General features: G+C 59.3%; 212 protein-coding genes, 7 tRNA genes, 4 pseudogenes and 1 riboswitch (2 of these 224 only partly in view). Of the genes and pseudogenes, 91 read left to right on the forward strand and 132 right to left on the reverse strand.

Annotated elements, in window-relative coordinates; translation table 11 throughout:
- Positions 1-1113, forward strand: partial view of an XRE family transcriptional regulator gene (locus HXW87_RS24760; RefSeq protein WP_031653271.1) — the 3' portion only. It extends 42 nt beyond the left edge of the window; 1113 of the gene's 1155 nt are visible here — the last part of the coding sequence; its start codon lies beyond the left edge, outside the window; its stop codon occupies positions 1111-1113.
- Between the two features lie 102 nt (positions 1114-1215).
- Here HXW87_RS24760 and HXW87_RS24765 read toward each other — a convergent pair whose 3' ends face one another.
- The 8 genes and pseudogenes from HXW87_RS24765 to HXW87_RS24800 all read right to left on the reverse strand — a co-directional run.
- On the reverse strand, positions 1216-1812 hold the full coding sequence (locus tag HXW87_RS24765) for a DUF6088 family protein (protein WP_041106958.1): 597 nt from the start codon (positions 1810-1812) through the stop codon (positions 1216-1218).
- Positions 1813-1826: 14 nt separating this feature from the next.
- On the reverse strand, positions 1827-2090 hold the full coding sequence (locus HXW87_RS24770) for a BPSL0761 family protein (RefSeq protein WP_023083089.1): 264 nt from the start codon (positions 2088-2090) through the stop codon (positions 1827-1829).
- Positions 2091-2156: 66 nt separating this feature from the next.
- Positions 2157-2618: pseudogene (locus HXW87_RS24775) on the reverse strand (diguanylate cyclase); the annotation flags it as partial.
- A gap of 23 nt (positions 2619-2641) precedes the next feature.
- A complete protein-coding gene (locus HXW87_RS24780) occupies positions 2642-3052 on the reverse strand; it encodes a hypothetical protein (RefSeq protein ID WP_052649197.1) in 411 nt (136 codons plus the stop codon).
- 1 nt (position 3053) lies between these two features.
- Complete coding sequence (locus tag HXW87_RS24785; RefSeq protein ID WP_041106970.1) at positions 3054-5381, reverse strand: hypothetical protein; 2328 nt, start codon at positions 5379-5381, stop codon at positions 3054-3056.
- Positions 5344-6996: a hypothetical protein gene (locus HXW87_RS24790; protein WP_023082702.1), complete on the reverse strand. Its 1653-nt coding sequence runs from the start codon at positions 6994-6996 to the stop codon at positions 5344-5346. Before HXW87_RS24790 ends, HXW87_RS24785 begins: the two co-directional genes overlap by 38 nt.
- Positions 6993-8192 carry a site-specific integrase gene (locus HXW87_RS24795; RefSeq protein ID WP_227343405.1) on the reverse strand — a complete coding sequence of 400 codons (1200 nt, stop codon included), beginning with the start codon at positions 8190-8192 and terminating at the stop codon, positions 6993-6995. Before HXW87_RS24795 ends, HXW87_RS24790 begins: the two co-directional genes overlap by 4 nt.
- A 203-nt stretch (positions 8193-8395) precedes the next feature.
- A pseudogene (locus HXW87_RS24800) lies at positions 8396-8524 on the reverse strand (tRNA 2-thiocytidine(32) synthetase TtcA); the annotation flags it as partial.
- Positions 8525-8874: 350 nt separating this feature from the next.
- Here HXW87_RS24800 and HXW87_RS24805 point away from each other — a divergent pair.
- Positions 8875-9477, forward strand: coding sequence for a Yip1 family protein (locus HXW87_RS24805; protein ID WP_007917515.1), 603 nt, complete (start codon positions 8875-8877; stop codon positions 9475-9477).
- Between the two features lie 148 nt (positions 9478-9625).
- A complete protein-coding gene (locus HXW87_RS24810; RefSeq protein WP_047295796.1) occupies positions 9626-10120 on the forward strand; it encodes a SprT family zinc-dependent metalloprotease in 495 nt (164 codons plus the stop codon).
- A 64-nt stretch (positions 10121-10184) separates the two neighbouring features.
- On the opposite strand, the gene HXW87_RS24815 is transcribed toward HXW87_RS24810, so the two are convergent.
- Both HXW87_RS24815 and HXW87_RS24820 read right to left on the reverse strand, forming a co-directional pair.
- On the reverse strand, positions 10185-11366 hold the full coding sequence (locus tag HXW87_RS24815; RefSeq protein ID WP_239777907.1) for a CaiB/BaiF CoA-transferase family protein: 1182 nt from the start codon (positions 11364-11366) through the stop codon (positions 10185-10187).
- Between the two features lie 256 nt (positions 11367-11622).
- Positions 11623-12957: a dicarboxylate/amino acid:cation symporter gene (locus HXW87_RS24820; RefSeq protein ID WP_027612291.1), complete on the reverse strand. Its 1335-nt coding sequence runs from the start codon at positions 12955-12957 to the stop codon at positions 11623-11625.
- 350 nt (positions 12958-13307) lie between these two features.
- Between HXW87_RS24820 and HXW87_RS24825 the strand changes: the two genes are divergently transcribed.
- Positions 13308-14306 carry an AraC family transcriptional regulator gene (locus HXW87_RS24825; RefSeq protein WP_239777908.1) on the forward strand — a complete coding sequence of 333 codons (999 nt, stop codon included), beginning with the start codon at positions 13308-13310 and terminating at the stop codon, positions 14304-14306.
- Positions 14307-14450: 144 nt separating this feature from the next.
- Here the strand turns inward: HXW87_RS24825 and HXW87_RS24830 are convergent, their stop codons facing one another.
- The 3 genes from HXW87_RS24830 to HXW87_RS24840 form a co-directional block, all read right to left on the reverse strand.
- On the reverse strand, positions 14451-15797 hold the full coding sequence (locus HXW87_RS24830) for an ATP-binding protein (protein ID WP_239777909.1): 1347 nt from the start codon (positions 15795-15797) through the stop codon (positions 14451-14453).
- Positions 15794-16471: a response regulator transcription factor gene (locus HXW87_RS24835; RefSeq protein WP_027612288.1), complete on the reverse strand. Its 678-nt coding sequence runs from the start codon at positions 16469-16471 to the stop codon at positions 15794-15796. Before HXW87_RS24835 ends, HXW87_RS24830 begins: the two co-directional genes overlap by 4 nt.
- 151 nt (positions 16472-16622) lie before the next feature.
- Positions 16623-17228, reverse strand: a complete 606-nt coding sequence (locus tag HXW87_RS24840; RefSeq protein WP_027612287.1) for a membrane protein — start codon at positions 17226-17228, stop codon at positions 16623-16625.
- 141 nt (positions 17229-17369) lie between these two features.
- Between HXW87_RS24840 and HXW87_RS24845 the strand changes: the two genes are divergently transcribed.
- Positions 17370-18161, forward strand: coding sequence for a dienelactone hydrolase family protein (locus HXW87_RS24845; RefSeq protein WP_239777910.1), 792 nt, complete (start codon positions 17370-17372; stop codon positions 18159-18161).
- 167 nt (positions 18162-18328) lie between these two features.
- Entirely contained in the window at positions 18329-19054 is a 726-nt protein-coding gene (locus HXW87_RS24850) for a 4'-phosphopantetheinyl transferase (RefSeq protein ID WP_121186716.1), read from the forward strand.
- Between the two features lie 142 nt (positions 19055-19196).
- Here HXW87_RS24850 and HXW87_RS24855 read toward each other — a convergent pair whose 3' ends face one another.
- Both HXW87_RS24855 and HXW87_RS24860 read right to left on the reverse strand, forming a co-directional pair.
- Entirely contained in the window at positions 19197-20807 is a 1611-nt protein-coding gene (locus tag HXW87_RS24855) for an ATP-binding protein (protein WP_121186718.1), read from the reverse strand.
- Positions 20804-21526: a response regulator gene (locus tag HXW87_RS24860; RefSeq protein WP_127652323.1), complete on the reverse strand. Its 723-nt coding sequence runs from the start codon at positions 21524-21526 to the stop codon at positions 20804-20806. The genes HXW87_RS24855 and HXW87_RS24860 overlap by 4 nt, the downstream gene beginning before the upstream one ends.
- A 792-nt stretch (positions 21527-22318) precedes the next feature.
- On the opposite strand from HXW87_RS24860, the gene HXW87_RS24865 reads away from it, so the two are divergent.
- Positions 22319-25213, forward strand: coding sequence for a ribonucleoside-diphosphate reductase subunit alpha (locus tag HXW87_RS24865; protein ID WP_041067575.1), 2895 nt, complete (start codon positions 22319-22321; stop codon positions 25211-25213).
- Positions 25214-25883: 670 nt separating this feature from the next.
- Here the strand turns inward: HXW87_RS24865 and flgE are convergent.
- From flgE to HXW87_RS24895, 6 genes are all read right to left on the reverse strand, one after another.
- A complete protein-coding gene (gene flgE, locus HXW87_RS24870; RefSeq protein ID WP_041075033.1) occupies positions 25884-27200 on the reverse strand; it encodes a flagellar hook protein FlgE in 1317 nt (438 codons plus the stop codon).
- 30 nt (positions 27201-27230) lie between these two features.
- Positions 27231-27959 carry a flagellar hook assembly protein FlgD gene (flgD, locus tag HXW87_RS24875; protein WP_047295813.1) on the reverse strand — a complete coding sequence of 243 codons (729 nt, stop codon included), beginning with the start codon at positions 27957-27959 and terminating at the stop codon, positions 27231-27233.
- A 15-nt stretch (positions 27960-27974) separates the two neighbouring features.
- Positions 27975-28418, reverse strand: a complete 444-nt coding sequence (gene flgC / locus HXW87_RS24880; RefSeq protein WP_003227217.1) for a flagellar basal body rod protein FlgC — start codon at positions 28416-28418, stop codon at positions 27975-27977.
- 3 nt (positions 28419-28421) lie between these two features.
- Positions 28422-28829 (reverse strand): flagellar basal body rod protein FlgB, encoded by a 408-nt coding sequence (gene flgB / locus HXW87_RS24885; RefSeq protein ID WP_025112931.1) that lies wholly within the window; start codon positions 28827-28829, stop codon positions 28422-28424.
- Positions 28830-29167: 338 nt separating this feature from the next.
- Positions 29168-29995: a protein-glutamate O-methyltransferase CheR gene (gene cheR / locus HXW87_RS24890; RefSeq protein WP_007963053.1), complete on the reverse strand. Its 828-nt coding sequence runs from the start codon at positions 29993-29995 to the stop codon at positions 29168-29170.
- 46 nt (positions 29996-30041) lie between these two features.
- Entirely contained in the window at positions 30042-30974 is a 933-nt protein-coding gene (locus HXW87_RS24895; protein WP_041074300.1) for a chemotaxis protein CheV, read from the reverse strand.
- 82 nt (positions 30975-31056) lie between these two features.
- Between HXW87_RS24895 and flgA the strand changes: the two genes are divergently transcribed.
- From flgA to HXW87_RS24915, 4 genes are all read left to right on the forward strand, one after another.
- The gene (flgA, locus tag HXW87_RS24900; RefSeq protein ID WP_047295816.1) at positions 31057-31818 is read left to right on the forward strand and encodes a flagellar basal body P-ring formation chaperone FlgA; all 762 of its coding nucleotides are present in this window, start codon (positions 31057-31059) and stop codon (positions 31816-31818) included.
- A gap of 160 nt (positions 31819-31978) precedes the next feature.
- Positions 31979-32305, forward strand: coding sequence for a flagellar biosynthesis anti-sigma factor FlgM (flgM, locus tag HXW87_RS24905; protein WP_041074296.1), 327 nt, complete (start codon positions 31979-31981; stop codon positions 32303-32305).
- A 48-nt stretch (positions 32306-32353) separates the two neighbouring features.
- Positions 32354-32821 (forward strand): flagellar protein FlgN, encoded by a 468-nt coding sequence (locus HXW87_RS24910; RefSeq protein WP_027612275.1) that lies wholly within the window; start codon positions 32354-32356, stop codon positions 32819-32821.
- 92 nt (positions 32822-32913) lie between these two features.
- Entirely contained in the window at positions 32914-33660 is a 747-nt protein-coding gene (locus tag HXW87_RS24915; RefSeq protein ID WP_041074294.1) for a flagellar brake protein, read from the forward strand.
- Positions 33661-33915: 255 nt separating this feature from the next.
- On the opposite strand, the gene HXW87_RS24920 is transcribed toward HXW87_RS24915, so the two are convergent.
- The 5 genes from HXW87_RS24920 to HXW87_RS24940 all read right to left on the reverse strand — a co-directional run bounded on the left by HXW87_RS24920 (position 33916) and on the right by HXW87_RS24940 (position 39581).
- Complete coding sequence (locus tag HXW87_RS24920) at positions 33916-35286, reverse strand: MFS transporter (protein WP_131671211.1); 1371 nt, start codon at positions 35284-35286, stop codon at positions 33916-33918.
- Between the two features lie 69 nt (positions 35287-35355).
- Positions 35356-36597 (reverse strand): glutamine synthetase family protein, encoded by a 1242-nt coding sequence (locus tag HXW87_RS24925; protein ID WP_196302443.1) that lies wholly within the window; start codon positions 36595-36597, stop codon positions 35356-35358.
- 302 nt (positions 36598-36899) lie between these two features.
- Positions 36900-37592: a HAMP domain-containing sensor histidine kinase gene (locus HXW87_RS24930; RefSeq protein WP_239777911.1), complete on the reverse strand. Its 693-nt coding sequence runs from the start codon at positions 37590-37592 to the stop codon at positions 36900-36902.
- On the reverse strand, positions 37589-39193 hold the full coding sequence (locus HXW87_RS24935; RefSeq protein ID WP_095668545.1) for a tetratricopeptide repeat-containing response regulator: 1605 nt from the start codon (positions 39191-39193) through the stop codon (positions 37589-37591). Before HXW87_RS24935 ends, HXW87_RS24930 begins: the two co-directional genes overlap by 4 nt.
- Positions 39194-39504: 311 nt before the next feature.
- A tRNA-Arg gene (locus HXW87_RS24940) sits at positions 39505-39581 on the reverse strand.
- A gap of 294 nt (positions 39582-39875) precedes the next feature.
- Here HXW87_RS24940 and HXW87_RS24945 point away from each other — a divergent pair.
- Complete coding sequence (locus HXW87_RS24945) at positions 39876-40106, forward strand: hypothetical protein (RefSeq protein WP_095668543.1); 231 nt, start codon at positions 39876-39878, stop codon at positions 40104-40106.
- Between the two features lie 20 nt (positions 40107-40126).
- Positions 40127-40306, forward strand: a complete 180-nt coding sequence (locus tag HXW87_RS24950) for a PA3371 family protein (protein WP_095668542.1) — start codon at positions 40127-40129, stop codon at positions 40304-40306.
- Here the strand turns inward: HXW87_RS24950 and phnN are convergent.
- Together phnN and HXW87_RS24960 are read right to left on the reverse strand one after the other, a co-directional pair.
- On the reverse strand, positions 40281-40850 hold the full coding sequence (gene phnN, locus HXW87_RS24955) for a phosphonate metabolism protein/1,5-bisphosphokinase (PRPP-forming) PhnN (protein ID WP_239779185.1): 570 nt from the start codon (positions 40848-40850) through the stop codon (positions 40281-40283). The two genes, HXW87_RS24950 and phnN, sit on opposite strands and share 26 nt — an antisense overlap.
- Before the next feature lie 120 nt (positions 40851-40970).
- Complete coding sequence (locus HXW87_RS24960) at positions 40971-41126, reverse strand: hypothetical protein (RefSeq protein ID WP_174377054.1); 156 nt, start codon at positions 41124-41126, stop codon at positions 40971-40973.
- 112 nt (positions 41127-41238) lie between these two features.
- Here HXW87_RS24960 and HXW87_RS24965 point away from each other — a divergent pair, with 112 nt between their 5' ends.
- A complete protein-coding gene (locus HXW87_RS24965; RefSeq protein ID WP_003178899.1) occupies positions 41239-41565 on the forward strand; it encodes an Arc family DNA-binding protein in 327 nt (108 codons plus the stop codon).
- A 241-nt stretch (positions 41566-41806) separates the two neighbouring features.
- Here HXW87_RS24965 and mgtE read toward each other — a convergent pair whose 3' ends face one another.
- Positions 41807-43249, reverse strand: coding sequence for a magnesium transporter (gene mgtE, locus HXW87_RS24970; RefSeq protein ID WP_239777912.1), 1443 nt, complete (start codon positions 43247-43249; stop codon positions 41807-41809).
- A gap of 321 nt (positions 43250-43570) precedes the next feature.
- Between mgtE and HXW87_RS24975 the strand changes: the two genes are divergently transcribed.
- Positions 43571-44089, forward strand: coding sequence for a cell envelope protein SmpA (locus tag HXW87_RS24975; RefSeq protein WP_239777913.1), 519 nt, complete (start codon positions 43571-43573; stop codon positions 44087-44089).
- Between the two features lie 18 nt (positions 44090-44107).
- Here the strand turns inward: HXW87_RS24975 and HXW87_RS24980 are convergent.
- The 9 genes from HXW87_RS24980 to ltaE form a co-directional block, all read right to left on the reverse strand.
- A tRNA-Arg gene (locus tag HXW87_RS24980) sits at positions 44108-44184 on the reverse strand.
- Positions 44185-44257: 73 nt separating this feature from the next.
- Positions 44258-44334, reverse strand: a tRNA-Arg gene (locus tag HXW87_RS24985).
- A gap of 76 nt (positions 44335-44410) precedes the next feature.
- A tRNA-Arg gene (locus HXW87_RS24990) sits at positions 44411-44484 on the reverse strand.
- A 71-nt stretch (positions 44485-44555) separates the two neighbouring features.
- A tRNA-Arg gene (locus HXW87_RS24995) sits at positions 44556-44632 on the reverse strand.
- Positions 44633-44739: 107 nt separating this feature from the next.
- Positions 44740-44830: transfer RNA gene (locus tag HXW87_RS25000), tRNA-Ser, on the reverse strand.
- Positions 44831-44892: 62 nt separating this feature from the next.
- Positions 44893-45081 (reverse strand): carbon storage regulator CsrA, encoded by a 189-nt coding sequence (gene csrA / locus HXW87_RS25005; protein WP_002554426.1) that lies wholly within the window; start codon positions 45079-45081, stop codon positions 44893-44895.
- Between the two features lie 189 nt (positions 45082-45270).
- The gene (locus HXW87_RS25010) at positions 45271-46512 is read right to left on the reverse strand and encodes an aspartate kinase (RefSeq protein ID WP_025112914.1); all 1242 of its coding nucleotides are present in this window, start codon (positions 46510-46512) and stop codon (positions 45271-45273) included.
- 90 nt (positions 46513-46602) lie between these two features.
- The gene (gene alaS, locus HXW87_RS25015; RefSeq protein ID WP_239777914.1) at positions 46603-49221 is read right to left on the reverse strand and encodes an alanine--tRNA ligase; all 2619 of its coding nucleotides are present in this window, start codon (positions 49219-49221) and stop codon (positions 46603-46605) included.
- 146 nt (positions 49222-49367) lie between these two features.
- Positions 49368-50372 carry a low-specificity L-threonine aldolase gene (gene ltaE / locus HXW87_RS25020; RefSeq protein WP_239777915.1) on the reverse strand — a complete coding sequence of 335 codons (1005 nt, stop codon included), beginning with the start codon at positions 50370-50372 and terminating at the stop codon, positions 49368-49370.
- A gap of 188 nt (positions 50373-50560) precedes the next feature.
- A riboswitch (FMN riboswitch) is annotated at positions 50561-50732 on the forward strand.
- 101 nt (positions 50733-50833) lie between these two features.
- Here ltaE and HXW87_RS25025 point away from each other — a divergent pair.
- Entirely contained in the window at positions 50834-51343 is a 510-nt protein-coding gene (locus HXW87_RS25025) for a 6,7-dimethyl-8-ribityllumazine synthase (RefSeq protein ID WP_041066540.1), read from the forward strand.
- A 129-nt stretch (positions 51344-51472) separates the two neighbouring features.
- Here the strand turns inward: HXW87_RS25025 and astE are convergent, their stop codons facing one another.
- The 14 genes from astE to acs form a co-directional block, all read right to left on the reverse strand.
- Positions 51473-52483 (reverse strand): succinylglutamate desuccinylase, encoded by a 1011-nt coding sequence (astE, locus tag HXW87_RS25030; protein WP_239777916.1) that lies wholly within the window; start codon positions 52481-52483, stop codon positions 51473-51475.
- A gap of 12 nt (positions 52484-52495) precedes the next feature.
- Positions 52496-52783 (reverse strand): hypothetical protein, encoded by a 288-nt coding sequence (locus HXW87_RS25035; protein WP_007963090.1) that lies wholly within the window; start codon positions 52781-52783, stop codon positions 52496-52498.
- Positions 52784-52839: 56 nt separating this feature from the next.
- Positions 52840-54186: an N-succinylarginine dihydrolase gene (gene astB, locus HXW87_RS25040; protein ID WP_239777917.1), complete on the reverse strand. Its 1347-nt coding sequence runs from the start codon at positions 54184-54186 to the stop codon at positions 52840-52842.
- A gap of 141 nt (positions 54187-54327) precedes the next feature.
- Positions 54328-55797 carry a succinylglutamate-semialdehyde dehydrogenase gene (gene astD, locus HXW87_RS25045; RefSeq protein WP_239779186.1) on the reverse strand — a complete coding sequence of 490 codons (1470 nt, stop codon included), beginning with the start codon at positions 55795-55797 and terminating at the stop codon, positions 54328-54330.
- A complete protein-coding gene (gene astA / locus HXW87_RS25050) occupies positions 55794-56819 on the reverse strand; it encodes an arginine N-succinyltransferase (protein WP_086794680.1) in 1026 nt (341 codons plus the stop codon). Before astA ends, astD begins: the two co-directional genes overlap by 4 nt.
- A 51-nt stretch (positions 56820-56870) precedes the next feature.
- The gene (aruF, locus tag HXW87_RS25055; protein WP_025112905.1) at positions 56871-57890 is read right to left on the reverse strand and encodes an arginine/ornithine succinyltransferase subunit alpha; all 1020 of its coding nucleotides are present in this window, start codon (positions 57888-57890) and stop codon (positions 56871-56873) included.
- Positions 57891-58130: 240 nt separating this feature from the next.
- Positions 58131-59351: an aspartate aminotransferase family protein gene (locus tag HXW87_RS25060; RefSeq protein WP_047295848.1), complete on the reverse strand. Its 1221-nt coding sequence runs from the start codon at positions 59349-59351 to the stop codon at positions 58131-58133.
- 410 nt (positions 59352-59761) lie between these two features.
- Positions 59762-60754, reverse strand: coding sequence for a transcriptional regulator ArgR (argR, locus tag HXW87_RS25065; RefSeq protein WP_179294966.1), 993 nt, complete (start codon positions 60752-60754; stop codon positions 59762-59764).
- Between the two features lie 246 nt (positions 60755-61000).
- Positions 61001-61765, reverse strand: coding sequence for an ATP-binding cassette domain-containing protein (locus HXW87_RS25070; RefSeq protein ID WP_003227281.1), 765 nt, complete (start codon positions 61763-61765; stop codon positions 61001-61003).
- A 27-nt stretch (positions 61766-61792) separates the two neighbouring features.
- On the reverse strand, positions 61793-62905 hold the full coding sequence (locus tag HXW87_RS25075; protein WP_182404145.1) for a M14 family metallopeptidase: 1113 nt from the start codon (positions 62903-62905) through the stop codon (positions 61793-61795).
- A gap of 1 nt (position 62906) precedes the next feature.
- Positions 62907-63605, reverse strand: coding sequence for an ABC transporter permease (locus tag HXW87_RS25080; RefSeq protein ID WP_047295854.1), 699 nt, complete (start codon positions 63603-63605; stop codon positions 62907-62909).
- Positions 63602-64291: an ABC transporter permease gene (locus HXW87_RS25085; RefSeq protein ID WP_003227287.1), complete on the reverse strand. Its 690-nt coding sequence runs from the start codon at positions 64289-64291 to the stop codon at positions 63602-63604. The genes HXW87_RS25080 and HXW87_RS25085 overlap by 4 nt, the downstream gene beginning before the upstream one ends.
- A gap of 91 nt (positions 64292-64382) precedes the next feature.
- Positions 64383-65156 (reverse strand): ABC transporter substrate-binding protein, encoded by a 774-nt coding sequence (locus HXW87_RS25090; protein WP_027612633.1) that lies wholly within the window; start codon positions 65154-65156, stop codon positions 64383-64385.
- A gap of 732 nt (positions 65157-65888) precedes the next feature.
- Entirely contained in the window at positions 65889-67844 is a 1956-nt protein-coding gene (acs, locus tag HXW87_RS25095; protein ID WP_047295856.1) for an acetate--CoA ligase, read from the reverse strand.
- Between the two features lie 418 nt (positions 67845-68262).
- On the opposite strand from acs, the gene HXW87_RS25100 reads away from it, so the two are divergent.
- The 3 genes from HXW87_RS25100 to HXW87_RS25110 all read left to right on the forward strand — a co-directional run bounded on the left by HXW87_RS25100 (position 68263) and on the right by HXW87_RS25110 (position 70889).
- A complete protein-coding gene (locus HXW87_RS25100; RefSeq protein ID WP_027612631.1) occupies positions 68263-68523 on the forward strand; it encodes a DUF2790 domain-containing protein in 261 nt (86 codons plus the stop codon).
- Positions 68524-69076: 553 nt separating this feature from the next.
- Positions 69077-70327, forward strand: a complete 1251-nt coding sequence (locus HXW87_RS25105; RefSeq protein ID WP_003227292.1) for a ribonucleotide-diphosphate reductase subunit beta — start codon at positions 69077-69079, stop codon at positions 70325-70327.
- Positions 70328-70520: 193 nt separating this feature from the next.
- Positions 70521-70889 carry a hypothetical protein gene (locus HXW87_RS25110; protein WP_239777918.1) on the forward strand — a complete coding sequence of 123 codons (369 nt, stop codon included), beginning with the start codon at positions 70521-70523 and terminating at the stop codon, positions 70887-70889.
- A 15-nt stretch (positions 70890-70904) separates the two neighbouring features.
- Here HXW87_RS25110 and HXW87_RS25115 read toward each other — a convergent pair whose 3' ends face one another.
- From HXW87_RS25115 to HXW87_RS25125, 3 genes are all read right to left on the reverse strand, one after another.
- Positions 70905-71432 (reverse strand): hypothetical protein, encoded by a 528-nt coding sequence (locus tag HXW87_RS25115; protein ID WP_239777919.1) that lies wholly within the window; start codon positions 71430-71432, stop codon positions 70905-70907.
- 88 nt (positions 71433-71520) lie between these two features.
- Positions 71521-73134, reverse strand: a complete 1614-nt coding sequence (locus HXW87_RS25120) for a TIGR02391 family protein (protein ID WP_239777920.1) — start codon at positions 73132-73134, stop codon at positions 71521-71523.
- Positions 73135-73147: 13 nt separating this feature from the next.
- Complete coding sequence (locus HXW87_RS25125; RefSeq protein WP_239777921.1) at positions 73148-74212, reverse strand: DNA cytosine methyltransferase; 1065 nt, start codon at positions 74210-74212, stop codon at positions 73148-73150.
- 533 nt (positions 74213-74745) lie between these two features.
- On the opposite strand from HXW87_RS25125, the gene HXW87_RS25130 reads away from it, so the two are divergent.
- The 3 genes from HXW87_RS25130 (at position 74746) to HXW87_RS25140 (ending at position 77341) form a co-directional block, all read left to right on the forward strand.
- Positions 74746-75276, forward strand: coding sequence for a Bro-N domain-containing protein (locus tag HXW87_RS25130; protein ID WP_239777922.1), 531 nt, complete (start codon positions 74746-74748; stop codon positions 75274-75276).
- A gap of 116 nt (positions 75277-75392) precedes the next feature.
- Positions 75393-76106, forward strand: coding sequence for an HNH endonuclease signature motif containing protein (locus tag HXW87_RS25135; RefSeq protein ID WP_239777923.1), 714 nt, complete (start codon positions 75393-75395; stop codon positions 76104-76106).
- Positions 76107-76357: 251 nt separating this feature from the next.
- The gene (locus tag HXW87_RS25140; protein WP_239777924.1) at positions 76358-77341 is read left to right on the forward strand and encodes a hypothetical protein; all 984 of its coding nucleotides are present in this window, start codon (positions 76358-76360) and stop codon (positions 77339-77341) included.
- A gap of 4 nt (positions 77342-77345) precedes the next feature.
- Here HXW87_RS25140 and HXW87_RS25145 read toward each other — a convergent pair whose 3' ends face one another.
- Positions 77346-78161 (reverse strand): sulfite exporter TauE/SafE family protein, encoded by an 816-nt coding sequence (locus HXW87_RS25145; RefSeq protein ID WP_239777925.1) that lies wholly within the window; start codon positions 78159-78161, stop codon positions 77346-77348.
- 112 nt (positions 78162-78273) lie between these two features.
- Here HXW87_RS25145 and HXW87_RS25150 point away from each other — a divergent pair, with 112 nt between their 5' ends.
- The 3 genes from HXW87_RS25150 (at position 78274) to HXW87_RS25160 (ending at position 79727) form a co-directional block, all read left to right on the forward strand.
- The gene (locus HXW87_RS25150; RefSeq protein WP_239777926.1) at positions 78274-79041 is read left to right on the forward strand and encodes a helix-turn-helix transcriptional regulator; all 768 of its coding nucleotides are present in this window, start codon (positions 78274-78276) and stop codon (positions 79039-79041) included.
- Between the two features lie 93 nt (positions 79042-79134).
- Positions 79135-79449 (forward strand): XRE family transcriptional regulator, encoded by a 315-nt coding sequence (locus HXW87_RS25155; protein WP_123588732.1) that lies wholly within the window; start codon positions 79135-79137, stop codon positions 79447-79449.
- An 11-nt stretch (positions 79450-79460) separates the two neighbouring features.
- Positions 79461-79727: an XRE family transcriptional regulator gene (locus tag HXW87_RS25160; RefSeq protein ID WP_239777927.1), complete on the forward strand. Its 267-nt coding sequence runs from the start codon at positions 79461-79463 to the stop codon at positions 79725-79727.
- Positions 79728-79763: 36 nt separating this feature from the next.
- On the opposite strand, the gene HXW87_RS25165 is transcribed toward HXW87_RS25160, so the two are convergent.
- The gene (locus HXW87_RS25165) at positions 79764-80819 is read right to left on the reverse strand and encodes an MBL fold metallo-hydrolase (RefSeq protein ID WP_239777928.1); all 1056 of its coding nucleotides are present in this window, start codon (positions 80817-80819) and stop codon (positions 79764-79766) included.
- Positions 80820-81035: 216 nt separating this feature from the next.
- Here HXW87_RS25165 and HXW87_RS25170 point away from each other — a divergent pair, with 216 nt between their 5' ends.
- The 3 genes from HXW87_RS25170 (at position 81036) to HXW87_RS25180 (ending at position 83828) form a co-directional block, all read left to right on the forward strand.
- Complete coding sequence (locus HXW87_RS25170) at positions 81036-81644, forward strand: TetR/AcrR family transcriptional regulator (RefSeq protein ID WP_095668518.1); 609 nt, start codon at positions 81036-81038, stop codon at positions 81642-81644.
- Positions 81645-81874: 230 nt separating this feature from the next.
- Complete coding sequence (locus tag HXW87_RS25175) at positions 81875-83194, forward strand: PAS domain-containing methyl-accepting chemotaxis protein (protein ID WP_239777929.1); 1320 nt, start codon at positions 81875-81877, stop codon at positions 83192-83194.
- A 100-nt stretch (positions 83195-83294) separates the two neighbouring features.
- Entirely contained in the window at positions 83295-83828 is a 534-nt protein-coding gene (locus HXW87_RS25180) for a DUF1003 domain-containing protein (RefSeq protein WP_121186768.1), read from the forward strand.
- Here HXW87_RS25180 and HXW87_RS25185 read toward each other — a convergent pair whose 3' ends face one another.
- Positions 83829-84770 carry a LysR family transcriptional regulator gene (locus HXW87_RS25185; RefSeq protein ID WP_239779187.1) on the reverse strand — a complete coding sequence of 314 codons (942 nt, stop codon included), beginning with the start codon at positions 84768-84770 and terminating at the stop codon, positions 83829-83831.
- 52 nt (positions 84771-84822) lie between these two features.
- Here HXW87_RS25185 and HXW87_RS25190 point away from each other — a divergent pair, with 52 nt between their 5' ends.
- Both HXW87_RS25190 and HXW87_RS25195 read left to right on the forward strand, forming a co-directional pair.
- A complete protein-coding gene (locus HXW87_RS25190) occupies positions 84823-85524 on the forward strand; it encodes a CTP synthase (RefSeq protein ID WP_239777930.1) in 702 nt (233 codons plus the stop codon).
- Positions 85521-85835: an antibiotic biosynthesis monooxygenase gene (locus HXW87_RS25195; RefSeq protein WP_239777931.1), complete on the forward strand. Its 315-nt coding sequence runs from the start codon at positions 85521-85523 to the stop codon at positions 85833-85835. The genes HXW87_RS25190 and HXW87_RS25195 overlap by 4 nt, the downstream gene beginning before the upstream one ends.
- Before the next feature lie 116 nt (positions 85836-85951).
- Here the strand turns inward: HXW87_RS25195 and HXW87_RS25200 are convergent, their stop codons facing one another.
- On the reverse strand, positions 85952-86278 hold the full coding sequence (locus HXW87_RS25200; RefSeq protein WP_239777932.1) for a DUF2025 family protein: 327 nt from the start codon (positions 86276-86278) through the stop codon (positions 85952-85954).
- Positions 86279-86500: 222 nt separating this feature from the next.
- On the opposite strand from HXW87_RS25200, the gene HXW87_RS25205 reads away from it, so the two are divergent.
- From HXW87_RS25205 to HXW87_RS25215, 3 genes are all read left to right on the forward strand, one after another.
- On the forward strand, positions 86501-87625 hold the full coding sequence (locus tag HXW87_RS25205; protein ID WP_239777933.1) for a glycerophosphodiester phosphodiesterase: 1125 nt from the start codon (positions 86501-86503) through the stop codon (positions 87623-87625).
- Positions 87626-87783: 158 nt separating this feature from the next.
- Positions 87784-88089 carry a PepSY domain-containing protein gene (locus HXW87_RS25210; RefSeq protein WP_007917758.1) on the forward strand — a complete coding sequence of 102 codons (306 nt, stop codon included), beginning with the start codon at positions 87784-87786 and terminating at the stop codon, positions 88087-88089.
- Between the two features lie 161 nt (positions 88090-88250).
- Entirely contained in the window at positions 88251-89426 is a 1176-nt protein-coding gene (locus HXW87_RS25215; RefSeq protein ID WP_121186778.1) for a GAF domain-containing sensor histidine kinase, read from the forward strand.
- Positions 89427-89572: 146 nt separating this feature from the next.
- On the opposite strand, the gene HXW87_RS25220 is transcribed toward HXW87_RS25215, so the two are convergent.
- Both HXW87_RS25220 and HXW87_RS25225 read right to left on the reverse strand, forming a co-directional pair.
- On the reverse strand, positions 89573-90019 hold the full coding sequence (locus tag HXW87_RS25220; RefSeq protein ID WP_041066454.1) for a hypothetical protein: 447 nt from the start codon (positions 90017-90019) through the stop codon (positions 89573-89575).
- A gap of 110 nt (positions 90020-90129) precedes the next feature.
- On the reverse strand, positions 90130-91752 hold the full coding sequence (locus tag HXW87_RS25225; protein ID WP_239777934.1) for a methyl-accepting chemotaxis protein: 1623 nt from the start codon (positions 91750-91752) through the stop codon (positions 90130-90132).
- 276 nt (positions 91753-92028) lie between these two features.
- Between HXW87_RS25225 and HXW87_RS25230 the strand changes: the two genes are divergently transcribed.
- The 3 genes and pseudogenes from HXW87_RS25230 to HXW87_RS25235 all read left to right on the forward strand — a co-directional run bounded on the left by HXW87_RS25230 (position 92029) and on the right by HXW87_RS25235 (position 94917).
- Positions 92029-93051 carry a transporter gene (locus HXW87_RS25230; RefSeq protein ID WP_182401803.1) on the forward strand — a complete coding sequence of 341 codons (1023 nt, stop codon included), beginning with the start codon at positions 92029-92031 and terminating at the stop codon, positions 93049-93051.
- Positions 93048-93176 (forward strand): annotated as a pseudogene (locus tag HXW87_RS29630) (metal ABC transporter ATP-binding protein); the annotation flags it as partial. The gene HXW87_RS25230 and the pseudogene HXW87_RS29630, both read left to right, overlap by 4 nt.
- Positions 93177-93300: 124 nt before the next feature.
- Entirely contained in the window at positions 93301-94917 is a 1617-nt protein-coding gene (locus tag HXW87_RS25235) for an inorganic phosphate transporter (RefSeq protein ID WP_239777935.1), read from the forward strand.
- 101 nt (positions 94918-95018) lie between these two features.
- On the opposite strand, the gene HXW87_RS25240 is transcribed toward HXW87_RS25235, so the two are convergent.
- The gene (locus HXW87_RS25240) at positions 95019-95915 is read right to left on the reverse strand and encodes a LysR family transcriptional regulator (protein ID WP_239777936.1); all 897 of its coding nucleotides are present in this window, start codon (positions 95913-95915) and stop codon (positions 95019-95021) included.
- A 120-nt stretch (positions 95916-96035) separates the two neighbouring features.
- Here HXW87_RS25240 and HXW87_RS25245 point away from each other — a divergent pair, with 120 nt between their 5' ends.
- Positions 96036-96791 carry an SDR family oxidoreductase gene (locus HXW87_RS25245; protein ID WP_182402121.1) on the forward strand — a complete coding sequence of 252 codons (756 nt, stop codon included), beginning with the start codon at positions 96036-96038 and terminating at the stop codon, positions 96789-96791.
- 171 nt (positions 96792-96962) lie between these two features.
- On the opposite strand, the gene HXW87_RS25250 is transcribed toward HXW87_RS25245, so the two are convergent.
- Complete coding sequence (locus HXW87_RS25250) at positions 96963-97400, reverse strand: multidrug/biocide efflux PACE transporter (protein ID WP_239777937.1); 438 nt, start codon at positions 97398-97400, stop codon at positions 96963-96965.
- A gap of 89 nt (positions 97401-97489) precedes the next feature.
- On the opposite strand from HXW87_RS25250, the gene HXW87_RS25255 reads away from it, so the two are divergent.
- Positions 97490-98344, forward strand: a complete 855-nt coding sequence (locus HXW87_RS25255; protein ID WP_239777938.1) for a LysR family transcriptional regulator — start codon at positions 97490-97492, stop codon at positions 98342-98344.
- A 168-nt stretch (positions 98345-98512) separates the two neighbouring features.
- Here the strand turns inward: HXW87_RS25255 and HXW87_RS25260 are convergent, their stop codons facing one another.
- Genes HXW87_RS25260 through HXW87_RS25270 form a run of 3 tightly spaced genes read right to left on the reverse strand, consistent with a single transcriptional unit; the run spans position 98513 to position 100545 of the window.
- Positions 98513-99742 (reverse strand): RNA polymerase sigma factor, encoded by a 1230-nt coding sequence (locus HXW87_RS25260; protein ID WP_182402123.1) that lies wholly within the window; start codon positions 99740-99742, stop codon positions 98513-98515.
- Positions 99735-100079, reverse strand: coding sequence for a YciI family protein (locus HXW87_RS25265; protein ID WP_003227360.1), 345 nt, complete (start codon positions 100077-100079; stop codon positions 99735-99737). The genes HXW87_RS25260 and HXW87_RS25265 overlap by 8 nt, the downstream gene beginning before the upstream one ends.
- Before the next feature lie 40 nt (positions 100080-100119).
- On the reverse strand, positions 100120-100545 hold the full coding sequence (locus HXW87_RS25270; protein WP_239777939.1) for a nuclear transport factor 2 family protein: 426 nt from the start codon (positions 100543-100545) through the stop codon (positions 100120-100122).
- 141 nt (positions 100546-100686) lie between these two features.
- Between HXW87_RS25270 and HXW87_RS25275 the strand changes: the two genes are divergently transcribed.
- Both HXW87_RS25275 and HXW87_RS25280 read left to right on the forward strand, forming a co-directional pair.
- Positions 100687-101172 (forward strand): GNAT family N-acetyltransferase, encoded by a 486-nt coding sequence (locus tag HXW87_RS25275; RefSeq protein ID WP_047295915.1) that lies wholly within the window; start codon positions 100687-100689, stop codon positions 101170-101172.
- 18 nt (positions 101173-101190) lie between these two features.
- Entirely contained in the window at positions 101191-101796 is a 606-nt protein-coding gene (locus HXW87_RS25280) for a pyridoxamine 5'-phosphate oxidase family protein (protein ID WP_239777940.1), read from the forward strand.
- Between the two features lie 123 nt (positions 101797-101919).
- Here the strand turns inward: HXW87_RS25280 and HXW87_RS25285 are convergent, their stop codons facing one another.
- The 3 genes from HXW87_RS25285 to HXW87_RS25295 form a co-directional block, all read right to left on the reverse strand.
- Complete coding sequence (locus HXW87_RS25285) at positions 101920-102408, reverse strand: N-acetyltransferase (protein ID WP_239777941.1); 489 nt, start codon at positions 102406-102408, stop codon at positions 101920-101922.
- Between the two features lie 323 nt (positions 102409-102731).
- Positions 102732-103226 carry a GyrI-like domain-containing protein gene (locus HXW87_RS25290; protein ID WP_239777942.1) on the reverse strand — a complete coding sequence of 165 codons (495 nt, stop codon included), beginning with the start codon at positions 103224-103226 and terminating at the stop codon, positions 102732-102734.
- A 68-nt stretch (positions 103227-103294) separates the two neighbouring features.
- Positions 103295-103957: a LysE family transporter gene (locus HXW87_RS25295; protein ID WP_239777943.1), complete on the reverse strand. Its 663-nt coding sequence runs from the start codon at positions 103955-103957 to the stop codon at positions 103295-103297.
- 139 nt (positions 103958-104096) lie between these two features.
- Between HXW87_RS25295 and alaC the strand changes: the two genes are divergently transcribed.
- The gene (gene alaC / locus HXW87_RS25300; protein WP_003227374.1) at positions 104097-105311 is read left to right on the forward strand and encodes an alanine transaminase; all 1215 of its coding nucleotides are present in this window, start codon (positions 104097-104099) and stop codon (positions 105309-105311) included.
- 181 nt (positions 105312-105492) lie between these two features.
- Here the strand turns inward: alaC and HXW87_RS25305 are convergent, their stop codons facing one another.
- Both HXW87_RS25305 and HXW87_RS25310 read right to left on the reverse strand, forming a co-directional pair.
- On the reverse strand, positions 105493-106845 hold the full coding sequence (locus HXW87_RS25305; RefSeq protein ID WP_047295923.1) for a GntP family permease: 1353 nt from the start codon (positions 106843-106845) through the stop codon (positions 105493-105495).
- A gap of 82 nt (positions 106846-106927) precedes the next feature.
- Positions 106928-107461, reverse strand: coding sequence for a gluconokinase (locus tag HXW87_RS25310; RefSeq protein WP_007969352.1), 534 nt, complete (start codon positions 107459-107461; stop codon positions 106928-106930).
- 216 nt (positions 107462-107677) lie between these two features.
- On the opposite strand from HXW87_RS25310, the gene HXW87_RS25315 reads away from it, so the two are divergent.
- A complete protein-coding gene (locus HXW87_RS25315; RefSeq protein ID WP_047295927.1) occupies positions 107678-108709 on the forward strand; it encodes a LacI family DNA-binding transcriptional regulator in 1032 nt (343 codons plus the stop codon).
- Between the two features lie 147 nt (positions 108710-108856).
- Here the strand turns inward: HXW87_RS25315 and HXW87_RS25320 are convergent, their stop codons facing one another.
- Entirely contained in the window at positions 108857-109729 is an 873-nt protein-coding gene (locus HXW87_RS25320) for a LysR family transcriptional regulator (RefSeq protein ID WP_239777944.1), read from the reverse strand.
- Between the two features lie 121 nt (positions 109730-109850).
- On the opposite strand from HXW87_RS25320, the gene HXW87_RS25325 reads away from it, so the two are divergent.
- The 4 genes from HXW87_RS25325 to HXW87_RS25340 all read left to right on the forward strand — a co-directional run bounded on the left by HXW87_RS25325 (position 109851) and on the right by HXW87_RS25340 (position 113124).
- A complete protein-coding gene (locus tag HXW87_RS25325; RefSeq protein WP_182402131.1) occupies positions 109851-110291 on the forward strand; it encodes a PACE efflux transporter in 441 nt (146 codons plus the stop codon).
- A gap of 126 nt (positions 110292-110417) precedes the next feature.
- The gene (locus HXW87_RS25330; protein WP_239777945.1) at positions 110418-111842 is read left to right on the forward strand and encodes an MFS transporter; all 1425 of its coding nucleotides are present in this window, start codon (positions 110418-110420) and stop codon (positions 111840-111842) included.
- Between the two features lie 156 nt (positions 111843-111998).
- Entirely contained in the window at positions 111999-112559 is a 561-nt protein-coding gene (locus HXW87_RS25335) for a hypothetical protein (RefSeq protein WP_121187810.1), read from the forward strand.
- Positions 112560-112743: 184 nt separating this feature from the next.
- Positions 112744-113124, forward strand: coding sequence for a hypothetical protein (locus HXW87_RS25340; RefSeq protein WP_131671178.1), 381 nt, complete (start codon positions 112744-112746; stop codon positions 113122-113124).
- A gap of 77 nt (positions 113125-113201) precedes the next feature.
- On the opposite strand, the gene HXW87_RS29525 is transcribed toward HXW87_RS25340, so the two are convergent.
- A complete protein-coding gene (locus HXW87_RS29525) occupies positions 113202-114521 on the reverse strand; it encodes a PAS domain-containing methyl-accepting chemotaxis protein (protein ID WP_095668502.1) in 1320 nt (439 codons plus the stop codon).
- A 407-nt stretch (positions 114522-114928) separates the two neighbouring features.
- Positions 114929-115819 (reverse strand): LysR substrate-binding domain-containing protein, encoded by an 891-nt coding sequence (locus HXW87_RS25355; protein WP_239777946.1) that lies wholly within the window; start codon positions 115817-115819, stop codon positions 114929-114931.
- Positions 115820-115988: 169 nt separating this feature from the next.
- Between HXW87_RS25355 and HXW87_RS25360 the strand changes: the two are divergent.
- Positions 115989-116192: pseudogene (locus HXW87_RS25360) on the forward strand (glutathione binding-like protein); the annotation flags it as partial.
- Between the two features lie 125 nt (positions 116193-116317).
- Here the strand turns inward: HXW87_RS25360 and HXW87_RS25365 are convergent.
- The 4 genes from HXW87_RS25365 to HXW87_RS25380 form a co-directional block, all read right to left on the reverse strand.
- Positions 116318-117331, reverse strand: a complete 1014-nt coding sequence (locus HXW87_RS25365; RefSeq protein ID WP_047295945.1) for an ABC transporter substrate-binding protein — start codon at positions 117329-117331, stop codon at positions 116318-116320.
- Complete coding sequence (locus tag HXW87_RS25370) at positions 117328-117855, reverse strand: sigma-70 family RNA polymerase sigma factor (RefSeq protein ID WP_239777947.1); 528 nt, start codon at positions 117853-117855, stop codon at positions 117328-117330. The genes HXW87_RS25365 and HXW87_RS25370 overlap by 4 nt, the downstream gene beginning before the upstream one ends.
- A 198-nt stretch (positions 117856-118053) precedes the next feature.
- Positions 118054-118845: a PhnD/SsuA/transferrin family substrate-binding protein gene (locus tag HXW87_RS25375; RefSeq protein ID WP_239777948.1), complete on the reverse strand. Its 792-nt coding sequence runs from the start codon at positions 118843-118845 to the stop codon at positions 118054-118056.
- 44 nt (positions 118846-118889) lie between these two features.
- Positions 118890-119831, reverse strand: coding sequence for a fatty acid desaturase (locus HXW87_RS25380; protein WP_239777949.1), 942 nt, complete (start codon positions 119829-119831; stop codon positions 118890-118892).
- Positions 119832-120155: 324 nt separating this feature from the next.
- Between HXW87_RS25380 and HXW87_RS25385 the strand changes: the two genes are divergently transcribed.
- Entirely contained in the window at positions 120156-120563 is a 408-nt protein-coding gene (locus tag HXW87_RS25385; RefSeq protein WP_095668495.1) for a GNAT family N-acetyltransferase, read from the forward strand.
- A gap of 82 nt (positions 120564-120645) precedes the next feature.
- Here HXW87_RS25385 and def read toward each other — a convergent pair whose 3' ends face one another.
- From def to HXW87_RS25400, 3 genes are all read right to left on the reverse strand, one after another.
- Entirely contained in the window at positions 120646-121185 is a 540-nt protein-coding gene (gene def / locus HXW87_RS25390) for a peptide deformylase (protein ID WP_047295954.1), read from the reverse strand.
- 2 nt (positions 121186-121187) lie between these two features.
- Positions 121188-122138 carry a YihY/virulence factor BrkB family protein gene (locus HXW87_RS25395; RefSeq protein ID WP_047295957.1) on the reverse strand — a complete coding sequence of 317 codons (951 nt, stop codon included), beginning with the start codon at positions 122136-122138 and terminating at the stop codon, positions 121188-121190.
- Positions 122139-122302: 164 nt separating this feature from the next.
- Entirely contained in the window at positions 122303-122494 is a 192-nt protein-coding gene (locus tag HXW87_RS25400) for a CsbD family protein (RefSeq protein ID WP_047295959.1), read from the reverse strand.
- Between the two features lie 196 nt (positions 122495-122690).
- On the opposite strand from HXW87_RS25400, the gene HXW87_RS25405 reads away from it, so the two are divergent.
- Complete coding sequence (locus HXW87_RS25405; protein WP_041068691.1) at positions 122691-123068, forward strand: hypothetical protein; 378 nt, start codon at positions 122691-122693, stop codon at positions 123066-123068.
- A gap of 170 nt (positions 123069-123238) precedes the next feature.
- Here HXW87_RS25405 and fadD1 read toward each other — a convergent pair whose 3' ends face one another.
- A complete protein-coding gene (fadD1, locus tag HXW87_RS25410; protein ID WP_047295961.1) occupies positions 123239-124936 on the reverse strand; it encodes a long-chain-fatty-acid--CoA ligase FadD1 in 1698 nt (565 codons plus the stop codon).
- A gap of 349 nt (positions 124937-125285) precedes the next feature.
- Positions 125286-126974 carry a long-chain-fatty-acid--CoA ligase FadD2 gene (gene fadD2, locus HXW87_RS25415; protein ID WP_047295963.1) on the reverse strand — a complete coding sequence of 563 codons (1689 nt, stop codon included), beginning with the start codon at positions 126972-126974 and terminating at the stop codon, positions 125286-125288.
- A gap of 242 nt (positions 126975-127216) precedes the next feature.
- Between fadD2 and HXW87_RS25420 the strand changes: the two genes are divergently transcribed.
- Both HXW87_RS25420 and HXW87_RS25425 read left to right on the forward strand, forming a co-directional pair.
- The gene (locus HXW87_RS25420; protein WP_145594476.1) at positions 127217-128161 is read left to right on the forward strand and encodes an alpha/beta hydrolase; all 945 of its coding nucleotides are present in this window, start codon (positions 127217-127219) and stop codon (positions 128159-128161) included.
- A gap of 43 nt (positions 128162-128204) precedes the next feature.
- Entirely contained in the window at positions 128205-128675 is a 471-nt protein-coding gene (locus tag HXW87_RS25425) for a MaoC family dehydratase (protein ID WP_003227420.1), read from the forward strand.
- 140 nt (positions 128676-128815) lie between these two features.
- Here HXW87_RS25425 and HXW87_RS25430 read toward each other — a convergent pair whose 3' ends face one another.
- Positions 128816-129283 carry a PA2169 family four-helix-bundle protein gene (locus HXW87_RS25430; protein WP_025112834.1) on the reverse strand — a complete coding sequence of 156 codons (468 nt, stop codon included), beginning with the start codon at positions 129281-129283 and terminating at the stop codon, positions 128816-128818.
- Between the two features lie 206 nt (positions 129284-129489).
- Between HXW87_RS25430 and HXW87_RS25435 the strand changes: the two genes are divergently transcribed.
- A complete protein-coding gene (locus HXW87_RS25435; protein ID WP_003213031.1) occupies positions 129490-129726 on the forward strand; it encodes a DUF3820 family protein in 237 nt (78 codons plus the stop codon).
- Positions 129727-129754: 28 nt separating this feature from the next.
- Complete coding sequence (locus HXW87_RS25440) at positions 129755-130936, forward strand: aminotransferase class V-fold PLP-dependent enzyme (RefSeq protein WP_239777950.1); 1182 nt, start codon at positions 129755-129757, stop codon at positions 130934-130936.
- Between the two features lie 5 nt (positions 130937-130941).
- Here the strand turns inward: HXW87_RS25440 and HXW87_RS25445 are convergent, their stop codons facing one another.
- The 4 genes from HXW87_RS25445 to zwf all read right to left on the reverse strand — a co-directional run bounded on the left by HXW87_RS25445 (position 130942) and on the right by zwf (position 134797).
- Positions 130942-131667 (reverse strand): intradiol ring-cleavage dioxygenase, encoded by a 726-nt coding sequence (locus HXW87_RS25445; protein ID WP_047295971.1) that lies wholly within the window; start codon positions 131665-131667, stop codon positions 130942-130944.
- Positions 131668-131947: 280 nt separating this feature from the next.
- Complete coding sequence (locus tag HXW87_RS25450) at positions 131948-132613, reverse strand: bifunctional 4-hydroxy-2-oxoglutarate aldolase/2-dehydro-3-deoxy-phosphogluconate aldolase (RefSeq protein WP_007969324.1); 666 nt, start codon at positions 132611-132613, stop codon at positions 131948-131950.
- A 17-nt stretch (positions 132614-132630) separates the two neighbouring features.
- Positions 132631-133344 carry a 6-phosphogluconolactonase gene (pgl, locus tag HXW87_RS25455; protein ID WP_239777951.1) on the reverse strand — a complete coding sequence of 238 codons (714 nt, stop codon included), beginning with the start codon at positions 133342-133344 and terminating at the stop codon, positions 132631-132633.
- Positions 133331-134797: a glucose-6-phosphate dehydrogenase gene (gene zwf, locus HXW87_RS25460; RefSeq protein WP_239777952.1), complete on the reverse strand. Its 1467-nt coding sequence runs from the start codon at positions 134795-134797 to the stop codon at positions 133331-133333. Before zwf ends, pgl begins: the two co-directional genes overlap by 14 nt.
- Positions 134798-135023: 226 nt before the next feature.
- Here zwf and HXW87_RS25465 point away from each other — a divergent pair, with 226 nt between their 5' ends.
- Positions 135024-135884, forward strand: coding sequence for a MurR/RpiR family transcriptional regulator (locus tag HXW87_RS25465; RefSeq protein WP_169842436.1), 861 nt, complete (start codon positions 135024-135026; stop codon positions 135882-135884).
- A 147-nt stretch (positions 135885-136031) separates the two neighbouring features.
- On the opposite strand, the gene HXW87_RS25470 is transcribed toward HXW87_RS25465, so the two are convergent.
- The 11 genes from HXW87_RS25470 to edd all read right to left on the reverse strand — a co-directional run bounded on the left by HXW87_RS25470 (position 136032) and on the right by edd (position 149945).
- On the reverse strand, positions 136032-136886 hold the full coding sequence (locus tag HXW87_RS25470; RefSeq protein WP_047295978.1) for a D-hexose-6-phosphate mutarotase: 855 nt from the start codon (positions 136884-136886) through the stop codon (positions 136032-136034).
- A gap of 287 nt (positions 136887-137173) precedes the next feature.
- Positions 137174-138523: a carbohydrate porin gene (locus HXW87_RS25475; RefSeq protein WP_086791890.1), complete on the reverse strand. Its 1350-nt coding sequence runs from the start codon at positions 138521-138523 to the stop codon at positions 137174-137176.
- Between the two features lie 226 nt (positions 138524-138749).
- On the reverse strand, positions 138750-139910 hold the full coding sequence (ugpC, locus tag HXW87_RS25480; protein ID WP_239777953.1) for a sn-glycerol-3-phosphate ABC transporter ATP-binding protein UgpC: 1161 nt from the start codon (positions 139908-139910) through the stop codon (positions 138750-138752).
- Between the two features lie 2 nt (positions 139911-139912).
- Positions 139913-140758, reverse strand: a complete 846-nt coding sequence (locus tag HXW87_RS25485; protein WP_007969317.1) for a carbohydrate ABC transporter permease — start codon at positions 140756-140758, stop codon at positions 139913-139915.
- Positions 140751-141659, reverse strand: coding sequence for a sugar ABC transporter permease (locus tag HXW87_RS25490; protein WP_003227452.1), 909 nt, complete (start codon positions 141657-141659; stop codon positions 140751-140753). Before HXW87_RS25490 ends, HXW87_RS25485 begins: the two co-directional genes overlap by 8 nt.
- Before the next feature lie 231 nt (positions 141660-141890).
- Positions 141891-143192 (reverse strand): ABC transporter substrate-binding protein, encoded by a 1302-nt coding sequence (locus HXW87_RS25495; RefSeq protein WP_047295984.1) that lies wholly within the window; start codon positions 143190-143192, stop codon positions 141891-141893.
- Between the two features lie 118 nt (positions 143193-143310).
- Positions 143311-144570, reverse strand: a complete 1260-nt coding sequence (locus HXW87_RS25500) for an AGE family epimerase/isomerase (RefSeq protein ID WP_239777954.1) — start codon at positions 144568-144570, stop codon at positions 143311-143313.
- 187 nt (positions 144571-144757) lie between these two features.
- Entirely contained in the window at positions 144758-146227 is a 1470-nt protein-coding gene (locus HXW87_RS25505) for an ATP-binding protein (RefSeq protein WP_047295988.1), read from the reverse strand.
- Positions 146217-146948: a response regulator transcription factor gene (locus HXW87_RS25510; RefSeq protein ID WP_003227460.1), complete on the reverse strand. Its 732-nt coding sequence runs from the start codon at positions 146946-146948 to the stop codon at positions 146217-146219. The genes HXW87_RS25505 and HXW87_RS25510 overlap by 11 nt, the downstream gene beginning before the upstream one ends.
- Before the next feature lie 214 nt (positions 146949-147162).
- Entirely contained in the window at positions 147163-148122 is a 960-nt protein-coding gene (locus HXW87_RS25515; protein WP_239777955.1) for a glucokinase, read from the reverse strand.
- Positions 148119-149945 (reverse strand): phosphogluconate dehydratase, encoded by a 1827-nt coding sequence (edd, locus tag HXW87_RS25520; RefSeq protein ID WP_239777956.1) that lies wholly within the window; start codon positions 149943-149945, stop codon positions 148119-148121. Before edd ends, HXW87_RS25515 begins: the two co-directional genes overlap by 4 nt.
- A 220-nt stretch (positions 149946-150165) precedes the next feature.
- Between edd and gap the strand changes: the two genes are divergently transcribed.
- The 8 genes from gap to HXW87_RS25560 all read left to right on the forward strand — a co-directional run bounded on the left by gap (position 150166) and on the right by HXW87_RS25560 (position 160998).
- Complete coding sequence (gap, locus tag HXW87_RS25525) at positions 150166-151167, forward strand: type I glyceraldehyde-3-phosphate dehydrogenase (protein ID WP_086791885.1); 1002 nt, start codon at positions 150166-150168, stop codon at positions 151165-151167.
- Positions 151168-151344: 177 nt separating this feature from the next.
- Positions 151345-151863, forward strand: coding sequence for a sigma-70 family RNA polymerase sigma factor (locus HXW87_RS25530; RefSeq protein ID WP_182401048.1), 519 nt, complete (start codon positions 151345-151347; stop codon positions 151861-151863).
- 124 nt (positions 151864-151987) lie between these two features.
- Positions 151988-152953 carry a FecR domain-containing protein gene (locus tag HXW87_RS25535; protein WP_239777957.1) on the forward strand — a complete coding sequence of 322 codons (966 nt, stop codon included), beginning with the start codon at positions 151988-151990 and terminating at the stop codon, positions 152951-152953.
- Between the two features lie 122 nt (positions 152954-153075).
- Entirely contained in the window at positions 153076-155661 is a 2586-nt protein-coding gene (locus HXW87_RS25540) for a TonB-dependent receptor (RefSeq protein ID WP_239777958.1), read from the forward strand.
- 111 nt (positions 155662-155772) lie between these two features.
- Positions 155773-156369 carry a biliverdin-producing heme oxygenase gene (locus tag HXW87_RS25545; RefSeq protein WP_047296003.1) on the forward strand — a complete coding sequence of 199 codons (597 nt, stop codon included), beginning with the start codon at positions 155773-155775 and terminating at the stop codon, positions 156367-156369.
- 169 nt (positions 156370-156538) lie between these two features.
- A complete protein-coding gene (locus HXW87_RS25550; protein WP_239777959.1) occupies positions 156539-156934 on the forward strand; it encodes a YbaN family protein in 396 nt (131 codons plus the stop codon).
- Positions 156935-157324: 390 nt separating this feature from the next.
- Positions 157325-159463, forward strand: a complete 2139-nt coding sequence (locus HXW87_RS25555) for a methyl-accepting chemotaxis protein (RefSeq protein WP_239777960.1) — start codon at positions 157325-157327, stop codon at positions 159461-159463.
- Positions 159464-159651: 188 nt separating this feature from the next.
- Positions 159652-160998, forward strand: coding sequence for a CoA transferase (locus HXW87_RS25560; protein ID WP_239777961.1), 1347 nt, complete (start codon positions 159652-159654; stop codon positions 160996-160998).
- Positions 160999-161092: 94 nt separating this feature from the next.
- Here the strand turns inward: HXW87_RS25560 and arcD (HXW87_RS25565) are convergent, their stop codons facing one another.
- Positions 161093-162520, reverse strand: coding sequence for an arginine-ornithine antiporter (gene arcD / locus HXW87_RS25565; protein WP_239777962.1), 1428 nt, complete (start codon positions 162518-162520; stop codon positions 161093-161095).
- 590 nt (positions 162521-163110) lie between these two features.
- Here arcD (HXW87_RS25565) and arcD (HXW87_RS25570) point away from each other — a divergent pair.
- The 12 genes from arcD (HXW87_RS25570) (at position 163111) to HXW87_RS25625 (ending at position 177759) form a co-directional block, all read left to right on the forward strand.
- Positions 163111-164538 (forward strand): arginine-ornithine antiporter, encoded by a 1428-nt coding sequence (arcD, locus tag HXW87_RS25570; RefSeq protein ID WP_041068609.1) that lies wholly within the window; start codon positions 163111-163113, stop codon positions 164536-164538.
- A 34-nt stretch (positions 164539-164572) separates the two neighbouring features.
- Positions 164573-165829: an arginine deiminase gene (arcA, locus tag HXW87_RS25575; protein ID WP_047296012.1), complete on the forward strand. Its 1257-nt coding sequence runs from the start codon at positions 164573-164575 to the stop codon at positions 165827-165829.
- A gap of 69 nt (positions 165830-165898) precedes the next feature.
- Entirely contained in the window at positions 165899-166909 is a 1011-nt protein-coding gene (locus tag HXW87_RS25580; RefSeq protein ID WP_047296014.1) for an ornithine carbamoyltransferase, read from the forward strand.
- A gap of 177 nt (positions 166910-167086) precedes the next feature.
- A complete protein-coding gene (gene arcC / locus HXW87_RS25585) occupies positions 167087-168016 on the forward strand; it encodes a carbamate kinase (protein ID WP_115984261.1) in 930 nt (309 codons plus the stop codon).
- A gap of 63 nt (positions 168017-168079) precedes the next feature.
- Entirely contained in the window at positions 168080-168442 is a 363-nt protein-coding gene (locus tag HXW87_RS25590; protein ID WP_041068604.1) for a DUF5064 family protein, read from the forward strand.
- A 158-nt stretch (positions 168443-168600) separates the two neighbouring features.
- Entirely contained in the window at positions 168601-170109 is a 1509-nt protein-coding gene (locus HXW87_RS25595; RefSeq protein ID WP_131671161.1) for a sigma-54-dependent transcriptional regulator, read from the forward strand.
- A gap of 437 nt (positions 170110-170546) precedes the next feature.
- Entirely contained in the window at positions 170547-170930 is a 384-nt protein-coding gene (gene gcvH / locus HXW87_RS25600; RefSeq protein WP_027612543.1) for a glycine cleavage system protein GcvH, read from the forward strand.
- An 11-nt stretch (positions 170931-170941) separates the two neighbouring features.
- On the forward strand, positions 170942-173794 hold the full coding sequence (gene gcvP / locus HXW87_RS25605) for an aminomethyl-transferring glycine dehydrogenase (protein WP_239777963.1): 2853 nt from the start codon (positions 170942-170944) through the stop codon (positions 173792-173794).
- Positions 173795-174003: 209 nt separating this feature from the next.
- Complete coding sequence (locus tag HXW87_RS25610; protein ID WP_047296024.1) at positions 174004-175380, forward strand: L-serine ammonia-lyase; 1377 nt, start codon at positions 174004-174006, stop codon at positions 175378-175380.
- Positions 175381-175431: 51 nt separating this feature from the next.
- Positions 175432-176556 carry a glycine cleavage system aminomethyltransferase GcvT gene (gcvT, locus tag HXW87_RS25615; protein WP_182402181.1) on the forward strand — a complete coding sequence of 375 codons (1125 nt, stop codon included), beginning with the start codon at positions 175432-175434 and terminating at the stop codon, positions 176554-176556.
- Between the two features lie 404 nt (positions 176557-176960).
- Entirely contained in the window at positions 176961-177173 is a 213-nt protein-coding gene (locus HXW87_RS25620; RefSeq protein ID WP_007951194.1) for a cold-shock protein, read from the forward strand.
- A gap of 97 nt (positions 177174-177270) precedes the next feature.
- Positions 177271-177759, forward strand: a complete 489-nt coding sequence (locus HXW87_RS25625) for an RDD family protein (protein WP_047296028.1) — start codon at positions 177271-177273, stop codon at positions 177757-177759.
- Positions 177760-177895: 136 nt separating this feature from the next.
- On the opposite strand, the gene nadA is transcribed toward HXW87_RS25625, so the two are convergent.
- The 19 genes from nadA to HXW87_RS25720 all read right to left on the reverse strand — a co-directional run bounded on the left by nadA (position 177896) and on the right by HXW87_RS25720 (position 192956).
- Positions 177896-178954 (reverse strand): quinolinate synthase NadA, encoded by a 1059-nt coding sequence (gene nadA / locus HXW87_RS25630; RefSeq protein WP_003227499.1) that lies wholly within the window; start codon positions 178952-178954, stop codon positions 177896-177898.
- Between the two features lie 271 nt (positions 178955-179225).
- A tRNA-Lys gene (locus HXW87_RS25635) sits at positions 179226-179301 on the reverse strand.
- 62 nt (positions 179302-179363) lie between these two features.
- Positions 179364-180056, reverse strand: a complete 693-nt coding sequence (queC, locus tag HXW87_RS25640) for a 7-cyano-7-deazaguanine synthase QueC (RefSeq protein ID WP_047296030.1) — start codon at positions 180054-180056, stop codon at positions 179364-179366.
- A gap of 1 nt (position 180057) precedes the next feature.
- Positions 180058-180705: a 7-carboxy-7-deazaguanine synthase QueE gene (queE, locus tag HXW87_RS25645; protein WP_047296033.1), complete on the reverse strand. Its 648-nt coding sequence runs from the start codon at positions 180703-180705 to the stop codon at positions 180058-180060.
- Between the two features lie 166 nt (positions 180706-180871).
- Positions 180872-181705: a tol-pal system protein YbgF gene (gene ybgF / locus HXW87_RS25650; protein WP_097085952.1), complete on the reverse strand. Its 834-nt coding sequence runs from the start codon at positions 181703-181705 to the stop codon at positions 180872-180874.
- Positions 181706-181711: 6 nt separating this feature from the next.
- Positions 181712-182209: a peptidoglycan-associated lipoprotein Pal gene (gene pal, locus HXW87_RS25655; RefSeq protein ID WP_003178634.1), complete on the reverse strand. Its 498-nt coding sequence runs from the start codon at positions 182207-182209 to the stop codon at positions 181712-181714.
- Positions 182210-182261: 52 nt separating this feature from the next.
- Positions 182262-183542 (reverse strand): Tol-Pal system beta propeller repeat protein TolB, encoded by a 1281-nt coding sequence (gene tolB, locus HXW87_RS25660; protein ID WP_164747834.1) that lies wholly within the window; start codon positions 183540-183542, stop codon positions 182262-182264.
- A 17-nt stretch (positions 183543-183559) separates the two neighbouring features.
- Positions 183560-184636: a cell envelope integrity protein TolA gene (gene tolA, locus HXW87_RS25665; RefSeq protein WP_041068568.1), complete on the reverse strand. Its 1077-nt coding sequence runs from the start codon at positions 184634-184636 to the stop codon at positions 183560-183562.
- Complete coding sequence (gene tolR / locus HXW87_RS25670) at positions 184636-185088, reverse strand: protein TolR (protein WP_161794900.1); 453 nt, start codon at positions 185086-185088, stop codon at positions 184636-184638. The genes tolA and tolR overlap by 1 nt, the downstream gene beginning before the upstream one ends.
- A gap of 23 nt (positions 185089-185111) precedes the next feature.
- Positions 185112-185807, reverse strand: coding sequence for a protein TolQ (tolQ, locus tag HXW87_RS25675; RefSeq protein ID WP_007912733.1), 696 nt, complete (start codon positions 185805-185807; stop codon positions 185112-185114).
- A complete protein-coding gene (gene ybgC / locus HXW87_RS25680; protein WP_095668474.1) occupies positions 185797-186264 on the reverse strand; it encodes a tol-pal system-associated acyl-CoA thioesterase in 468 nt (155 codons plus the stop codon). Before ybgC ends, tolQ begins: the two co-directional genes overlap by 11 nt.
- A gap of 127 nt (positions 186265-186391) precedes the next feature.
- Positions 186392-187453 carry a Holliday junction branch migration DNA helicase RuvB gene (gene ruvB / locus HXW87_RS25685; protein ID WP_041068559.1) on the reverse strand — a complete coding sequence of 354 codons (1062 nt, stop codon included), beginning with the start codon at positions 187451-187453 and terminating at the stop codon, positions 186392-186394.
- On the reverse strand, positions 187454-188062 hold the full coding sequence (ruvA, locus tag HXW87_RS25690) for a Holliday junction branch migration protein RuvA (protein ID WP_003227522.1): 609 nt from the start codon (positions 188060-188062) through the stop codon (positions 187454-187456).
- 114 nt (positions 188063-188176) lie between these two features.
- Entirely contained in the window at positions 188177-188704 is a 528-nt protein-coding gene (ruvC, locus tag HXW87_RS25695) for a crossover junction endodeoxyribonuclease RuvC (protein WP_007951206.1), read from the reverse strand.
- Positions 188705-188861: 157 nt separating this feature from the next.
- On the reverse strand, positions 188862-189608 hold the full coding sequence (locus tag HXW87_RS25700; RefSeq protein ID WP_003227527.1) for a YebC/PmpR family DNA-binding transcriptional regulator: 747 nt from the start codon (positions 189606-189608) through the stop codon (positions 188862-188864).
- A gap of 127 nt (positions 189609-189735) precedes the next feature.
- Entirely contained in the window at positions 189736-191511 is a 1776-nt protein-coding gene (gene aspS, locus HXW87_RS25705; protein ID WP_095668473.1) for an aspartate--tRNA ligase, read from the reverse strand.
- A 100-nt stretch (positions 191512-191611) separates the two neighbouring features.
- Entirely contained in the window at positions 191612-191833 is a 222-nt protein-coding gene (locus HXW87_RS25710; protein WP_003227532.1) for a zinc ribbon domain-containing protein, read from the reverse strand.
- A gap of 118 nt (positions 191834-191951) precedes the next feature.
- Positions 191952-192302 (reverse strand): ribbon-helix-helix domain-containing protein, encoded by a 351-nt coding sequence (locus HXW87_RS25715; protein ID WP_047296052.1) that lies wholly within the window; start codon positions 192300-192302, stop codon positions 191952-191954.
- A gap of 183 nt (positions 192303-192485) precedes the next feature.
- A complete protein-coding gene (locus HXW87_RS25720) occupies positions 192486-192956 on the reverse strand; it encodes a Dps family protein (RefSeq protein WP_003227537.1) in 471 nt (156 codons plus the stop codon).
- A gap of 310 nt (positions 192957-193266) precedes the next feature.
- On the opposite strand from HXW87_RS25720, the gene HXW87_RS29530 reads away from it, so the two are divergent.
- Positions 193267-193869 carry a cold-shock protein gene (locus HXW87_RS29530; protein ID WP_131671156.1) on the forward strand — a complete coding sequence of 201 codons (603 nt, stop codon included), beginning with the start codon at positions 193267-193269 and terminating at the stop codon, positions 193867-193869.
- A 72-nt stretch (positions 193870-193941) separates the two neighbouring features.
- On the opposite strand, the gene HXW87_RS25730 is transcribed toward HXW87_RS29530, so the two are convergent.
- Positions 193942-194148: a SlyX family protein gene (locus tag HXW87_RS25730; protein ID WP_131671155.1), complete on the reverse strand. Its 207-nt coding sequence runs from the start codon at positions 194146-194148 to the stop codon at positions 193942-193944.
- A 3-nt stretch (positions 194149-194151) separates the two neighbouring features.
- On the reverse strand, positions 194152-194577 hold the full coding sequence (locus tag HXW87_RS25735) for an HIT domain-containing protein (RefSeq protein WP_239777964.1): 426 nt from the start codon (positions 194575-194577) through the stop codon (positions 194152-194154).
- An 896-nt stretch (positions 194578-195473) separates the two neighbouring features.
- Here HXW87_RS25735 and HXW87_RS25740 point away from each other — a divergent pair.
- Complete coding sequence (locus HXW87_RS25740) at positions 195474-196823, forward strand: OprD family porin (protein WP_041068541.1); 1350 nt, start codon at positions 195474-195476, stop codon at positions 196821-196823.
- A 118-nt stretch (positions 196824-196941) separates the two neighbouring features.
- Here the strand turns inward: HXW87_RS25740 and HXW87_RS25745 are convergent, their stop codons facing one another.
- Both HXW87_RS25745 and HXW87_RS25750 read right to left on the reverse strand, forming a co-directional pair.
- Positions 196942-197784, reverse strand: coding sequence for a mechanosensitive ion channel domain-containing protein (locus HXW87_RS25745; protein WP_047296061.1), 843 nt, complete (start codon positions 197782-197784; stop codon positions 196942-196944).
- A 138-nt stretch (positions 197785-197922) separates the two neighbouring features.
- Positions 197923-198408: a YajQ family cyclic di-GMP-binding protein gene (locus HXW87_RS25750; protein WP_003227548.1), complete on the reverse strand. Its 486-nt coding sequence runs from the start codon at positions 198406-198408 to the stop codon at positions 197923-197925.
- A 140-nt stretch (positions 198409-198548) separates the two neighbouring features.
- Here HXW87_RS25750 and HXW87_RS25755 point away from each other — a divergent pair, with 140 nt between their 5' ends.
- The 3 genes from HXW87_RS25755 to HXW87_RS25765 are packed head-to-tail and all read left to right on the forward strand — an operon-like array spanning position 198549 to position 202136.
- Positions 198549-199466 carry a putative 2-dehydropantoate 2-reductase gene (locus HXW87_RS25755; protein WP_239777965.1) on the forward strand — a complete coding sequence of 306 codons (918 nt, stop codon included), beginning with the start codon at positions 198549-198551 and terminating at the stop codon, positions 199464-199466.
- A 45-nt stretch (positions 199467-199511) separates the two neighbouring features.
- On the forward strand, positions 199512-201548 hold the full coding sequence (locus HXW87_RS25760; protein WP_047296063.1) for a HAMP domain-containing sensor histidine kinase: 2037 nt from the start codon (positions 199512-199514) through the stop codon (positions 201546-201548).
- 3 nt (positions 201549-201551) lie between these two features.
- A complete protein-coding gene (locus HXW87_RS25765) occupies positions 201552-202136 on the forward strand; it encodes a cob(I)yrinic acid a,c-diamide adenosyltransferase (protein ID WP_239777966.1) in 585 nt (194 codons plus the stop codon).
- A 130-nt stretch (positions 202137-202266) separates the two neighbouring features.
- Here the strand turns inward: HXW87_RS25765 and HXW87_RS25770 are convergent, their stop codons facing one another.
- The 4 genes from HXW87_RS25770 to secA all read right to left on the reverse strand — a co-directional run bounded on the left by HXW87_RS25770 (position 202267) and on the right by secA (position 208096).
- Positions 202267-203211, reverse strand: a complete 945-nt coding sequence (locus HXW87_RS25770) for a Nudix family hydrolase (RefSeq protein ID WP_121186868.1) — start codon at positions 203209-203211, stop codon at positions 202267-202269.
- Positions 203208-203840: a glutathione S-transferase family protein gene (locus HXW87_RS25775; RefSeq protein ID WP_182403943.1), complete on the reverse strand. Its 633-nt coding sequence runs from the start codon at positions 203838-203840 to the stop codon at positions 203208-203210. Before HXW87_RS25775 ends, HXW87_RS25770 begins: the two co-directional genes overlap by 4 nt.
- Before the next feature lie 180 nt (positions 203841-204020).
- Positions 204021-205238 (reverse strand): bifunctional glutamate N-acetyltransferase/amino-acid acetyltransferase ArgJ, encoded by a 1218-nt coding sequence (argJ, locus tag HXW87_RS25780; protein WP_047296069.1) that lies wholly within the window; start codon positions 205236-205238, stop codon positions 204021-204023.
- Positions 205239-205360: 122 nt separating this feature from the next.
- A complete protein-coding gene (secA, locus tag HXW87_RS25785) occupies positions 205361-208096 on the reverse strand; it encodes a preprotein translocase subunit SecA (RefSeq protein ID WP_041068523.1) in 2736 nt (911 codons plus the stop codon).
- Between the two features lie 307 nt (positions 208097-208403).
- Between secA and HXW87_RS25790 the strand changes: the two genes are divergently transcribed.
- Complete coding sequence (locus HXW87_RS25790; protein WP_047296070.1) at positions 208404-208859, forward strand: DciA family protein; 456 nt, start codon at positions 208404-208406, stop codon at positions 208857-208859.
- A gap of 89 nt (positions 208860-208948) precedes the next feature.
- Here HXW87_RS25790 and HXW87_RS25795 read toward each other — a convergent pair whose 3' ends face one another.
- Positions 208949-210436 (reverse strand): helicase HerA-like domain-containing protein, encoded by a 1488-nt coding sequence (locus tag HXW87_RS25795; RefSeq protein WP_239777967.1) that lies wholly within the window; start codon positions 210434-210436, stop codon positions 208949-208951.
- A 186-nt stretch (positions 210437-210622) separates the two neighbouring features.
- Between HXW87_RS25795 and HXW87_RS25800 the strand changes: the two genes are divergently transcribed.
- The 4 genes from HXW87_RS25800 to HXW87_RS25815 all read left to right on the forward strand — a co-directional run bounded on the left by HXW87_RS25800 (position 210623) and on the right by HXW87_RS25815 (position 215584).
- Entirely contained in the window at positions 210623-212512 is a 1890-nt protein-coding gene (locus HXW87_RS25800; protein ID WP_047296072.1) for a methyl-accepting chemotaxis protein, read from the forward strand.
- Positions 212513-212707: 195 nt separating this feature from the next.
- The gene (locus tag HXW87_RS25805) at positions 212708-213799 is read left to right on the forward strand and encodes a glycosyltransferase family 1 protein (RefSeq protein ID WP_239779188.1); all 1092 of its coding nucleotides are present in this window, start codon (positions 212708-212710) and stop codon (positions 213797-213799) included.
- The gene (locus HXW87_RS25810; protein ID WP_239777968.1) at positions 213792-214568 is read left to right on the forward strand and encodes a DUF2334 domain-containing protein; all 777 of its coding nucleotides are present in this window, start codon (positions 213792-213794) and stop codon (positions 214566-214568) included. The genes HXW87_RS25805 and HXW87_RS25810 overlap by 8 nt, the downstream gene beginning before the upstream one ends.
- On the forward strand, positions 214565-215584 hold the full coding sequence (locus HXW87_RS25815; protein WP_239777969.1) for a lysylphosphatidylglycerol synthase transmembrane domain-containing protein: 1020 nt from the start codon (positions 214565-214567) through the stop codon (positions 215582-215584). Before HXW87_RS25810 ends, HXW87_RS25815 begins: the two co-directional genes overlap by 4 nt.
- On the opposite strand, the gene HXW87_RS25820 is transcribed toward HXW87_RS25815, so the two are convergent.
- Together HXW87_RS25820 and purU are read right to left on the reverse strand one after the other, a co-directional pair.
- Entirely contained in the window at positions 215547-215723 is a 177-nt protein-coding gene (locus HXW87_RS25820; protein WP_167797083.1) for a hypothetical protein, read from the reverse strand. The genes HXW87_RS25815 and HXW87_RS25820 overlap by 38 nt on opposite strands.
- 87 nt (positions 215724-215810) lie before the next feature.
- Entirely contained in the window at positions 215811-216659 is an 849-nt protein-coding gene (purU, locus tag HXW87_RS25825) for a formyltetrahydrofolate deformylase (RefSeq protein WP_003227580.1), read from the reverse strand.
- A gap of 337 nt (positions 216660-216996) precedes the next feature.
- On the opposite strand from purU, the gene mvaT reads away from it, so the two are divergent.
- Positions 216997-217374, forward strand: a complete 378-nt coding sequence (mvaT, locus tag HXW87_RS25830) for a histone-like nucleoid-structuring protein MvaT (RefSeq protein WP_041068510.1) — start codon at positions 216997-216999, stop codon at positions 217372-217374.
- Between the two features lie 103 nt (positions 217375-217477).
- Here mvaT and sbcB read toward each other — a convergent pair whose 3' ends face one another.
- Positions 217478-218908: an exodeoxyribonuclease I gene (gene sbcB, locus HXW87_RS25835; RefSeq protein ID WP_239777970.1), complete on the reverse strand. Its 1431-nt coding sequence runs from the start codon at positions 218906-218908 to the stop codon at positions 217478-217480.
- 181 nt (positions 218909-219089) lie between these two features.
- On the opposite strand from sbcB, the gene HXW87_RS25840 reads away from it, so the two are divergent.
- The 6 genes from HXW87_RS25840 to HXW87_RS25865 all read left to right on the forward strand — a co-directional run bounded on the left by HXW87_RS25840 (position 219090) and on the right by HXW87_RS25865 (position 225925).
- Positions 219090-219815, forward strand: coding sequence for an RDD family protein (locus tag HXW87_RS25840; RefSeq protein WP_047296080.1), 726 nt, complete (start codon positions 219090-219092; stop codon positions 219813-219815).
- Positions 219812-220789 carry a stage II sporulation protein M gene (locus HXW87_RS25845; RefSeq protein ID WP_239777971.1) on the forward strand — a complete coding sequence of 326 codons (978 nt, stop codon included), beginning with the start codon at positions 219812-219814 and terminating at the stop codon, positions 220787-220789. Before HXW87_RS25840 ends, HXW87_RS25845 begins: the two co-directional genes overlap by 4 nt.
- Complete coding sequence (locus HXW87_RS25850) at positions 220776-222320, forward strand: DUF4129 domain-containing protein (RefSeq protein ID WP_239777972.1); 1545 nt, start codon at positions 220776-220778, stop codon at positions 222318-222320. Before HXW87_RS25845 ends, HXW87_RS25850 begins: the two co-directional genes overlap by 14 nt.
- Positions 222317-223480 (forward strand): DUF4350 domain-containing protein, encoded by a 1164-nt coding sequence (locus HXW87_RS25855; RefSeq protein WP_239777973.1) that lies wholly within the window; start codon positions 222317-222319, stop codon positions 223478-223480. The genes HXW87_RS25850 and HXW87_RS25855 overlap by 4 nt, the downstream gene beginning before the upstream one ends.
- Positions 223477-224478 (forward strand): MoxR family ATPase, encoded by a 1002-nt coding sequence (locus tag HXW87_RS25860; protein WP_182402211.1) that lies wholly within the window; start codon positions 223477-223479, stop codon positions 224476-224478. Before HXW87_RS25855 ends, HXW87_RS25860 begins: the two co-directional genes overlap by 4 nt.
- Positions 224479-224593: 115 nt before the next feature.
- Positions 224594-225925 (forward strand): DUF58 domain-containing protein, encoded by a 1332-nt coding sequence (locus HXW87_RS25865; protein ID WP_182402213.1) that lies wholly within the window; start codon positions 224594-224596, stop codon positions 225923-225925.
- A gap of 17 nt (positions 225926-225942) precedes the next feature.
- Here the strand turns inward: HXW87_RS25865 and HXW87_RS25870 are convergent, their stop codons facing one another.
- On the reverse strand, positions 225943-229198 hold the 3' portion of the coding sequence (locus HXW87_RS25870; protein WP_239777974.1) for a hypothetical protein. The gene runs 1055 nt beyond the window's last position; only the last 3256 of its 4311 coding nucleotides appear in the window; the start codon falls outside the window, past its right edge; the stop codon is at positions 225943-225945.

The following is a 229198-nucleotide window of genomic DNA, read 5'->3' on the forward strand; positions in this document are numbered from 1 at the left end:
GGTATGAAAAAGCGTGAGCTTGCCACTCATATAGGAGTAACGGAGCGATCAGTCTCCGGCTACGAGAGTGGCACGCAGGAGCCTGAGCCTGGAACCCTTGCAAAAATCGCTAAAACGCTTCGGTTCCCCGAAGCGTTTTTCTTTGGTGATGATCCTGAGGTGCCAACGCCGGATGTTGCCAGTTTCCGGTCGCTCTCAAAGATGACTGCTGGCCTTAGGGATTCAGCTCTCGGTGCAGGCGCAATTGCGCTCCTGCTGAATGACTGGATCGAGCAACGTTTCGATTTGCCAGAGCCAGATCTTCCGGACCTGGGGTCCGAACGCGCTGCACTGACGAATTTTGAGGCGCTCGATAAGCTGGCACTATCACGCAGTGCCCAAGCGCCAGAGGCCGCTGCGGAGATGCTGAGGGCACACTGGGGTTTAGGTGAGCAGCCGGTTAAGAACATGATTGCGCTTCTTGAGTCGAAAGGCGTTCGTGTCTACTCACTTGCAATTGATGCAAAGGAGGTCGACGCGTTCTCGATGTGGAGTGGCGGCCGCCCCTTTATGTTCTTGAATACCTTTAAGTCGGCCGAGCGTTGCCGCTTTGACGCAGCTCATGAATTAGGACATTTGGTTATGCACCAGCATGCCCACCCACAAGGACCTGATTTAGAGCGTGAGGCGAATGCCTTTGCGTCGGCTTTTCTAATGCCACGTGCAAGCGTTCTAGCGATGGCTCCACGTTCGATCACTATCAAAAGCCTAATCAAATACAAGAAGCTCTGGTCCGTTTCTGTGGCAGCCTTAAATTACCGGCTTCATAGCCTGGGGCTTTCCACGGAGTGGGCTTACCGAACGCTGTGTATTCAGATTGCTCAAGAGGGCTATCGCACCGAAGAGCCGGAATCTATTGCTCATGAGCGGTCAGTGATCCTGGAGAAGATTTTCGCCGCGTTACGTGCAGATGGGGTTGGGAAAGCTGGCGTCGCGGGAGAACTGGCAATCAGTCCTGAGGAGATCAATGAATTGACGTTCGGATTGATGTTGAACGTGTTGAAGGGGCAGAGCGCTAACCCATCCGACTCTGGTGGGAAATCAGGTGCCCATCTCCGTTTGGTCAAGGGGTGAAGGGATGCCGCCGATGTCGCTTGGTCGGACTCGGCCAGCAACGGAAATCTGCCTGACAGAGCGTTAAGGAGCAAGCGTGTTGACGGTGTGTATGCGCGCTGACTACTCCAACGCCATGCGCATCCATTTCGGCATTTTGCAGGCCATTAATGTGGTTAGGTCTTCTGGCCTGAGCACCTTCTTGATCGCGGCAATGCATTCCGGGGTCGAGCCGTCTTTACCGAGATAAAATAGTGCGCTGATAGCCGTCCCTACCTCGGTCCCGGCACGCTGCATGACCATTGGTGCCGCATGTACCAACCGGACCTCACCCTTACCTATAAAAAATGATCGGCTGGGTCCGCTGGTGTAATAGATCGGAATGAGCGGCATCTGGGTGCTCAGTCCAAACAACCTGACCGCATGAGCGCCATGAATCTGTAGAACATGGCGGTTCTGCCTAGCGATCAAGCTCACTACTTCCCATACATTTGGGCGGACCCGTGCAACGTATCGACTGGATTTCGGGCGCATGTAAATTCCTCGATGCACCCGTTCAAGTTCGCCTTGGCTGACCAGCCGAGCTAGTGCCTTGGATATGGCGCCACGCGCTCCAAGCTCCGCAAAGCGGCCGATGCAGAAGGGTTGCCCTTTGGGTAAGCGCTTAATCCGTTGCGCAATGCGGGTGGATACCGACAGAGCAAAATCAGTGCTGGACATTGCGGCTCTCATTTCTATCGCGTGAAGTCCAATGACGAGCTGAACAGCGGCTGATGAAAAGCGATCACCCGCCGTCGATATTCATCATCTGGTGCATCGCTCACCAGGCACTCTTCAAGGCGCCCCAACGAGAGGATCTGGTCGGCCGACGGGTAGTGCCTGAGCAGGCTTTTCGCATAGCTGCGGATATCCTGAGGCAGCTCAGTGTTACGGGCGAGCTCTCGCAGGAACTCTTCGGTCTTGATGACGCTGCGGGTTCTTTCGTGAGGAAGGGTCAATGCGGCTATCTCCTGATTCAGTCAACCACGTCTGCCGACGCTTGAATTCAGTCCTCCATACAAGCATCAAAAGCAAGCCAGCAACTGTTGCCGGTAGTGCTTGGAAAAGCTGACCAGATGGTTTGGCTCAGCGGCAGAGCCCCCCAGGGATAAGGCGCATGTAGCACCTGCCCCAATTACCTGCGCAATGCCACTTCCATTACTGTCATCCAGGACATCGATATTACCAGCAGCCCCAATCCAGCCAGATATTGAACCTGAAGTGGAGGCTGGCATCTCTACCTCGTTCAGCACTGCCAGGTCATCCGGTAGATCATCTGCAATTCTCTCTGCCAAGCACTGCAGTGTCGGCTCCGCTAACATGAATAGCCACGCCTGATTATCGGGCTCGCCTGTGCGCCGAAGCACTCGCCCAAGCACTTGTCGGTAATGCAGCTCAGTGCGGATGCGACTGAGGTAGCAGCACACCTGGAGTCGAGGAATGTCCGTGCCTTCGCTGATCATTCCAACTGCGATAATCCAACGGCATAGTCGAGGAGGTGTACGAATGATTAGCCATTTTGTATCTCTTCAGGTCTTTTCTTGATCAAGGCATAGAGATCAAGGTTGGGAATGGCATTGGCGTTCAAAAGCATCCTCTCAATCATACGCAGTTGCTCTGCATTATTTCTTTTGAGAACCGCAACCTCAGCCTTCAAGTGCTCTATTTGCTCCACAAGCTTTACTTCAGAAGCAGTTATCTTTGTGAGCAGGGAAGGAGTTGCGCCACGAAGTTGAGCTTTTTTATTCTTATAATATGTATTGATACCGACATAAGTGCATAGGGTTTGTCTAGTTGTTTTTATGCCAAGCTCAAGCTCTACCTTAGCGACCAGCGCGTCCCAAGTCAGCTTACCTACCCACTTAGCTAACATAATCTCAATTTTACGCTGTTGCTGAGCTGATATTTTTGGTACTACCACATCACACCTCCCCTTCAGACAGACCGAAAGAGGATAAAAGAGAGCGCAACTCGGGATTAGCATCAGATGCTGTTCTGGCAGTCTTATCTTCAATAATACCCTTCAGGCGAGCCTCAAAATCCGGTAGGGCACACGCGACCTTTGTAATGATCTTGGTATTTAGATCGGTCAAACTGAACTCAGAATTTTTATTTGAGTAACGAATCATCGTTCCGACAGGCTTACTTTTCATCAAATCATTCAGCATGGATAGAATATGGGTATTTCGCGAGTGAATTAGATACCACTGCCTCATCGCCTGGGAGTTTGGTAAGCGTGGATCACACGCTACCGATTCTAATCTCAAAGTTTGAAACGATAAATCTTTCTCAAAAAACTCGATTGTCTTCACATCGCCTGCTATGTGACAAGTCTCCGGACACATGAAGCACTGCGAGACGAAATCGTTCAAATAATTGCAAGGCGTTACATTAAGATTTTGAGTACAAAGACCGGTGGAGGTGACAGATGCCGGCAGGTTGGTGGTTTGTGTAAGTTGATTTTGGGAAACGACTCGAATATCCCGCCTGTCGATATCTGGCGGATTCAATATCGCACTCACACGACTGGCTTTCTCGTCGTGAGTCGTATGAATATAAGTATGGGTTTGCTCGGGATTCTTTCTGCCAGACCAAGCAGTGATAATTTCAACTGGAATGCTACTTAAATCAGCAAGGGTGTTAGATAAGTGCCGCAGACTATGCGGTCGCAGAATTAATTCTGACGAAAATCCGTAATCCTGAAAAATCGATGTCGTGTAGCGCCCCTGGCCGACCAGTCGAGTAAGAACCGAGGCGCCTAGCGACGCTAATGGCACCACCGCATAGTTTGTCTTTTGAAAAACTTTCCCACCACTTCCGACACTCTCGGGCGCACCATAAAGCCAACTCCCCAAGAAGCAGAACATGGCATCCTTAAGCTTGATACTTGATTCTCCGCTTGAAAATGAGAGTGGAAATTCCGGCAAAATTGATGTCCTATAGAAAGCAATCCACCACTCCTGCACTTCTTCAACCGAAACGACAGACTTATCGGAAAAAACTTTTGGCATATTGGCGTACCCGAACAAGTGGGGTAATCCTGCTAAAGCTGCACTTCTTGTTTGCGACACGGACAACTGATCTTTAGGCCGCAATGAATAAATCGGTTTTTTTTCGAAAAAATGGCCTCTTTGACTTTTATAGGTGGAAGTCAGATCAACTCCTTCCTTAAGGATCGGAACGCAATCATTAGCCCCATAGAACCCTAATGCATAACCCAATGTGAAAAGATTGGGCCGCTGCGCTAAATTTAAATTCCTCTTTAGTTCTGGCGCTATCTCGAACCCACCAAGCAACGCTTTCAAGCTTTGGTCCGGGTTCTCGTAGAATCGACATAGAATTCTCGCTGGCTCGCATGCTTTGTAAAAGAAGTTCATGGCTTTCTTTATCGGATCAGCGAGCACCGCAAGTATGTGGTTCTTGTTGTTCCCGTAGCCTTTACTTCCAATCCAGTCGAGGTAATAAACTGGCTCTCCATTGCTTTCAGAGTAACAATGCAGTCTTTGTTTAGGAAGAACAGGTATTTCCGCAGAAGTTCGATTAGGCGACGCCAGCGACAGCGTTCCAAAAGTCACTACTAAGGCATCATGGATTTTTATCTCTTTACCAGGGCGCAGCGAGCCATGTTCATCCACATACTCAAATACAGTAGAGAAGATGTCGGCTAGCGCAAGCACTGCTTGGATATCTGGAAGTTTCTCCAGCGTATTGTCAAACGTGGCATGTCCCGTCCTGTCTCTGCTGTCGCTGCCCTTCAGGTTGACCTTTCGCATCACCCCCTTTTCAGCGCAGAACGCGAGAAACGGCCGCAAGCGGTCAGCTGAACGCGCCCCCAAATTAAGACTGGTGATTGTGCACTCTGATTGCTCATAGAGATCACCATCCATGAGTGACAACAATTTCCTAGCTACCGACGTCCGAATTTTTTTCTCGTTGACGGAAAGTGGTGTGTTCGTTGTTTCTATGATCCACACTTTTATCAGGTGGTCATAGGGGTAAGGAAGGGCGTATATGGGATGGTTGCCGGCGTTGCTTTTGCCCTTACGCCCATGTACACCACACAAGAATCTGGTTCGGCGGCCAGTATTGGGGTCCACGTGATACCAGACCAAATCATCAAACTCCGCCTTCTTGCCGCCATGTCCTTCAAATTGCGCTAGCTCGGCTTCGCGATATTCGTTGATGAGCCGCTCCAATCGGCCAAGGTATTTGTTAAGCATTGATTGTGCGCTGCCTTGCGAGTTCTTCATCGCAAACCATTATTGTCTGCTTCACCCAAACAATCTGTCTCTCCAGTTTTTCAATACTTCGGGCGTAAATAGGACTAACTAGGGAGTTGCGGTTTGCAGCAAGCTTGCCCTCTGCATCAGCCAATACCGACCTGTGATCAGCTTCTAGCATCGGACGAAAGTTTGGGCACCCATAACACCCCAATGGTCTCCCTAAAACAGTTGAACAGGTCGCGCAGGAATGCTTGTTGAGTGCCCCACCAACAGGGTTGAACTTATTGTCGACAATGACCTCATCGCCTTCCGGAACGACAGTTAAGGTATGGCTAAAAGCCTTCTTTAGAAACTCATTTCCGATATACTTTGTGTCAATCTCTCTCCTAGATACATAATCCAAATCTATGTAATGCCTTGCAGCCGGCACGGTGACACCTGTCATCTTGGCCAATTGAACGGCGGGCAGACCATTTTGAGCACCGCGAGTTAATACGGTGTGACGAATTCTATTGGAAGTAGCCATACATTCGACAGTTCGATCAGAGGCAACCGGAACCCATCTCATGGCGTGTGCAACTGCAGTCTCCGATATGTGGTAGGCAGTAGACTTTGGCGTAAACATGCTTTTGAACAAATCTAAAGAGTCAAATCGCACTTTAAAAAAATCAACCGCTGGAAACATAGGCATATCATTCATGAGGCTCAAGAGTTCAGATTGATCCACTTTAATCTCTGCTGAGTCCATCACTAGTCTGAGCCCTTCCAATACCACCCGTTTATAGTCTATAAGAACCCCTGAGATATATTCGGAAAGATGTATTGGATAGCGCTCGGGCCGCTCCCTTGAGAATTGTGCGCCCTTAGACTTAACTATGAACACTCTAAGCTGCAATGTTTGCCCCCCTACCGTGCCGATTTCGTCCACAGGAAGAATTCCCGCGTCGCGAAAACTCGCACCCGAGGGGATCAAATCAGACCATTTCAATAGCGCAATTTGAATTGGCCGCCTTACGATGGAGAGCAACAACTTGTTAGTGACTATATTTCTGAGCCGCGCATATAGCCTCGGCGACTGAAAAAACAAAAGATCCCGACTGGCGCCCCAGTCGAACTCTTGTATATTTTCATTGATCTGCCTGGCTAACGAGTCAAACTCAATATCGCTTAGTGCCCCAATGGAAGGATCAAGAGTATTGTCTTTACCCTTGTCCAAATGTGTCCGCGTATACTTGTGATATTCTTCATACCGTGTATTACCTTGCCTAGAGAGCGTCCCAAAGAACTGATTGAGCCCCTTCTTATTGTTTGTCTGCAGCCCACTCCATATAGATTTAACTCTGGCTAAGGACGGAATGCCATTCAACATAAATGGCTTTACATTGCAAACGATACCTGACGCCGTACTCGCAGCCTTGGTTCGTACGTAGTCCACAAATACACTCAGAATTAAGTTTTTATCATCATCTGGCATGTTAGACGAATGAACCCAGTCAACGCACAACCGTTTTCCTTTTCCATTATTCGGCAGTAATATCCATACATCCTCCGAGGTATTTACCATCAGGCCAGATTTGGCCGTAATCCATGAGCCTTCATTAGTCAGAGACTTAAAAACTTCCCGCCTCTTCTCGCGAGTCATTTTTGCGGATCCACTCTTTTTTGATGCGCCATTGATATCTCTCTCGTCTTCAGCGCAATTCGCTTTTCATTATATCGTCTGTTCTGAGTCGTATTTTGCGACCAGCCCATGGCATATTTTCTAGCATCCTCAAGCAAAGCCGGATTGACCCCAAGCGACTCCCCTTTCTTATCAAAAATTTCATTCCATTTGTGGCGCAACAAATGAGGATGGACATGAAAGCCCAGCGACCTAGAGAGCTTTTGAAATATTGCATTTATTGCCTTTAAAGAAAGAGGCTGACCCGCAGTGCCTTTAGAGTCATTTTCGCTGACAAACACGAAGTCATGGAATTGCGCACGAGGAAAGACAATACGAACGTTGTCAATATAGAACTTAACCTTCTCCAAAAAACCTGGATCAACCGAGGCGAAGTGTGCTTTTGTCTTTTGATTGGGTTTTTCAGAGCGCAGATCTGTTGGATCATTTGCAGATCGATAAATAGCTAGCTGATCGTTAGTGCCATGAAATAGACAGTCAGAAATCTTCAATTTTGCCAGCGCACCTCTTCTGATGCCGCTTAGGACTAGCAAATTGACGATCAAGTAATTCCTCACCCTAGATGCTTTAAAGGGATTATTAGGAGAGGACGGCATCACCATCTCTAAAAACTTTACGAAAACGTCATCCGGGATCACCGATTCCTCAGGATCGCCAACATGTTGCCCTCCATTCTTGCCAAGGGCATCTTCATCTAACCTAATTTCTGCAATAAGCCCATTAAATTTATTTTTTGTTTTTTCGTCAGCATCTTGCACTTCGTGAAACTCATCGAACAACCATAAAAGAAATTGTCGAAGTCGTCTGATGCGACCTTGCAAGGTTTCGCTAGCGACCTTTGCCATCCCTTTCTGATTGGCAACAATGATGTTCCTTAGATGTTTATCATTTATATCTAGAAATCTTATATTTATACCTTCATCACCAGAACCCTTACTTAAGCAGCATCTGTCATAGAACTGCATGTACTCCATCTGGGAGATAAAAATGCCCGACGCAACTCGTTCGGGTAGGTCAATATTTTTTTCCGAAAAGTACTGCAGCACGAACAGCAGTTCATTTGCGTACCTAAATCTCGTATTGGCCGATTTAGCAGATAAAGCACCATTGAGGTAGCAGGAAACATACGGATCAATAGGGCAATCCGCTTCGTCCACTATCGACACGAAGGGCAACGAATTGAATTGGTATCGTTTGACTTTCATAATTGACAAAAAAGCTAGTCCAATAACCGATTTAGTTACAAACTAGTCCATAAATGAGTTCTGTCAAACGAGAGGAAAGGAAAAGCGACGGAAGGCGGGGCTTACAGGCAATGTCTACAGGTTTATAGGCTTTACAAATATTTTTTTGGTTATAACTTGCCCCCGGACAGGCAGACCATGACCTTGTCGCCGTCTTCAATCATGTTGAAATCGGCGACCGCTTCGCCGGCCAGGCGGCGCAGGCGCTTTTGCAGTTTGTTCTGGTTGACCGTAAGAGTGCCCATGACGCGAAATCCGTGAGGTGTGACGAAAGGCGGGCATTTTACGCAAAAACCCACCGGCGGCGCAGCCTCCTGACGGACGCACCCTGTAGGAGCTGCCGAAGGCTGCGATCTTTTGATTTTAAAAACAGGATCAAAAGATCGCAGCCTTCGGCAGCTCTTACAGAGATAACTGCGATTAACCCGTCCGTTTACAGCGCAATTTGCTCTAAGCCCCTAGTCCCTGTGCGGTTAAGTCCTTTCTATACTGCGACATAAGGTCGCACACATCTGAAGACCTGTATTTGCTCGGCCACCTTGGCCCGTAGGCGCTCCGCTGGGGGGCGATGGCAATAACAAGAGGAGTGACTGGCATGATCCATCACGTAGTGGGACTGTTTACCCACCCCGATCAGGAATGGAAGGAAATCCGTGGCGACCAAGAGGAAAGCATCAGCCACATGTACCTGACGCACACGCTGATCCTGGCGGCGATTCCGGCCGTTTCGGCGTTTATCGGCACCACTCAGGTCGGCTGGGTGATCGGCAACCGCGCACCGGTGATGCTCACCGTCGAAAGCGCGATCTGGATGACGGTGATGTCGTACCTGGCGATGCTCGGCGGGGTCGCGGTGATGGGCGCCTTTGTGCACTGGATGGCCCGCACTTATGACGCCAATCCAAGCCTGGCGCGTTGCGTGGCGTTCGCCACCTACACCGCGACGCCATTGTTCGTTGGCGGGCTGGCGGCGCTGTATCCGCATATGTGGCTGGGGATGATCGTCGGCACGGCGGCCATCTGCTACACGGTGTATCTGCTGTACGTGGGGCTGCCGACGTTCATGAACATACCGTCGGACGAAGGCTTCCTCTTTTCCAGCTCAGTGCTGGCGGTGGGTCTGGTGGTGCTGGTGGCCATCATGGCGTTCACCGTGATTGTCTGGGGCCTCGGCGTGGGGCCGGTGTATACCAACTGACAGGCTTTATCCCCGAGAAAAACAAGATCTGCCAATACAGGCCGCCGCAAGGCGGCCTTCTCGTTTCGCGCATGACCATTCGGCAGGTCAGCGATTCGCAAGTCCTGGAGGTTGCGGCATACTCGACGTCTCTGGAGATCCATCAAGCATGCCCGAGCAACTCAATACCCGCGTCGAAGACTGTTACCAACTCGCTGAAGCCTTTTTCAAACGTCATTTCCAACGCCCGGTCGTGAGCCTCAAGCTGCGCGGGCAAAAAGCCGGTGTCGCGCATCTGCACGAGAACCTGCTGCGCTTCAACCCGCAGCTGTACCGGGAAAACACCGAACACTTCCTCAAGCAGACCGTGGCCCATGAAGTCGCGCACCTGATCGCCCATCAACTGTTCGGCGACCGTATCCAGCCGCATGGCGAAGAATGGCAACTGATCATGCGCGGGGTTTATGAACTGCCACCGGATCGTTGCCACACCTACGCCGTGAAACGCCGCAGCGTGACCCGCTATATTTACAAATGCCCGTGCGCCGACAGTGATTTTCCGTTTTCGGCGCAGCGTCATGGCCTGGTGCGCCAGGGGCGGCGGTATTTGTGCCGGCGCTGTCGCAACACCTTGGTGTTCAGTGGTGAGATGCGGGTGGAATAGGCGGTTCGTTGCTGCATTGGAGGGCCTCATCGCTGGCAAGCCAGCGATGAGGCCGGCACCAACGCTAGAGAATCACCTTGGCCGCCCGCAATTGAGCAATCCGCTCAGCATCAAACCCCAACTCCCCCAGCACCTGCTCCGTGTGCTGTCCCAACTTCGCGCCAACATGCCGCGGCGTCGGCAGTGGCTCGGAAAATTTCAGCGGACAGGCCATCTGCGCCTGTTTCGTACCGTCGCCACGCGGCACCTGGGTCACCAGCTCCCGTGCCTGCAATTGCGGATGCTGCACCGCCTCGCTCAGGTTCAAGACCGGTTCGACACAGGCATCGACTCCGGCGAACAATTCGCACAGCTCGGCAAAGTCGTGCCTCTCGAACTCGACTTTCAGCGCATCCTTCAATAACCGTTGGTGTTCGGGTTTCGGCGACAAGCCCTGCGCCGCCAGCTCCGGCCGGCCCAACGCCGCGCACAGTTGCTGCATGAACCCCGGTTCCAGACTGCCCACCGACAGCCAGCGCCCGTCGCGCGAGCGGTAATAGTCATAGAAGCTCCCGCCATTGAGCATCTGGTCTTCCCAGTGCGGTTCCTCGCCACAGGCCAGATACCCGGCACCGGCCATGGCGTTCAGGCTGAAGGCGCAATCGGTCATGCTCACGTCCAGATGCGTGCCCTGCCCGCTCTGCTGCCGGGCGATGACCGCCGCCAGCAGGCCGATCACCCCATGCAGCGAACCACCCGCGATATCCGCCACCTGCATGCCCAGCGGCAACGGCCCGCTGTCGGCGCGGCCGGTGTAACTGGAAAGACCGGCCAGGGCGAGGTAGTTGATGTCATGCCCGGCGCGATCCTTGTACGGCCCGGTCTGGCCGTAGCCGGTGATCGACACGTAAATCAGCTTCGGGTTGATCGCCTTCAACGCCTCGTAACCCAGACCCAAACGTTCCATCACCCCGGGACGGAACTGTTCCAGAACGATGTCGTATTCGCCCAGCAACTGCCTGATCACCTCCAGCGCCTCGGGCTGCTTGAGATCCAGCGCCAGACTGCGCTTGTTGCGGTTGAGGTAAGCGTGGCTGGCGGACACCCCTTGATCGTGCGGCGGCAACACCCGCAACAGATCCATGCGCGTGGGCGACTCGATGCGCAGCACTTCGGCGCCCATGTCGGCCAGCAACAGCGAGGCGAATGGCCCCGGTAGCAGGGTCGAGAAATCCAGGATCTTCAGTGAGGCCAGCGGTGCGGACATGGGCGAACTCCTTGGGCGATTCACTCAGACTAGGCAGCGATGCCGCGCACGGCAATCACCGGATGCATCAGCGGCAGTGACCGTAATGCTCAAATCGCAGGCAATAAAAAACCCCTGTAGCGAGGGGATTTATCCCCGATGGACTGCGCAGCAGTCCCCTTCTATCTAAGAAGGGGCCGCCTCGCGACCCATCGGGGATAAATCCCCTCACCACAAGGGTTATCAGGCTCCAGCATTACACTGGAGCCAATTCAGATTACTTGACGTTGCTCGGGGTAGCACCTTCAGCCACACCCAGGTCGTCTTCCGGACGGGTGTCAGCAATACCGCGACCACCCGAAGCCAGCTCGGATTGCAGCACGTCGGTGTCCAGCTCTTTCACCCACTTGGCAACCACGATGGTCGCCACGGCGTTGCCGACCAGGTTGGTCAGGGCGCGGGCTTCGGACATGAAGCGGTCGATACCGAGGATCAGGGCCAGACCGGCCACCGGCAGGTGACCGACCGCCGACAGGGTGGCGGCCAGCACGATGAAGCCCGAACCGGTCACACCGGCGGCGCCTTTGGACGACAGCAGCAATACCACCAGCAGGGTGATCTGGTGCGTGATGTCCATGTGCGTGTCGGTGGCCTGAGCAATGAACACGGCGGCCATGGTCAGGTAGATCGCAGTACCGTCGAGGTTGAACGAGTAACCGGTCGGGATCACCAGACCCACGACGGATTTCTTCGCGCCCAGACGCTCCATCTTGATCAGCATGCGTGGCAGTACCGATTCCGACGAGGAAGTGCCCAGTACGATCAGCAGCTCTTCACGGATGTAACGGATCATCTTCAGCACGCTGAAGCCGTGCATACGGGCGATGGCGCCCAGCACGATCAGGATGAACGCCAGGCAGGTGATGTAGAAGCAGGCCATCAGTTGACCCAGTTGCACCAGCGAGCCGACACCGTAGGCACCGATGGTGAACGCCATCGCACCGAAGGCACCGATTGGCGCGAGCTTCATGATCATGTTGATGATGTTGAACATCACGTGGGCGAAGCGATCGATGAAGTCGAGGATCGGACGGCCGTAGTCACCCAGGCGGTGCAGGGCAAAACCGAAGATCACCGAGAACATCAGCACTTGCAGGATGTCACCGGTGGCGAACGCGCCGACGATGGTGGTCGGGATCACGTTGAGCAGGAAGCCGACAACGCTCTGGTCTGCGCCTTGCTGCACATAAGTGGCGACTTTCGAGGCGTCCAGGGTGCTGACGTCAATGTGCATGCCGTTGCCCGGCTGCACGATGTTGACCACGATCAGACCGACCAGCAGGGCGATGGTCGAAACGATTTCGAAGTAAAGGAGTGCGTAACCGCCGGTCTTGCCGACCGATTTCATGCTTTGCATGCCAGCAATGCCGCTGACCACGGTGCAGAAAATGATCGGGGCGATGATCATTTTGATCAGCTTGATGAACCCGTCGCCCAGCGGCTTAACCGCCACACCGAACTGCGGGTAGTAGTGACCAAGGGCAATACCGATGATGATCGCGACGATCACCTGGAAATACAGGGATTTGTACAGTGGCTGACGAGTCGTCATTGCAAGTGTCCTCAAGCGTCCCGCGGGCAACATCCATCTGTTGAGCGCAGAACCTGAATTGCGAACCCTCCTGCACTGGAGGGATTTGTTGTGTCGAGCAGCGCTTTTCCAGCGGAAAGACGCACACTTCTGTCGCTCTTATCGCAAACGCCGTGCCACTTTGGTGCGAATCGCTGCAAGCCTTTTGATATCAGGGTATGCAGGGTATTTTTTGTCACTGCCCGGTGACGCGGGTGTGGCGGATTTCCGCCAAGTCAGCGGATCACGTCCTACAATTTGGCGGAAATCCGCCTTGTTGCCCTGCGCTTGCCCCGGCTACCATCCGGCGCCTGAGGAAGGATCAGCCGCTTATGCGCGAACGTACCATCGCCAGTCATTTCGCCCGCGCCGCCCTCGGTGGCGCACGCCGTTCGGGATTCGACTATGCGCCGCTGCTGCAGCAACTGGGCATCAGCCCCGAATTGCTCGATGAGCCACGGGCGCGCATCGCCCCGGAGCAATTCACCCGCCTGATCCAGAGCCTGTGGCTCGCGCTGGATGACGAATACCTGGGCTTTGGCAACGCGCCAAGCAAACCCGGCAGCTTCGCGATGATGTGCCACGCGCTGATCCACTGCCGCAATCTGGAGAAGGCACTGCAACGCGGTTTATTGTTTTATAGCCTATTCCCCGCGGCCCCGCGCCTGAGCCTGAGCCGCGAAGACGAATGGGTGCGCCTGAGCCTCGATGATGCGCAGTTATGGGACCCGGATCACTTTCTCAGCGAGAGCCTGCTGGTGATCTGGCATCGCCTCGGCAGCTGGCTGATCGGCCAGCGGATTCGTCTGGAGCAGGCCACCTTCAGTTACCCGAAACCGGCGCACGGTGCCGAGTACGACCTGCTGTTCCCCTGTCCGTTGGTGTTTTGCGCCGAGCAGAGCAGCCTGCTGTTTCACAGCCGCTACCTGCACATGCCGCTGTTGCAGGACGAACGCACCTTGAAGCATTTCCTTGAACGCTCCCCCGCCGACCTGTTGTCGCGCCCGGACGACGGCGACAGCCTCAGCAGCCGCCTGCGCCGTTTGCTCAGCCGCGACAGCGCGCACTGGCCGGACCTGGAAGCGGTGGCTGCGCAGTTGCACATCAGCCCGCAGACCCTGCGTCGGCATTTGCGTGAGGAAGGCACCAGTTTTCAGGAATTGAAGGATCAGTTGCGCCGCGACATCGCGATTTATCACTTGGGCCGGGCGGATCTGTCGTTGCAGCAGATTGCCGAGCAACTGGGGTTTTCCGAACCGTCGGCGTTTCACCGGGCGTTCAAGAAATGGACGGGGCTGACACCGGGGGCTTATCGGGCGCAGGAGCAGTGATCTGCTCGCCGTCTGTGGCGCCTTGACTGGCCTCATCGCTGGCAAGCCAGCTCCCACAGGTGTTGATGTCGTTCAAGGAATTTGTATACGACTCGGACACTGTGGGAGCTGGCTTGCCAGCGATGGCGCCCGAAAGACCAACACCTAAATCGCAGGAAACTGAATCCTGAATGCCGCCCCGCCCATCGGCGAATCCCCGAGCATCAGCTTGGCGTTGTAGCTTTCGATGATGTCCTTGACCACCGCCAGCCCGATGCCCTGCCCCGGATGCTGACGATCCAGTCGTTCGCCGCGCTCAAGGATTCGCGCGCGCTGATTCGGCGGCACGCCGGGGCCGTCGTCTTCGATGCACAACTCGATGCCGGTCAGGCTCTCGCGCACGCTGATGCGCACTTCGCTCAGGCACAGGCGATAGGCGTTTTCCAGCAGGTTGCCCATCATCTCCAGCAACGCGCCCTGTTCGATCGGCACATAACATTGCTCCGGCAGGTCGAACGCCACTCGAACATGTTTGTCGCGGTAAACCTTGTCCAGCGTATCGCACAGGCTCTGGAGCACCGGCCGCAGCCGCACCTGATGGCGCACCAGACCGCTTTTGCGCAGGCTGGCCCGTTGCAGTTGATAGCTGATCTGCTGGCTCATGCGTTCGATCTGGGTTTGCAGCACCCAGGCCTGATCGCGTTCCTCCGGGCGTTGGGCCATGTCTTCACTGACCCCTTGCAACACCGCCAACGGGGTTTTCAGGCTGTGCGCCAGGTCATCGAGAGAGTCGCGGTAACGGCTGCGTTGCTGGCGCTCACTGTGCAGCAAACGGTTGAGCGAGCCGGTCAGGCGCAGCAGTTCGCGCGGGTGCTGTTCGGTGAGACTTTCGCGGGTGCCGCTTTCGATTTCGTCGAGTTCCTGACTCAGCCGACGCAGCGCCTTGAGGCCCCAGGTCAGGCCGATCCACAACAGCGCCAGCAGCACCAACAAGGCAGCGCCGAAGCCCAGATAGAGGTTCTCGCGCAGGCCTTCAAGGGTGTTTTCATATTCGCGCACCGGTTGCAGCGCAACGATACTGAAAGCCGCGCTCTTGCCGCCGAGCAGTTTGACTTCGACGTCGTAGACGAAAAACTCTTGGCCGTTGCTCTCGCGGATCCGCGCGAACTCGTTACCCATGCCGTCGTAACGCGGCTTGTAGTTGATCTGCTCTTCCTGCGTACCTTTCGAGCGCCAGACCAGTTTGCCTTCGCGGTCGTAGATGTAGCCGAGCAGGCGGTTGTCGGTAAGATTGAAGCGCTCATCCGGCAGTTGCGCCGGCATCACCAGATGACCACTGTCGACGCGTGCCGCCGAGATCAGCGTGGTGACATCCGAGGCCAGGCGCTGCTCGATCGAGTCCTGCAGTGCCAGGCTGAACGCGCCTTGCATGGCTGGCAGCAAGCCGAGCATGAACAACACCGCCAACGTGGTGGCGGCGAGCATCAAGCGAACGCGAAGAGAACGAATCAAGTGCAGCGCTCATTGAACAGGTAGCCGAGACCACGCACGGTATCGATCGGCTTGAACCCGCCCGGGCCTTCGAGCTTGCGGCGCAAGCGGCCGACCAGCACTTCGATCACGTTCGGATCACGCTCGTCGTCGTCCGGATAGAGCTGTTCCATCAGGCGATCCTTGGGCACCACTTGCTGGTGGTGGCGCATCAGGTATTCGAGGATGCGGTATTCGTAGGCGGTCAGCGCCAGCGGCTCTTCATCCAGTGACGCCTGCTTGCGATTGAGATCAAGCAACAGCGGCCCGGCAACGATGGTCGATTGGGTGAAACCGCTGGAACGGCGCAGCAAGGCGTTGAGGCGCGCATCGAGTTCTTCGAACTGGAACGGCTTGACCACGTAGTCGTCGGCACCGGCGGCGAGGCCCTCGACCTTGTCCTGCCAATTGCCACGGGCAGTGAGAATCAGGATCGGAAAGGTCTTGCCGCTCGAACGCAACTGGCGAATCAGGTCCAGACCGCCCATGCCGGGCAGACCGAGGTCGATCACCGCCAGATCGAAGTTGAACTGTCCGGTCTGGTACAGCGCCTCTTCGGCATTGGCCACGGACTCGACCACGTGGCCACTCTCCGTCAGGCGGGTTTGCAGGTGATGGCGCAACAGCGCTTCATCTTCGACGACCAACAGCTTCATAACGCTCTCCCGGGCAAATCAAAAACTCCAACAACGCATGTGTGGGAGCGGGCTTGCTCGCAAAGGCGATGTATCAGCCAACAGTGCTGTCGACTGATAGACCGCTTTCGCGAGCAAGCTCGCTCCCACAGGGTCTAGAGCGAACCGCGCTTTAGAAAGCGTAGTTCGCCGACAGGTAAGTCTGGGCGCTGCTGGTCAAGTCCAGCGAGCCTTGCTTGCTGCCACCGCTCTCTTTCATTTCAGTGCTGGCGTTGCTCATCAGGTAACGGTAGCCGAGTTCGACCGACACATTCTGCGCCACCTGTTGCAGCACACCGAACTGACCACCGACGGCGTACCCGATGTCGCTGTCACGGCTGTAGCCTGGCGAATCCTGAGTCAGCTTGGTCAAACCGGCCGTGGCGCCGCCGAACAGCTTGGTGCTGCCGCCCACTGGATAGAACAGATCGTAACTGCCCAGCAGATTTTCCTGGCGCAGTTTAATGCCATTGTGCGAACCGGACACGTTGTCGTAGGTGGCGTAGTAGCGACCTTGCGAGTTTTGCTGACCGAGGCGCACGCCGTAGGTGTTGTTGCCGTCGATTGCACCGCTGGCGTCCGGGTGGCCAAGGTTGTCGTTCAGCGCGTGGGACTTTTTGACCTTGTCACTGGTCTGGCCAAAGGTCAGGCCGGCGAAGTTGCTGGTGTCATCGGCATGTGCCGCAAGGCTGGAGCCCAACAAGGTAAAAGCCAGCAGCAGTTTGTTCAGACGATTCATCGCGTTTCCTCTTTCACAGTGCTGTTTGGGTATGGCGCAAGGTTACTGACCTGCCCCTGTACCTGCCCTGAACACTCTCTGAACCTGCGCTGAATCAAATCGACTAGGCTGTTCTGACCACTTTCGATAAGGAGACCGACCATGCGCCTGTTCCTCGCCCTCGCCTTGCTCGCCGCCAGCAGTCTGGCCAACGCCGCGATCAAGACTCAGGAGATTCCCTACCAGAGTGCCGACGGCACCCGACTGATCGGTTATTACGCTTACGACGACGCGATCAAGGGCAAACGCCCGGGCGTGGTGGTGGTGCATGAATGGTGGGGCCTGAACGACTACGCCAAACGCCGCGCCCGCGACCTCGCCGAACTGGGCTACAGCGCCTTGGCAATCGACATGTATGGCGAGGGCAAGAACACCGAGCACCCGAAAGATGCGATGGCGTTCATGCAGGCCGCGACCCAGGATGCCGCTGCGTCCAGCAAGCGCTTCGAGGCCGGGTTGAATCTGCTGAAAAAGCAGCCGCAGACCGACGTCAATAAAATCGCCGCCATTGGCTACTGCTTCGGCGGTGGCGTGGTGCTCAATGCGGCGCGTCAGGGCGAGCCGCTGGCGGGCGTGGTGAGTTTCCACGGTGCGCTGGCGACCACCACCCCGGCGACGCCCGGCAGTGTGAAGGCGAAAATTCTGGTCGAACACGGCGCGCTGGACAGCATGGTCACTGCCGACAACGTCACTGCGTTCAAATCTGAAATGGACAAGGCCGGCGCCGACTACAGATTCGTCAGCCTCGACGGCGCCAAGCACGGTTTCACCAATCCGGATGCCGATCGCTTGAGCCACGGCGATCACGGTGGCCCGGATATCGGCTACAACAAAGCGGCCGATGAAAAATCCTGGGCGGACATGAAGGCGTTCTTCCAGAAAATCTTCAGCTGACCCACTTCGCCCCCTGTAGGAGCTGCCGAAGGCTGCGATCTTTTGATCTTGCTTCTTAAGATCAAGAACAAAAGATCGCAGCCTTCGGCAGCTCCTACAGGGTCAGCGACGCCTGATACAGGTTTTGGCTCTACCCAGCATCCGCGCCAACCGGCAAAATGCTCGTCATGAATTCCAGCCCGCCCCTCCCCGCCTGCTGCACCCCGCTCGACGCCCATTGGCCGTTGCCCAACGTGTTGCCCGACACTGTCCTGCTCAGCACCCGTTTCGATCCGAAGCAACTGCTCGGCGATGACTTCCAGCGCAGCGCCATCGAGCCGCCGCCGAGCATTCAGCGCTCGGTGGCCAAACGGCAGGCCGAGTTTCTCGCCGGGCGGATTTGTGCCCGGGCTGCGCTGCAGCAACTGGAAGGCTCAAATGTGATTCCGGCGATTGGCGAAGACCGGGCGCCGGTGTGGCCGGCGCACATCTGCGGCTCGATCACCCACAGCACCGGACACGCGGCGGCGATTGTCGCCAACAAGCGGCACTGGCGCGGCTTGGGCATGGACCTGGAAAACCTGCTCGAGACCGAGCGTGCCGAACGCCTGGCCGGGGAGATCCTCACGCCAACGGAATTGCAGCGCATGGCCGCCGGCTCGCGAGAGCAACTGGGGTTGTGGGTGACCCTGACGTTTTCGGTGAAAGAGAGCCTGTTCAAGGCGCTGTACCCGATTGTGCAGAAGCGCTTTTATTTCGAGCACGCCGAGGTGCTGGAGTGGACGGAGCAGGGTCAGGTTCGCTTGCGCTTGCTGACCGATCTTTCAGGTGAATGGCGTCATGGCACCGAGCTGGACGCGCAGTTCGGGGTGCAGGATGGGCAGTTGTTGAGTCTGGTCAGCATTCCTGCCTGAAGATTTTTCAGCGCCGGTAAGTCCCCATCACTGGCAAGCCAGCTTCCACAGGTTTCAGGGGTGTATCCAAAACGTGTGCTGCCCCCGGACAATGTGGGAGCTGGCTTGCCAGCGATTGCGGCCGGCAAAACCAGCACAAAATTCAGCGGCGTTCCTGATTCCTCGGCCAGCTCAGACTGAAACAGGCCCCACCCAGACTCTTGCTCTTGTTGATCAGCGCCCGGCCGTCATGCCAGTGAATGATCCGCCGCACAATCGACAGACCCAGCCCATGCCCGCCCGACGCCCGTGTGCGGCTGTCATCCAGACGCAGGAACGGCGTGAAGATGCGCTCCCACGCTGACTCCGGCACACCCGGCCCGTCATCCTCGACATCCACCCGGCAGCGCAACTGTCCAACCTGATAACTCACCGTGACGCTCGAGTGCGCATGGCGCATCGCGTTGCTCACCAGGTTCTGCAACGCGCGGTGCAGGAAGCGCGGCTCGGCCTCGACCCAGGCGCCGTCATTATCGGCAGCGGACAGGCACAACCCGCGTTGTACAGTGACCTCGGCACGTAACGGCGCCAGTTCTTCGATGACTTGATTGACCAGCGCATCGAGGTCGATGCGTTGAAAGGTCAGCGCGGGTGACCCCTGCTCCAGCCGCGCGTAGGTGAGCATTTCGTCCACCAGCTTATCGAGATCCTCGATGTCGTGATCCATGCCCTCGCGGTACTTTTCCAGCGCCTGCGGGGTGGTGGCCGAGCCGATCATCTCCAGCCCGAACCGCAGACGCGCCACGGGAGTACGCAACTCATGGGACACTGCGCGCACCAGTTCGCGCTGGATCGCCAGCAACTGCTGCAAGTGCTCGGCCATGCCATTGAACGCTGCCGCCAGCCGCCCCACCGAGTCAGCGCCACGAGCCGGCACTCGGGTTTCCAGACTGCCCTTGGCGATGCGCGTGGCTGCGGCTTCGAGACCGCGCAGACGTCGTTCGAGCTGGCGCACCAACAGATAAACGATCAGCCCGATCAGGCTCAGGCCGAGGGCCGCAATCAGCACCAGCCATTGCGGCGGATACGGATTCATCTGATACAGCGGGCCGATCTCCAGCACCCACGGCGTGCCGACCATGCCGGCAAACACCCGGATCGAGTCCCCGCCCTTGCCCAGCGCCATCACCGTATCGCCCTCGGACACACGGCGGCTCTGGTCTTCGTCCATGTCGGCCTCGTTGACCGTGACCAGGCGCAAATCAAAACCGAAACCTTTCTCCTCCTTTAACTGCGCCAGCCGCTTGGGCTGTTCGCCAACTGGCACACGCACCAGTTCATCGGCCAGCAGGTAAATAGTCGCACGGGCCAGTTGTTCGCTGATCTGCTGGACATCGCCGGTCAGCAGCAACTGTTCCTTGTCGCTGACCAGTCGATAGACCCGCGCCGCATGCGGACCGGTCTGCTCCACAAGTGCCTGACCGCGCTGCACCCGGGCGCGCTGAGAGAGGTCCAGATCGGTCTCGGAAAACTTCTTCAGCGCCAGCGGAATCCCCAGCAGGCGCTCCCAGACCAACAATGCCCGGTGGCGCTCGGTTGCGTTCATCGGTTGCAGGTTGTCGGCCATCAGCGAGAACGTGCCGTGGGCCAGGCGCTCGCGGTATTGCTCGCTGCGCACCTGATTGAGCAGGTGCAGTGCCAGCACCCCAAGCACCGCCACCAGAATCAGCGCCGCGCACATGCCGCCATAGATGCGCAGGAAGATCGAGTTCACAGCGCCAGGTCCACGCAGGCTTCTGGAACGAACAGATAGCCTTTGCTGCGGATGGTCTTGATCAGGCGCGGATGATCGGGGTCATCGCCGATTTTCGGGCGGATGCGCGAAATGCGCACATCGATCGAGCGGTCCTGACCGTCATAGCCGATGCCACGCAGCGCAGTGAAAATCTCTTCGCGAGAGAGGATTCGTCCGGCATTCGACACCAGCAGCCAGAGCAGGTCGAATTCGGCGCTGGTCAGTTCGATGCCGCTGTCACTGAGCCAGGCTTCGCGCAAGGCGTTGTCCACCACCAGCGGGCCGAATTGCAGGCGGCGGCTTTTTTCCGCGACCGGCTCGGCGCTGTCACTGCGCCGCAGCAAAGCCTGAATCCGTGCCAGCAACAGCCGTGGGCGCACCGGTTTGCACACGTAATCGTCAGCACCGAGGTCGAGGCCCTGGATCTGGTCGGCATCGTCGGTGCGCGCGGTGAGCATCAGGATCGGCCCGTCGTAACGGTCGCGGACCTTGCGGCAAATGCTCAAGCCGTCTTCACCGGGCAGCATCAGGTCGAGGATCACCAGGTCCGGCTGTTCCTTGATGATCCGCGCCGCCGCCAGCGCACCGTTGCCTTCGATCTCCACGCGCAATCCATTGGCTTGCAGGTATTCGCGGGTGAGTTCGGCCAGTCGCTGGTCGTCCTCGACTATCAATACCTGCCAGGCTTCTTGCTCCACCGGTGACCTCTGCTTTCTATTGTTATTAATAAGGCAGAAACACACTGCCCCCTGCGGCTGCTCCTACACAGGCGTGCGGTTGTCCGCAGATTCCGACGCTCCCGTCTTTTTGTCATCTTTTGGGAGCATAAGAATGGGTAAACCCCGCCCGATTGTATAAACGGCGTACCGGCAGAACACAAGTCGGCAAATGCGTTCGGACAAGGCGGTTTTTTGTGATAGGGTTCGCGCCCTTAAAAATCCGCTGAAGCGTTTTTCCCGCGTGAAAAACAGTGACAAACGGTCTGGCTCAGCAGGTTCGCGGCCTACACGGGAATTCCTGGTTTCTTACACAATTTACGCACAGGTTTATCCACAGCTAGCACGTTGCAAGCCCTCTCGAAACGCATTATCTTGTAGCACGGCGCGAGGAGAGACCCTACATATAGGGTTTTCCGCTCAGGCGACCAACCACATTTCGGGCCTGAAACTCAAGCGCTTTATTGCCAGTTTCCGGTTGAACCAAGCAAGTTTTTCAAAGCCCAAACCGCACTTGCGGATGGCGCCGTTTTTCAGGTCGGAAACGACCGGAACGGTACGGGTGTTGCAGTCATTACTGTCATCCGGGAAGGAATCCGGCTCGAGCCCTGGCTCGCAGCCAAAAACTTCGGCAAGGATGCGGCGTCATTAGCCTTTTTCCTACTGATCCGAAGTTGTTATGCCCGACGCCCGTCGGTTGTAGTGCTTCGGACCAGAACGGTGAGCACCATGATGGTGCCCAAACAAACATAGAGAATGTGGAGATCACCCCCCATGCAAACCGACACAACTCGCGAGAACCCGCAGGGCACCTTGCCGCAGGCCGCCGATTCGAATTCGGATCTGGCCGCCACCGCGCCTGGTCAACTGCGCGTGATCAAGCGTAATGGCACTGTCGTTCCTTACACCGATGACAAGATCACCGTCGCTATCACCAAAGCGTTTCTCGCAGTTGAGGGCGGCACCGCTGCCGCTTCGTCGCGAATCCACGACACCGTTGCCCGCCTGACCGAACAAGTCACCGCGACCTTCAAGCGTCGCATGCCGTCGGGCGGCACCATCCACATCGAAGAAATCCAGGACCAGGTCGAACTGGCCCTGATGCGTGCCGGCGAGCAGAAAGTCGCGCGCGACTACGTGATCTACCGTGACGCCCGCTCGAAAGAACGCGCAGCCCATACCCCGGTCGAAGCCGCAGTCGACGCGCACCCGTCGATCCGCATCACCCGCGCCGACGGCAGCCTCGCGCCGCTGGACATGGGCCGCCTGAACACCATCGTCACCGAAGCCTGCGAAGGCCTGGCTGAAGTCGATGGCGACCTGATCCAGCGCGAAACCCTGAAAAACCTGTACGACGGCGTGGCCCTGAACGACGTCAACACCGCACTGGTGATGACCGCGCGTACCCTGGTTGAACGTGAGCCGAACTACTCGTTCGTCACCGCCCGCCTGCTGATGGACACCCTGCGTGCCGAAGGCCTGGGCTTCCTCGGCGTGGCCGAGAGCGCCACTCACCACGAAATGGCCGACCTGTACGCCAAGGCACTGCCGGCTTACATCGCCAAAGGTATCGAGTTCGAACTGCTGAACCCTGTGCTGGCCTCCTTCGACCTGGAAAAACTGGGCAAGGCGATCAACCACGAGCGCGACCAGCAATTCACCTACCTGGGCCTGCAGACCCTGTACGACCGTTACTTCATCCACAAGGATGGCGTGCGTTTCGAACTGCCGCAGATCTTCTTCATGCGCGTGGCCATGGGCCTGGCGATCGAAGAGAAGCAGAAAGAAGACCGCGCGATCGAGTTCTACAACCTGCTGTCGTCCTTCGACTACATGGCTTCGACCCCGACCCTGTTCAACGCCGGTACCCTGCGTCCACAGCTGTCGAGCTGCTACCTGACCACCGTTCCGGACGACCTGTCGGGCATCTACCACGCGATCCACGACAACGCCATGCTGTCGAAATTCGCTGGTGGCCTGGGCAACGACTGGACGCCGGTGCGTGCACTGGGTTCGTACATCAAGGGCACCAACGGCAAGTCGCAAGGCGTGGTTCCGTTCCTCAAAGTAGTGAACGACACCGCCGTAGCCGTTAACCAGGGTGGCAAGCGCAAAGGCGCTGTGTGTGCCTACCTGGAAACCTGGCACATGGACATCGAAGAGTTCATCGAACTGCGCAAGAACACCGGTGATGACCGTCGTCGTACCCACGACATGAACACCGCCAACTGGATCCCTGACCTGTTCATGAAGCGCGTCTTCGATGACGGCAAGTGGACCCTGTTCTCGCCTTCCGAAGTACCGGATCTGCACGACCTGACCGGTAAAGCCTTCGAAGAGCGCTACGAGTACTACGAAGCCCTGACCGAGTACCCGGGCAAGGTCAAGCTGTTCAAGACCATCCAGGCCAAAGACCTGTGGCGCAAAATGCTCTCCATGCTGTTCGAAACCGGCCACCCGTGGCTGACCTTCAAAGACCCGTGCAACCTGCGTAGCCCGCAGCAGCACGTCGGCGTGGTTCACAGCTCGAACCTGTGCACCGAGATCACCTTGAACACCAACAAGGACGAGATCGCCGTTTGCAACCTGGGCTCGATCAACCTGCCGAACCACATCGTCGACGGCAAGCTGGACACCGCCAAGCTGCAACGCACCGTGAACACCGCCGTGCGCATGCTCGACAACGTGATCGACATCAACTATTACTCGGTGCCGCAAGCGAAGAACTCTAACTTCCGCCACCGTCCGGTCGGTCTGGGCATCATGGGCTTCCAGGACGCGCTGTACCTGCAGCACATCCCTTACGGTTCCGACGCGGCCGTCGAGTTCGCCGACAAGTCGATGGAAGCGGTCAGCTACTACGCGATCCAGGCGTCCTGCGACCTGGCCGACGAGCGTGGCGCGTACGAGACCTTCAACGGTTCGCTGTGGTCCAAAGGCATCCTGCCGCTGGACTCGCAACAGATCCTGATCGAACAACGCGGCCAGAAGTACATCGACGTTGACCTGAACGAAACCCTGGACTGGGCACCGGTTCGCGCCCGTGTACAGAAAGGCATCCGTAACTCCAACATCATGGCCATCGCACCGACCGCAACCATCGCCAACATCACCGGCGTATCGCAGTCGATCGAACCGACCTACCAGAACCTGTATGTGAAATCGAACCTGTCGGGCGAATTCACCGTGATCAACCCGTACCTGGTTCGCGACCTCAAGGCTCGCGGTCTGTGGGACTCGGTCATGATCAACGACCTGAAGTACTACGACGGTTCGGTGCAGCAGATCGAGCGCATCCCGCAAGAACTCAAAGAGCTCTACGCGACCGCGTTCGAAGTGGACACCAAGTGGATCGTTGACGCCGCCAGCCGTCGTCAGAAGTGGATCGACCAGGCCCAGTCGCTGAACCTGTACATCGCCGGCGCCTCGGGCAAGAAGCTCGACGTGACCTACCGCATGGCCTGGTACCGTGGTCTGAAAACCACCTACTACCTCCGTGCCCTGGCCGCGACCAGCACCGAGAAGTCGACCATCAACACCGGCAAGCTGAACGCTGTTTCCAGCGGCGGCAACCACGGCGACGATTCGGTTCTGGCCGCTCCGGCAGGTCCGGCGCCAGTGCCAAAGGCTTGCGCGATCGACGAGCCGGATTGCGAAGCTTGCCAATAAGCTGAGCCCGGGTCAGGCGTCGCGAGACGCCTGATTCCTCCAGGCAAAAGAAAACCCCCGACAGACTTCTGGTTTGTCGGGGGTTTTCTTTTGTCTGCCATTTACCTGTAGGAGCTGTCGAGTGCAACGAGGCTGCGATCTTTTGATCTTTAGTGCCGCTGCCACAGATCAAAAGATCGCAGCCTTCGGCAGCTCCTACATGAGCCTGGGTGCGTTCAGTCAGAGATTGGTCGGCTGTCAGGCCGCCATCGCCAGCAGGCTGACTCCCACAGCCAAGCGCTCGCTTTTCCGCCATCCAACACGATGAGCGTTAGCTCGAGTACCGCTTTTGATCTGAGGGCCCGTCGGCAGGCTGAGTGGAGGGATTCATCCGGGGGTGGGAGCGCAGCGACCGTTTGGCAAAGCCAAACACATCGAGAGGAGGTGCAGCGAAGCAAACCGTAGGCGATGCCCCCCGGATGAATACCGTAGCGAAGGAACCCGAGCCACGGCGAGGGCCGAACGCTGGGACCAAGCGTTTTGGTTACTTTTGGGCGTCTGCAAAAGTGACTCGCCGTAAGGGCGAAACCCTAAGTAGCCGTTACCGCAGCAACGGATAAGCCCACAAAACAATAGCCCACAAAAAAGCCCCTCAAAAAGAGGGGCTCCCTTGCACAATCAGAAACCGCAATCAGGTCATCTGAATGATGGTCTGCATGATGGTGCTCTGGGTGGAGATAGTCTTGGCGTTCGCCTGATAGTTGCTCTGGCCCTTGATCAGATCCACCAGCTCGTTGGTCAGGTTAACGTTGGACTCTTCCAGCGAGTTGGACACCACCTCACCCAAGGTACCGGTTTTCGGCGCGTCGTAACCCGGGATACCCGAGGCGAACGTCTCTTTCCAGCTGGTGCCGCCGACAGGCTGCAGGCCTTGCTCGTTGGTGAAGCTGGCCAGCGCAACCTGGCCGATGGCCTTGCTCTGGTTGTTGCTGAAGTTGGCGAACAGCGTACCGGTGCCGTCGATGGTCAGGTTGGTGATCTGGCCAGTGGCGTAACCATCCTGAGTCGGGATCGAACGAGCGGTATCTGCGTTGTACTGGGTGGTCTGCGCCATCGAAATGGTGATACCGGCCGGGTTCGCCGAAGCGCCGTTAGGCGTGAACGTCCCGTTAACCACAGTACCCGGCACCCAGCCAGTGAGCTTCAGGTCACTGCTGATCACAGGACCTGGCAGAGTGCTGACCTGGGTCAGCTTGCCAGCGGAGTCAAACGTCATGGTAGAAGGTGTCGGCGCGGTGACCTTCGGATCGCTGCCAGTAGCGTCCGGGTTACGACCGTCTACCAGGGTGTAGACCTTCCAGGTGTTCTGGCCAGTCTTCACCACGTACTGATCCATGACGTGCGAGTTGCCCTGGGAATCATAGATCGGCGTACTGAACTGCTTGGTGTAAGTCTCAAGTTTTGACGGATCGAACTTGCCGGCCGCCACTGTGTCGTCGATCACCGGTGCCGACGAATTCAGGTTGATGGTCGAGGTCACCAGCGAGGTGGACTTCGGCGCCAGGTTGGAAGTATCGATTTTCAGGTCGGTCAACACACCGTTGATGATCTTGCCGTTGGCATCCACACCGTAACCTTGCAGACGCGAGGTGTAATCGGTGTTGGTGATGTAACCGGCGTTGTCGACTTTGAACGTACCGGCACGGGTATAGGAAATCGAGCCGTTGTTGCTCATGGTGAAGAAGCCGGAACCGTTGATGCCCATGTCCAGCACGTTACCGGTGTTGTTGATGTCACCCTGGGTGAACTGCTGGGACACGTTGGCCAGACGCACGCCGTTGCCGATGACCTTGCTGCCGCTACCCAGGCGAGTGGCCGAGTAGACGTCTTCGAATTCTGCACGGGACGATTTGAAACCGGCAGTCGCGACGTTGGCGATGTTGTTGCCGGTCACGTCCAGTTGTTTGTTGGCTGCATAGAGACCGCTAAGGCCGATATTGAAAGACATATTCCACTCCTTTGTGCCGGTTGGTCGGCTCTATATACCAATGGTTTGTACTTTGGACAGGGCGACGGTGCCCTTGCCGGACAGGTTGAGCATCAGCTCGCCACCGGTCTGGCTGATGGTCACGCTGTTGACCGTGGCTGGCAGGTAGGTCGCCATATCGGTCGAGGTGCCATTGATCGAGGCGTTGGCCTTGACGGTGTAGGTACCGGTCTTCACCAGGTTGCCGTCCTTGTCCTTGCCGTCCCAGGTGAAGCTCGCGCTGCCTGCGGCGCGACTGCCCAGATCGAGGGTGCGAACCACCGTGCCGCTGCTGTCGGTAATGCTCACGGTACCACCGGCAATCGACGACGGAACGCTGACCGAACCGGTCATGCCTTTGCTTGGGTCGTCCAGTTGAACGGTGTTGGTCTGCACGATCACGTTGCGGCCCACCAGCGACGACGCCTGCAAGGCTTGCGAGGAGTTGTAGTTGCCGGCCAGCGAACTGACGGTGCTGTTGAGGGTGGTGATGCCCTCAAGGCTGCTGAACTGCGCCAGCTGCGCAACGAAGGCGCTGTTGTCCTGCGGATCAAGCGGGTTCTGGTTTTTCAGCTGGGTGACCAGCAGTTGCAGGAACGCATCCTTGCCCAGGGCCTGGCCGCCGGTGGTGCTGTTGGTGGCCGAGGCAATGCCATCGCCGGTCGTACTGCTCGTTTTCTTCGAGGAGTTCGACAGGATGTCATTCATGCTCAGGCTGCTGGTGGTATCGGAAACACTCATGGCCGTCGCCCCTTATTACTGACCGAGGGTCAGTACCTTCTGCATCATGGTTTTGGCGGTGTTCATCATTTCGGCGTTGGTCTGGAACGACCGGCTCGCGGAAATCATGTCAGCCATTTCTTCCACCACGTTGACGTTCGGGTAGTAGACGTAGCCCTTGGCGTCAGCGGCCGGATGGTTCGGCTCGTAGCGTGCTTCGAGGTTGCTCTGGTCTTCGACCACGCCGAGCACTTGCACGCCCTGCCCTGCGGCATCCTGGCTCTGGAACAGCGAGTTGCTGCCGCTGTTCTGGCCGCCCTGAAACATGGTGGCGAACACCGGGTGACGGGCGCGGTAGGTCTGGTCGATGCTCGACGAAACGGTTTCGGCGTTGGCGATGTTCGACGCCACGGTGTTCAGACGCGTGGTTTGTGCGCTCATGCCGCTGCCGGCAATGTTGAAAACGCTGGACAGGGACATGGATTACTCTCCGCGCAGGGCCGATACCAGCCCTTTGAATTTGCTGTTGAGCAGGGTGAAGCTGGCCTGGAAGCCCACGGCGTTTTCCGCGTAGTTGGACTGTTCCAGCTGAGCATCCACGGTGTTCTGGTCGATCGAAGGCTGCATCGGCGTGCGATACATCAGCGACTCGTCGCCATTGCCCAGGCCTTCAGCTTCGATGTGACGGCTGTTGGTCATGTTCAGGGCGATGGTGCCGTTGGCGTTTTTCTGGCTCTGTGCTTCGAGCACTTTGGAGAAGTCCAGATCCCGAGCCTTGTAGTTCGGGGTATCGGCGTTGGCGATGTTGTTGGCCAGCACTTCAGCGCGCTGGGCACGGAAACCCAATGCCTTTTCGTGAATGCCGAGCGCTTTATCGAAGCTGATGCTCATGTCGGGAACCTTCGGGTGAGCGGTTTTTCGTACCTGAGCTTTAGCAAGCGCCGTGCCAAACACAAAAACCCGCGTAAATCGGGGCTTTGCGGGGAATCGGCAAAGCGGCAATGCCAGAAAAGCGGCAACCGGTTTCCGCTGCCTGCCGCTTTTCTGCCGCTTCGTCCTGTTAATACCTCTCCCTGTAGGAGCTGCCGAAGGCTGCGATCTTTTGATCTTGATCGTTCAAAACAGGATCAAAAGATCGCAGCCTTCGGCAACTCCTGCATGGAACAAAGCATCAGGCATAAAAAAGGGAGCCCTTGGGGCTCCCGATTTTGTATGCCTGATGCTTTGTTTCACTTCGCCTGGTAAATGATCCCCGGACTGCACTGAACCATCTGGTAATGATCCGGCAAACCGTTCAGCGCTTCGGACGCGCCAAGGAACAGATAGCCGCCCGGCTTCAGCGTGCTGTGAATGCGCAACAGGATGTCTTTCTTCACCTCGGCGGAGAAGTAGATCAGCACGTTGCGGCAGAACACGATGTCGAACTTGCCCAGACTGGCGTAGCTGTCGAGCAGGTTGAACGAGCGGAATTCCACCCGGTTCTTGATCGGCGCCTTGATCACCCAGCGCCCCGGCCCTTTCGGGTCGAAGTAGCGTTGCAAGCGATCGGCGGACAAACCGCGGCCGATGGCCAGGCTGTCGTACTCGCCGGTCTTGCAGTTGGTCAGCATGCTGCCGGACAGGTCGGTGGCAACGATCTGTACGCCCATCTTCAACTGACCAAGGTTGCTGCGCTCGAACTCGTCGATCGACATCGACAGCGAATACGGTTCCTGACCCGACGAGCAGGCCGCCGACCAGATCCGCAGACGCTGGTTGGGGCTGGCCTTGATCGCCTCGGGCAGCACCTTGTTCTTCAAGACTTCAAACGGATAGGTGTCGCGAAACCACAAGGTTTCGTTGGTCGTCATGGCATCGACCACCTGCTCGCGCAAACCGCTGCGCGGCTGGGTCTGGATGCGCTGTACCAGCTCACCCAGGGACTTGATGCCTTGCTGCTCCATCAGTTTGTTGAGACGGCTCGAGACCAGGTACTGCTTGTTTTCACCGAGCAAAATGCCACAGGCTTTTTCCAGGAAGACCCGGAACTGTTCGAAATCCAAATTACCCGTAGACAATGATGCCGCCTCTTAAATCGTGTTGACCGCCAGGGGCAGAAGGCCCCTAGCTGATATCTGCTGCTTTGATCCGGTCGACTACCCGGGATGCCAGGTCATCAGGACGGAATTTGGCCAGGAAGTCATCGGCACCGACTTTCTTGACCATCGCCTGATTGAATACTCCCGACAACGAAGTATGCAGGATGATATGAAGCTTTTGCATGCGTGGATCGCTGCGGATCTCCGCCGTCAGGGTGTACCCGTCCATCTCCGGCATCTCGATGTCGGAAATCATCATCAGGAACTCTTCTTCCGGCTTCTTGCCCTCATCGACCAGCTTGCGCAGGTAGTCCAGCGCCTGCTTGCCATCGTTCAGCGCCACCACTTCGACCCCGACCGTCTGCAGGCAGCGCGTGACCTGCTTGCGCGCCACCGACGAGTCATCGACCGTCAGCACCCGCAGCGACAACGCCTTGCTCTGGGTCTCGACATCGACCACGCCGACCGAAATCGCTTCCGGCGTCGGCGCGACTTCCGCCAGCACCTTCTCGACATCGATGATTTCGACTAACTGATTGTCGACTCGAGTCACAGCGGTCAGGTAATGATCGCGCCCCGTGCCCTTGGGTGGCGGATGGATCTCTTCCCAGTTCATGTTGACGATGCGCTCCACCGAGCGAACCAGGAAACCCTGGGTCTTGGTGTTGTACTCCGTGATGATCACGAACGGACTGTTCTTGTCTTTCAACGCCCCGGAACCGGTCGCCATTGCCAGATCAAGGATCGGAATGGTCGCCCCCCGGATATTCGCCACCCCGCACACGACAGGACTGGACTTGGGCATCAACGTCAGCGACGGGCATTGCAGCACTTCCCGCACCTTGAACACGTTGATGCCGTAGAGCTGCTGACCGTCGAGACGGAACAACAACAGCTCCAGGCGATTCTGCCCTACCAGTTGCGTGCGCTGGTTCACCGAATCCATTACACCAGCCATGCCCAGACTCCTACACCAACGCCAAGTGTTGTTGCGACGCACATTCATTGCTAAACGGCACGGCGCTTGCTTTTTAACTCGTATGAACGCTCAAACGACATTTTTTCGACGCCTGACCTCCCGCACCCGCAAAGCGCTGTGCGCGACGTCTGCCGTCTGCTTGTTTTTCGCTGGCAGCCCTGCCGGTGCTGATACGGTTACCTTGCCTGACATGCTTATCGGCGTCACTCAGGGCTTTCTTGAGTTCACCGTAGAAGACTATCTGGCTACCAGTCAAACGGAAGGCCGCTATGAAATCGAGGTCAACCAGCTCGACCCGCGTATGCGCATGCCTATGTGCGACAAGGAATTGACAGCGTCGCTGGAGAGTCCTGCACGTCCGCTGGGCCGGGTTACGGTCAAGGTCCGGTGCGAAGGAAGCTCGCCGTGGACGGTGTTCGTGCCCGCTCAAGTCCGCCTGTTTCGCGAGATTGTCACCACCACCCGACCGCTCAAGCGCGCCGCAATTATCGAACCGCAAGACGTGACCTTGCGTGAACGCGACATCAGCCAGGTCAATCAGGGTTTTCTGACGTCGGTGGATGAAGCCATCGGGCAGAAATTAACCCGACCAACGGTAGCCGATCAGGTGATTACCCTGGTGCATCTGGAACAGGCAGAAGTGGTACGCAAGGGCGATCAGGTGGTCATCATCGCCCGCAGCGGTACACTCGCCGTGCGCATGCCCGGTGAAGCCCTGGCCAATGGCGGTTTGAAAGAACAGATCCGGGTAAAAAACCTCAATTCCAACCGGGTAATCAAGGCGCAGGTCATCGCGCCGGGCCAAGTGGAAGTCGCCATGTAAAACGCTCGAGCAGAAAACTGGCGCCAGCCCCGACGCTTCCCTAAACTGTGCCGCAGCAGGACACGCTTCGGCACATGCAGCTCATTGCAAAGTGAGCCTAAAGTTTTCCAGGGAATGGCCGAGAACATGGCAAGCGTCCAAATTCCCAGAGGTTTTTAACATGGTCATCGATTTCAGCCGTTTGAACAGCTCCTCGTCACTTACGGGCAGTACGCGTACCAGCAACGCCAAGGAAACCGCCGAAACCGGCACCTCCGCGCCGCTGAATACCCAGGCCGAAACGGCCGGTACCGCAAAAAGCGGGGAATCGGTACACCTCAGCAATGAGGCTCAACAGTTGCAGAAGGTCACTGACAAGCTGCGCGATCAGCCTGCCGTCGACAAAGCCCGCGTGGCCGAGTTGAAAGCAGCGATTGCCGATGGCAGCTACAAGGTCGACAGCAACCGTGTAGCCAGCAAACTGCTCAACTTCGAAGCCCAGCGCTAGGCTTTTGCCGGCGCCAGGCTTTTGGACGCTTAGAACCCAAGGCCAGCCATGCACGACACTAATTTATTGCAACTGATCACCGACGACTTTGCTCCAGCTCAACAATTGCTGGAGTTGCTGCAAACCGAGTCCCTCGCTTTGCACGGTCGCGACATGCCTCTGCTCGAAGATATTCTGGCGCGCAAACAGGCATTGATCATTCTGCTTGAACAGCATGGCCGCAAGCGCAGCGAAATCCTTGCCAGCCTCAACCTGCCGCTCGACCGTCAGGGCCTGGAGCAACTGGCCAGCCAGTCGAGCATTGGCGACCAGTTGCTGTCCCAAAGCGATGTGCTGACCGACCTGATTGCCCAGTGCCAGGCGGCCAACGTCAAGAACGGCCAGTCGATCCAGATCCAGCAGGCCGCTACGGCCAATCAGCTGAAAATCCTCACCGGGGGCGAACCGCCAGCGCTGTATGACGCCTCGGGCACTTTCGCCAAACCCACCAAGCCGCGTACGCTCAGCCAGGCGTGAGCCATTCGATGTGCCTGCACTATCAACCCGCGAAACATGCTGGCAAAATGCTGGCTAGTCGTAGTCAAATTTTGTCTGGAGATTGAGAAAACGTGCCAAACGCCCTAAGCGCGGATGATACTCCGCAGCCACCAAAGGTGCTGACCACGCCCCTGGAAATCTCCAGCAACCTGCGCCAGCTGCAAGAAAGCCACGATCCGCTGATCATCACCTTCCATGAGCGCAGCCAGCGCTTCCAGAGCTACCTGATCAAGGTTGACCGGGAAACCGCGACGATTGCCCTGGACGAGATGATCCCGCGCGATGGCGAGCGTTTTCTGCAGGCGGGCGAACCGTTCAAGGTCGAAGGCTTCCACGAAGGCGTGCGAATCGCCTGGGAATGCACTGGCACGCTGAACATCGAAGAATCCGACGGTGACCGCTTCTATACCGGTCAACTGCCAACCGAAGTGGTCTACCACCAGCGCCGTAATGCCTTTCGTGCCGCGTTGAAGCTGACCGATCTGGTCAGCGTCGAACTTGGCGGCGAAAAACTCAAGGCGCCGATCAACGGCAAACTGCTGGATATTTCCGCCACCGGTTGCAAACTGCGCTTTGAAGGCGACATCACCGACCGCCTGCAACTGGGTCAGGTCTATGACCGCATGATCGCCACCCCACTGTTCGGCAATCAACCGATCTCGGTCGAGCTGCGCTATCTGCACTTCGAAGAAAAGCTCAACATCACATTCGCCGGTTTGCGCTTCCACAACATCAGTGGCCAGGCGGCACGTAACGTCGAGCGCTTCGTCTATCAGTTGCAGCGTGAAGCACGCCGGTTCGATAAAGACGATCTGTGATTCGCACAGGCAAATAGAAAGGGCAGTCCCTGGCGGGACTGCCCTTTTTTATTTCTACTGTCCCGTCCTGGGCTGGAGATAACTGTGGCGAGGGGATTTATCCCCGATGGGTTGCGCAGCAGCCCCAGACCGGACGCCTCGATTCCACTGCCACTCCGCACTGAATGGCTTTAGGGCCGCTTCGCAGCCCATCGGGGATAAATCCCCTCACCACAATAAAGCGTCACTCTTTGAATATCGTTGCAATCACCCGATTCAGGGCCTGGCCCCACTGATGTCCGGTGTCGGTTTATCGCCCTCATCAGCCGGATCAGGTTCGGCCGCCGCTTCGGGCTGCACTTCGGGCTCCGGCTCCGGCGTAACCGTGGTCTGCATCTGCTCCTGCACCACCTGCTCATCCACCCGCGGGTCGAGCGCGGCCACCAGCGGCGAGCTGGACATGCTGTCGGGCATCGCCACGTGATGCAGCGGTGCGTCGTCGACCTGATGCAGATTGGTCACCGCTTTCGGGCGGATGCGCCACACCAGCACCAACGCAAAGAAGCTGAAGAACGCGTAAAGGCTCTGGCTGCCGAACAGCTTCATCAGCACGCCCGCCAGCAGCGGACCGATACTCGCGCCGACCCCGTAGGTCACCAGCAGCATCGCCGTCAGCGACACCCGGCGATCGCCCTCAACATGGTCGTTGGAGAACGCCACCGCCAGCGGATACAGGCAGAACTGCACCAGCGAACAAAGGAAGCCGACCACGAACAGCACCTCAAGCGGCACCTGCGGCAAAATCGCCAACGGCAACGCCGCCACCGCGAGGAATCCGGCAAAACAACGAATCAGCAGCGCTCGGTCATAACGGTCGGACAACCAGCCCAACGGCCACTGCACCAGCAGTCCGGCAAAAATGCAGCTACCCATGAACAGACCGACCTGCTCGGTCGACAGCCCCTGCTGCGACGCATACAACGGCGCCAGACCGTAGAACGAGCCGATGATCAGGCCTGCGCCGAGCACCGTGCTCAACGACTGCGGCACGCGCTTGATAAAGAAGCGCGGCTCCATCGGCGCCGGATGCAGCGGCGCCGGGTGAATCCGTCGGGTCAGCGCGACCGGCACCAGACACAAGGCAAAACACAGCGCGACCAGCATCAGCAGCTCCAACCCCAGGCCCGGGTGCATGACCAGAATCAACTGACCGAGCACCAACCCCAGGTAAGAAGCGATCATGTAACCGCTGAACACCAGCCCGCGCTGATTGGCGTCGGCCTGCTCGTTAAGCCAGCTCTCGATCACCATGTACTGACACATCATGCCCAGACCGACGATGGTCCGCAGCACCAGCCATGCCGGCAGCCAGTCGACCAGACCATGCCCGAGCACCGCCGCGCCGACGATCCCGGCACACGCCGAATAAGCCCGAATGTGTCCGACGCGGGCGATCAAGCGGTGACCGATCTTGCCGCCCAGTACCAGACCAAAGTAGTTGGCTGCCATCAGCGCACCCACCCACAGTCCATCGACATGGTCAGCGGCCAGGCGCAATGCCAGGTAAGTAGAAAGAAGGCCCGAGCCGATCAACATCATCAGCGAGGCGAAGTACAACGCTCGAAAGGATTTCCAGATTTGGCGCATCGGCGTTCCGAGCGGCTCCTTGCAGTAAGTATCGGGCTATCCAAACGATAGCCCGATGGCGACGGTTCGTCAGGCCTGGGCTGCTAGAACACGCCGTTCCCAGGGAGTGATTTCATCAAAGAAGCTGGTCAACTCCATGGTCTTCGAAGCGATGTAGCCTTCGATGAACTCCTGTCCGAACAGTTCCCTGGCCAATTGGCTACGTTTCAGACGCTCGAGCGCGGCATGCAAGGTACACGGCAGCGAAAGATTGTCCGGCACTTCGAATTCACCCTGAATCGCCGCGCTCGGCTCCAGCTCATGCTCGATCCCATGCAAGCCGGCGGCCAGACTCGCGGCAATCGCCAGATACGGGTTGGCATCGGCGCCAGGCAAACGGTTTTCCACGCGTCGAGCTACTGGCGAACTGGCCGGAATGCGCAGTCCTGCCGCACGGTTATCATGGGACCAGCAGGCATTGTTCGGCGACGCATAGGGGTGGCACAGACGCTGATAGGAGTTCACGTTCGGCGCAAACAGCGCAGTGAAATCGGCCATGCCCGCCTGCTGTCCGCCGATGAAGTGGCGGAACATCGCCGTCGGCTGGCCATTCTCGTCGCTGAACACGTTGTTGCCGGTGGCGATCTCGACGACGCTCTGGTGAATGTGCATCGAACTGCCCGGTGTGTGCGCCAGCGGCTTGGCCATGCACACCACGCTCAGACCATGCTTGAGCGCGACTTCCTTGAGCAGGTGCTTGAACAGGAAGGTCTGGTCGGCCAGCAACAGCGGATCACCGTGCAGCAGATTGATCTCGAACTGGCTGACGCCCATTTCATGCATGAAGGTATCGCGCGGCAGACCGAGGGCCGCCATGCATTTATAGACTTCGCTGAAGAACGGCCGCAGACCGTTATTGGAACTGACGCTGAACGCCGACTGCCCATCCTCGCGGCGTCCATCAAGACCTACCGGCGGACGGAACGGCTGGGCCGGATCGGTGTTCGGCGCGAAGACAAAGAATTCCAGCTCGGTCGCCACCACCGGCGCCAAGCCATGTGCGGCGTAACGGGCGATCACTTTCTTCAGTTGGCCACGGGTCGACAGGTTGGAGCTTTCGCCGCTCAGTTCGTCGGCATCGCAGATGGCCAGGGCGCGCGGTTCGTCGCTCCATGGCAGGGGATGGATCATGCTCGGCTCGGCGACCAGTGCCAGGTCACCGTCATCGCTGCCGTAAAACCGCGCCGGCGGATAACCGCCCATGATGCATTGCAGCAGCACCCCCCGCGCCATCTGCAAACGCCGGCCTTCGAGGAATCCCTCGGCGGTCATCACCTTGCCGCGCGGCACGCCATTCAAATCCGGTGTGACACATTCAATCTCATCAATGCCGGTCAGTCGCTGCGCGAGTGAACGCTGGCCATCGGTTGTCATGACGCAATCCTTGTTATTGTGCGAGCCGCAAGCGGCGACCCGTACAAAATAGGCTCCGGCTGTTCGGAATATCAAGCAGCGTCAAACAAAAAAGGGCCGCCACTGAATTTCCGTGTAGGAGCTGCCGCAGGCTGCGATCTTTTAATCTTAAAAAAGTCAAAAGATCGCAGCCTGCGGCAGCTCCTACACGGGGCATGCCTTCAGGGCAGGTAGAGGTTGAACACCCCGCCACCCAATGGCCCGCCATTGCGAATTTCGGTGTGCCCGACCACGCCGTTGCGCTGATGCAACGCAGCAATGCGGTTGGCGAAATACAGACCCAGACCCGTGCTGCCGCTGCCGTGATTGATGCCCTGCACGTAATCCGCCTGACGCTCGAGCATCTCGACCGGGTAACCGTCGCCGTCATCATTGATGCTCAACACCAGTTGCCCGGCTTCGTCACTGACAGTGATCAGCAGCGACTCGCGGGCATAACGAATGGCGTTGTTGATGCAGTTGCCCAGCACCGACGCAACCAACTCACGATCGAAGAAACCCAGCGGGCTCAGCGGATCGACTTCATAGGTGGCGATGATCCCGCGACTGGCAAACACCTCCTGGTGCGCGGCCAGTTGCGCCTCGATGAAATCATCCAGCTCGTGATACGCCGGTTGCAGCGGCAACTGGTTGACGCCGAGCTTGTACAGCCCAAGCAACTGCACCAGCATGCCGTTGAGGTGGGCAAACTCGAAGTCGATCACGCCCTGCTCCGCCCCTCCACGCTGCCCCTCGGGCAAACGCGCCAGCCACTGGCTATGGGCCTGCGTCAGCATCGCCAGCGAGTTCTTCATGTCGTGAACGGTGGAGGCGATCACCGTGGAAAAATCCAGAGCCGGATCAAATTGGTTCATTCGCCAAACGCCTTGCTTTTCAGCTTCTGATAACGCGCATAGCGCGCGTCGGTGTCGGGCATCAGGCCGACCATTTTCAGGCAGGCCCGACATTCTTCCAGCTCCGCCGACGGCACACTGGTGTCGGTGCCGTGCAGCAGCGACTGGGCCATGTTCAGCGCGATACTGATGTTCTTCGGTTGCATCTTCAGCGCCTTGCGGAACACCTCGCGGGCCTCCACCAGGTTGCCGGTCTTGTACACACGTACGCCCTGACGGTTGAGGTCGGCAGCGGCGTTGCTCGAACTGAGGATAGTCGGGTCGTCGGTGAGCTTGGCGATGTCTTTCATCACCGCCGGATCATCACCGTAAATCTCCGCACAGCTCTTGAGCATCGAAGTGCCCGCCTCGGCCTGACCAAGCATCTGCAATTGCTTGGCGACCAGCAGCGCCGCTTCAGGGCTCATGAACTGCTCCATGCCGTCGAGGCGCATCAGCGCTTGTTCGGTGAGCTTGTCAGCGGTCTCGGCATCGTTGAGCAACAGACTGGTGGCCTTCATCAGCCGCGCACGAATCTGCAGACCCGGGTCAGACGGGTTCTCTTTGGCGACCGCGCTGAGCGTGGTGTTGATCTCCAGCCGCGTGCGCGTGTCGAGGCCGCGCTCACTGCCCTTGCTGATCAACGCATGAGCCAGGCCAAGGTTGCTTTCCGGATCCTTGAACCGCGACTGCGCCCCCTGCGCCACTGCCTGGCGATACGCCCGGGAAGCGGTGTCGAAATCCTCGTTGGCCATCGCCAGTTTGCCGAGCAACGCTTGCCGGCGCACCGCCAGCGGCGACAAACGAATCGCCTCCTCCAGCACCCGCTGCGCGCCTTTGCTATCGCCCTCGGCGACCAGCACATCGGCCATGCCGTCGTACAACGCCGGCATCATCGGGAACACTTTCAGCGCCTTTTCGTAAACATCCTTGGCCTGCGCCACTTGCCCACGCTTGAACAGCAACTTGCCCAGCCCGGCAAACGCCCACGGCAACGGCCGGTCAGCGATAATGCTGTCGTAGAGGCGTTCCAGCGCTTCGTTCTGGTTCATGTCGCGCAGCGCATCGGCGCGATAACGCAGGCACAGCGGCGAATAACGGATGTCCTGCTTGCACAGCGCAATGCAGGCGTTGAGCACCTCGACCGGTTTACCGCGATCAAGGGCTTGCAGAATCGGTTTGAGCAACGTCTTGCGCTGCTCCAGACGCTCCAGGCGCTGCGCCAGGCCGGAGCGGTTGAACGGCTTGGTCAGGTACGCATCCGGCTCGTGCTCCAGGGCACTGAGCACCATCGCCTGACTGGTCTCGGCCGTGACCATGACAAACACCGCTTCATGGCTGATGAGCTTTTCCGACATCAGGTCTTCCAGCACCTGCTGACCATTCTTCTTGCCGTCACCGAGGTGGAAATCCTGCAGGATGAAATCGTAGGACTTCTGCGCACACATCTTCAGCGCCTGCTCGCCGGTATCAGCGGTGTCCACATCCTTGACCCCCAGCTCGCGCAGCATTGAGCGTACGGAACTGCGGAAATCCGAGAAATCATCGACGATCAGAAAACTCTTTTGGTGATACGACAGCATCGAGGATTTCCAGGCAATTGAAGTAGGTGAACCGGGGGCGTTTTCACAAGCGCGCAGATGATAGCTGGAGGCCAAATGCTATCAAGCGATTTCGTGCGAGTCTGAGGTCGCCGAATGAGTTATCGGCAAGGGGTGGGGTTCTCTGAAGTGGAGGGGTTCAAGATTCCTTGTGGAAGAATCTGCTGATGAGAATGTCTGATGACGAACCGCGCCACCGCTCGAATCAGCCTGACCATCAGCGCATGAAAAAAGCCCCGAAAGATAATTCTGCTCGAGGCTTTTTAGTAGACGCATTCAGCGTCCGGAATGGATGGTGTCCCAGGGCAGGTTCGAACTGCCAACCTTCCCCTTAGGAGGGGGATGCTCTATCCAATTGAGCTACTGAGACACTGAGTTGTCGCGGCCGGACACGGCGCGACGGACGGCGAGCATGTTAACGGCCAGCCCTTGGTTTGTCATGTCGTCCATGGGTTTTTTAAGTGTAGGCAGGCGGCTTGCAATGCTGCGGGAACATTTACCGTGCAATTTGCACTACCGCAAAAAGCCATCATTGCAGATTGCAACCCGACACTTGGGAAAAACCCTTCCAAATGCTTGTTTTTAAAGGACTTCACAGCGGTTAGACTGTTGGCACGCCGGGTGCTTTGTCTGTTCCTATAACAGAACAAATGGAGTCAGCCCCATGAACAGCACTCTCTTGCTTGCAAACGCAATCGCACTGGCGGTTTTGGTTGGCTTTCATTTTGTTCCAGAGCGTGCTGAACCGGTGGCTCAGCGTATGCCGCATTACTTGCAGGTGCAGAGAGCACCGCAGTTGGCGGTGCTGAGCGATCAGGGCGACTTCGCGGCGCAGGCAGTCAATCAGCCTGAGCAAGCACTGCCGACGCGCGACACCGAACGTCTGGTTTTTTGAAATATCTTCAGGAGTACAGCATGTCCAAATCAGCCGCAGGATTTCTGATCCTCGCCTTATTGAGTGGCGTTGTGCATTTTTCGCTGTTCGAGGAAACCGAAGTCACTCTGCCGCTGATTGGCTGCGGCGTGTTTGCGGTGTTGTTTGTGCTGGCCTTGGCGGCCGGGCGCAAGATCAAGTTTGATCCGGTGCTGCGTTAAGCCGGATCAAGTCCAGCAGTTGCTTGACGGCGGTTGCCAGGTCGCCCGAGTTGTCGATCAGATGCACGGGAAAGTCAGTTGCCCTTCTGTCCTTGAACAGCGCATTGCGCGCCAGCCTCGCATCAATCTGCTCAGGTGTTTCCCGGCCACGCTTGAGCAGGCGTTCACGCAGAACCTCATCCTTGACCGTCAGCAGCACCGGCAGCAAAGTCGGATAACGCTCATGCGCCTGACGCAAATTGGCCCGTGAGCCATTTACCAGCACGAATCGCCCTGCACGTAACCGTTCATCCATCTCTGCCGGGATGCCGTAAGCCAGCCCGTTGGCGTGCCAGGATAGCGAGAAATCCCCGGCCTGCTGACGTCGTTCGAATTCTTCGGGTGTTACGCCGATGGCATCTTCACCCACCGATTCCGCTGATCGGGTAATCACCCTGCGGATGATTTCGCAGTTCAACCGGCGCAATGGCTCACGCGCGGCCTCGATCAGGCTGTCCTTGCCTGAACCGGAGGGTCCCATCAGATAAATAAGCCTGCCATCCATCCTGAAAACGCCCTCCAATGGGGGTTTGCCCTAGTAAATCGGCAAATTGCCACTATCCTGTACAAGTAGGGAACAAGGATTGAAAGCCGCACAGCATGCACGTTCTGACGTCTTAGGGCATCAATAGATGTGCAACAGGAAGCGGCCAGTGATGCGGGCCAAGGCAAAGTTTTCAAACCAGTCCGCATTTCTGATAATTGGTGCTGGCATTACGCCTTTACCCAGCTCAATATTTGTCACAGAATTGACGCCAATGATCTGGCAATTTTGAGGCATGATGCGGGCCTCTTAACAATTCAGGTTGAACCATTTGGCGCGGATGCTTGTCCTATCACACATCCTGCGGCCAATCCCGAGAACCGCTCCCCTGAACTAACCGGTTAAATATATGCGCCCATTGAAACAGGCAATTTATTCCAGCCGTACGGCTGACAAGTTTGTCGTACGTCTGCCAGACGGAATGCGTGAACGCATTGCCGAGGTGGCTCGCAATCATCATCGCAGCATGAACTCCGAAATCATTGCGCGTCTTGAGCAGAGTCTTATTCAGGAAGGCGCACTGGGCGAAGAACTGAGCATGCGCCTGGACAGTCCGGAGCTGTCGCTGCACGAGCGTGAGCTGCTTCAACGCTTCCGTCAGCTGTCGCACCGTCAACAGAACGCTCTGGTGTCGCTGATTGCTCACGACGCCGAGATGGCCGCAGACGCGTCCTGAGTGACATTGAACATCTCAAGCCAGCTTAAGTGCTGGCTTTTTTTTGCCTGAAATCTGCCCCCGAGTAAACCTTGTTGCGAGGGGACTTATCTCCGATGAGTTGCGCAGCGTCCCCGGAAGAGGGCCTGCTGCGCAGTCCATCGGGGATAAATCCCCTCGCCACAGATCAATACACAAGCACAGATAACTATACAGGCACAAAAAAGCCCGCCATTTCGGCGGGCTTTTGCATGGTGGCGAATCAGAGCAGAAAGATCGTCGCCAACCCCAGGAAGATGAAGAAGCCACCGCTGTCCGTCATGGCCGTGATCATCACGCTGGCGCCCATCGCCGGGTCGCGGCCCATCTTGGCCAGTGTCATTGGGATCAACACCCCCATCAGCGCCGCGAGCAGCAGATTGAGGGTCATCGCTGCCGTCATCACCACGCCCAGCGACCAACTGCCGTAAAGCAGGTAGGCGACCACGCCGATTACCCCGCCCCAGACCAGACCATTGATCAACGCGACCGCCAGCTCTTTGCGCATCAGCCGTGAGGTGTTGCCGGTGCTGACCTGGTCCAGCGCCATGGCACGCACGATCATGGTAATCGTCTGGTTACCGGAGTTACCGCCGATACCCGCCACGATCGGCATCAGCGCCGCCAGCGCCACCAGCTTCTCGATCGAGCCTTCGAACAGACCAATCACCCGCGACGCAACAAAGGCGGTGATCAGGTTGATCGCCAGCCACGCCCAACGGTTGCGCAGGGATTTCCAGACGGAGGCGAAGATGTCTTCCTCTTCGCGCAGACCCGCCATGTTGAGGACTTCGCTTTCGCTCTCCTCACGAATCAGGTCGACCATTTCGTCGATGGTCAGACGGCCGATCAGTTTGCCGTTCTTGTCGACCACCGGGGCCGAGATCAAGTCGTAACGCTCGAATGCCTGAGCAGCGTCGTAGGCGTCTTCGTCCGGGTGAAAACTCACCGGATCGCTGGCCATGACTTCAGCCACCTGTTTCTCGGGGTCGTTGACCAGCAGACGCTTGATCGGCAGCACGCCCTTGAGCACGCCGTCGTAATCGACCACGAACAATTTGTCGGTGTGGCCCGGCAGCTCCTTGAGACGACGCAGGTAACGCAAAACCACTTCGAGGCTGACGTCCTCACGGATGGTCACCATCTCGAAGTCCATCAACGCACCGACCTGCTCCTCGTCATAAGACAGAGCCGAACGCACGCGCTCGCGTTGCTGCTGGTCGAGCGTTTCCATCAGCTCATGGACGACGTCTCGCGGCAGCTCGGAGGCCAAGTCAGCAAGTTCGTCGGCGTCCATGTCCTTGGCCGCAGCCAGGAGCTCGTGATCGTCCATGTCGGCGATCAGCGTTTCACGAACGGAATCGGATACTTCAAGAAGAATGTCGCCGTCGCGATCAGCCTTGACCAGTTGCCAGAGCGTCAGACGTTCGTCCAGCGGCAGGGCTTCAAGGATGTAGGCAACGTCGGCGGAGTGCAGATCATCGAGTTTGCGTTGCAGTTCGACGAGGTTCTGCCGGTGAACCAGGTTCTCGACCCGGTCGTGATGCGCGCCTTCCTGGCGATGAGTCAGGTCTTCGACGACCTTTTGGCGCTGCAGCAGCTCAACCACCTGAGCCAGGCGATCCTGCAGGCTTTCCTGTGTTTTCTTTACTTCGATTTCGGACATAGGCGAACTCCACTCCCAGCAGCGGGGCACGCCGGAAGGATCAATCAGTCAATTCATGATTGGTGAAACGGGCTACTGAGTAACTACTGGGTAAGTCCATGGAGGTTTTCCATAAGCCCCGGCGGGGCTGACGGGCGCAATGATACACCGCCTGACAGTTTTAAACGTTAAAAAATCGCGGTCGAAACAAGCGCTTGCGCAACAAAGCTGAGTGCTGTCCTGACCCGTGCAGATGCGACGACTCATCTTGAAAAGAAAACACACCGGCATTGAAAAATGTAGCGACTACCCTTGAGCGTAGACCGTCATGGAGGACGTCGAATGCTATCCAGAACATCCCGTTTTGTAGTCGCCAGCCTGCTCTGCCTGCCGCCCGCCGGGGCCGCCACCACCCTTCACCGATGCGAAGCGCCCGACGGCAGCATCACCTTCACCAGCCTGAGTTGTGCCAACGATGAGCAGCTCTCCGTGCAGCAGGTTCACCCTTACATGCCCGGCTCCGTCGTGCCGATCATGCCGGAACACAATCACGAAGAAATATCCGGCATGACAATCAAGGGACGTGAACCGGGCATCGTTGGCCGCCTGGAGGACAAATGCGGCAACCTGATCGATGCCAGACAGCGCCGCGAAGCGATCATCAATCGTCGCGTTATCGCCGGGATGAGCCAGCGGGATGTCGAGAGCGCCCTCGGCAAACCGGACAAGGTGAATATTCGAACGTCGACAACGAGCTATCGCTATGACCTGAAACGCGGCCGTAGTGCTCAAGTCGATTTTGATGAGAGGGGATGCGTGAAAGGAAAAACCAAATCGCAGACAACAAAAAGCCCGCGTTAAACGCGGGCTTCTTGAATATGGTGCACTCGACAGGATTCGAACCTGTGACCGCTCGGTTCGTAGCCGAGTACTCTATCCAGCTGAGCTACGAGTGCATTTTGTGTTTTTAAACCAGACCACAACTGGCTGAATCCAAGTTACCTGCATTACTGCAAACAACTCTTAAAATGGTGCACTCGACAGGATTCGAACCCGTGCCCGCTCGGTTCGTAGCCGAGTACTCTATCCAGCTGAGCTACGAGTGCATTTTGTGTTTTTAAACCAGACCACCACTGGCTGAATCCAAGTTACCTGCAGTACTGCAAACAACTCTTAAAAGGGTGCACTCGACAGGATTCGAACCCGTGCCCGCTCGGTTCGTAGCCGAGTACTCTATCCAGCTGAGCTACGAGTGCATTTGTGTTTTTTTACCAGACCACAACTGGCTGAAGCCGAGTTCTTTATATCGCTATAAACAACTCTTAAATGGTGCACTCGACAGGATTCGAACCTGTGACCGCTCGGTTCGTAGCCGAGTACTCTATCCAGCTGAGCTACGAGTGCATTTGTTGCGCCGCATTATAGCCCGTCTAATCTCTATTCCAACCACTTTTTCTAATAAATTCAACAACTTACAGAAAAAGCCAGATTACAACGTACTAAGCAAATAATGGCGGAGAACGGGGGATTCGAACCCCCGACACCCTTTTGAGGTGTACTCCCTTAGCAGGGGAGCGCCTTCGGCCACTCGGCCAGCTCTCCGCAACACGGGGCGTATATTAACCACCTTCTTCCCCGTTTGCAAACATAAAAATCGATAAAAATTAATGGCTTGGTTCTTCGTCCTTCTCTTTCTTTATACGCAGGTAAATTTCCTCACGGTGCACGGCAACCTCTTTCGGGGCGTTGACGCCGATGCGCACTTGATTTCCTTTGACGCCGAGCACGGTCACGGTGATTTCGCCATCACCGATAATCAGGCTTTCTGCGCACCGACGAGTCAGAATCAGCATACCTTTCTCCTCACGCATTTCATTTCAGGGACAACAGTCTGCAAAAAAAAGGCACCCGACCTACAACCGGAGCGATCGTAGCCCTACATGCCTGAGTATTGACCAGCGCGAGCAAAAGAACAGTTCAGGGGGCTCGCGCCATTCAAAAAATAAAGGGCGCGGTCAGACCGCGCCCTTCAAGTGACCGGATTACTCGCCCTGACGGGCCGGAGCGTCCAGTTCGAAAGCTGTGTGCAGGGCGCGCACAGCCAGTTCCAGGTACTTCTCTTCGATCACCACGGAAACCTTGATTTCCGACGTCGAGATCATCTGGATGTTGATGCTTTCCTTGGCCAGGGATTCGAACATGCGGCTGGCCACGCCTGCGTGGGAACGCATGCCGACGCCGACGATCGAGACCTTGGCAATCTTGGTATCGCCTACGACTTCACGGGCACCGATCTCGCGAGCGGTGTTTTCCAGCACGGTCTGTGCGGCCTGGTAGTCGTTGCGGTGCACGGTGAAGGTGAAGTCGGTGGTGTTATCGTGCGCGACGTTCTGCACGATCATGTCGACTTCGATGTTCGCGGCACTGATCGGGCCGAGAATCTTGAACGCCACGCCCGGGGTGTCTGGCACGCCACGGATGGTCAGCTTGGCTTCATCGCGGTTGAAAGCGATGCCGGAAATGATCGGCTGTTCCATGGTTTCCTCTTCATCAATAGTAATGAGGGTGCCCGGACCCTCCTTGAAGCTGTGCAGTACGCGCAGCGGAACGTTGTACTTGCCGGCGAACTCCACCGCACGGATCTGCAGCACCTTGGAACCGAGGCTGGCCATTTCCAGCATCTCTTCGAAGGTGATCTTGTCCAGACGCTGAGCGACTGGCACAACGCGCGGGTCAGTGGTGTAGACACCATCGACGTCGGTGTAGATCTGGCACTCGTCAGCCTTCAATGCAGCCGCCAGTGCCACGCCCGTGGTGTCGGAACCGCCACGACCGAGGGTGGTGATGTTGCCGTGCTCGTCGACGCCCTGGAAACCGGCGACAACCACCACGCGACCTGCTTTCAGATCACCGCGAATCTTCTGGTCATCAATCTGCAAGATACGCGCTTTATTGTGCGCACTGTCCGTCAGGATCCGCACCTGATTACCGGTGTACGACACCGCCGGCACACCGCGCTTGATCAGCGCCATGGCCAACAGGGCAATCGTCACCTGCTCACCGGTGGAAACGATCACGTCCAGCTCACGCGGAACCGGTTGCACGTCGCCACTGATTTGCTTGGCCAGATCGATCAGACGGTTGGTTTCGCCGCTCATTGCAGACAGCACAACCACCAGGTCATCGCCGGCATCGCGGAATTTCTTAACCTTGTCGGCGACCTGCTCGATTCTCTCGACAGTGCCGACCGAGGTGCCTCCAAATTTCTGTACGATCAAAGCCATTTCAAAGCCGCCTCTGCCCATGAAGGGCGCCCAATAATCACTCGAACAGCCGCCGGACCCGCCACTAGACTGCGGGCCCGGCGGGCCGTCTTATAAACCCTGCTCGACGAATGGAACGGTCAGCGCCAGAGCGCCATCCAGTGCGCCGGCGTCGACACCGCCGCCCTGCGCCATGTCCGGACGACCACCGCCCTTCCCGCCCACTGCCGCAGCAGCTTGCTTCATCAAATCACCGGCTTTGAGTTGGCCAGTCAGGTCCTTGGTTACGCCTGCAACCAGTACGACCTTTTCCTCATGGACACTGCCGAGCAGGATCACTGCGCGACCGAGTTTGTTTTTCAGCTGATCAACCAGCGCCAGCAGCGCCTTGCCGTCCTGACCATCCAGACGTGCAGCCAGCACCTTCACGCCTTTGACGTCGACTGCCGAGTTCGACAGATCGTCGCCGGCGGCGCTGGCAGCCTTGGCCTGCAACTGCTCGAGTTGCTTTTCCAGCGCGCGGTTGCGCTCCAGCACGGCCGACAGCTTGTCGATCAGATTGTCGCGGCTGCCCTTGACCAGGTTGGCCGCTTCCTTGAGTTGTTCTTCAGCAGCGTTCAAGTAGGCCAGCGCCGCAGCACCGGTGACTGCCTCGATACGACGCACACCCGATGCCACACCGCCTTCGCTGATGATTTTCAGCAGGCCGATGTCACCGGTACGGTTGGCGTGGATACCGCCACACAGCTCGACAGAGAAGTCGCCGCCCATGCTCAGCACGCGCACGTTGTCGCCGTACTTCTCGCCGAACAGCGCCATCGCGCCCTTCTGCTTGGCGGTTTCGATGTCGGTTTCTTCGGTTTCAACCGCGGAGTTCTTGCGGATCTCGGCGTTGACGATGTCTTCCAGCGCCTTGATTTGCTCTGGCTTGATCGCCTCAAAGTGGCTGAAGTCGAAGCGCAGACGCTGGCTATCCACCAACGAACCCTTTTGCTGAACGTGCTCGCCCAACACCTGACGCAGCGCAGCGTGCAGCAAGTGAGTCGCGGAGTGGTTCAGCGAGGTCGCGTGACGCACTTCGGCATCGACGTGGGTTTCCACTGGCGCGCCGATGGTCAGGCTGCCGCAATCCAGCACGCCGTGGTGCAGGAACGCGCCGCCGGTCTTGGTGGTGTCACGGACGTCGAAACGTGCGTTACCGGCCTGCAGGAAACCGCAGTCGCCGATCTGGCCGCCGGATTCAGCGTAGAACGGCGTCTGGTTCAGCACGATCACCGCCTCTTCGCCTTCACTCAAGACGTCGACCGACTGGCCATCTTTATAGATAGCGACGATTTTTGCCGAGCCGCTGGTGTCGGTGTAGCCGGTGAACTCGGTGGCCACATCAACCTTGACCAGGGTGTTGTAATCCAGACCGAACGAGCTGGCCGAACGTGCACGCACACGCTGGGCTTCCATTTCACGCTCGAAGCCGACTTCGTCGACGGTCAAGCCACGCTCGCGAGCGATGTCGGCCGTCAGGTCCATCGGAAAACCGTAGGTGTCGTAGAGTTTGAACACTACGTCGCCCGGCACCACGGTGCCTTTGAGTTCCAGCAGATCCTGTTCGAGGATCTTCAAGCCGTGCTCCAGGGTCTTGGAGAACTGCTCTTCTTCAGCCTTGAGTACGCGCTCGATGTTGCTCTGCTGCTTCTGCAGTTCCGGGAAGGCTTCGCCCATCTCGGCAACCAGCGCCGCGACGATCTTGTAGAAGAAGCTGCCAGTGGCGCCCAGCTTGTTGCCGTGACGGCAGGCGCGACGGATGATCCGGCGCAGCACGTAACCGCGACCTTCGTTGGACGGCAGCACGCCGTCGGCGATCAGGAAACCGCACGAACGGATGTGGTCGGACACCACTTTGAGCGACGACTGATCGCCGTTTTCGCAACCGATGGCTTCAGCCGAGGCTTTAAGCAGGTTCTTGAACAGGTCGATGTCGTAGTTGGAATTGACGTGCTGCATCACCGCACTGATCCGCTCCAGGCCCATGCCGGTGTCGACCGACGGCGCTGGCAACGGATGCAACACGCCATCGGCGGTGCGGTTGAACTGCATGAACACGTTGTTCCAGATCTCGATGTAACGGTCGCCGTCTTCTTCCGGCGAACCCGGTGGGCCGCCCCAGATGTGGTCGCCGTGATCGTAGAAAATCTCGGTGCAGGGGCCGCACGGGCCGGTATCGCCCATGGTCCAGAAGTTGTCGGAGGCGTAAGGTGCGCCTTTGTTGTCGCCGATGCGGATCATGCGCTCGACCGGCACACCGATTTCTTTGGTCCAGATGTCATACGCTTCGTCGTCGGAGGCGTAGACGGTGACCCAGAGTTTTTCCTTCGGCAGTTTCAGAACGCCGGTCAGGAAGGTCCAGGCGAAGGTAATCGCGTCGTGCTTGAAATAGTCACCGAAGCTGAAGTTACCGAGCATTTCGAAGAAGGTGTGGTGACGAGCGGTATAACCGACGTTTTCCAGGTCGCTGTTCTTGCCACCGGCACGCACGCACTTCTGGCTACTGGTTGCGCGGGTGTACGCGCGCTTTTCCTGGCCCAGGAAGCAGTCCTTGAACTGGTTCATCCCCGCGTTGGTGAACAGCAGGGTTGGGTCGTTGCCCGGAATCAAAGAGCTGGAGGCTACACGGGTGTGGCCTTGCTCTTCGAAGAAGCGAAGGAAGGCTTCACGGATTTCTGCGCTTTTCATTAGGTTCTTCCACGGAGGCTGCGGCCAAAGGCCTGTACGAAACGTCAACAGACGAAACGACGGCAAAGGGCCGCATTATATCGGCCCTTCGCGCGGGGTACAGCGTGTTTATACGATAGTAACGGTCAATTGGACGGCTAACGCTGTCACTTGCGCGAAAACTCGACGAATGTCGCGATCACTTGCTCGATTTGCGAGCGATTGACGTCCATGTGCGTGACCATGCGCAAGCGCGCGGCGGCACTCAACTTGATCCCGCGTTCGGCGGCAAACGCCTTGAGCGCTTCGGCACCGTCGCCCGTTTGCACGTAGACCATGTTGGTCTGCACCGGCTCGACGCTGAACCCGGCCTCGCGCAGCCCTTCGGCCAGATAGTGCGCGTTGGCATGGTCATCCGCCAGACGCTCGACGTGGTGATCCAGCGCGTACAGCCCCGCCGCCGCGAGCAAACCGGCCTGACGCATGCCGCCGCCGACCATTTTGCGCAGGCGGCGGGCCTTGCCGATCAACTCGGCTGAACCGCACAGCACCGAACCCACCGGCGCGCCAAGGCCTTTGGACAGGCACACCGACACCGAATCGAAATGCCGGGTGATTTCCCGGGCATCCACACCAAGCTTGACCGCCGCGTTGTACAACCGCGCGCCGTCCAGGTGCAGGGCCAGACCATGCTTCTGGGTAAATTGGCGCGCGCGGACCAGATACTCCAGCGGCAGCACTTTGCCTTGCATGGTGTTTTCCAGCGCCAGCAAACGGGTCCGGGCGAAATGGAAGTCGTCCGGCTTGATCGCTGCCGCGACCTGCTCCAGATCCAGCGAACCGTCGGCCTGCACCTCCAGCGGCTGCGGCTGGATCGAGCCGAGTACCGCCGCGCCGCCACCCTCGTACTTATAAGTGTGCGCCTGCTGGCCGACGATGTATTCGTCGCCACGTTCGCAGTGCGCCATCAGGCCCAGCAGGTTGCTCATGGTGCCGGTCGGCACGAACAGCGCGGCGGCGAACCCCAGGCGCTTCGCCAGTTCCGCCTCCAGACGATTGACCGTCGGATCTTCGCCGTAGACATCGTCACCGGTGGCCGCCGCTGTCATCGCGTCGAGCATGGCAGGAGTCGGTTGGGTAACGGTGTCGCTGCGAAGATCGATAATGCTCATGAACCTGGCCTCAGAGTCAGCAGGGGAAATCCCTTTTCGAAGGTGAATTACTGCGGTCATGGCGCCAATTTATCAACCCTTGAATGAGAAAAGGTCAGATTACTTCTTGAGAACACACTTCCACAGGTTCTGTGCAAGGCCGGAAAATATGTGATAAAAACGCTGCGCCGCCCGAGAACGGGCGGCAAAAACGTTCTCAGGGCGGGGTGTAATTCCCCACCGGCGGTAATTGCGCGCAATGCGCATAGCCCGCGAGCGCTTGGCGACGGACACGGCAAAGGCTGTGATCGGCGGCAAGGTCAGCAGACCCGGTGTGATTCCGGGGCCGACGGTCATAGTCCGGATGAAGAGAGAACGGGATTGACGCCAAAGGGCCGTCCGCGCGCTTGTGTGCTCGTGCGTACCCTTGAATCCCTTTCGATTCATAACGCCCTGTTTTTCACACAAACAGGAGTCAGAACATGCAACCCACCGCTATCGACAGCAAAAGCAAACACCCCCACGGCGAGCGCGTTGCGTTCATCCAGGCCTGCTGGCACAAGGAAATCGTCGACCAGAGCCGTAAGGGCTTCGTCGCCGAAATGCTCGTTCAGGGTTATCAGGAATCGGACATCGATTTCTTTGAAGTCGGCGGCGCCTTTGAAATGCCGCTGCACGCCAAGTTGCTGGCCAAGACCGGCCGTTATGCCGGCATCGTCGCGGCCGCTCTGGTCGTGGACGGCGGCATCTATCGTCACGAGTTCGTTGCCCAGTCAGTGGTCAGCGGCCTGATGCAGGTGCAGCTGGAGACCGAAGTGCCGGTGTTCTCGGTATCGCTGACCCCGCATCACTTCCATGCCGGTGAAGAGCATCAGAAATTCTTCTTCGAGCACTTCGTGCACAAGGGTCAGGAAGCGGCGCGGACTTGCGCGGATACACTGCAGAAGGTTCGCGCGCTGCGTCGCAGTGAGCCGCGTGCAGTCGCCGTCTGACCACAACACTCCCCTGTAGGAGCTGTCGAGTGAAACGAGGCTGCGATCTTTTGATCGTCTAAAAACAAGATCTAAAGATCGCAGCCTTCGGCAGCTCCTACAGGAATTTCTGTCAGCTCAGAGACGGCATCAGGCGAGGTTTTCGTCGGTGGTCGGCACGATCAGAATGCCGGCGCGCAAGCCGTTCTTGACCTTGGGGTTCGGGAAGATGATGCGTGCGCCCTCTTCCTCGATGATCCAGCGGGTATTGGCCAGATCTTCGGCCAGCACATAACCGACGTCCAATTCAGAAAAGTTCTCGATGTCCGCTGGCAGGTTCAGGCGGAACGCATCGCTGTGCTTGATGATTTCCCGGGCGACGCTGAACAGCTGCAAACCCTCCAGTCCCTCTGCAGCCAGATCCGGCTCATTGCCCTCGATGATCTGCTTCAGACGGGTTTCCAGACGTGAAACATCCACCCCTTGGTTCTGCCCGAATGGCCGCGCCTTCCCCAGTTCCAGGGTGAAAGCCTCGGCGCCGAGCTTGTCGTAGGTGTAGGAACTGAACACGATCGACGGCTTGTTCTGCAACAGCACCGCGTCCATCCCGGCAGCACGCAGACGCGCCAGTTCGCGGCGCGAATGCTGGCGTCCTTCTTTCCACGGATACAGGGCGAACTGCTCGATCTTCGAACCACGAATCGCGGTGTGCAGGTCGTAGTGCAGACGCTGACGGTCCGGCAGGCTGAAGAAACTCGCCGCCAGGCGTTCCAGCTCACAGGCGCGGATGGCTTCGGAACCGCTGGTTTGTTCATGCCGGCCGTTAAACAGCCGGTTGACGTCCTGCTCGACGAAGCGCTCGCCCTTGCGAATCGCTTCCGGATTGCCGAACAGGAACAAAATGCGTGCACGCGGCTTCAGATCGCCGCGTGCGATGTCATGCAGCAGCCGGTCGAGCAACTCGATCGGCGCTGTTTCGTTGCCGTGGATGCCTGCCGACAGCAGCAGGTCCAGGCCATTGTCGCGCGCTTCGGGGGGCCGGACTTCCAGCGCACCCTCGCTCAACCAGCGCATGCGCACGCCTTCGACAGTCAGTTGAGTCTTCTCCGCCGGTTCACGGCCGGCGAGGGTCAGTTCAAGCAGTTTGCCGAGGGCGAGCATAGAGCGGTTTCCTTAGTGATCGTGGTTGCAATCCGGGCCGTGCACGTGGTCTTCGTCGCCGACCTCAGCCGGTTCCATTTCCAGTTGCAGACTGACCAGATTAGTTGCCAGTGGGCGCAGCAGCAGGTTGGCGTACTCTTCGTCACCTTCCTCGACGTCCACGCCGATCAGCAGCTGGCCACGGCCGTCCTGCTGGATCCACAGCTCTTTGCCTTGCCACATGACCGCGACGCGGGTGCACGAGGTTTGCAGTTGCGTGCCGTCGGTGTCTTCAAGGATCAGCTGCAGGGAATCGCTCATGTTTTTACTCTCTTGGGGAGACAAGCCGCGCGTCGCGTTCGGCGACGCGCCGGCCATCAATTGATCTGGAATGGATAAACCGCGCCCAGTTTAAGGATTTGCGTCAGTTCATCCAGTGCCGTCCGGCATTCAAGCAGCAATTGCGGGTCCGCCAGATCGGTTTCGCTCAGGCGGTCGCGGTAGTGCTTTTCAACCCATGCGGTCAACGAACCGTACAACGGTGCGGTCATGATAACCCCTGGGTTGACTGCTGCCAGCTCGGTTTCGTTGAGCGCGACGCGCAGTCGCAGGCACGCCGGCCCACCGCCGTTCTGCATGCTTTGCTTGAGGTCGAAGACTTTGACTTCGCGGATCAGGCCGCCGGAGCTGGTCAGCCCCTGCAAGTAGTTCCACACGCGCTCGTTGCCACGGCACTCTTCCGGCACGATCAGCAGCATCGAGCCATCCGGACGCGACAGCAACTGGCTGTTGAACAGATAGGAACGCACTGCATCATCCACGGTGACCACCGAACGCGGCACGCAGACCGACTGGAACTGGCCACCGACCTTGGCCAGTTTGCCCTGCAACTCGGCCAGCATTTGCTCGGTGTCGAGGAACGCGTCCTCGTGATAGAACAACACCTCGCCGTTACCCACCGCGATCACGTCATTGTGGAATACGCCCTGGTCGATCACCGCCGGGTTTTGCTGCGCGTAGACCACGCCCTCGTCACGCAGACCGTGCAGACGCGCCACCGCTTGCGACGCTTCCAGCGTCTGGCGCGCCGGATACTTTTGCGGCGCCGGGTAACGGGTGTCGAACGCACTGCGCCCGAACACGAAAAACTCGACACCGGCCTCGCCGTACTCACGGCAGAAACGCGTGTGGTTGGCCGCACCTTCGTCACCGAATTGCGCCACCGCCGGCAACGCGGCGTGGTGGGCGAAGTGCTGTTGATCGGCGAACATCGCACCCAGCACGCGGCTGGTGGTCGGGTGTTCGATACTGCGGTGGTATTTGCAGTTGAGGTTGGCGGCGGTGAAGTGCACGCGACCGTCAGCGGTGTCGGCACTCGGGCTGACGGTGGCGGCATTCGCCACCCACATGCTCGACGCCGAGCAACTGGCAACCAGCAACGGCATGGCTTCTTTGGCGGCGCGCTCGATCACTTGCGCGTCGGTGCCGCTGAAACCCAGGCGGCGCAATGCGGCCACGTCCGGACGCTCCTGCGGCGCCAGCACGCCTTGCTGAAAGCCCATTTCCATCAGCGCTTTCATTTTCGCCAGGCCTTGCAGCGCCGCTTCCTTCGGGTTCGAGGACTGCTGGCTGTTGCTCTGGGACGCGACGTTGCCGTAGGACAGACCGCCGTAGTTATGGGTCGGCCCCACTAGACCGTCAAAATTGACTTCATAGGATTTCATCAGCGAGGCTCCACGAGAATCTGTTGTTATAGGCTTCAGTAACTAACTGTTCAGTGCGACCGCGTCGCGGCCTTCGCGAGCAAGCTCGCTCCCACAGGATCTCATCGCCCTTGTGGGAGCGAGCTTGCTCGCGAATAGGCATCACGCCATTTTCACGCCAGGCGTCAGGGCCGCCGGCAACGTCAGGCTCGGGGTTTCCAGCGAGGCCACCGGGTACGCGCAGTAATCCGCCGCGTAGTAGGCACTGGCGCGATGGTTGCCCGAAGCGCCGACACCGCCGAACGGCGCGCTGCTCGCGGCACCGGTCAGCTGTTTGTTCCAGTTGACGATACCGGCGCGGCTTTCCAGCCAGAACTGCTGATAACGATCTTCGGAATCCGACAGCAAGCCAGCCGCCAGACCATAAGCGGTGTCGTTGGCCTCAGCGATCGCCGCAGCGAAATCGGCGTAGCGGATCACTTGCAGCAACGGGCCGAACAATTCTTCATCCGGACGCTCGGCCACCGCGGTCACATCAAGAATGCCCGGGGTCAGCAAGGCCGATTGCGCTTGCGGCTGCGTCATCGCCAGTAGCGACACCGCGCCATTGGCCAGCAGATGTCGCTGGGCATCCATCAGCGCTTTCGCCGCGCCAAGGGAAATCACCGAGCCCATGAACGGCGCCGGCTGTTGATCGAACGCACCGACTTCGAGGGTCGCGCTCACATCCACCAGACGCTTGAGCAGGCTGTCGCCCCACGCGCCTTGCGGCACCAGCAGACGACGCGCACACGTGCAGCGCTGGCCGGCGGAGATGAAGGCCGACTGAATGATCGTGTAAACGGCTGCGTCCAGATCAGCGACCTGATCGACCACCAGCGGATTGTTGCCGCCCATTTCCAGCGCGAGGATCTTGTCCGGACGCCCGGCAAACTGCTGGTGCAGGTGATTGCCGGTACGGCTCGAGCCGGTGAAGAACAGACCGTCGATGCCCGGGTTCGCCGCCAGGGCGATACCGGTTTCGCGAGCGCCTTGCAGCAGGTTCAACACGCCGGCCGGCAGACCGGCTTCGATCCAGCACTTGACCGTCAGCTCGGCGACTTTCGGCGTCAGCTCGCTTGGCTTGAACAGCACGCTGTTACCGGCCAGCAGCGCCGGCACGATGTGGCCGTTCGGCAAGTGGCCCGGGAAGTTGTAAGGGCCGAACACCGCCACCACACCGTGCGGCTTGTGGCGCAACACGGCGGTGGCGTCGCCCAGCGGGCCGCTCTTCTCGCCGGTACGTTCGCGGTAGCTCTGCACCGAGATCGCAATCTTGTTGACCATGCTGGTGACTTCGGTCGCGGCTTCCCACAGGGGCTTGCCGGTTTCCTCGCCGATGGTGCGGGCCAGTTCGTCGCTGTGGTTTTTCAGGGCGGCGGCAAAGGCTTCGAGGACGCTGATGCGCTCATCCAGCGAACGCCGCGCCCAACCCGGAAAGGCCTGACGCGCCGCCTGCACGGCGGACTCGACCTGAGCGACGCTGGCGCCCTCCCCCGACCACAGCACTTGCTGGGTCACCGGGTTCAGCGACTGGAAGGCTTCGCCCTGACCGGCCAGCCATTCACCTGCGATGTATAGCGAATTCATTATTTCGACTCCCGAGCAGCAGACAACGCCACGGCGCGCACTTGATCGCCGGCGTTGAGTTGAAGACGTTTGGCGGTCAGCGGATCGACCACCAGCGTGCCGGCGGCCAGACGGGCCGGGGCAGCCGTGATGCGGCAGTCTTCGCGTTTGCGGTTATGGATGATGAACGGCGTGGCGTCTTCGCCCGGCGTACCGATCGCCAGCACCAGCGCTTCACTGTCGCGGACTGCGCGGATCTTGCTGGTTTCGCACTCGATGGCCGGGCCGGCATCGAAGATATCGACGTAGCCCTGATAGCTGAAACCTTCGCTCTTGAGCATCGCCAGCGCCGGCTCGGTGTCCGGGTGCACCTGACCGATGACGTTGCGCGCATCCGGCGACAGGAAGCAGGTGTACAGCGGGAATTTCGGCATCAGTTCGGCGATGAACGCCTTGTTGCCGACGCCGGTCAGGTAGTCGGCCTGGCTGAATTCCATCTTGAAGAAGTGCCGACCCAGGCTTTCCCAGAACGGCGAACGACCGGCTTCATCGGAGACGCCGCGCATCTCGGCGATGATCTTGTTGCCGAACAGCTCCGGGAACTCGGCGATGAACAGCATGCGCGCCTTGGACAGCATGCGGCCGTTCAGGCCGGTGCGGTAATCGGCGTGCAGGAACAGCGAGCACAGCTCGGAGTTGCCGGTCAGGTCGTTGGCGAGGAACAGCGTCGGGATCTCGCGATAAATGTTCAGCTCTTGCGAGGCGCTGACGGTCAGGCCCACGCGGAAGTTGTACCACGGCTCACGCAGACCGACCGCGCCGGCGATGGCGGAAATCCCCACCACGCGACCGTTGTCGTCTTCGAGCACGAACAGGTAGTCCGCGTCGCCACGACCGGCTTCGCCGCGGAAGGTCTTCTCGGCCCAGCCGACCCGGTGGGTCAAGCGTTCTTCGTTGGCCGGCAACGTGGTCAGGCCGGTGCCGGTGCTGCGGGCCAGGTCGATCAGCGCGGATAAATCGCTGCTGCGTACGGGACGAACAATCATGCTATCTCCTCAAACGGGCCGCCTTCGCCACCCGTGAAACTCGCTAAGGCGTTAAACCGCCACCAGGCGCACGCTGGCACCTTCACCGACGCCCAGGGCTTCGGCTGCTTCCAGATCCAGGGTCACCGGTTTGCCCGGCGCGTAATCGAGTTCCAGCAGCACCGCGCGGTAATCCTGCAACTGCGCGTTGGCCACCAGATACTGGCGCCCGGCACCTTTGACCGGCTCGCCGATCTTCACCGGCACCACACGGCTCTGGGCGATCGAACGGATCCCCGAAACACGCGCATGCAGGGTCGGGCCACCGTCGAAAATGTCGATGTAGTGATCGGTTTCGAAGCCTTCGCGCATCAGGATGTCGAAGGTGATCTGCGCACGCGGGTGCACCTGGCCCATCGCTTCTTGCGCGGAATCCGGCAACAGCGGCACGTAGATCGGGTAATGCGGCATCAGTTCGGCGAGGAACGTGCGACTCTTCAGGCCACACAGGCGCTCGGCCTCGGCGTAGTTGAGGTCGAAGAAGTTGCGACCGATTGCATCCCAGAATGGCGAGTCGCCGTTCTCGTCGCTGTAGCCGACGATCTCGGTCACCACCGAATCGGCGAAACGCTCCGGGTGGCTGGCAACGAACAGCAGGCGACCACGGGAGTTGAGCTCGGCCCACGGCGACCCCACCAGCTCACGCTGCACGTAGAAACTGGTCAGCAAGCTGTTGCCGGTCAGGTCGTGGCATTGCGAAAGCACGTGGATCTTGTTGTGGATCTTCAGCTCACGGGAGGCGTGGACAAAGGTCTCGTTGCGGAAGCTGTAGAACGGCTCCGAGTAGCCGGCCGAGGCGACAATGGCCGAGCAGCCGACCAGTTTGCCGGTGGCGGTGTCTTCAAGAACGAAGAAGTAGCTCTCCTCGCCGTTGAAACTCACTTCGGCAGCGAACGAGGCTTCGCTTGCGGCGATCTTGTCGCTCAGACGTTCCACGTCATCCGGCAAGGAAGTGACACCAATCGGGCTATCCGCAGCCAGACGCTGTACCTCGCCCAGATCAGCCATTTGCGCAGGGCGCATCACCAGCATGGTGTCACTCCTTTCTCTTATAAAAATTTACTGAAAAAAACACCGGAGACTGTGGAAGCGGGCTTTTGTGGTGAGGGGATTTATCCCCGATGGGGCGCGTAGCGGCCCTCAAAAAGCTTGGGGCTGCTGCGCAGCCCATCGGGGATAAATCCCCTCACCACAAGCCCGCTCCCACATTTGATATTGCCCGGTATCAAAATTGGGTTCGACGCCCGAAATACTCGGGCGTCGAAGGGTCTATCAGGCTTGCGTCAGTGCGGCGGCGGCGCGTTCGAAGCGGTCCAGGCCAGCATCGATATCGGCGTCTTCCACCACCAGGCTCGGGGCAAAACGAATCACGTCCGGGCCGGCCTGCAGAATCATCAGGCCTTCTTTTTCAGCGGCGTTGAAGATGTCCTTGGCCTTGCCTTTCCAGGCATCGCTCAGCACGCAACCGATCAACAGACCGAGGCCACGCACCTGAGTGAACAGGCCGTACTTCTCGCCGATCTGCTGCAGGCGGGTCTTGAATTTGTCGTGCTTGGCGTTGACGCCGTTCAGCACCTCGGGGGTGTTGATCACGTCGATCACCGCTTCGGCTACCGAACACGCCAGCGGGTTGCCGCCGTAAGTGGTGCCGTGGGTGCCGACCACCAGATGCTTGGCCAGCGCTTCGGTGGTCAGCATCGCGGCGATCGGGAAACCGCCGCCCAAGCTCTTGGCGCTGGTCAGGATGTCCGGGGTCACGCCGTAATGCTGGTAGGCGAACAGGTGGCCGGTACGGCCCATGCCGGTCTGCACTTCGTCGAACACCAGCAGCGCGTTGTGCGCGTCGCACAGTTCACGGGCACCTTGCAGATAAGCCAGTTCCGCCGGCAGTACACCGCCCTCGCCCTGGATCGGTTCGAGCACGACCGCACAGGTCTTGTCGGACACCGCCGCTTTCAGCGCGGCCAGATCGTTGTAAGGGACGTGGGTGATGCCGGTGATTTTCGGACCGAAACCGTCGGAGTACTTCGACTGGCCACCGACGTTGACGGTGAACAGGGTACGGCCGTGGAAGCTGTTGAGCGCAGCGATGATCTCGTACTTCTCGCTGCCGAAACGGTCGAACGCCACGCGACGGGCCAGCTTGAAGGCGGCCTCGTTGGCTTCGGCGCCGGAGTTGCAGAAGAACACGCGCTCGGCGAACGTGGCGTCGATCAGCTTGTGCGCCAGGCGCAGGGCCGGCTCGTTGGTGAACACGTTGGACACGTGCCACAGCTTGTTCGCCTGTTCGGTCAGCGCACCGACCAGCGCCGGATGCGCATGGCCCAATACGTTAACGGCAATCCCGCCGGCGAAGTCGATCAGCTCGCGGCCGCTCTGGTCCCAGACGCGGGAACCGGCGCCACGCACCGGAATAAAAGCGGCAGGCGCGTAGTTGGGAACCATTACCTGGTCGAAATCGGCGCGTTCTACCGCAGCGTGCTCAACGGACATCGGAGTCTCCTGAAGAGGAACACCCGCCTGAAACTGGCGAGCGATGGGGGGATTGTAAGGACAGTTTTCAGCCCGGCCTTGTCGCCAAGCGACAACTTCTTATAGCGCAAACCCCGGATTTTCCCGGGTTTACGGCAATGCGACATATAGCGTCGCAAAGGCGCAGTTTAACTGGCCGCAGCCGTTTGCGGCAGCTGGCTGATTTGTACCCGAGAACGAATTGGCGAGTGCGGTATATATGTACCGCACATCATCCTGAAGAGCCGTTTTTACCGGGCGGGCTTTTCCAGCGCAGGCGACCGCCCAAGCGCCGAAACAACCGGGCAACCCGATACACCCACGAAGGCGAGATGAAAGAGGCCAGGGTCGACGCTGCGAAACACTCGGCCCGCCCCTGAACAGGACGCGGATCAACCGCGCTCTGGCGGCACCGACGACAGTTCGAAAGGACTGCTGCTGCGCCGCTGGTTGCGATCTTCCCGCGGCGTCGCGCCGAAGAAGTTGCGGTAGGCACTGGAGAAATGCGGCCCCGAAGAGAAACCGCAGGACAGGCCGATCTGGATGATCGACTTGCTGGTCTGCATCAGCATCTGCCGGGCCTTGTTCAGGCGCAATTCCAGGTAGTACTGGCTCGGCACGCGGTTGAGGTATTGCTTGAAGATCCGCTCCAACTGGCGACGGGACACGCACACGTGCTGGGCGATTTCGTCGGTGGTCAACGGCTCTTCGATGTTGGCTTCCATCAGCAACACCGCTTGGGTGAGCTTCGGATGGCTGGAACCGAGGCGGTTCTGCAGCGGAATGCGCTGGCGTTCACCACCCTCGCGGATGCGCTCGACCACCAGTTCTTCGGACACCGCACCAGCCAGCTCGGCCCCATGATCACGGGCCAGCACCGCCAGCAGCAGATCGAGCACCGACATGCCGCCACACGCGGTCAGGCGATCGCGATCCCAGTCGAACAGGTGACTGGTGGCGATGACTTTCGGGAAACGTTCAGCGAAATCGTCCTGCCAGCGCCAGTGCACGGCTGCACGATAACCGTCGAGCAGACCGAGTTGCGCCAGCGGATACACACCGGCCGACAGACCACCGATCACGCAACCGGCACGCACCAGTTGCTTGAGCGCGCTGCTGAGGGCCGGGGCCAGGGTGGTCGGCGGCTCGTCGGCGAGCAGGAACAGTTTCTGGAAGTTTTCCAGCTTGCCGGTCCAGGCTTCGCCGGGCAGTTGCCAGGCTCCATCGGCCGCCGCTTCAGGACTGGCTTCAGCCTGCAGGAACGACAGTTCGTAAACCACCTCCGGATGCACCCGCTGAGCAACACGCAAGGCCTCCTCCGCCAGCGCCAGCGTCAGAGCTTTAGTGCTGGGCCAAATCAGGAAACCAATTCGATGGGCAGTCATGGGCGGGCAATCCGAAACGAAGAACGGTGATGAAGGCATGGGCCAATGCTAGCCCGTAAATGAACGCAAATCTCGAAACCTGCACAGCGCCCACTGTAGGAGCTGTCGAGTGAAACGAGGCTGCGATCTTTTGAATTTCAAAAGCAAGGGCAAAAGATCGCAGCCTTCGGCAGCTCCTACAGGGGATTGGAGCCAGCCTTCAGGCTGCGAAGCATGCACTATTCCGGTGCATATCGGCAGCTCTGATTACTTCAAGCTGCCCGAGAGGAACTGCTGCAAACGCTCGGATTGCGGATTGACCAACACTTCGCGCGGGTTGCCGCTCTCTTCCACCACACCTTTGTGCAGGAACACCAACTGGTTCGACACTTCACGGGCGAAGCCCATTTCGTGCGTAACCACGACCATGGTGCGACCTTCCTGAGCCAGCGCTTGCATCACCTTCAGAACGTCGCCCACCAGTTCCGGATCGAGCGCCGACGTCGGTTCGTCGAACAGCATCACTTCCGGCTCCATCGCCAGCGCACGGGCAATCGCCACACGCTGCTGCTCGCCGCCAGACATGTGCCCCGGGAACGCGTCTTTGCGATGGGCCACGCCAACCTTGTTCAGGTAGTGCTCGGCTTTCTCGCGCGCTTCGGCCTTGGACACGCCCAGCACGTGGACCGGCGCTTCCATGATATTTTCCAGCGCGGTCATGTGCGACCACAGGTTGAAGTGCTGGAACACCATCGACAGGCGCGAACGCATGCGCTGCAGCTGTTTCGGATCAGCGGCTTTCAGCGCGCCGTCCTTGTTGGCCACCAGTTTCAGCTCTTCGTTGTTGAGCAGGATCTTGCCCGCGTGCGGCTGCTCAAGCAGGTTGATGCAGCGCAGGAAAGTACTTTTGCCGGAGCCACTGGAGCCGATGATGCTGATCACATCGCCGGCTGCCGCTTTCAGGGACACGCCCTTGAGCACTTCGTGACTGCCATAGCGTTTATGCAGGTCTTGGACTTCAAGTTTGTACATGCGGTCGGTTCTCACAAAAACAGTCAGTCAGTCGTTGAGCAAGCGCCCGTGACGCAGCGCTTCGCGCCCCGCCACCTTGGCCAGCCAGAAACCGGGTTGGGCATAGCGCAGCCGTTCAATGGCAAACAGCACCCCGGAGGTACCAGCACACACCGTGCTGACCCGATCGGACACAGGATCGATCACTTCGAAAATTTCATCTCCGGCTTCAACCCACTCGCCGGGTTTACGCAGAAAACTCACCACACCGGGGTGCGGCGCCAACAGTAATTCAGTGCCTTCGAACGGCATGCCTTCGCACGGTTCATTGGCCGGCTTTGGCCACTCGCCAGTGATCAGGCCTTGCTCGGCGAGGAACGCCAGAATGCCTTCGGCCCAGGCCAGCGCATCGGCGCGGTCGGTGTTGGCCTGACCGCCCAGCTCGACAGTCGTCGCCAGGCACGCCAGCGGAATCTGCGCGTCCGGGAACTGCCGCGACAGGCGCAGCCACGGCAACGAGCACGCCTCATCGAAGGAGCTGCCACCAGAGTCTTCCGCGAGCAAACCGACCTTCACATTCAGGTGCGCAGCCAGCGACCGCCACTGCGGCCAGTGCTGCGGCAGTGCATACATGTGCAGCGCGGCTTCGGCATCGCAGTGCAGGTCCAGCACCACATCGGCGGTGCAGGCATGGCTGAGCAACACGCGCTGCATGCCTTGCAACTGGCTGCCCGCCTCGGGCATTGCCGCCAGATGCTCAGCCATGGCCTGACGGATCAGGCGAATGTTGGCGTGCGGATCGTCACCGAGACGCTCGGCCAGCGCCGCTGCAACCGGCGCGCTCAGCTCGACGAAATCGCGGTTGAAATTCTTGCCGCTGCCCGCCTCGAAACGTCCCTGATGATTGCCTTGCAGCAATTGGCCGAGGCCCAGCGGGTTGGCGACCGGCACCAACTCGATCACGCCGTTGAGCAGGCCTTGGGCTTCGAGTTCGCCAAGGCGCTTTTTCAGCTCCCAGGCGGTGCGCATGCCCGGCAGTTCGTCAGCGTGCAGGCTGGCCTGAATGTAGGCCTTGCGCTCGCCCTGACCGAAGCGGAAGACCGAAATCTTGCGCTCGCTGCCCAGATGGCTCCACGGCAATACGTGGTCGATGCGTTCCATATCAGTGCTTCCGCGGGGCCAGGTAGCTCAGCCAGCGACGCTCGGCCAGCTTGAACAGCTTCACCAGAATGAAGGTCAGGCACAGGTAGAACAGGCCGGCGGTGATGTACGCCTCGAACGGCAGGTAGTACTGCGCGTTGACGGTACGGGCCGCGCCGGTGATGTCGATCAGGGTCACGATGGACGCCAGACTGGTGGTTTGCAGCATCATGATCACTTCGTTGCTGTATTGCGGCAGCGCCCGACGCAAGGCCGATGGCAACAGGATGCGCTTGTACATCTTGAAGCGCGACATGCCCATCGCCTTGGCGGCTTCGATCTCGCCGTTCGGCGTGGCCTTGAGGCTGCCGGCGATGATTTCGGCGGTGTAGGCGCTGGTGTTGATCGCGAAGGCCAGGCACGCACAGAACGTCGCGCTGGACAGCCACGGCCACATGAAGCTTTCACGCACGGCTTCGAATTGCGCCAGACCGTAGTAGATCAAGAACAGCTGCACCAGCATCGGCGTGCCGCGAATCACGTAGGTATAAAGCCAGGCAATGCCGTTGACCGCAGCGTTCTTGGAAACGCGCATCAGGCCCAGCGGCAGTGCCGCCAGCAGACCGAACAACAGCGACAGCGCGAGCAGTTTCAGAGTGGTCAGCAGGCCGCCGAGGTACAGCGGCATGGCCTCCCAAATGACGTTGTAGTCGAAGATCATAGATCAGCCGCCCTTACGCCTACCGAGTAGCGCTTCTCAAGGTGACGCAGCGCCAGCAACGAGACACTGGTAATCACCAGGTACATCGCCGCCACTGCGAGGAAGAAGGTGAAAGGCTCGCGGGTGGCATCTGCCGCCTGCTTGGCCTTGAACATCATGTCTTGCAGGCCGACCACCGAAATCAGCGCGGTGGCCTTGGTCAGCACCAGCCAGTTGTTGGTGAAGCCAGGAATCGCCAGGCGAATCATCTGCGGCACCATCACCCGGAAAAACACCTGAAAACTGCTCATGCCGTAGGCCATGCCCGCTTCGGCCTGGCCCTTGGGGATCGCCATGAACGCACCACGGAAGGTTTCCGACAGGTAGGCACCGAAGATGAAACCGAGGGTGCCGATACCGGCGGCCAGCGGGTTCAGGTCGATGTAGTCGTCATAGCCAAGCATCGGCGCGACGCGGTTGAGCAAGTCCTGACCGCCGTAGAAGATCAGCAGGATCAGCACCAGGTCGGGAATCCCGCGAATCACCGTGGAATACAGATCGCCCAGCCACGCCAGCCAGCGAATCGGCGACAGGCGCAACGCGACCCCGATCAGCCCGAGAACGATGGCCAGGGCCATGGACGACAAGGCGAGCTGAAGCGTCAGCCATGCGCCATCGAGGATGACAGCCCCGTAGCCTTTCAACATGATTCAGGTCCTCGAAAGTTGGGATGAAAAAATGGCGCAAACCGCAGAGATCCTGTTGCTTGCGCCATTTCTGACTTGTCGCAGAGACGTGTTACTTGCCGTAGATATCGAAGGCGAAGTACTTGTCCTGGATAGCTTTGTATTTACCGTTTTCACGGATAGCCGCGATCGCAGCGTTGATCTTGTCTTTCAGCGCGTCGCCCTTGCGCACCGCGATGCCTACGCCGTCGCCGAAGTATTTGACGTCGGTGAATTGCGGACCGACGAAGGCGAAGCCTTTGCCGGAGTCAGTGTTCAGGAAGCCGTCCTGCAGCAGGGTGGCGTCCGCCACGGTACCGTCGAGGCGACCGGCGGCCACGTCGAGGTAGATTTCGTTCTGCGAACCGTATGGCTTGATCTCGGCACCCAGCGGGGCCAGGACTTCGCGGGCGAAACGCTCGTGGATCGAACCACGCTGCACGCCGATGTTCTTGCCCTTGAGCTCAGACAGGTTGTCGCTGACAACGGTGCCCTGCTTCATGACCAGACGGGCCGGGGTATTGTAGTACTTGTTGGTGAAGTCCACGGATTTCTTGCGGTCTTCGGTGATCGACATGGACGACAGGATCGCGTCGATCTTGCGCACTTTCAGTGCCGGGATCAGACCGTCGAACTCTTGCTCGACCCACTGGCACTTGACCTTCATTTCTTCACACAGGGCATTGCCGATGTCGTAGTCGAAACCAACGATGCTGCCATCCGGCGCTTTGGAAGCGAACGGAGGGTAAGCCGCTTCGATACCGATCTTCAGAGGTTTTTCATCAGCGAAGGAATTCAGCGACAGCACGGACAGTGCCAGGGCGCCAAGCAGCACAAGTTTCTTCATCTTGGGACTCCATCGGTAAAGGGCAAAAACGGCAGAGTGAGCGACAGCCCAATATGCGAATGGGTGAATCGGGAAAGCGGTGCAGCATCGGTGGGAAATTTCCCATTGAAACCTTCAGGGGTTTCAACGTCAGCCACGATGAGCGAGTGATCGGCATTCTAACGACAGGCCCGAAGCCGATATTTCTTCAATGCGACAACTAATTACAGATGCACAGAGAAACCCGCTTGAGCGCATTGACAGCCTTGCAAATTCATGCAAGAGCGAAAGACAGTGAACCGATCTATGCTGCAAATTGCGGGCCTATTATTCGCAAACCCTTCTAATCCGGCAAGCGCAGCGTTGGGTCTTATTTTTCAGCGGGGATTTTGAGGCTCTAAAACGGGGCGATGCGTTTCCCTTCGCCCCGGTTTGACGCGGGCGGTTACACATTCGGTTACGTGGACGGCAGGCGGTAACAGCGGGAAATGGCTTGCGCGGGAGATCGATAATTATTGGTTGGGTGGTTTGGGTTTCTGACAGGGGAATACTGCGGCGTCTGACAGATGGCTATCGCTGGCAAGCCAGCTCCCACAGGGATTTCGATTGAGATTGAAATCCCGTTCACACCTCGGAAACCTGTGGGAGCTGGCTTGCCAGCGATGAGGCCGGCACAGCCACCACAAAACCATCTGACACAAAAAAGCCCCGCCCGGCATCACCGGACAGGGCTCTTCAATGCATCAGACAGGCTTAAGCCACATTCATCGTCTTGTGCGTATCAATCAAATGCTGCACCACACTCGGGTCCGCCAGGGTCGAGATATCGCCCAGCCCTTCGTACTCCGCCGTGGCGATCTTGCGCAGAATCCGCCGCATGATCTTGCCCGAACGGGTCTTCGGCAGCCCCGGCGCCCACTGGATCACGTCCGGTGAGGCAATCGGGCCAATCTCTTTGCGCACCCAGTTCTTCAGCTCCAGGCGCAGTTGCTCGCTCGGCTCTTCGCCATTTTTCAGGGTGACGTAGACATAAATGCCCTGCCCCTTGATGTCGTGCGGCACACCGACCACCGCCGCTTCGGCGACTTTCGGGTGGGCGACCATTGCGCTTTCGATCTCGGCGGTACCCATGCGGTGGCCGGAAACGTTGAGCACGTCATCCACGCGCCCGGTGATCCAGTAGTAACCATCGGCGTCACGCCGCGCACCGTCACCGGTGAAGTACATGCCGCGGAACGTCTTGAAGTAGGTGTCGACGAAGCGGTCATGGTCGCCATACAAGGTGCGCGCCTGACCCGGCCACGAATCGAGAATCACCAGATTGCCTTCAGCCTCGCCCTCGATGATGTTGCCAAGGTTGTCGACCAGCGCCGGCACCACGCCGAAGAACGGACGTGCCGCCGAACCCGGCTTCAGTGCATGCGCACCGGGCAGCGGGCTCATCATGTTGCCGCCGGTTTCGGTCTGCCACCAGGTATCAACGATCGGGCAGCGCGACTTGCCGACATTCTTGTAGTACCAGTCCCAGGCTTCCGGGTTGATCGGCTCGCCCACCGAACCGAGCAGACGCAGGCTGCTGCCATCCGCGCCCTCAACAGCAGCGGTACCCGACGCCATCATTGCGCGGATCGCGGTCGGTGCGGTGTAAAGGATGTTGACCTTGTGCTTGTCGACGATCTTCGCCACCCGGGTGATGTCCGGGTAGTTCGGCACGCCTTCGAAGAGCACGGTGGTCGCGCCATTGGCCAGCGGGCCGTAGACGATGTAACTGTGACCGGTGACCCAGCCGACGTCGGCGGTGCACCAGTAGATTTCGCCCGGACGGTAGTCGAACACGCGCTCGTGGGTCATTGCCGCGTACAACAGATAACCGCCGGTGGTGTGCTGCACGCCCTTCGGCTTGCCGGTCGAACCCGAGGTGTACAGGATGAACAGCGCTTCTTCAGCGCCCATCTCTTTCGGCGCGCAGACGGTGCCCGCCACTTTCATCAGGTCTTCGTACCAGATATCGCGATGCTGGTTCCACTTGATGTCGCCACCGGTGCGCTTGCACACGATGACTTTCTGGATGCTGCTGGTTTCCGGATTGGTCAGCGCGTCGTCGACGTTGGCCTTCAGCGAGATCTTCTTGCCGGCACGAATGCCTTCGTCAGCGGTGATCACCACTTTCGATTTGCAGTCGATGATCCGCCCCGCCAGCGCTTCCGGCGAGAAACCACCGAACACCACCGAGTGAATCGCGCCGATCCGGGTACAGGCCAGCATGGCGACCACGGCTTCGGGGATCATTGGCATATAAATAGTCACCACGTCGCCACGGTGCACGTCCTGACCACGCAGGGCGTTGGCCAGTTTGCAGACTTGTTCGTGCAGTTCGCGGTAAGTGATGTTGCGGCTCTCGGAAGGATCGTCGCCTTCCCAGATGATTGCGACTTGATCGCCGCGCTCGGCCAGATGACGGTCGAGGCAGTTGTAGGAAACGTTCAGGGTGCCGTCGGCGAACCATTTGATGTCGACATGGTGATCGTCGAAGGAAGTCTGCTTCACCGTGGTGAAAGGCTTGATCCAGTCGAGGCGCTTGGCTTGCTCGCGCCAGAAACCGTCAGGGTTGACGACCGACTGCTGGTACATGGCTTTGTAGGTCGCCTCGTCAGTCAGCGTATTGGCCAGAACCTCGGGACGAACGGGATACAGAGAAGCCGCACTCATCTTTCTTACCTCGGTGGAATAGTTGTTTTTGTATGACCCCGTTGTAGCCGGGCCGGCCCCATAGAACCATTCGACGATGGTTGTAGGAGCTGCCGCAGGCTGCGATCTTTTGATCTTGCTTTGCAAAAATCAAAGGCGAAAGATCGCAGCCTTCGGCAGCGCCTACAAGGGTTGGGCGGTGTTTTGTGGGGATTGTTACCAAAACCACCAAAAGTGTTTATCAAAACCCCACCTGTTTACCCCCACCCCACCTGCCTAAAATCCACATCGCCGACAAGGCAAACGCGATTAACAACGTTACAGCCCCCACGAAGGCCGTTAATCCAGCTCTCAAGTAATAACTGCAAATGATGAAGTTACACACGCAACCCTAAAAAGGTTGCGTGACCCCACTCGACCTCAAAAAGGTAAATCTGAAATGAAAGCTTTATTGGTTCTGGCCCTCAGCAGTCTGTGCGCAACCGCCATGGCAGACGAGGTCCCGACTGATGTCGCACAGCAACAACCGGTGATCGAGGAATACACTTACTCCACTCACCTGGACATCGCCAAAGTTGTATCGATGAGCGAAGTGCCGAATGTCTGCGAAGTGGTACCGGCCAAAATGGAGTACGACGACTCCAAGGGTCAGCGCCACATCCTGCGTTACAGCGTCATGGGTAACGGCTGCACCAATTGATGATCGAGACTGCACCGAATCGGACCGCTCAGCGCCTCATTTGAGGGTCGATTCCAGCCCGGCTTCGGTCGGGCTCAGTTGTGTCTGGAGTCGTCAAAAATGCTTGCAAAACACTAGATGTAGTGAAAAACCAGTTTTTTTGTTCGTTTTTTGAGCAAATCCACAATCGCGAGATTTTTACGAAAAAAAATCTATCCCCGGCAAAGCCCTGTAAACCCGCACTCTCATCGAAAAACCAGCCTCCTCGACCGCTCCATGCGCGGATTCGCCTCAGCACAGCCGTGTTTTTTTCCCTATAATGCCGCCCTAATCGGGTCAGCAATATTCCCTTACAGGGAGCAAAAGCCATTCTGAAGCCCCGCAGCAGCGTCAATGCTGATCTGCGCCCGTCAGAGGCTCTCGGAAACCCGTACAAAATTCTGTTTTATTGCCTGCCTTGGCTGCCGCAAAAAACGATTCCTTAAGATCCAACGCGGTCTGTACGACCGTGTGAAAAAACCACCAATCAGGTTTCACACGGGGCGACAGGCCCTCACGCAGGAGACGACACGTCATGCTGAGCTGGGACGAATTCGACAAAGAAGACAGTGAAGTAGCAACCGTGAAAGGCGCCAACGCCGGCCACGCTACTGAAGCCAACATGGACCGCCTCGACAGCGCCGGCGGTGCCGCAGCGCTGGAAGCCCGCGCCGTGACCGCCGACGACTCGGCCGCCGTGGCCCGCGCCAAGGCTGCACTGGATTCCCTCGACGTCGCCGAAGGCCTCGCCGAACTCGAAGGCGCCTCCGCCCGCGTCGCCGTTGACGAAAAGCGCATGATCAACTGCCGCGCCGACCTCAACCAACTCGTACCTTTCAAGTACGACTGGGCCTGGCAGAAGTACCTGGACGGCTGCGCAAACCACTGGATGCCGCAAGAAGTCAACATGACCGCCGACATCGCCCTCTGGAAAAACCCGGAAGGCCTGACCGACGACGAGCGCCGCATCGTGATGCGCAACCTCGGCTTCTTCTCCACCGCCGACTCCCTGGTTGCCAACAACCTGGTGCTGGCCGTGTACCGCCTGATCACCAACCCGGAATGCCGCCAGTACATCCTGCGCCAGGCCTTCGAAGAGGCGATCCACACCCACGCCTACCAGTACTGCATCGAATCGCTGGCCATGGATGAAGGCGAGATCTTCAACATGTACCACGAGATTCCATCGGTCGCCAAAAAGGCAGCCTGGGGCCTGAAGTACACCCGTTCGATCTCCGATCCGAAGTTCGAAACCGGCACCCCGGACACCGACAAAGAACTGCTGCGCAACCTGATCGCCTACTACTGCGTGCTGGAAGGCATCTTCTTCTACTGCGGCTTCACCCAGATCCTGTCCATGGGCCGCCGCAACAAAATGACCGGCGTCGCCGAGCAGTTCCAGTACATCCTGCGCGACGAATCCATGCACCTGAACTTCGGCATCGATGTGATCAACCAGATCAAAATCGAAAACCCACACCTGTGGGATGCCGAGATGAAGGAAGAAGCGACCCAGATGATCCTGCAGGGTACGCAGCTGGAAATCGAATACGCCCGCGACACCATGCCTCGCGGCGTACTGGGCATGAACGCGGCGATGATGGAGGACTACCTGAAGTTCATCGCTAACCGTCGTTTGTCGCAGATTGGTTTGAAGGAAGAGTACCCAGGGACGACTAACCCGTTCCCTTGGATGAGCGAGATTATGGACTTGAAGAAAGAGAAGAATTTCTTTGAGACTCGGGTTATTGAGTATCAGACTGGTGGTGCGTTGAGCTGGGATTGACAATACAAAAAAGAGCTGCCGAATGGCGGCTCTTTTTCCTTATCATTCATTAACTTAAAAAATGTTAGCGTTCGCAATTATTTCGATATTGACTTTCACGGTCGGGACATGGGGCATTCTAAGTGGTTCGCTTTATAGAAACCCGCTATACCTCTGCATATTTGGACTTTTTCTAGCCATCGCTGGCGGATACATGGCCTATACTTTCGACGTATACTCTCAAAACTCAACAATGGTAGAAATATTTGGCAATCTCAAACTATCATCTAGCCTCATCAGCTATACAGTTGTTGCGGCGGGAGGTAGCTTAATTGCTAGCGGCATAGTTTTGAAGGCCCAACACCTAGCAAAAAGAGATATCACCGAAGCAAAACTGAAAATAAAAATGCTTATATCCGAGTTGAATTCAATAAAAAAATCGGCACAGGAAATAATTAAGAACGATCAAAACCTGGATATTAAGGCTCTTGAAAAAAAACTATCCCATCTAAAAGCATATTTATGTCGCATTGAAATCCAACTAAACATTGCCATGAAAGAAACAAACAAGCTAGACAACTAGAACACAAAAATAAAATTATTCCTCACCATCTGCTTCTAAACGATCTAACAGAATTCGCGAATGAGCCTGAAGGCTGCTTGATAGAACATAGAACTCGCCCCAAATTGCGATTGCCATACCCTCATCTTTAAACTCAGCGATAATTCCCACCGCCCTATCGAACATTTCTTTATTCATTTGATCTAATTTTTGCAAGCGCAACCAATGATGCGAGAGAAGCTGTAGAAGCTCTGGTTCCCTGCACAGCTTAGAAAAAGAATGACCAATTACTTCCCATGTTGTTAATTGCAGATCTGGATTTCGCATTGCCTTTTCCTCGGCACAAAGCTCAGCTATTCTCCCAAGAACTTTTTCATTGTAACTAAGAGACCTCTCAATCACTCCCACCAAATCCGCTCGAAGTCGAAACTCACGGGCCTGCTCTTGGCTATTCTGAAAAACTGTTAATCTATAATTAACATATAGCGCAACAGGAAACCCAAGTACAATTCCAAGTACAGTTGCCGAAAAGCCCGGTAAAAATTCTGATAGAAAAACCGACACAGCACCTCCAGAGTGCCAATAAAAATCAAAAAGTCGCTGCAAAAATTATAAAAATTCGGACGAATATTTCTTCGTCCGAAAGTAAAAATTAGGATTTTACAAGTTTCGCCCGGTCAACCCGCTCTAACAAATAAGATGTCAAACTCAAAATATTCAAACAATCCAACTCAGTGAAAATCTTTGGAACAATGGCATCCAACGGTGCATGAGCCACCGGATTTCTAAACCCTGTAATAAGGCCTCTTGAAAGAAAATCTTGACCGCTCTGCAAGTTAACACCAGTAACTGTCGAGATATCACCTATCTGGAGAAAAGGGGGCGATTTCGCAGAAAATGCCTTACCTGTCAAGTCAGTTCCATCCTCGAGAATCCCCGTTAATTCCCGAATATGCTCACAGTAGATTTTTACACTCTGATCCGCCGCATCACCGTATTGCTTATTTTCGTAATAGCTCTTTATCCGCTCCCTCAACTTTTCATTTAAATGCCGCCAATGCAATTGAGGATACTCAGGAATGATCTTGTGTAGAGCTTCGATCACTGGAGTAAACTTACTAAAAGCATCTTCACCACTAAGAGATTCCAAAATCTTTGACGCATGGGACTGAATATCTGCAGGCATTGTTGAAATCCATTTCCTAGTATCAATCCCTGTAACTTTTTTCAGATCCTCATCTTTTTTATCTTTTCTCTGGTCCCGCCAACTGATATTAACTTTTGAAATCAAATTTGACAAAAACTCACGAAACTCCTGCATTTCCTCATTATCCCAATTAATCGACTGCCGATTAGTAGAGATAACATCCTCAGATAGTAAATCAATGAAATCCGCTTGAATCCAACCAGTCAAATACTGAAAGAAATGACTAGATGTACTATTTGAAAAAAACTCTGGAGCATTTACCAATTTACCCCGAGAAAACACTGAGACTCCCCTGAGCCCGGAGTTCGGCTTAATAGGGGTTTCACCTGTATATAGCTTTCCCGAGACCTTCCCTTTGTAAAAACTGCCATCATCAACAAGCTCATCAACATCCCACTCAAACTGTTTGTTTAGCTGGGCATAACGACGCTCATTGTTCACTAGCAAACTCTCACCATTAGAGTCCTGCAAGACAATATTAAAGGTGCTATCAACAATGAATATCTTTGAAAGACTGTCCGCCAACCCTTCCACATCAAAAGCAGACTGACGCTTTAGCTTAGAAAGCTTAATTACTGTACCGTTTTGTTTATCAGTAGGCTCGTCGGTAATTTCCGCTATAGGATTGTAGCTTCCCTCAGCACTCATCAACGCATCCCAATCAAGAACAAACCTATTTCTTTTACCATTATTCACAGTATCTACAGTAATGACTTTGGCCAACCCAAACAACGCCAACTTCCCTAGACCTTTCTTTCCCGTTGGCAATCTTGAGAAAATCTTGGTTGGTTCATCTCCTTCATCCTTTCGTCTATTTCGACCAATCACTAGAAACTTATTTTGGATATCTGACGATGACATACCATGACCATCATCGATGACATTAATAGAAACGGGCCGACCATTATTCTCATGAAACTTCAAGCTAACCGTCGAGGCATCAGCGTCATAGGCGTTAGATATTAGCTCTGCCAGAGCAGGTGGAAGCGTCGAATACATCCTTACGCCAAGATGCTCGATGGTTTTCGGGTCAAATTTCATTTCAAAACTACTGGTCATTTCAGCCCCATCCCTAGTTAAATAAGCTTAGATGCTTTCTAAATTCTATTGCGTGTCTTTTAATAAATTCTGGCGGCAGTGCATTCCCTATCATTAGGGCAACAGCGTCTTTCCCCCTCGACATAGAAAACCTATATTTAGGAGGAAATGTTTGAAGTAGTGCCGCCTCCCTTAATGTTATTGCTCTATTTTGGTCAGGATGGATAAACCTGCCTTTTGATGGGCTGATGCATCCCCCTGTAATTGTCGGGGAAACTGTATTCCATGCCATTCGACCATAGACATCTAAATAGCCATCGGGCTTTCTAAGGTGGCAGGGAAGCCAATACTCAATTGGAAGATCTGTTCTGGAACCACCATCAATTGGAATTAAACTTATCATCTCGTTGATTTTATCTGTTCTTTTAACAGGTAAATCATGTAGATAATCGCCTGTATCACCCGGCGGTCTCATCCCCCCGATAGCACTCCTTACTGTCGCCACATCAGCGCTCTCAACTGGATCGTCGATGCAACCTAATAAAGATGCTTTTAGAATCATTCTTTTACGTCGTTGAGGCACACCGAATGACGCAGCGTCTTTAACCTGAACTGTCTTATCGTCGATATAATAATTAAGCTCTTCGAGCTGATTCTTTACTTGGTCAATGCGATTATCCTTGGCCAGCCCCGGAACATTTTCCATCATAATAGTCTTGGGCAACATCGCACTCACAAACTTCATAAACTCGAAAACAAGGTCATTTCTTTCGTCCACCACTGAACTTGATTTATTTCGAGTTCTATGCGAAGAGAAACCTTGACAGGGAGGGCACCCTGCAAGTAAATCTAACTCACCCGGCTTTATGCCCAGATCATTCATTACATCAAACGGGCTAAGATCTCGAATATCGCGCTCATATAGAAGATGTTCCATATGATTCAACCGGTAGGACTCAGCGGCAACTGGGTTAAATTCAACACCAGCCACAACATTAAAACCAGCATCTTTCAAGCCAACTGTTAGTCCGCCAGCGCCACAAAATAGATCTATAGCAATCATTTTTTTAGACTGCATTCCTTTCAACACCTCTTCCACTTTGTAGAGATATCCGTCGCAGGACCAATATCTTCGCCGAACTCCCTTTTCAAACTCTGAATCGAGCTGAAATTCAACGCTCCGAACCCAGAATTCACAAAAAATTTACACATTGTCGTATGTGCCTAACTTTGTGTAAATAACAAGAAGAATTAATTTTTACCGTAACCTCACGAAGGTAGCTCATTTTTTAGCTTGACCCCTCCCGTATGATTCAATAGCCTGAAACTCGGTGCCTAAGAAACACCTCACACAGCGGATCGACCGCACCCGACAGTAGCGGCTTTTTTGTGCCTACGGTTTCCCCGTGCGCATCAAAAAACTCTGTTATGCCGGGAGTGGGCTAATACAAGACCCGAAAGGGGAATATGTCCGGCCCTCTGTGTGGGGTTTCTTAGCTCCCGGCACCCAGCCTTAAGAAAGCTGACATCACACAGAGGTAATGGATATGCCTAAAAATGTCTCCTTCGGCACGAAAAAAATTAGCTTCAACCTGAACATCATCTGCATGCTTCCAGCACTGGAGGCCTGCCATGACTGAACCCCACAGTTCGACTGTATTCACTCTGTACAAACTCTCTCTCCACGCCCTTCTCCTTGAAGGCCAGCCGTGGTTTTGCGCACGCGATATTGGCCGTTTGATGGGTGTCCATCTCAGTGATCGTATGGTCAGTAAACTGGACAAGGATCAGCATCGTTTTCTGTGGATTGAGTATCACCGCCAGCCTGACAAGCAGCTGATGCTCAGTGAGTCAGGCGTATATGCGCTATTGGTGTATCACTACGTCCCAGGGAATCGGCTGTTGCGTGAATGGCTGACCCATCAAGTAGTTCCAGCCTTACGCGATGCCGCGTCCTCGGATTCGGATCTGCCTGTGCTGAGTTTTTTGAAATGGCCTGAGATGTCTGTGAGTCTGTTGCATTGGCAGAATGAGAGTTGGATTCGGCTGCGGGACATGCCCTATCTTTTGAGCGATCAAATACCGCGAAAAGCTACCGCGACGAAGCCTTGGTGGCGGAGGGTCGCTCAGGCGTTTCAGTCGTCCAAGCATTCGATGGGTTGAGCGATACGCTTGTAGGATCACATGCGAGATCCGTCGCTATTTTTTGTAGGAATTTTCGTAGACAGCAGTAATGGCCACTCAGTATCGTCCGAGGGTTTTCAACCCTCGGCGACTGTATGGCTATGGAAAAAAGTAATAGCGACTGGAGTGAAGTAGAGATTCAGGCGGCGGTCGACGCCTATCTACGGATGTGGTCGTGTGAACAGAAAGAACAGGCATACAACAAGGCACACGAGAATCGCGTACTTCGCGAGGGCGTACTGGCTGACCGAACCAAGAGCTCTATCGAATTTCGGATGCAGAACATTTCTTCCGTCATGGTCGAGTTGGGCCGTGAACCTATCAAGGGTTACAAACCTGCCAAGAATGTCGGCGCTAATGTCGCGCGTAGTATCCGTACAGCGCTCGATGCTTCCAGTGTTGTTACTCCTGAGGACTCTGATCCCACGGCGGACGAAGAAAAGCTAGAACAGCGTGCGGCCAAATTTGAGCGGCAACCATTCCTGTACGTCCCAAAAGGGATAAAAAATCCTGTTTGGACCGAGTCCACCAGGAAGACTTACTTTCGCGATCCTGAATTGAGGGGTTGGGTTCGTCAGCAGGCCAATGGAAAGTGCGAAGGCTGCGGCGAAGAAGCGCCATTTAAAAAGAATGGGAAACCGTTTCTGGAAGCGCATCACGTTAAACATATGTCGCAAGAGGGTTCTGACCTTCCTTCGAATGTTGTGGCGTTGTGTCCCAACTGTCATCAACGTTGCCACCATTCGGACGACAGAGAGGCTTTCATTGCTTGGCTGTATGACAACGTTGGAAGACTCGAAAAGGAATAATCGCGGTTTATCTGACTAACCGTATTGGCTGATCTTGGGGCTGCTTCGCAGCCCAGCGGGAGCAAGCTCCCTCGCCACAGGGGTGATGTGTGGCCCGCAGTGGCAGGGTGAGGATTGAAATCTGGTTGATGTTTGGAATCGCCAGCAGGCTAGCTCCCGCAGGTTTTGCATCATCCTGAAAACAATCAGTGCAACCCGCTGCGCCTCCCGCTATTAATACCCCTCCCCCACTCAAGGATCCGAGCCCCGCCATGAAATTCGATCTCGCCTACTGCCTCAGTCTCGACGACAAGTTGTCGATCTATGACGTTCGCGATCTCAATTTCGATGAGACGGTGGCGTTCGATTCGGCCAAGGAGCACTTCCAGTGCCCCAACGATGCCTGTCGTTTGGCGTTTGATGCCTCCAACGAGTTGGGCACGTTCAACGCGAAAAATGTGAATTACGTGCGCACGCCGCACTTCAAGAATCTACCCACGACGCAGCATGTAGCGGGTTGTCCGTATGTGAGTTTGAAAGCGTCGGCATCTGGCGTTGAGACGGCGGATGGCGAAACGGATGACGCTCGCGAGGAACACTTCCCATCGGAGTTGTTGCTGACGCGGCGTGAGTATGTGCGCAAGCCAGCTGCGCCTGCGGGGGCGGCGGATGTGTTGCGGGATGATCCGGTGCGGGTGGCGCAGGTGAGTTCCAGGGAGTCGCCGGGGCGTGAGACGGCGCCGGACAAGACCAGTGTGTTTGCGCATCCGGTGGAGTGTTTTGTGACGAACTTCGCCGACAAGGAATTGCTCAAACGCATGCCGTTGAAGATCGGCGAGCACACGGCGCCTTATGGCTCGTTCTTCAAGAAGATCGAGTATCTGACGGACAACAAGGGGCTGATTTACTGGGGCAAGATCAAGGAGATCAAGGATTACACCCAGAGTTTTCGCATCGATTTCGAGCAGAAGGTCTGGTTCAAGCAGGCGGATGAGGCGAAGAAGAAGCCGTATTCGGTGAACGTGTATTTGAGCAAAAAGTTGATCGACAACTACCGCAAGCGCAAGGCGTTTCTGGAAGAGATCAAGCACGCGATCGACAGTGATAAGGCGTTGTTCTGTTTCTTCTATGGCGTGACGCCGGAGTTGAAGCAAGTGCCGAGCAAGAAAAACCCCGAACAGACGTTCGGGGTGTTCAGTGCCAACATCGAGAACCTGGATCACTTTATTGTGCGGGAGGCGCCGGGGTTGGTGTGATGGATCAACTCACACACATGCTGATCATCACCATCATGAGCAAACCGATGTACACCCACGCATGCACCCGATCCGGTATCCGCCCGATCCACGGCGTGGCCAACCGAATCCCGACCAGCGCCCCCAGCGTCAGCACCGTAAACGCCAGCAAATCCACATACCCGATAAACCACGCGCCCAGATCCGTCTCGCTGAAACCGGCCAGCGCCATGTACGTCAGCGTCCCGGTCAGTGCCACCGGCACGCTCAGTGGATTGGCCATGGACGTGGCCTGGGACATGCTCAACCCGCAGCGACGCAACAGCGGCACGGTCATGACGCTTCCTCCTACGCCGAGGAACGTGGCGACGGCGCCGATGCCTACACCACCGGCGGATATTTCCTTGCGATTCAATCGACGTGGGATGACGCCTTCGTCATGGATGAGGAAGCCGCGTCTGAACAGGCAGTCGATGATGGTCACGCCGAGGTAGGCGATGAACGCGTAGCGGATGACCTCGCCGCTGACCCACACCGCGGCGATCGCGCCGATGATCGCGCCCTGGGCGATGAAGCCGCCGAGGGGCCACAGGTAATGGCGGATCAGGTTGCCGGCGCGGCGGTGTTTGTCGGTGGCGATCAGGGCGTTGACGATCATCACGCAGGTCGAGGTGGCGACGGCGATGTGCATGGCCGATTGGCCGATGGCGTCGTCGGCGCCGTGACTGGCGCTGAGCATGCGATAGAGCAGCGGCACGACGACGAAGCCGCCGCCGAAGCCAAAGAGCACGGCGGTGATGCCGGTCATACAGCCGAACAGGGTTAGCAGGAGGTAGAACATGGCGCGTCTTCCGGTGATGGGCAGCGGTCGACGATAGAGCGACGCGGCTTGGCCTGCTTCAGCAACTAAGCCAATAATGTTTGCGTTTACGCCAACTGCAGGGAAACGCTCGATGCGCAATGTTTCGATCAATCTGCTGGATGACACGCCGCGCCCGGTGGTGGCGGTCGGTACGGATTATTCCCACGGTCATCTGTTGCCATTTCATACGCATCGGCGGGCGCAGTTGTTGTACGGCGCGACCGGGGTAATGCAGGTTCGTACGCATGACGGCAACTGGGTGGTGCCACCACAACGGGCAGTGTGGATTCCGCCGGGAGTGGCGCATGAGGTGCTGATGCTGGGCGTGAGCACGCGCAGTCTGTACATCGAGCCGGGGTCGGTGGATTTGGGGCAGCGCTGCCAGGTGATCAGCGTTTCGCCGTTGATGCGGCACTTGTTGATGGAGGCGGTGGAAGTGCCGCCGGCCTATGACCTCGAAGGTCGCGATGGCGTACTGATCGACTTACTGCTGCATGAACTGGCGCGCAGTGCGCCCCTGCCCTTGCACATTCCGCTGCCGACTGACGGAAAGCTCCTGGCTTTGTGTCAGAACTTTCTGCATCAGCCGAACGCCCATCAGTCACCGCAACACTGGGCCGAGCAGTTGCACATAAGCTTGCGCACCTTCAACAGACTGTTTCGACAGCAGACCGGGTTGAGCTTCAGCCAATGGCGGCAACAGGCCTGCGTGGTGCTGGCACTGGCGCGTCTGGCGGCCGGAGAAGCGGTGACGCGGATCGCCCTGGACTTCGGTTATGAGAGCCCGGCGGCGTTCTCGACGATGTTCCGGCGCATCCTCGGCCAGGCACCGTCCGTCTGGTTGGAGGCGGCGAACTAGGGCAAATCAAAAAATGCGTTTGATCCCGGCCGAAAACAACTGTACAAAAACCCAGTACATTTTAAATCAGCACTCTTGAGCCCGGAGCACACCATGGCCTCTCTTGCGATGAACCACATCCTCGAACGCATTGCCCTTTTCCAGTTCACCCCGACGCACTGCGTCCAGGCCCGAGCGATGCTGGGCTGGAGCGTGGAACAGCTGTCGCGCGAAGCGCAGGTTGCGGTGGACGACATTCAGCGGTTTGAAGCGCAGCAAGACGTGGCGGATGCGGCGCGGCTGGCGCTGGCTTACCGGTTTGAGGCACAGGGGTTGGTGTTTTTTCCCGGGTTTGCGCCGGGTCGCAGTGCGAGTATGGGCGCGCCATCGGAAGCAGTGGGGCGTGGGGATTATGCGATGGCTGAATAAGGACGTGAAAATTGAGTGAAATCGAAGAAAGCAAAGGTTGCGTTTATAAGGATCTGGAAGGCGTAGATGCGAGTGACATGCAAAATAAAGCCCGGCATGTCACACGATTAGCTGCACTCATCGAAACAGCTCCCATGAGCAAAGCCGACGTAGCTCAAAGACTTGGTTTGAATCCGGAAAATCTGGAAGAGATTCTCCGGGGGAAATTCCGCGACATAAACGTTTCCACGTTGGTGGGCTATGGTGACTTGATGTCGGAAAACAATCTCGAAAAATAAGGTTCGCCTCTATAGAGGCGAACCGGTTTTAACTCATCAGGCGTTCTGCACCACCCCTTCACTCTCCTCTTCAACCTCCAACCACCACGCACTTCCGCGCTGCGGTTGCATCAGGTTGAACGCCTCGCCCATTTGCGGCGTGGTGATCGCCACACTGCGCTCCCAGGCCAGTGACAGGATGCGATCAAAGGGTTCGTGCCAGGCGTGCATGGCCAGGTCGAAGGTGCCGTTGTGGATCGGAAACAGCCAGCGGCCCTTGAGGTCGATGTGCGCTTGCAGGGTTTCTTCGGGTTGCATGTGCACGTGCGGCCATTCGACGTTGTAGGCGCCGGTTTCCATCAGGGTCAGGTCGAACGGGCCGTATTGTTCACCGATGCGTTTGAAGCCGTCGAAGTAGCCGCTGTCTCCGCTGAAGAAGATGCGGGTGTCGCCATTGATCATCACCCACGAGGCCCACAGCGTGCTGTTACTGTCGAACAGGCCACGGCCGGAGAAGTGCTGCGACGGCGTGGCGACGAAGCGGATGCCGGCGATTTCGGTGCCCTGCCACCAGTCGTACTGGCGGACTTTACTGGCATCGATGCCCCATTTGACCAAGGTATCGCCGACGCCCAGCGGGGTCAGGAAGTAGTTGGTCTTGGCCGCCAGTTTCAGCACTGCCTGGTAATCGAGGTGGTCGTAGTGGTTGTGCGAGAGGATCACCGCTTCGATCGGCGGCAATTGGTCGATACTGATCGGCGGCTGGTGAAAGCGTTTCGGGCCGGCCCACTGCACGGGCGAAGCGCGCTCGGCGAAGACCGGGTCGGTGATCCAGAATTTGCCGCGCATTTTCAGCAGCAGGGTCGAGTGGCCGAGGCGATAGACGCTGTGGTCAGGCGCGGCCAGCAGGTCTTCAGTTGTCAGCGACTGCACCGGGATCGCAGCGGCGGGACGGGTATTGCGCGGCTTGTTGAAAATCATGTTCCACATGATCCGCAGCATCTTGCGCCCACCCTCGCGTTGCACCGGCGCATGGTTACGGAATAGCCCTTGATCCTGACGAGAGGCTTCAGGCGTGGAAATTTGATCCGCAGAAATATCTGAATTGGCCATGACTGAGAGACTCCAGAAAAACCGCGCAATTCACGGTTTTTCACGGTGGGACGATAAATGGCCAAGGCACGCACGCATCAGCCGAACTGTCTGGTTTTTAGGTTGCGCGGATTAACGCAACATTACACTTGGCGGTGTAGTTTCTAGGTTGCATCAAACCGGATGACAAGTAAACTGCCAAGTGTAATTTCCCTCTTTCTCTGCCGAAGCGTACTTATGACAGCTGCACAGCGCCTTACCGACCGCAAACGCGAAGCCATCATTCAGGCGGCGATTGCCGAATTCCGGGCCAACGGGTTCGAGATCACCAGCATGGACAAGATCGCGGCTACCGCCGGGGTGTCGAAGCGCACGGTGTACAACCATTTCCCCAGCAAGGAAGAGCTGTTCGCCGAAATTCTCAACCAACTCTGGGCACGAATTACCGAAGAGCAGACGGTGAGCTACCGCGCCGATCAGCCGCTGCGCGAGCAACTGCTGCCCATGTTGCTGGCCAAACTGCAGATGATGGCCGATGACAATTTTCTCGGACTGGCGCGGGTGGCAATTGCTGCCACCATTCATTCACCGGAGCGCGCGCAAGACATGGTGGCGCGCATGGGTGAGCGGGAAGAAGGCCTGACAGTGTGGATTCGCGCCGCATTGGCCGATGGTCGGTTGAAGTCCGTGGATGCCGATTTCGCCGCGCAACAGGTGCAGGGGCTGTTGAAGTCATTCGGTTTCTGGCCGCAGATTTCCATGGGTTTGCCGCCGCTGGATGCAGACACGCAAAAAGCCGTGGCCGAGTCGGCATTGGAGATGTTTCTGGCACGTTATCAGCTCTGAACCGGCCTCTTCGGCACCCGCCCGGTGTCACCGACTCGAACTTTGAAAAAGCCGGAAACGTACCGATGCGCAATTTCTTGTACAACTTAACTTGGCTTGTATAAGATCGAGCCGTCAGCCTGGATGCTGGCACTTTGCAGTCAATGACAAATGCCGACCCGGCATTTGCTCTGCCAGCGCGGAAACAGGGACACAAACCTCGTCTTTCCCTACTTCCAGGTACTGCCCCTATGTTTTTCAAACGCCAACAAGCCGAACTCAACGATCTTCAACACACCCTCACCGAACAAAACGGCCTGCTTGAAGCGATCAATCGCTCCATGGCGGTGATCGAGTTCGACCTTGACGGTGTGGTGTTAAAGGCCAATGACAACTTCCTCAAAACCATGGGTTACCGCGCCGAACAGGTGATCGGCCAGCCGCATCGCTTGTTCTGCACTCCGGAGTTTGGCCGTAGCGCGCAATACACCGAACTGTGGTCGCGCCTGAAAAACGGCCAGTTCCAGTCCGGCACCTTCGAACGGATCAACAGCCAGGGCCAGCCGATCTGGCTGGAAGCCAATTACAACCCGATCAAGGATGCCTCGGGGCGCGTGGTCAAAGTGGTCAAGTTCGCCATGAACGTGACGACCAAGGTGCAGCAGGAAAGCGAGGCCAACGCCAAACTGCAGGCAATCGACCGGGCGATGGCGGTGATCGAATTCGACCTCGACGGCGGCATTCTCACGGCCAATCAGAATTTTCTGACACGCATGGGTTACACCCTCGCTGAACTCAAGGGTAAACATCACCGTTTGTTCTGCCGCGCGGAACTGGTCAACAGCAGTGCCTACGAGGACTTCTGGCGACGCTTGAATCAGGGCGAACTGTTCCAGGGCCAGTTCGAACGCGTCGACAAGCGCGGTCAGAGTATCTGGCTGGAGGCCAACTACAACCCGGTGTACGACGCCGCGGGGCGTTTGTGCAAAGTGGTGAAATTCGCCACGGACGTCACCGCCCGCGTCGAGCAGCACGAGCACGATGCCCGTAGCGCCAGCGCCGCTTATCACATCTCCGTGGAAACCCGGAAAGTCGCCGAGCAAGGCACTCAGGTGATCCAGCAGGCGGCCAGCGAAATGCGTGAAATTGCTGACGACATCGCGCAGTCATCAACGCTGATCGCGCAACTTGGCGAGCGCTCGGAGCAGATTACCGCGATCGTCAATACGATCCGCGCGATTGCCGACCAGACCAATCTGCTGGCGCTCAACGCGGCGATTGAAGCGGCGCGCGCCGGGGATCAGGGCCGCGGTTTTGCCGTGGTGGCGGACGAAGTGCGGCAACTGGCGGCGCGCACCAGCGGCTCGACGGCGGAGATTTCCAACATGATCGGCCTGATCCAGAGCGAGACACGGCAGGCGATCAAGAGCATGGAAGGCACCCGCGGGCGGGCGGCGCAAGGCGTTGAACTGGCGGATCAGGCCGGCAGCGTGATTCTGCAGATCCGCGATGGCGCCAGTGAAGCGGTGCAGGCGGTGAGCATGTTTGCCAATGAGCGGGCGCCGGGCTAAGAGACCGCGTCGCGGCTTTCGCGAGCAGGCTCGCGAACGGGCCATCAGCCTCGATGCAGGGCTATAGTGACCTCCAGTCCCAAGTCCTGCCGAGCCCACCATGACCACAGAAAAACCCGACTTCCCCGCGCCCGCCCCGGTCGATCACCTGCGCTTCCACCGCCCCCACGCTCACCTCAACACCACCTTCGGCAACGACGCGTTCGCCCTGCGTGCCGAGGCCTTCGCGCGGTTCTTCGGCACGCCGCTGTTTCTCGGCGCGCAAACGCTGATCGTCGCAGTGTGGATCGGCCTCAACGTGTCGGGCGTGACGCAGTTCGACGTCTACCCGTTCATCCTGCTCAACCTCGCGTTCAGCCTGCAAGCCGCCTACGCCGCGCCGTTGATTCTGCTGGCACAGACCCGACAGGCCGCGCGGGACAAGGCGCAGTCGGACGCCGACGCGCAACACCGTGAAGCGCTGGCGGTGGCCAACAGCGAGCGCCAGGCGCAGGCCGCACAGACCACCGCGCAACTGCTCGAATTGCTGGAACAGAACACCCGACTCACCGAGATGACCAAGAGTCTGACTGAACGCATCGAAGGCCTGACCCGCGAACTGCATGCGCACATCTGCCAGGATCCGCAACGCTGATCACGGCAGACGCAGCGCCCGCCCCAGTTCATCGAACAGCGTGACCACCGCGCGCAACGAGCGGCAGTCCGCGCGGGTCAGCAGCCACAGCGCGGTGTCATAGCCGTGCAGCGGTGCGCTGAGGGGCTGCAAACCTTCCGTGATCAGAAAGTCCGGCAACGCCGCCACGCCGAGACCGCCGCGCACCAGTTCCGTCACCGAGAGCATGCTGTTGCAGCGATAACTCGGGATCACGCCGGGCAACTGTTGGCGGCGCCAGGCGACGGTCGGGTGATCCGGCAGAAACTCGTCCGGGGCGATCCAGGTCAGCGCCGCCAGATCCGTCGCATCCACATTCTGCAGATAACGCGCACTGGCGCAGACCCGGTAGGAAACCTTCGCCAGTTGCCGTCCGACCAAATGCTCAGGTGGTGTACGCGTCAGGCGCAGGGCGATGTCGGCATCCCGCCGGCTGAGGTTGGCGAAATCGTTGGAGGTGCTCAGCTCAAGAGTCAGCGCCGGGTAGTTCGGCATGAACTGCGCCAGCGCCGGCAACAGCAGGCCTTGCAGCACCGAATCGGTACAGGTCAGGCGCACCGTACCGCTGACCACTTCCCCGCCCTGTTCGACACCGATTCGCGCCGCTTCCAGTGCCTGTTCGGCGCGCTCGGCCTGCTCGGCCAGCGTCTGCGCGAGGGTGGTGGGCAAATAACCGGCGCGGCTCTTTTCGAACAACTGCTGGCCCAGCGCTGACTCCAGACGACGCACCGCGCGAAACACCGTCGACACGTCGACCCTGAGCAACTGCGATGCCCGGGCCAGAGAGCCGCCGCGCACCAACGCAAGGATCAGCGCCAGATCCGGGTAGTCGAGTCGATAGTGCGTCGCTGCATTGATCACTTGGGAAAACGCCAATATTGAGTGCGTGAACGCCAATCTATAGTGAGCCCCGGTGATCGACAACTGCACACCCTCACCACAGAGGTTAATCACTCACTCAAATCAAGGAAATCCCATGGACGCCATTTCCATCGCCCTGATCGGCGATTACGACCCGCAAGTCACCGCCCACCAGGCGATCCCCGTTGCCCTCGGCATGATCGCCGAGCAGTCCGGCCAAAATGTGCAATTCGACTGGCTGGCCACGGAGCAAATCCACGTCGATACACCATTGGCACATTACGACGGCTTCTGGTGCGTCCCGGCCAGCCCCTACAAAAGTGAGGCCGGTGCACTCAGGGCGATTCGTTTTGCCCGCGAACAACAGCGCCCGTTCCTTGGTACCTGCGGCGGTTTTCAGCATGCGCTGCTGGAATTTTCCCGCAATGTGCTGGGCTGGGCCGATGCCGAACATGGCGAAACGTCACCGGATTCGCCGCGAGCGGTACTGACGCCGCTGACCTGTTCGTTGGTGGAGGCGGTAGACAGCATTCATCTGGTCGCCGGTTCGTTGATCGCCAAGGCGTACGAAACGTCTGAAATTCATGAAGGTTATCGCTGCCGATTCGGTGTGAATCCGCAGTTCGAAAAGGAATTACTGACCCCTCCGCTACGCGCCGTGGGGCACGATTCGGCGGGCGACTTGCGCGCGATCGAATTGACTGACCATGTGTTTTTTGTCGCCACGCTGTTTCAACCGGAACGTGCGGTGCTCAACGGCCAGATCCCACCGTTGGTGCGGGCGTTCGTCGAAGCGTGCGTGGAGCAACGGCAATGAAACCGGCCCCAACCTGCTTCGCGGTGATTTTCACCTCGACCCGCACCGAGGGTGACAATGGTTACGCGGCGGCCTCCGAGCGCATGATGGCGCTGGTCAGCCAGCAGCCGGGGTTTCTCGGGATTGATTCAATTCGCGGGGAAGATGGCGTCGGCATCACCATTTCCTACTGGGAGAACGAGGCGGCGATTCTGGCCTGGCGCGAGCATCCCGAGCACCGGGTGATTCAGGCGCGTGGGCGGGCGCAGTGGTATTCGACGTTTCAGACGCGGGTGTGTCGGGTGGAGCGCGAGTATCGGTTTGGGCAGTGACCATTGCGGCGCATGAACTGCCCCTTTCGCGAGCAGGCTCGCTCCCACAGGGGAAATGCGATCAACTGTGGGAGCGAGCCTGCTCGCGAAGAGGCCGCAACAGCCACTACAAAACTTCAGCCTTTTACCAGACTGCGCACCGCCAAAATCTCCGGCACCTCAACCTTGCTCATGTACACCCGCAACGGCTCGCTGATGTTGATCCGCTCGTCGATGTTCTGGTCCAGCAGCAACTGAATCAGCTCGCGCCTCAAGGTCATGGTGGTATCCGAAACCGGCGCCCAGACAAATTCGCTGGTGGGAATAATGCCGTCATCGGCCACGTCCATGCCGAACGAATCCTCGCTGAATCGCACGATGTACTGACCGGTCTTGCGGTTGAGGCCGACAAAACCCTTGAGGTCATCGGCGGCCTGACAGATGAGTTGGGAAGTGATGCGCATGGTAAACCTCACGAAAAATCATCGATGGTTTACACGCAGGGCAACAGACTCGGCGCGCCCTCTGCCGGAGCGTCTGCCGAGGGCAAGCGTACTGCAAACCGCGCCACAAAAGTGCAGGAAAAATCGCTTTTAATACGTTTATGTCGGTCTGGCGATAGCACGCAATCGCTTCAGTTGTTAAAAGGTACGTCTTTGAAAATGCCCTGCGAAAGGAACTCGAACATGCCCGCCACTTTCACCAAAAGCGCCCTCATGCTGAGCCTGATGCTCGGTCTCGGCCAGGCCCACGCCGCCGCGACTGACGTCAACGCGCTGGCCGCCGCCCATGGCATCCCGCATCCAGCCGTGATCGCGCACCGTGGCGCGTCCTTCGATGCGCCGGAGTCCACCGCCGCCTCCTACAAACTGGCCCGCGACCTCGGCGCCGACTACCTGGAAATGGACTTGCAGCGCAGCAAGGACGGCGTGCTGTTCGCCCTGCACGACAACAACCTGCAACGCACCACCGACGTCGCCACCAAATTCCCGGAGCGCAAGGACAGCCCGGCCACCGCCTTCACCATGGCCGAACTGAAAACCCTCGACGCCGGCAGCTGGTACAACAAGGCTTACCCGAATCGCGCGCGTCCGACCTACGCCGGGCTGAAAATCCTCACCCTCGATGAAATCATCGACATCGCCCAGGCCAACCCGAAACACAAGCCGGGCCTGTACATCGAAACCAAGGAACCGCAACTGTTTCCGGGGATCGAGCATGACCTCAAAGAGAAGCTGCAAGAACGCGGCTGGCTGAGCCCGGCCGGTTCGAAACTGGCCAAGAGCGAACTGGGCGTCGGCCAGGGCAAAGGCAAGGTGATCCTGCAGACTTTCGAGAAGAACAGCCTCGAACTGCTGCAAAAGGAAATGCCGCAAGTGCCGAAGATCCTGCTGCTGTGGGTCGGCGAAGGCAGCATTGAGCCAAAATCCAAAGTGAGCTTTGCCGAGTCCGGCGAGAAGGACAAGAACGTGTTCTACGGCAAGCAGGAGCCGAAGTCCGAAGCCGAATTCAAGCAATGGGTGGATTTCGCCAAGGCTCACGGCGCCATCGGCACCGGTCCTTCTGCCAAGTTGACCAAGGGCGGCGATCAGAGCTACTCGGATCTGGTGCAACCGTGGATGAACCAGTACACCCACGATCAGGGCATGCTGGTGCACGTGTACACCGTCGATGAGCCGGTGGACTTCGAGAAAGTCATGGCGGCCGGGGTTGATGGCATCTTCACCAACCGCGCCAGCGAACTGTTGAAGTTCTACAAGCGTCCGGCGCCAGCCAGTGTGGATCAGGTGTTGAAGAACAACGGGTTCTGATCTGCAAAACCGAGGTGCCTTCATCGCGGGCAAGCCACGCTCCCACAGGTTTTGTGTCGGGCATGGCTTGTCCGTTTTGTATTCGGGGTTTTAAGGGTGAATTAAGTTGCGGTGGTTAACCTGAGCCCACTTCAACGAACAACCCAAGGAATGACCCGATGAAAACTTTGACTGCCCTGTTTACCGCCGCTGCCCTGACCCTGACTGCTGGCCTGGCCCAGGCCGATGTGCGCGTCGACCAGATCCCTGAGCTGGTCAAATCCGGCAAGATCAAGTCGCTGGAGTCGATGAATGCCGAAGCGCTGAAACTGCATCCGGGTGCGACCATTACCGACACCGATCTGGATAACCACTTCAACGGTTACGAGTACGAAGTCGAGCTGAAAACCGCCGATGGCAAAGAGTTTGACGTCGATTTCGATGCCACTACCGGCAAGGTGCTGAGCAACAAGCAAGACACCTGATACACCGCCAACGCAAAGCCGCACGATCCCGGATCCTGCGGCTTTTTTGCGTCCGTTGCCCGGCGAATCACGCGGATGCCGCCTGAAGGGATGCCAAAACCGCCATCAGACGGCTAGTATGGCGACCATCAGATAAACAATTGCAGCCGAGAGCGATGGGCATGGGGCAGACAGCGGCAACAGACATCGCAACGATCGGACGGATCAGCGCGGTTCCGGCGATTCTTCAGGTGATTCGCGAACTGACCGGCCTGCGCTTTGCCGCCGTGGCGCGGGTTACCGAGGAGTCGTGGACAGCCTGCGCCGTCCTCGACCAGCTGGATTTCGGCCTGCAGGTCGGTGGCGAACTGGATGTGGTCACCACGCTGTGCCACGAAATCCGCGCTGCCCACACTTCGGTGGTGATCGACAAGGCCAGCGAAGACCCGCTCTACCGCGATCATCACACCCCGCGTCTGTACAAATTCGAGAGTTATATCTCGGTGCCGGTGTTCCGCACCGACGGGCGCTTTTTCGGCACAATCTGCGCCCTCGATCCGAACCCGGCACAGCTCAAGTCCAGCAGCATCCAGAGCACCATGGAGTCGTTCGCGCGGATGCTTGCGTTGCAGATCGAGGCCGAGGAAAACGCGCAGCTCACCGAAACCGCGTTGTTGCAGGAGCGCGAAACCGCCGAGTTGCGCGAACAGTTCATTGCCGTGCTCGGCCACGACTTGCGTAACCCGTTGTTCGCGATCAGCGCCGGCGCCGAAATGCTCCTGCGCAAGCATCCGGATCCGGCCATCGACGTTCGGGTACGCAATATCCTCGGCAGTGCGCAACGGGCAACCCGGCTGGTGGATGACGTACTCGACTTTGCTCGCGGACGCTTGGGCAAGGGCATTCCGGTGAATATCCAGCCCTGCGCGGATTTGACCGAAGCCGTGCAGCAAGTGGTGACGGAAATTCGTAACGTGCATCCGCAGCGCACCATTCACGCGTCCATCGGCGACTTGCAGGGCTTGCCCTGTGACCGCGCGCGGATCGCTCAATTGCTGTCGAACCTGCTGGCCAATGCGGTGGCCCATGGCGACCCGGCGGGTGACATTGAGGTCATTGCGCAAGTCGAGCACGACGTGTTGATGCTGGCGGTGAAGAATCAGGGGCATATTCCCGAGGCGGTTTTGCCGCATCTGTTCCAGCCTTACTCGCGCCCAAGCGCCAGCACGCCACAGGCCGGGCTCGGTCTGGGGCTGTATATCGCCAGTCAGATCGCCCAGTCCCATGGCGGGCATTTGCATGTGGCGTCCACCGCGCAGAGCGGCACGCTGTTCACCTTCAGCCTGCCCACTGCCTGAAACACCACAAACTCAAATCCACCACAGATCCCTGTGGGAGCGAGCCTGCTCGCGAAAGCGGTCTGTCTGCCACATCTGAGGCGACTGGCACTGCGCCTTCGCGAGCAGGCTCGCTCCCACATTGGACCTTCAGTGCTCTTGAGAAATCAGGCCGACGTGCTGACCAACGACCCGGAGCTGCTCGACCCGGAATCCTGCAACGCCTGCAACAAAGCCGCCGTCGCGGTCTGCAACGAAGCCGAAGTGCTGGAGATCTGCGACTCGGCGGAGGCCACGTCAGCCGCTTTGGCATCAGCGTCTTCCTGCTTGGCCTGAGCCGCTTGCAGCGCTTGCTGTTGCTCCTGCAATTGCTTTTGCAGCTCGGCGATCTGCTTGCGCAGTGCCTTCACCGAATCCGATTCACCGCTGCTGTCGGAACTGCTGTCGCCTGCCGGAGCCGCGCCCCCGCCGGCCGCCACTTTGCTGGTATCGGCGCTGACGCTTGCGCTGCTGGTTGCAGTGGCCGAGGTGTCGTCACTGGCGTCGCTGATTTTGGTTTTGCTGGTGGCGGTGGTGACGGTCTGATTGATTGAAACAGAGGTGATGCTGACCATGGGCTGGCTCCAATGCCGGTTATAGATAACCGGCCATCGGCGGCACTCGCACGGATTTGAGATCGACTGTGTACCGACTCGGTAACCGAACCGGTACACGTCAGCGGACGTCAGGCGCTCAGGCGTGCGGTGACCTCATTGAGTTGCCCGGACAGGCCATGCAGATTCTGGCTGGCGCTTTCGGTGCGCTGCACGCTGTTGAGGTTGGTGCTGGCGATGGACGTGATCTCGGTCAGGTTGCGCGAGATGTCTTCGGCCACCGAGGTCTGCTCTTCGGCGGCGGTGGCGATCTGGCGGTTCATGTCGCGGATCGCTTCCACCGCATGGGTGATGCGCTCCAGCATCGCACCGGCCTGAGTCACTTGTTCGACGCTTTCGTCGCTGCGGGCCTGACCGCTTTCGATCGCTTGCGCAGCATCCACGGCACCGGTCTGCACGTTCTGAATGATCTGATTGATCTCGATGATCGACTCGGCGGTACGCTGCGCAAGGTTACGCACCTCGTCGGCGACCACCGCAAAACCACGCCCGGCTTCCCCGGCCCGTGCCGCTTCAATCGCTGCGTTGAGCGCCAGCAGGTTGGTCTGTTCGGCGATGCCGCGAATCACTTCCAGCACCTTGCCGATGCGCCCGCTGTCGCTTTCCAGGCGACGAATCACTTCAGCGGTGTTGGCGATTTCGCCACGCATCCGGGTGATGGTGTGGATGGTGCCCTGCATGACCTTTTCACCCTGCTGGGCGGACTGGTCGGCATCGTCGGCAGCCCGCGCCGCATCCGCCGCATGCCGGGCGACTTCCTGGGCGGTGGCGGACATTTCGTTCATTGCCGTGGCCACCTGATCGGTGCGGTTGAACTGCTCGTTGGTGCCGCCGGCCATGGTCGTGGCGATCGCATTCAGTTCGCCGCTGGCGCTGTCCAGATCACTGGCACTGCGTTGCAGGTGAGTGAAGGTTTCAGCGAGGAAATCGCGCAGGGTATTGGCGGCGGCCGCAAGGTTGCCCAACTCGTCCTGACGGGCGTTGGCAACGCGTTCGGCGAGGCGTCCACGGCTCAGTTGGGTGACGTAATCGATCAGTTTGCGGATCGGTTCGATCAGGTTGCGGTTGACCAGCCACAGGCTGAGCAAGCCGATCAGCAGACCGGAACCGAGCATCACCACAATTCCCAGCAGCACTGTGCTGTCGGCATTGGCACTGATCTGCGCCGACTGTTCGATGCCCTGCTTGCGCAGCTCGGCGACCAGTTCGCTCATCTGATCGCTGGTGGCGCGGTCCACGCCTTTGACCGCACTGTCGCCAGCCGCTGGATCGGCACCGGCCGCGACGTAGGCATCGCGACCCTTCTGGTAGGCGCTGCCGAGTTGGCGGTGCTCTTCACGCAGGCGTTCGATGCGGGATTTCAGCGCCGGCTCCAGGCCTTTCTGGCCGGCCAGTTCACCGAGAATGCTCTGCACATCGCGCTGACGATCTTCGAACTGGCTCCAGTATTTGGCCAGGTCCGCCGGTTGCTTGCCGCGCAGCAAGACGTTTTTCCACTCCTGCACCTGCACCTTGAATTGCAGGTTGGCCTCGTCGATCAATTGTGAGGTGTGCAAGGGGCCGGCGATCAACTGGCTGTAGTTCTGCACGCCATTGGACAGGAAATGAAAGCAGGCCAGTGCGATCAACAGCATCGCCAGCAGGCTGCCGCTCAGCAGGGCGAGAATTTGTGCTCTCAGGGATTTTTGCAGCATCGCGAGATACTCAGGACAGGGATGAGGCACGCCCGATAAGGCGTGGAATTTTGCCGGACATCCGTGTCGGCGAGCCTTGGCTCATGGCCAAGCGCGCGCAACGTAACCCAAGCGTGATCGGCGCACCAGAGCGCTTCTTGAAAGAAATCCGACCGCCGGTAAGGCATTGATCTGGCGTCACTTTATCGTCACACAAGTGTCATATCCGGTTGCGATGATGCGGCTCAGGTGAATCTGAAAACTCCACGCCAGACGCCCTCCTCGCAGCGAGCCTCCATGAACCACAGCCTCGACCTCAGTCATCGCGATCCTGATTTGTTCGGTCTGCTTTACGGCTTCCGTTTTCGTCCCGGTGAGCGTGGCCGCGAAGTCGATTCGGCGACCGCCCTGCGTTGCTTGCAAGACGACGGCGACCGTGATGAATTCCTCTGGCTGCACCTGAACCTGGCGCACGCCGCGTGTGAGCGCTGGATGAAAAGTCATCTGCAATTGCCCGAAGAATTCTTCGAGGCGCTGCACGAAGGCTCGCGCTCGACGCGCATCGAACACGTAGATTCGGCCTTGCTGGCGGTGGTCAACGACGTGGTGTTCAACCTCAGCAGCATGGTGTCCTCGGACGTGTCGACGCTGTGGGTCTGTGTGCGCAGCAAACTGATCGTCAGCGCACGCCTGCAACCGCTGCACTCGGTGGACAAACTGCGTTCGTCGGTGAAGGCCGGCGAATGCTTTCGCTCACCGTCGGAACTGCTGGTGCACCTGCTGCGCGATCAGGGCGAAGTGCTGACGCAGATCGTGCGCAAGACCAGCATGAGCGTCGATCAGGTCGAAGACGAATTACTCTCCTCGCGCCTGTCGACCAACCGCGCCGAACTCGGTGCCAACCGTCGGGTGCTGGTGCGCCTGCAACGCCTGTTGGCGCTGGAGCCGGGCTCCTTGCTGCGCCTGCTCAACCGGCCGCCGGCGTGGCTGCAGAAGGAGGACGTCAAGGAGCTGCGCAAATCCACCGAGGAGTTCGCGCTGATCATCAACGACCTGACCGCCCTCGGCGAGCGGATCAAACTGCTGCAGGAAGAAATCGCCGCCAACCTCAACGAACAGAGCAACCGCACGCTGTTCACCCTGACCGTGGTCACGGTGCTGGCGCTGCCGATCAACATCATCGCCGGCTTCTTCGGCATGAACGTCGGCGGCGTGCCGCTGGCGACGGATCCGGAAGGGTTCTGGATTCTGGTGGCGCTGGTGGCGACGTTTACCGTGATTGCCGGGCGCTGGGCGTTTCGCAAGCGCGGGGATTACTGACCACCGAACCTGATGTCCAGCACAGTTCCCCTGTGGGAGCGAGCTTGCTCGCGAAGACGGAATATCAGGCACCATCATTGTTGAATGACACACCGCGTTCGCGAGCAAGCTCGCTCCCACAGGGATCTGCTTCAGCCTTCAGATCAGTGGTGGAGCTAAAAACCCAAACACTGATCTATCGCAGTCTCTCTGTAATATTTAGCAACGATCATGACGAACAAACCTTCCCTCGCTCAGGATTGTCCGCTCATGGCTACTCCCTCCCTGACCGCCGCCCGCCCCACGTCCGCCCACGGCGGCCGGCCGGCACTTGATAAGAAACCCGGTCCGTTCACTTACGTGGTGTTCTTCGCGGTTCTGGCCATGGGCATGTTGTTCACCGCTTACAGCCTGATGCACGACATGCATGAGCTGGGCACCACCGTCACCACCTGGACCCCGTTCCTGTTGCTCGGCGTGGCGTTGCTGATTGCGCTGGGCTTCGAGTTCGTCAACGGTTTCCACGACACCGCCAACGCGGTCGCGACGGTGATCTACACCCACTCGCTGCCGCCGAATGTGGCGGTGGTCTGGTCGGGCTTCTTCAATTTCCTCGGGGTGCTGCTGTCCAGCGGTGCGGTGGCGTTCGGCATCATCGCCCTGCTGCCGGTGGAGCTGATTCTGCAGGTCGGTTCGTCCGCCGGTTTCGCGATGATCTTTGCCCTGCTGATCGCGGCAATTCTGTGGAACCTCGGCACCTGGTGGCTGGGCCTGCCGGCCTCCTCTTCCCACACGCTGATTGGCTCGATCATCGGCGTCGGCGTGGCCAATGCCCTGATGCACGGGCGCGACGGCACCAGCGGCGTGGACTGGGCGCAGGCAACCAAGATCGGTTATGCGCTGTTGCTCTCGCCGCTGGTGGGCTTCGGCTGCGCGGCGCTGTTGCTGCTGGCCATGCGCGCCTTCATCAAGAACCGCGCGCTGTACAAGGCGCCGCAAGGCAACAACCCGCCACCGTGGTGGATTCGCGGTTTGCTGATCGCCACCTGCACCGGTGTGTCTTTCGCCCACGGCTCCAACGACGGGCAGAAAGGCATGGGCCTGATCATGCTGATTCTGGTTGGCACACTGCCGATGGCTTACGCGTTGAACCGCACCATGCCCGCTGATCAAACGCTGCAATTTGCCGCCGTCGCCGAAGTCACTCAGCAAGCGCTGGTGAAAAACACCCCGCTGCCTGCGCCGGTCGATCCGCGTCCGGTGCTGTCGGATTACGTGCGCAGCAAGCAGGCCACGCCGCAACTGATCCCCGCCCTCGCCGCCCTCACCGGGCACATTGGCGAAGAGGTCAAAGGCTATGGTTCGCTGTCGAAAGTCCCGGCCGAAGCCATGGGCAACGTGCGTAACGACATGTACCTGGCCAGCGAAAGCATTCGCCTGATGGAGAAGAACAAGGTCGGCAACTTCGACGCCGACACTACTGACAAACTGCAACTGTTCAAGCAGCAGATCGACAACGCCACACGCTTTATCCCGCTGTGGGTGAAGATCGCCGTGGCCATCGCCTTGGGGCTGGGGACCATGGTCGGCTGGAAACGGATTGTGGTGACGGTCGGCGAAAAGATCGGCAAGACCCACCTGACCTACGCCCAGGGCGCCTCGGCGGAAACCGTGGCGATGCTGACGATTGGCGCGGCGGACATGTTCGGTTTACCGGTCTCGACCACCCATGTGCTGTCATCGGGCGTGGCCGGGACCATGGTCGCCAATGGCGGTGGCTTGCAGATGAAGACCATCCGCAATCTGCTGATGGCGTGGGTGCTGACCTTGCCGGCGGCGATTCTGCTGTCGGGCAGCCTGTACTGGCTGTTCACCCAAACCTTCTGATCCCCACAAATCCTCTGTAGGAGCTGCGGCACGCTGCGATCTTTTGATCTTGTTTTTTACAAGCAAAATCATAAGATCGCAGCTCCTACAGGTGTAGTCGGTCAGAGCGTCGAACGAATCACATCGCCCAACCACTCCATGAACACCCGCACCCGCAGCGGCAAATGCCGTTGCCGCGCATACAGGATTGCAATGCCCATCGCCGGTGCCGTGAACTGCGGCAGCACCGTCACCAGCTCCCCGGTGTCCAGGTGCGGCTGCATGCCGGTGCGCGGTACCTGAATCAGGCCGAACCCGCCAAGACAGGCCGACTCATAGGCATCAGTGCTGTTGACCGTGACACTGCCAGCCATCGGCAGGCGCCGCACCTGACCGTCCTGTTCATACACAAACCCTTCCGAGCGCGAACCGAGCACGCCGACGTAATGCACCAGTCGATGCTGCGCCAGATCCTCCAGCGTCTGCGGCACGCCGTAGCGTTCAAGGTACGCAGGGCTGGCGCAGTTGATCATCGGGAAGTCGCCCAAGTGCCGCGCCACCACCGACTGATCCGGCTGCGCGCCGATGCGCACCACGCAATCGAAACCCTCGCTGAGCAGATCGACGCGGCGGTCGGTGCTGCTGATTTCCAGTTCCAGATTCGGGTGGCGGGCCATGAACTCCGGCAGCAGCGGCATGATCAGGCGTCGCGCGAGGATGTTCGGCATGTCGACGCGAATCCGCCCGCTCAGCGACGCTGGATCCTGGCGAAACAGACCCTCGATCTCGTCCATGTGCGACAGCAGATCCTTGCTGCGTTCATACAGCACCAGACCGTCCTGCGTCGCCTGCACCTTGCGCGTGGTGCGTTGCAGAAGGCGGGTGCCGAGCAGGCTTTCCAGAGCCTGCACATGCTCGGACACCGTCGAGCGCGGCAACCCGAGACTCTCGCCGGCCAGGGTGAAACTCGACAGTTCGCTGACCCGGACGAAGGTGCGCAGCAATTCCAATTTGTTCATGAGGACACCCGTTGATTGTTCGGCTTATCCGATCAGTGATTCCGGTTTCAGTCTGTTTATCACCCCACGGCGGACAAATAAACTTTGCTCATCACCACTCACCGCAATCGAGGATTTCACATGAGCCGCAAAATCGCATTGATCACCGGCGCCAGCCGTGGCTTGGGCAAGAACGCCGCCCTGCACCTCGCCGCCGAAGGCGTGGACATCATCGGCACCTACAACAGCCGCGCCGATGAAGCCCAGGCGCTGGTGGCTGAACTGGAACAACGCGGCGCCAAAGCCGTGATGCTGCAACTGGATGTGGGCCGCAGCGAAAGCTTTGCCGATTTCGCTTCGCGGGTTGAGCAGGCGTTGCAGCACTTTGATCGTCCGCGCTTCGACTTCCTGATCAACAACGCCGGGATTGGCGTGCACGCACCGTTCGCCGAGACCACCCCGGAACAGTTCGACCTGCTGATGAACATCCAGCTCAAAGGGCCGTTCTTCCTGACTCAGCAGCTGCTGCCGCTGATTAATGACGGTGGACGCATTATCAACATCTCCAGCGGCCTGACCCGCTTCAGCCTGCCGGGCTACGCCGCCTACGCGGCGATGAAAGGTGCGATGGAAGTGTTGACCCGCTATCAGGCCAAGGAGCTGGGGGCGCGGCAGATCGGCGTGAACATTCTGGCGCCGGGCGCCATAGAGACTGATTTTGGTGGCGGCGCGGTGCGCGACAACGCCGCGTTGAACGCGATGGTTGCGAGCAACACCGCACTGGGACGCGCCGGGCAACCGGATGACATCGGTGGCGCGCTGTCGATGCTGCTGGCGCCGGGTGCGCAGTGGATCAACGGGCAGCGGGTTGAGGCGTCGGGCGGGATGTTTCTCTAACCCCCCCGACTCACTAAAAACTTTCTTGGTGAGAGCCTCTGTGGCGAGGGGATTTATCCCCGATGGACTGCGCAGCAGGCCCTTCTTTTCTGGATAAAAAGAAGGGCCGCTACGCGCCCCATCGGGGATAAATCCCCTCGCCACAGGTTTTACATTCGCCACAGGTTGTGGTTATCCCGCGCATACCCGGCGGGTCACAAACCGCTCGCGCACCACGTCATACCCCCAGTGATACATATAGGTGTACGGCAGGAAAAACAGCAGCACGCCGATGTCCAGCAAGAACGCCTGCCACAGGCTGACCGACAGCCACCAGGCAATCAGCGGCACGCCCATCATGATCAACCCGCCCTCAAACAGCAGCGCATGGATCACCCGCGTCCAGGCGTTGTGCCCCAGGCTCAGGCGCTTGAGCGCCCGGTCGAAGAGTCCGTTGAACAGCACGTTCCACGCCAGCGCCAGCACGGCGATCAGCACGGTCACCGCGCCCATGTCGAGCAACGGTTTTTGCATGATCCACGCCAGCAACGGTGTGCAGATCAGGATCGCCAGACACTCGAAACCGATGGCCTGGAAGATACGTTCAGTGATGGATTTGTTGGCAGTCATGGCCTGACTCCTTGAGTGAAGAGGGTTGCCATGATCCGCCCTCAAACCGATACTTCATAACCAATAACCATCGACCAAGGCGATAGTTCATGGCTTCGCAGGAAGTGCTATTGGCGTTTGTGCAAGCGGCCACTCAGGGTTCGTTCTCGGCGGCGGCGCGCAAACTGGGGCGCAGTCAGTCGACCATAAGCGCCGCTGTGGCCAGCCTGGAGATCGATCTGGATCTGATGCTGTTCGACCGCAGCAGCCGCAAACCGACCCTGACCCCGGCCGGCCATGTGATGCTGCAACGGGCCGAGGCGATTCTGGCGGCCAACCATCGTATGGCAATGAGCGCCCGGCAACTGGCCCAAGGTGTCGAGCCGAAGCTGACCGTGGCGATTTCCGACACCTATCAATCGGCACGCTTCGAAGCGGCGCTGGTCGACTTCGAGCAGCGTTACCCGGACCTGGAACTGGAATGCCTGATCGCCGAGTGCGACGACCTGATCGAACTGGTCCAGCGTGGCCGCGCGCACCTGGCATTTGCCGAAATGCGCGACAACTACCCGCCGGACCTGGTGACCTCGACCGTGGCCGAGCACACCGACATCGCACTGTTCGTCAAACGTGATCATGTGCTGAGCGGCATCCAAGGTGTCGATCAGCAGGTGCTGGAGCAGCATCGCGAGTTGCGCCTGGCGACCATCGTCAATCCCTACGACAGCCGGGCCAAAGGCCGGGTGTGGTCGGCGCCGAGTTACCTGATGCTGATGGAGATGGCGGAAATGGGCTTCGGCTGGGCGGCGTTGCCACGCTGGCTGGTGGGGCGTTTCGGCAATGGCTCGCTGGTGGAGCTGACGGTGCGTGGCTGGCCACGGCCGGTGTATGTCGATGCGTTGTGGTCGCGGGTCTATCCGCCGGGGCCGGCGGGGAGCTGGTTGCTGAGCAAGATGCTGGAATAGCGGCGCCGCCAATCGCTGGCAAGCCAGCTCCCACAAGTACCGAGGTGTTCATTAACTTTGTGCACGCCGCACAAATACTGAGGTGTTCATTAACTTTGTGTACGGCGCAGACACTGTGGGAGCTGGCTTGCCAGCGATGAGGCCGGCACTGCCAATGAATTCCCCGGATCAATCCAGTTCGCTCAGCCGCCCCTCGATAAACCGCCGCTCCGGCTCTTGCCGGGTCAGTTCCAGTGCTCGCCGATACGCCGCCCGCGCCTGCTCTACCCGGCCCAACTGCCGACAAAATTCCGCCCGCGCCGAATGCGCGAGGTGGTAATCCTGCAATTCGCCGCGATCCAGAATCCCTTCGATCAGCGTCAACCCGGCCACCGCCCCATCACGCTTGGCCACCGCCACGGCGCGGTTCAATTCGATCACCGGCGACGGCACTGCGCGCAACAGCACGTCGTAGAGGCCAACGATCTGCTGCCAATCCGTTTGCGCCGCTGACGGCGCTTCGGCATGCACCGCAGCAATCGCCGCTTGCAGGCAATACGGACCGAATCGTCGCGTACTCAGCGCGCGTTCGATCAGCCTGCAACCCTCGGCAATCAGCCCGGCATCCCAGCGCGAACGGTCCTGGTCGTCCAGCAGAATCAGTTCCCCGCTCGGCGAGCTGCGCGCAGACCGTCGCGACTCGTGCAGCAGCATCAATGCCAACAACCCCATGACCTCCGGCTCCGGCAGCAATTCCATCAGCAACCGCCCGAGCCGGATCGCCTCGCGGGTCAGATCCTCGCGGGTCAATTCAGCGCCCATCGACGCCGAATAGCCTTCGTTGAACACCAGATAAATCACCCGCAACACACTGTCGAGGCGCTCGGGCAACTCGTTCAGGCTCGGCACTTGATAAGGGATTCTGGCGTCGCGAATCTTCGCCTTCGCGCGCACGATGCGCTGAGCAATCGCCGCCGGAGCCGAAAGAAACGCGCGGGCGATTTCCTCGGTGGTCAGGTCGCAGACTTCACGCAAGGTCAGCGGCACTTGCGCATCCGCCGCCAAGGCCGGGTGACAGCAGGTGAAGATCAGCCGCAGGCGGTCGTCTTCCACGTCTTCGCCACTCCAGTCGGCCTGTTCCAGCTCTTCGAGCTGCGCGAGCAACAGCGGCTGCGAGGCCTTGAAGCGGGCGCGGCGGCGCAACACATCGATGGCCTTGAAACGCCCGGTGGACACTAGCCAGGTGCGCGGATTGTCGGGCACGCCGTCGCGCTGCCAGCGCTCGACCGCGACGAAGAACGCCTCGTGCAAGGCTTCTTCGGCGAGGTCGAAATCGCCGAGCAGGCGAATCAGGGTTGCCAGAATCCGCCGCGAGTCTTCGCGATAGACCTGCTCGACCCGCGCCCGGACTTCAGACATTCAACTGCCGCACCGGACGCACTTCGACGCTGCCGACCCGGGCCGCCGGAATGTGGCCGGCGACCTGAATCGCTTCGTTCAGATCCTTGGCATCGATCAGGTAAAACCCGGCCAGTTGCTCCTTGGTTTCAGCGAACGGGCCATCGGTAATCGACAGCTTGCCGTTGCGCATGCGCACCGTGGTCGCAGTCTGCACCGACTCCAGCGCTTCGGCGGCAACCATCCGCCCGCTGCCCTGAATCGACTCGGCATAGGCCCAGCACTCGGCGTCTTCCGGGCTGTCGGGCGAGGTGTGCAGCAGGCGCTCATCGCTGTAGACCAGGCATAGATACTTCATGGTTTTCTCCTGAATCGAACGGATCAACTATGGCTGAAGATCAGGGTTGCACATCGAACAGCGTGCTGCCGCTCATCGGATCGAACGGCGCCGACCAGTGCTCGTGGACAATCTTCCACGTCCCGTTCACTGGTCGATAACACGCGGTAGCGCGCATCCAGCAGCTCTGGGTTTCGCCCTTGTCGTTGGTGCCGCCGCAGTTGGCGACCCAATGGGCGAACGCGAGGTTGTCGGCGGTCTCGATGGCGATCTCGTGAAACTCGAAAACGTGCGGGCCGGGGCACATTTCCATGCAGGCTTCCCAGTGCGCGCGATAGGCTGCCTTGCCCTTGAATTGCAGGGCCTTGATCGCATCGAACGAGACGATGTCGTCAGCGTACAACGCCATGACTTTGTCGACGTTCTTGGTCATCACCGCTTCGCGATAAGTGTTGATCAGGGCCTGGATTTCAGTGTGTGCGCTCATGGTGTTCTCCGTGGTTTTTGTAGTGAAGACACCCTTAGTCGTTCGGCCATCGGGCAGATCGACAGACGAAACAAAAAAATTCCGCCGAAGACAAAATCGCTAGAATCCGAGGCTCACCTTTGTAGGAAAAAGGAAATTCCCGTGCCAGCCCAACTCGTGCCGTACGACAGCCTGAACGCCTTGCAGCGTCAGCAGGTCGAGGCGATTGAAATCCATCCCGAACAGATCAAGTTTTCCGGCGACATTCACGGTGCGTTGCACACGCTGCTGTCCAAACCTGGTCCCGGCGTGAAAGGCTTTGCCCTGCTGGCCGATCAGGTGCCGGTGGCGTTCCTGCTGCTCAAGCGCCCGCCGGTGTTGCCGGCCTGGGCCGATGAACACAGCGCCACCCTGCACGCCTTGCAGGTCGATCACCGCGCGCAAGGCAAGGGGTATGGCAAGGCCTGCCTGCAAGCGTTGCCCGACGTCGCACGTGAAGCATGGCCGGAGATCAAAGGGCTGGAATTGTCGGTGGATGCCGATAACGACGCAGCGATCGCGCTGTACGCCAAACACGGTTTCGTCGACAGCGGCGAAGCGTACAAGGGCCGGATCGGTTACGAGCGGCGCATGGGGCTGTTTTTCTAAATCATCGAGGGATGCACGATGATCGATTCAATCGAAGCACTGGAAGCTATTTACGGCCTGCCCCACGAGCGCGCGGTGCGCAAGCAGATCGGTTTTCTCAACGAGGATTATCAGGCGATGGTGCGGGTCTCGCCGCTGGTGATCGTCAGCTCGGTGGGCGCCGACGGCCTCGACAATTCGCCACGCGGCGATGCGCCGGGATTTGTCCGGATCATTGACCAAAACACCCTGGCGCTGCCGGATCGCCCGGGCAACAACCGCATCGATACCTTGCGCAATGTGCTGCAGGATCCACGGGTGTCGCTGCTGTTCATCATTCCGGGGATCGGCGAAACCTTGCGGGTCAACGGCACCGCGACCATCAGCGCCGATCCTGAGCTGCTGGATAGCTTTGCGGTGAACGGCAAACCGGCGAAAACGGTGTTGCTGGTGACGGTAGAGGCGGCGTTTTTCCATTGTTCGAAAGCGTTTGTGCGTTCAGATGCATGGAACCCCGAGACTCACCTGCCGCGCTCGGCGCTGCCCTCTACGGGCGCTTTCCACAAGCGTCTGAATGATGGGCAGTTTGATGCCGAGACGTACGATCGCGAAGCGCCGAAGCGGGTAATCGACACCCTCTACTGATCCACCACCGACCCCTTTGTAGGAGCTGCCGCAGGCTGCGATCTTTTGATCTTGATCTTCTCAACAGCAAGATCAAAAGATCGCAGCCTGCGGCAGCTCCTACAGGTTTTGATTGGTGATGACTTAGAGCGTGAGGATCATCTCGTGCCACGCCATCCCGCCATGGTCGGACTCCGACGGCTTGATGTAGTCAAAGCCGAACCCGGCATACAGCGCAATATGCTTCTCCTTGCACATCAGATGAATCGTCGCCTTGTCCATACCGCGCATGCGCTCGATGAATTCGGCCATCAATCGCTTGGCCAGGCCCTGCCCCTGATAGTCCGGGTGTACCACCACCGACATGATCACCACGTTCGGCCCTTTCGGGTCGTGGCCGATCAGTTCCTTGAACGCCTCGTCGGACATCTGCACGTCAAACGCCGCGCCCGAATTGATGAACCCGGCGACCACGCCCTCCACTTCGGCGACGATAAAACCCTCCGGCCAGGTGGCGATGCGCGTGGCGATCTTTTCGCGCGTGGCGGCTTCATCGCCTTCGTAGGCAACGGTTTCGATGGCGTAGCAGCGGTCCAGGTCGGCGGCGGTGACGTTGCGGATGACGGTGTTCATGGCAGCTCGAAAATCAGCGGAGAAAAGTGCGCAAAGCATAAAGGAATAAGGTGTGCATATCGATCCGCGCGGGGGGCGTAAAGCCTGCGTATAAGCGCTTTTCTTCGCGCCGGTGACAGGCTATTCCTGCGGTGTGTCTCTGATCATCCTTGGGGGTAACCGCTTATGAGCAGCGTTGAAATCGGCCTGTTGATGGTGTTGGGCATCAGTACGTTCGGCTTTATCACCTTGGGCATCGACCTGTTGCGGGCGCGACGGCTGGGCAAGGGCAAGCGCGGTTGAACAACATGAGGCGGATCAGTGATCCGCCTCATCGTTATGGTTCAGGCTTTGGTATCGACCGGCACGCAGATTTCCAGTTTGCCGGTGTGCAATCGCGGATTGAAATCGGCGCTGTAGCGTTCCAGCTCCGGGGCGTTGAGCTCGACATAGTGGGAAGTCGGTAGCCAGGTTTTGTAGATGTATTGCAGAGTCTGAGGTAACTGATCGAGCGGTCCCTTGTGCTCGAACACGGCGTACTGACGAGGCAGCACTTCGACCCACTGATAGATCTTCTGGTCGAGGTCGTCGAGCTTGCTGATTTCCACCCCGGCGATGTAATCGAAGCCACCCTGGCCGTCGAAATTGCTGCAGACGCCGTAGGTCACTTCGTTTTTTTGTCCCTGTATCTTTCCCAGGTGCGGCAAGAACTTTTCCCACAGCGCGGGGATGTCCTTGGCGGTGTCCTGGGTAAATCGCCCACGAAATCCTGCGATCAGCAGGAAGTGTCCATGTTCGAAGCGAGGTTCAGCCACTTCGACGCGTTTTTGCTCATCCATGACTCGACTCCTGGAACAAAAGAAGGGGTTCGGCTGCTGAGTATAGAAGCCAAACCCGATTCGCAATGTCACAAGGCGTGCAACTGGTCGGCAGCCCCTGAGCCAACGAACTCGTTATAACCGGATACGATCACGTACACCGCGAAATAGCAGAAGATCGCTGCCGATGCCATGTAGGAGTAGCGCAACAGCTTGTCGCCGAGCAACTTGCCGCCGTGACTCGCGGCGAAGCACAGCCCGGCCGACCACAGCAGCCCGGCGCACAGGAAGCCGCCGAGGAACAGCACCGAACTTACAGGGCCACCGCCACCGGAACGGGCGATCAGGGTGCCGCCCACCGCGGCGAACCAGAGAATCGCGCTCGGTGAAGACATGGCGAGGAAAATCCCGCGAAAGAACTCCTTGCGATGCGAGTTCTGCCCCACCTCCGCCGTCGCCGCCAGCTGCGTTTCGTGATGAATCGCCGAATAGATCATCTTCGCCGCAAAGTAGACCAGCAGCGCCGACCCGCCGATCCACAGCACCCAGCGCACGCTTTCGTACTGCAGCAGCACGGTCATGCCTGCCAGCGCCAGCACCGCGTAGATCAGGTCGCCGACGCAGGTGCCGAGGCCCAGCGCGAAGCCCTGAAAGTAACCGCGCTGCATCGCCAGGGTGATCATTGCGATGTTGGCTACGCCGATGTCCAGGCACAGCGAAAGGCTCAGCAAGAAGCCGCTGGTGAATTCCATCTACCGATTTCCTTGGGAAAAATTTGTTTACATGCAGGCTGGACAGTCTGCCATCACAGCCCTTATCTTCCGCCACAGGTCACCGCAGTGACCAGCGTCGCTCGGACGGTTCCGGGCGCTTACGTTATCCGAGGCAACAATGGCTGAACAAGGTTCGCCGCGCCGCTTTGCGCGCATAGATCGACTCCCCCCTTACGTTTTCAACATCACCGCCGAGCTGAAGATGGCCGCGCGGCGCCGTGGTGAAGACATCATCGACTTGAGCATGGGCAACCCCGACGGCGCCACGCCGCCGCACATCGTCGAAAAACTGGTGCAGGTTGCCCAACGTGAAGACACCCACGGTTACTCCACGTCCAAGGGCATTCCACGTCTGCGCCGGGCGATCTCCAACTGGTACAAGGAACGCTACGCGGTCGATATCGACCCGGAAAGCGAAGCCATCGTCACCATCGGTTCCAAGGAAGGCCTGGCGCATTTGATGCTGGCGACCCTGGATCAGGGCGACACGGTACTGGTGCCGAACCCGAGCTACCCGATTCACATCTACGGCGCGGTGATTGCCGGCGCTCAGGTGCGTTCGGTGCCGCTGGTGCCCGGCGTGGACTTCTTCGCCGAGCTGGAACGGGCCATTCGCGGTTCGATCCCGAAGCCGAAGATGATGATCCTCGGTTTCCCGTCCAACCCCACCGCGCAGTGCGTGGAGCTGGATTTCTTCGAACGGGTAATCGCCCTCGCCAAACAATACGACGTACTGGTGGTGCACGACCTGGCCTACGCCGACATCGTCTATGACGGCTGGAAAGCCCCGTCGATCATGCAGGTGCCCGGCGCCAAGGACATCGCGGTGGAGTTTTTCACCCTGTCCAAAAGCTACAACATGGCCGGCTGGCGTATCGGTTTCATGGTCGGCAACCCGGAACTGGTCAACGCCCTGGCGCGGATCAAGAGCTACCACGACTACGGCACTTTCACTCCGCTGCAAGTGGCGGCGATTGCTGCGCTGGAAGGCGATCAGCAATGTGTGCGTGACATCGCCGAACAGTATCGCCAGCGCCGTAACGTGCTGGTCAAAGGCCTGCACGAGCTGGGCTGGATGGTCGAGAATCCGAAGGCGTCGATGTATGTCTGGGCGAAGATTCCCGAGGCTTATGCGCATCTGGGCTCGCTGGAGTTTGCCAAGAAACTGCTGGCCGAAGCGAAGGTCTGCGTCTCGCCGGGGGTGGGTTTTGGTGAGTATGGCGATGACCATGTGCGCTTTGCGCTGATCGAAAACCAGGACCGGATTCGTCAGGCAGTGCGCGGGATTCGCGGGATGTTCCGGGCGGATGGGTTAGCACCGAAAGCCGTCTGACGACACGTCACACTGTGGGAGCGGGCTTGCCCGCGAATGCGGCGGTTCAGACAACATTGATGTCGACTGACACGACGCCTTCGCGGGCAAGCCCGCTCCCACAGGGGTAATGTATTGAGCCTGATACCGTCGCCCACAAAAAAACCGCATCGCTGCGGTTTTTTGTGTCTTGCGTTCGAGGTTAAACGAACAGCGACAGCAACAGAATGAAGCCCAGGCCCACCACCGACAGAATGGTTTCCATCGCCGTCCAGGTCTTGAACGTCTCGGCCACGGTCATGTTGAAGTACTGCTTGACCAGCCAGAAACCGGCGTCGTTCACATGGGACAGGATCAACGACCCGGCACCGGTGGCCAGCACCAGCAGTTCACGGTTGACGCCCGGAATCATCCCCACCACCGGCACCACGATGCCCGCGCCCGTGATGGTCGCCACGGTGGCCGAACCGGTGGCGATACGAATCACCGCCGCCACCAGCCATGCCAGCAGGATCGGCGAGATCTGCGCGCTGACCGCCATGTGGCCGATCACGTCGCCCACGCCGCTGGTCACCAGCATCTGCTTGAAGCCACCACCGGCACCGATGATCAGAATGATCGCGGCGGTCGGCGCCAGGCTTGCGTCCAGCCACTTGAGCATCTGCTGCGAACCGATGCCCTGCTTGTGACCGAAGGTGTACAGCGACAGCAGCAAGGCCAGCAGCAGTGCCGAGATCGGGTGGCCGATCATGTCCATCCAGGTGCGGAAGAAATGACCGTCCGGCAGCGCCACGTCAGCGAAGGTTTTCAGCAGCATCAGGAACACCGGCAGCAGCACAGTCACCAGGGTGATGCTGAAGCTCGGCAGGTTCTGCGAATCGGTTTCGCGGGCCAGTTGATCGACCAGTTCCTGATTCGGCGTGCCGGGAATGTGCTTGGCGATGAACGTACCGAAGATCGGGCCGGCGATGATGGCGGTCGGCAGCGCCACGATCAGACCGTAGAGGATGGTCTTGCCGATGTCGGCACCAAACACGCCGATTGCCAGCAGCGGGCCCGGGTGCGGCGGCACCAGACCGTGTACCGCAGACAGACCGGCGAGCAGCGGAATACCGATCTTGATGATCGACACCCCGGTGCGTCGGGCAACGATGAACACCAGCGGAATCAGCAGCACGAAGCCGATTTCGAAGAACAGCGGAATACCGACCAGGAACGCGGCGAACATCATTGCCCACTGCACTTTGTCCTTGCCAAACGCGCGGATCAGGGTCTGCGCGATCTGATCGGCGCCACCGGATTCGGCCATCATTTTGCCGAGCATGGTGCCCAGCGCAAGGATGATGCCGACGAAACCGAGCACGCCACCGAAGCCGTCCTGGAACGCCTTGATGATGGTGCCGATCGGCATGCCGGACGTCAGGCCGAGGAACGCGGCCGCGATGGTCAGGGCGATGAAGGGGTGAATCTTGAATTTGGTGATCAGGATAATCAGACCGATTACCGTGACCACTGCATCGAGCAGCAGGTAGGCGTCGTGGGACATGCCAAACATTGGGGGTGTCTCCTGGCTTGTTGTTGTTATTAAAGCGGGTTAAACAGAATTCGTGAGGACAGCGCTAACTCTTTCAACACACTCATACCGCCTGTTTCAGACCATGAGCCTGCCACCAGACGTGCGCCTGGGCCGCCAGCTCTTCAACGCTGTGGATCGAAGCATTCAGCGCCAGGGTCAACGGCTCGCCGACCGGCGATTCGAGGGTGGCAAACTGGCTTTCGATCAACGTTGCCGGCATGAAATGGCCCGGGCGATGGGACACGCGGTCAGCAGCCACTTCTGGGGTCAGCTCAAGGAACACGAAGCCCAGGCCCGGCAAGGCACTGCGCAGCACTTCGCGATAACTGTGTTTAAGCGCCGAGCAGGTCAGCACCGGACGCTCGCCGAGTGCATCGACACGACGCAACTCAACGCACAGGCTGTCGAGCCAGCCGGCACGGTCGTCGTCGTTCAGGGGGATCCCCGCGCTCATCTTTTCGATGTTGGCGGCCGGATGAAAAGTATCGCCTTCAATGGCAGTGGCGCCGCTCAATTGGCACAGGGCCTGGCTGACGCACGTCTTGCCGCAACCGGCAACGCCCATGATGACCAGGGCGGTGATGGGATGACTCATATAACACCTCAGCGCGCAGACAGCGCTACCTTTGCTAGCTATGACTCTAGTGCACAGGCAGAAGTTGCCGACGCCTTCTTGTCGTTTTTTTGGGTTGCAGCAGGTTGTCGCCCAACGCCAAAAAGCGAGGATCAGGCAGGACCTCGCTTACGCATTTGCAGCTGCATCAGGACAGCGCTACCTTAGTGCCTTGATTTTTGTTTGGCAAGCCGCCCGATGACCACCCCTAAAAACGATAAAAACACTCGCACCACCGGCCGTCCCACCCTTAATGAAGTTGCCCGTCTGGCCGGCGTCAGTCCGATTACCGCCTCCCGCGCCCTGCGCGGTGTCAGCACCGTGGCCACCGAACTGGTGGAAAAAGTGCAGAAAGCCGCGCTCGAACTCAACTACGTGGTCAACCCTGCCGCCCGCGCCCTGGCCTCGGCGCAGAGCCATTCGGTGGTGGTGCTGGTGCCGTCGCTGTCCAACCTGCTGTTCATCGACACGCTGGAAGCCATTCATCGGGTGTTGACGCCCAAGGGCTTCGAAGTGCTGATCGGCAACTTCCACTATTCACGCGATGAAGAAGAAAACCTGTTGCGCAATTACATGGCTTATCAGCCGCGTGGTTTGCTGTTGACCGGATTTGATCGCACAGAAAGTTCGCGGCGGATGATCGAAGCCAGCAACATTCCCTGCGTGTACATGATGGAACTGGACAGCGCGGCCGGCGTGAACTGCGTGGGTTTCTCGCAGCTCAGCGCCGGCGAAACCGCGGCCGAGCATTTGCTCTCGCGCGGTCGCAAGCGTCTGGCCTATATCGGCGCACAGCTCGATCAACGCACCTTGTTGCGCGGCGAGGGTTTTCGCAAAGCCCTGCAGAAGGCCGGGCGCTATGACCCGGACCTGGAAGTACTGACCCCGCGCTCCTCGTCGGTGGGATTAGGCGGAGAGCTGTTCCTGCAACTGCTGGCGGCGCATCCGGACGTCGATGCGATCTTCTTTGGTAACGACGACCTGGCGCAGGGCGCCCTGCTCGAAGCGCTGCGCAACGGGATCAAGATCCCCGAGCAAGTGGCGATCCTCGGCTTCAACGACTTGCCGATGTCCGAGCACATGGTGCCGCGCCTGAGCAGCATCAACACCCCGCGCGAGGCGATTGGCCGGCGCGCGGCGGAGCAGATGTTGACGTTGATGGCCGGCAACAGCGTGGCGCGGCCGGTGGAAGACATGGGTTTTGAGCTGAAGATTCGCGAGAGTACCTGACCTTTGAAATCCTGTCGGAAGCAATCCCTGTGGGAGCTGGCTTGCCAGCGATGGCGTCAGGCCAGTCGATACAGTGTTGACTGATACACCGCAATCGCTGGCAAGCCAGCTCCCACAGTTTTTGGGTACACCCACCCTGCGCATGTATCAGTGGCTGAGCAGTTCGACGAGGACCGATGCGCCCTTCTGCAGTGGCTGGCTCTTGAGCCACACCGCATGCACCGGCAGCACCAGGCCATTCTCGATATTGCGGAAATTCAGGCGTTGCAAGCGCCCGCTGTCCAGCCACGGCTGCACCACCGACAACGGAAAATTGCCCCAGCCCAGTCCCGCCTCAACCATCTCCAGCGCCGCCTCCAGCGTATCGGTGCGCCAGTGCGATTCGGCCACCAGCGGCCGGGTTTCGCTGATCGGCAAATCACGACTGGCGACGAAAATCTGCCGCACATGCACCAGGTCTTCAAGGAACAGATCCTGCCCCTGCAACAATGGACTGTCCGCCGCCAGCGTGGCGATCATCCGTTCGCTGCCGACAAACTGAAAACGCTCCAGCACGTTCATGCTCAACCCGGCGAACGCCAGACAGACGCTGACGCGGCCACGGTGCAGCATCGCCAGCACATCGTCCTGCGGCGCGGTCAGCACTTCGATGTCGAGCAGCGGATGACGTTCGGCAATCACCTTGATCGCGGCGAGCAAGCGCCGGCGATCGATGTCGGCGACCACACCAATCGACAGCTTGCTCTCCAGCCCCAACGACAACTCCACCGCATGCACTTGCAGCTGCTTGAGCTGCTCGGCAATTAACCGCGCATGGGGCACCAGTGACAGCGCCATCGCCGTCGGTTGCGGTTCGCGATGGCTGCGGTCGAACAAGGCATAGCCAAGCTCCGCCTCAAGATTGCCGATGCCCATGCTGACCGCCGAAGGCACCCTGCCCAAAGCGCGGGCGGCGGCGGAGAACGAGCCACGATCAATCACCGCAAGAAACAGCTCGATGCTGTCGCTGTTGAAATTCAAAACACCACCTATCACCAAAACTGAAAGCTACTGACTTTTTCTGTCACCACTATTGAAGCTATCTTTCGCCGCCTCCGCCAGCCCCGCTGGCCAACACATTGCAAGAAAGAGGCAAATCCCCATGCAAGGCGTCAAACGCAAACTGGTCTATGTGTCGCTTTACGAAGTGATCGGCATGACCTTCTCCGCCCTCGGCCTGGCGCTGTTGTCAGGCACTTCACCGGGCAGCACCGGCCCGCTGGCGGTGATCATCACCACCATCGCCGTGACCTGGAATTTCATCTACACCACACTGTTCGAGCATTGGGAAAGCCGCCAGAAATCACGCACCCGCACGGTCAAGCGGCGCATCGCCCACGCCGTGGGTTTTCAGCTGACACTGATCGTGTTCCTGATCCCGCTGATCGCCTGGTGGATGAACATCAGTCTGGTGCAGGCGTTCCTGCTGGATCTGGCGTTGATCATCTTCATCCCGTGCTACACGTTCACCTTCAACTGGCTGTTCGATCGCATTTTCGGCCTGCCGGCCTCAGCGCTGCCCGACTCGGCCGCCGCGGCATAAATCGTTAATTCGTAAGCAGTTATTGCGAAAAATCAGCGGTATCTGCGGGAAAACCGCCGATATTCACAATCCACTCACTCCGATAGCAGGCTAAGCTTTTCCATCAATAAAAAATGGACCAGCCCCATGACTGCTCACGCCCCCGCCGCCGCGCAAAGCGACGGCATCGATCCGATACGCGCCGCCGAGATTTCCGCTCGCATCGACCGCCTGCCCGCTGTTGCCACGATCTGGCGACTGGTGGCGCTGCTGTCGATTGGCGGTTTCTTCGAACTCTACGATTTGTTCCAGACCGCCTACATCAGTCCGGGGCTGATCCGTGACGGGATCTTCGCCACCGGCAATCAGGGCGTGTTCGGCTTCTCCGATCAGGCGGCGTTCGCTTCGGCGACCTTCCTCGGCCTGTTCCTCGGCGCGAGTTTGCTCAGTCCGTTGGCCGATCGTTTCGGCCGCCGCGCGATCTTCACCTTTGCGCTGGTCTGGTACACGGTGGCCACGGTGCTGATGGGCATTCAAAGCTCGGCGCTGGGCATCATCTGCATGCGTTTTCTGGTGGGGATTGGCCTCGGTATCGAGCTGGTGACCATCGACGCCTACCTCTCGGAACTGGTGCCCAAGCGCATGCGCAGTTCGGCGTTTGCCTTCGCCTTTTTCGTGCAGTTTCTCTCGGTGCCGGCGGTGGCGTTGATGTCGTGGTGGCTGGTGCCGCAGGCGCCGTTCGGTGTGTCGGGCTGGCGTTGGGTGGTGCTGGCGAGCGCGGTGTTTGCGCTGTTCATCTGGTGGCTGCGCAAGCGTCTGCCGGAGTCGCCGCGGTGGCTGGCGCAGCATGGACGATTCGATGAAGCCAATCGGATTCTCGACGCCATCGAAGCCCGCTGCGAGAAGGATCATCGCCAACCGCTGAATGCGCCTGAAGCCGTTCCGGTGGATGTCGAGGGCAAGGGCCGTTTCGCCGATATCTGGCAACCACCATATCGGCGTCGGGCGCTGATGTTGATCGTGTTTCACGTGTTCCAGGCGATCGGTTTCTTCGGATTTGGTAACTGGCTGCCGGCGCTGCTGTCCGGCCAGGGCGTCAGCGTCACCCACAGCCTGATGTACGCGTTCATCATCACCCTGGCCTACCCGCTCGGGCCATTGCTGTTCGTGAAGTTCGCCAACCGTTTCGAGAACAAATGGCAGATCGTCGGCTCGGCCCTCGGCGCCATGACTTTCGGCACCCTGTTCGCGTTGCAGACCAGCGCCTTCGGCCTGATCTTCTGCGGGGTGATGATCACCTTCTGCAACGCCTGGCTGAGTTTCAGTTATCACTCGTACCAGAGCGAACTGTTCCCCACCAACATCCGCGCCCGGGCGGTGGGTTTCTGCTATTCGTTCAGTCGCTTGTCGACGGTGTTCAGCAGCCTGTTGATCGGATTGTTCCTCGACCACTTCGGCACGCCCGGCGTACTGGCGTTCATCGTCAGCAGCATGCTGATCGTGATGCTGACCATCGGCGGGTTCGGCCCGCGCACGCGCAATCTGGCACTGGAAAACATTGCCCATCGTTGAGGGCCGCACGGTCATCCTCTGCCGCCCGGCGGCAAGGGATGACCGCCTGGTTGCGCACGCACCAACAGTAAAGCCTTGAAATAGCAGGATGTTCTGCAAAGGCACGCTAATTGCTCAGCTATGCCCGTCAGCAATTATCCAAAGGTCTCCATCATGATGTTGGTCAGTGCCAAACAACAGCAGCTCATCCACCTGCCCAAGCGGTTGGCGGATGACGCGACCACGACCGCCGCTGCCGGTCTGCAAAGCGGCCTGCACGGCGCCATGTTGCAATCGCTGCAGAACCAGACTCAGTCGCAAGCCACCGATGCAACCTCCAGGGTCCAGGATTCGGCCACGCAGATCGCCACCCAGCAAGTGGCTGCCGCCACGCGCATCAGCGATAACGTCGACGAAGCCTTCGCCAAGACCCGTGTCGGCCTGCAAACCACCGACGCCACGACTGCCGGCAGCACCACCGGCACCTCGGCCACCGACGCGTTCAAGGACTACATGAGCAAGTCGCCGGAACAGCGTCTGCGCGACAGTATCCTTCAGAGCATGGGCATCACCGAAGACGACATCAAAGCCATGCCGCCGGAGAAACAACTGGCCATCGGCAAAGAGATCGCCGAGCGTCTGCAGGACAAGATGAAGCTGGCACAAGCGGAAAAAGACAACGCCAATGACGTCAAGGACAGCGACAAACTGGCGGACAAGTTTCTCGCAGCGCTTTAGTTTCATGCAAAACGGAACGGGGTCCATTGCGACCCTGTTCTCTCGTACGCTCCCCCCTTATTGCTACCACTCATCAGAAAAGCCTGAGACCTGTAAGAACTGACAGTGGTGCTCTTTCGACCCGCGCTTGTTAAATGGAACGGTGATCACATTCGTGCTCACGTACCTGGATCAGGAGATCATCATGGAAGCCAACGCATTCACCGGCACTTGCGAGTGCAATTCCACCTATAACGGAAATCCGGTTGGAGAGAACTTTAGTACAGAGAAGGTTGTTTTTGATCGCAGACTTTTCAAAGCGGACATGGGCGCTCAATTTGTTCAGATCATCTACCCCGCAGAGCTTGATCCCGGTACCCACGATCTGGTTTTCGTCTCAGAGGGAGTTCCTCAGCTGCAATATCACAATGGAAAAAAACTGCTCACACTCACTGGAACCGGGAAAGTCACCATCGGGCCGAATCTGGATACCCAAGTCGGAACGATTGACGCTAATTACTTTGATGATATAGGGCGGTTGATCGCGTTCAAGGGCGAATTCACTGCCAAGTACGAATTGAAATAACAGGAGCCAATAATAAAACAAGGGCAGTCGCTACTGCCCTTGGATGCCAGGACAATGTCCATCGCTATTTCAGAGCATCAGTTCAACTGCAACGTCGCATTGAACTGCCCGATCGCATCCACTACATGCCGTGACCCCTGCTGAATCTCCAGGATCACCTCCCCCGCCTCGTTCGCCAGTTCCACACCCAGCCCGGTGCGGCTCAGGCTCGACTGCATGCTCGACACCGCGCTCAGCGACAGGTCATGGTTTTTGCGCACCACTTCGACAATCTCCAGCGTCGCCTGACTGGTGCGCGCCGCGAGACTGCGCACCTCGTCCGCGACCACGGCAAACCCGCGCCCGTGCTCACCGGCCCGGGCCGCTTCGATGGCGGCGTTGAGCGCCAGCAGATTGGTCTGGTCGGCGATCCCGCGAATGGTCTGGACGATGGTGCCGATGATGTCCGACTGCTTGTTCACCGCATCGATGCTCCGCGCCGCTTCGTTGAGGTCGCGGGAAATGTCCTGGATGATCTGCACCGTCTGCTGCACGACCTGTGAGCCTTTTTGTGCGCAGGCATCGTTCTGTACCGAGGTGCTGTGGGCCGATTCTGCGGCGTTTTGCAGCGTGGTCATCTGCTGGGTGATGTCACTGGCAAACTTCACCACCTTGTACAAGCGGCCCTTGGTGTCGAACAATGGGTTGTACGAGGCTTCGAGATAAACCATCTGTCCGGACTTGTTCTTGCGCTCGAAACGGTGCGAGTGATATTCGCCGCGATTGAGCGACGCCCAGAACGCTTTGTACTGCGCCGATTCGGATTCGGAACGATGACAGAACAGGCTGTGGTGATGGCCGACGATTTCCGGCAGCGTGTATTGCATGGTGCGCAGAAAGTTGTCGTTGGCGGTAATCACATTGCCTTCCGGGGTGAACTCGATCACTGCCATCGAACGGCTGATTGCCGCCAGCATGCTTTCTTCTTCGTGCTCTTTGTTGACCCGGGCGGTGATGTCGGCGGCAACTTTTATGACGCTTTTGACCTGTTTGTCCGGGCCATACACCGGCATGTAACTGGCTTCAAGCCAGATCTCCCTGCCGGACTTGTTCAAGCGCAGAAACGTGCCGCTGATCGGCTCGCCCCGGGCCAGGTCGCGCCACAATCTGGCGTATTCCTCGCTGCGATAAAACGCTTCTTCGCAAAACACCCGGTGATGTTTGCCGCGCACTTCCTCGGCGCTGTACCCCATGGTCTTGCAGAAGTTTTCGTTGGCATCCAGAACAATGCCTTCGGGGGTAAATTCGATCATCGCCATCGAGCGGCTGATCGCTTCGAGCTTGGCATTGGCTTCGGTCAAGGCGCAGCTGAAACGCTCGATTTCCTGCAGGTCAGCCTTGTGATGTAGGTTGAACATGGTTGTATCACCTTCCGCGCGGTCTTTTGATTTGATGAAAGTTCAGGTCTTTCAGAATCCACCACTACGTTCCACAGAACAGGCACACGCATTCCTCCACAGGAGGAAGTTGTCAGGTGATAAATGATGTTTAATCCGAGCGTGCATGCCGCGACGCTCTCATCAAGACATCCTTCTCTTGATAGCCCGCGAGCGGGCCAGCCCTAACGTGCAGAAGAACTTCCATGTACAACTGGCTCCTTGTTGGTTCAGTGTCCGGTGCCTTTGATTGCGCACTCTGGCAGCGTTGAAATCACGGCTAACCGATGACGGTCGACATAGTTAGTTACAGCTAGCATAGCCAGCGCCCTGCCACGCGCAAGGCCACTAGTCGGCCAGTATCTGGCACTTTTTGCACAAGAAACGGTTCAGCGAACGGAGGCAAGCGAAGTCTCCGCCAGCAAATCCAGCAGCGCCTGCACCGCTGCCGACGCCGTCTGCCCTGCAGGCAACACCAGCGAAAACACCCGCTCGACAGGTGGTTGCAGAGCAATCACGCGCAAGCCCTGACGGTCGACCGGCAAGGTCATTTCCGGCACCAGCGTCACGCCGAGGTTTTCCCGCACCAGCGTAAAGGCGCTGCTCCACTCGCGTACCTCGACCCGCACATCCTGCAACTGCAAACAGGCTTCGGCGGCAAGGCTGCGGGCGTTGGTCGAGCAACCGCCGGTGGCCAGCACAAAGGGCAGCGCGGTCAGTTCTTGCAGGGTGACGCCCTGCTCGGTTCCTCGCAGCGCCAGCGGATGGCCCGTCGGCATGACCGCCACCCATTCATCACGGCCCAATGGCCCGGCATTGCGCTCGGGGGCCGGGTTGAGCACCACACCGACATCCACCAGACCGGCCGCAAGCAAGGTTTCCACTTCGTCATCGCTGACCTCCAGCGCCACCACTTCGATCCCGGGGTACAGGCGATTGAACTGGCGCAGCAGCGGCGGCAGAAAACTCGCCAGGACCATGGGAAAACTTGCCAGGCGAATCGTCCCGCGCAGCATCGGGCGCACGCTGTCGACGGTCTGGCGAATGGTTTGCAACGCGCCGAGCATTACGCGCGCCTGCTCAATCACCGGCAGCCCAATGGCGGTGGGCAAGGTTTGCCGGCTTTCGCGACTGAACAGTTGCACGCCGAGGGTTTGTTCCATCAGCGCCAGGGCCTGGCTCGCGCCGGACTGCGTTATGCCGACCCGCTCGGCCGCGCGGGTGATGTTGCCGTGATCGGCAACAGCGACCACCAGCCGCCAATGCATCAGGTTCATCATGGCAGTAGCTGTCCTTATGGCTGCTTTCTGAAAGATTAATTTTACCGAGGGTGCGGCGCACTATGACACTGGCGCCAAATCCTCACCAGAGAGCTGCCGATGAAGCTGTATTACGCCCCGCAAGCCTGTTCGCTGGCGCCGCACATTGTGTTGCGCGAACTGAAGCTGCGCCGTGTTGGTCACGGTGCTGGAGCAGCAGGAGTATCTGCTGCCGAGCGGCTTCAGCGTGGCGGATGCATTGTTGTTTGTGGTGCTGCGTTGGGCCGGGTTGTTCGGAATCGAACTGGCACAGTGGCCGGCGCTGGCGCGGTTTCAGGCGCGGATTGAGCAGCGGCCGACCGTGATGGCGGCGTTGGCGGCGGAAGCGGTGTAAGTCTGCAGATCATTCGCGAGCAAGCTCGCTCCCACACTGGATTCGGACAAGCCATGGACCCAGTGTGGGAGCGAGCTTGCTCGCGAAGGCGGTAGCTCAAACGCCACCGATCAAACAGTTGAAACTCAAAGTCCCGCCGTCACCTTGCTCGCCACCTCCCCCGGTACCCACGCCTGCCACACCTGCGGCTGATCACGCAAAAACGCTTCGGCGACCTGCCGCGGTGGCTGGCGCTTTTCGCTCATTCCGGCCAGCGTCTGGTTCAGCAGATCAATTGGCAAATCGACTTTCTCGAAGAACGCCACCAGTTCCGGGTATTGCGCCTTGAACGGCGCCGACACGCCAATCGCCAGGCTGGCCGGCATCGAGCGGGTGCCCTTGGGATTCGGGTTGTTGGCATCGGCCAGGGTTTTCCAGGCCTCGGCATCGAACGGCGGCTCTTCGAGTTTTACCAGTTTGAAGCGACCGAGCAGCGGCGTCGGCGACCAGTAATAGAACAGCACCGGTTTGCCGCGTTTGATCGATGATGCCACCTCGGCATCCAGCGCCGCGCCGGAGCCGGTGCGGAAGTTGACGTAGCTGTCGGTCAGCGCATAGGCCTTGAGCTTCTGGCTGTTGACGATCTCCGAGGTCCAGCCGGTCGGGCTGTTGAGAAAGCGTCCACGGCGCGGGTCTTCCGGGTCGCGGAACACGTCCTTGTAGCGCGGCAGGTCAGCCACCGATTTCAGCTCCGGGGCCAACGCTTTGATACCGCGCTCGGGGTCGCCCTTGATCACGTATTCCGGCACCCACCAGCCCTCGGTTGCGCCCTTGACCGTGTCCCCAAGGCCGAACACCTTGCCTTCATTGGCAGCCTTGACCCACGCCGGACTGCGCCCGGCCCATTCCTCGCCGATCACTTGAATGTCGTTTTTTGCCAGCGCCGCCTCCAGGCTGACGGTGCTCCCCGGCAGCGTATCGGTCGGGTAGCCGTAGCCTTTCTCGACGATCAGGCGTAGCACTTCGGTGATGAAACTGCCGCTTTCCCAGGTGATGTCACCGAAGTGGATCGGCGCGGATTTCTCCGCCGCCGAAACAGCGCCGACGCTCAGGCTCAGCGCCAGCAACGAACGGCCGAGCAGGGTTTTGATCGATCTCATGCGGACCTCTTGTTTGTCAGGATTGGGTTGGCGCTGTGGCGGTCGCACAGGGCCTGGGAACGGCTCATGTAAGCGCTGACCGAACGCTGGGAAATGCCCAGTTCGGCGGCGATTTGCGGGTAAGTCAGGCCATCGATCCGTGCCAGCAAAAAGGTCGAACGGACTTTGCCGGGCAGGCGTTGCAGGCTGCGGTCGAGGCGCTTGAGGGTCTGGCTCAGGTGTGCGAGGTCTTCAGGCGAAGTGGCGACCTCGACCTCGATCTGCTGCGCATGCCGGCGCTCCAGGTCCGCGCGGCGCCAACGCTGATAAAGCAGGCGCTGGGCAATCGTGGTGAGCATGGCGCGGGGTTCACGAATCGCCGTGACACTGGGCGCCTGAAGCAATTGCGCGAAGGTTTCGGCAGCGATGTCTTCCGCGTTTTCGGCGGCGTGCAGCTGCCGGCGCAAGTACGTGCATAGCCAGCGATAGTGGGCGCGGAACAACACGTCGAGATGATTGTGGTGAACGGTATCGGCGCCGGACATAAGGGCTCCTGGGCAAGGGGTCGCTGGATGTCCGGTGATCCGGTGGCGCGATCCTAGCAAGGCGCCTTATGCATTAATAATATTTATATTTCATTTTTATATTCCTTTTGGAGATATAAAAGCAAAAGAGCGCAGCCTTCGGCAGCGCCTGCATTTGAAATGCGTTCAACCTGTAGGAGCTGCCGAAGGCTGCGATCTTTAGCGCAAGCGGCCATAGCCCAACTCTTCAGCCTCACGCTGATAGTCGAGCACAACCTGATAATCGCTTTCACTGGCTGCCAGAACCTCAGGCAATCCAAGGACCTGCGCCACATCCGGCAACTCAAGCAGCGTCTGATTCATCACCTCGCGCAAGTGCTCGATCTGTCTATCCGTAGTCGATACGGCGGTGATAAACGGCAACGTCGGACTGAACGCACTGCGCGCCACCACCCGCAATCCGTTGACCTCCTCGGGTGCGTATTGCGCAAGGCAGGCATAGGTCACGCTGTCGATGGCCGCCATATCGGCGCGTTCTTCACGCAGCCAGCGCAGACTCTCGCGGTGCGCGCCACTGATGCCGACCTTGGCGAAGAACTGCCCGTCAAGGTGTAGCGGCGCCAGGCGCTGGCGCAACAGATTCATGCCACTGTTGGAGTCTTCGCTGTTGATCACCCCGCGACTGCCACGAAAATCCGCCAGGGTTTTGCGCGCATCGTCTGCACGGCTGAGAATCAGGCTGCAGTGATTGCCGGCGCTGGCGTCGGGCAATTCGTAGCGCGGGCGACCGACGATGCGCACCTGATCGCGCAGCAAGGTCATCAACGGGTAGCCGCAGGTTTGCGTCAGTAGCAGATCGGGCGACAACCACAGTTCGGGCAGCGACAGGCTGGCGGCGTTCAGGCGGGAGTGGCCGAGGTGTTTGAGGATGCGTGAAATCCAGCGCTCGTTGGCCGCACGAATGGGCTCGGGGGCGGTGTACATCAGCAGTTCAACGTGATGTTGGGTCATACACATTATTTCCCTGCAAATACTTACCTGTGGTGGTCCTGGGGTCAGTGAAAGGGATGCTCGGGACTGTCGATCGGCTTGAACCCGTGGCGCCACCACAACTGCCCATAACCCTGCACCAGAAATCCGCCGCTACGCGCGACCCATTGCTCGCGGCGCATACGGTAAGCCTGGGGCAAGTCGTACCACGCCAGCCCCGGCAGGTCGTGATGCACCAGATGAAAATTCAGATTCAGAAACAGCCAGCGCCATGGCCAGCCGGCCTCGTTGAGCACGGTGCGTTGCTCCGGCTGTGCGTGCGGGCGGTGTTCATAGTAGGAGCGGATCATCGCAATCGACAGCGCCGGTACGCTGATCAGCAACAGGTAATGCCAGACCGGCAACACGCTGAAGCGCGCGACAAACCGCAGCATCAACACGGTGAACGCACCGTGGGTCAGCCACATTTGCCAGGCTTGCCGCTCGCGGTTTTTCAGGCGTTGCAGTTCTTCCGCGGCCAGTGCCAGCAAGGCCAGCGGCGCGCCAATCGCGAACCGCCCGAGCACGGTTTTGTTCAGCCAGTGCAGGCCGCGTTCGAACAAGGAACTGCCCTGCCAACGCACCGCCGTCAGATAACGGCTTTCCGGATCGACACCGGGCACTGTGAGGTGTTCATCGCGGTGATGCAACAGATGGCTGTCGCGGTACAAGGTGTACGGGTACCACACCGCAAAGGGTGCATAACCGAGGATTTTATTGAAAAGCACCGAGCGGGTCGGATGCCCATGCAGCAACTCATGCTGTACTGACAGCCACAGCACCAGCAGCGGAATCAGCAGCAATGTGCTCAGGCCGCGCCCCAGCCATGCGCTGTTGAGGATGATCGCGAACCAGCCGCCATACACGCCGATCAGCAGCAGCCATGTCGGCCATTCGGTGCGGGCGGTGAAGCGCTGGCGCAGGGTTTCGATTTGCTGGCGATGGTCGGCGTCGAAGTAATTCGGCATGGCGAGGCTCGGAACGGGAATCTTCCCCTTCTGTGCAACGATGCCGGGCAATCTTGCAGATTATTTTTGCGCTGAGGCGGGAGCCCGGAGGACGGACTCCCGAGGGACGTGATCAATGACCGAAAATATCGACCTTCTTGGCTTTTTTCTCTGCACGCTTTTCAATCGCCGTCTTGGCCGGTTTCTTCTTCGCAGCTTTCTTTGAATCCATACCTTTGGACATGATGCGTACTCCATTCACAGGGATGTAGGCTCAGGTATACACCTATCGCGCGTCGCGCGTTCTTTTATAATCGGCGCTTTGCCCGCCGTCAGTCCGATCCCATGTCCGATACCCAGTACAGCCTGCTCGACGAGCCTTTGTGGCCGTTGATGAACAAGTTTTACCGCCGCCACCAATCGTCGATGAAAGCAGTGCGCGACGCGCAACTGTGGGTGGCCCGTCGCGAGGACATCGTCGCCGCGTTGTGCTTGCGGCCGGTGGCGGGCGGGTATTGGTTGACCGGGCTGTTTGTCGATCCGGATTGCCGTGCGCAAGGGATTGCCGGGCAGTTGATCGCGGCGGCGGTGAAGGATGTGCAGGAACCGGTATGGCTGTTCTGCCATCCGGATTTGCGCGGGTTTTACGAGCGGCGTGGCTTCAGCTTCGATCCTGCCCTGCCCTATGCATTGGCCGAACGGTTGAGCCGGTATGCGCGGAGCAAGCCGATGATTGCGATGGGGCTTGTTTGAAGATCAAAAGATCGCAGCCTGCGGCAGCTCCTACAGGGATTGGTGCAGGAGCTGCCGAAGGCTGCGATCTTTTGATTTTTGCTTAATCGTCTGCGCTCGGATCAAGATCCGGGAACATCACTTCGGTAAAGCCGAACTTGCTGAAATCAGTAATCCGCGAAGGATACAGACGGCCGATCAGGTGATCGCATTCGTGCTGCACCACCCGCGCATGAAAACCCGAGGCCACGCGCACGATCGGCTCGCCCTTGGGATCAAAACCTTCGTAGCGGATCTGCTGATAACGATCCACCGCGCCACGCAGGCCGGGCACCGACAGGCAGCCTTCGAAACCCTCCTCGGTCAGCGGACTCAACGGCGTGATCAGCGGATTGATCAGGATTGTCTGCGGCACCGCTTCGGCGTCCGGGTAGCGTTCGCTGTGCTCGAAACCGAAGATCACCAATTGCAGATCGACGCCGATCTGCGGCGCGGCCAGGCCAACTCCGCCGACGCTTTCCATGGTCTGGAACATGTCATCGATCAGTTGCCACAGCTCGGGGCTGTCGAACATCTCCGGCGGCACTGGCGGGGCGATGCGCAGCAGGCGTTCGTCGCCCATTTTGAGGATTTCACGAATCATGATCAGGCTTCGTCAGTGTCAGGCTTGAGCGAATGATCGCGCCCCAGGCCCGAGACGTGTTGTTTGGGATGTACATCGAGTTCCCCGGGGACTTTCTCGCCCGCGTCCTTGCCCTCGCTGGACATGTGTTCGATCACCGCATTCATCTCCGCGCCGAGCAGCAGCACCGCCGAGGAAATGTAGAAATACAGCAAGAGCACGATGATCGCCCCGATGCTGCCATACATCGCGTTGTAGTTGGCGAAGGTTTTGACGTAGAACGCAAAGCCCAGCGAGGCGATGATCCACACCACCACGGCCAGCACCGAGCCGGGGGTGATGAAACGGAATTCCTGTTTGACGTCGGGCATCACGTAGTAGATCAGCGCCACCGCGACCATCATCAGAATCACGATCACCGGCCAGCGCGCAATCGTCCAGACCGTGACGATGAAGTCTTCCAGCCCTACCTGCGCGGCAATCCAGCCCATCACTTGCGGCCCGAGCACCATCAGCGCGGCGGCGACCAGCAGCATGCCGGCAATGCCCACGGTGTAGACAATCGACAGTGGAAAGCGTTTCCAGATCGGCCGTCCCTCGACCACGTCATACGCGGCATTCATCGCGCTCATCATCAGGCGCACACCGGCCGACGCGGTGTACAGGGCGATGACGATACCCACCGAGAGCAAGCCGCCCTTGGACTGCTGCAACTGATCGATCACCGGGTTGACCTGTTCCAGTGCCTGCGGCGGCAATACCAGTTCCGACTGCAGACGCAGCCAGCTGAAGAAGTCCGGCAGGTGCAGGAAACCGATCAAGGCGATCAAAAACAGAATGAACGGGAACAGCGAGAACAGCATCTGGTAGGCCAGTGCCGAGGCGTAAGTCGACATTTCGTCGTCGACGAATTCAGTGACCGTGCGCACCATCACTCGATGCAGGGGCAGACCTTTCATGTCCGGAAAAATCATTCGCGTCTCCTTTCGCCGCATTACAGGTTGAAGTCTTGGCGACTCAGGGGCCGTTTTTTACATCACGGTAGCCTACTTGGCGACCTTCGTGGATGACCGTCGGGTTTTGACACAAAAACGGCCATCCTTGGATGGCCGTTCGTGTGTTTCGTTCAAGGCGGGAATTACGCCTTGTCGACACCTTTCTTGATGGCGTCTTTGGCTTTGCCGACAGCTTGCTGGGCTTCGCCTTTTTTCTCTTGCAGCTTGCCTTCGGCTTGCAGCTTGCTGTTGTCGGTGGCTTTACCGACACCTTGCTTGACGTTGCCGACAGCTTCGTTGGCCATGCCTTTTACTTTATCGCCAGTGCTACTCATGGTGTTTCTCCTTGGTGCATTGAAGGGGAAAAGTCAGTACGTAATGATTGACTGGCCGGGTTTGCCACGAGTTTCATTTATTTTTGCCCTTCATTTCGTCGTGCAATGCAGGTTGGGCTTTATGTTTGCCCCCCAAGCCCCGAGAATGCGCAGCTATGGGCGCGCTGCGCCAACGATCAGACCCCGCAGGAATGTTATGAAACTCGATAAAAAGCAGGCCATTGCCCGTCGCAACCAGGAACTGGGCGGCGCTGTGCTCGGCACCAACAACTGCCACTTCGCCGAACTGAACCGCAACCGCAACATCTGGTGGTTCGACCTGCCGGTATCGCGTCTGGCCGTCGGCCAGTACGAGTGGATTCACCTGCTGATGCACACCCCGGCCACCGACGAACTGCTGCACCTGAAAGTGCCAACCGTGTTTCTGCGGGAAAAGCTCGAAGGCCTGGTGATTCGCAACGAAGGCAAACGCAAGGCGGCGTTGAGCCTGGAGTTGAGTGCAGACAAGGATTCGTACCTGCAGGACATGCGTCCGGCGGGCACCAACGTGAATTTCGCGCCGTTTCGGCAGTAACCGCGATGCCCCTGTAGCGAGGGGATTTATCCCCGATGGGGTGCGAAGCGCCCCCCAGATCCTTGCGCTCAAGCAACTGGCGGCAGCTACGCTGCCGATCGGGGATGAATCCCCTCACCACAGGATCTCGTCACCCAATAAAAAGCCCCGCATTTGCGGGGCTTTCTGTTTTAGGCGGCGTTCTTCGCCTTGATCTTCTTCAGCTCTTCGTCACGCAGCTCGCGGCGCAGGATCTTGCCGACGTTGGTGGTCGGCAGTGCATCGCGGAATTCCACCGAACGCGGCACCTTGTAACCGGTGACGTTGGCGCGCATGTGTTCCATCACGGTTTCCTTGGTCAGGGTCACGCCCGGTTTCGCCACGATGAAGATCTTGATCGCCTCGCCCGATTTCTCGTCCGGCACGCCGATGGCCGCGCACTGCAACACGCCCGGCAAGGTTGCCAGCACGTCTTCCAGTTCGTTCGGGTAAACGTTGAAACCGGACACCAGGATCATGTCTTTCTTGCGATCGACAATGCGCATGTAGCCATCGGGCTGAATCAGCGCGATGTCACCGGTCTTCAGCCAGCCTTCGCTGTCGAGGATTTCGTCGGTGGCTTCCTGACGCTGCCAGTAGCCCTTCATCACTTGCGGGCCCTTGACGCACAGCTCGCCGATTTCGCCCATCGGCTGCTCGACACCGGCATCGTCGATGACTTTGCACAGGGTCGACGGCACCGGAATGCCGATGGTGCCGATCTGGATGTTCTGGATCGGGTTGACCGTGGCCACCGGGCTGGTTTCGGTCATGCCGTAACCTTCGCAGATCGAGCAGCCGGTCACGGCTTTCCAACGCTCGGCCGCGGCCAGTTGCAGGGCCATACCGCCGGACAGGGTGACTTTCAGGTTGGAGAAATCCAGCTTGCGGAAACCTTCGTTGTTGCACAGCGCCACGAACAGCGTGTTCAGGCCGACGAAACCGCTGAACTTCCACTTCGACAGTTCCTTGACCATCGCCGGCAGGTCGCGCGGGTTGCTGATCAGGATGTTGTGGTTGCCGATCAGCATCATCGCCATGCAATGAAAGGTGAACGCATAGATGTGGTACAGCGGCAACGGGGTGATCAGGATCTCGCAACCTTCGTTGAGGTTCGAGCCCATCAACGCCTTGCACTGCAGCATGTTGGCGACGAGGTTGCGATGGGTGAGCATCGCGCCCTTGGCCACGCCGGTGGTGCCGCCGGTGTACTGCAACACCGCGACATCGCTGCTGTGCGGGTTGGCTTCGGTCACCGGCTGGCCCTGGCCCTTGCTCAGCACGTCATTGAACTTGACGGCTTTAGGCAGGTGATAGGCCGGTACCATCTTTTTCACGTACTTGATCACGCTGTTGATCAGCAGGCGCTTGACCGGCGGCAGCAGGTCGGCGACTTCAGTGACGATGACGTGTTTGACCCCGGTTTTCGGCACCACGGCTTCCGCCAGGTGCGCCATGTTGGCCAGACACACCAGGGCCTTGGCGCCGGAGTCGTTGAATTGGTGTTCCATTTCCCGCGCGGTGTACAGCGGGTTGGTGTTGACCACGATCAGCCCGGCGCGGATCGCACCGAAGACGGCGACCGGGTACTGCAGAACGTTGGGCAGTTGCACGGCAATTCGATCACCGGGCTGCAAGTCGGTATGCTGTTGCAGATACGCGGCAAACGCACCGGACAATTCGTACAGTTCACCGTAGGTGATTGTCTTGCCCAGGTTGCTGAAAGCCGGTTTGTTGGCGAAGCGTTGGCAGGACTGCTTCAACACTGCCTGAATATTCGGGTACTCGTCTGGATTGATGTCGGCAGCAATTCCAGCCGGGTATTTATCCTTCCAAAAGTCTTCGATCATGGAAGCCCACTCCTCAGCAACGCGAATTCTTCACCGCATTTGATGCGATTATTATTGGTGTGTGTTTTGTATTGGTGAATCTGGCTTTTCTATAGGCCGAGAAGTCACAAAGCGCGCCGAGAGTAGCAGCTTTGCCAAGGGCCGACTAGAGCCAAAAGCGGCCTCCATGGTCACTTTAATGACTCAAGACTTTCTAACAGTCATTTTAGAGCAAAAATCCTATATCACCCTGAAAGCCCCGGTTTTCCGGGCCTTTAAAGCAAAAGATCGCAGCCTGCGGCAGCTCCAACAGGGAATACATTTCCCATGTAGGAGCTGCCGCAGGCTGCGATCTTTTCGTTTCTGCCCTTTAAGCGATATCGCGCAACTCCCGCCGCAAAATCTTCCCGACCGGCGTCATCGGCAACGACTCACGCAGTACGATGTGTTTCGGCACTTTGTAAGCCGTGAAATTCTCTTTGCAGTACGCCTTGAGCTCTTCGAGGCTGACCCCGGTTTCCCGCGCCACCACGAACAGCTTTACCGCCTCGCCCGAACGCTCATCCGGCACACCGATCACCGCGCAGTTGGCGACTTTCGGGTGAGCCATCACCACGTCCTCGATCTCGTTGGGGTACACGTTGAAACCCGAGACGATGATCATGTCCTTCTTGCGGTCGACGATGCGCACGAAGCCGTCCGGGTCGATCACCGCAATATCACCGGACTTGAACCAGCCCTCGGCGTCCAGCACTTCGGCGGTGGCCTCGGGTTTATGCCAGTAGCCTTTCATGATCTGCGGGCCTTTGATACACAGCTCGCCGCGCTCGCCCATCGGCTGCTCGACGCCCTCGTCATCAATGACTTTCAGCAGCGTACCCGGCACTGGCAGGCCGACCGTGCCCAGGCGCGACTTTTCGCCATACGGGTTGGTGCAGGCCACCGGCGAGGTTTCGGTCAGACCGTAACCTTCAGTAATGCGGCAACCGGTGATCTGCTCCCAGCGCTCGGCGGTGGCCTTGACCAGCGCGGTACCGCCGGAGTTGGTCAGCTTGAGGCTGGAGAAATCCAGGGTCTTGAAGTCCGGGTGATCCATCAGCGCGACGAACAACGTGTTCAGCCCGAGCAACGCCGAGAAGCGCCAGTTCTTCAGTTCCTTGATGAAGCCTGCGATGTCTCGCGGATTGGTGATCAGCACGTTGTGGTTGCCGGAAACCATCATGCACATGCAGTTCGCGGTGAAAGCATAGATGTGATACAGCGGCAGCGGCGCCACCATCACCTCTTGCCCTTCGCGCAGCAGTGGCTGACCGTCAGGCCCCAACTGGGCGAGACAGGCACGCACTTGTTGCATGTTCGCCACGAGGTTGCCGTGGGTCAGCATCGCGCCCTTGGCCAGCCCGGTGGTGCCACCGGTGTATTGCAACACGGCGATGTCGTCGAGGCTGACTTTCAGCGGTTTGATCCCCAAACCACGGCCCAGGCGCAGCGCACTCTTGAACGAGATGGCCTGCGGCAGCGAATAGTCCGGGACCATTTTCTTCACTTTGCTGACCACGGTGTTGATCAGCCAGCCCTTGGCGGTGGGCATCAGATCGCCCATTTTCGCTTCGATCAGGTATTGCAGGTCGGTGTCCGGCAGCACTTCCTGGACCTTCTGCCCGAACATGTTCAGGTACACCAGCGCCCGGGCACCGGAGTCCTTGAACTGGTGGCGCATCTCGCGCGCGGTGTACAGCGGGTTGGTGTTGACCACAATCAGCCCGGCGCGCAAGGCACCGAACACGGCAATCGGATATTGCAGCACATTGGGCATCTGCACCGCGATGCGATCCCCCGGCGCCAGATCGGTGTGGGCTTGCAGGTAACCGGCGAACGCCGCGCTGTAGCGCTCGAGTTCTGCGTAGGTCAGGGTCACGCCCATATTGCTGAAGGCCGGACGGTCCGCGAATTTCTTGCAGGAACGCTCAAACACCTCGATCACCGACTTGAACTCGCCCATGTCGATGTCCAGGGGTACGCCGGCGGGGCGTTTGTCATTCCAGAAATCAGGTTGCATTGTTCTTGTCCTCTTTACCTGAATCGATCCGGGAGCCGCTTTTCTGTGGTTTCGCGCTTATCCCTGAGGGCACAAAGCAAAAAGCGGAGCTTCACGGACACTAGCAGTTATGGCCATTGAGGCAAATAAGGGCAATGGCGACATTGATCGTATGAATCTTCCTGCCGTGGCGTGAGCTGATCGGACGCGCTATACAATGCAACGACTGCGGGCCGTAACCGCTCGATCAAAAAGGAATTGCCATGATCCACCGTGCCTTCTGGCTGGACGCGAGTGACCGCAGCCGCCTGTTCGTCAACCAGTGGCTGCCCGCCGCGCCATTGAAAGCAGTCATTCTGCTGGCCCACGGCATGGCCGAACACAGCGCTCGCTACGAAAGGCTGGCGAATGCATTCTGCGAACAAGGCTACGGCGTGTACGCCCCGGATTTGCGCGGGCATGGCAAAACCGCCGAACACGGGACGCTCGGGCATTTCGCCGATGACGACGGCTGGTGCAAGGTGATCGGCGATCTGGCCAGCCTCAATCAGCACATCGGCCAGCAGCATCCCGAGGTACCGATCATCCTGCTCGGGCACAGCATGGGCAGCTACCTCGCTCAGGGTTACCTGCTGCATCACAGCGCCAGCCTGCACGGGGCGATTCTCAGCGGTTCGAACTTTCAGCCTGTCGCGCTTTACGGCGCGGCGCGGCAGATCGCCCGTTTCGAAAAACTGCGTCAGGGCGGCAAGGGCCGCAGTGCGTTGATCGAGTGGTTGTCGTTCGGCTCGTTCAACAAAAAATTCAAACCGGCGCGTACCCCGTTTGACTGGCTGAGCCGCGACCCGGTCGAGGTCGATCTGTATGCCAACGACCCATTGTGCGGCTTCCGCTGCACCAACCAATTGTGGATCGACTTGCTCGGCGGCTTGCAGCAGATCAGCAAAGCGTCCAATCTCGCGCAGATCGACCCGGGCCTGCCGCTGCTGGTGATCGGCGGTGAATGTGATCCGGTGAGCGAAGGCAAGCGTCTGACAGATCTGGCCGCAGCGTTGCGCTCGGCCGGCAGCCAGAACCTGCAACTGAAGATCTACCCGCAGGCGCGGCACGAATTGTTCAATGAAACCAATCGCGACGAAGTGATCGCCGATGTGCTGGCCTGGATCGACCAGGCGCTGAGCCATCGCCGCCCCCATCGCAGCGAATAATTTTTTGTGGATTCACTTTAATCCGTCACAGGAATCAAGACCGATGACCCAGGTTACCAACATCCCTTACGAAGCCCTCGAAGTCGGCCAGACCGCCAGCTACAGCAAGACGGTGGAAGAACGTGATATTCAGCTGTTCGCCGCGATGTCCGGCGACCACAACCCGGTGCACCTGGACGCCGAGTTCGCCGCCGCCAGCATGTTCAAGGAACGCATCGCCCATGGCATGTTCAGTGGTGCGTTGATCAGCGCGGCCGTGGCGTGCGAGCTGCCTGGGCCGGGCACCATCTACATCGGTCAGCAGATGAGCTTTCAGAAGCCGGTGAAGATTGGCGACACCCTGACCGTGCGTCTGGAAATTCTCGAGAAATTGCCGAAGTTTCGCGTGCGCATCGCCACTCGCGTGTTCAATCAGCGTGATGAATTGGTGGTGGATGGCGAGGCCGAGATTCTCGCGCCGCGCAAGCAACAGACCGTGACCCTGCCGACGTTGCCGGCGATCAGCATCGGCTGATGGAAAAGATCGCAGCCTTCGGCAGCTCCTGCCCTGGAATGCGATCCCCTGTAGGAGCTGCCGCAGGCTGCGATCTTTGGCTTTTCCCTCACGCAAAAAAAACGCCAGACTAGCTGGCGTTTTTTATAACCTGCAAACGCTTACGAACGCGCGCGAGCCTGGTTACGCAGGGCTTTCACCTGGTCGTGATTGCGTTGCACGCCGTGGTACTGACGCTCAACCAGGTCACGGATGCCGACCAGGTTGTGCTTGTTGATTTTCTCGATGGCTTCACGATAAGCCTTGAGTGCATGGTCTTCACCGCGCTCGGCTTCGTTCAGTACAGCCTCTTCGTCCTTGCCGGTGAACATGGCTTTGACGTCGACCCAGCGACGGTGCAGGTCACCGCTGACGCTGGTAGAGGTTTCAGGATCACCGCCCATCGAGCGCACGGTAGCCTGCAGTTCGGCAGCGGCAGTAGCGCAATCGGCAGAACGCTTGGCGAACAGCGCTTTGAGTTCTGGATGCTTGATGTCTTCGGCGCAAGTCTTGAACCCTTCCTGACCGTCCTTGCTGGTTTCGATCAGGTCGTTGAGTACAGAGATGGCTTCTTTGTTCATGTCAGTCATTTTTCAATTCCTTGCGGTTGGTTGAAGATGCAAGGGTTATTGCAGTGTGCGTGCCAGCTTTCTGATAAAAAATAAATCCTTGTTTTTCAACAAGTTAAAGATATTTGAACTATCTGTATCACGGTTATTTGCATGATCTGTCATTTGGCCTGCATGCAGAATGCCTGTATTTTCCAGAGTGTTCCGAAGCCAGATGATTGCCCCTGATGAATCCTGAAAAACTCGAACTGCTGATCACCCGTGAAATGCCCTTTGGCAAGTACAAGGGCCGGATCATTGCCGACCTGCCGGGCCCTTATTTGAACTGGTTCGCTCGCGAAGGCTTCCCTCACGGCGAGCTCGGCGGACTGTTGGCGCTGATGCAGGAAATCGACCATAACGGTCTGTCGGAGCTGCTTGAACCGCTACGCGCCAAACACGGCAAACCCGCCCCGCGCCACTGAAGCGCCCTCCCCCTGAGCCGAGTCGACCATGCCTGACAACACCCGCCGCGCCCGTGACGAAGCATTCTGGCAAACCTTCGCCGATCGCTACGAAGCACAAACCGGCCCGCTGAACCTGGAAAACGGCTACTTCGGACGCATGTCGCGCACGGTGATCGAGGACTACCAGCGCAACATCGAGCTGATCAACACCCGCAACTCGGTGTATGTGCGCCAGCGTTTCGAACAGCACGACAGCCTCGACATCCGCGCGCAACTGGCCGAGACGATCGGCGTGCGCGCGCAGAGCATCGCCTTCACCCGCAACGCCAGTGATGCGCTGCAGTCGCTGATCCGCAATTACAATCGCCTGCAGCCGGGCGATCAGGTGCTGATCTGCGACCTGGAATACGACACGGTCAAAGGCGCCATGCGCTGGCTGGCGCGCCATCGCGGTGTGGAGGTGATCGAGATCAGCCACACCCATCCGGCCACTTTCGACAGCCTGCTGGATACCTATCGTGAAGCCTTCGTCCGCTATCCAAAACTCAAGCTGATGGCCCTGACCCACGTGACTCATCGCACGGGGCTGGTGATGCCGGTGCAGGCCATCGCTGCGCTGGCGAAACAACATGACGTAGACATCATCCTCGACGGCGCCCACGCCCTTGGCCAGATAGAGTTCAACCTTGAAGCCTTGGGCATTTCGTTCGCTGGCTTCAATCTGCACAAATGGATTGGCGCACCGCTGACTCTGGGTTTTCTGTACATCGCTCCGCAGCGCCTTGCCGACATTGATCCGGACATGGGCGAAATGCATTTTCCAGCCAGCGACATCCGCGCGCGCACGCCGTACAGCACACCGAACATTCCGGCGTTGATGTCCCTGCCGCTGGCGCTCGAGGAGCATCGTTCGCTCGGCGGCGCAGCAGCCAAGGGCGCGCGACTGAATTACCTGCGCAACCTGTGGGTCAGCGCCGTGCGCCACTTGCCGGGGATCGAAGTGATGACTCCGGACGATCCGCGCTTGTATTGCGGCATCACCTCGATGCGTTTCACTCGTCACGCCGATCAACAGGCAATGGTCGAGCGTCTGCTCAACGAGTACAACCTGTTCACCGTGGTGCGCAACGGCGCAGCGAGCGGGCCGAGCATTCGCATCACTCCGGGGCTGACCACTACTGCGGACGACATGCAGTTGCTGACCCGTGCACTCAACGAGCTGCGCTGATCCGTTCACACGGTGTACTTGTCGAAGTCCTCGGGCTTGATCTGCGACGAGGCGGCAAAGGTGTCGATGCCAATGGTCAGCTGGCCGAAGAAACCGTCCTCGTGAGAGTCGCGGCCGATCGGCCACACCGTCAAGGTTGAGCCCTCGCCGCCCATGTTGGCGTAGTAGCTGTCCTCGGCGTTGTTCAACGGTGCAGAGGCCCGCCCGCGATAGTCCCGGGCATTGAGCACGGCGCGTGACACCACCTCGGGAAAATACAGCTGACCGACCCAGGCCACGTTGCGCTCATCCAGATATTCACGGCCGGTAACCATGCGCACGGCCACATGAATGTGCAGCGCCCGACCGGCGTAGAAACCCGGATAGATGGTGGTGAAGCGCGCCCGCCCCTGCTGATCACAGAACTGGCTGCCGCGCAGGTAGGTGTCATCATCGGTACGCGGGATCGAGCCGATGGCATCGGTGTCGACCTCCCGATCCGGATTGATCCGGCTCCACCCCGAATAGGCGCCCCGCGCATTGCAGTGCCAGATATCCACCAGCGCGCCGCTCACCGGCTCGCCGGTCATCGCGTCGACGATCGTCAGGCGCAGCAGCAGTGGCAGGCCCTCGGCGCCCTCGCTGATATTGCGTCGCAGTAATTTGGGATTGCGGAAATACGGCCCGGCGATCTGCTCGGGCGCCAGTTGATACACCGGTTGGGGTGTTGCGGCTGAAATGTCTCGTTCCATGACACGTTCTCTCTTCCATAAGATGAACGCAGATTAACGGCGCACGCCGCTCTCGGTGCGGTAACTATGTATCGCAGCGTAACGGTGATCCCGCACGCCCCCACTGTAGGAGCTGCCGCAGGCTGCGATCTTTTGATGTTGTTTTTTAAATCAAGATCAAAAGATCGCAGCCTGCGGCAGCTCCTACAGGGGTTGGATTTTCTTCGGGCAAAAAAAACGGTGCACCGACCAAGCGCACCGTAAAGCCGTAGAACACACAACGAAGTGTCAGGTAAAACGTTTAGTCCAGCAGTGCCAGGGCCTCGGCGGTGCATTCCTGAATGCGCGCCCAGTCGCCGTTCTTGATCCACTCCGGATCGAGCATCCAGCTGCCGCCCACGCACATGACGTTTTTCAGTGCCATGTAGCTCTTGATATTGGCCGGGCCGACGCCACCGGTCGGGCAGAATTTCACTTCACCGAACGGGCCGCCGAGGGCCTTGATCGCCGCCACGCCACCGCTGACTTCCGCCGGGAACAGCTTGAAGCGGCGATAGCCCAGGCCATAGCCTTCCATGATGCCGGAGGCGTTGCTGATGCCTGGCAGCAGCGGAATCGGGCTGTCGACGCTGGCTTCGAGCAGGTCACGGGTGATACCCGGGGTGACGATGAACTGCGAACCCGCCGCTTCAGCCGCCGCAAGCATGTTGCGGTCGAGCACGGTGCCGGCACCGGTCACCAGTTCCGGACGCTGCTCACGCAGGATCTGGATCGCCTTGAGGCCGAACTGCGAACGCAGGGTCACTTCCAGCGCCGTCAGACCACCCGCGGCCAGGGCGTCGGCCAGCGGCAGCACATCCTGTTCACGGGCAATGGTGATCACCGGCAGGATCCGCGCCTTGGCGCAGAGGCTGTCGATCAGGGCAACTTTGTCCGCCATGGAAACGGTCGGGGATGGGGTTGTCATAGCGGCTGTTCCTTGGCTCATGGGCACCAGTAGATCTCTAACGTAGGTTGCAGAAACGCGCGCACCGGCATGGCCGCGACGTCGTCGGATGCCAGTGCGGCATTCAGTGTGGTCAGTTTCGATTGACCGGAAATCGACAGAATCTTGTGCTTCGCCGAAGCCAGCAGTGAGCGGCTCATGGTCAGGCGTTGACGCGGTACGCTCGGCGCCAGCATCGGCCAGCAGCGACGGCTGCCGTCAACCTGCAAGGCTTCATTCAGGTTCGGGCTGTCGGGAAACAGCGACGCGGTGTGACCGTCATCGCCCATGCCCAGCACCAGCACGTCAATCGGCGGCAATTCGGCAAGCAAGCGGTCGGCCTGCTCCGCAGCCTGCTCGACGTTCGCCGCCGCGCTGTAGAGGCTCAGGAACTGCGCCTTGGCGGCCGGGCCCTTGAGCAGGTACTGCTTGAGCAGACCGGCGTTGCTGTCGGCGTGTTCGACCGGTACCCAGCGCTCGTCGGCGAGGGTCACGACGACCTTCGACCAGTCCAGCTCCTGCTTGGCCAGGTGCTGGAAAAACGCCACCGGGCTGCGACCGCCAGAAACCACCAGCACCGCGTTGCCGCGTGCCGAAATGGCATCGCTCAGTTGCTTGGCAACATTCAGCGCCAGACCTTCGGCCAACAGCACCGGACTCTTGAACTGGTGCGCGTGGACGCCCGCAGGCAGTTTCACATCAGATATCGCCATACCACGACCTCCCGTCCCGCGTGATCAGTGCAATCGAGCTCATCGGCCCCCACGACCCGGCCGCATACGGCTTGGGCGCGTCACCGGATTTTTTCCAGCCGGCGATCAACTGGTCACACCACTTCCACGCGGCTTCGATTTCATCTTTACGGACAAACAGGTTCTGATTGCCGTTCATCACTTCCAGCAACAACCGCTCGTAGGCATCGGGGATCCGTGCACTGCGCCAGGTGTCGGAGAAATTCAGTTGCAGCGGGCCGCTACGCAATTGCATGCCCTTGTCCAGGCCTTGCTCCTTGGTCATCACACGCAAGGAAATGCCTTCGTCCGGTTGCAGACGGATGATCAGTTTGTTGCTGATTTGCAGGCGCTGTTCCGGCGCAAAGATGTAGTGCGACGGTTCCTTGAAGTGGATGACGATCTGCGACAGCTTCTGCGGCATGCGCTTGCCGGTCCGCAAGTAGAACGGCACGCCGGCCCAGCGCCAGTTGCGGATGTCGGCACGCAGGGCAACGAAGGTTTCGGTGTCGCTCTGGGTATTGGAATTCGGTTCTTCGAGGTAGCCCGGCACGGACTTGCCTTCGCTGTGCCCGGCGATGTACTGACCGCGCACCACTTGCGTGGTCAGGCCTTCCGGGCTGATTGGCGCCAGGGCCTTGAGTACCTTTACCTTTTCGTCACGGATGCTGTCGGCGGACAGGTCCGCCGGCGGGTCCATGGCGATCAGGCACAGCAGCTGCAACAGGTGATTCTGGATCATGTCGCGCAGCTGGCCGGCCTTGTCGAAGTAGCCCCAGCGGCCTTCGATGCCGACCTTCTCGGCCACGGTGATTTCCACGTGGGAGATGTAATTCTGGTTCCACTGGGTTTCGAACAGGCTGTTGGCGAAACGCAGGGCGATCAGGTTCTGGACGGTCTCTTTGCCCAGGTAGTGGTCGATGCGATAGGTGCGGTTCTCCGGGAAGAACTGCGCCACGGCGTCGTTCACCTTGCGTGAGGATTCCAGATCGGAGCCGATCGGCTTTTCCAGGACCACGCGGGTGTTTTCTGCCAGACCGACTTTCGCCAGGTTCTCGCAGATCGCGCCGTACACCGCTGCCGGTGTGGCGAAGTAGGCAATCATGCGTTGCGCGCTGCCGGCCGCTTCGGCCAGCGCCACATAGTCTTCAGCCTTGAGGAAGTCGACGTGCAGATAGCTCAGCCGCGCGAGAAAGCGCTCGGCCACCGCCTCGTCCAGCTCTTTGCCGACGTAACGGCGCAATTCGGCGGCGATAAACGCCAGGTGCTGCTGCTCGGAGCCGGGTTCACGGGCCAGCGCGATAATGCGCGTGTTCTCGTGCAACAGGTCGGCGCCATCGAGGTGATAAAGGGCAGGAAACAGCTTGCGCAGGGCCAGATCGCCCAGAGCGCCGAACAAGGCAAAGTTGCACGGTTCAACCGTAATCGAAGGCATGATGTTTGTTCTTTTATCAAGTTAAGCTACAAATACCTTTTTTCAAGGCATCACTCAAGGGAAAATGTAGTAATAACCACAACATTTTCGCAAAATACAGATTCCGAGTGGTGGTCGGTCGGAGCCATCAGTAGGATAGGCCACCGTCACGGGCCACATCAAAGGCCCAATTTGCATAGCCCGGCGCACCTTTGCGCAGGTGAATTAGGAATTCCATATGGACCGCGTGCGAAATTTACTGGAACAGATCCAGAGTCGCCTTGAAGAGCTGAACAAGGCCGAACGCAAAGTCGCCGAGGTGATCCTGCTCAACCCGCAGCAGGCCACCCGCTTCAGCATCGCCGCCCTCGCCCAGGCCGCGTCGGTGAGCGAGCCGACGGTCAACCGTTTCTGCCGTTCGTTCGGTGTCAGCGGCTACCCTGAACTCAAGTTACAACTGGCGCAGAGCCTGGCCAGTGGCGCGGCGTATGTCAGCCGCGCGGTGGAGGCCGATGACAATCCCGAGGCGTACACGCAAAAGATTTTCGGCAGCGCCATTGCCTCGCTGGACAGCGCTTGCCAGGCGCTCGATCCGAACCTGATCAGCCGCGCCGTCGACCTGTTGATCCAGGCGCGGCAAATCCACTTTTTCGGCCTCGGTGCGTCAGCGCCTGTGGCTTTGGATGCGCAGCACAAATTCTTCCGTTTCAACCTCGCCGTCACCGCCCATGCCGATGTGCTGATGCAGCGGATGATTGCGTCGGTGGCGCACACTGGCGAGCTGTTCGTGATCATTTCCTACACCGGGCGCACCCGCGAACTGGTGGAAGTGGCGCGCATCGCCCGGGAGAACGGCGCTTCGGTGCTGGGCCTGACCGCGGAGAATTCGCCGCTGGCCAAGGCCAGTACCCTGAGCCTGAATATTCCGCTGCCGGAAGACACTGACATCTATATGCCGATGACCTCGCGGATCATTCAGTTGACAGTGCTGGATGTGTTGGCGACCGGCATGACCCTGCGTCGCGGGGTGGATTTCCAGCCGCATCTGCGCAAGATCAAGGAGAGCTTGAATGCCAGCCGGTATCCGGTGGGTGACGAGTTCAACTGAGGCCTGATAATTCTTTATTGAATGATCCGGCCTCATCGCTGGCAAGCCAGCTCCCACAGTGTCCGGGTCGTCCACAAAATCCATGACCGCCACTGAGTCTGTGGGAGCTGGCTTGCCAGCGATGGGGCCAGCAGCCACCGTACAAACTCAGGCAGCAGCCCACGCCTGCAAGCTCAGATGCGCCTTCTCCCCCGGCGCCAGATGCAGGCTGTCGGTGCCGCCCGCCGCCGCTTCAACACAGACAAACTCCGTTACTTCATCCCAGCTCACACCCAGCAATGGTCGCGAGCCAGGATGCCAGACCACGGTGTCGCCGCTGTCACCGGTATCGATGCACAATTCGCGCTGCCAGGCGTGATCCTTGAGCTGCAATTCGCCGTCGTGCTGGAACACCCGCTGACAACCGCCCTCCACGCGCAATTCGCCTTCCTGCTGGCAGGACTGGCGCCTCAACTGGTCATAACCCTGCGCACCTTCGAGGCCAGACAGCGCTATCTCACCCACGTCACCAATACGCCAGTAAGCATGCAAAGCCTGGCTCAACTGGCACGGCATGTCGTCCTGATGCTCGGTGCTCAGGCGTAATTCCATGCGTTCACCCAGATGCGCATGCAGGTCGACCTGCCAATCGCACAACTGCAATTGCCAATGCAGGCGCACGCCATCCTCGGCGCTGCTGCTGTCGAGCAATTTCCAGTCGAGCAGTCGCGCCCAGCCATGGGACGGCCACGCGTTTTCGCTCGGATGGCGGCCATACCACGGCCAGCACACCGGCACACCACCGCGAATGGCGCCCACGTGCGGCCACTTCGCCGCGCACCATAACCACGGTTTCTGTCCACGCGGCTGAAAGTGCAGCAACTGCGCACCCTGCCGACTGAACACCGCCTGACACAGCGGATGGTCGATCACCAGCACATCGCGCATCTGATAGCGCTCCCAGGCAAACACCGGTCGTTCGCGCAGGGATTTGAAGAAGCGTTGCAGCGGATGCTCATGCATTGGCCACGGTCCTGAAAATCATGGGGGTACTCAATTACCTTTGTGCCCAGTGAGAGTGAACACTGTGGCGAGGGGATTTATCCCCGATGGGGCGCGGAGCGGCCCTGAACCAATTGCATACGGTATGTCAGGGTGAAAACGGTTGCAGTTCTGGGGTCGCTTCGCAACCCATCGGGGATAAATCCCCTCGCCACAGGTATATCATCGGACGTCTATCGCAAAAAAAAGCGGACAGCCTGGGCTGTCCGCAAATATGCGCACATGGAGAGGAGCTTATCGCAGACGCGTCAGAACGTAGACTGAATTTTCAGGCCAGCGACCAAAGCGTTGTCCACGGCATCAACACCGCCCGGGTGAGTGATGTACTGCAGGTTAGGACGCACGGTCAGCCAGTTGGTGACGTGGAAGCCGTAGTTGATCTCGTAGTTGTATTCGGTTTCACGAATCGGCGAGAACACCGGATTGTCGTAATCCGAGACACCGTTGGAGGCATTCAGCAGTTCGGCGTTTTTCTTCACGTCATCGTTGACGTGGATACGCGCCGCGCCAATGCCGACGTCATCCTTCGGACGGGCGTCGAACGGGCCTTTGTAGACAAACATCACCGACTGGTAGTTATCGATGAAGTTGGTGTCCTTGTCGTGGAAGGTCGCGTTGGCAGCGATGTTCAGACCGCGGCTGGCATCACCGTTGTGGCTGGTGAGTTGCTGCTGCGCGACGAACCAGTAACCGTGTTTGCTGCTGTGGGTTTTGTACGCGTCACCAGTGGTTGCCGCGTCGAAACCGTTGACGTCTTCGCGGACGTCGCTGGCATCAGCGGTACTCTTGTAGTAACCGACGCGGTATTCGCCCGGCAGGCTGTTGACCTTCGGCGACCAGACCAGTTCGACTGGCAGAACAGTCCCTTTGGTGCCGCTGCCGCTGAGCTTGAAGCCGTTACCGTGTTCCAGCTGCGACGGGTTCTGGTTGTACGCACCGATCTGCGCGTAGAGCTCGTCGTTGATGTTGTACTTCACGCGGATCGCGGCCTGGCTGACCGGCCAGTTGTACCAGATGTTGGTCGCCCAGTTACCCACTTGCGAGCCGCAGAACGCCAGGTTCTGGAAGTCGCACGGGAAGGTGTTGAAGTCTTCGCCCTCACCGAAGTAACCGGCCTTGACGTCGAGTTTGTTGTCGAAGAACTGGTGCTGAATCCACAACTGGGTCAGACGCACCATGTGGCCACGGCCGTAGACTTCCTGCGAAGACGACAGAGTGCCGGCACGCGGATCGCCAATACGATCGTTGGAGATGTTCTGACCGTTACGGTTGGTCAACTGGATCTTGGCCTGAGTGTTGTCCCAGCCCCAGAGTTTTTGCAGGTCCAGCGCCACGCCCAGACCGAACTGATCGCTGTAGCGACCGGTCTTGTCGTCGTTGTAGCCGCCATGCAGGTTGGCGCCCATTTCCCCAACGTAGTCAGCCTTGATGTCGATACCCTGCTCGATCAGCTTGGTCCGCTCGCCACCCCAGTCGCCCGTCATCCATTTCGAATCGGAGCTGAACGCATCCGCAGCCATTGCATTGCCGGCCAGCACCAATGCCGCCGCGGCTGACACTTGGCAGATCAACCGGGCATTGACGTGTTTCTTTTTCATCCCTACATCCTCGTCTTTATTGTTATTAACTGTTTTTTTCCAACGCGGTTTACATAAATTGCACTGGATTACAGGCAATCCAGCGCGTGCTCCTGATTGGAATCCGATCCCTGTGGGAGCTGGCTTGCCAGCGATGGCGGTGATTCAGGCGACATCCATGCTGGATGTGCCGGCCCCTTCGCTGGCAAGCCAGCTCCCACATGAACCTTATTCCTGCACGGATCTTTTACCGGCCTTTGAATTGCGCGACGTTCGCCGACCGCGCCTCGGTCTGCGCCTGGCCCGCAACGCCCAGACGCTCGCCAGTCTTGGCATCGAACAACAACACTTTCGACGGATCGAATTGCAGGGTCAGGGTTTCGCCCACCTGCGGCGCCACGTCCGGTGCCAGGCGGCAGCAGACCTTGGTTTCGTTCAGGTTGACGAACACCAGGGTGTCCGGACCGGTCGGCTCGGTAACCTGCACTTCGGCCTTGATGCTCGGCAGGCCATTGCCCTCGCCGTTCGCCAGGACAATCTGTTCCGGGCGCAGGCCGAGGATCACTTCGCGATCTTCAAGCCCTGCGTCCTGCATGCTCATTGGCAGTTCGCAACGGGCCTGGCCGCTGTCGAGCAGCGCCAGCAGGCGACCGTCCTTGCGTTGCAGACGCAGCGGGATGAAGTTCATCGGCGGCGAACCGATGAAGCTCGCGACGAACAGGTTGGCCGGGGCGTTGTAGATCTCTTTCGGCGTGCCGAACTGCTGAATGATCCCGTCCTTCATCACCGCAACCTTGTCGCCCAGGGTCATCGCTTCGATCTGGTCGTGGGTCACGTAAACGGTGGTGGTTTTCAGACGCTGGTGCATCAGTTTCATTTCGGTGCGCATCTCGACGCGCAGCTTGGCGTCGAGGTTCGACAGCGGTTCGTCGAACAGATAGATCTTCGGCCGACGCGCCAACGCACGGCCCATCGCCACACGCTGTTGCTGACCACCGGAGAGCTGGCCCGGCTTGCGGTTGAGCAGGTGTTCGATCTGCAGCAGCTTGGCCACGCGGGCGACTTCTTCATCGATCGCCGACTGGCTCATCTTGCGAATTTTCAGACCGAACTCGATGTTCTCGCGCACGCTCATGGTCGGGTACAGCGCGTAGGACTGGAACACCATGGCGATGTCGCGATCCTTCGGGCTCATGCCGCTGACGTCCTGGTCGCCGATCATGATCGCGCCACCGGTGATGGTCTCCAGGCCCGCGATGCAGTTCATCAGGGTCGACTTGCCGCAGCCCGACGGGCCGACCAGGATCAGGAACTCACCGTCCTTGATCGACAGTTCGATGTTCTTCAGGGTATCCGGCAGGCCGGCACCGTAGGTCTTGTTGACGTTGCGAAGTTCGAGCGTTGCCATGATTACCCCTTGACTGCGCCGGCCGTCAGCCCGCGCACGAAATACTTGCCTGCGACCACATAGACCAGCAGGGTCGGCAGCCCGGCGATCATCGCCGCTGCCATATCAACGTTGTATTCCTTGGCCCCGGTGCTGGTGTTGACCAGGTTGTTCAGCGCCACCGTGATCGGTTGCGAATCACCGCTGGAGAACACCACACCGAACAGGAAGTCGTTCCAGATCTGGGTGAATTGCCAGATCAGGCAGACCATGATGATCGGGGTCGACATCGGCAGAATGATCTGCCGGAAGATCGTAAAGAAACCCGCGCCATCCAGCCGTGCAGCCTTGATCAGCGCATCGGGAATGCTCACGTAGTAGTTGCGGAAGAACAGCGTGGTGAACGCCAGACCATAGACCACGTGCACGAAGACCAGGCCGGTGGTGGTGCTCGCCAGGCCCATCTTGCCGAGGGTGAACGAGGCCGGCAGCAGTACGGTCTGGAACGGCAGGAAGCAGCCGAACAGCAGCAGACCGAAGAACAGCTGCGAACCACGAAAGCGCCAGAACGACAGCACGTAACCGTTCAACGCGCCGATGGCGGTGGAGATGACCACGGCCGGCACGGTGATCTTGATCGAGTTCCAGAAGTAACCGTCAACCGTGGCCCAGGCCTTGACCCAGCCGATGCCGCTGACCACGGTCGGCCAGCTCAGCAGGTTGCCGGTGCTGATGTCTTCCGGGGTCTTGAAGCTGGTCAGCAGCATCACCACCAGCGGGATCAGGTACAGCAATACCGCGAGGATCAGCACCGCGTAGATCGCCACACGACTGAGGCTGAACGCGGGTTTGGCAGCGAGACTAGTCATGACGCTTGGTCCTCAGCTCGGAGTACAGGTAAGGCACGATGATCGCGAGAATCGCACCGAGCATCAGAATCGCACTGGCCGAGCCCATGCCCATCTGGCCGCGACTGAAGGTGAAGGAGTACATGAACATCGCCGGCAGGTCGGAGGAATACCCCGGGCCACCCGCCGTCATCGCCGCGACCAGGTCGAAGCTCTTGATCGCGATGTGGGCGAGGATCATCACCGCACTGAAGAACACCGGACGCAGGCTTGGCAGCACGACTTTCCAGTAGATGGTCGGCATGCTCGCACCGTCGATCTGTGCGGCACGGATGATCGACTGATCAACCCCGCGCAGGCCGGCGAGGAACATTGCCATGATGAAGCCCGAGGCTTGCCACACAGCGGCGATCACCAGGCAGTACACCACGCGATCCGGGTCGATCAGCCAGTCCAGACGGAAGCCTTCCCAGCCCCAGTCACGCAACAATTTGTCCAGGCCCATGCCCGGGTTGAGCAGCCATTTCCACGCAGTACCGGTGACGATCATCGAGAGCGCCATCGGGTACAGGTAAATGGTGCGGATAAAGCCTTCGCGACGGATGCGCTGGTCGAGGAACACCGCCAGCAGCACACCGATCACCAGCGTGATGCCGATGAACATGCCACCGAACACCGCGAGGTTCTTGCTCGCCACCCACCAGCGGTCGTTGTCGAACAGCCGGGCGTATTGCGCCAGACCGGCCCACTTGTAGTTGGGCAGGAACGTCGAGGTGGTGAACGACAGCACGAACGTCCACAGGATGTAGCCATAGAAGCCTACCAGCACGATGAACATGCTCGGCGCCAGCACCAGTTTCGGTAGCCAGCGCTGCAGTGCATCGAACGGCGAGGCTTTGCTGAACACAGCAACAGAACTCATGGGGAAATCCAGTACAGGGAATAAAAACTACAGTGAGATCCCTTGTGGGAGCGAGCTCTGTGGCGAGGGGATTTATCCCCGATCGGCTGCGAAGCAGTCGCAAAACCTTTGCACGCGGTCTTTCTGGTACTCCACCGCTGCAACTTTCCGGGGCTGCTACGCAACCCATCGGGGATAAATCCCCTCACCACAAAGCCCGCTCCCACAAAGAAGGGCCTGCGCTACTGACGGTTATTTGGCCGCCTGAACCGCCGCGCCCAGTTTCTTGGCCGCATCAGCCGGGTCGGCTTTCGGGTCGTTGATGTAGTTGGTCACGACATCAAAGAACGCGCCCTGCACCGCCAGCGTGGTCGCCATGTTGTGCGCCATGCTCGGCTGCAGGCCACCGGACTTGGCGTCAGCCAGGAAGTCCTTGGCAGCGGTCTGCGCGCAGGAGTCGAAACCGAGTTTGTCCATGTTGTTCAACATGTCGTTACGTACCGGGATCGAGCCTTTGTTGATGCTGAAGACTTTCTGGAAGTTTTCCCCCAGCACGACTTTGGCGATGTCTTGCTGACCGGCCGCAGTGCCTTTGTCTTTCTGCTTGAACACCGCCAGGGAGTCGATGTTGTAGGTGAACGCCTTGTCGGTGCCCGGGAAGGCTACGCACTCGTAATCCTTGCCGGCGACTTTCTTGGCGGCGGTCCATTCGGACTTGGCCCAGTCACCCATGATCTGCATGCCGGCCTTGCCGTTGATGACCTTGGCCGCTTCCAGGTTCCAGTCCTGACCCTTGCCGTCGGCGTCCATGTAGGTCGCGACTTTTTTCAGCTCGGTCAGCGCCTTGACCATTTCCGGGCCGGTCAGCGCCTTGTTGTCCAGATCGACCAGGGCTTTCTTGTAGCCATCCACGCCCATGACCGAGAGCACCACGGCTTCGAACACGGTGCTGTCCTGCCAAGGCTGACCGCCGTGAGCCAGCGGGATGAAGCCCGCAGCCTTGAGCTTGTCGCCAGCGGCGTAGAATTCTTCGAGGGTGGTCGGGTTCTTGGTGATGCCGGCTTTCTTGAAGACTTCCGGGTTGATCCACAGCCAGTTCACGCGGTGAATGTTCACCGGTACGGCCACGTAATCACCGTCGTACTTCACGGTATCGGAGACTTTCTTGTCGAGCAGGCTGTCCCACTTCTCTTCTTTGGCCACGTCCTTCAGGACGTCGGTGTCGAGCAGACCGGTGGAGGCCCATTCCTGGATATCCGGGCCTTTGATCTGGGCCACGCCCGGCGGGTTGCCGGCCACGGCGCGGCTCTTCAGCACGGTCATGGCCGTGGCACCGCCACCGCCGGCGACAGCGCCGTCTTTCCAGGTGAAACCGTCTTTTTCAACTTGCGCCTTGAGCACATCGACAGCGGCTTTTTCGCCACCGGACGTCCACCAGTGCACGACTTCGACCGAACCTTTGGATTCGGCAGCGGACACACTGAGAGGCAGAATTGCGAGCGGGAACAGGGAGGCGACAGAAATGACAGTAGCGAGGCGAGAAATCGCATTCATCTGAGATGTACCTTTCTTGTTGTTATGCATGCAAGTCTGGTGCTTGCGCTGCACAGGAGTTTAAACAGGGCGATTCCCTTCGCAGGTAACGAAGGGACGCGCAAATGTCACCACATGGTTACACAGGAACAGCCCGGGATATTTGCGCCAGAGCGGTTGCCATACTCGGTGACAAGGGTAGACGAGGGATCAGTACCGCTTGCCACGCGTGGTAGAGATCGGGTTTGCCCGGCCAGATATCGGCGCTCGGGCGGTTTTGCGGATCGAGTTCGTGGTGCCAGCTGCCGTCACAGCGATCGATGAAATGGCCTTCACAGAATTCCCAGAACAGCCGGTACCAGGGTTCGTATTGCGCATCACCGGTGCGTTTGAGCAAGACGCTGGCCGCCGCGCTGGCTTCGGCATGGGTCCAGTGCAGACGATGTCGCACCACGGCGTTGTTGTCCCAGTCGAGGGTATAGACGATGCCCGGCGCGCCATCGACGTCCCAGCCGTGTCGGCAGTTCTGCTCGAAGAGCTTTTGCGCATCGGTCGCCAGCCAGCCCGGCGTGAGCATCCCGGCCTGGACCCGCGCCGCTTCGAGGTGCAGCAGCAGCCGCGCCCACTCGAAACCGTGGCCCGGGGTGGTGCCGTAAGGGCGGAAGCCGTCAGCGGGGTTGTCGTGGTTGTACTCGCGCAGCGGTTGCCAGTCGCGGTCGAAGTGTTCGATGACCATGTAGCCGTTAGCTGCTGCATGACCATGAATCACCCGCTCGACGATGCGTTGCGCGCGCACCAGCCAGCGCTGATCTTCAGTGACATCGGCCAGCGCGAGGAACGCTTCGGTGGCGTGCATGTTGCTGTTGGCGCCGCGATAGGCCTCTTCGTCGCGCCAGTCGCGATTGAAGAATTCGCGCATGGCGCCCTCTTCTTCGCTCCAGAAATACGTGTCGATGATGTCGATCGCATCATCCAGCAGCGCCTGGGCGCCGGGACGCTGTGCGACCACCGCCGAGCTGGCCGCGAGCGCGACAAAGGCATGCAGATAGGCATTCTTGCCGGTGTTGCCGTCGCGATGTTCGGCGACCGCAAACCAGCCGCCGTGCAGCGCATCCCGCAATGGACCACGCAGGGCCGCAATGCCGTGATCAACCAGTTCGGCAAACCCCGGCAAGCCTTGAATGTGGGCCATGGCGAAGCTGTGGGTCATGCGCGCGGTGTTCATGGTTTCGGCCTGCGCGTGCGCCGGCAGACGGCCGCGTTCGTCGAGGTTGCCGAAACCTTCAGGCAGCTTTGCAGCCTTGGCGAATGCCAGCAGGCGCAGACCTTCGTCGGCGAGCCATTGCTGGTGGGCAGGGGCGTTCAGCCAACTGCTGAAGCCTGGGTGGAAAAGATCCATGAGTGGCCTTTTTTGTTGTTATGACTGCGGGAAGTCTAAACAACGGGCCGGTGTGGGCTTGTAACGAAGGGGACGGGGTTTGTCACCAAGCCGTGACATTAGAAAAGCAAAGTCAAAAGATCGCAGCCTTCGGCAGCTCCTACAGAGTACGGTGTAGGAGCTGCCGAAGGCTGCGATCTTTTGATCTTCAGTCTACTGAACGCGGCAACTGCAACGTCACCCGCAACCCGCCCTCACGCAAATTCTGCAGCGTCACCTCACCGCCGTGGCTGTGGGCGATGTTGCGCGCAATGCCCAAACCGAGACCATAGCCTTGCTGCTGCCCGGCCAAGCGAAAGTGCGGCTCGAACACCTGCTCCAACCGCTGCTCCGGCACGCCCGGGCCTTCGTCGTCGACGTGCAGGACAAACGCGCGCTCATCGTCATCGATGTGCAGGTGCGCGTTCTGCCCGTACTTCAGGGCATTGTCGATGAGGTTGCCGATGCAGCGCTTCAACGCCAGAGGCTTGCCCGGATACGCCGCCAGCGCCTTGCCTTGCAGGGTCACGCGGCCATTGCCGTTGGGCGCCAGGTACGGTTCTACGAGGCAGTCGAGTACATGGTTGAGATCCACCGGCTCGATGTTCTCGTGGATGTCAGTGTCTTTCACGCATTGCAGCGCGCCCTTGACCAGCAACTCCAGTTCATCCAGATCGCGACCGAACTTGGCTTGCAACTGCTCGTCTTCGAGCAGCTCGACGCGCAAACGCAGGCGAGTGATCGGCGTGCGCAGGTCATGGGAAATCGCGCTGAACAATTGGCTGCGCTCGGTCAGGTAGCGGCTGATGCGTTCGCGCATGGTGTTGAACGCACGGCCCACTTCCACCACTTCACTGCCACCGCCCTCGGCCACCGGCTCGACATCGGCGCCCAGCGACAGATCCCGCGCCGCCCGCGCCAGACGCTTGAGCGGCCGGCTCTGCCAGTGCACCAGCAAGCCGATGAACAGCAGCAAAAAGCCGCTGGTGAGGACGATGAACCACACCTGCTGTGCCGGCAGGCCTTGCTCTTCAAGACTGGTGTAGGGCTCGGGCAGCAACGAGGCGATGTACAGCCACTCGCCCGGGGCCATTTGAATCTGCGTCACCAGCACGGGTGGATTCACCGGTTCCAGGGTCAACGCGTAATGCGCCCACGAGCGCGGTAGCTCATCGAGTTTCAGCCCGGCATTGAAGATCCGCAGATCCTCGGGGCTGACGAAAGTCACCGAAATATCCGTGTCATGGCCCAGCGACTGACGCAGCACTTCATCCACCGCTTGAATCACCGCAGCCTTGCGCGGGGTGATCGGCAGCACGTCCATGCCCAGCGGTTTGTCATTGAGCGTCACCACGAAACGGGTGCCGCCCATGCTGCGCAACTGGTCGAGCACCAGTGGTCGATACGCCACCGGCAACGAGCGGAAATAACTGACGCTGGCGGTCATCGAATGGGCGAGGCTGCGGGCACTGGTGACCAGGCCCTCGAGCTGGGTGGCGCGCAGTTGCGAGACCCAGATCACGCTCGACAAGGTCTGTGCGAACAACACCGCCAACAGAGTCAGCAGGAGCATGCGCCCGAGCAGCGAACGCGGCACCGGTACTGTGTTGGCGAGCCTGCGCAGCGACTCAGTGACCATTGCCGGCAACCACATTGGCTGCCAGTTGGTAGCCACTGCCGCGCACGGTGCGGATCAGCCGTGGCGGTTTTTCCGTGTCTCGCAGGCGCTGGCGCAAGCGGCTGACGGCCATGTCGACGATGCGGTCGAGCGGCATCAGGTCACGGCCACGGGTGGCGTTGCCGATGGTGTCGCGGTCGAGAATTTCCTGCGGATGATCGAGAAACAGCTTCAGCAATGCGAAGTCGGCACCGGAGAGAATCACTTCTTCGCCGTCGGTGTGGAACAGTCGATGGCTGACCATGTCCAGCCGCCACTCGTCGAAGGCCAACACGTCGCTGCCACTGCGTTCCTGACCGAACTGCGCCCGTCGCAGCAAAGCCTTGATTCGCGCTTGCAGTTCGCGGGGGCTGAAGGGTTTGCCGAGGTAGTCGTCAGCGCCGAGCTCCAGACCGATCACGCGGTCGGCTTCGTCGGAACTGGCGGTGAGCATGATGATCGGCACCTGCGCCTGACGCGGATGCTGGCGCACCCAGCGGCAGAGGCTGAAACCGTCCTCGTCGGGCAGCATCACATCGAGGATCACCAGATCGCTCGGCGCCTCGTTGAGGGCCTGGCGGAAACTGGCGCCATCGGCGGTGGCCCGCACCTGAAACCCGGCGCGGGTCAGGTAGGTTTCCAGCAACTCGCGTATTTCCTGGTCGTCATCGACCAACAATATCGACTTGTTGACTGAGCTCACTTCGAAGGCATCCTTGTTGTTGGAATTGGGGCGGATTATGCCTTAAGCACTGATTTTACAAACACCACAAAACACCTGTGGGAACAAACCTGTGGTGAGGGGATTTATCCCCGATGGGTTGCGCAGCGACCCTGGAAAAACCGGGCCTGCTTCGCAGGCCATCGGGGATGAATCCCCTCGCCACAAAGGCTCACTCCTACAGTTTGATTGCATTTCAGGTCGGGATTGCTTGCTCCAGTGCCACACCGGCACCCACCAGCCCGGAATACGGTGCCGTTACCAGCCACACCGGAATGCCCTTGAAGTAATCGCTCATGCAGCCCTTGTCGGCGAAGCTGCGGGCAAAACCACTGTTGACGAAGAAATCGGCAAAACGCGGTATCACCCCGCCAACGATGAAGACCCCGCCACGAGCCCCGGTGGTCAGCACGTTGTTGCCGGCCACGCGGCCGAGCCAGCAGCAGAACTGTTCCAACACTTCCAGGGCGATCGGATCGCCAGCCAGACCGGCTGCGGTGATCGCTTCCGGCGTCTCAAGCTTCGGTTCATGTCCGTCCACTGCGCAGATCGCCCGGTAGACGCGCGGCAGGCCACCGCCGCTCAGCGCAGTTTCCGCGCTGACATGGCCGATCTCATTGTGGATGTGCTGCCACAACTGGGTTTCACGCGGACTGCTCAGCGGCAGATCGACGTGCCCGCCCTCGCCCGGCAGCGCGGCAAACCGGCCTTCGCCCAGATCGAGCAAGGTGCCGACACCCAGCCCCGTGCCCGGACCGATTACCACCGCCGGGCGCAACGGCTCCGGCGTGCCTTCGCAGACCACACGAAATTCCCCGGGCTGCAAACGGGTCATGCCCAGCGCCATCGCCGAGAAATCGTTGATCAACAGCAGTTGTTCGACCTGCAAGGTCTTGCAGAACGCCGTGCGACTCAAGCGCCAGTGGTTGTTGGTGAATTTGAATTCATCCCCACTCACCGGCCCCGCCACCGACAGGCACACCGAACCGATCGAACCCGGCGCCAGACCGAGGCCACTCAGGTACAGGCTGATCGCCTCTTCCGGGCTGGCGTGGTCGGCTGTGGCCAGCACCTGAACCGATTCCAGTTGCTGGTTTTTCCACAACGCGAACCGCGCGTTGGTGCCTCCGATATCACCGACCAAAGCCAGTTTCAATTAAGCGTCTCCAGGGCAGAAGTGAAGGCGCTGGCGCCCTGCTCCGCCGAGCTGAAGGCCAAACGCATGAAGCCAAACAGTTCGCGACCGCTGCCGATGTTGTTGCCCAACAGGCCTTTGGCGGGTTCGCGCGCTGCAAATTCGGCGGCGTCGACCTTGAGTTCCAAAGTGCCTTTGACGCCATCGACGCGGATGATATCGCCCTCTTGCACCCGCGCCAAAGCACCGCCGACATACGCTTCAGGGCTGACGTGAATCGCCGCCGGGATTTTCCCCGACGCGCCGGACATGCGCCCATCGGTCACCAGCGCGACTTTGAAGCCGCGATCCTGCAGCACGCCGAGGAACGGCGTCATCTTGTGCAGCTCGGGCATGCCGTTGGAGCGCGGGCCCTGGAAGCGCATCACCGCAACAAAATCCTTCTCCAGCAAACCGGCCTTGAACGCGTCGGCCAGGTCCTGCTGATCCTGGAACACCATGGCTGGCGCTTCGACGATCTGGTTTTCCAGCGCCACGGCGGAGACTTTCATCACGCCGCGACCAAGGTTGCCTTCCATCACCCGCAGACCGCCCTCGGCGGAAAATGCACGGGCGACCGGACGCAGGATGTTTTCGTCGAGGCTTTCGGTCGGGCCTTCGCGCCACACCAACTTACCGTTATCGAGGAATGGCTCTTTGGTGTACTGGCTCAAGCCGTGGCCGAGCACGGTGTTGACGTCTTCGTGGAGCAGGCCGGCTTCGAGCAGTTCGCGGATCAGGAACGACATACCGCCAGCAGCCTGGAAGTGGTTGATGTCGGCTTTGCCGTTCGGGTAAACGTGGCTCAGGGTCGGCACCACTTCGGAGAGGTCGGCCATGTCCTGCCAGGTCAGTTGGATGCCCGCAGCCATCGCGATGGCCGGCATGTGCAGGGTGTGGTTGGTCGAGCCGCCGGTGGCGTGCAGCGCGACGATCGAGTTGACCAGCGCCTTCTCGTCGACGATTTCGCCGATCGGCATGAAGTTGCCGTTTTGCTTGGTCAGACGCGTGACCTGATGCGCGGCTTCGCGGGTCAGGGCATCACGCAGCGGCGTGTTCGGGTTGACGAAAGAGGCGCCCGGCAAGTGCAGGCCCATGACTTCCATCAGCAACTGGTTGGTATTGGCGGTGCCGTAGAAGGTGCAGGTGCCCGGGCTGTGGTAGGACTTCATTTCCGATTCCAGCAGCTCTTCGCGGGTCGCCTTGCCTTCGGCGTACTTCTGCCGCACATCGGCTTTTTCCTTGTTGGAAATCCCCGAGACCATCGGCCCGCCCGGGACGAAGATCGTCGGCAGATGGCCGAAGCGCAGCGAGCCCATCATCAGGCCCGGGACGATCTTGTCGCAGATGCCGAGCATCAGCGCGCCGTCGAACATGTTGTGCGACAACGCCACCGCCGTCGACATGGCGATCACTTCACGGCTTGGCAGGCTCAGCTCCATGCCCGGCTCGCCCTGGGTCACGCCATCGCACATCGCCGGCGTACCACCGGCGAACTGACCGACCGAGCCGATTTCGCGCAAGGCGGTTTTGATCTGCTGGGGAAAGACCTCGTACGGCTGGTGCGCCGAGAGCATGTCGTTATACGAAGAAACAATGGCGATGTTCGCCGAGTTCATCATCCGCAGGCTGTGCTTGTCTTCGCTGCCACATCCGGCCACGCCGTGGGCGAAGTTGGCGCATTGCAGCTTGCCGCGCATCGGCCCGTCAGTGGCGGCGCCGCGAATCAGTGCAAGGTAAGCCTGACGCGTGGCGCGGCTGCGGGCGATAAGCCGTTCGGTGACCTCAAGAACGCGGGGATGCATGTGTAGAACTCCAGGCTAACGGATGTGGCGACCTGATTGTCTATGCTGATCAAACGCCGTTGTTGTTGGAATGACAGACGGCTTTTTTGACCATTCGGACCAGTTGATTCAGGTCACTCGTTGTAGATAAAACAAAATATTGCCACTAAAAAGGCTTGTTTTCTATTTTTATGCGAATAATCTTGTAATTCCAACAACAAAACGACGGCGGCGCTGTTCAATGACTCTTCGAATCGCAATCAATGGTTTTGGCCGCATCGGCCGTAATGTCCTGCGCGCACTGTATACCCAAGGCTATCGACAGGATTTGCAGATCGTCGCCATCAACGATCTGGGCGACAGCGCCATCAATGCCCATCTGCTCAAATACGACACCGTTCACGGCACATTCGATGCCGAAGTGGCCCATGACAATGAGAGCCTGACGGTCAATGGCGACCGCATTGCGGTCAGCGCCATTCGCAACCCGGCCGAGCTGCCATGGGCCGCGGAAAAGATCGATGTGGTGTTCGAATGCACCGGTCTGTTCACCGACCGCGCCAAAGCGGCCGCGCATATTACTGCCGGCGCGCGCAAAGTCATTATCTCGGCCCCGGCCAAAGGCGCCGACGCTACCGTCGTTTACGGCGTGAACCACGACATTCTGCGCCAGTCGCACCAGATCATCTCCAACGCTTCGTGCACCACCAACTGCCTGGCGCCCGTGGCGCAGGTGCTGCACCGCGAACTGGGCATTGAAAGCGGTCTGATGACCACGATTCATGCCTACACCAACGACCAGAACCTCACCGACGTCTATCACACCGACCCGTACCGCGCGCGTTCGGCCACGCAGAACATGATCCCGAGCAAGACCGGCGCCGCCGAAGCGGTAGGCCTGGTGTTGCCGGAACTGGCGGGCAAACTGACCGGCATGGCCGTGCGGGTGCCGGTGATCAATGTGTCGCTGGTGGACCTGACCGTGCAGTTGAAGAAGGAAGCCACGGCTGACGAGGTCAACGCGCTGATGAAAGCCGCCAGCCAGCACTCGAAAATTTTGGGTTACAACACGTTGCCGCTGGTTTCCAGCGACTTCAACCACAACCCGCTGTCGTCGATCTTCGACGCCAATCACACCAAATCCAGCGGCAAACTGCTGAAGGTGCTGGCTTGGTACGACAACGAATGGGGCTTCTCCAACCGCATGCTGGATAACTGCCTGGCGCTCTGCAACGCCGAATAATCCCGCCCGCCCCTGTAGGAGCTGCCGCAGGCTGCGATCTTTTGATCTTGTTTTAAAAGCAACATCAAAAGATCGCAGCCTTCGGCAGCTCCTACATTTGCTTCGTTCAAAACAACACTTGACCACTCGACTAGATGATAAGCATTATCATTCGCTCGAAATGGATCAGGTTCCCCCGTGAGTCAATCGCGCTTCAATCACGTCTTCCTCGCTCAGCGCACGTCCCTGCTGCGTACGATCGAGCGGATGGTCAACAATCACAGCACCGCCGAAGACCTGTTGCAGGAAACCTACCTGCGCGTCACGCGAGCGTTGAGCGAGCGCGCCATCGATCACCTTGAACCCTTCGTGTTCCAGACCGCGCGCAATCTGGCGCTGGATCACCTGCGTGCGCGCAAGATCCATTCGCGAACCATGGTCGATGACGTGCCGCAGGACGTGGTGCACAGCGTCGCCGCCCCTGCCAGCAGCGCCGAAGACGCCGCCCACGCCGAACAATTGCTGGAGCGCCTGAACGTGAGCATCAGTCAACTCAGCCCGCGTCAGCAGCAAATCTTCATCCTCAGCCGCCTGCACGGGCACAGTTATCAGGAAATCGCCGACGAGTTGAACGTGTCGCTCAGCACCGTGCAGAAGGAACTCAAGCTGATCATGTCGATCTGCATCGGTGTCGCCGAGCGCTTGAATGGCGCCTGAGGTCGCAGGCGATTTCTGTCAGCATCAGCATCGACTGCACTGATCAGCGGGCTTTGCTACCCTTGCGCGACTTTTACGCTTCACTAAAACAACAGCCGTGCACAGACACTGCCGAGGAAACACCGTGACGGACACCCACCGCCCGCCTTCGCCCGACACGGCGCAGGACGCCGCCCGTGCAATGGACCAGGCTCTGGACTGGCTCATTGTGCTCGGCAGTGCGGACGAAGAGCAGACCCGGCAATTTCACGCGTGGTTGGCTGCCGATCCGTTGAATGCCGAGGCGTTCGCCAGGGCCCAGGCGATCTGGGACGGGCCGCACGTGGTGCAATGCGCGCAGAGTCTCGCTGCGACACCCGCGAAAGTGACGCTCATCAAACGTCTGCGCCCGCACTGGAAACCGTTGGCGACTGCTGCGGTGCTGATCCTCGGCCTGTTCAGTTTCAGCAATCTGCCGATGCGCCTGCAGGCCGATCATCTGACCGTGGTCGGCGAGCGTCAGCGCCTGCAACTGGAGGACGGTTCCAAGGTGCTGCTCAACACCAACTCGGCCTTCTCCAGCAGCATCAATGAGCGCCAGCGTGTGGCGCGACTGTATCAGGGCGAAGCGTTTTTCGAGGTAGCGGCCAACCGGGCTCAGCCACTGGAAATCGATGCCGGCCCGGTGCAGGCCAGCGTGCGCGACACCGCGTTCGCCGTGCGCTATCTGGACGGCGTGGCGCAGGTCAATGTGCAGCGCGGCGATGTCGATCTGCGCGCCACCCACAACGACGCGCGCGTGCGTTTGAGCGCCGGCGAAAGCATCCGTATCGGCCCCAACGGTTTCGATCGTCCGGCCAAACTCGATGCCGCCACCGACCTGGCCTGGGTCCAGGGCCGGTTGATCTTTGAAAACTGTCCGCTCGACAAGGTGCTGGCCGAACTGCGCCGCTACTACCCGGGCTGGATCATCAACACCAACGAGCAGTTGGCCGACGTCAACGTCACCGGCAATTACCGTCTCGACCAACCGCTGGACGTCGTGCGTTCCCTCGCCCACATCACCTCGGCGCGCCTGCAGGAATTCCCGGCGCTGGTGATCCTGAACTAAATGAGAATTATTTTTACTCGATAGCAAAACCCCGTTCGTCTCGTTATAGCCAATGCAATTGATTCGCATCTTCGGAGGCGGATCAGCACCTATAAAGATTCGTGCGACACGGAGCGCTATCGATGTCCTCTCGCCTTACCCGCCAGACTGCTTCCCCTTCCCGCGTATTGTCGCTGCTGACGGCTGCCATCCTCATGGCCGGCACCGCACCGCTGATGGCTGCCACCGAGCAACCGGCACGCAACATGGGTGATTACTCGTTCTCGATTGGCCAGCAACCGCTGGTGTCGGCGCTCAATGCCTTTACCAGCGTCACCGGTTGGCAGGTCGGCTTGCCGGCGGAACTGGGTCAGGGCGTATCGTCGCCGGGCGTGCGCGGTTCGCTGCCGCCGGAGAAAGCGCTGGAACGCCTGTTGGTGGGGACCAACCTGAGCTTCCGCAAGCTGAGCAACAACAACGTGGTGCTGGAAAAACGCAGCACCAGCGGCACCTTGAATCTGGATCAGGTGACCATCAGCGCCACCCGCCAGGAACAGTCGGTCAACAGCGTGCCGGCCACAGTCACCGTGCAGACCCGCCAGGACCTGGACCGCAACAACGTCAACACCCTCAAGGATCTGGTGCGCTACGAGCCGGGCGTGTCCGTCGGCGGCGCCGGTCAGCGCGGCGGTATCAGTGGCTACAACATTCGCGGCATCGACGGCGACCGCATCCTCACTCAGGTTGACGGCGTCGAAGTGCCGGACGGTTTCTTCAACGGCCCGTACGCCAAGACCCAGCGCAATTACGTCGACCCGGAAATCATCAAACGCGTGGAAATCCTCCGGGGCCCGGCCTCGGTGCTCTACGGCAGCAACGCCATCGGCGGCGCCGTCAGCTACTACACCCTCGACCCGGACGACATCATCAAGCCCGGCAAAGATGTCGGTGCCCGGTTGAAGACCGGCTACAGCTCCGCCGATGAGAGCTGGCTGAAATCCGCCACGGTTGCCGGGCGTGCCGAGCAGTTCGACGGCTTGCTGCACTTCAGCCAGCGCGACGGTCACGAAACCGATTCCTACGGCAGCAACAACGGCACCGGCCTTGCGCGCACCGCCGCCAACCCGGAAGACGTCAAAGCCACCAACGTGCTGGCGAAGATCGGCTGGAACTACAACGACGATTCGCGTCTGGGCCTGACCTACGAGAAGTACAAGGACGACCGCGACACCGATCAGAAAAGTGCCTACGGCGGCCCATACTTCAACGGTGCCCCGACCATCCCCAACAGCGTGCTGCCCGGCGGCATGTACCAGTGGCGTACCGGCAACGACACCATCACCCGCGAGCGTTTCGGCCTCGAACACAGCTTCGCCCTCGACAGCCTGCTGGCCGATAACGTGAAGTGGAGCCTGAACCACCAGATCGCCAAGACCGACCAGAGCACTGAAGAGTTCTACTACCCGATGACCCGTAAAGTGCTGCGCACCCGCGACACGGTCTACGAGGAAAAACAGTGGGTATTCGACGCGCAACTGGACAAGGCCTTCGCCATCGGTGACACCGATCACGTGCTGACCTACGGCACCACGATCAAGCAGCAGAAAGTCACCGGCTCGCGCAGTGGCGACGGCAAATGCCTGGCTGTCGGCCGTGGCTGCACCGCCATCGGCGCCACCAGCGCGGCGGATGTGCTGAAAAAATCCAGCGACTTCCAGGACCCGACCATCAACACCTACAGCCTGTTTGCCCAGGATCAGATCAGCTGGAACAAGTGGACCTTCCTGCCTGGCCTGCGCTACGACTACACCCAGCTCAAGCCGCACATCACTGAAGAATTCCTCAACACCGTGGCCGCCGACGGCAACGGCACCGTCAGCGACGAGAACAAGACCTGGCACAAAGTCTCGCCCAAATTCGGCCTGACTTACGCCCTGACCGACAACTACACCTGGTACGGCCAGTACGCCGAAGGCTTCCGCACGCCGACTGCGAAAGCGCTGTACGGGCGCTTTGAAAACAGCACCACCGGCTACAACGTGGCGCCGAACCCGAACCTGGAACCGGAAAAAAGCAAAAGCTATGAAACCGGTCTGCGCGGCAACTTCGAGCAAGGCTCGTTCGACGTGGCGGTGTTCTATAACAAGTACCGCGACTTCATCAACGAAGACGCCGTCACGCCTGGCTACGACGAGCTGACCTTCCAGTCGAGCAACATCAAGCACGCGACCATCAAGGGTGCCGAAGTCAAAGGTCGCCTGAACCTCGATGCGTTCGGCGCGCCGCAAGGCCTCTACACCCAGGGATCAATTGCTTACGCCTACGGTCGCAACAACGACAATGGCGAGCCGCTCAACAGCGTCAATCCGCTGACCGGCGTATTCGGTCTGGGTTACGACCAGGACCACTACGGCGGCCTGCTGAGCTGGACCTTGGTGAAGAAAAAGGACCGCGTCGACGACAGCAACTTCAAGTCGCCGGATGGCGTCAGCAGCCAGTTCAAGACCCCGGGCTTCGGCATTCTGGATCTGGCCGGTTATTACAAAGTCACTGACGACGTCACCGTCAGCGGCGGCATCTACAACCTCACCGACAAGAAGTACTGGCTGTGGGATGACGTGCGCGGTTACGACAGCGTCGGCGAAGCTTCGGTGACGCAACCGGCCAACCTCGATCGCCTGACCCAGCCGGGCCGCAACTTCGCGATCAATCTGGTCTGGGACATCTGATCCGCACGGCCCTGCGGCGCGCGTTGACCGACGCGTCGCGGGGCTTTTTTTACGGTTTGGCACCTGCCCGTTCGTCTCGTTATCAAGCGCCTCTTTTATCAAGGACACCCCATGACCACTTCGGAAAAAGCCCTGCGTTCACAACGCCTGAACCAGATCACCCACGAGCCGCACAGCAAGCTCGACGCGCTGGTCAAAGCCCACGCGCCGTTCGAAACCCGCGCCAACTTTGCGCGTTTCGTGGTCGCACAGTACCTGTTTCAGTCGGAACTGGTCGATCTCTATAACAACGCCGAACTGACGGCCATCGTCCCGGATCTGCCGGCCCGTTGCCGCGCCGAAGCGGCCAAGGCTGACCTGGCGGACCTCGATACCGACATCCCGGCACCGGTGGCCGGTGCGCTGAAAAACCCGAGCAAGGCCCGCGCCCTCGGCTGGATCTTCGTCTCCGAAGGCTCGAAGCTGGGCGCTGCGTTCCTGATCAAACGCGCGGTGGCGCTGGAGCTGAGCGAAACCTTCGGCGCCCGCCACCTGGGTGAACCGGAAGGTGGCCGCGCCGAGGGTTGGAAAAGCTTCGTGCGTATTCTCGACTCCCTGCCGTTCACCGCCGAAGAGGAAGCCGAAGTCGAGCAAGGCGCAATCGACGCGTTCAACCGCTTCACCGTGTTGCTGGAACAGGCTTACGCCACCGAAGCCGAACCGGCCTGATTTACCGGCACAACACAAAACCCTGTGGGAGCTGGCTTGCCAGCGATGGCGGCGGGTCAGACAAGATCTATTTCGACTGATACATCGCTATCGCTGGCAAGCCAGCTCCCACAGGGGTCTCGACAAGTCTGTAAGATTCCCGTTTCGTCTCACTGTACTCCCCGAGCCCATGCCGCAACCCGCCTCCTCAAAACTCGCCCGCCTGCTGTTCGGCCTGCTGGCCTATGTCAGTCTCGGCATTGGCCTGATCGCCATCGTCGTGCCCGGCCTGCCGACCACCGAGTTCATCCTGCTCGCCGCCTGGGCTGCGACCCGCAGCTCGCCGCGCCTGAGTGCCTGGCTGGAAAACCATCGGCTGTTCGGGCCGATCCTGAGCAACTGGCGCAACGGCAAGATCATCGCGCGCAAGGCCAAGGTCAGCGCCACCGTCAGCATGCTGCTGTGCGCGACACTGATGCTGGTGATGCTCGACCACGGCTGGCCGGTGTATCTGGCGATTGCCGGAATGAGCCTGGGCAATCTGTGGATCTGGTCGCGCCCGGAAACGATCCCGCCCCCCGCCTGACCGCCCGCTATTTTTGGCAAATGAGCTTTTGTGGTGAGGGGATTCATCCCCGATGGCTGCGCAGCAGCCACTAATCAGGCTCCGCAGAGTTTCAGTTAAAAATGGTTGTCAGGTTTTGGGCCTGCTGCGCAGTCCATCGGGGATGAATCCCCTCACCACAAAGCCTCATCACCAAAAGCTCCTCAGTGTTCACCAGGCTGAAACTTCCCTGTAATTAATCGCCTTTTCAGCACATTCCCCTGCGCAAACGTTTAGCGCTGACCGTTCGTCGGCGAGCGCCTCATGCGCCGTCGCTGTGCGCCGATGAGCAATGCATGGCGCTGAATGGATTTGGCGAACCGGGTAGTTCATCCCCGCGGCCACCTGCTCATTCATTCACGAGATCGCCCCATGTTCGACTCTCTTTCCATTCGCCTGAAAATCGTCCTGCTCTCCGGTCTGTGTCTGCTCGGTGTGGTCGCGCTGATCGTCGGCATGAATATTTACCAGACCAACCAGAACGACGATCTGGTCAGTGACTCCAGCAGCAAAATGCTCACCGCCAGTGTGCAAAACCTGTTGCAGGCCAAGGCAGCCGAGCAAGCGGTGCGGGTACAGAAGACCTTTGGCGAAAGCCTGACGGTGATCACTGCCCTGGCCGACCAGATCAAGGACATGCGGGTGATGGCCGCCAAGCGTTCGCTGGACGCCGGTGCCCTGCGTGAAGAGTTGAACCAGAGCCTGAAAACCGCGTTCGAGCGCAACGACAAGGTGCTCGGCATCTGGCTCGCTTTCGAACCCAACGGCCTTGATGGCAAGGACAGCGAGTTCGTCAACGATGCTGCGCGCCAGTCCAACGAAGCCGGGCGCTTTGCGACCTACTGGAGCCGCGCTGCCGGTTCCGCGCTGAACACGATCATGGTCGAAGAAGACATGACCAAGACCACCCTCAGCGTCAGCGGCACGCCGTACAACAGCTGGTACACCTGCCCTCGCGACAACAAGCGCACCTGCCTGCTCGACCCGTACGCCGACACCGTGGGCGGCAAGGAAATGTTGATGACCACCATTTCCGTGCCGCTGATCGTCGACGGCAAGGCCATCGGCGTGGTCGGTGTCGACATCGCCCTCGATGCCCTGCAAGCAGCAGCGGTGGACTCCCAGCGCGACCTGTTCAACAACGCCGGGCACATGCTGATCGTCTCCGGCAGCGGCGTACTCGGCGCCGACAGTTCCGACGCGACCAGGGTCGGCAAAAAAATCAGCGATACCCTCGGCGCCGACGGCAAGGACCTGCTGCAACTGGTCAGCAGCGGCACGCCGAAGATTCTTGAACAGGGCGAGCTGATTCGCGCGGTGTACCCGGTCGATCCGATTGGCAATTCGCGGGCCTGGGGCGTGGTCATCGACCTGCCGAAACAGGTGCTGCTGGCCGACTCGGTCAAGCTGCAAGCGGTGCTCGACGATGCTCAGGAAACCGGTGTCATCACCGCGCTGCTGGTGGCCGTGGTCGCAGGTCTGGTCGGTTTGCTGCTGATCTGGCTCACCGCCTCGGGCGTGACCCGGCCGATCAACAGTGTCGCTGAAATGCTGAAGAACATCGCCAGCGGTGAAGGCGATCTGACCCAGCGCCTGAACTACAGCAAGAAGGATGAACTGGGCGAACTGGTGAACTGGTTCAACCGCTTCCTCGACAAGCTGCAACCGACCATCGCCCAGATCAAACAGAGCATCACCGAAGCGCGTGGCACTGCTGATCAATCCTCGGAAATCGCCCGCCAGACCAGCGAAGGCATGCAGGTGCAGTTCCGCGAAATCGATCAGGTCGCCACCGCGTCCAACGAAATGAGCGCCACCGCCCACGACGTCGCCAACAGCGCGTCGAACGCAGCAAACGCCGCCAAGGGCGCCGATCAGTCGGCCCGCGACGGCATGTCGATCATCGAACGCAGCACCCGCGACATCAATCAACTGGCCGACGAAGTCAGCAAAGCGGTGACCGAGGTCGAAGCACTGGCGGTCAACAGCGAGCAGATCGGTTCGGTGCTGGAAGTGATCCGCAGCATCGCCGAACAAACCAACCTGCTGGCGCTCAACGCCGCCATCGAAGCGGCCCGCGCCGGGGAAAGCGGTCGTGGTTTCGCAGTGGTCGCCGACGAGGTGCGCAACCTCGCCAAGCGCACTCAGGATTCGGTGGAAGAAATCCGCATCGTCATCGAGCGCATCCAGACCGGCACCCGTGGCGTGGTCGCGACCATGCATTCGAGCCAGACCCAGGCACACAACAACGCCGGGCAGATCCGTCAGGCCGTGGACGCGCTGGGCAAGATCAGCGACGCGGTCACCGTGATCAGCGACATGAACCTGCAGATCGCCAGCGCCGCCGAACAACAGAGCGCCGTGGCCGAAGAGGTCAACCGCAACGTCTCGGCGATTCGCACCGTGACCGAAACGCTGACCGAGCAAGCGACTGAGTCGGCGGCGATCAGCAGCCAGCTCAATTCCCTGGCAAGCCAGCAGATGAAGCTGATGGACCAGTTCCGCGTCTGATAATCACCACCGTTCCTGTGGGAGCTGGCTTGCCAGCGATTGCGGTGTGTCAGTCACTCATGTACTGACTGATCCACCGTCATCGCTGGCAAGCCAGCTCCCACAAGGGGCAGCGTGGGTTGTCCGGAATTTCATCTGGCCCGAGATTTTTTTGCACTATCATCGCCCTCTCTCCCGGAGGGCCTTCGATGACTGATCTACTCACGTCCATTCAAGCCGCACTCGGCTTGCCCCACACGCCGATTCCGTTCACGGGCCATGGCGCACTGCCCTCGGCATTCGCCGTGACCGACCTGGCCTGCGCCAGCATCGGCGCTGCCGGGCAGGCCGTCAGCGAACTGCTCCGGCAACAGACCGGGCACTTGCCCGCGGTGGAGGTCGATCGACGTCTGGCCTCGTTCTGGTTCGCCACTTCGCTGCGTCCGATGGGCTGGAACGTTCCGCCGCTGTGGGATCCGGTGGCCGGTGACTACGCAACCGAGGACGGCTGGATCCGCCTGCACACCAACGCCCCGCATCACCGCGCCGCCGCCGAACGCGTGCTGGGCGCCTGCGCCGACCGTGCCGCCATGGCAGCGAACGTCGCGCAATGGCGCAGTGCCGATCTGGAACAAGCAGTCGTCGACGCCAACGGCTGCGCCGCCGAAATGCGCAGTTGGGCGCAGTGGCAGCAGCATCCGCAGGGGCTGGCAGTGAATGCCGAACCGCTGGTGCATTTCCTCGATGCGCAGGATGAACACACCCGCGCGTGGCAAGGCTCGGCAGCGCAGCCGCTAGCCGGCCTCAAGGTGCTGGACCTGACCCGCGTGCTTGCCGGCCCCACCGCCAGCCGTTTCCTTGCCGGCCTCGGCGCCAATGTGCTGCGCATCGATCCGCCGACCTGGAACGAACCGGGCGTCATCCCGGACATGACCCTTGGCAAACGCTGCGCGCGGCTGGATCTGCAGCAACCGGCAGATCGCGTGGTGTTTGAAAACCTGCTGAAGGACGCCGACATCCTCGTGCACGGCTACCGTGCCGACGCGCTGGAACACCTCGGCTTCGGCAGCGAGCGCCGGCGGCAACTGGCCCCGGGGCTGATCGACGTCTGCCTCAACGCCTACGGCTGGAGCGGCCCGTGGAAGAACCGCCGTGGCTTCGACAGTCTGGTGCAGATGAGCAGCGGCATCGCCGAGGCCGGGCAGCGCTGGAAGCACGCGGATCAACCGACGCCGCTGCCGGTGCAGGCGCTGGACCATGCAACCGGGTATTTGATGGCGGCGAGTGCGCTCCGGCTGTTGACGCAACGTTTGAAGACGGGTCGAGGTGGCTCGGCACGCTTGTCGCTGGCGCGCACCGCCAAGCTGTTGATCGAACAGGGGCCGGGGTCGAGCGAAGCGTTACGGGCTGAAGATGCGCAGGATCAAAGTCTGTCGCTGGAGCAGACTCCATGGGGGCCGGCGCATCGCTTGCTGGTACCGGTGAATATCAGCGGGACGCCGCTGCAATGGCAGTTGCCGGCCACAGAATTGGGTTCACACAGCCCGCTATGGTGATGACCATTCGGGCCCCTTCGCGAGCAAGCTCGCTCCCACAGGGGAACAAATGTGGGAGCGAGCCTGCTCGCGAAGAGGCCCGCACTGATATCGCCTACAACGACAACACCCCGCTGTACAACCCATACGCCGCCAGCCCCGCACCAATGATCACGCCGGTGAAAATCACCTTCTCGACATGATTGAACAACGGCTCGCCCTGCTCACGCTTGGCTTTGGCAAACAGCACCACCCCCGGCGCATACAGCAACGCCGACAGCAGCAGGTATTTCACTCCGCCGGCATACAACAGCCATACCGCGTAGCACAGGGCGATGCCGCCGATCAGCAGATCCTTGGTGCGCTCGGCCGAGGCATGTTCGTAGGTTTCGCCACGCCCGCTGAGCAACACCGCGTACGCCGCCGACCACAGGTACGGCACCAGAATCATCGACGAAGCGAGGTAGATCAGGCTGGTGTAGGTGCCGGCGGAAAACAGTGTGATCAGCAGGAAAATCTGAATCATCACGTTGGTCAGCCAGAGCGCATTGACCGGCACGTGGTTGGCGTTTTCCTTTTTCAGAAACGCAGGCATGGTCTTGTCCCGCGCCGTGGCAAACAGGATTTCGGCGCACAACAGCGCCCACGACAGCAACGCGCCGAGCAGCGAAACCGCCAGACCAAGGCTGATCAACAACGCGCCCCATGGCCCGACGATGTGTTCCAGCACCGCCGCCAGCGACGGGTTTTGCAGGGTCGCCAGTTCTGGCTGGCTCATGATCCCCAGCGACAGCACGTTGACCAGCACCAGCAGCGCCAGCACGCCGAGAAAACCGATCACCGTGGCGCGGCCGACATCGGTGCGTTTCTCCGCCCGTGCCGAGTACACGCTGGCGCCCTCGATGCCGATGAACACGAACACCGTCACCAGCATCATGTTGCGCACCTGATCCATCACCCCGCCGAAGCTCGGGTTGCTGCGGCCCCAGATGTCGCGGGTAAAGATATCGGCCCTGAACGCCACCGCCGCAATCACGATGAACATGATCAGCGGCACGATCTTGGCGACCGTGGTCACCTGATTGATGAAGGCCGCCTCTTTGATCCCGCGCATCACCAGAAAATGCACGGCCCACAGCAGCACCGACGCACAGCCGATGGCGACCGGCGTGTTGCCCTGGCCAAACACCGGGAAGAAATAACCGAGCGTGCTGAACAGCAACACGAAATAACCGACGTTGCCCAGCCAGGCGCTGATCCAGTAACCCCAGGCGGACGAGAAACCCATGTAGTCGCCAAACCCGGCCTTGGCGTAGGCGTAGACGCCGGAGTCCAGCTCAGGCTTGCGGTTGGCGAGGGTCTGGAACACGAACGCCAGGGTCAGCATGCCGATGGCGGTGATTCCCCAGCCAATCAGGATCGCCCCGGCATCGGCGCGCGCGGCCATGTTCTGCGGCAGGGAAAAAATTCCCCCGCCAATCATCGAACCTACAACCAGGGCGATCAACGCACCAAGGCGCAGCTTTTGCGTCGGTTGCGACATTCCAGTCTCCCTTTTCCTGACAACGGTTCTCGAAACCTGTTTATACCTGTGGCGAGGGGATTTATCCCCGATGGGTGGCATAGCCGCCCCAAAACCTGAGAACTCGTTCTGCCTGATACACCGCGCTGAATGGATCTGGGGCGGCTACGCCACCCATCGGGGATAAATCCCCTCGCCACAAGGTGTGTCTATTTCCGGGTATTAACTAAACGGATAAAGCGTAAGTACGTTTTTTGAATAACGCCAACCCCCCTCTTATATATAGCCAACAACGCTAACGCGTAGCACGACTAATCGCTTTTGTGCGCGAATCCTGATTATTCGATTCTGTACTGAAAACAGATGTGAAAAATTTGCCAAAAGCTGAAAACCAACTAGCGTGATAATTCCAAAGTAATAGGAGAAATTCCCAACCCCATCTGCCGCAAGCCTCTGGAATGGGCCTCTTCGGGCAGCAGCTTTATGCCATCAGCCTTTTCATAAGTCATTCATTAACAATGGAATGTGGCCATGAACTGATCTAAGTCAGCTGTTTGAACAGACAACGGCACTACGCTGTGAACTCTTCTCTCCTGCAATGGAGTCATGCAATGTCTGAAGCTCCCGGAAAACTACGACTCGGTGCACTGGTTGCGTTGGTAGTCGGTTCAATGATCGGTGGCGGGATATTCTCTTTGCCACAAAACATGGCCGCCAGCGCCGACGTCGGTGCGGTGCTGATCGGTTGGGCCATCACCGCTGTCGGCATGCTCACCCTCGCTTTTGTCTTTCAAACCCTCGCCAATCGCAAGCCTGACCTGGACGGCGGTGTCTACGCCTACGCCAAGGCCGGATTCGGCGATTACATGGGTTTCTCGTCCGCCTGGGGCTACTGGATCAGCGCCTGGCTGGGTAACGTCGGTTACTTTGTTCTGTTGTTCAGTACCCTCGGGTATTTCTTTCCGGTTTTCGGCGAAGGCAACACGGTGGCCGCCGTGATCGGCGCCTCGGTGCTGCTGTGGGCCGTGCATTTCCTGGTGCTGCGCGGAATCAAGGAAGCGGCATTCATCAACCTCGTGACCACCGTCGCCAAAGTCGTGCCGCTGCTGCTGTTCGTCCTGATCGCGGTCTTCGCCTTCAAACTGGACATCTTCACCGCTGACATCTGGGGCGTGAAAAACCCGGATCTGGGCAGCGTGATGAACCAGGTGCGCAACATGATGCTGGTCACCGTGTGGGTGTTCATCGGCATTGAAGGCGCGAGCATCTTCTCGGCCCGGGCGGAAAAACGCTCCGACGTCGGCAAGGCCACCGTGATCGGCTTCATCACCGTGCTGCTGTTCCTGGTGCTGGTCAACGTGCTGTCGCTGGGCATCATGACCCAGCCGGAACTGGCCAAACTGCAGAACCCGTCGATGGCTGCCGTGCTCGAGCACGTGGTCGGTCACTGGGGCGCGGTGCTGATCAGCGTCGGTCTGATCATCTCGCTGCTGGGCGCGCTGCTGTCGTGGGTGCTGCTGTGTGCGGAGATCATGTTCGCCGCCGCCAAAGACCACACCATGCCGGAGTTCCTGCGCAAGGAGAACGCCAACCACGTACCGGTCAATGCGTTGTGGCTGACCAACGCGATGGTTCAGTTGTTCCTGATCATCACCCTGTTTTCGGCCAGTACTTACCTGTCGCTGATCTACCTCGCCACTTCGATGATTCTGGTGCCGTACCTGTGGTCGGCGGCCTATGCCCTGCTGCTCGCGGTACGCGGCGAAACCTACGAAGGCTTCGCGGCCGAGCGGCGCAAGGATCTGATCATCGGTGGTATCGCCCTGATCTACGCGGTCTGGCTGCTGTATGCCGGTGGGGTGAAGTACCTGCTGCTCTCGGCCCTGCTGTATGCCCCCGGCGCGATCCTGTTCGCCAAGGCCAAGCTCGAACTCAAACAAGCGGTTTTCACCAACGTCGAGAAGCTGATTTTCGCCGCGGTGGTCGTCGGTGCCCTGGTGGCAGCCTACGGTCTCTACGACGGCTTCCTGACCCTGTAATTGCCCAAGTTTTTACCTCTGGAGGATCACTGCAATGACCACGGAAAAAGTTAAGTACGGCGTCCATTCCGAAGCCGGCAAACTGCGCAAAGTCATGGTTTGCTCCCCAGGTCTGGCCCACCAGCGGCTGACCCCGAACAACTGCGACGAACTGCTGTTTGACGACGTGCTGTGGGTCGCCCAGGCCAAGCGCGACCACTTCGACTTCGTGACCAAAATGCGTGAACGCGGGATCGACGTGCTGGAAATGCACAACCTGCTGACCGACATCGTCGCCATCCCGGAAGCACTGGACTGGATCCTCGAGCGCAAGGTCACTGCCGATTCGGTGGGCCTGGGCCTGATCAGCGAAGTCAAATCCTGGCTGAAAAGCCTTGAGCCACGGCACATCGCCGAATTCCTGATCGGTGGCGTGTCCGCCGACGATCTGCCGGACAGCTTTGGTGGCAAGACCATCCAGATGTTCCGCGACTTCCTCGGCCACTCCAGCTTCATCCTGCCGCCGCTGCCGAACACCCAGTTCACCCGCGACACCACTTGCTGGATCTACGGTGGCGTGACGCTGAACCCGATGTACTGGCCGGCGCGCCGTCAGGAAACCCTGCTGACCACCGCCATCTACAAATTCCATCCGCAATTCACCAACGCCGATTTCGAGATCTGGTACGGCGATCCGGACAAGGACCACGGCAGCTCGACGCTGGAAGGCGGCGACGTGATGCCGATCGGTAACGGCGTGGTGTTGATCGGCATGGGCGAACGCTCATCCCGACAGGCTATCGGCCAACTGGCGCTGAACCTGTTCAAGAACAAAGCCGTGGAGAAAGTCATCGTCGCCGGCCTGCCGAAGTCCCGCGCCGCGATGCACCTGGACACCGTGTTCAGTTTCTGCGACCGCGACCTGGTGACGATTTTCCCGGAAGTGGTGAACCAGATCGTCGCGTTCACCCTGCGCCCTGACGAAAGCAAACAGGGCGGCATCGACATCCGCCGCGAAGAAGGCAGTTTCCTCGACACCGTGGCCAAAGCCCTCAACCTGCCGAAGCTGCGCGTGGTGGAAACCGGCGGCAACAGCTTCGCTGCCGAACGCGAGCAATGGGACGACGGCAACAACGTGGTCGCGGTAGAACCGGGCGTGGTCATCGGCTATGACCGCAACACCTACACCAACACCCTGCTGCGCAAGGCAGGCGTCGAAGTCATCACCATCAGCGCCGGCGAACTCGGCCGTGGTCGCGGCGGCGGCCACTGCATGACCTGCCCGATCATCCGCGACCCAATCGATTACTAAACGACCATCTCCCCGGCCGCACTCACCCTGTAGCGGCCGGGCCGATTACCGAATCCAAGGAGAATCATCATGGCGTTCAACATCCACAACCGTAACCTGCTCAGCCTGGAACACCACACCCCGCGCGAGCTGCGTTATCTGCTCGACCTGTCCCGCGATCTGAAGCGCGCGAAATACACCGGCACCGAGCAGCAACACCTCAAGGGCAATAACATCGCCCTGATCTTCGAAAAAACCTCGACCCGCACCCGCTGCGCGTTCGAAGTAGCGGCCTACGACCAAGGCGCCAACGTCACCTACATTGACCCGAACTCATCGCAGATCGGCCACAAGGAAAGCATGAAAGACACGGCCCGCGTGCTGGGTCGCATGTACGACGCCATCGAGTACCGTGGCTTCAAACAGGAAATCGTCGAAGAGCTGGCGAAGTTCGCCGGGGTCCCGGTGTTCAACGGCCTGACCGATGAATATCACCCAACGCAGATGATCGCCGACGTGCTGACCATGCGTGAACACGCCGACAAGCCGATCCACGAAATCAGCTACGCCTACCTCGGCGATGCGCGCAACAACATGGGCAATTCGCTGCTGCTGGTCGGTGCCAAACTCGGCATGGACGTGCGCATCTGCGCGCCAAAAGCCCTGTGGCCGCATGACGATCTGGTGGATCGCTGCAAGAAATACGCGGAAGAATCCGGTGCACGTATCACCCTCACTGAAGACCCGAAAGCGGCGGTCAAAGGCGTCGACTTCATCCACACCGACGTCTGGGTGTCGATGGGCGAACCGGTGGAAGCCTGGGCCGAGCGTATCCAGCAACTGCTGCCGTATCAGGTCAACGCCGAGCTGATGAAAGCCACCGGCAACCCGCGCACCAAGTTCATGCACTGCCTGCCGGCGTTCCACAACAGCGATACCAAGGTCGGCAAACAGATCGCCGAACAGTACCCGCACCTGGCCAACGGCATCGAAGTGACCGACGACGTGTTCGAGTCGCCCGCCTGCATCGCCTTCGAGCAAGCGGAAAACCGCATGCACACGATCAAGGCGATTCTGGTCTCGACCCTGGCGGATCTGTAAACCAATACAGCTCTCACTGACACGACACGGTCACTGTGGGAGCTGGCTTGCCAGCGATTGCGGTATGTCAGCCAGCGACAATGTTGCCTGATCCACCGCCATCGCGGGCAAGCCCGGCTCCCACAGGGATCGCATTCGTCCTGCGAGCTTTCACTGTTTTCCAGAAGGACATGCACCATGCGTATCGTCGTAGCTCTGGGCGGTAACGCCCTGCTCCGCCGTGGCGAGCCGATGACCGCTGACAACCAGCGCGCCAACATCCGCATCGCCACCGAGCAAATCGCCAAGATTCATCCCGGCAACCAACTGGTCATCGCCCACGGCAATGGCCCGCAAGTCGGCCTGCTGTCGCTGCAAGCAGCGGCGTACACCTCCGTCACCCCTTACCCGCTGGACGTGCTCGGTGCCGAAACCGAAGGCATGATCGGCTACATCATCGAACAGGAACTGGGCAACCTGCTGGACTTCGAGGTGCCGTTCGCCACCCTGTTGACCCAGGTTGAAGTCGACGCCAAGGACCCGGCCTTCCAGAACCCGAGCAAACCGATCGGCCCGGTCTACGAGAAAGCCGAAGCAGAAAAGCTCGCCGCTGAAAAAGGCTGGGCCATCGCCCCGGACGGTGACAAATTCCGCCGCGTGGTGGCCAGCCCTCGGCCAAAACGCATCTTCGAAATCCGTCCGATCAAGTGGCTGCTGGACAAGGGCAGCATCGTCATTTGCGCCGGTGGCGGCGGCATTCCGACCATGTACGACGAGCACCGTAACCTCAAGGGCATCGAGGCGGTGATCGACAAGGATCTGTGCTCGTCGCTGCTGGCCGAGCAACTGGAGGCCGACTTGCTGGTGATCGCCACGGACGTCAACGCGGCATTCATCGATTACGGCAAGCCAACCCAGAAAGCCATCGCCGAAGCGCACCCGGACGAACTAGAACGCCTCGGTTTTGCCGCCGGTTCCATGGGGCCGAAGGTACAGGCAGCTTGCGAGTTCGCGCGCCATACTGGCAAGGTCGCAGTGATCGGTTCGCTGGCGGACATCGAAGCCATCGTTCAGGGCACCGCCGGAACCCGTGTCAGCACCGCGAAGCCGGGCATCAGCTATCGATAACCAGAAACTCCGGGGGCAGGCCCAGGGTCTGCCCTTCTCCCATGCCTTGAGAAGGAGAAACCCATGGCCATATTCAACCCCGGTCATTTGCACATCGAGCGACATGCGTTGACGCCAGATGACGTCAGCTACGACCTGTGCCTCGACTATGAAGTGTTCACCGATCCGCAAAAAGGCAAAGGGATACAGTTCACCCTGCACGGCAATATGCAGGGCAAGGACATGAAGGAAGCGTTTTTCCTGCCCAAGGAAGAAGCTTACAACTTCGCCCGCGACGTGACCCGGATTGCCGAGAAGTACGGGATTCCAAAGGCTCACAGCCAGATCGGCTCGGTGCACAAGCATTACGATCTGATGTTTGAGGACATTCGGCAGAAGTTGAATATGCAATCCGGAGATCCGGTCAATCCCGAGCACTTCGAATAACCCCAGAATCAAAAGATCGCAGCCTTCGGCAGCTCCTACATTTATCGCGTTTCTCTGTAGGAGCTGCCGAAGGCTGCGATCTTTTGATCTGATTTCACCAATCCCCCGCCCCAAGGCATACTTGCCCCCCTCCGCATTCCAGAACACTGAACCGCCCCATGCGTATCCACGTCAGCTTCATCGACCGCGTCGGCATCACCCAGGAAGTCCTGGCGATCCTCGGTGGGCGCAATCTCAATCTGGATGCGGTGGAGATGATTCCGCCCAACGTCTACATCGACGCCCCGACCTTGAGCCCGCAAGTGCTCGAAGAACTCAAAGATGCGCTGTTCAGGGTGCGCGGTGTCGAAGCGGTCACGGTGGTCGACATCCTCCCCGGCCAGCGTCGGCACCTGCAGCTCGATGCATTGCTCGCAGCGATGACCGATCCGGTGCTCGCCCTCGACAGCGCCGGGAAAGTGCTGCTGGCCAACCCGGCACTGATCGCGCTGTATGGACGCGAACCGGCGGGTGAAAGCGTCTCTGAACTGTTCAACGATCCGGGACTGCTGGACGCCCTGCTCGAACAAGGCTTCCGTCTGCCGCTGCGCGAGATCACCGTCAATGGCCAGACCCTGTTGCTCGACGCCACGCCGATCACCGACGCCGGCGCGCTGCTGACCCTGTATCAACCGAACCGTATCGGCGAACAACTCTCGGCGTTGCACCACGACCATGCCGAAGGTTTCGATGCGCTGCTCGGCGAATCCCCGGCGATCCGCACCCTCAAGGCCCGCGCGCAACGGGTCGCCGCCCTTGATGCACCGCTGCTGATTCAGGGCGAAACCGGCACCGGCAAAGAGCTGGTGGCCCGCGCCTGCCATGCGATCAGTACGCGACACAGTGCGCCGTTCCTCGCCCTGAACTGCGCGGCCCTGCCGGAGAACCTCGCCGAGAGCGAGCTGTTCGGCTATGCCCCCGGCGCCTTCACCGGCGCGCAACGTGGCGGCAAACCGGGGCTGATGGAACTGGCGAACCAGGGCACAGTGTTTCTCGACGAAATCGGCGAGATGTCGCCGTACTTGCAGGCCAAACTGCTGCGTTTTCTCAACGACGGCAGCTTCCGCCGCGTGGGTGGCGACCGCGAGGTGAAGGTCAACGTGCGGATCCTCAGCGCGACCCACCGTGATCTGGAAAAAATGGTCAGCGAAGGTCTGTTCCGCGAAGACCTGTTCTATCGCCTCAACGTGCTCAACGTCGAAGTGCCGCCGCTGCGCGAACGCGGTCAGGACATCCTGTTGCTGGCGCGCTACTTCATGCAGCAGGCCTGTGCACAGATTCAGCGGCCGGTCTGCCGCCTCGCGCCCGGTACCTATCCGGCACTGCTCGGCAACCGCTGGCCGGGCAACGTGCGGCAGTTGCAGAACGTGATCTTCCGCGCGGCGGCGATCTGCGAAAGCAGTCTGGTGGACATCGGTGACCTCGACATTGCCGGTACTTCGGTGGCGCGGCAGACCGACAGCGACGTCGAGAGCCTTGAACAAGCCGTCGAGTCCTTCGAAAAAACGCTGCTGGAAAAACTCTACGTCAGCTACCCCTCGACCCGCCAACTGGCCAGCCGCCTGCAGACTTCGCACACGGCAATCGCCCATCGCCTGCGCAAGTACGGCATTCCGGGCAAGTCTTAAATTCACCCTAACCCCCTGTTGGAGCTGCCGAAGGCTGCGATCTTTTGATCTTGATCTTAAAAAACAAAATCAAAAGATCGCAGCCTTCGGCAGCTCCTACAGTCCGGGTTTCCAGTTCAAAATTTGTATTTTTCTACTTGAAAACGACCTCCATCTGTACTGAAAGCGCTACAGCGGAATGATATCGCTACACCCTTCGCCAGCGACCGCTGTGCAAGGCTTTGATCCGCTTCAGCTTTTTTCCCCGCCCCAAGCTGTAGCGATTTCGCTACAGGAGCCTTATCCCCATCACAACCAGAAAAGCATAACTATTTGATTTATATAGATAAATCTAAGATGGCCGCGTTCTTGCTAAGTAACCGCTCATAAAATCAGGGCTTTCATGCCCCCGCCTTCCACCGCGTCCACCAGACGAGTCTGGCCCCTTAGGAGTTTCCATGAGCGAGTTGCGTTTTACTGAAGATCACGAATGGCTGCGCACCGAAGCTGACGGCAGCGTTACTGTCGGCATCACCGCTTTCGCGCAGAACGCCTTGGGCGACGTGGTGTTCGTGCAACTGCCTGAGCTGCAGGCTTACGAAAAAGGCGCCGAAGCCGCCACCGTGGAATCGGTGAAAGCCGCCAGCGGCGTGTACATGCCCCTCGACGGTGAAGTTGTGGAAGTGAACCCGGCATTGGACGGCAGCCCGGAACTGGTCAACGAAGATCCGCTGGGCGAAGGCTGGTTCTTCCGCTTTCAGCCAAGTGACGCCGCCGCTGTCGGCAAATTGCTCGATCAAGACGCCTACGACCGTCTGATCAAAGCCCAAGCCGAAGCCTGAGGAGTAGCGACATGACCCAAGTAAACCTCGGCACTGCCAACGAATTCATCGCCCGTCACATCGGCCCGCGCGCCGGTGACGAGCAAGCCATGCTCAACAGCCTCGGTTTCGACTCGCTCGAAGCGCTGAGCGCCAGCGTCATTCCGGAAAGCATCAAGGGCACCAGCGTGCTCGGCATGGACGACGGCCTGAGCGAAGCCGACGCCCTGGCGATGATCAAATCCATCGCCGGCAAGAACCAGCTGTTCAAGACCTACATCGGCCAGGGCTACTACAACTGCCACACGCCGTCGCCAATCCTGCGCAACCTGCTGGAAAACCCGGCCTGGTACACCGCTTACACCCCGTACCAGCCGGAAATTTCCCAGGGCCGTCTCGAAGCGCTGCTGAACTTCCAGACCCTGATCAGCGACCTCACCGGCCTGCCGATCGCCAACGCTTCGTTGCTCGACGAAGCCACCGCCGCTGCCGAAGCCATGACCTTCTGCAAACGCCTGAGCAAGAACAAGGGCAGCCACCAATTCTTCGCCTCGATCCACAGCCACCCGCAAACCCTCGACGTGCTGCGCACCCGTGCCGAGCCGCTGGGCATCGAAGTGGTGGTTGGCGATGAGCATGAACTGACCGACGTCACGCCGTTCTTCGGCGCGCTGCTGCAATACCCGGCGAGCAACGGTGACCTGTTCGACTACCGCGAACTGACCGAGCGCTTCCACGCCGCCAACGCGCTGGTGGCCGTGGCTGCCGATCTGCTGGCCCTGACTTTGCTGACCGCTCCAGGCGAGTTCGGCGCGGACGTCGCCATCGGTTCGGCGCAACGCTTCGGTGTACCGCTGGGCTTCGGTGGCCCGCACGCCGCCTACTTTTCCACCAAGGATGCATTCAAGCGTGACATGCCGGGCCGTCTGGTCGGCGTCTCGGTTGACCGCTTCGGCAAGCCGGCCCTGCGCCTGGCGATGCAGACTCGCGAGCAACACATCCGCCGTGAGAAAGCCACCTCGAACATCTGCACCGCGCAAGTGCTGCTGGCCAACATCGCCAGCATGTACGCGGTGTACCACGGCCCGAAAGGCCTGACCCAGATCGCCAACCGTGTGCATCACCTGACCGCGATTCTCGCCAACGGCCTGAGCGCACTGGGCCAGACCGTCGAGCAGGCAAGCTTCTTCGACACCCTGACCCTCGCCACCGGCGCGCACACTGCCGCGCTGCACGAGAAGGCGTACGCTCAGCAGATCAACCTGCGGGTGATCGACGCCGAGCGTCTGGGCCTGTCGGTGGACGAAACCACCACCCAGGCTGACATCGAAACCCTGTGGGGCCTGTTCGCCGACGGCAAGACCCTGCCGGACTTCGCTGCACTGGCCGCTTCGGTGCACAGCACCATCCCGGCGGCGCTGGTACGTCAGTCGCCGATCCTCAGCCACCCGGTGTTCAACCGTTATCACTCGGAAACCGAGCTGATGCGCTACCTGCGCAAACTGGCGGACAAGGATCTGGCACTGGATCGCACCATGATCCCGCTGGGCTCGTGCACCATGAAACTCAACGCCGCCAGCGAAATGATCCCGGTGACCTGGGCCGAGTTCGGCGCGCTGCACCCGTTCGCTCCTGCCGAGCAAAGCGCCGGCTACCAGCAACTGACCGATGAACTGGAAGCGATGCTCTGCGCCGCCACCGGTTACGACGCGATCTCGCTGCAACCGAACGCCGGTTCGCAGGGTGAATATGCGGGTCTCTTGGCGATTCGCGCTTACCACCAGAGCCGTGGCGATGAGCGCCGCGACATCTGCCTGATCCCGTCGTCCGCCCACGGCACCAACCCGGCCACCGCCAACATGGCCGGCATGCGCGTGGTCGTGACCGCGTGCGATGCCCGTGGCAACGTCGACATCGAAGACCTGCGCGCCAAAGCCATCGAGCACCGCGAACACCTCGCAGCGCTGATGATCACCTACCCGTCGACCCACGGCGTGTTCGAAGAAGGCATCCGCGAAATCTGCGGGATCATTCACGACAACGGCGGCCAGGTGTACATCGACGGTGCCAACATGAACGCGATGGTCGGCCTCTGCGCACCGGGCAAGTTCGGCGGCGATGTCTCGCACCTGAACCTGCACAAGACCTTCTGCATTCCGCACGGCGGTGGCGGCCCGGGCGTCGGCCCGATCGGCGTCAAGTCGCACCTGACCCCGTTCCTGCCGGGTCACGGTCAGATGCAACGCAAGGAAGGCGCGGTCTGCGCAGCGCCATTCGGCAGCGCAAGCATTCTGCCGATCACCTGGATGTACATTCGCATGATGGGCGGCGCCGGTCTGAAGCGGGCTTCGCAACTGGCGATCCTCAACGCCAACTACATTTCCCGTCGTCTCGAAGAGCACTATCCAGTGCTGTACACCGGCAGCAACGGTCTGGTGGCGCACGAATGCATCCTCGACCTGCGCCCGCTGAAAGACAGCAGCGGCATCAGCGTCGATGACGTCGCCAAGCGCCTGATCGACTTCGGCTTCCACGCCCCGACCATGTCGTTCCCGGTGGCCGGAACGCTGATGATCGAGCCGACCGAAAGCGAATCCAAGGAAGAACTGGACCGCTTCTGCGACGCCATGATCCGCATCCGCGAAGAAATCCGCGCAGTGGAAAACGGCACCCTGGACAAGGACGACAACCCGCTGAAGAACGCCCCGCACACGGCGGCGGAGCTGGTCGGCGAGTGGACGCACCCGTACAGCCGCGAGCAGGCGGTGTACCCAGTGGCGTCGTTGATCGAAGGCAAATACTGGCCACCGGTCGGTCGCGTCGACAACGTGTTCGGCGACCGCAACCTGGTCTGCGCCTGCCCGTCGATCGAAAGCTACGCTTAAAAAGAACGGGGCGGTTCGTCCGCCCCACCGCTTTATCGCTTTATCTGTAGGAGCTGCCGAAGGCTGCGATCTTTTGATCTTGATCTTGATCTTGCTCTTGTTTCTAAAAAACCAGGATCAAAAGATCGCAGCCTTCGGCAGCTCCTACAGGGGATGTACTCAGCCTGATATTCCGCCAATTCCTATAACAAGAAACCGGAGAACCACTCATGTCGTTAAGCGTGTTCGACCTGTTCAAGATTGGCATCGGCCCTTCCAGCTCCCACACCGTCGGCCCGATGCGTGCCGCTGCGCGTTTCGCCGAAGGCCTGCGCCGCGATGACCTGCTGTCGGCCACCAGCACCGTCAAAGTCGAGCTGTACGGCTCGCTCGGTGCCACCGGCAAGGGTCACGGCAGCGACAAGGCCGTGCTGCTCGGTCTTGAGGGTGAACACCCGGACACCGTCGACACCGAAACCGTCGCCGCGCGCCTGCAGGACATTCGCGGCAATGGCCGGCTGAATCTGCTCGGCGAACACAGCATTGCCTTCAATGAGAAAGAACACCTGGCGATGATCCGCAAACCGTTGGCCTATCACCCCAACGGCATGATCTTTCGCGCATTCGATGCAGCCGGTATTCAGATCCGCAGCCGCGAGTACTACTCGGTCGGCGGTGGTTTCGTCGTCGATGAGGATGCCGCCGGCGCTGACCGCATTGTCGAAGACGCCACACCGCTGACCTTCCCGTTCAAAAGCGCCAAGGACTTGCTCGGCCATTGCGCCACCTACGGTCTGTCGATCAGCCAGGTGATGCTGACCAACGAAAGTGCCTGGCGCCCGGAGGCCGAGACCCGCGCCGGTCTGCTGAAAATCTGGCAAGTGATGCAGGACTGCGTCGCCGCGGGCTGTCGCAACGAAGGCATTCTGCCGGGCGGGCTGAAGGTCAAACGCCGGGCGGCGGCACTGCATCGACAGCTGTGCAAGAATCCGGAATCGTCGCTGCGCGATCCGCTGTCGGTGCTCGACTGGGTCAACCTCTACGCCCTCGCCGTCAATGAAGAAAACGCCAACGGCGGGCGCGTGGTTACCGCGCCGACCAACGGTGCGGCCGGGATTATTCCGGCGGTGCTGCATTACTACATGCGGTTTATCCCGGGTGCGAACGATGACGGCGTGGTGCGCTTTCTGCTGACCGCCGCCGCAATCGGCATTCTGTACAAGGAAAACGCCTCGATCTCCGGCGCTGAAGTCGGCTGTCAGGGCGAAGTCGGCGTGGCCTGCTCGATGGCCGCCGGCGCGTTGTGCGAAGTGCTCGGCGGCAGCGTGCAGCAAGTAGAGAACGCCGCGGAAATCGGCATGGAACACAACCTCGGCCTGACCTGCGACCCGATTGGCGGGCTGGTGCAGGTGCCGTGCATCGAGCGCAATGCCATGGGCTCGGTGAAAGCGATCAACGCAGTGCGCATGGCCATGCGCGGCGACGGGCAACACTTCGTCTCGCTCGACAAGGTCATCCGCACCATGCGCCAGACCGGCGCCGACATGAAAAGCAAATACAAGGAGACCGCCCGTGGCGGTCTGGCAGTCAACATTATCGAATGCTAATTAGTCCCCTCTTCCTCCGAGAGAGAGCTGGCATGAATCAAGGAGTCACGCATGTCCACCGAACAACTGTCGAAAACCCCGCTGCACGCTCTGCACCTCGAACTCGGCGCCCGCATGGTGCCGTTCGCCGGCTACGACATGCCGGTGCAATACCCGCTCGGCGTGATGAAGGAGCACCAACACACCCGTGAACAGGCCGGGCTGTTCGATGTCTCGCACATGGGCCAGATTCGCCTGACCGGCGCCAATGCCGCCAAGGCCCTGGAAACCCTGGTGCCGGTGGACATCATCGACCTGCCGGTGGGCATGCAGCGCTACGCGATGTTCACCAACGACAACGGCGGCATCCTCGACGACCTGATGGTCGCCAACCTCGGTAACGACGAGCTGTTTCTGGTGGTCAACGCCGCGTGCAAGGATCAGGACCTGGCGCATCTGCAAAAGCACATCGGTGATCAGTGCACCATTACGGAGCTGTTCGAAGCGCGCGCGTTGCTGGCGTTGCAAGGTCCGGCTGCAGTCACCGTCCTGGCGCGTCTTGCACCAGAGGTGGCGAAGATGACGTTCATGCAGTTCAACCGCGTGCAGCTGCTGGGCATCGATTGCTTCGTCAGCCGTTCGGGTTACACCGGTGAAGACGGTTTTGAGATTTCCGTACCGGCAGCCGATGCAGAAAAACTCGCCCGTACCCTGCTGGCCGAACCGGAAGTCCAGGCCATTGGCCTCGGCGCCCGCGACTCGCTGCGCCTGGAAGCCGGCTTGTGCCTGTACGGGCACGACATGAACACCGACACCACCCCCATCGAAGCCAGCCTGTTGTGGGCGATCTCCAAGCCACGCCGCGCCGACGGCGCGCGGGCCGGGGGTTTCCCGGGTGCAGAGCAAGTATTTGCTCAGCAGCAGAACGGCGTCGCGCGTAAACGCGTCGGCCTGCTGCCGCAGGAACGTACGCCAGTGCGTGAAGGTGCGGAAATCGTCAACGAAGCCGGCGAAATCATCGGCAGCGTATGCAGCGGTGGCTTTGGTCCGACCCTGGGCGGGCCGTTGGCGATGGGTTATCTCGACAGCGCTTATGTCGCACTGGGCACGCCAGTCTGGGCCATCGTTCGTGGGAAAAAGGTGCAAATGCTTGTAAGCAAAATGCCATTTGTTCCACAACGCTACTATCGTGGTTGATTGGCTGTTTCTATAAGTAACGCGATTGCGTTATGCGTGCACTAATGTGTAACGCAATCGCCACAAAAAAGTGCATTTTCTAACATCTGATTCGAATATGAACTTTGCTTATAACGATCGAAAACAATTGAACCCGGTGATCGTCTAAGCCAACACTAGTGAATTGACTAACTGCCAGTAAGCGCAGGAAAACCGGGCCTTCGCGGGGCTTGTTTTTTCTCCCGTAGTTGGCGTAGAGTTTGTCCACTGTGTTTGCATGGGTCAGCTTGGAATCGTGACCTGGGCAGTAGCCTACAAAGTTAGCTACATCCCGCTCGACGTCTTCTTACTCTCCTGCAACCAGCCCCAGTACTCTTTCATGAGAAAGAGACTGTCATCAATTTATGCGTCAAAGGAAATAAGAAATGTCGACACGTCAGAGCGGTACCGTCAAGTGGTTTAACGACGAGAAAGGTTTTGGTTTTATCACTCCAGAAAGCGGTCCGGATCTGTTCGTGCATTTCCGCGCCATTCAGGGCAACGGCTTCAAGAGCCTGAAAGAAGGCCAGAAAGTGACCTTCGTTGCTGTGCAAGGTCAGAAAGGCATGCAGGCTGACGAAGTCATCGCCGAAGCCTGATTTTCTGTCACAAAAAAGCCCCTGATATTGATATCAGGGGCTTTTTTGTGCGCGCGAATCCGTAAAATGACGCTTCATTTTGCGCCCAGAGGCTGCCATGTCGAAAAACCTGCTCACTCCCCAGGGCGACTTTCCTGCTGTTGGCCTTGGCCGGCGCCTGGCAGCAATGTTCTATGACTTCCTGCTGTGCACTGCCCTGCTGATCGTCACCGGCTTCGTCTACAAGTTGATCCAGGCAGCGATCATCGGTGAAGAACGCCTGCGTGCACTGACCGATGCCGGCAAGATGGATGGCGATCCGCTGTATTCCACGGTGCTGTTGCTGGTGCTGTTTGCGTTCTTCGCCAAGTTCTGGACGCACGGCGGGCAGACACTGGGCATGCAGGTGTGGGGGATTCGAGTGCAGAACGCCGATGGCAGCGCGATCAGCCTGTGGCAGGCCCTGCTGCGCTTCATGGTGTCGATCGCGTCGTGGCTGTGCGCAGGGCTTGGATTCTTCTGGTCACTGTATGACAAGCAGAAGCGCACCTGGCATGACATCTATTCCGATACCCGCGTGGTGCGGATCCCGAAGAAGACCAAATAATTTCCTGACACCGAATACCACTGTGGGAGCGAGCCTGCTCGCGAAAGCGTTGCATCAGCCGACATTTATGTTTGCTGATTCACCGCCTTCGCGAGCAGGCTCGCTCCCACAGGTTTTGGGGTGTTTCTGAAGGACCTCAGGCGTTACCCGCCAGCTTCATCCGCGCCGCCTGGGTGAAATCCAGCATGCGCTTCAATGGACGTATCGCCTGCGGAATCAGCGCCGGATCAACAAAGATCTCGTTCGTCCCTTCCTTCAGGCTCTTGAGCGTGCGCTCAAGGGTGTTCATGGCCATCCACGGGCAATGTGCGCAACTGCGGCAGGCGGCGCCGTTACCGGCGGTTGGCGCCTCGATGAAGACCTTGTCCGGGCACAACTGCTGCATCTTGTAAAAAATGCCGCGGTCGGTGGCGACGATCAGGGTCTTGTTCGGCAGGCTTTGCGCTGCAGCGATCAACTGACTGGTGGAACCGACGGCGTCGGCCAGCTCGATCACCGAGGTCGGCGACTCCGGGTGCACCAGAATCGCGGCGTCCGGGTACAACGCCTTCATGTCTTCCAGCTGCTTGGACTTGAACTCTTCGTGGACGATGCACGCACCGTCCCACAGCAGCATGTCGGCGCCGGTCTTGCGCTGAATATAAGTGCCCAGGTGCTTGTCCGGGCCCCAGATGATGGTCTCGCCGTTGTCCATCAGGCTTTCGACGATCTCCAGCGCACAGCTCGACGTCACCACCCAGTCAGCACGGGCTTTGACTGCGGCTGAAGTGTTGGCGTACACCACCACCGTGCGCTCCGGGTGCTGATCGCAGAACGCCGAGAACTCGTCCACCGGGCAACCCAGGTCCAGCGAGCAGGTCGCGTCCAGGGTCGGCATCAGCACACGTTTTTCCGGGTTGAGGATCTTCGCGGTCTCGCCCATGAACTTCACACCGGCGACCACCACGGTCTTGGCCGGGTGAGCGTTGCCGAAGCGCGCCATTTCGAGGGAGTCGGACACACAGCCGCCGGTTTCTTCGGCCAGGGCCTGAATCACCGGATCGCAATAGAAGTGGGCCACCAGCACCGCGTCCTGAGCCTTGAGCTCGGCGGCGATGGCAGAACGGTAGTAGGCCTCTTCCTCGGCAGTCAGCGGTTTGGGCTGCTTGGCATCGAGGTGGGCTTGAACCAGAAGGCGTTCGGAAATCTGCGTCATGTTCGCAAGACCTGCAGGCGCATTCGCGCGAAAGTCGAGTATACACCCGGCTCCGGACCACTTGAGGGTACCGCCGGGAGAGTGAGTATTATCAGGCACGGACAGCATTGAAGCTGCGCAAGGCTACAGAATATCCCGTTGATACAAAAGATGATTCTGACCTGTGTCAGCGCAGGCAATGATGAAAGGAGCGGTGCCTGATTCGCAGGCAAAAAAAAACCCGGAAATCCTCACTTTCGTGGGCCTTCCGGATTTTCTAAACCGCCAAATATGGTGGGTCGTGTGGGATTCGAACCTACGACCAATTGGTTAAAAGCCAACTGCTCTACCAACTGAGCTAACGACCCGCTGTGTGGTGGCGCGTATAATACTGATTTTTAAGGACTATTCAACACCTTTTTGAAAAAAATCAAAAATAAGGTGTTGGATCGCTTACACCGGCCGCTGCGAAGCCCTCTGCACGCAGGCGGCAGCTGTCGCATTTGCCGCACGCACGGCCGTCATCGTCCGCCTGATAGCAGGAAACGGTCAGGCCGTAATCGACGCCCAGCTTCACGCCCGCCTGGACGATCTGCGCCTTGCTCAGGTTCTGCAGCGGCGCCTGGATACGGAAACCGTTGCCTTCCACGCCCGCCTTGGTTGCCAGGTTGGCCATGCGCTCGAACGATTCAATGAACTCGGGACGGCAATCCGGGTAACCGGAATAGTCCACCGCGTTGACACCGATAAAGATGTCACGCGCGCCGAGTACTTCGGCCCAGCCCAGTGCCAGTGACAGAAACACCGTGTTGCGCGCCGGCACGTAGGTCACCGGGATGCCCTCGCCCAGTTCTTCCGGGATGTCGATGCTGGTGTCGGTCAGCGCCGAGCCGCCCATGCCGTTGAGGTTCAGGCCGATCACTTTGTGCTCGACCACGCCCAGATCGCGAGCGACGCGCGCGGCAGCATGCAGCTCCGCATGAGAGCGCTGGCCGTAATCGAAACTCATGGTGTAGCAGGCGTAACCTTCAGCCCGGGCCATCGCGACCACAGTGGCCGAATCGAGGCCCCCCGACAGCAGGATGACCGCACGTTTTTCGTGAGTGTTCAGTTGTTCAGTCATATCAGCGCCCCGGCTCGTCATTCCATAGATATTTATGCAACTGCAATTGCAACCGCACCGGCAGGTTGTCTGCCACCACCCAGTCCGCCAGATCCCTGGCATTGAGGTCATGATGACTTGGGGAAAACAGCACTTCACCCGCACGGCGATCAAGACCGTACTGGATCAGCTTCGAGACCGCCCAGTCATAGTCGTCCCGCGAACAGATGACAAACTTCACCTGATCGTTGGGCGTCAACAGTTCGATGTTTTCGTAGCGGTTGCGGTGCGCCTCTTTGGAATCCGGCGTCTTCAGGTCGACCACGCGACTGACGCGCGAATCCACCGCCGAGATATCGAGCGCGCCACTGGTTTCCAGTGACACTTCATAACCGGCATCGCACAGCTGCTTGAGCAAAGGGATGGCATTGGGCTGCGCCAGCGGTTCACCGCCGGTCACACAGACGTAGCGTGGGCGAAACCCGGCCACTTGTTCAAGGATATCGTCGAGGGTGCGGATCGTGCCGCCGCTGAATGCATAGGCGCTGTCGCAGTATTGGCAACGCAATGGGCAACCAGTCAGGCGCACAAAAACCGTGGGCAGCCCGGCAGTCCGCGTTTCCCCCTGCAACGAGTAGAAAACTTCGGTAATTCTCAATGTGTCTTGCATAGTCGCCACGGGCGTAACAGCTAAACAGGCTGTCCGCCTCCGTCAGGCACTTCCGGCAACCCCGCCAACGCGTAGATCACCAGAAGCGTGTTTCAGAAAAAGGGCATGAATTCTAACGAAAAAACCCGCGACAAGCGCGGGTTTCTTCCAAACGGGTCAAACACACTTACATGCGTTGCAGATCGCGTTGGGCCAACTGAGCAGCGGAGGTCCCCGGGTATTGGGAAACCACCTGTTGCAGAATGCCTTTGACCTTGTCGGTATGACCGAGGCGGCGTTCTACGTCAGCCAGCTTGTACAGCGAATCTGGCACTTTGGCGTGCTTGGGATAGAGCTGTGAAACCTTGGCAAAAGCCTGACCCGCACCTTGCAGATCGCCCTTGGCCAGGTTCACTTCGCCCAACCAGTACTGGGCATTGCCCGCATATTGACTGTTCGGGTATTTGCGCAGGAATGCCGAGAAAGCCTGGCTGGCCTTGTCGAAATCCTTGGCTTTGATCAGGTCGAAAGCCGCATCGTAATACAGCTTTTCCTTGGCCGGATCACCCGGTTCGCTACTGGCAGCAGGTGCCTGGGCAGCAGCCCCGGCGCCAGCGGCAGCACCGGCAGCAGCACTTGCATCGCCACCGGCAGAAGAATTCTCAGGAGTCGCGGCAGGTGCAACACCGGATCCTATGCGCCGATCAAGATCCTGGTATCGCTCCAGGGATTCCTGTTTCATGCGCGCAACCTGATTCTGCAGTTCTTCGATCACACCTTGCTGGCGCGATATCTGATCCTGCATCTGTTGCAGTTGGTTGAACAGCATGCCCTGTGCCGAGGCAGGGGCCGAAGCCGCTCCCCCGGCATAGGCGCCGTTCGTACCGTAACCCGCAGGCGGATAACTGCTCCCGCTATTGTTATAACCGGAGTTGTCATCGACCACAGGAACCGCAGCCCACGCCGCAAGCGGCGCGAGGCTGAGAGCCAGAACAGTTACAGCACGACGGCACGTTCGCATATCGAATTACTTACGCAGTTCGACGCGACGGTTTTGAGCCCAGGACTGCTCGTCGTTGCCGGTAGCAACTGGACGCTCTTCGCCGTAGGAAACCAGTTCCAGCTGAGCTGGGGAAACACCTTGCAGTACCAGGTAGCGCTGAACGGCTTTCGCACGACGCTCGCCCAGTGCCATGTTGTACTCACGAGTACCACGTTCGTCGGTGTTGCCTTCCAGAACAACGCGAGCGCCGTTTGCTTTCAGGTCTTTGGCGTGAACGTCCAGAGCGCGCATGGCTTCTGGCTTCAGGTCCGAGCTGTCGTATTCGAAGTAGAAGGTGGTGATTGCGCGCAGAGCAGCTTCTTCGCTCAGGGAACCGTCAACGGCACCAGTGTTTGCGCCGTAACCAGCGTTTGGATCAACAGCGCCTTCACCGGCGTTGTCGCCGCCTTTGGACGAGCAACCTACAGCTACAGCCATGGCCAGAGCCAGCGCAGCAAATTTACCAAACTTCAGCATTTCCATCGTGAAACTCCTAATGAACCCCAGTGTGTTAAGTAAAACGTAAAGCGCCGCGTCAGTTCAGGTAAGGGGACCAGGACGGTTCTCTGACTTCGCCTTGTGCGGTAGGAAGCGGGAGCCTCACGCGTCCATTAATGGACACGAGCATCAAGACTCCCCGGCCCTGCTGGCGGGTGGCGTAGATTACCATGGTGCCGTTGGGCGCAACAGTGGGTGACTCGTCCAGAGTGCTATCAGTGAGGATCTTTACACTGCCTCGCTGCAAATCCTGGGCCGCCACCTTGAAATTGGTGAAACCGTCCTGGCGATGGATCATCACCAGGGTCTTTTCATCAGCCGAAAGCTTCGGGTTGGCGTTGTAGTTGCCAATGAAGGTTACACGCTCGGCACCACCGCCGCTGGCGCTGGTTTTGTAGATCTGCGGCTTGCCGCCACGGTCCGAGGTGAAGTAGATGGTCGAACCATCCTTGCCCCAGTACGGTTCGGTGTTGATGCCAGGGCCTGCCGTCACACGAGTGATCTGACGCGAACCCAGGTTCATCACATAGATGTCCGGGTTGCCGTCTTTCGACAGTACGAACGCCAGGCGATTGCCATCCGGCGACCAGGCTGGCGCGCCGTTCAGGCCTTCGAAATTGGTGATCTGCTCACGGCGACCGGTGTCGATGTTCTGCATGAAGATCCGCGGACGCTTCTGCTCGAACGACACGTAGGCGATGCGCTTGCCATCCGGTGCGAAACGCGGCGACAGGATCGGCTCGCGCGATTGCAGCAGAGTCACGGCACGGGCACCGTCGTAGTCCGAACGCTGCAGGGTGTAGCGAGTGTTCTTCTCGGAGAAACGCTCGGCTGTCACGTACAGCAGACGGGTCGAAAACGCACCTTTGATACCGGTGAGTTTTTCGAACGACTGGTCCGAGATGAAGTGCGCCATGTCACGCAGTTGCTCGGTGGTACCGGAAACACTGCCGTCAGCCACTTTCTGCTCGGTGGCCACGTTGAACAGTGCCCACTGCACCTGCAGACGACCGCCCGCTGGCGCAATGCTGCCGACCATCATGTATTGAGCGCCCACCGCCTTCCAGTCACGGAAGATGATTTCGCTCGGCTGGCTTGGCTGGCTGATCATGTTTTGCTTTGGAATCGGCGAGTAGTAGCCCGAGTTCCGCAAATCGTTACCAATGATTTCAGCCATGTCGTCCGGCAACACGGCACCGCCCTGCATGCCGAACGGTACGACGGCAATCGGGGTGGCCCGATCGCTGCCGCTGGTGACCAGAATGTTCTTTTCATCAGCCATCGCGATCCCTGCCATGCAGCAGATCACGACCAGCATTCCTCGAAGAAGGTTTCTCACAAGGCTAGATCCTCAGGTGTGAATGTCATCTTGAATGAACGATACGGAGCGAAATCGCTCGGCTTCATTCCCTGCATTTCCGTCAAACGTCCAATATTCTTCACTGCCGCGACTGCCGAAGCATCGAACGGACCGTCGCCACTGGATTTGGCCACGCTGACCGAAGTCACCGTACCGTCCGGCAACATGCCGATTTGCAGCACGACCGTCATGCCTTTGCGTGCCGAAGGAGGACGCGCCCAGCCTTCCGCTGCCCGTGCACGAATCAGGTCATCGAAACTGCCCGCGACTTCATCACCCTGCTCATCGGCCAAGGCCTGCTGACGCTGTGGCGTATCGGAAAGCAAATCTGCCAGGGCCTGAGCCTTTTTCTCTTCGGCGGATTTACGTGCCGCTTCCTGCGATTTTTTCTTCGCAGCATCGGCAGCAGCTTTCTTCTTCGCTTCGTCGGCGACTTTCTTCTTCGCCTCTTCAGCTTCAGCTTTTTTCTTGGCGTCTTCGGCGGCTTTCTTCTTCGCGTCTTCGACGATCTTCTTCTTGGCTTCTTCAGCGGCCGCTTTCTTGGCCTCTTCTTCAGCCGCCTTCTTGGCTTCTTCTTCGGCTTTCTTCTTGGCTATATCAGCCAATTGTTTCTCTTCTGCCTTCTTGGCCTCGGCTTTTTTCGCATCGTCGGCTTTCTTGGCTTCATCAGCCTTTTTCGCCTCGTCCGCTTTCTTCGCCTCGTCGGCCTTCTTGGCTTCCTCGGCCTTTTGAGCCGCTTCTTCTTTCTTTTGTTCCGCAGCCTTCACCGCTTCCTGCTCGACCTTTTTCTGCTCCATCTGCTCGACTTCGGTCTGGCGCGCGGCGGATTTCTTCGCCTCACCCGCAATCTTCTGATTGGTCTGGGTGGTTGCCTGACTTTTCGATTTCAGCTGGTACAGGGTCGCCTGGACAATCGGCTTGGCCGGCGGCAACTCGGGTGTGAAGGCGAAACTGACGAACAGCATGCCGAACACCAGCACGTGCAGGACAATCGCCAGAACACTGGGCCAGAAGTAGCTTTCCGAGGCGGACGGCTCTCGCTGTTGCTGCATCAGGGGGCCTCGGTAATCAAACCAACATTACCGACCCCGGCTTTCTGCAACCCGCCCATGGCACCCATGACGGCACCGTAGTCGACCGACTTGTCGCCACGGATAAAGACCTGGGTACGCTTGCCGCCTTCGGTGCCGGCGCGGATGATCTTGGTCACTGCGTCAGTCATCTGTGGCAACGTCATTGCCCTGTCCTGCTGCTTTTCAGTATCGACTTCGCTGCCAAGGTTCCAGTAGTAGGTCTTGTCAGCCTTGATCGAAATGGTCAGCACCTGAGTGTTGTTGTCCTGCGGCAAGGCTTCGCTGGAAACCTTGGGCAGATCCACTTTCACGCCCTGATTGAGCATCGGCGCGGTCACCATGAAGATAACCAGCAGCACCAGCATCACGTCGATGTATGGCACCACGTTCATCTCGGCGACCGGCTTGCGCTTGTTTCGGGCTCGAGCGATTAAAGCCATCGGGAAATACCTGCTTATTCTTCGCTGGTGTGCACTTTGCGGTGCAGGATCGCCTGGAATTCATCGGCGAAGGTGTAGTAGCGGCTCAGCAAGGTTTCGCTGCGGGCAGAGAAACGGTTGTAAGCGATAACGGCCGGGATCGCGGCGAACAGGCCGATCGCGGTGGCGATCAGGGCTTCGGCAATACCCGGGGCCACGGTGGCCAGGGTCGCCTGCTGGGCACTGGCCAGACCACGGAAGGAGTTCATGATGCCCCACACGGTACCGAACAGACCGATGTACGGGCTGACCGAACCCACGGTGGCGAGAAACGGCAGGCTCTGCTCCAGCTTCTCTTCCTCGCGGGAGATGGCAACACGCATGGCACGGGCCACGCCTTCCATCACCGCTTCCGGATCGACGCCTGGCTGCTGACGCAGACGGGAGAATTCCTTGAAGCCGGCACGGAAGATCTGCTCCACACCCGAATCCGGATCCGGGTTGCTGCCGGCCTGACGGTACAGCTTGGACAGGTCGATACCCGACCAGAAGCGCTCTTCAAAGCTCTCCAGGGCGCGTCGACCGGCGCGCAGCAGATTGCTGCGCTGAAAGATCATGATCCATGAGGTCACCGATGCGGCCACCAGGGTCAACATTACCAACTGCACCACGATGCTGGCATTGCTGACCAGGCTCCACATGGAGGAATGGTCGACGACGTTAGCTTCCACGCTTTATCTCCTGCTTTGAGTGTGTACCCGTGCCGCCCGCGTCGGCAAAGGCCGTACGCAAGGATTCGGGCATGGCCCGGGGTTTCAAACTGTCGGTGCGCACGCAGGCCACCAGAAACTGCCCTTCACAGAGCAGCACATTATCCGTGGCCCGCCTGACCTGCTGTTTGAAGCGCAGGCTGGCACGGTTCAATTCGATTACATCAGCGCTTACCAGCAGTTCGTCGTCCAGTCGCGCCGGCGCGTGGTAGCGCGCTTCGCTGGAATGCACGACAAACAACAGGTCCTCTCCGGCCAGTTCCGACTGGGCAAAGCCCAGCGTCCGGAGCCGCTCGGTTCGAGCCCGTTCCATAAACTTGAGGTAATTAACGTAATACACGATGCCGCCCGCATCGGTGTCCTCGTAATAAACGCGACAACGATGTGCGAACGGCTCAAGCCCGTTTTGCGCGCGCATACTCTAGTGCTTACTCCTCGGGTTGCCAATCCGGCCAGGCAACTGTTTTTTCAGTGTTTAAGGCTTTACCGCAAAAGTACCGTCCTGTGACAGTACAAACGCTGAATAAATCGCCAAAAAATGTGTATCAATCGTCCACGGCATCGAGAAACTCGTCTGCCACGGGCATCTCGCCCATTCGTGACGGAATGTTTAAACCGAAATGCAGGTACGCATGCCGTGTCACCACCCTGCCCCGTGGCGTACGCATGATGTAGCCCTGTTGAATCAGGTACGGCTCCAGCACGTCCTCGATGGTGTGGCGCTCTTCACTGATCGCCGCCGCCAGACTGTCGATGCCCACCGGACCGCCATCGAACTTCTCGATCATGGTCAGCAGCAAGCGCCGGTCCTGGTGATCGAAACCGTGTTCGTCGACGTCCAGCAGGTTCAACGCCAGATCGGCCACCGACTTGGTGATGTGGCCCTTGGCCCGCACTTCGGCAAAATCGCGTACCCGCCGCAGCAGACGGTTGGCGATCCGCGGCGTACCGCGGGCACGACGAGCAATTTCAAAAGAGCCTTCCGGATCCAGCGGCAGTCCGAGAATAGACGCCGAACGACTGACAATCGTCGCCAGATCCGCCGTGCTGTAGAACTCAAGACGCTGGACGATACCGAAGCGGTCACGCAACGGATTGGTCAGCATGCCGGCACGGGTTGTGGCGCCCACGAGAGTGAACGGTGGCAGATCAAGCTTGATCGAGCGTGCCGCCGGCCCTTCGCCGATCATGATGTCGAGCTGGAAATCTTCCATCGCCGGGTACAGCACTTCTTCAACGATGGGCGACAGACGATGGATTTCATCGATGAACAACACGTCGTGTGGTTCAAGATTGGTCAGCAGAGCCGCCAGATCGCCCGGACGCTCAAGTACCGGGCCGGACGTGCTCTTGATCGACACGCCCATTTCCTCGGCGATGATGTTGGCCAGCGTGGTTTTACCCAGCCCCGGCGGGCCGAAAATCAGCGTGTGGTCGAGGGATTCACTACGGCCACGCGCCGCCTGGATGAACAGTTCCATCTGCTCGCGCACGGTCGGCTGGCCAATATAGTCGGCCAGACTGACCGGGCGGATGGCCCGATCCTGGACTTCTTCGCGCTCGCGCGGACTGTGCGCGGCGGCGATCAGACGATCAGCTTCAATCACTTAAATCATTCCCTTCAGGGCGCGGCGGATCAGGTCTTCACTGCTCAAATTCTTGTCCTTGATGGCGGTAATCGCCTTGCTCGCTTCCTGCGGCTTGTAGCCCAGGGAAATCAGCGCACTGACGGCATCGTTCTCGGCAGTGTTGACCGGCGCCGGGCCGTCCGGCTGGTTCGGCACCAGAGCGAACATGGCTGGCGAGGTTTCCCAGGCCTTGAAGCGATCCTTGAGTTCGACCAACAGGCGCTCAGCGGTTTTCTTGCCAACACCGGGCACCTTGGTCAACGCCGAGGTATCCTGCGATTGCACGCAGCGGATCAGCTCATCGACTTCCAGACTCGACATCAGGGCCAGGGCCAGTTTCGGCCCGACACCATTGAGACGGATCAGCTCACGAAAAAAGTCTCGCTCACGCTTGCCGGCGAAACCATAGAGTAACTGCGCGTCTTCGCGTACGACCAAATGGGTGTGCAGCGTCAGCGGTTCACCGACCGACGGCAGACGATAAAGGGTGGTCATGGGCACTTCCAGCTCATACCCGAGGCCGTTTACATCCAGAATCAGGTGCGGCGGCTGTTTCTCAGCCAGGGTGCCGCGCAAGCGTCCAATCACGTTTCAGATCCTTGAGCGTTGGCCAGCCGTGGGCTGGCGACAGATGGAAGGCGGGAATCGGGCCGACGACCCAGGCGCGAAATCCGCATTCCGCAAAAATGATTGCTGATGCTATCAGAGACGCAGGCGCCCGCCACGACTGCGTGCGGTTCCCAAACCATGCGGCAGCAGACTGGAACGGGTATGTGCGTGACAAATGGCAATGGCCAGGGCATCCGAGGCATCGATCTGCGGCTTGCTGGTCAGCTTGAGCATGTGCATGACCATCATCTGCACCTGTTCTTTATTGGCCGCGCCGGTGCCGACCACGGCTTGCTTGACCTGAGTCGCGGTGTACTCGGCAATCTCCAGGCTCTCCTCGGCGCCGGCCACAATGGCGGCGCCGCGAGCCTGCCCGAGCTTGAGCGCGGAATCAGCGTTTTTCGCCATGAACACTTTTTCGATGCCCATGGTCACCGGGCCATAGGTCTGAATGATTTCACGCACGCCGCGATAAACGATCTGCAGCCGCTCATGCAGCTCGCCGGCGCCGGTACGGATGCAGCCCGAGGCCACATAGATGCAGCCGCCACGTCCGGTATCGCGAACAATCCCGTAACCGGTGATGCGCGAGCCGGGGTCGATACCCAGAATTAATGTCATAACGCCTGCAGAAATTGATGCGAAAGCTGAGGGTACATCCAGGAGCTGCCGAAGGCTGCGATCTTTTGATCTTTTAAAAGCAGAAAGATCGCAGCCTTCGGCAGCTCCTACAGGTGAATTGTAGAGCCATCAAAAACTGCGACCTTTCTATTTTGCGTCAACCGAGCTGAGCCGCCACGTCTTCCGGAATGTCCGCGTTGGAATAGACGTTCTGCACGTCATCCAGATCCTCAAGCATGTCGATCAGCTTGAGCACCTTCTCCGCGCCTTCCAGATCCAGTTCGGCGCTGGTGGTCGGCTGCATGACGATTTCCGCGTCGTCGCCCTTGAACCCGGCCGCTTCCAGCGCGTTACGCACGGCATAGAAGCTGGTGAACGAGGTGAACACGTCGATCGAGCCGTCTTCATGGCTGACCACGTCGTCGGCATCGGCTTCCAGCGCCGCTTCGGTCAAAGCGTCTTCATCGACGCCCGGGGCGAAGCTGATCTGACCCTTGCGCTCGAACAGGTACGCGACCGACCCGTCGGTGCCGAGGTTGCCGCCGCATTTGCTGAATGCATGGCGGACGGCTGCAGCGGTGCGGTTGCGGTTGTCGGTCATGCATTCGACCATCACCGCCACGCCACCCGGACCGTAACCTTCATAGGTCAGCTCTTCAACGTTGTCCGCTTCGGTCGCACCGGCGCCACGCGCCACGGCGCGGTCGATGATGTCGCGGCTCATGTTCGCGCCGAGGGCCTTGTCCAGAGCCAGACGCAGACGCGGGTTGGAACCCGGATCGCCGCCGCCCTGACGGGCCGCAACAGTCAGTTCACGGATCCACTTGGTGAAGATCTTGCCTCTCTTGGCATCCTGACGTTCTTTGCGGTGCTTGATGTTCGCCCACTTGGAATGACCTGCCATAACTCGCTCCGAATTCTCTTGAAACGTTGCCCGCCCTGCTCACGCAGAGGCCAGCCAACAAAAAATCTCGACCTGCTCTCTATAGAAAGAAAAAAGGCGCATCCGAAGATGCGCCTTCAGGCCCGTCTTACTCAGCCTTTGGCGTTTCGCGCAAACGAATGTGCAGCTCGCGCAGTGCCTTGGCATCCACCACACCCGGCGCTTGCGTCATGACGTCCGCAGCACTCTGGGTTTTCGGGAAGGCGATCACTTCACGGATCGACTGGGCGCCGGTCATCAGCATCACCAGACGGTCCAGACCGAAGGCCAGACCACCGTGCGGCGGCGCACCGTACTTCAGCGCGTCGAGCAGGAAGCCGAACTTCTCTTCCTGTTCCGCTTCGTTGATGCCCAGCAGGCGGAACACCGCTTGCTGCATTTCCTTGCGGTGGATACGGATCGAACCGCCACCCAGCTCGGTGCCGTTCAGTACCATGTCGTAGGCACGGGACAGAGCGCCAGCCGGATTGGCTTCCAGCTCTTCAGGCGAGCACTTCGGCGCAGTGAACGGGTGGTGCAGCGCCGAGAAGCTGCCGTCGTCGTTTTCTTCGAACATCGGGAAGTCGACGACCCACATTGGCGCCCACTTGCAGGTCAACAGGTCGAGGTCGTGGCCCAGCTTGATACGCAGCGCGCCCAGGGCTTCGCTGACGATCTTGGCCTTGTCGGCGCCGAAGAACACGATGTCGCCGTCAACTGCACCAACGCGATCAAGGATCACGTTCAGGTTGGCTTCAGGGATGTTTTTCACGATCGGCGATTGCAGACCGTCAACACCGGCAGCGCGCTCGTTGACCTTGATGTACGCCAGGCCCTTGGCACCGTAGATGCCGACGAACTTGGTGTAGTCGTCGATCTGCTTGCGCGGCATGCTCGCCCCGCCTGGAACACGCAGTGCAGCGATACGGCATTTCGGATCGTTGGCCGGGCCGCTGAAGACCTTGAATTCGACTTCCTTGAGCTGATCGGCAACGTCGACCAGCTCCAGCGGGTTACGCAGGTCCGGCTTGTCGGAACCGTAACGACGCATGGCTTCTTCGAAGGTCATGTGCGGGAATTCGCCGAATTCCAGATCCAGCACTTCCTTGAACAGGTTGCGGATCATGCCTTCGGTCAGGCCCATGATGTCTTTTTCGTCGAGGAAGCTGGTCTCGATGTCGATCTGAGTGAACTCAGGCTGACGGTCGGCACGCAGGTCTTCGTCGCGGAAGCACTTGGCGATCTGGTAGTAACGGTCGAAACCGGCAACCATCAGCAGTTGCTTGAACAACTGAGGCGATTGCGGCAAGGCGAAGAAGGAACCGGCGTGGGTACGGCTCGGCACCAGGTAGTCGCGAGCACCTTCCGGGGTCGCGCGGGTCAGGATCGGCGTCTCCACGTCGAGGAAGCCGTTCTCGTCGAGGAAGCGACGGATGCTGGTAGTCATACGCGAACGCAGACGCAGCTTCTCGGCCATTTCCGGACGACGCAGATCGAGGAAGCGGTAGCGCAGACGGGTTTCTTCGCCGACGTCGGAGTATTCGTTGAGCGGGAACGGCGGGGTTTCCGCTTCGTTCAGCACTTCCAGCTCGTAGCCCAGCACTTCGATCATGCCCGACGCCATGTTGGCGTTGGTTGCCCCGGCCGGACGCAGACGTACCTTGCCGGTGATCTTCACCACGTACTCGCTGCGCACGCGATCGGCGGCGGCGAAGCTTTCGGCGCGATCCGGATCGAACACCACCTGCGCCAGACCATCACGATCACGGATATCGAGGAAAATCACCCCGCCGTGGTCGCGACGACGGTGAACCCATCCGCAAAGGGTAATTTCCTGGCCTTCCAGGCTTTCGTTCAGTTGGCCGCAATAATGGCTGCGCATCATGGTAGTGGTTTCGCTTCTCGTAATTCGAAATTCGGTGGAGATCCCGTCGCACTCAAGCACTGCGGAATCTCACGCGTGTCGTTCGACCTGGGCCTGAACCCTAGTCAGATTTGTCGCCACCGGCCAGATTCTTCTTGGCTCCGGTCTTGAAATCGGTCTCGTACCAACCGCTGCCGCTGAGGCGGAAACCCGGCATGGACAGCTGTTTTTTGAGCTCTGGCGCCTGACAGGCAGGGCAGTCGACCAGCGGTGCCTCGCTGATCTTTTGAATGGCTTCCAACTGATGACCACAGGAAGCACATTGGTAATCGTACATCGGCATGGGGGTGTCTCGGCGATCAGATTGCCACCGCGCGCAGGGCTTTGCGGCGAAAGAGCGGGATTATATCCATTAAATGCGGGCTGTGCAGCCGTAAGACTGCACAGCCCGCCACGTCATTTCAAGTATTGGTCGTTCCGGGCATGACGGCCGCCGGGGTATCCCGCAGACCATTCATCACACACACCACCCGCACCAGACCGCTGAAGTTTTTGACCCCGCCGTGGCGCAGGTGCACTTCACGGTCCACATGTGACAGCAGCGTGCTGACCGAACAGCCGTTGTGCCCGGCCATGTCACCAAGAATGTTCCAGTAAACCTGCTCGAGCCTCAAGCAAGTGGCAAACCCGTTCAAACGCACTGACCTTGCCAGCGGCCGGATCAACTCAAAATCAAAATCGCCGACAAACGGATCGACCTTCATTTCCCGTTGCGAACCGACATGCTCGCATCGCCTGTCTCCACCTACCATATCGCTGACACTCCTTTGCCATCGCTGCTTGTAATAAAGACAACATCCTGTGCCTTCATAAAAACGCAGACGCAAAGTCAGCGCCAGATGACTAGTTGCCCAGCAACGTAGGATAAGCCGACATGTTCAGTAAGATTTGAAACAGCACGCGGACATCCCCCCGGACATCCGCGCAAAGGCTTGTCAGGTCTCAAGCAACGCGCGCAGCATCCATGCGGTCTTCTCATGCACCTGCATGCGCTGGGTCAGCAAGTCGGCTGTCGGCTCGTCACTGACCTTGTCCAGCAGCGGGAAGATCCCGCGAGCGGTGCGAGTCACGGCCTCTTGGCCCTCGACCAACTGCTTGATCATGTCCTCGGCGCTTGGCACCCCGACTTCCTCTTTAATGGAGGAGAGTCGCGCGTAAGTCGCGTAGGCACCCGGCGCCGGAAAACCCAGGGCCCGGATACGCTCGGCGATCAGATCCACCGCCAGCGCCAGCTCGTTGTATTGTTCTTCGAACATCAGATGCAGGGTCCTGAACATGGGACCCGTGACGTTCCAATGGAAGTTATGGGTTTTCAGATACAGCACATAGGTGTCCGACAACAACCGCGACAGCCCCTCGACGATGGACTTGCGGTCTTCTTCACTGATACCGATATCGATTGCCATGCTTACCCCCTAAGGCGATTGAATTCATCCAACAGGTGCAGACCCACTCTAGCAAGGCAGCCGCGACCTCGCAGCCGGCAATTTTCGCTAGCCGTGCGACAAATCGACCGGGCAGGTGCCGCTGGCCGGGGTGATTTGAGTCGCTGCAGGCTTTGCTGTTAAATAGGCAGTGTGTCGCCATGCCCCATTTTTCGGGGCCTCGCGCATAGGCTGATGCCGGGCACGTGTCCAACGCCTCTTTATTGTTTCCGAAGCGAACCGTGCGCCTTCAGCTCTTCCTTGTGAGCCGTCATAACGTGAGCCAATCAAAATGTTGAAAATCGTCCACCTGCTAATGGGCGCAGCGGCCTTGCTGCTGTCGTTCATACCCAGCTTGAAAGCCGAAGCCGTTCCTTACCTGCAACAACCCGATGCACTTTATCTGGCCCTTTTCGGCCTGCTGAACCTGGTCATCGCTCCTGTAATTCCTTACTGGAACAAAGGCCCGCGCCAGCATTTGCAAAATCTGGTCAGCGCTCTTCTCGTGCTGACTGTCGTCCTGCAAACCCTGACTCTGATTGCACCGATGCCTGTCATCGCCGGTCAACCGGCCGTGTTGTTCAGCCTGGTGATTGCACTGATTGCCGTGATCCTGCATCTGGCCATCAGCTTCTACAAGTCTTCACCGGCCGCCGCACCGACTACCTATGACATGAGCAACCGCGATACCGGTACCGTCAAGTGGTTCAACACCTCCAAAGGCTTCGGCTTCATCTCCCGGGATTCCGGCGATGATATTTTCGTGCACTTTCGTGCAATCCGTGGCGAAGGCCACCGCGTCCTGGTTGAAGGCCAACGCGTGGAGTTCTCGGTGATGAACCGGGACAAAGGCCTGCAAGCCGAGGACGTGATCGCCGCCCTGCCGCGTCGCTGATTCGAGGCAACAAAAAACCGCGAGCAGCCACGCTGCTCGCGGTTTTTTTACGCCTGCACAAATGTGTTGGCATCAGTAATGCGGCGGTGGCGCTTCTTCCTCGAAAGAGTCGAACTGCCCAACCATCTCTTCCTGACGCTTGATCAGAGCCGCCATCTGCAGTTGCAGGCGTTCGATCACGCGCTGCTGCGCCACCAGCTCATCGTTCAACGCCTGAATGGTGTCATCCTGAAACGCCAGGCGGCTTTCCAGATCGGTAACGCGTTCTTCAAGGTTCATGGTTCAACCCTCCAGAAACGTGAAGTCTTCGGTCAGCACCAGATGCAGCCGTTCACGAATGCCCGCAACCTCTTCGGCGCTGTAGGGTCTTGCCGGGTGTTTACCCCAGACCGGCGCCGGCCATGCCGCGTCATCACGCTTGCGCACGATCACATGCATGTGCAACTGGCTGACAACGTTGCCCAGCGTCGCAACGTTCAACTTGTCGGCGTCGAACAGATCCTTCAGCAGCTCGGCCAGCGCCGTGGTCTCCTGCCACAACTGCTGCTGATCGGCGACATCCAACTGAAACAACTCGCTGATATCGTCGCGACGTGGCACCAGGATGAACCACGGGTAATTGGCATCGTTGGACAGCAGCAGCCGGCAGAGCGGGAAGTCACCGATGGTCAGGGTGTCCTGTTGAAGTCGTGAATCTAAAGCAAACACTGCGTGCACTCCCGGCTGATCGACATAATTCAGCTTAGCGGCCGTGAAAGACAGGCGACACACCAAGCGACAGGCAGGCAGCATACCTGCGAATCCATCAGGCTTCACGAGCGCCGTGGCCGCCCAGGCCATCAAAGCCCAGGCAAGGGACATTTGCAGAGACCGCGCACCATTACAGCGCCAGGACGGTGCCCGGACACGGGCAAACACCCGAAATGGGCAGGTCCAATCGACAGCAGGCTCGTCACAAGCTGTATGAATCCGGTACAGCCTGTAAATTTTTTGCACCAAAACCGCACAGTGCGTCTACGCTCAGTGCGTCGGGCATCCGCCAAATACTCACTGACGGGGTGAACCGGTAACGTTTTTGGTTGTCATGGCCCCACGCGAACCTGACAACACGATGCAAAGGTATGCGTCAAGCCCCTGATACAAAAGGGCTTGAACCCCCGTTTTTATGCGGTTTTTACAGTGAAAGGCGGGTGTGCAGAAAAATAAACGTGGCAACCCTGCACTTTGTGCACGCTTGTTGCATTAAGACACACATGGCCTATAAGCGCACCACGGGAAGTGGCAGCTTGAGACCAAACAAATACGGTGGCAGGGTTGCCCCAATGGAGATTCAAGTGTTTTGCCAGGGACTCTTTTTTACCGATGCAAAAAGGCCCAGAAACAGCGATAAAGTTGTCAGCCCGGCTGCATGGGTAACGTGAATTTGCGACATCAACCCAGCTGTTTGCGACGTCGTCGTAAAGATCATGAAAGGTTGTATGAGCAAGTATCGCCAACATTGTCGGCGTGATATAAGTTTGCGCCGACACAAAAAGAAAGAGCCGCCCAGATAATAAAACAGGTGGGACGGCAGTACTCTTCTAAAACCAAAGGAGCAAATCACGATGCGCGTGATGAAGTGGAGCACAATCGCACTGGCAGTTGCAGCAGCAGCCAGCACTCAGTTGGCTACGGCCGCCCCGTTTGTTAGTGACCAGGCAGAAGCCAAAGGTTTCGTTGAAGACGCAAAACTCACCGAAACGTTGAAGAACTACTACTTCAACCGCGACAACAAGAACGGCGGCCACGACCAGAAAGACTGGACTCAGGGCTTTCTCGGTAACTTCACTTCCGGTTACACCCAAGGCACCGTAGGCGTCGGTATCGATGCATTCGGTTACCTGGCGGTCAAACTGGATGGCGGTGATGGTACTTCCGGCACCGGTAACATGAGCCGTAGCGACACCGTCAAAGCCAACGGTTATGCACACGACGTTAACGACAGCCAAGGCAAAGCCGGCGCAGCCGTTAAATTCCGCATCTCCAAAACCGAGCTGAAATTTGGCGACATGCAGCCAAGCACCGCTCCGGTATTCGCTGTTGGCGGCTCCCGTATCCTTCCGCAAACCGCCACTGGCTTCCAGTTGCAGAGCAGCGAAGTCAAAGACCTTGACCTCGAAGCCGGTCACTTCTACTCGGCCACCAGCCAGGACAAAAACGCTCGTGAAGGCGGCCTTTACGCCACTTACGCGGGTGTTGAGGCCAAAAACATCGACTACTTCGGTGGCAAATACGGCATCACTGACAACCTGACTGCCTCGCTGTACGGCGCCAAGCTGGAAGACATCTGGAACCAGTACTACGCCAACGTGAACCTCACCACCCCATTCGGTGGCGACACTTCGCTGAATACTGACTTCAACATCTACCGCACCACCGACACCGGCAGCGCCAAAGCGGGCGACATCAGCAACACCGCCTTCTCGCTGGCAACCGCCCTGTCGTTCCTGAAGGCACACACCTTCACCCTGGCCTTCCAGAAGGTCAACGGCGACACTCCGTTCGACTACATCGGCGTAGGCAAGAACAACCGTGGTGGCGACTCGATCTTCCTCGCCAACTCCATCCAGTACTCCGACTTCAACGGTGCAGGCGAGAAATCCCTGCAAGCCCGTTACGACCTGAAAATGGCCGAGTACGGCGTTCCTGGCCTGAGCTTCATGGTTCGTTACGTTAAAGGTTGGGATATCGACGGTACCCACACTCCAGCAGGTAGCGCTTACGCCGGCCTGTACGGTGAAGACGGTAAACACCACGAAACCAACTTCGAAGCCAAGTACGTTGTTCAGTCTGGCCCAGCGAAAGACCTGTCCTTCCGCATCCGTCAAGCCTGGCACGTTGCTAACGCTGACGAAGGCGAAGGCGACGTTAAAGAGTTCCGCCTGATCACCGAATACCCGCTGAACATCCTGTAATTGTCAGTGGTTAGTTTGGAAGCATAAAAAAAGGCCCATCTTCGGATGGGCCTTTTTTATTGCCTGTCACTTGTCATAAATGCCTGACCAACAAGTCAGGCATTTAATTAGCAACCTATCATTGTGTAGCTGTTTCCTGAACCACACGAATCACCCGCTGTGGAAACGGAATATCAATACCGGCCGCCTTCAAACGATCACGCGACTGTTCGTTAAACATGAACATCACGTCCCAGTAGTCTGCAGTTTTAACCCATACACGCAGGGAAACAGTGATCGAACTGTCACCCAGCGTCGAAATGACCGCTTGTGGCGCAGGGTCCTGCAATACGCGCTCATCCTTGGCCAGATCCAGCAGCACCTGACGGGCTTTCTGCAGATCCGCTTCGTAATCCACACCCACGTCGAACACCACCTTGCGGGTTGGCTGACGGTTGGTGTTGGTGATGATGCCGTTCGACAGATTGCCGTTCGGGACGATGATGGTCTTGTTGTCACCGGTACGCAGCACGGTGTGGAAAATCTGGATGCTGTCGACAGTACCCGCCACGCCTTGCGCTTCGATCCAGTCGCCGATACGGAACGGACGGAACAGCAGAATCAGCACGCCGCCAGCGAAGTTAGCCAGGCTGCCCTGCAACGCCAGACCGATGGCCAGGCCGGCAGCACCGATCGCGGCCACGAACGAGGTGGTTTCCACGCCGATCATCGAGGCGACGCTGACGATCAGCAGCACCTTGAGGATGATGTTCGCCAGGCTGCTGATAAAGCCTTGCAGCGCCAGGTCGGCATTACGCAGCGCAAGCAGACCGCCGAGCTTTTGCGTGACCTTGTTGATCAACCACCAGCCAATGGCCAGGGTAATCACCGCCAGCAACACACGGCTGCCGTATTCCATGATCATCGGAATCCACGCCTGGGACGCCTTGACCAGGTTGTCTACCTCAGCATTCAAATCCATCTTCCATCTCCTGATGTCCGGCTACCCGGGCTGTAAAAAATCAGCGGCAGAAAGACCGAGTCCATTGAGGCTCAATCGTTTCTGCCGTTGTTGGGGCCTCGGACGCTGAAAACGCCGAGAGGTTCCGCATGGGGACGCTTAGTCGCGGAAGTTGTTGAACTGCAGCGGCATGCCGAATTCCTTGGCGCGCAGGGCTGCGATGGCTTCCTGCAGGTCATCGCGTTTCTTGCCGGTCACACGCACCTGTTCGCCCTGAATGGCGGCCTGCACCTTGAGCTTGGCATCCTTGATGTGCGCGACGATTTTCTTCGCCAGCTCCTTGTCGATGCCTTCCTTGAGGATCGCGTCCTGCTTCATCAGCTTGCCCGAGGCGTAAGCGTCTTTGACTTCAAGGCACTGCACATCGATCTTGCGCTTGGTCAGGGCCAGCTTCAGGATCTCGATCATCGCTTCCAGCTGGAACCCGGCTTCAGCGGTGAGGTTGACGGTCAGGTCCTTTTCCTTGAACTCGAAGCTGCCTTTGCCTTTCAGGTCATAGCGACGATCGAGTTCCTTCACGGCGTTCTCGACCGCGTTGGTCAGCTCGTGTTTGTCCAGTTCGGATACCACGTCGAACGACGGCATGTAGTCTCTCCAATAAAAAGGCGCGCTCGATCAGGAGGGAGCGCGCTTGGCTTGCGGTTAAAATCCGGCTCATTATAACGGGTCTTTTCCCACCGATACGGCGAGCCTTGCATGCCAGTACCTTACCGAGTGAAAAACTGATGTCCACCCCCTGGCACGTTCTCGGCGCCGGCAGCCTCGGCACCCTCTGGGCCACGCGTCTGGCCCGCGCGGGTCTGCCGGTGCGGCTGATCGTGCGTGATGCCGAACGTTTGCGCAGCTATCAGGCGGCCGGCGGGCTGACCCTGGTCGAGCACGGCGCAGCCACCACCTATGCGGTCCCCGCGCAAACGGCAGCTGACCCGGAGCGGATCCGTCGCCTGCTGGTCGCCTGCAAAGCCTATGACGCCGAAAGCGCGGTCGCCCGCCTCGCCCCGCGCCTGAGCGCAGATGCCGAGCTGATCCTGCTGCAGAACGGCCTCGGCAGTCAGGACGCGGTCGCAACGGTGGTTCCGCAAGCACGCTGCATCAGCGCCTCCAGCACCGAAGGCGCGTTCCGCGACGGCGACTGGCGCGTGGTGTTTGCCGGTCACGGTTTCACCTGGCTGGGCGATGCCGGTCATCCGGTGGCGCCGATCTGGCTGGACGACCTGCAAGCGGCGAACATCCCCCATGAATGGAGCACCGACATCCTCACCCGGCTGTGGCGCAAACTGGCGCTCAATTGCGCGATCAATCCACTGACCGTGCTTCACGATTGCCGTAACGGCGGACTGGAGCAGCATCAATGCGAAGTCGCCACGCTGTGCGCGGAACTGGCCGAGTTGCTGGAGCGTTGCGGTCAACCGGCAGCCGCGCTCGATCTGCAGCAGGAAGTCGAGCGGGTGATCCATGCCACAGCGGCCAACTACTCGTCGATGTATCAGGACGTGGCGAACCGGCGCCGCACCGAAATCAGCTACCTGCTGGGCCACGCCTGCAAAGTCGCCACCCGTCATCAACTGAACCTGCCGCACCTCACGCAATTGCAGCAGCGTCTGGTCGAGCATCTGCGCAGCCTTGGATTGCCCAGCGACTGAGCAGCGGCTACGCTGGCCACTTGTTCCTTTGCTGCGATAAACCTGATGCCATTGCGCCAGCGCCTCGAAAACCTGCCGGTCGGCCAGAAACTGCTGGCCGCCCTGCTGGTGTTGTTGACCACCGTTCTGCTGGTCGCCAACCTGACCTTTATCAGCGCCGCCTATTACATTTCCCAGGAAAGCATGGCGCCACAGGCGCTGCAGACCATTGGCCGGCTGATCTCCAATCCGAGCCTGGTCGCGCAAGCCCTGGAATCGCCACAAAGCGCCGAACGCCTGCTCAAGGAACTCGACAGTTATTCGCCGCTGCGCGCGGCAGCGCTGTATGACGGCAAAGGTGACCGTCTCGCTCAGGTGCAGCGTGGCGACAAACTCAATCTGCCGGAACGCTATCGGCACATCGAAGCCTGGCAACTCACCGAGTTTCGCAGCAACCAGTTGATCACCCTGCCTCGCCCGGGCACTGCACCGGGTCATCTGCTGCTGGTGGCCAGCAGTGAACTGCCGATGGCGTTTTACACCGGCACCCTGACTGCCAGTCTCGGTATCCTGATTTTCAGTGTGCTGCTGTGGCTGGTGATTGCGCGGCAGATCAAACGCCTGATCACCCGCCCGATTCATGAGCTGGAAGAGCTGTCGCGTCAGGTCACTCGCGAAGAGAACTATGCCCTGCGCGCCTCGCGCGGCAATCACGACGAAATCGGCAGCCTCGCCGAAGCGTTCAACACCATGCTCTCGCGCATCGAAGCCCGCGAGCAACAGCTCAAGCGTGCCCGCGATGACTCGCAGGCCGCCTACGATCAGGCTCAGGGCCTGGCCGAAGAAACCCGCCACACCAACCGCAAGCTGGAGCTGGAAGTCCAGGTGCGCAGCAAGATCGAGAAGAAGCTCACCGGCTTCCAGAACTACCTCAACAGCATCATCGACTCCATGCCCTCGGCGCTGATCGCCCTCGATGAGCAGCTCTACGTGACGCAGTGGAACCAGGAGGCCAGCGCCCTCTCCGGCACGCGCCTGGATGAAGCGTTGAACCAGCCGATCTTCCTCGCCTTCGAACCGCTCAAGCCGTTTCTGCCGCAACTCAAGCAGACCGTGGAAGAACACACGGTGGCGAAGATCGAGCGGGTGACCTGGTTCAAGGACGACGAACCCAAGCATTACGCCCTGACCTTCTACCCGCTGATGGGCGGTGCCGGGCGCGGTGTGGTGATCCGCATCGACGACATCACCCAGCGCCTGTCGCTGGAAGAAATGATGGTGCAATCGGAAAAGATGCTCTCGGTCGGTGGCCTCGCCGCCGGCATGGCCCACGAGATCAACAACCCGCTCGGTGCGATCCTGCACAACGTGCAGAACATTCGCCGGCGGCTGTCGGCAGATCTGCCGAAGAACCTCGAAACCGCCGAACAGCTCGGCATCGAGCTGGACACGGTCAACCGCTACCTGCAAAGCCGTGAAGTGCCGAAGTTGCTCGACGGCATCCAGCAGGCCGGCGCCCGCGCAGCAAAAATCGTCACCCACATGCTCAGTTTCAGCCGGCGCAGCACCCGGCAAATGGCCCCGTGCGATTTGCCCGCGCTAATCGATCAAGCAGTGGAAATTGCCGGCAACGACTTCGATCTGGCGATCGGTTTCGACTTCAAGGGGCAGGCGATCATCCGCCAGTTCGACCCGGCACTCGGCCCGGTGCCGGGCACCGCCAACGAACTGGAACAAGTGCTGCTCAATCTGCTGAAAAACGCCGCGCAAGCCATTCACCAGCGCGAAGACGACAGCGAGCCGGGGCGGATCATTCTGCGGACCCGACTCAATCCGCCATGGGCCGAGATTCAGGTCGAGGACAACGGCATTGGCATGAGCGAGAGCGTGCGCAAACGCACCTTCGAGCCCTTTTTCACCACCAAGGAAATCGGCCAGGGCACGGGACTGGGGCTGTCGGTGTCGTACTTCATCATTACCAACAACCATAAAGGCCAGATGGAAGTGCAATCGGCGCCCGGCCAGGGCACCTGTTTCACCCTGCGCCTGCCGCTGACCCAACCGGCAGCCATCGCCGCCGAAACCAATCAATCAACGAGGTAACTCATGGGCTTTCGCTTGTCGAAGATCTACACCCGCACCGGCGACACAGGCGAAACCGGCCTGGGCGATGGCCGCCGCGTCCCCAAGGATCACCCGCGCATCGAGGCCATTGGCGAAGTCGACACTTTGAACAGTCAGGTCGGTGTGCTGCTGGCCGGGTTGATCGCCGAGCGTGAAGCGTTTCCGGGCTTGGATGAACTGATCGACGCGCTCGCCCCCTGCCAGCATCGTTTGTTCGATCTGGGCGGTGAGCTGGCGATGCCGGCCTATCAGGCGTTGAACACGGCGGAAATCGAGCGCCTGGAAGCAGCGATTGATGCGTGGAATGAAGAATTGGGGCCGCTGGAGAATTTCATTCTGCCCGGCGGTTCGATGCTGATCGCCCAGGCTCATGTATGCCGCAGCCTGGCGCGCAGTGCCGAGCGGCGCTGTCAGCATTTGAATGCGATTGAGCCGTTGGCCGGGGTGGGGTTGGCGTACATCAATCGGTTGTCGGATTTGCTGTTTGTGGCCGCAAGGTTGATTGCACGGCGGCAGGGGATTGCGGAGATTCTGTGGCAGCCGGCGGCGAAGCCTTCAGGAACGTAGTGTTTGATCGGCCGCCATCGCTGGCAAGCCAGCTCCCACAAGGTTTTGTGTCGTTCTCCGCATTTGCGGTGCATCCAATACCTGTGGGAGCTGGCTTGCCAGCGATGAGGCCAGTGGCCTCAGCACATAATCAAGCTTCCGGCCAGAATGCGCGAATCCCCGCTACACCTTGAGCGCCAACACCCCAAGCCTTCTCGCGCTCCGCCGGGCCAACGCCACCGAGCAAGAACACCGGCTTGCTGAAGCCCTCGATCAACGTCGACGCCTGCTCCCAACCCAACGGCTGCGCATCCGGATGGGTCAGGGTCGGCTGTACCGGCGACAGGGTGACGAAGTCCACGCCCATCTGTTCGGCCAGCGCCAGCTCTTCAGCGTTATGGCACGAAGCCGCGAGCCAGCGCTCCGCCGGCAATGGTCGCCCCGCTTCGGCATATTTGCGCAGTTGCGCGGCGGTGATGTGCCAGCCGGCGGCCGGGAAATCGCCAAGCCATTCGAACGGCCCCTTGATCATCAACTGCGCCTTGCCAGCACACAGGCCGACCGCATCCACCGCCAGGTCTCGATACTTGGGGTCATAGCCGTTCGGTGCACGCAGTTGAATCAGTTTGATCCCGCCGGCAATTGCCTTCTGAATGCCGCGCAGCAGGGCCGGGGCTTCCAGATCTTCCGGGGTGATCAAGTATTCGCCGGGCAAACGCGCAGCAGCGACAATCGGCTGGTTGGCGGCCGGGAACTCGTAGTTCAGCAGATCCTTGGCGCTGACCCAGGCCAGTGGCTGACCTTCGGCACCGTGCGGTTCGCCGCTGAACTGCGACACTTCCCAGACATCCAGCAACACCTGCTTGTCGGGGTAATCATGGCGGACCTTGATCAGTGGACGAGCAGCGCCGACAACAATGCCCAGCTCTTCCTGAAGCTCGCGAGCCAGGGCACTTTCGACCGATTCATCAGCCTCGACCTTGCCACCGGGAAACTCCCACAGACCTCCCTGATGCTGGGTATCGGCACGACGGGCGATGAGGATTTTGCCACTGTCGTCACGAATGACGGCAGCGGCGACGTGTACGCGTTTCACGGATTCAACTCCTCCAGTCCAGCCATTTGCCACGCCTTGAAGGCGGGCCATTGGTAGACGGTTTCAACATAGGCTTGATCAACCGCCGGTAACGGCACCTGGTAAGTTCGCAGACGCACGGCGATCGGCGCGAAGAACGCGTCAGCCAGGCTCACCCGGCCAAACAGATACGGCCCGGGCTCCGTGGCGGCGGCGCGGCATTCAGCCCACAACGCGAGCATGCGTTCGATATCGACCTTCACCTCCGGCGGTACCGGGTTGAGCGGAGCATCGTGGCTCAGGTTGAACGGCATGTGATTGCGCATGGCGAAAAAGCCACTGTGCATCTGCGCACACGCAGAGCGGGCCTGCGCGCGAGCGAATAGATCGCTCGGCCAGAGCTGTTCGGCCGGGAACTGCTCGGCCAGGTATTCAGCAATCGCCAGAGAGTCGGCGATGGTGCCGCGAGAGGTTTGCAGCAACGGCACCTTGGCGGTCGGCGAATGCTTGAGCAGCCGCTCGCGGGTGTCGGGCCTGCCGAGCTTGATCAGTTCTTCGCTGTAAGGGGCGCCGGTCAGTTCCAGCGCCAGGGCGGCGCGCAAGGACCAGGAGGACAGCAGTTTGTCGCCGATGATCAGGTGCAGGGACATAGTGTGGCGCCTTTTCGTCAGTGGAAAGCTTCAAGACTTGTGGTGAACGGTCCGACGCTTTCGCGGGCAAGCCCGCTCCCACAGTAGTTTCGGTCGTGCACAAATCTCGTGTACACCACAGAACCCTGTGGGAGCGGGCTTGCCCGCGAAGAGGCCGGCAGCCCACCCTCACCCTTTGGATCAGGTGCGGTATTCGGCGTTGATCTTCACATACTCATGCGACAGGTCGGTGGTCCAGATGGTTTCGCTGCAATCGCCGCGACCCAGCTCGATACGGATGGTGATCTCTTCCTGCTGCATCACCGCCGAGCCCTGTGCTTCAGTGTAGGTCTCGGCACGGGCGCCACGGCTGGCGATGCACACGTCGCCGAGGAACACGTCGATCTTGCTCACATCCAGGTTCGGCACGCCGGCACGCCCGACAGCGGCCAGAATACGGCCCCAGTTCGGGTCGGAAGCAAACAGCGCGGTCTTGATCAACGGCGAGTGGGCCACGGTGTAACCGACGTCCAGGCATTCCTGATGATTGCCGCCACCGTTGACTTCAACTGTGACGAACTTGGTCGCGCCTTCGCCGTCACGCACGATGGCCTGGGCCACGTCCATGCACACTTCGAACACCGCCTGTTTCAGCTTGGCGAACAGCTCGCCTTCGGCGCGGGTGATTTCCGGCAGGGCAGCCTTGCCGGTGGCAATCAGCATGCAGCAGTCGTTGGTCGAGGTGTCGCCGTCGATGGTGATGCGGTTGAACGACTTGTTTGCACCGTCCAGCATCAGGTTGTGCAGCACGTCGCGGGAGACTTTGGCGTCGGTGGCGATGTAGCCGAGCATGGTCGCCATGTTCGGGCGAATCATGCCGGCGCCTTTGCTGATGCCGGTAACGGTGATGGTCACGCCGTCATGCTGGAACTGGCGACTGGCGCCCTTGGGCAGGGTATCGGTGGTCATGATGCCGGTGGCGGCCGCTTCCCAGTTGTTTTCCGACAGATCATCCAGCGCCGCTTGCAGCGCGCCTTCGATCTTCTCGACCGGCAGCGGCTCACCGATCACACCGGTGGAATACGGCAGGATCTGGCTGGCATCGACACCGGTCAGCTCGGCCAGTTTGGCGGTAGTGCGCTCGGCAGCCGCCAGACCCGGCTCACCGGTACCGGCGTTGGCGTTACCGGTGTTGGTCAGCAGGTAACGCACGGCGTTCTGCACACGTTTTTTCGCCAGGATTACCGGCGCGGCGCAAAAGGCATTCAACGTGAACACGCCGGCCACGGTCGAACCTTCGGCACAGCGCATCACTACCACATCCTTGCGCCCGGGGCGCTTGATGCCGGCCGAGGCGATACCGAGTTCAAAACCGGCAACCGGGTGCAACGTTGGCAAAGGACCAAGACCAACAGCCATGAATGCGCTCCTTACTCAATGATGTCAGCACCGCTCACAGGGATGGCGGTGGTGTAAATGGCAAAACGCCGCGACGGCAGGAGCCGGTCGCGGCGCGGGTATTTCAGCGATTGAAACGGGGTTTACTGGATCTGCCCGTGGCAATGCTTGAATTTCTTGCCCGAACCGCAGTAGCACAGTTCGTTGCGGCCCAGCTTCTGCTCGTTGCGCACCGGCGCGGTGGCAAGGGCTACATCGACCTCTTCACCCAATACTTCCGGCTGCTCCAGACCCGGGGCCTCGGCGTGTTCGAACTGCATGCGCGCGGCCAGTGCTTCGGCTTCCTCACGCAGGCGTTGCTCTTCGGCTTCCGGATCTTCGCGGCGTACCTGAACGTGCGACAGCACACGGATCGAGTCGCGTTTGATCGAATCCAGCAGCTCGGAGAACAGCGTGAACGACTCGCGCTTGTATTCCTGCTTCGGGTTCTTCTGGGCGTAGCCACGCAGGTGGATGCCGTGACGCAGGTGATCCATGGTCGACAGGTGGTCTTTCCACAGATCGTCCAGCACGCGCAGAACGATTTGTTTCTCGAACGAGCGCAGTGCTTCGGCACCGGCCTGATCTTCTTTCTCGTTGTACGCCGCCATCAGCTCGACCATCAGCTTCTCGCGCAGGGTCTCTTCGTACAGGTGATCGTCTTCGTCGAGCCATTGCTGGATCGGCAATTTCACCCCGAAGTCGCTGGCAATCGACGCTTCCAGACCGGCCACGTCCCACTGCTCTGGCAGCGATTGCGGCGGAATGTGCGCGCTGACGGTGGCGTTGAGCACGTCCTGACGGAAATCGGCGATGGTTTCACCGATGTTGTCGGCGGCCAGCAACGTGTTACGCATGTGATAGATCACTTTACGCTGTTCGTTGTTGACGTCGTCGAACTCGAGCAGTTGCTTGCGGATGTCGAAGTTGCGACCTTCCACCTTGCGCTGCGCCTTCTCGATCGCGTTGGTCACCATGCGGTGTTCGATCGCTTCGCCCGGCTGCATGCCCAGGGCTTTCATGAAGTTCTTCACCCGGTCAGAGGCGAAGATGCGCATCAGGCTGTCTTCCAGCGACAGGTAGAAGCGGCTGGAACCGGCGTCGCCCTGACGGCCGGCACGGCCACGCAGCTGGTTGTCGATACGACGGGATTCGTGACGCTCGGAGGCGATCACCTGCAGACCGCCGGACTCCAGCACTTGCTGGTGACGCTTCTGCCAGTCGGCCTTGATCTGGGCGATCTGCTCGGGGCTCGGGTTTTCCAGCGCCGCGACTTCCACTTCCCAGTTGCCGCCCAGCAGGATGTCGGTACCACGACCGGCCATGTTGGTGGCGATGGTCAGGGCGCCCGGACGACCGGCTTGCGCAATGATCTCGGCTTCTTTTTCGTGGAACTTGGCGTTCAGTACCTTGTGTTCGATACCTTCCTTGTTGAGCAGGCTGGACACGTGCTCGGAGGTTTCGATGGTCGCGGTACCCACCAGGATCGGACGGCCCTGGGCCATGCCTTCCTTGATGTCGTTGATGATCGCCGCGTATTTCTCTTCGGCGGTCAGGAACACCAGGTCGTTGTAGTCTTTACGCGCCAACGGCTTGTTCGGCGGAATGACCATGACCTGCAGGCCGTAGATCTGGTGGAATTCGAACGCTTCGGTGTCAGCGGTACCGGTCATGCCGGACAGCTTGGTGTACAGACGGAAGTAGTTCTGGAACGTGGTCGAGGCCAGGGTCTGGCTCTCGGCCTGGATGTTCAGACCTTCCTTGGCTTCGATGGCCTGGTGCAGGCCTTCGGACAGACGACGACCCGGCATGGTACGACCGGTGTGTTCGTCGACCAGTACGACCTGACCGTCCTGCACAATGTATTCGACGTTGCGGTGGAACAGTTTGTGCGCACGCAGACCCGAATAAACGTGGGTCAGCAGGCCCAGGTTATGCGCCGAGTACAGGCTCTCGCCTTCGGCCAGCAGGCCGACGCCGGTGAGCATTTCTTCGATGTACTGGTGACCGGCTTCGTTGAGTTCGACCTGACGGGTCTTCTCGTCGATCGTGTAGTGGCCGGCCTTGGTGACCTGGCCTTCGACTTCTTCGACGTGCAGTTCCAGCTGCGGGATCAGTTTGTTGATCTCCATGTACAGCTTGGAACTGTCCTCGGCCTGACCGGAAATGATCAGCGGGGTACGGGCTTCGTCGATGAGGATGGAGTCGACTTCGTCGATCACGGCAAAATTGAGTTCGCGCTGGAATTTCTCTTCCATGCTGAACGCCATGTTGTCGCGCAGGTAGTCGAAACCGAATTCGTTGTTGGTGCCGTAGGTGATGTCGGCAGCGTAGGCGGCGCGCTTCTCTTCCGGCGGCTGGAACGGCGTCACGACGCCGACGGTCAGGCCGAGGAATTCATACAGCGGACGCATCCAGTTGGCGTCGCGGCGGGCCAGGTAGTCGTTCACGGTCACAACATGCACGCCCTTGCCGGACAGCGCGTTGAGGTAAACGCCCAGGGTGGCCACGAGGGTTTTACCCTCGCCGGTACGCATCTCGGCAATCATGCCTTCATGCAAGGTCATGCCGCCGATCAACTGGACGTCGAAGTGGCGCATGCCCATGACGCGCTTGCCGGCTTCACGGGCGACCGCGAAGGCTTCAGGCAACAGCTTGTCGAGGGATTCCCCTTTGGCGATACGGGCCTTGAACTCGTTGGTCTTGGCACGCAATTGATCGTCCGAAAGGGCCACCATTTGCTCTTCGAAGGCATTGACGAGCTGCACCGTCTTGAGCATGCGTTTGACTTCACGCTCGTTCTTGCTTCCAAAAAGTTTCTTTAACAAAGGCGCAAACATATCGGCAGGATCTTCCACACTAAAGGGATGGAGGGCGGCCCCGTGAGTCGCCCGTGCAGCCCTCATGGCCGCATGCGAACGAGCATTCTACCCGGAAACGGTGGTGAGGAAAGTGGCGATATTCCACGATGCTGGCACTGCGCTTTGACGGGGCTCACTTAAAATAAGGGCGTTTTGCTCAACTTCAACCCATCAAGGCAAGAAGTTAGTTGTTGATTTAATGGGTAAAGCAGGGACAAAAGCAATGGGCGAGTGGTTCCGTCGCTTTCTGCTACCATGGCGCGTCTGTTACTTCAGGTGTTCGATCATGGCATTTCGCCCCCTCACAGCCAGAGCGCCCGCCGTTCTGCTACGCGAAGCCAAGCCGCTCAAAGCCATTCTCGGCCATGCCCAACGCCTCGCTCATCTGCAACGCCTGCTTGAAAGCCAGCTGCAACCGGCCGCCCGCACACATTGCCATGTGGCCAAGTGGCGTGAAGGCCAATTGACGCTGGTGGTGACCGACGGGCACTGGGCGACGCGCCTGCGTTACCAGCAAAAACGCCTGCAACGCCAACTGCAGCTGTTCGAAGAATTCGCCAACCTGACGCGCATCCTGTTCCGCGTGCAACCGCCGCTGGTCCAGCATCGGCCAGGCGGACACTCAATGGATCTGTCGACGGATGCAGCGCAGACGATTCAATCAACGGCCGACGGGATCAGCGATCCTGGCCTGCGTGCAGCGCTTGAGCGTCTGGCGGCGCACGCCAAAGACAAGACCTGAAGCAAAAGCAAAAGATCGCAGCCTGCGGCAGCTCCTACATTGAGAATGCGTTCCCCTGCAGGAGCTGCCGCAGGCTGCGATCTTTGCTTTTAGCGGCGTTTGCTGCCGCCGAGCAACGAGCCCATCAGCCCTCTCACCAGTTGTTTGCCCAGATTATTCGCCGCCTGACGCATCGCTGACTTCAGCGCCTGCCCCGCCGCCGTGCCCAGAAACTCTCCGGCACGATCGGCCAGGCTCGGTTCTTCAGGCGCGGCCTTACCGGTCGGCATTTCTGCCTCCGGCGCCAGATCCTTGCGGCCCATCAGGATTTCATACGCCGATTCACGATCGATCGGCTTGTCATAACGTCCCTTGAACGGCGACCCGGCGATCAGCATCGTGCGTTCGGTCTCGCTCAGCGGCCCGATCCGCGACTGCGGCGGCGCCACCAGCACTCGCTGGACCATTTCCGGCGTGCCCTTTTCCTGCAGCGTCCCGACCAGCGCTTCGCCGATGCCCAGCTCCGTCAATACCGACAACGTATCGAACGCCGGATTAGGCCGGAAGCCATCGGCCACCGCGCGCAGGGATTTCTGTTCCTTGGCGGTAAACGCGCGCAAACCGTGCTGGATGCGCAGGCCAAGCTGCGCCAGCACGTTATCCGGCAAATCCCCCGGCGACTGGGTGACGAAATACACGCCGACCCCTTTCGAGCGGATCAGCCGCACCACCTGTTCCAGACGTTCCTGCAACGCCTTGGGCGTATCGCCGAACAACAAATGTGCTTCATCGAAGAACAGCGCCAGCAGCGGTTTGTCGGCGTCGCCGCGCTCCGGCAACTGCTCGAACAGCTCGGCCAGCAACCACAGCAGGAACGTCGCGTAGACCTTCGGCGCCTCGTGTACCAGACGGCTGGCATCGAGCAAATGAATGCGCCCACGGCCGTCCGCCGCCGGTTGCAGAATGTCTTCGAGTTGCAATGCTGGCTCGCCGAACAAGGCTTCAGCGCCCTGCTGCTCCAGGGTCGCCAGCCGGCGCAACAGCGCCTGACTGGAACCGGTGGTCATCAGCGCGGCATCTTCGCCCAGCAACTGCGGGTTGTCCTTGAGGTGGTTGAGCAGCGCCTTGAGGTCTTTCAGGTCCAGCAACAACAGACCTTCGCGGTCCGCCACTTTGAAAGCCGCGTACAGCGCCGCCTGCTGACTGTCGGTCAGTTCCAGCAGGCTGCCGATCAGCAGCGGGCCCATTTCACTCAAGGTAGTGCGCAACGGATGACCGGATTCGCCGTGAATGTCCCACAGCGTCACCGGATAGGCCTGCGGCTTGTGGTCGAGCCAGGGCATCCCGGCGATGCGCTCAGCGACCTTGCCCTGCGGATTGCCGGCAGCGCCCAGGCCGCACAGGTCGCCCTTGATGTCGGCGGCGAACACCGCGACCCCGGCGTCGCTGAACGCTTCGGCAAGACGTTGCAAAGTCACGGTCTTGCCGGTCCCGGTCGCACCGGCGATCAGCCCGTGGCGGTTGGCCAGGCGCATGGCCTGAGCAATCGGTTGCCCCGTCAGATCGGCGCCGATAACGAGTTGCGATGTGTCAGGCATTTTGTCACCTATGGTTAATCTTTAATCCGCTGTGGCCGATAGCTAAGGGCGAGAACCTGACTGAAAAGTCGGTCGGACATTTCCCTAAGGAGAGCCGGAAATATCAGTTTTTTTCACCCTTGCCCATATTGCGCGTCTTTATAAAAGCACGCCCAGGACATTAAGACCTTAGCGGAACCCCAAGCCATGAACAAAAACCTGCGCTTCAGCCATAAAATTTTGCTTGCCGCCGCCCTCATCGTCATCGCCGCTTTCGCCTCGTTCACGCTGTACAACGACTGGCTGCAACGCAACGCGATCCGCGATGACCTGAACAACTATCTCAACGAGATGGGCGAAGTCACCGCCGATAACATCCAGACCTGGCTCAACGGACGCATTCTGCTGGTCGAGAACGCGGCCCAGAACATCGCCATCAACCCGGAACCGGCCAACGTCGCGAGCCTGCTGGAGCAGAAATCCCTGACCTCGACGTTCATGGCCACTTACCTGGGCGATGCCACCGGTCACTTCACCATCCGCCCGGACGTAAAGATGCCGGACGGCTTCGATCCACGGGTGCGCCCTTGGTATAAAGGTGCCGAGAGCAGCAGCGCCTCGACCCTGACCGAACCGTACATCGACGCCGCCACCGGCCAGTTGATCATCTCCATCGCCACCGCCTCGAAAAAAGCCGGTCAGAGCGTTGGCGTGGTCGGCGGCGACCTGAGCCTGCAAACCCTGGTCGACACCCTCACCGCCCGGGACTTCTCCGGCATGGGCTATGCGTTCCTGGTCAGCGCCGACGGCAAGATCCTCGTGCACCCGGACAAGGCGCTGGTGATGAAGTCACTGAAAGAAGCCTATCCGCAGGACACCCCGCGCATCAGCAGCGACTTCAGTGAAATCACGGTCGACGGCAAGACGCGCATCGTCAGCTTCACACCGATCAAAGGCCTGCCGTCGGTGAACTGGTACATCGGTCTGTCGGTGGACAAGGACAAAGCCTTCTCGATGCTCAGCGAGTTCCGCACCTCGGCGGTGATTGCCACCGTGATTGCGGTGGTGATCATCATTGCGCTGCTGGGCATGCTGATTCGCCTGCTGATTCAGCCGCTGCACGTCATGACCCGCGCCATGGAAGACATCGCCGATGGCGAGGGCGACCTGACCAAGCGCCTGACTATCGTCAACAACGATGAATTCGGCGTGCTGGGTACCGCATTCAACCGCTTCGTCGAGCGTATTCACGGCTCGATCCGCGAAGTGTCGTCGGCCACCGGCCAGGTCAACGAGGTCGCGCTGCGCGTGGTCGCCGCGTCCAACTCGTCGATGTACAACTCCGACCAGCAAGCCTCGCGCACCAGCAGCGTCGCCGCCGCGATCAATCAACTGGGCGCTGCCGCCCAGGAAATCGCGCGCAATGCCGCACAAGCCTCGAACCAGGCCAGCGACGCCCGCGGCCTCGCCGAAGACGGCCAGCAAGTGGTGGATCGCAGTATCAAGGCGATGAATCAACTGTCGAGCATGCTCAGCGCCTCCAGCACCAACATCGAGTCGCTGAACAGCAAAACCGTGAACATCGGGCAGATTCTGGAAGTGATCACCAGCATCTCCCAGCAAACCAACCTGCTGGCGCTCAACGCCGCCATCGAAGCCGCGCGTGCCGGTGAGGCCGGACGTGGTTTTGCCGTGGTCGCCGACGAAGTGCGCAACCTGGCGCACCGCACCCAGGAATCGGCGCAGCAAGTGCAGACCATGATTGAAGAGCTGCAGGTCGGCGCCCGTGAATCGGTGAGTACCATGAGCGACAGCCAGCGCCACAGCCAGGACAGCGTGGAAATCGCCAACCTTGCCGGCGAACGCCTGAACAGCGTGACCCAGCGCATCGGCGAGATCGACGGGATGAACCAGTCGGTGGCCACCGCGACCGAAGAGCAGACAGCGGTGGTCGAGTCGATCAACGTCGACATCACCGAGATCAACACATTGAACCAGGAAGGCGTCGAAAACCTGCAGGCGACCTTGCGCGCCTGTTCGGATCTGGAGCAGCAGGCTTCGCGGCTGCAGCAGTTGGTCGGCAGTTTCCGCATCTAAGATCAAAAGATCGCAGCCTGCGGCAGCTCCTACAGGGTGAACACACATCCTGTGTAAGAGCTGCCGCAGGCTGCGATCTTATTACCCTTGAGACCCACCGCCAATTCCCGACCGAACATCTATTCTGGATAAAGGTCAACCAAGGGAGTGCAACGCAGCGGAGGGTTGATCACTGTGCATATCGCCGACATCACCATGTTCTACGCCCCGGCCAGCGGCGGCGTACGCACTTACCTGGACGCCAAGCACCGCCGGCTGGGCGTCAAAACGGGCATTCGCCACAGCCTGCTGATCCCCGGTGCGCACTTCGGTGAACACGATGGCGTCTACACAGTGCCCGCACCTGCCCTGCCCTTTGGCAAAGGTTATCGCTTCCCCGTGCGTCTTGCTCCGTGGCGCAATGTCCTGCAGGACTTGCAACCGGAGCTGATCGAAGTCGGCGACCCGTACCTGACTGCCTGGGCGGCGCTCGACGCGCGGCGTCACCTGGATGTGCCGGTGATCGGCTTTTATCACTCGGATCTGCCGTTGCTGGTGAGCAATCGCATGGGCCATTGGGTCACGCCGAATGTCGAGGCTTACGTCAGCAAACTGTACGGCAACTTCGACCGGGTGCTGGCGCCGAGCCAAGTGATGGCCGATAAACTTCGAGGCCTGGGGGTGCGCAACGTGTTCGTGCAACCGCTGGGGGTGGATCTGCAAACTTTCCATCCTGGCGCCCGCGACAAGGGTTTGCGCGCCGAACTGGGCATTGCCGAAGACACCCGTCTGCTGATCTTTGCCGGACGCGGCTCCAAAGAGAAAAACCTGCCAGTGCTGCTCAAATGCATGCAACGCCTCGGCCCGCGCTATCAACTGTTGTTGGTCGGTTCATCGATGCCCGCCGTGGTCCCGGACAATGTCAGCGTGATCGACGGGTTCTGTCCTGCCGCCACCGTGGCGCGATTAATGGCCAGCGCCGATGCCCTGATCCATGCCGGCGATCAGGAAACCTTCGGTCTGGTGATCCTCGAAGCCATGGCCTGCGGGATTCCGGTGCTCGCAGTGGCGGCCGGTGCGTTTGAAGAAATCGTCGCCGAAGACTGCGGCTTGCTCTGTGCACCGAACAACCCGCAAGCCATGGCCAATGCGGTGCGCGAGCTGTTCAGTCGCGGCTGCCTGAAACTCGGCCATCAAGCGCGACAACATGTCGAACGGCGTTACTCCTGGGACAGCGTGGTCGACAGCCTGCTCGGTCATTACCACGCGGTGCTCGGTCACTCGCGGCAAAGAGTGGCCAATGGCTGATTCCTTGAATGACCGCGCAGTGCTGCTGGTGCTGCACGACGTGGCGCCGTCGACGTGGGCGGATTATCGGCCATTTGTCGAGGCGGTCGACGCAATGGGTGGCGTACCGATGACCTGGCTGGTCGTTCCGGATTTCCATGGTCACGATGCGCTTGAGGATCATCCCGCGTTCTGCCGAATGCTCGGCGAGCGGCTTGTCCGTGGCGATGAACTGGCCTTGCACGGCTATTACCATGACGACCGCGAGCCAGCCCCGACCACGCCCCGTGACTGGTTCATGCGCCGAATCTACACCCACGAGGGTGAGTTTTATCGGCTGTCCCGGGAAGCGGCGCAGGCTCGCCTGCGCCATGGCATCGAACTGTTCCGGCGCAATGGCTGGCCGTTGCACGGCTTCGTCGCCCCGGCCTGGCTGATGAGTGAGGGCACCCGCCAGGCCCTTCGTGAAACGCCATTAAGCTACACCAGCGACCCGCAACATCTTTATCAATTGCCGGATTTCACCGCCATCAATGCCCCGGGCCTATTCTGGAGCGCGCGCAGTGCCTGGCGCCGGGGTTTGTCAAAAATCGTCAGCGAACAGCGCCAACAGCACTGGCGCGACGCCGCGGTGATTCGTCTAGGCTTGCACCCGGTAGACATGCGCCACGCCTTCGCGCGTGATTACTGGCTACGAACCCTTGAACGGCTGCTGGCAGAAGGACGCACGCCCATGAGCAAAATCGACTGGCTCACCCAGCACCGCGGGCGAATGGAGCGCGCTGCATGAGTCGCGGCATTGTGTTGTTGATCGGCCTGCTCGCCGCTGTACTGATCCCGGTGCTGCTCGGCGGCGGCGAGATCGGCGCGCGGTTGCAGAACTTTCCGCTTCACTGGCTGCTGATCATGTTCGGCATGATTCTGTTCTGCTGGGGTATCAACACCCTGCGCTTGCGCCTGCTGCTGGGCGATCAGCGCGATCGGGTCACGCCGCTGAAAAGCCTCGGTGTGGTGATGGCCGCGGAGTTCGCCTACTGCGCCACTCCCGGCGGCAGTGGCGGGCCGCTGACGATCATGGCCTTGCTGGCGCGCTGCGGTGTGCGCCCGGCCCGTGGCAGTGCGGTGTTTGCCATGGATCAGTTGAGCGATCTGCTGTTCTTTCTCTGTGCCTTGAGCGGCATCCTGATTTACGCCTTGTTTCAGCACCTCAGCGATCGCCTGGAGTGGCTGCTGATGGTCAGCGCCGTGTCACTGTTCGGTGGGTTGTTCAGTTGCGTGCTGCTGGCGCGCTACCACCGTCGCCTGATTCTTCTGAGCGGACGCCTGCTCGCCCGCCTCAACGTGCAACCGGCCTTGCGCCGGCGCTGGGCACGCAAGCTGCTGCATTTTCTCGATGCGTTTATCGACACGCTCAAGTTGCCGTGGCATACGCTGATCAAGGTTTTCGCCCTGACCTGCATGCACTGGCTGCTGCGTTACAGCGTGTTGTACCTGGCCTTGCGCGGGCTGGGCGCGGACCTGCAGTGGGCCTGGAGTTTTCTGGTGCAGATGCTGTCGCTGGGGGCCGGTCAAATGAGCTTGTTGCCCGGTGGCGCGGGGGCGGCGGAACTGACCTCGGCAGCGCTGCTGGCGCCGATGGTCGGTAAATCCACCGCGGCGGCAGCGATTCTGATCTGGCGGGTGGTGACGTTCTATTTCTATCTGGTGGTGGGCGGCCCGGTGTTTCTGTTGATGCTCGGGCGGCCGCTGCTCAAGAAGCTGCTGAAGTTCAGGCAGGCTTCTCAGGTTCGTCCGCCTGCTCCTTGAGTTGCTCCCACAACTCGGCGGCGCCGGGAAACTCGGTGCCGTCTTCCGGGCTCAGGTCATCCGGGTCGTAGCGGCTAAGACAGCCCTCACCCAGGGTGGCCGGCGCTTTCGAAGTGGCTTTGTCCAGTGGGTCGCTCACGGCAGTTCCTCAAGGGCTGAAACGAAAAAAGGGCCTGGGACGATTGAACGCCCAGGCCCTTCATTATTCAAGTACGCGTGGGTTCGATCAGAACACCACGGTCTTGTTGCCGTGCACCAGCACGCGGTCTTCGAGGTGATAACGCAGGCCACGGGCCAACACCATCTTCTCGACGTCACGGCCAAAACGCACCATGTCTTCGATGCTGTCGCTGTGGCTGACGCGCACCACGTCCTGCTCGATGATCGGACCGGCGTCCAGCTCTTCGGTCACGTAGTGGCAAGTCGCGCCGATCAGCTTCACGCCGCGCAGCGACGCCTGATGGTACGGCTTGGCACCGACGAACGACGGCAGGAAGCTGTGATGAATGTTGATCACCTTGTGCGCGTATTCGCGGCACAGCGCCGGCGGCAGGATCTGCATGTAGCGCGCCAGCACCACCACTTCGGCGTCGTGCTGTTTGACCAGACGCGAGACTTCGGCGAACGCTGGCTCCTTGTCCTGCGGATTGACCGGGACATGGTAATAAGGAATGCCGTGCCACTCGACCATGCTGCGCAGGTCATTGTGGTTGGAAATCACGCAGGAGATTTCGCAATCGAGCTCGTCGCTGTGCCAGCGGTGCAGCAAGTCGGCCAGGCAGTGGGATTCGCGGCTGGCCATCAGCACCACGCGTTTCTTCTGCTCGGTGTCAGTAATGCGCCAGTCCATCGAGAACTCTTCGGCAATCGGCGCAAACTTCTCGCGCAGCACTTCAATACCGAACGGCAGCGAATCGGCGCGGATCTCGTGACGCATGAAAAACCAGCCGTTCTGATTATCCGAGTGGTGGCTCGCTTCGGTGATCCAGCCGTTGTGGGATGCCAGAAAGTTACTGACTTTGGCAACGATGCCAACGCGGTCAGGGCAGGAAATCACCAACCGAAAGGTGCGCATGAGGGGGAAACTCCAGAACTTCGCAAAGGCGGCCATTCTAGCGACTGTGCGCGAAATCTGCAGTAATGATGAGCACTTGCCGGAGAGGGCGCGGTTCATGGCGCCTGAGCGCACTGTACGACGAAGCGATGATGCGCCGGTGAAGCTGTTCGGCCAGATAATTGTGAATAATCGTGATGACTGCATCACATTATTTAGATGACCATTCAATTTACCGGTTATTTCACGTAACTAATTCAAATAAAAAATACGCTTAAATGTTTACTTGATGAAACAGCCTGACTATTATTGCGGCACTGTCCCCTGCCATTCAACACATCCGCATAAGGTAGTTACCATGTCCTTGATCAACGAATATCGCGCCACCGAAGAAGCTATCAAAGAGCTGCAAGCGCGTTTGAAAAATCTGTCGCAAGACGACAAATTGCAAGCCGAGCTGGAATTCGAAGGCAAACTGCGCACCCTGATGGGCGAATACTCCAAATCCCTGCGCGACATCATCGCCCTGCTGGATCCGGAATCGAAAACCAAAGGCACCCGTGGCGTCGCAGTCAAAACTACTGGCACCAAGCGTGCACGCAAAGTTAAACAATACAAAAACCCGCACAACGGCGAAGTCATCGAAACCAAAGGTGGCAACCACAAGACCCTGAAAGAGTGGAAAGCCAAGTGGGGCGGTGACGTGGTTGAAGGCTGGGCTACCCTGCTGGGCTAAGCCGCAATGCCTGTCGCAGACTGATTCTGCGGCCCATGAAAAACGCCAGCTTACGCTGGCGTTTTTTTATGCCCGGTATTTCATGGGCACACTATGTTCGATTTCAAAGATTCAAACGTTTGCGCAATGCCTGGACATAATTCTGCCACTCATTGAGCACTTGATTCTGTATCGACGTCGCATTAAGCGCCCATTGCTGCGCGGCCTCGGCGAAAGATTGCAGGGTATTAGGTGCGCCCATGTGCGGCTCGGACAAACGCTGCTGACAGAATATTCTCCAGCGCTCTTGCTCGGCAAAATTCAACGTATCGGGAAAGTTGCGTGCGCGATATCGAAAGAGTAATTCCGGCAGACGTTCGTCATCGAACGGCCATTGCTCTTGCGCTAATTGCGCCGGATCCGCTGTCCTCACTTGCTCGCATAGACGCCGATCACGATCACCGATAAATCCATCGTACAACTGCTGTTCCGGGTCTTCATTCGGGGTGAAGTCTTCGCTGGCATAAATTGCCGTAACTTTATCTTTCCAAACTTGTTGTGCGTCACTTAGCCGCAGCGCACGCGCCTGGTAGAGCGCCATGTCCAGGCCCAGACGCTGCTGATCGTCGGCACGCAATACCGACAACGGCGCCACCACCGGGCAGCGATTGATGTGAATCAGTTTGAGCGGCACCGGAAACTCCCCCTCGGCGAGATCATCGCGACGGGTGTACAGGCGCTGACGCAGCGTTTCGGCGTCCAGATCGAGCAGACCTTGCGGGTCAAGGTGCAGGTCACAGACGATCAGGGCATTGCGATTGCGCGGATGCCAGGCCAGTGGCAAGACCACACCGACATAATGGCGAGCCGCCGAGAAGCGTCCGGAGATGTGCACCAGCGGCTGCAACAGGCGAATCTGATCCATGACTTTCTGTTTACTGCGCAGTTGAAACAGCCAGTCATACAACTTCGGCTGTTTCTCGCGGATCAACCGCGCCAGGGCGATGGTGGCGCGCACGTCCGAGAGCGCCTCGTGAGCATGCCCATGGTCAATGTTGTTGGCGGCTGTCAGGCGTTCGAGCTTGAGGGTGACCTTGCCTGCGTCATCGGTCGGCCAGACCAGACCGTCGGGGCGCAACGCATACGCGGCGCGTACCACATCGATCAGATCCCAACGACTGTTGCCGCCCTGCCATTCACGGGCATACGGGTCGAAGAAATTGCGATAGAGGCTGTAGCGGGTCATCTCGTCGTCGAAGCGCAGGGTGTTGTAACCCGCACCGCAAGTACCGGGTGCCGCCAGTTGCGCATGCACCCGAGTCATGAAATCGGCTTCGCTCAAACCCTGTTCGGCGAGACGGCTCGGGGTGATACCGGTAATGGCGCACGCCGCCGGGTGCGGCAGGATGTCTTCACTGGGCTGGCAGTAGAGGTTGACCGGTTCGTCGATCTCATTGAGATCGTGGTCGGTGCGAATCCCGGCGACCTGCAGCGGGCGGTCATTGCGCGGATTGATGCCGGTGGTTTCGTAGTCGTACCAGAAGATTGAAGTCACGGGCGGTTCCTGAACTTGAGATCGGCAAAGTCTAGGCGTTCAACCGCCATTGCGGCCAGCGCCGTGTCATTCGGCCAGCCTGCGCCACACGCGGTGCAATACATAGTTATGTCGTTTTCCCCCAAGAGGCTGCTAGCATCGGACAAACCTCGTATCCCGATCCGGCCCCATCAGGTAGCCCATGCTCGAGAACACAGCACTGCCACGGAAAGCACCGCTGAACCCGCCACTCGATACCCGCCATCCAGTGGAAACCCCGGAGGGCATCGACCTGCCGTTGCGCCCGGCCGGTCTGATGGTGCGCAGCCTCGCCTTCGGCATCGACCTGGGCATTCGCGGCGCCATCCTCGGCGGATTGTTCCTGGTGCTGGCGTTTCTTGGCCAGCTCGGCATGGGCCTGGGTTCGTTGCTGCTGTTTGCCGTCAGCTGGTGGTACATGGTGCTGTTCGAAGTGCTGCGTCAGGGCCGTTCACCAGGCAAGCAATGGATGGGCCTGCGAGTGATCCACGACAACGGCACACCGGTCGGCTGGTCGGCGTCGCTGCTGCGCAACCTGCTGCGTTTTGTCGATCTGCTGCCGTTCGGTTATGCCTTCGGCGCCATCAGTTGCCTGCAACATCCCACCTTCAAACGCCTGGGCGACATCGCCGCCGGCACTCTGGTGGTCTACAGCGAACCGGCCCTGCTTCGCCCGCAATTACCCGACGTCCAGCCGCGCCGCTCGCCCGTACCGCTCAACCTCAGTGAACAACGGGCCCTGCTCGCCTTCGCCGAACGCCAGGCCGAACTGTCGCCGGCGCGGGTCAATGAGCTGGCCGCGCTGCTCGCCCAGCCGCTGCACATCCCGACGCCCAAAGCGGTCAGCGAGCTCAATGGCATCGCCCGCGGCCTGTTGGGTCCGACATGAAGCAGAGTCTTTTCGAAGCTCGCCACAAGGCCGAATGGGAGCGCTTCACCCTCGCCCTCGAACGCCTCGAACATGGCAAGGACACCTCGCAGGCAGCCAGTTTCCCCAAGGCTTATCGACGCCTCTGCCAGCATCTGGCGTTGGCGCAGGAGCGCGGCTACAGCAGTTTTCTGATCGACTCGCTGCAACAACTGGTGTTGCGCGGCCACCAGCAGCTGTATCGGCACCGCAGTCGCTTCGCCGCCAACCTGCTCGGTTTCATCCTCGCAGACTTCCCCCGGCTGGTGCGCGCCGAGTGGCCCTTCGTGCTGGCCGCCGGACTGGTGTTTTTCGGCAGCCTGATCGGCTTCGCCTTGCTGGTGCATGCCTTTCCCGAACTGATCTACAACCTGATCCCCGCCGAACAGGTGCGCGAAATGCAGACCATGTACGACCCGGTGGCCGGGCACCTCGGGCGCTCGGCCGAACGGGCGGCCAGTGAGGACTGGGTGATGTTCGGTTATTACGTGATGAACAACATCGGAATCGCCTTTCAGACCTTCGCCAGCGGTTTGCTGCTGGGCGTGGGCAGCACATTTTTCCTGTTCTACAACGGGCTGGTCATCGGTGCGGTCGCCGGGCACCTGACCGAGATCGGATTTGGCCAGACGTTCTGGTCGTTCGTGATCGGCCACGGCGCTTTCGAGCTGACGGCCATTGCCCTGGCGGGGGCGGCGGGGATGAAACTCGGCTGGAGCGTGATTGCGCCCGGGCGGCTGACGCGCGGCGAGGCGCTGGTGGAGGCCGCGCGCAAAAGTGTGCTGCTGGTGTGCGGGGTCATGCTGTTCCTGTTGATCGCGGCGTTCATCGAAGCGTACTGGTCGTCGAAGACCGGGGTCACACCGCAGATCAAATACGCGGTCGGCGCTGCGTTGTGGATCGCCGTCGCGGCTTATCTGCTGCTCGCCGGAAGGACACGCCATGCGCCTGAGTGATGCCACCGTGGCGATCCGCCCGCGCAGCAGCTGGGAAGCCATGGACCTGGGCGTGCTCATGAGCCAGCAGCATCGACGCCTGCTGATGACCAGTTGGGCCATCGTCACCTTGCCGTTGTTCGCCATGCTGACCTTGTTGCTGTGGGATTCGCCGTCGCTGGCGGTATTGATTTTCTGGTGGCTGAAACCGGCGTACGAGCGCCTGCCGCTGTACATCCTGTCCAAGGCCCTGTTCGGCGAAACGCCCACGCTGAAACAGGCCCTGCGCGAATTTCCACGGCTGTTGAAACCACAACTGCTGGCCAGCCTGACCTGGCGCCGCCTGAGCCTGAGTCGCAGCTTCCTGCTGCCGGTGGTGCAACTCGAAGGCCTCGACGGCACGGCGCGTCAGCAACGCTTGCAGGTGTTGCTGCAACGCAATGCCGGCGCCGCGCAATGGCTGACGATCATCGGCATGCACCTGGAGACTGCGCTGTGGATCGGCCTGATGGTGCTGTTCTACATGCTCCTGCCACAGCAGATCGAAACCGACTGGGACTGGCAATCGCTGATCCTCGACAGCGACCACCACTGGCGTTGGCTGGAGCACCTGACCAACGCTTTCTATGCGCTGGTACTGGTGGTCTGGGAACCGGTGTATGTCGCTTGCGGTTTCAGTCTGTATCTGAACCGGCGCACGGCACTGGAAGCGTGGGACATCGAGCTGGTGTTCCGCCGTTTGCGCCAACGCCTGAACGGCAGCGCTCTGGGCCTGCTGTTGGCCGTCTGTCTATGGTTGCCGACAGTGCCGCCGGCGTGGGCGAATGCGCCGGCCAACGCCCCGGAGGCACCTCGCCTGCTGAATCAACCGCTGACCAGTCAGGCTTCGCACGACAGCATCAAGGCGCTGCTCGAACAACCACCGTTCAAGAACAAGGAAAGCGTGACGCGCTATCGTTTGGGTGACGACCCGGCAACCCCGGCCGAGGGCAAACCCGGCGAGGCCCCGCAATGGCTGAAAACCCTGCTCGGCTGGCTCGACGGTCAACGCTTCAATGCTGTGGCGGTCTTGATCGAAGTGCTGCTGTGGGGCGCGTTGCTCGCGGCTATCGGCTGGCTGATCTGGCGCTACCGCGAATTCCTGCGCACCTTCGTCAGCCGTCGGCCGAAGCCGCCCGCGCGCGTCCGGCCTCCTGCTCCACAACAAGCATTCGGCCTTGACCTGAACCCGCAATCCCTGCCCGACGACATCGCCGCCAGCGCCGAACAACTCTGGCAAACCCAGCCGCGCGCTGCGCTGGGCCTGCTCTATCGCGGATTGCTCAGCCGTCTGCTGCACGATTTTGCCCTGACCTTGAAACCCGCCGACACCGAGCATCAGGTACTGCTGCGGGTTGAGCAATTGCAGCACCCTGAACTGCTGGCGTTCAGTCGCAGCCTGACGCTGCACTGGCAGAACATGGCCTATGGGCACCGCATGCCGGCGGCCCATCTGCAACGGGAACTGTGTGACGGTTGGCGCGCCTTGTTCGACCATGGAGCGCACGCTTGAGCCGGCGCAGCGCGTGGTTGCTCGGCGGGCTGATCGTCGCGCTGCTCGCCGCGTTGAGCGTTTATCTGTACGTCAGGGCCCGGCCCTATCAGGAAGTGATCGATCACGGCCCGTCGCCCCAGGCGCAAGCCAATCCTTATCTGGCGGCAGAAATGTTTTTGCGCGAGCACGGCCTCAACGTCAGCCATGCCGAAACGCTGGCGGTGCTGCCCGATATTGATCCGCGCCGGCACACCCTGCTGTTGTTTGGCGAGCGTTCGCGGATGACACCACGGCAGGTTGATCAAGTGTTGAACTGGGCTCGCGCCGGCGGGCGAATCGTATTCGTGGCCGAAGCGTTGTGGGACAAGCAGGCCAAACAGAGCGATGACCTGTTGCTGGACCGGGTGCAGTTGCACCAGTCGCTGAGCAAGGATCTCAAGGAACCGCCGGCGGACCTGGCCGATGACCCGTACCCGAACCTGACCAAACTCTACCTCGAAGACGAGGACGCGCCGGCCTACGCCGGTTTCGACACCGCGTTCCATCTGGACGACCCGAAGAATCTCGCCCAGGCCTGGGCCAACAGCGCCAAGGCCACGCACATGATGCAATTGCCCTACGGCGTCGGCTCGATCACGGTGGTCACCGATGCCGAACTGTGGAAGACCCCGGCTATCGCCAAGCACGACAATGCCTGGCTGCTCTGGTACCTGAGCGCCGACACCGACGTCACGCTGATTTACAGCACGGCGCACGATGGTCTGCTGACCTTGCTCTGGCGCTACTTCCCGCAAGCCATCGTCGCCCTGCTGGCGCTGATCGTCCTTGGCTTGTGGCACGTTGCTGTGCGCCAAGGGCCACTGCAGGCACCTGCCCCGAGTGGCCGTCGCCAGCTGCAGGAACACTTGCGCGCCAGTGCCGACTTCATCCTGCGCCACAACGGTGAGCACACGCTGTTGCAAGCCCTGCAACAGGATGTGCTGCGCCGCGCTCGCCGCCGCTATCCCGGCTTCGACCAGTTGAACGTGGCTGAGCAATGGCTGGTGCTGTCGCGCCTGACCCGACAGCCGACCCGCGCCATCAGCCAGGCCCTGAGCCCGCTGCCAAAACAGCGCATGAGCAGCGCTGATTTCAGTCGCCAGGTGGCCCAGCTGCAAACCTTGAGGAACACGCTATGAGTGAACAGATCGAACCCGGCAGCGCCACCCACGCCGCCCAGCAACGCCAGCGTGCCAGCCAGTTGGCGCAAGCGCTGCGCGGCGAATTGCAGAAGGCCTTGATCGGCCAGAACAGCGTGATCGACGACGTGCTGACCGCGTTGATCGCCGGCGGCCATGTGCTGCTCGAAGGCGTCCCCGGACTTGGCAAGACGCTGCTGGTTCGCGCCCTGGCGAAATGCTTCGGCGGCGAGTTCGCACGCATCCAGTTCACCCCGGACCTGATGCCCAGCGACGTCACCGGCCACGCGGTCTACGACCTGCAAAGCGAACAATTCAAGCTGCGCAAAGGGCCGTTGTTCACCCACCTGCTGCTGGCCGACGAGATCAACCGCGCCCCGGCCAAGACTCAAGCGGCATTGCTCGAAGCCATGCAGGAACGCCAGGTCACCCTCGAAGGCCGGGCGCTGCCGATACCCCAGCCGTTCATGGTGCTCGCCACGCAAAATCCGATCGAGCAGGAAGGCACTTATCCACTGCCGGAAGCCGAGCTCGACCGTTTCATGCTCAAGGTGCGCATGGATTACCCGGAGGCCGAGCAGGAGTTGAACATGGTGCGTCAGGTCAGCCGCTCGACCCGCGCCGACATGCTTGATGTACAGCCGTTGCGCACGGTCTTGCAGGCCAAGGACGTGCAGGCCTTGCAACGCATCGCCAGCGACCTGCCGATTGACGACCAAGTGCTGGATTACGCGGTACGACTGGCACGCAGCACCCGCTCCTGGCCCGGCCTGACCCTCGGCGCCGGCCCGCGAGCCTCGATTGCGCTGGTGCGATGCGCCCGCGCCCGTGCGTTGCTGCGTGGCGGCGAGTTTGTGCTTCCCGATGACATCAAGGGCTGCGCGCTCTCGGTGCTGCGCCATCGGGTGCGAGTAGCGCCGGAGCTGGACATCGAAGGTCTGCAGGTCGATCAGGTACTGCAGCAGTTGCTCGACCAAGTGCCGGCGCCGCGTCTGTGAGGATCCAGAAAAGATCGAAAGATCGCAGCCTTCGGCAGCTCCAACAGGGGATCGCGCTCTATGCAGGAACTGCCGCAGGCTGCGATCTTTTCAGCAGACAAACCGGTGCAGCGCCATGAAACCCTCACGTCTGTTGTTGATCTGGCTCGCCGCCCTGTGCCTCATCGGTATCCTCACTGGCACGCTACAAGCCCTCGACATCGACGTGCCCGCCCCACTGTCGGCGATCAACTGGGGCTTGCTCCTGGCGCTGCTGGTACTGGCGATCATCGATGCGCTGCGCCTCAGCCGCCGGCCATCGCCGCGCCTACAGCGCCAGACGCCCGGCAGCCTGGCGCTCGGACGCTGGAGCGAGGTACGGCTGCAGCTCAGCCATGACTTCAACGGGCCGGTCGCGGTGGAGATTTTCGACCATGTGCCACAGGGGCTGAGTTTCGAAAACCTGCCGCAGGTGGTCGAACTGCAACCCGGGCAATACAGCGAGGTCGGCTATCGCCTGCGTCCGCTCAAACGTGGGCACTTCAGCTTCGAGCATTGCGAAATCAATCTGCCCAGCCCGTTCGGTCTGTGGACAGGCAAACGCCTGCTCGACGTGAGCGGTGAGATCCGCGTCTATCCGGACTTCGCCCGGCTGTACGGCGGCGAACTGCTCGCAGTTGACAATTGGCTCAGCCAGCTCGGCGTACGTCAGCGCCAGCGTCGTGGCCAGGGGATGGAGTTTCATCAACTGCGCGAATTTCGCGAGGGCGACAGCCTGCGCCAGATCGACTGGAAAGCCACCGCCCGTCAGCGCACGCCGATTGCCCGCGAGTACGAGGATGAACGCGACCAGCAGATCATGTTCATGCTCGATTGCGGCCGGCAAATGCGCAGCCAGGATGGCGAGCTGTCGCATTTCGACCATGCCCTGAATGCGTGTCTGCTGCTGAGCCACGTGGCCCTGCGTCAGGGTGATGCCGTGGGGCTGAGCACATTCGCCGTCGCGCAACCGCGTTTTCTCGCGCCGATCAAGGGTTCCAGTCAGCTCAAGGTCCTGCTCAACGCCGTTTATGATCTGGACAGCAGTCAGCGTCCTGCCGACTATTCAACCGCGATCAATCAGCTGTTGGCGCGGCAGAAGCGCCGGGCGCTGATCGTGCTGCTGACCAACCTGCGTGACGAGGACACCGAAGACCTGCTCGCCAGCGTCAAACGTCTGAGCCAGCAGCATCAAGTGCTGGTGGTCAGCCTGCGCGAGGAAACCCTCGATCGCGTGCGCAATGCCCCGGCACAAACGCTGCCCGAAGCACTGGCTTATTGCGGCACGGTGGATTACCTCAATGCCCGGGCAGAGTTGCATGAGCGGTTGAATGCGCAGGCAGTTCAGGTGCTCGATGTACAGCCCGGAGAGTTGAGCGCCGCATTAGTGACTGAGTACCTCAACTGGAAGAAGGCCGGAACGCTCTGAGCCCGGCTGCCGTTCCCTCACACGTTCTCAGTTACGGTAATAAACAATTCCTCGTAGGCCGAAAAGGTTTGGGCGCTCAGCTTTTCCCGACCTGCTCGCGGGAAGATGAACTTGACGTACGCGATCCCGTCAGCGTCGGACCTCATCGAGGCCAGCGACAAATTCGAATAGAACCACGCAATATTTCTGTTGGCTACAGGCTGCCCTGTCTGCTGGTCAATGATTCTGACTTCGACATGCGCCTCGCTGCCGACAACATTTCGCGGTGAAAGATTAGTGATGCGCTCAAACATGGGAATTTGTGCAGGATCGAATACGTAAAAAGTCCATGTTTTGGAACTTCCAAGACCGACACTCGCTTCGAGCGTGTTCGGCCCCAACTCGATCGGGCTCAGTTGCAGTGTCGACTTGCCATCCATATCTGTAGTGGTGACAAGCAGGTCCAGGCCGGGGATCCGCCACCGGACTTTAATCCCTTCCAGCGGCTTGCCATCATTCCGGGAAACTACACGCACAACCGCGCTGACTGACTGCCCCAAGTTGATGTCAGTGTACAAACTGGTCAACGACTCAATCACCGGCACCAGCCCGCCATACACCAACTGCGCCATATCCCAACCGCCTACTCCACCACTGACCGTGGCAGACAATACGTCATCCTGTTCAGCCGGATAATTAAAGGTCAAACGCGCAAGCCCCTCCTCATCCGTCACCGACGGCGTCAAGGCACTGCCGGCAAAATCCCAGCGCACCTGCACCCCCGCCAGCGGCAAACCGGTGCGTGCCGACACCACTCTGGCAATGGCTTGCGCGCGATCCTCATTGGGTGGCAAACGAGAATCTTCCGGTTCGTACAGTTCGCTGATGACGCGCGGTTCTTCAAGCGTATAGGGCAGCTCGACCGACTCCGAATGCGCCGTCTCTCCCACCGTCGCCGTCACTACCGCCGGGCCCGGCGTCTGCGGTTTGAAGCGCACAGTGGCAACACCATAAAAGTCGGTCAGACGGGTGGTCGTCCCCAAATCCTCATTGCGCCAGGTCACCAATACGCCGGCGATACCTTGACCGGAAACGGACGACACCACTTTCACCTGCTCGACCAGTTCCTGCTCCCATTCCAGCACTTGCTGAACGCTAGTACTGGTGAGCAGTTTCCACACTTGCTCGCCCTCCCCCAGCGACATCGCGTTGGCCGGCGACAGGCTGGCCAGACGCTCAGCCCCGAGACGCAAGGCGAAGCCACCGTCCTTCAAGTCGGCACAGCGCAAGGAATAGCGCAGAAAACCGAAGGCTGAAGGCTGGCGTGGCGCGCCGAGCGCGGGTTCGAAACTCAGCCCCAGTTCCACTGGGCCGGTGCCGGTCAAACCCAGGGTCAGTTTCTGCTCGAGCAACGGGCTGCCCTCCGGGAACAGTACCTCGATGGCATGTGAGCCATTGCGTCGTGGAAAGTACGTGTGATTGCCCCATGAATGTTCATCATGGCCATCGAACCGCACCCGCACATCTTCCCAAGGGTCACGGGCAAGTGCCGTAAAAGACAGGGCACGCTGCTCCTCATAGCCATCGAACAGGCTGTGCACATGGGCCACCACCTCCTGCTGACCCGCCGTGCCCGGCAGCAGGCCAAACCCCGACCAGCCGAGGTCATCGCTGGCGACGGTGTCGGAGCCGATTGCGCTCTTCCACTGCACCGCCACCTGCGCGACTGCCTGGCGGGTGAAAGCCGAGACCACCCGGATCCAGCTCCAGGCTTTGTCCTTGCCAACAACAGCATCGACTGCGGACTCATGCCAGTCTTCGATTCGCAACTTGTTGTGACCGAGCTGCATCGGGTTGGCGGTCATGGACAGGTTCAATGCCGGCAAATAAAGACCTAGCATAAAGGTGCCGGAGACCTTGCTCGCGCTGAAGTCCAGTACCCATTCGACGCCACCGTCTTCGAGTGGCCGGACAGTATCGAGCGGAGGCTCGACACTCACGTCCAGCTCTTCAGCCGGGGTTCCCAGCCACATCAACGTCCCCTGCAATCCCACCAGAGGGCTCAAGGCATTGGGCAGGTAGCGCAAGCTGTGCGTGGCCCCGATGCAGGGAAACATTCTCTGACTGGCGCTTGTCGCAGTCACCTGATCCAGCATCACCGTCAGTTCATCCACAAGCTCTGTAGAGATCAGCCGACCGAACAACTCCCGGGGCGCGGCCATTACCGGACTGCTCAAGGTCAGGCTGAACAGACTGCTGGTACTCGAGTCGACTTGCGAACAGAACGTCCACTCCAGCCCGCTTGCCTCAAGCTTGCGCGGCTCGCCGATAGACGTGACGGTCAACCCGATTCCCGGCGACGCCCCTCGCCATTGCAGCGTCACCATCTGGTCAAGCAACACACTGCCGGCCGTGGGTTCGACTTTCAGTGTGTGGGGAGCTCCGCGCCAGCACAGCAACCCCAGCTCGGCCAGATCGACGTCTACATCGTCGAACACAATCCTGACCTGATCCTTCCACGGACTGCTGGCCAGCGCCGTCACTGCAAACGTTCGCTCTATCGGCACCGCTTCATCGTGGGCCAGCACGCGAGCGGTCACCACCCGTTCACCGGCGTGGCCTGGTTGATACAGCACACTGGCCCAGCCGCCGATCCCCGATCGGGTGACAATCGTGCCTTCGGGCGTCTGCCAGTCCACCCGTGCATTGTTGACCGGATCGCCGTCGCCACTGGTGACCACATGCACCACCTGAACCCGCAACAGAACACTTTCGCCTTCGTCCACCACGGGAAACTTGTTGGCCTCCTGAATGTCACCAATGCGCACCAGATTGCGTGCCAGTGACATCGGTTTTCTGTCCGAACGCAGCAATAACTTCGAGCACGAAAGCTGCAACTGAAAACGCCCGTCAAGCTCGTCCCGGCAGTCCAGTTCCCAGCTCAGGTCGGCGGCGCTGGAGGGCGCCCATTCTTCCAGCTCGGGACGTACCTCCACCCCCAGCTGTGCCGCGCTATCGCCTTCCCAGTGCATGGCCAGCTCAGTGCCAAGTAACGCCTCAGGCAGCCGCACACTCAGCTGATAAGTCGAACCCCGATTGGGATAACCGGTCTTTTGCGCCCAAGGCGAGGTAACGTCTTCTACCACGGCCAGTACGTCCTTCCATGGATCAGTCGCCAGCACTCGAACGTCGAGCTTCGTGGTTTCGACACCGCTGGCGTAGTAAGGGCTCGCCACCGAGGCCAGAATGGCAATGTCGCCTGCCGCAACGGGCAGATAATCGACATACGCCCAG

Origin of the sequence: Pseudomonas sp. Y5-11 (assembly GCF_022368695.1) — a bacterium.
GTDB classification, from domain to species: Bacteria; Pseudomonadota; Gammaproteobacteria; order Pseudomonadales; family Pseudomonadaceae; genus Aquipseudomonas; species Aquipseudomonas parakoreensis.

Excerpts from the sequence above, each read along its gene's own strand:
- HXW87_RS24925 (WP_196302443.1), bottom strand. The coding sequence starts at position 36,597 with ATGACCGCCGAGGGATTCCTCGAAGGCCGGCGTTTGCAGATGGCGCGG.
- gap (WP_086791885.1), top strand. The coding sequence starts at position 150,166 with ATGACTCTTCGAATCGCAATCAATGGTTTTGGCCGCATCGGCCGTAAT.
- HXW87_RS25245 (WP_182402121.1), top strand. The coding sequence starts at position 96,036 with ATGAGCCGCAAAATCGCATTGATCACCGGCGCCAGCCGTGGCTTGGGC.
- HXW87_RS25850 (WP_239777972.1), top strand. The coding sequence starts at position 220,776 with ATGCGCCTGAGTGATGCCACCGTGGCGATCCGCCCGCGCAGCAGCTGG.
- HXW87_RS25025 (WP_041066540.1), top strand. The coding sequence starts at position 50,834 with ATGCAACCCACCGCTATCGACAGCAAAAGCAAACACCCCCACGGCGAG.
- HXW87_RS25445 (WP_047295971.1), bottom strand. The coding sequence starts at position 131,667 with ATGGAACGAGACATTTCAGCCGCAACACCCCAACCGGTGTATCAACTG.
- HXW87_RS25730 (WP_131671155.1), bottom strand. The coding sequence starts at position 194,148 with ATGAACCTTGAAGAACGCGTTACCGATCTGGAAAGCCGCCTGGCGTTT.
- aspS (WP_095668473.1), bottom strand. The coding sequence starts at position 191,511 with ATGATGCGCAGCCATTATTGCGGCCAACTGAACGAAAGCCTGGAAGGC.
- HXW87_RS25810 (WP_239777968.1), top strand. The coding sequence starts at position 213,792 with ATGGCTGATTCCTTGAATGACCGCGCAGTGCTGCTGGTGCTGCACGAC.
- HXW87_RS25715 (WP_047296052.1), bottom strand. The coding sequence starts at position 192,302 with ATGGTAGGTGGAGACAGGCGATGCGAGCATGTCGGTTCGCAACGGGAA.
- argJ (WP_047296069.1), bottom strand. The coding sequence starts at position 205,238 with ATGGCTGTTGGTCTTGGTCCTTTGCCAACGTTGCACCCGGTTGCCGGT.
- HXW87_RS25610 (WP_047296024.1), top strand. The coding sequence starts at position 174,004 with ATGTCGTTAAGCGTGTTCGACCTGTTCAAGATTGGCATCGGCCCTTCC.
- HXW87_RS25545 (WP_047296003.1), top strand. The coding sequence starts at position 155,773 with ATGACCACTTCGGAAAAAGCCCTGCGTTCACAACGCCTGAACCAGATC.
- HXW87_RS25190 (WP_239777930.1), top strand. The coding sequence starts at position 84,823 with ATGGACGCCATTTCCATCGCCCTGATCGGCGATTACGACCCGCAAGTC.
- HXW87_RS25475 (WP_086791890.1), bottom strand. The coding sequence starts at position 138,523 with ATGAAAAAGAAACACGTCAATGCCCGGTTGATCTGCCAAGTGTCAGCC.
- HXW87_RS25405 (WP_041068691.1), top strand. The coding sequence starts at position 122,691 with ATGAAACTCGATAAAAAGCAGGCCATTGCCCGTCGCAACCAGGAACTG.
- queE (WP_047296033.1), bottom strand. The coding sequence starts at position 180,705 with ATGCAAGACACATTGAGAATTACCGAAGTTTTCTACTCGTTGCAGGGG.
- HXW87_RS24930 (WP_239777911.1), bottom strand. The coding sequence starts at position 37,592 with ATGAACCAATTTGATCCGGCTCTGGATTTTTCCACGGTGATCGCCTCC.
- HXW87_RS24945 (WP_095668543.1), top strand. The coding sequence starts at position 39,876 with ATGAACAGCACTCTCTTGCTTGCAAACGCAATCGCACTGGCGGTTTTG.
- astA (WP_086794680.1), bottom strand. The coding sequence starts at position 56,819 with ATGATTGTTCGTCCCGTACGCAGCAGCGATTTATCCGCGCTGATCGAC.
- arcC (WP_115984261.1), top strand. The coding sequence starts at position 167,087 with ATGCGTATCGTCGTAGCTCTGGGCGGTAACGCCCTGCTCCGCCGTGGC.
- HXW87_RS25755 (WP_239777965.1), top strand. The coding sequence starts at position 198,549 with ATGTCCACCCCCTGGCACGTTCTCGGCGCCGGCAGCCTCGGCACCCTC.
- HXW87_RS25200 (WP_239777932.1), bottom strand. The coding sequence starts at position 86,278 with ATGCGCATCACTTCCCAACTCATCTGTCAGGCCGCCGATGACCTCAAG.
- acs (WP_047295856.1), bottom strand. The coding sequence starts at position 67,844 with ATGAGTGCGGCTTCTCTGTATCCCGTTCGTCCCGAGGTTCTGGCCAAT.
- ugpC (WP_239777953.1), bottom strand. The coding sequence starts at position 139,910 with ATGGCAACGCTCGAACTTCGCAACGTCAACAAGACCTACGGTGCCGGC.
- HXW87_RS25375 (WP_239777948.1), bottom strand. The coding sequence starts at position 118,845 with ATGACCCAACATCACGTTGAACTGCTGATGTACACCGCCCCCGAGCCC.
- zwf (WP_239777952.1), bottom strand. The coding sequence starts at position 134,797 with ATGCCTTCGATTACGGTTGAACCGTGCAACTTTGCCTTGTTCGGCGCT.
- HXW87_RS25580 (WP_047296014.1), top strand. The coding sequence starts at position 165,899 with ATGGCGTTCAACATCCACAACCGTAACCTGCTCAGCCTGGAACACCAC.
- HXW87_RS25560 (WP_239777961.1), top strand. The coding sequence starts at position 159,652 with ATGACTGATCTACTCACGTCCATTCAAGCCGCACTCGGCTTGCCCCAC.
- HXW87_RS25180 (WP_121186768.1), top strand. The coding sequence starts at position 83,295 with ATGACCACAGAAAAACCCGACTTCCCCGCGCCCGCCCCGGTCGATCAC.
- HXW87_RS25225 (WP_239777934.1), bottom strand. The coding sequence starts at position 91,752 with ATGCTGCAAAAATCCCTGAGAGCACAAATTCTCGCCCTGCTGAGCGGC.
- HXW87_RS25710 (WP_003227532.1), bottom strand. The coding sequence starts at position 191,833 with ATGCCGATGTACGATTACCAATGTGCTTCCTGTGGTCATCAGTTGGAA.
- HXW87_RS25420 (WP_145594476.1), top strand. The coding sequence starts at position 127,217 with ATGATCCACCGTGCCTTCTGGCTGGACGCGAGTGACCGCAGCCGCCTG.
- HXW87_RS25110 (WP_239777918.1), top strand. The coding sequence starts at position 70,521 with ATGGCCTATACTTTCGACGTATACTCTCAAAACTCAACAATGGTAGAA.
- HXW87_RS24910 (WP_027612275.1), top strand. The coding sequence starts at position 32,354 with ATGCACGACACTAATTTATTGCAACTGATCACCGACGACTTTGCTCCA.
- HXW87_RS25365 (WP_047295945.1), bottom strand. The coding sequence starts at position 117,331 with ATGAGATCGATCAAAACCCTGCTCGGCCGTTCGTTGCTGGCGCTGAGC.
- HXW87_RS25215 (WP_121186778.1), top strand. The coding sequence starts at position 88,251 with ATGGGGCAGACAGCGGCAACAGACATCGCAACGATCGGACGGATCAGC.
- HXW87_RS25150 (WP_239777926.1), top strand. The coding sequence starts at position 78,274 with ATGCGCAATGTTTCGATCAATCTGCTGGATGACACGCCGCGCCCGGTG.
- fadD1 (WP_047295961.1), bottom strand. The coding sequence starts at position 124,936 with ATGATCGAAGACTTTTGGAAGGATAAATACCCGGCTGGAATTGCTGCC.
- HXW87_RS25265 (WP_003227360.1), bottom strand. The coding sequence starts at position 100,079 with ATGAAGTATCTATGCCTGGTCTACAGCGATGAGCGCCTGCTGCACACC.
- mvaT (WP_041068510.1), top strand. The coding sequence starts at position 216,997 with ATGTCCTTGATCAACGAATATCGCGCCACCGAAGAAGCTATCAAAGAG.
- HXW87_RS25765 (WP_239777966.1), top strand. The coding sequence starts at position 201,552 with ATGGGCTTTCGCTTGTCGAAGATCTACACCCGCACCGGCGACACAGGC.
- flgA (WP_047295816.1), top strand. The coding sequence starts at position 31,057 with ATGAACGCTCAAACGACATTTTTTCGACGCCTGACCTCCCGCACCCGC.
- HXW87_RS25220 (WP_041066454.1), bottom strand. The coding sequence starts at position 90,019 with ATGGTCAGCATCACCTCTGTTTCAATCAATCAGACCGTCACCACCGCC.
- HXW87_RS25310 (WP_007969352.1), bottom strand. The coding sequence starts at position 107,461 with ATGAGTCATCCCATCACCGCCCTGGTCATCATGGGCGTTGCCGGTTGC.
- ruvC (WP_007951206.1), bottom strand. The coding sequence starts at position 188,704 with ATGACATTAATTCTGGGTATCGACCCCGGCTCGCGCATCACCGGTTAC.
- HXW87_RS25135 (WP_239777923.1), top strand. The coding sequence starts at position 75,393 with ATGGCTATGGAAAAAAGTAATAGCGACTGGAGTGAAGTAGAGATTCAG.
- HXW87_RS25750 (WP_003227548.1), bottom strand. The coding sequence starts at position 198,408 with ATGCCGTCGTTCGACGTGGTATCCGAACTGGACAAACACGAGCTGACC.
- HXW87_RS25355 (WP_239777946.1), bottom strand. The coding sequence starts at position 115,819 with ATGATGAACCTGATGCATTGGCGGCTGGTGGTCGCTGTTGCCGATCAC.
- HXW87_RS25840 (WP_047296080.1), top strand. The coding sequence starts at position 219,090 with ATGCTCGAGAACACAGCACTGCCACGGAAAGCACCGCTGAACCCGCCA.
- HXW87_RS25165 (WP_239777928.1), bottom strand. The coding sequence starts at position 80,819 with ATGGCCAATTCAGATATTTCTGCGGATCAAATTTCCACGCCTGAAGCC.
- HXW87_RS24895 (WP_041074300.1), bottom strand. The coding sequence starts at position 30,974 with ATGGCTGGTGTAATGGATTCGGTGAACCAGCGCACGCAACTGGTAGGG.
- HXW87_RS25555 (WP_239777960.1), top strand. The coding sequence starts at position 157,325 with ATGTTCGACTCTCTTTCCATTCGCCTGAAAATCGTCCTGCTCTCCGGT.
- HXW87_RS25385 (WP_095668495.1), top strand. The coding sequence starts at position 120,156 with ATGTCCGATACCCAGTACAGCCTGCTCGACGAGCCTTTGTGGCCGTTG.
- HXW87_RS29530 (WP_131671156.1), top strand. The coding sequence starts at position 193,267 with ATGTTGAAAATCGTCCACCTGCTAATGGGCGCAGCGGCCTTGCTGCTG.
- HXW87_RS25490 (WP_003227452.1), bottom strand. The coding sequence starts at position 141,659 with ATGAGTTCTGTTGCTGTGTTCAGCAAAGCCTCGCCGTTCGATGCACTG.
- arcD (WP_239777962.1), bottom strand. The coding sequence starts at position 162,520 with ATGTCGCAACCGACGCAAAAGCTGCGCCTTGGTGCGTTGATCGCCCTG.
- arcD (WP_041068609.1), top strand. The coding sequence starts at position 163,111 with ATGTCTGAAGCTCCCGGAAAACTACGACTCGGTGCACTGGTTGCGTTG.
- HXW87_RS25435 (WP_003213031.1), top strand. The coding sequence starts at position 129,490 with ATGAATCCTGAAAAACTCGAACTGCTGATCACCCGTGAAATGCCCTTT.
- HXW87_RS25060 (WP_047295848.1), bottom strand. The coding sequence starts at position 59,351 with ATGTCCGTTGAGCACGCTGCGGTAGAACGCGCCGATTTCGACCAGGTA.
- purU (WP_003227580.1), bottom strand. The coding sequence starts at position 216,659 with ATGCGCACCTTTCGGTTGGTGATTTCCTGCCCTGACCGCGTTGGCATC.
- HXW87_RS25400 (WP_047295959.1), bottom strand. The coding sequence starts at position 122,494 with ATGAGTAGCACTGGCGATAAAGTAAAAGGCATGGCCAACGAAGCTGTC.
- HXW87_RS25010 (WP_025112914.1), bottom strand. The coding sequence starts at position 46,512 with ATGGCTTTGATCGTACAGAAATTTGGAGGCACCTCGGTCGGCACTGTC.
- HXW87_RS25550 (WP_239777959.1), top strand. The coding sequence starts at position 156,539 with ATGCCGCAACCCGCCTCCTCAAAACTCGCCCGCCTGCTGTTCGGCCTG.
- HXW87_RS25170 (WP_095668518.1), top strand. The coding sequence starts at position 81,036 with ATGACAGCTGCACAGCGCCTTACCGACCGCAAACGCGAAGCCATCATT.
- HXW87_RS25260 (WP_182402123.1), bottom strand. The coding sequence starts at position 99,742 with ATGTCTGAAGTCCGGGCGCGGGTCGAGCAGGTCTATCGCGAAGACTCG.
- edd (WP_239777956.1), bottom strand. The coding sequence starts at position 149,945 with ATGCATCCCCGCGTTCTTGAGGTCACCGAACGGCTTATCGCCCGCAGC.
- aruF (WP_025112905.1), bottom strand. The coding sequence starts at position 57,890 with ATGCTGGTGATGCGCCCTGCGCAAATGGCTGATCTGGGCGAGGTACAG.
- HXW87_RS25425 (WP_003227420.1), top strand. The coding sequence starts at position 128,205 with ATGACCCAGGTTACCAACATCCCTTACGAAGCCCTCGAAGTCGGCCAG.
- HXW87_RS25230 (WP_182401803.1), top strand. The coding sequence starts at position 92,029 with ATGAACCACAGCCTCGACCTCAGTCATCGCGATCCTGATTTGTTCGGT.
- HXW87_RS25700 (WP_003227527.1), bottom strand. The coding sequence starts at position 189,608 with ATGGCAGGTCATTCCAAGTGGGCGAACATCAAGCACCGCAAAGAACGT.
- HXW87_RS25865 (WP_182402213.1), top strand. The coding sequence starts at position 224,594 with ATGAAACCCTCACGTCTGTTGTTGATCTGGCTCGCCGCCCTGTGCCTC.
- HXW87_RS25120 (WP_239777920.1), bottom strand. The coding sequence starts at position 73,134 with ATGACCAGTAGTTTTGAAATGAAATTTGACCCGAAAACCATCGAGCAT.
- HXW87_RS25235 (WP_239777935.1), top strand. The coding sequence starts at position 93,301 with ATGGCTACTCCCTCCCTGACCGCCGCCCGCCCCACGTCCGCCCACGGC.
- HXW87_RS24810 (WP_047295796.1), top strand. The coding sequence starts at position 9,626 with ATGCCCGAGCAACTCAATACCCGCGTCGAAGACTGTTACCAACTCGCT.
- gcvP (WP_239777963.1), top strand. The coding sequence starts at position 170,942 with ATGACCCAAGTAAACCTCGGCACTGCCAACGAATTCATCGCCCGTCAC.
- HXW87_RS25485 (WP_007969317.1), bottom strand. The coding sequence starts at position 140,758 with ATGACTAGTCTCGCTGCCAAACCCGCGTTCAGCCTCAGTCGTGTGGCG.
- HXW87_RS25860 (WP_182402211.1), top strand. The coding sequence starts at position 223,477 with ATGAGTGAACAGATCGAACCCGGCAGCGCCACCCACGCCGCCCAGCAA.
- HXW87_RS25295 (WP_239777943.1), bottom strand. The coding sequence starts at position 103,957 with ATGGAATTCACCAGCGGCTTCTTGCTGAGCCTTTCGCTGTGCCTGGAC.
- ltaE (WP_239777915.1), bottom strand. The coding sequence starts at position 50,372 with ATGAGCATTATCGATCTTCGCAGCGACACCGTTACCCAACCGACTCCT.
- HXW87_RS25330 (WP_239777945.1), top strand. The coding sequence starts at position 110,418 with ATGACTGCTCACGCCCCCGCCGCCGCGCAAAGCGACGGCATCGATCCG.
- alaS (WP_239777914.1), bottom strand. The coding sequence starts at position 49,221 with ATGAAAAGCGCAGAAATCCGTGAAGCCTTCCTTCGCTTCTTCGAAGAG.
- HXW87_RS25100 (WP_027612631.1), top strand. The coding sequence starts at position 68,263 with ATGAAAGCTTTATTGGTTCTGGCCCTCAGCAGTCTGTGCGCAACCGCC.
- ybgC (WP_095668474.1), bottom strand. The coding sequence starts at position 186,264 with ATGCGCGCGCAAAACGGGCTTGAGCCGTTCGCACATCGTTGTCGCGTT.
- HXW87_RS24935 (WP_095668545.1), bottom strand. The coding sequence starts at position 39,193 with ATGCTGTCGTATCACCAAAAGAGTTTTCTGATCGTCGATGATTTCTCG.
- HXW87_RS24785 (WP_041106970.1), bottom strand. The coding sequence starts at position 5,381 with ATGAAGAACTCGCAAGGCAGCGCACAATCAATGCTTAACAAATACCTT.
- HXW87_RS24765 (WP_041106958.1), bottom strand. The coding sequence starts at position 1,812 with ATGTCCAGCACTGATTTTGCTCTGTCGGTATCCACCCGCATTGCGCAA.
- HXW87_RS24960 (WP_174377054.1), bottom strand. The coding sequence starts at position 41,126 with ATGCCTCAAAATTGCCAGATCATTGGCGTCAATTCTGTGACAAATATT.
- queC (WP_047296030.1), bottom strand. The coding sequence starts at position 180,056 with ATGACTGAACAACTGAACACTCACGAAAAACGTGCGGTCATCCTGCTG.
- HXW87_RS25790 (WP_047296070.1), top strand. The coding sequence starts at position 208,404 with ATGGCATTTCGCCCCCTCACAGCCAGAGCGCCCGCCGTTCTGCTACGC.
- HXW87_RS24845 (WP_239777910.1), top strand. The coding sequence starts at position 17,370 with ATGCGCCTGTTCCTCGCCCTCGCCTTGCTCGCCGCCAGCAGTCTGGCC.
- HXW87_RS24920 (WP_131671211.1), bottom strand. The coding sequence starts at position 35,286 with ATGCGCCAAATCTGGAAATCCTTTCGAGCGTTGTACTTCGCCTCGCTG.
- HXW87_RS25395 (WP_047295957.1), bottom strand. The coding sequence starts at position 122,138 with ATGATTTTTCCGGACATGAAAGGTCTGCCCCTGCATCGAGTGATGGTG.
- astE (WP_239777916.1), bottom strand. The coding sequence starts at position 52,483 with ATGCTCGCCCTCGGCAAACTGCTTGAACTGACCCTCGCCGGCCGTGAA.
- HXW87_RS25285 (WP_239777941.1), bottom strand. The coding sequence starts at position 102,408 with ATGAACACCGTCATCCGCAACGTCACCGCCGCCGACCTGGACCGCTGC.
- HXW87_RS25035 (WP_007963090.1), bottom strand. The coding sequence starts at position 52,783 with ATGAGCGATTCCCTGCAGCTGATCCTTGAAGACACCGACGGCACGCAA.
- HXW87_RS25085 (WP_003227287.1), bottom strand. The coding sequence starts at position 64,291 with ATGTTGAAAGGCTACGGGGCTGTCATCCTCGATGGCGCATGGCTGACG.
- pal (WP_003178634.1), bottom strand. The coding sequence starts at position 182,209 with ATGGAAATGCTGAAGTTTGGTAAATTTGCTGCGCTGGCTCTGGCCATG.
- HXW87_RS25105 (WP_003227292.1), top strand. The coding sequence starts at position 69,077 with ATGCTGAGCTGGGACGAATTCGACAAAGAAGACAGTGAAGTAGCAACC.
- HXW87_RS25500 (WP_239777954.1), bottom strand. The coding sequence starts at position 144,570 with ATGGATCTTTTCCACCCAGGCTTCAGCAGTTGGCTGAACGCCCCTGCC.
- HXW87_RS25505 (WP_047295988.1), bottom strand. The coding sequence starts at position 146,227 with ATGGTCACTGAGTCGCTGCGCAGGCTCGCCAACACAGTACCGGTGCCG.
- flgD (WP_047295813.1), bottom strand. The coding sequence starts at position 27,959 with ATGAGTGTTTCCGATACCACCAGCAGCCTGAGCATGAATGACATCCTG.
- HXW87_RS25795 (WP_239777967.1), bottom strand. The coding sequence starts at position 210,436 with ATGCCTGACACATCGCAACTCGTTATCGGCGCCGATCTGACGGGGCAA.
- HXW87_RS25740 (WP_041068541.1), top strand. The coding sequence starts at position 195,474 with ATGCGCGTGATGAAGTGGAGCACAATCGCACTGGCAGTTGCAGCAGCA.
- HXW87_RS25205 (WP_239777933.1), top strand. The coding sequence starts at position 86,501 with ATGCCCGCCACTTTCACCAAAAGCGCCCTCATGCTGAGCCTGATGCTC.
- HXW87_RS25775 (WP_182403943.1), bottom strand. The coding sequence starts at position 203,840 with ATGTCCCTGCACCTGATCATCGGCGACAAACTGCTGTCCTCCTGGTCC.
- HXW87_RS25210 (WP_007917758.1), top strand. The coding sequence starts at position 87,784 with ATGAAAACTTTGACTGCCCTGTTTACCGCCGCTGCCCTGACCCTGACT.
- csrA (WP_002554426.1), bottom strand. The coding sequence starts at position 45,081 with ATGCTGATTCTGACTCGTCGGTGCGCAGAAAGCCTGATTATCGGTGAT.
- flgB (WP_025112931.1), bottom strand. The coding sequence starts at position 28,829 with ATGAGCATCAGCTTCGATAAAGCGCTCGGCATTCACGAAAAGGCATTG.
- HXW87_RS24850 (WP_121186716.1), top strand. The coding sequence starts at position 18,329 with ATGAATTCCAGCCCGCCCCTCCCCGCCTGCTGCACCCCGCTCGACGCC.
- HXW87_RS25140 (WP_239777924.1), top strand. The coding sequence starts at position 76,358 with ATGAAATTCGATCTCGCCTACTGCCTCAGTCTCGACGACAAGTTGTCG.
- tolA (WP_041068568.1), bottom strand. The coding sequence starts at position 184,636 with ATGCAGCAACAGCGAGAGCCGTCCGCCTCGGAAAGCTACTTCTGGCCC.
- HXW87_RS25340 (WP_131671178.1), top strand. The coding sequence starts at position 112,744 with ATGGAAGCCAACGCATTCACCGGCACTTGCGAGTGCAATTCCACCTAT.
- HXW87_RS25070 (WP_003227281.1), bottom strand. The coding sequence starts at position 61,765 with ATGTACAAACTTGAAGTCCAAGACCTGCATAAACGCTATGGCAGTCAC.
- HXW87_RS24815 (WP_239777907.1), bottom strand. The coding sequence starts at position 11,366 with ATGTCCGCACCGCTGGCCTCACTGAAGATCCTGGATTTCTCGACCCTG.
- HXW87_RS24865 (WP_041067575.1), top strand. The coding sequence starts at position 22,319 with ATGCAAACCGACACAACTCGCGAGAACCCGCAGGGCACCTTGCCGCAG.
- HXW87_RS25800 (WP_047296072.1), top strand. The coding sequence starts at position 210,623 with ATGAACAAAAACCTGCGCTTCAGCCATAAAATTTTGCTTGCCGCCGCC.
- HXW87_RS24975 (WP_239777913.1), top strand. The coding sequence starts at position 43,571 with ATGCTATCCAGAACATCCCGTTTTGTAGTCGCCAGCCTGCTCTGCCTG.
- HXW87_RS25290 (WP_239777942.1), bottom strand. The coding sequence starts at position 103,226 with ATGGATGAGCAAAAACGCGTCGAAGTGGCTGAACCTCGCTTCGAACAT.
- tolB (WP_164747834.1), bottom strand. The coding sequence starts at position 183,542 with ATGCTGGTCGTGATCTGCTGCATGGCAGGGATCGCGATGGCTGATGAA.
- phnN (WP_239779185.1), bottom strand. The coding sequence starts at position 40,850 with ATGGATGGCAGGCTTATTTATCTGATGGGACCCTCCGGTTCAGGCAAG.
- pgl (WP_239777951.1), bottom strand. The coding sequence starts at position 133,344 with ATGGCGATATCTGATGTGAAACTGCCTGCGGGCGTCCACGCGCACCAG.
- HXW87_RS25280 (WP_239777940.1), top strand. The coding sequence starts at position 101,191 with ATGATCGATTCAATCGAAGCACTGGAAGCTATTTACGGCCTGCCCCAC.
- HXW87_RS25745 (WP_047296061.1), bottom strand. The coding sequence starts at position 197,784 with ATGGATTTGAATGCTGAGGTAGACAACCTGGTCAAGGCGTCCCAGGCG.
- HXW87_RS25815 (WP_239777969.1), top strand. The coding sequence starts at position 214,565 with ATGAGTCGCGGCATTGTGTTGTTGATCGGCCTGCTCGCCGCTGTACTG.
- HXW87_RS25255 (WP_239777938.1), top strand. The coding sequence starts at position 97,490 with ATGGCTTCGCAGGAAGTGCTATTGGCGTTTGTGCAAGCGGCCACTCAG.
- alaC (WP_003227374.1), top strand. The coding sequence starts at position 104,097 with ATGGCTGAACAAGGTTCGCCGCGCCGCTTTGCGCGCATAGATCGACTC.
- HXW87_RS25450 (WP_007969324.1), bottom strand. The coding sequence starts at position 132,613 with ATGACAACCCCATCCCCGACCGTTTCCATGGCGGACAAAGTTGCCCTG.
- HXW87_RS25760 (WP_047296063.1), top strand. The coding sequence starts at position 199,512 with ATGCCATTGCGCCAGCGCCTCGAAAACCTGCCGGTCGGCCAGAAACTG.
- HXW87_RS24820 (WP_027612291.1), bottom strand. The coding sequence starts at position 12,957 with ATGACGACTCGTCAGCCACTGTACAAATCCCTGTATTTCCAGGTGATC.
- HXW87_RS25335 (WP_121187810.1), top strand. The coding sequence starts at position 111,999 with ATGTTGGTCAGTGCCAAACAACAGCAGCTCATCCACCTGCCCAAGCGG.
- HXW87_RS25470 (WP_047295978.1), bottom strand. The coding sequence starts at position 136,886 with ATGCATGAGCATCCGCTGCAACGCTTCTTCAAATCCCTGCGCGAACGA.
- HXW87_RS24825 (WP_239777908.1), top strand. The coding sequence starts at position 13,308 with ATGCGCGAACGTACCATCGCCAGTCATTTCGCCCGCGCCGCCCTCGGT.
- astB (WP_239777917.1), bottom strand. The coding sequence starts at position 54,186 with ATGAAATCCTATGAAGTCAATTTTGACGGTCTAGTGGGGCCGACCCAT.
- HXW87_RS25250 (WP_239777937.1), bottom strand. The coding sequence starts at position 97,400 with ATGACTGCCAACAAATCCATCACTGAACGTATCTTCCAGGCCATCGGT.
- secA (WP_041068523.1), bottom strand. The coding sequence starts at position 208,096 with ATGTTTGCGCCTTTGTTAAAGAAACTTTTTGGAAGCAAGAACGAGCGT.
- HXW87_RS25540 (WP_239777958.1), top strand. The coding sequence starts at position 153,076 with ATGTCCTCTCGCCTTACCCGCCAGACTGCTTCCCCTTCCCGCGTATTG.
- HXW87_RS25195 (WP_239777931.1), top strand. The coding sequence starts at position 85,521 with ATGAAACCGGCCCCAACCTGCTTCGCGGTGATTTTCACCTCGACCCGC.
- HXW87_RS25625 (WP_047296028.1), top strand. The coding sequence starts at position 177,271 with ATGTCGAAAAACCTGCTCACTCCCCAGGGCGACTTTCCTGCTGTTGGC.
- HXW87_RS24790 (WP_023082702.1), bottom strand. The coding sequence starts at position 6,996 with ATGACTCGCGAGAAGAGGCGGGAAGTTTTTAAGTCTCTGACTAATGAA.
- ybgF (WP_097085952.1), bottom strand. The coding sequence starts at position 181,705 with ATGCGAACGTGCCGTCGTGCTGTAACTGTTCTGGCTCTCAGCCTCGCG.
- HXW87_RS24840 (WP_027612287.1), bottom strand. The coding sequence starts at position 17,228 with ATGAATCGTCTGAACAAACTGCTGCTGGCTTTTACCTTGTTGGGCTCC.
- HXW87_RS29525 (WP_095668502.1), bottom strand. The coding sequence starts at position 114,521 with ATGTTCAACCTACATCACAAGGCTGACCTGCAGGAAATCGAGCGTTTC.
- HXW87_RS25080 (WP_047295854.1), bottom strand. The coding sequence starts at position 63,605 with ATGATCTTCGACTACAACGTCATTTGGGAGGCCATGCCGCTGTACCTC.
- HXW87_RS25720 (WP_003227537.1), bottom strand. The coding sequence starts at position 192,956 with ATGGCAATCGATATCGGTATCAGTGAAGAAGACCGCAAGTCCATCGTC.
- HXW87_RS25175 (WP_239777929.1), top strand. The coding sequence starts at position 81,875 with ATGTTTTTCAAACGCCAACAAGCCGAACTCAACGATCTTCAACACACC.
- flgE (WP_041075033.1), bottom strand. The coding sequence starts at position 27,200 with ATGTCTTTCAATATCGGCCTTAGCGGTCTCTATGCAGCCAACAAACAA.
- HXW87_RS25595 (WP_131671161.1), top strand. The coding sequence starts at position 168,601 with ATGCGTATCCACGTCAGCTTCATCGACCGCGTCGGCATCACCCAGGAA.
- argR (WP_179294966.1), bottom strand. The coding sequence starts at position 60,754 with ATGACTGCCCATCGAATTGGTTTCCTGATTTGGCCCAGCACTAAAGCT.
- mgtE (WP_239777912.1), bottom strand. The coding sequence starts at position 43,249 with ATGTCCGAAATCGAAGTAAAGAAAACACAGGAAAGCCTGCAGGATCGC.
- HXW87_RS24835 (WP_027612288.1), bottom strand. The coding sequence starts at position 16,471 with ATGAAGCTGTTGGTCGTCGAAGATGAAGCGCTGTTGCGCCATCACCTG.
- HXW87_RS25325 (WP_182402131.1), top strand. The coding sequence starts at position 109,851 with ATGCAAGGCGTCAAACGCAAACTGGTCTATGTGTCGCTTTACGAAGTG.
- flgM (WP_041074296.1), top strand. The coding sequence starts at position 31,979 with ATGGTCATCGATTTCAGCCGTTTGAACAGCTCCTCGTCACTTACGGGC.
- gcvT (WP_182402181.1), top strand. The coding sequence starts at position 175,432 with ATGTCCACCGAACAACTGTCGAAAACCCCGCTGCACGCTCTGCACCTC.
- HXW87_RS25440 (WP_239777950.1), top strand. The coding sequence starts at position 129,755 with ATGCCTGACAACACCCGCCGCGCCCGTGACGAAGCATTCTGGCAAACC.
- gcvH (WP_027612543.1), top strand. The coding sequence starts at position 170,547 with ATGAGCGAGTTGCGTTTTACTGAAGATCACGAATGGCTGCGCACCGAA.
- HXW87_RS25090 (WP_027612633.1), bottom strand. The coding sequence starts at position 65,156 with ATGAAGAAACTTGTGCTGCTTGGCGCCCTGGCACTGTCCGTGCTGTCG.
- HXW87_RS25305 (WP_047295923.1), bottom strand. The coding sequence starts at position 106,845 with ATGTTTGGCATGTCCCACGACGCCTACCTGCTGCTCGATGCAGTGGTC.
- HXW87_RS25145 (WP_239777925.1), bottom strand. The coding sequence starts at position 78,161 with ATGTTCTACCTCCTGCTAACCCTGTTCGGCTGTATGACCGGCATCACC.
- arcA (WP_047296012.1), top strand. The coding sequence starts at position 164,573 with ATGACCACGGAAAAAGTTAAGTACGGCGTCCATTCCGAAGCCGGCAAA.
- HXW87_RS25845 (WP_239777971.1), top strand. The coding sequence starts at position 219,812 with ATGAAGCAGAGTCTTTTCGAAGCTCGCCACAAGGCCGAATGGGAGCGC.
- HXW87_RS25370 (WP_239777947.1), bottom strand. The coding sequence starts at position 117,855 with ATGTCCGGCGCCGATACCGTTCACCACAATCATCTCGACGTGTTGTTC.
- HXW87_RS25075 (WP_182404145.1), bottom strand. The coding sequence starts at position 62,905 with ATGGAACGCATCGACCACGTATTGCCGTGGAGCCATCTGGGCAGCGAG.
- HXW87_RS25590 (WP_041068604.1), top strand. The coding sequence starts at position 168,080 with ATGGCCATATTCAACCCCGGTCATTTGCACATCGAGCGACATGCGTTG.
- HXW87_RS25495 (WP_047295984.1), bottom strand. The coding sequence starts at position 143,192 with ATGAATGCGATTTCTCGCCTCGCTACTGTCATTTCTGTCGCCTCCCTG.
- def (WP_047295954.1), bottom strand. The coding sequence starts at position 121,185 with ATGATTCGTGAAATCCTCAAAATGGGCGACGAACGCCTGCTGCGCATC.
- HXW87_RS25240 (WP_239777936.1), bottom strand. The coding sequence starts at position 95,915 with ATGAACAAATTGGAATTGCTGCGCACCTTCGTCCGGGTCAGCGAACTG.
- HXW87_RS25620 (WP_007951194.1), top strand. The coding sequence starts at position 176,961 with ATGTCGACACGTCAGAGCGGTACCGTCAAGTGGTTTAACGACGAGAAA.
- HXW87_RS24950 (WP_095668542.1), top strand. The coding sequence starts at position 40,127 with ATGTCCAAATCAGCCGCAGGATTTCTGATCCTCGCCTTATTGAGTGGC.
- HXW87_RS25430 (WP_025112834.1), bottom strand. The coding sequence starts at position 129,283 with ATGACTGACATGAACAAAGAAGCCATCTCTGTACTCAACGACCTGATC.
- HXW87_RS24965 (WP_003178899.1), top strand. The coding sequence starts at position 41,239 with ATGCGCCCATTGAAACAGGCAATTTATTCCAGCCGTACGGCTGACAAG.
- nadA (WP_003227499.1), bottom strand. The coding sequence starts at position 178,954 with ATGACGCAGATTTCCGAACGCCTTCTGGTTCAAGCCCACCTCGATGCC.
- flgC (WP_003227217.1), bottom strand. The coding sequence starts at position 28,418 with ATGTCCCTGTCCAGCGTTTTCAACATTGCCGGCAGCGGCATGAGCGCA.
- HXW87_RS25270 (WP_239777939.1), bottom strand. The coding sequence starts at position 100,545 with ATGAGCGCACACACTGAAATCCAGGCCCTGATCAACACTTATCGCGAA.
- fadD2 (WP_047295963.1), bottom strand. The coding sequence starts at position 126,974 with ATGCAACCTGATTTCTGGAATGACAAACGCCCCGCCGGCGTACCCCTG.
- HXW87_RS25130 (WP_239777922.1), top strand. The coding sequence starts at position 74,746 with ATGACTGAACCCCACAGTTCGACTGTATTCACTCTGTACAAACTCTCT.
- HXW87_RS25315 (WP_047295927.1), top strand. The coding sequence starts at position 107,678 with ATGACCACCCCTAAAAACGATAAAAACACTCGCACCACCGGCCGTCCC.
- HXW87_RS25805 (WP_239779188.1), top strand. The coding sequence starts at position 212,708 with ATGTTCTACGCCCCGGCCAGCGGCGGCGTACGCACTTACCTGGACGCC.
- HXW87_RS25155 (WP_123588732.1), top strand. The coding sequence starts at position 79,135 with ATGGCCTCTCTTGCGATGAACCACATCCTCGAACGCATTGCCCTTTTC.
- HXW87_RS25380 (WP_239777949.1), bottom strand. The coding sequence starts at position 119,831 with ATGCCGAATTACTTCGACGCCGACCATCGCCAGCAAATCGAAACCCTG.
- HXW87_RS24805 (WP_007917515.1), top strand. The coding sequence starts at position 8,875 with ATGATCCATCACGTAGTGGGACTGTTTACCCACCCCGATCAGGAATGG.